This window comes from Mesorhizobium sp. B2-3-4 (genome assembly GCF_006442315.1).
Taxonomy (GTDB): domain Bacteria; phylum Pseudomonadota; class Alphaproteobacteria; order Rhizobiales; family Rhizobiaceae; genus Mesorhizobium.
Genome location: NZ_VFVY01000017.1, coordinates 1 through 168214, shown reverse-complemented (window position 1 = coordinate 168214; position 168214 = coordinate 1). Strand labels below are relative to the sequence as shown.

Sequence of the window (168214 nt, the reverse complement as noted above, 5' to 3'; positions counted from 1 at the left end):
GGCGGGCGACTTCACCAAGCCTCGGACCGGATGGCCATCCGGTCCGAGGCTCAGTCGCTTACATCGCACAAACTCTCTTCCGTGCAGATACAAGGGGCGGCGCAAACGCCGACAGTCCGGCTCGCCGTAAAGTCGGCTGGACTATAGTCTCGCGCTTGCCACCTTCCGGCAGAAACGATACGCCGCAGCAATCCGCAAAACCTCCCCGCCGGCCCTCCATGAAACCCAGGGACATCGCCGCTTACGTCTTCCTGGCCGTCACCTGGGGCCTGTCCTTCCTTGTCCTGCTCAAGGTGGTACATGCCTTCGGTTGGGTCGGCGCGGTCACCTTGCGTTCGCTGATCGCCGGCATCACGCTCTTTCTGCTGGCGGCAGCGACGCGGCGCCGGCTCGATTTCAGCGCCGGTTGGCGGCACTTCGGCGTGGTGGGCGCGACGACGGTCGCTGCGCAATTGGTCGGCCTCTCCTATGCCACCCCGCGCATCGGCACGGCGATGGCGGCGATCCTGGTTGCCGCGATCCCGATGTTCTCGATGATCCTCGGCCAGTTGTGGGGACTGGAGCGGATCACGCCGCGCGGCCTCGCTGGGCTCCTGCTCGGCGCCGCCGGCATCGTCGTCCTGGTCGGCTTTCCCGCCGTTCCGATCACAGCATCCTTCGCGCTGGGCTGCGCCGCATCGCTGTTCAGTTCCTTCGCCGCAGCCTTCGGCAGCAACTATGCCAACCGCCACCTGCGTTCGGCTGGCTCGTTCGAGCTCACTGGCGCCGCCTTCCTGTTCGGCGGCCTGATGACGCTGCCGCTGCTTTTCGTCGTGCCTGTGCCGGCCATGCCGCGCCCTGTCGACTTCCTCTACCTTGCGGTACTTGCCTGCGTCATGAGCGCCATGACCTATGTCGTCTATTTCCGGCTGGTGGCCAGCATCGGCGCCACCAGGACGATCAGCGTCGAATTCGCCGTGACCACGATCGCGGTGCTGGCCGGCACGCTTCTGCTCGGCGAGTCGCTGACCATCATTCAGGGCTTCGGTGCGGTGGCGATCATCGGTGGCTGCATCCTGGTGCTGGACCCGTTCCCGCGCCGCGCGAAAGCGCCGGCCTTGCCATCAGCCCCACCTTTGGTGTAGCCAGTCGTCACACTCGAACGTCTTGAAAGGAGGGCTCACGTGTTCACGTTCCATCGTCACCACCGTCAGCGTGGCCCGATTTCCGCCCTGCAGGCGAGCTTGCAGGGCTGACCAGGGACGGTCCGGGTTTTTCCCGCTTCGATTTTTTGGTCTGCCCTTCGTGGTGCGCAAAGCCGAGCCTGATGGCCGCTACGCGCATCGTCAAAGTGCATCAGCCGGACTTTCCGGCAAGACCTGAGAAATCAAAATGGCCCTCCTCAGCCTCAAATCCCTCGGCGTCACCATGAGTGCGCCGCTCTTCGCCAATCTCGACCTCACCATCGGCGGCGGCGACCGGCTTGGCATTGTCGCCGCCAATGGCCGCGGCAAGTCGACCTTGCTCAAATGCCTGACCGGCGCGATGGAGCCGACCTCCGGCGACATCACCCGCACGCGCGGCCTGCGCATCGGCCATGTCGAACAGTCGGTTCCCGCTGCCCTTCTCGGCCGCACCTTCTATCAGGTGGTCGCCGACGCCTTGCCGCCGGAGCAGGCCGACAGCGAGATGTGGCGGGTCGACGTGGTGCTGGATTCACTCGACGTGCCCGAGGCCATGCGCGAGCGGGAAATGCGAGCGCTGAGCGGCGGCTGGCAGCGGCTGGCGCTGATCGCCCGCGTCTGGGTCACCGATCCCGACATGCTGCTTCTGGACGAGCCGACCAATCACCTCGATCTCGCCAGGATCAGCCAGCTGGAGACTTGGCTGAACGCGCTGCCGCGCGAAGTGCCTGTCGTCATCGCCAGCCATGACCGCGCCTTCCTCGACGCGGTTACCAACCGGACGCTGTTCCTGCGCCCAGAGCAATCGCCGGTGTTCGCCCTGCCCTACTCGCGCGCCAGACAGGCCCTTGACGAGGTCGATGCCTCGACGGCACGCAAGTTCGAGCGCGACATGAAAGTCGCCCAGCAATTGCGCAAGCAAGCCGCCAAGCTCAACAACATCGGCATCAATTCGGGCAGCGATCTGCTGACCGTGAAAACCAAACAGCTGAAGGAGCGCGCGGACAAGCTCGAAGAGGCGGCGGCGCCGGCGCATCGCGAGAAATCGGCCGGCGCGATCCGGCTCGCCAATCGCGGCACGCACGCCAAGGTGCTGATCACGCTTGAAGACGCGGCGGTGGAAACGCCCGACGGCACGCTGCTGTTCCGGACCGGCAAGCGCCACATCTGCCAGGGCGACCGCATCGTGCTGCTCGGCCGCAACGGCGTCGGCAAGTCGCGTTTCGTCGCCATGATCCGCAACGCCATTCTCGAGCCGGAGACGGTCGCCAATGTGAAGGTGACACCGTCGACGGTGCTCGGCTACAGCGACCAGGCGCTGTCCGACATCGACGGCAACGACACGCCGCTGGCGATGGTATCGCGAAAATTCGATGTCGGCGAGCAGCGCGCCCGCTCGCTGCTTGCCGGCGCCGGCGTGGTCATCGATATGCAGGAGAGGAAGATCGGCGCGTTGTCCGGCGGCCAAAAGGCGCGGCTGATGATGCTGGCGCTGAGGCTCGCCAATCCCAATTTCTACCTGCTCGACGAGCCGACCAACCATCTCGACATAGACGGCCAGGAAGCGCTGGAAGAAGAATTGCTGAAGCACCAGGCAAGCTGCGTGCTCGCCTCGCACGACCGCTCCTTCATCCGCGCCGTCGGCAACCGCTTCTGGCTGATCGACAAGCGGCGGCTGACCGAGGTCGAGGATCCGGAGAGTTTCTTCCGCGAGGTGGCCGAGGGAGTTGGCTAGACACGAAGGACAAAATTATCACCCGTCGGGTCGAAATCGTATCGTGGCATGAGACGTATTCTTGACTCAAAGAACGTATCGTGCGATGGTACGTCGGTCAGGTCTGGCGGATGATACGTTCGTTCAAGAACAAGATCAGCGAAGCTGTTGCGAACGGCAAGGCTCCCAAGGGCTTTCCCTCGGATCTTGTCCGCTCAGCCCAGCGCAAGCTGTTTATGATCGATAACGCCGCCGAACTGTCCGACTTGAAGGCGCCACCCGGCAACAGGCTTGAGCTGTTGAAAGGCAACCGTGCCGGTCAGCACTCGATCCGGATCAACGATCAGTTCCGCATCTGCTTTCGCTGGGTGGACGGACAAGCCGAGGACGTCGAAATCACCGACTATCACTAGGGACAATTGTTTCGCTCACGTCGCAGGTCTCAAATGTTGAACATCCACCCACCCATCCATCCCGGCGAAATTCTTCGCGAGGAATATCTCGTCCCGCTTGGCCTCAAGCCATACACGCTCGCCAAGAATCTGCATGTGCCGCGTACGCGCATCGAGCGCCTGGCCGGGGAGACGACAGCGGTGACGCCCGACACCGCGCTGCGCCTCGCGAAGTTCTTCGGGACGACGCCGCAATTCTGGATGAATATGCAGGCCAGCTACGATCTCGCAATCGAAGGCGAGGCCAAGAAGGCCGATCTCGATAAGATAGAAAGCCTGGGAACGGCTGCGTGACACCAGGAGTAACCAGGTCCCCCTCGTAAAAAAATCCGGGCGATCTGTCGGATCGACTGAACCTCTTCCGTCCTTGGGATGCCGACACGATGATGCCGGCTCCAACCCAGGGAGAATTGATCATGTCCGTCCTGTCATCCATCGGCCGCATCGCAACCCGCTACGCGGCGGCGCGTGCCCGTCATCGCGGCGAACGTATCCTGCTGTCGCTGCCGGCCGAACTGCGCAAGGATATCGGCTTTCCGGAAATACTCGATACCCGCGAGAGCCGTCGCGCGGCCACGTCCTCGGCCAAGGTCATATGACCCCGGCCAGCCGCCGCGTGTGCGGACCTCGAGAGCCGGCCTGTCGCCCGCTGATCCGGGCCTGCGGAAAAATTTTCAGCACCCTGTAGGATTGGTGTCGCCTCGTCCGTCCTATGGTTCGCAAGGCCAAACCAAACGTGAAGAGGAACGCGAGCATGACCGACCAGACCCCGCCCCGCCCCCAGGTTCTTGGCGGATTGACCCCCTATCTGCAGGTCGACGGCGCCATCAAGGCCGCCGAGTTCTACAAGAAGGCTTTCGGGGCCGAGGAAGTCTTTGCCTATCCGCCCGATGAGCAAGGCCGCACCATGCACATCCATCTCTACATCAACGGCTCGACAATCATGCTGGGCGACGCCTATCCCGAACACGGCCATCCGCACCAGGCGGCGCAGGGCTATACGCTGCAGCTCCATCTCGGCAAGGATGATATCGACGCCTGGTGGAAGCGCGCCGTCGACGCCGGCTGCGAGATCGCCACGCCGCTGCAGGTCATGTTCTGGGGCGACCGCTGGGGCCAGGTGAAGGACCCCTTCGGCGTCGCCTGGGCAATGAACGCCCCCACGGAATAGGTTTTAGCGGCGCGCCTCGCAAAGCGACGCGCCCAACCGCGCCGGGTCGTATCCCCGCCGACCCGGCGCGCCCGTTTTTCAACAAAGGAGTTTCATCATGTCCTATGTCGACGGTTTCGTGCTTGCCGTGCCGAAGGCCAAACTCGATGACTACAGGAAGCTGGCCAATCTCGCCGGTCCGATCTGGATGGAGCACGGCGCGCTCTCCTATGTCGAATGCATCGGCGACGACGTCCCCTATGGCGAGCTGACCTCATTCCCGCGTGCCGTTCAGGCAAAGGACGACGAGATCGTCGTCTTCGCCTGGGCGGTTTATGAATCGAGGCAGAGCCGCGATGCGGTGATGGCCAAGGTCATGGCCGATGAGCGTTTGACGCCCGATTGGGGGCCCATGCCGTTCGACATGAAGCGCATGATCTTCGGCGGCTTCCAGCCGTTTATCGAGCTTTGAGCGGCGTCAGGCTTTACACGCTGTCATCCCGGGCTCGCACCACGTCATCCTCGGGCTTGTCCCGAGGATCTGCCGACCTAACCAAGCCAGCCGCTTCCATTATCTTCCCCGCCATAACCGAACATAGCCACGCCGCAGATCCTCGGGACAAGCCCGAGGATGACGGCGCAGGAACTGACACCGATCAGTTCCCGCGCTTCGTACGCGGATTCATCAGCCAAACGACGCACCCTCGGGCTTGTCCCGAGGGTCTGCCAACGTCCCGTGTGCTAATCCAGCTTGTCGAGCAGCGGCTTCAGCCGGTCGCCATAGCGTTTCCACAGGTCGACCGAACCTTGATAAATCGGCTGGCGCACCTGCGCGGCGGACGCGGTGCGCACCGGCCTGTCGGTCTGGTGGAACGATAGCACGGCATCGTCCCATGGCAGGCCGAGATAATCGATCAGCGCCCGGCTCTGCCCGTCCTGGTCGGCGATGAAATCCTCATAGCGCACATCGTGCACGACACCTGGCAGCACCTTGTGCCAATGCGCCATGATGTCGGTGTAGAGATTGTGGAAGTCCGCGAGCTCGGCCAGGTCATAGCCATAGCGATGGCTGTCGCCGCGGAAATGCACCTTGTAGATCGACAGGCACGTGGCGGCCGCGTCGCGCGTGCAATGGATGATCCTGGCCTTGGGCAGCATCATGTGGATGAAGCCGACGAGCAGGAAGTTGCCCGGCATCTTGTCGGTGACGTGGCGCATGTGCGGATAGCGGGCATGCAGCGTGTCGAGATAGGCCTGCCCGGCCTCGGCGAAATCCTTGTCGTCGGTGTCGGCCACGCCCCAGGGGAAGCCGCCCGGCATGTTCGACGGGAACTGCCTGCCGACCGCCGTCTTCAGGATGTTGAGCTCGCCCGCGCCATAGACCTGTGGGTGGCTGGCGATGATCTGCTCGACCAGCGTCGTGCCCGAACGCGGCATGCCGACGACGAAGATCGGCGCATCGTCGGTGATCGGGCTCGGCCGGTGCTTTTCGAAGAAGCCGGCGTCGAACACCGTCTTCATCGCCTCGAATTCGGCACGCGTCTTCACCGGATCATAATTGATGCCCTTGCGGCGGATGGCATTGCCCTCGGCGAAATAGTCGAAGGCCTTGCCATAATCCTTGAGATCGTCATTGGCCTTGCCGAGGCCGAAGGACAGCTGCATGCGCGCCAGGCTGTCCCGAGGCGCCTTGGCGTGCTGGGCTTCCATCCCGGCCAATTCGGCGTCGCGCTCCTTCTGGCGTTTGACCTGCGTCAGCATCAGCCACGCCTGGGCCATCGCAGGCTGGATTGCCACAGCTTGCCGGAACAGCTCCGTCGCCTCGTCGAGCTTGCCCTTCTCCATCAGCCCGACGCCGAGGCCATGCAGCAGGTCCGCGTCCTTGGGGCGAATGGTCAGTGCCTCCTGGAAGGTAGCCAGTGCCTCGTCGAGACGTCCGGCTTCCTGCAGCGTTTCGGCAAGCCCGATACGGGCGCGCACGTGGAATGGGTTACGCTGCACCGTGCCGCGATACATCTCCTCGGCCTCGTCGAACCGGCCGGTCTGCTTCAGCGACGAGCCGAGATTATCGCGCGCCGCGAGCTGCTCCGGCCGCAGATCCACCGCGCCTTGGAAGAAATCGATCGCCGCCGCGACACGGCCGAGGTCGCGCATGACCGTGCCGATATTGTTGAGGAAGTCGGGGTTCGTCGGCTGCAGCTGAACCGACTGTTCCAGCAGGTTCATCCCGTCTTCGCTGCGCCCGGTCTGGTGCAGCAGCAAGCCCAGGAAATGCGCCGCGGCCGCGTGTTTGGGCTGGCGCGCCAGCACCTGCCCGTAGATCGCCTCGGCCTCTTGCAGGCGCCCGGCCTGATGCAGCTGCAGCGCCTGCTGGACATACTGGTCGAGGCCCAGCGGTGGCTGTCCGCCCGCGCCGGACCTGCCTGCGCCGGACCTGGCTCCCGCACCCGCCGCTCTTCTCTGATCTCTGTTGATGGGACACCTACCGTATTTGTGTGCCTGCGGGACCTAAGCCATGCCGCGCAGAGATTCAAGGTGCGAGCGCTGCCCGAACGGCCAGGAGCACCCGCAAGGCGTGTGCAACCACAAGCCAATCGCGACGTTGAGCCCGCACACCCGCATGCAGGAGTTCGCCAGATGTCGCTTACCGCCTTTGCCATCAATTGCTCGCTGAAGGCCTCCGACGACAAGGAGAAATCGTCCACCGACAAGATCGTCGCCGATCTGCTCTCGGCGCTCGAACCGCATGGCGTGAAGGGCGAGGTCGTGCGCGCGCTCGATCACGACATCAAGCCCGGCGTGCTCTCCGACATGGGCAAGGGCGATGACTGGCCTGGCCTGCGCGAGAAGATCGTCGCCGCCGATATCTTCATTCTCGGCTTGCCGATCTGGATGGGCCAGCCGTCGAGCGTCGCCAAGCGCGTCATGGAGCGCATGGACGCCTTTCTCGAGGAGACCGACGCCAAGGGCCGCATGCCGGCCGCCGGCAAGGTGGCGCTGGTGGCGATCGTCGGCAACGAGGACGGCGCGCACCATTGCCACGCGCAATGTTTCCAGGCGCTCAACGATGTCGGCTTCACCATCCCGGCCAATGGCGGTGTCTACTGGGTCGGTGAAGCCATGGGCGACGTCAACTATGTCGATCTGCCGAAAACTCCCGACAAGGTCGCCAAAGCCATTGAAATGGCGGCTTCAAACGCGGCTCATCTAGCCAGGCTTCTGAACGGCGCGGCCTATGTCGGCGTCGACAAATGAGCCCTCCTTCTCCCCATTAAGAGAGAAGGGAGAGGCTCGGCATCTCAGCACGGGCCTTCGCCGACGATGCGATAGTCGGACGCACGGGCCTCGCAGGCATTGGGGAAGGTGCGCATGTCGCCGTGCCGGCGGCCGCACACCGGCGCGTATTCGCGGGTGCAGAAAGTCTGTTCGCCACCACCGCCGCCGCCACCACCGCCGTCGCGGCAGGGGCCGTCGCGCACGATGCGGTAACCGGCCCTCTCGGCGAGACAGCCATTGGCGAAGGTCTGGCGGTCGCCGCCGCGCCGGGCGCAGACCGGCTCATACTGTTTGGTGCAGAATTGCGGTTCGGGGCGCGGCGGACGCGGGCGCGGTCCCGGGCCGTCATCGACGACCACCGTGCAGGCGGCAAGAATTGCCGACAGGAACAGGATGGCAAAACCCTGACGCGAAAAGATTGCCGCAAGAAACCTCATGATCGTCTCTCCCTCGACCCCCGTCCCGGAGTGAACCGAGCAAGGCTTGGCCTGCGGTTCGCTGATAATGATATCGATCAAAACAAAGACTAAAATCACATCCGTATGGCACGATCCTCGCTATTCCATTGCCAATTGCAACCCCCGTTCGCGGCTTCTGTCGGGAAACGACGCCTGGATCGGTCGCGGTCCCGCCGCGCGACGCCGGCCGTCATCGCCTCTGGCCCATGCATGACCTTGCCTGTGGGCCGATGACCCCTCAGGCAACGAAGCCTATTTGCGGCCGGTCGACGCTCGGATCAGTCGATTATTTGCGTCGGGATGCGCCAATGGCGGCCGCCCGCGGCGCTATCTTGCAACCTTCACGTTTCCGTGCGATAAATTCTGTGTTCGGGCATTTGCGACCCGGAGAGCGGAACGTTTTGGACGACCTTTCCCCGATACTGTGAATCTCTGACGGCCCCGTTTTTCGGCGGGGGTTTTGACCATGCGCCAATGCATGACTGCCGAAAGCAACCACCGGGAACTGCCCTCGACGCCAGGTGGCGGGCAGGACCACCAAGACTGAACGGGTGAAGGAGTTTCCCCAATGGCCCAGACCGGCACCGTTAAATTCTTCAATGCGACCAAAGGCTTCGGTTTCATCACGCCCGACGGCGGCGCCAAGGACGTGTTCGTCCATATCTCAGCGATCGAGGCCTCGGGCCTGCGCACGCTCGTCGACGGCCAGAAAGTCACTTTCGACGTCGAGCCGGACCGCATGGGCAAGGGCCCGAAGGCCGTCAACCTGCGCGCCGCCTGAGCGGTCGTCGCGCCGCACATCCCCGGCGGATGGGCGAACGAGGTTTTTGAGCCTGGCCAGCACCTGGGCAGGCAGACAGATTTTTGAAAGGCGCGGCGGCTTTCGTCGCGCCTTTTTCATGTCCGCGGCGCAACATCGACCCGTGCCGCCCGCAAGTTGATCCGGGTCCGGAGCCAATGACGCGCATCATAACAAGCACTTAAAGCGTCACCTGCTTTAAGTGCCCGCAAAACTTTCACTTGCCGATGGCGCTAAAATAAAGGACAAATTTCCTCTCGGGCATTTGCCGGCCCGAGACTGGAGTTTATGGGATCAAAGGAGCTTCCCATGCCGCAGACCGGCACCGTCAAATTCTTCAATCATGCCAAGGGCTTCGGCTTCATCACACCGGATGATGGCGCGAAGGATGTCTTCGTGCATATTTCGGCCGTGCAGGCGTCGGGTCTTCCCGGTCTCGAAGATGGGCAGAAAGTGACATTCGATACCGAGCCGGACAAGCGCGGCAAGGGACCCAAGGCCGTCAACCTGTCGGTCGGCTGAGCCGGCTGCAGACCGACGCCGGCTGCGGCAGGCCAGGGCCGCGCCCCAGCGGGTGCGGCTGTGACGCCGTGAAAGAACGCGTGCGGTCAAATTTTCGTTCAGCCCCCGTTCAGCCACGGTCTCATATTAGTCATTCGTAAAGCCGGATCGCATCCCCTGCAAAACTGCACGGCCCGGCACGAAGGAGACCAAGATGAACCGTATTTTCAAGACAGCCGTGCTGTCCGCCGCCGTGGTCGCAACCACGCTCGCGACCTTGCCTGCCGCCAATGCCCGTGATTGGAACCGCTGGCACCACGGCCGTGGTGGTGGCCATCATCATGGCGATGCCATTGCCGCCGGCGTCCTCGGCCTCGCGGCCGGCGCGCTGATCGGTGGCGCGTTGGCCAATGACCAGCCCCCGGCCTACGCCGACCGCTACTACGATGACGGTTACGACCGTGACGTGGTGGTGCGCCCTGCCCCGGTCCGCCGCTACTATGCCGAGCCGCAGGTGGTCTATGCCGACCGTTATGCCGAACCGTGGACGCGCGGCTGGTACGAGTATTGCTCGGACCGCTACCGCACCTTCAACTCCCGCACCGGCACCTTCACCGGCAATGACGGCGAGCAGCATTTCTGCACTGCCAACTGAGGCTTCCCTGCCCCAACAAAAAGCGCTGACCGCGAGGTCGGCGCTTTTTTGTTTGTCAGCTTGTCGGGCTGTCGAAACCAGGAGCGGCTCGGATCCAGTTCAGGTCAAGAACGGATTGGTCCTGCGTTCCTCGCCAAAGCGTCCGCCCGGCCCGTGGCCGCAGATGAAGCCGATGTCGTCGCCAAGCGGCAGCAGCTTGTCCTTGATCGAGGCGATGAGCGTTGCATGGTCGCCGCCCGGCAGGTCGGTGCGGCCGACCGAGCCGCGAAAAAGGACGTCGCCGACATGGGCGAATTTGGCGGCGCGGTTGTAGTAGACGACATGGCCGGGCGCGTGTCCGGGGCAATGCAGCACCTCGAACATGTGAGTGCCGAACGACACCGTCTCACCCTCGGTGAGAAACCTGTCCGGCACGCAGTTGCGCGAACCCTCGATGCCGTAGCGCCGGCCCTGGTTCGCCAGATTGTCGAGCAGCATCCGGTCGGCTTCATGCGGGCCGATGATCTCGATGCCGAGCGCTTCCTTCAGCTCCATGGCGCCGCCGGCATGGTCGATATGGCCATGCGTGATCCAGATCGCCTCGGCGGTGATCGCATTGTCCTTGAGCACCGCCAGCACCCTGTCGATGTCGCCGCCCGGATCGACGACGACGCCGCGCTTGTCGTCCATGTCGAACAGGATGGTGCAGTTCTGCTGGAACGGTGTGACCGGCACGATGCCGGCATTGAGCTGACCCATGATCGTCCTTTCGCTGTGTCAGCGCTGATTTAGAGACGTGGGCCTGGAGCGTCCAGCCCCGCAAGGACGAACGATCCGTCGCCGCAAAAGAAATGGGCGGCCGAGGCCGCCCATTTTGCCAGCCCGAGATGGCAGGCTTACTTCTTCATGGCGCCCATGACCGCGCCGAGAATGCCGGTCAGGATCGCGCCGCCGCCGGCGCCGCCGACGATGTTGTTGAGGTTGAGCGCGCTGCCGAGGCCGCTCGTCGCCGCCGCGGCTGCCGCCGGATCGACCGCGCCGCCACCGAGCAGGCTGCCCAGGATCGCCGCGCCGCCGACACCGCCAATGGCTCCGCCCAGGATTTTGGGAAGCTGCCCCATCGCCGCCGTCTTGAGCGCCGCACCGACCGCCTGACCACCGATGATGCCGGTAATCACCTGTATAATGATCGGAAGAAGCGTGTTCATGTCCATGTTACCAGTCCCTCCATAGCTGCCAGCCTCCCAGGCCGACAGCATCATGAGACGCCGAATTGGACGAAAGTCAAATGCAGAAACGCTGAAATAAAAGGGGCGGCCCGAAAACCGCCCCTGCTTGCGTGAAAAGCTGTGACTATCGTTATTCTGCGGCGATCGCGTGCTTCGGCTGAACGGCGGCAGAATAGTCGTTCATGAGGTTCTTGGCGATTTCACCGACCTCGAATCGGTAAGGTCCGATCTCGGAAACCGGCGTTACTTCCGCCGCGGTCCCGGTCAGGAAGCATTGCTCGAACCCTTCGAGTTCTTCCGGCATGATGGCGCGTTCGATGACTTCCAGACCGCGATCCCTGGCAAGTCCAATGACCGTGCGGCGGGTGATGCCGTCGAGGAAGCAGTCGGGCTTGGGCGTGTGGATCTTGCCGTCCTTGACGAAGAAGATGTTGGCACCGGTCGCTTCCGCGACCTGGCCGCGCCAGTCGAGCATCATGGCGTCGGCATAGCCCTTGGCCTCGGCGGCATGCTTGGACATGGTGCAGATCATGTAGAGGCCGGCCGCCTTCGACCGCGACGGCGCCGTACGCGGGTCGGGCCGGCGCCACTCGGCCACGTCGAGGCGGATGCCCTTCAGCTTCTGCGCCGGATCGAAATAGCTCGGCCACTGCCAGATGGCGATGGCGACGTTGATGCGGTTGTTCTGCGCCGAAACGCCCATCTGCTCGCTGCCGCGCCAGGCGATCGGCCTGACATAGGCGTCCTGAAAACCCTGTTTCTTCAGAAGCGTCGTCGAGGCGTCGTTGAGCTCGGCCACCGAATAGGGAATCTTGAAGCCGAGCAGGCGCGCCGATTCATGCAGGCGCTCGGTATGCTCGTTGAGCTTGAAGATCTCGCCGCCATAGGCGCGCTCACCCTCGAAGACCGCGCTGGCATAGTGCAGGCCGTGGGTCAGGACATGGATCTTGGCGTCTCCCCACGCAACGAATTCGCCATTCATCCAGATGAAGCCGTCCAATTGATCGAAGGGAACGGATGCCATGGTAACCTCCCGCGGGTCGTGGCCCGCATATCTCGGTGTCGTTGCGTGTTCTTTTCGGTCGCGCCATCCGGTGGGAGACGCCGGCCCATGTCTCGAAGCGTAAGCGGATAATCGCGCTCTGGCAAACTCAGGAAGTTCCGGAAAAACCGGCTCGCCTTGCCTTTTCGTTCGCAATCAGCCCAAAAGCTTGTCAAAAATTACCATTGCAGGGAAATTACGTCAATAGTACTGACATAATCTCCCATTCCCATGGAGAAATGATGACGGATAAAAGCTCAGATGCCGGAAAACCGATCAGGACCGCGATCACCAGCGAGGACGGCATCGACTTCGCCATCATCGAACTCTTCTTCTTCGCCTATCGTGACTTCACCTCCGATCCCGATCAGATCCTGGCCGATTACGGCTTCGGCCGCGCCCATCATCGCGTGCTGCATTTCGTCAATCGCAGGCCGGGCCTGACCGTCGCCGAACTGCTCGATGTCTTGAAGATCACCAAGCAGAGCCTGGCGCGCGTGCTCAAGCAGTTGATCGACACCGATCACGTCGTGCAGTTGCAGGGCCCGCGCGACCGCCGCCAGCGCGAACTCTATCCGACGGCCAAGGGCCGCGCGCTGGCGTTGGCGCTGGCGCGGCCACAGTCGCGCCGCATCCGTGCTGCATTGGAAGATTCCGGCGCCGCCGAACGGACCTTGGTGGAACGCTTCCTCGAAGCGATGGTCAATCCGGAACTGAGAGCTCAGATCGACGTTGGGTCCGCAAAAATGTCAGGGAAAAGCCATGGAGAGCACTGAGAGGGTCGACCAGGCGGCCGCACCGGACGACGACGCGCCGCATCTGCTGGTCGTCGACGACGACACCCGTATCCGCAATCTTCTCAAGCAGTATCTGACCGAAAACGGCTTTCGCGTCACCGTCGCGGGCAATTCCGGCGAGGCCCGCCGCAAGCTTGCCGGCCTCGACTTCGACCTGCTCGTGCTCGACGTCATGATGCCGGGAGAAAGCGGCGTCGACCTGACCAAGGCGCTGCGTGCCGAAAAGAACGTGCCGATCCTGATGCTGACGGCCTTGTCGGAGACGGACAGCCGCATCTCCGGGCTCGAGGCCGGCGCCGACGATTATTTGCCCAAACCTTTCGACCCGCGCGAGCTGATCCTGCGCATCAACAACATCCTGCGCCGCGGCGGCCCGACGGCGACGCCCAAGGTCGAACAGCTGGTCTTCGGCCCCTACACCTTCCAGATCGCCAGGCGCGAACTGAAGCGCGGCGGCGAGGCGCTGAAGCTGACCGACCGCGAACAGGAGATCCTGGCGATCTTCGCCGCGCGCGCCGGCGAGACCATCCCGCGCCACGAGCTGGTCGGCGACGATTCGGAAGTCGGCGAGCGCACCATCGACGTCCAGATCAACCGGCTGCGCCGCAAGATCGAGCGCGATCCGTCCAATCCGGTCTGGTTGCAGACGGTACGCGGTATTGGGTATCGGCTCAGCGTGGAATAGAGTGCCGGCGGCGCTAACACCGCCGACGGATGAAAAGAGCCTATGGCGACAACGGACCTGGAACAGCCGGACAATGACGGCTTGAGCGCACGCGCCACGCGGGCGCTCAAGGCGGTGCCGCGCATCTGGAACCGGTTCTGGCGTCTCGTTTCGCTCTATATGCCCAAGCGCCTCTACGCGCGCTCGCTGATCATCGTCATCGCACCGATGATCCTGCTGCAGTCGGTCGTCGCCTTCGATTTCATGGAGCGCCACTGGGCAACAGTGACGCAGCGCCTGTCGCAGGCGACCGTGCGCGACATCGCCGCCATCATCGATCTGATAGAGGCTTATCCGCACGACGCCGACTACGCCAACATCATCCGCATCGCCCAGGACCGCATGCAGTTGAAGGTCGACCTGCTGCCGCCCGATCCCTTGCCGCCGCCTGGGCCCAAGCCGTTCTTCTCGATCCTCGACGACGTGCTTTCGGCCGAGATCACCCGACAGATCAACCGGCCCTTCTGGATCGACACGGTCGGCAATTCCAACATTGTCGAGGTTCGGGTCCAGCTCGAGAACAAGGTGCTGCGCGTCTTCGTGCGCCGCAGCCAGGCCTACGCCTCCAACACCCACATCTTCCTGATCTGGATGGTCGGCACCTCGCTGGTGCTGTTGATGATCGCCATCCCCTTCCTGCGCAACCAGATCCGGCCGATCCTGGCGCTTGCCGAGGCTGCCGAAAGCTTCGGCAAGGGCCGGCCGATGTCGCGCGATTTTCGCCCGCGTGGCGCCGAGGAGGTTCGCCGCGCCGGCTTTGCCTTCATCCAGATGCGCGAGCGCATCGAACGCCAGATCGAACAGCGCACCGCCATGCTCACCGGTGTCAGCCACGATCTCAGGACCATCCTGACCCGCTTCAAGCTGCAGCTGGCGCTGGCCGGCGGCAAGGCCGAGACCAAGGCGGCCCTCGACCAGGACATCGAAGACATGCAGTCGATGCTCGAAGGCTATCTCGCCTTTGCGCGCGGCGAAGCCACGGAAGACCCCGGACGCTTTGATCTGGCGGGCTATTTCCAGAAGCTCGGCGAGGAAGCGGCGTTGCGCAAATGCAAACTGTCGACAACGCTTTCCGGCGACCCGACCGTGCATGTGCGGCCGAACGCCTTCACGCGGCTGCTGTCCAACGTCATCGGCAACGCCTTCCGCTATGCCAAGACGGTGGAGGTCAACGCCAACCACAGCCGCGGCTTCCTCGTCGTCACCATCGACGATGACGGCCCCGGCATTCCGACCGACCGGCGCGACGACGTCTTCAAGCCCTTCGTGCGCCTCGACGAGGCCCGCAATCTCGACGCCAGCGGCACCGGGCTCGGCCTGTCGATCGCCCGCGACATAGCCCGCAGCCATGGCGGCGACATCGCGCTCGACGACAGTCCGATGGGTGGGTTGCGGGCCGTCATCAAGGTTCCGGCCTGACGTCGCCAGACTAGGGCTGGCAGCACCCAAATAGAGCCGCCCGGCAACAAGCCCGCTCTTCTTGCGCGCCTGTCGTCTCGTCAGAAAGCCGGCTCTGCTTCCCGCAATCATCGGCCAGTCTTCATCCGCCCGTCATGAAACCATGGTCAAGAGCGCGCATGAAGCGCGCGACCGCACTTGATTCGTCCCTGCCGCCTGACTTCGACCGCGTGCCCGCCAGGGTGCGCTGGAGCGAAGCGAGGGCGGCCGCATGGTCGCCGTTCCGGCATCGTTTCAAGGCAACCGCCGACCTGCGGAGCAAAGGGCCGCCATGCGCATATTGATGGTTACCGACGCCTGGCGCCCGCAAGTCAACGGCGTCGTCCACACGCTGGAGCGGCTTACCGAAACGCTCAAATCCTTCGATGTCGCGGTCGAATTCCTGACCCCGAACATCTTTCGCACCTTGCCCTTGCCGACCTATCCCGACATCCGCCTGGCGCTGACCACGCCCGGCCACGTCGCACGCCTGATCGACGGCTACAAGGCCGACCACATCCATATCGTCACCGAGGGGCCGCTCGGCATCATGGCGCGGCGCTACTGCCGCAATGCCGGCCGGCCGTTCACCACCAGCTACCACACCCGCTTTCCCGAGTATCTCAGTGCCCGCCTGCCGGTACCCGAGAGCTGGGCCTATCGCTGGCTGCGCGATTTCCACAATTCCGGCCAGGGCACGCTGGTCGCCACCCAGTCGCTTGCCGATGATCTGACGGCGCGCGGCTTCAACAAGCTCAGGCCCTGGACGCGCGGCGTCGACACCGACCATTTCCGGCCCGACAAGCGCAAGGAGCTCGGCTTCCCCGGCCCGGTCTTCCTCTGCGTCGGCCGCGTCGCCATCGAAAAGAACCTCTCGGCCTTCCTCGATCTCGACCTGCCCGGCAGCAAGGTGGTCGTCGGCGAAGGCCCGGAGCTGGCAAAGCTCAAGGCGAAATATCCGAAGGCGCATTTCCTTGGCCATCGCCCGAATGACGAACTGGCCGAAATCTACGCCTCGGCCGATGTCTTCGTCTTTCCCAGCCGCACCGACACGTTCGGCAACGTCATCATCGAGGCGCTGGCCAGCGGCACGCCGGTCGCCGCCTATCCGGTGACGGGACCGATCGACATTGTCGGCGACGGTTTCGGCGGCGCGGTGTCGAACGATTTGCGCGAGGCCTCGCTTGCCGCGCTCAACGTCGACCGCGCCCAGGCCAGGGAACGCGCCATGCGCTACAGCTGGAAGGCCTGCGCGGAAATGTTTCTCGACACGGTCGAGGAAGCGCTGGGGACAACGCGCAAACTGGCGGCCTGAGAGTTAAAAGAGCCGCCCGCCGTCCGGCACCTTGCGCTCGATGGCGCCGAGGACCACGGCCCCTTCCTCGTCGGGAAAGCCGAGCGTCAGCACTTCCGACATGAACGGGCCGATCTGGCGCGGCGGAAAATTGACCACCGCGAACACCTGGCGGCCGACCAGCGTCTGCGGCGTATAGTATTTGGTGATCTGCGCCGACGATTTCTTGATGCCGATGCCAGGGCCGAAATCGATCCTGAGCTTGAAGGCCGGCTTGCGCGCCTCCGGAAACGGTTCTGCCTCGACGATCGTGCCGGCACGGATGTCGACACGATCGAAATCGGCAAAACTGATCTCGGGCTTGCGCTCGCTGCTCGAACTCATCTCTGGTCTTATCCGGCTCAGGCGTTGCCGAAGGTCTCGAACAGCACGCCGGCCAGCGCGTCCTTGGCCGATGTCCCCGACCAGACGACGAACTGGAAGGCCTGGAAATAGCATTCGCAGGCTTCCAGCGCCGAGGACAACAGCACCTCGACCTGCTGGCTCGAAGGTTCGACCCCGCCGGCGAGCAGCAGCGACTGGCGGAACATGATCGCGCCCTCCTGCTCCCAGAGGTCGAAATGGCCGAACAGCATCTGTTCGTTGATCAGCGACAACAGCCGCATCACTTCCAGCGTGCGCGTCTCCGGCACCTTGATGTCGAAGGCGCAGGCCAGATGCAGCGCCTCGAAATCCTCCATCCAAGAAAAGGAGACGTGATAGTCGGTCCAGCTGCCGGCGACCGAGATCGAGATTTCGTCGTCGCCGGCCCGTTCGAAGGACCAGTCATTGTTGTGGGCCACCTGCTCGATCACATCCACCGGATGGATTTCGCGGGAAAATTCGAGTTCGAGAAGTTCCATGGAATGCTTCCTGTGTTCAGGGGAGCGCCACACGCCCCGCGGGGCACACACGACGAACAATCTTGTCTTGAACTCGGACGGCCAGGACTTCATCAACGCAAAGACCCCAGACCGAACCCCACCGCCCGGCGCATGACCCTGCTCCGAATCATGCAACAAATTCAGTCTATTGATCGGGAGTCGCGTGAACAGCCCCATTTTTCGCACTGCGTCATTCGCATGTGGAAAGGTGCCTGTCACAAAGAGTCACGCAATGCCGGTAAGCGATTCACGGCAAAGCGATTTTCAGGCTGGTGCTTTGTGGAAAAGTTTAACGAATTATTTTTTCGGCTTGGGCTTCGCCGGAGCCGCAGGTGTGGCCTGACCGGTTAATTCGGCGATCCTGGCCTCGAGCGCCTCGATGCGCTCGGCAAGCCTGCCATTCTCTTCCCGCGCCTTGGCCGCCATCTCGCGCGCGGCTTCGAACTCCTCGCGCTGCACGACATCCATGGAATTCAGGATGCGCTCCGCCTGGCCCTTGAAGGCCGTTTCCACCTCGCGGCGAACACCTTGAGCCGCACCGGCGGCATCGGTCATCAGCTTGGCGAATTCATCGAGAATGCGGTTCGGTCCGGTCGACATGGCAAATCCTCGCTTGCTCGAAATGACGTAGTGGCGTGGGGCGCCGAATGCAAGAAGGGCTACGACATCTGCGTTGCTATGGCGCACGATACGGTAGGCCAGGCAATATCCCGCATCTTTCCCAAGGCTGTACTTGAAGATGCCGAGTCGCCTATCGTGCCGTCAAGCATGCCTCCAATCAGGGTCAACTAATGGCAACGCCCCCGCGCCGACCGACAAATCCATTCGCTGCCGCCGAAGCTGTGTTCAAGCCGGTCAAGAAGCCTGTCGAAGCTCCGCCTCGCCAGCCATCGGCCGCCCCTGATGTCCGCGAGCTCGTCTCGATCAAGATCGACCGCGCCGTGCTCGATCATTTCCAGGAAGACGGGCCGGGCTGGCAGGACAGGATCAACGACGCCTTGCGTGAATTGGTGGCCGCCAAGCCCAAGGGTTGAGCATCGCTACCCGCGCGATGGCGCCTGAAGCGGCCCTGCTGCCGGATCGTTGACGGCTCGCACCTTGCCTTGACCCTGCCAAAACCCTGCCGCATGGTCCGCGCCGATCGCAACCCGAGAGCTCCCCGTTGAACGAATATTTCCTGCTGCCGCTGGCTTCCCTGCCTTTTCCCAACATCAACCCGATTCTCGTCCAGATCGGGCCTTTGGCGGTGCACTGGTACGGCATCGGTTACATCGTCGGCATCCTGTTTGCCTGGTGGTACGCCAAGCGGCTCGCCGCCAATCCCAAACTCTGGCCCGACGGCGTCCTGCCGATGAAGCCGGAGGATCTCGACGATTTCATCGTCTGGGCGGCCATCGGCGTGGTGCTGGGCGGCCGCACCGGCTACGTGCTCTTCTACGACCTGGCGCGCTATATCGCCCACCCGCTCGACATTTTCGCGGTCTGGCAGGGCGGCATGTCCTTCCACGGCGGCCTGCTCGGCGTCATCCTCGCCATGACGCTGTTCTCCATCAGGCGCGGCATTCGCACCTGGTCGCTGTTCGATGTCGTGGCCGCCGGCGTGCCAGTCGGGCTGGGTCTGGTGCGCGTCGCCAACTTCATCAACTCCGAGCTCTGGGGGCGGCCGAGCGATGTGCCCTGGGCAATCGAGTTCCCCAATGGCGGCCCGTTCACCCGCCATCCGAGCCAGCTCTACGAGGCACTGCTGGAAGGCCTCGTGCTGTTCCTCGTGCTGCGCATCCTCACCCATTCGCGCCTGAAGCTTAAGACGCCGCGCTTTCTCGGCGGCGCCTTCATCTGCGGTTACGGCCTGTCGCGCATTTTCGTCGAGTTCTTCCGCGAGCCCGACCAGCAGCTCGGCTATCTCCTCCAAACCAACTGGCTGACCATGGGCATGATCCTGTCGACGCCGATGGTGCTGGCCGGCATCTGGGCGATGGCGACGGCCAAGCCGGTGGCGCAGACACAGCCGCAGGCGACATGACGCTGCTGAAGGCCAGGATCATCGACCTGATCGAGGCGGTGGGCCCGATGCCGGTCAATGAATACATGGCGCTGTGCCTGTTCGATCCGCGCGACGGCTACTACACGACGCGCGAGCCTTTCGGGGCAGCCGGCGACTTCGTCACCGCGCCGGAGATCAGCCAGATGTTCGGCGAACTCGTCGCCGTCTGGCTCTACCAGGCCTGGGTGGCGATCGGCCGGCCGATGCCAGTCACCGTCGCCGAGATCGGCCCGGGCCGCGGCACGCTGATGAAGGACATGCTGCGCACCCTGTCGCGGCTCGACCCGGCGCTGGCCAATGGCGCCGCCTTCGCCATGATCGAGACCAGCCCGCGGCTGGCGGACATCCAGAAACAGACACTCGGCGCGACACCCTTCGCCATCTCCTGGCACGAAACCATCGACACGCTGCCGCGGCAGCCGCTGCTAATCATCGGCAACGAATTGTTCGACGCCGTGCCCATCCGCCAGTTCGTGCGCGCCGGCGCCACGTGGCGTGAGCGCATGGTCGGCCTGGACGAGGCGGACAATCTTTGTTTCTTCGCCGGCGCCGGCTCGATCGACCCGACGCTCCTGCCCAGGGATGCCGGCGACGCGCCGCAAGGCGCGGTGGTCGAAGTCGCGCCCGCTCGCACCGCTCTGATGGCGGCGATCGCAGAACGCATGGCCAGCGACGGCGGTGCCGGCCTGTTCCTCGACTACGGCCATCTGCGGCCCGGTGTCGGTGACACGCTGCAGGCCTTGCGCCGGCACAATTACGAAGACGTGCTGGCCAATCCCGGCGAGGCCGACCTGACGTCCCATGTCGATTTCGCCGCCCTTGCGGCTGTCGTGCGCGCGCATGGTCTCGACGCCCATCTGTCGACGCAGGGCAATTTCCTGCTCGGCATGGGTATTCTGGAGCGCGCCGGCCAGTTGGGCGCCGATGCCGGCCAGGCGGCACGCGACACGATATCGGATGCCGTCGAGCGCCTCGCCGGCCCGCAAGCCATGGGCGAACTCTTCAAGGTCCTCGCCGTCGTTCCGCGCGGCACGGCAGTCCGGCCTTTCGCGACAGCGGATTGACTTTTCACCGCTGCCCCTCCCAATCTCCCGTCCGGTAAGACAGCGGCCGCACCGCCGGCCGCTTTTGCTTGACGAAACCGCCCACACGGACAACAACGCCCGCATGCTCAATCAGACCAAACCGGATCCCGTTCGGTCGCCGCTGCTGGACAAGGCACGCGCCCAAGGCATCCGCCACGGCTATTTCACCCGCGTCGGCGGCGTCTCCACCGGCATCTACCAGGGTCTCAACATCGGCAGCGGATCGGCGGACGACCAGGCGCTGGTGGCCGAGAACCGGACCCGCGTCGCCGCCTGGATGGGTGTGCCCGCCAGCCATCTCCTGACCGCCTGGCAGGTCCATTCGCCCGACGTCGTCATCGCCAGGGAACCCTTCGCCGGCGAGCGGCCCAAGGCCGACGCCATCGTCACCGACCGGCCCGGCATCGCCATCGGCGCCTCGACCGCCGATTGCGGCCCGGTCCTGTTCGCGGATGTCGGGGCGCGCATCATCGGCGCGGCGCATGCCGGCTGGAAAGGCGCTTTCACGGGCGTGCTCGAAAACACCGTTGCCGCCATGGAGAGCCTTGGCGCCCGCCGCGAAAACATCATCGCCGTGCTCGGCCCTTCGATCGGCCCCGACAATTACGAAGTCGGGCCGGAATTCGTCGCCCGCTTCGTCGAGGCGGATGCCGAAAATGCGCGTTACTTCGCGCCGTCGGCGCATGCCGGTCATTCGATGTTCGACCTCAATCTCTACACCGTCGAGCGGCTTCTCAAGGCCGGCGTCAGTGCGGAAGGCCTCGGCCGCTGCACCTATGCCGAGGAAGATCTTTTCTACTCCTATCGGCGCACCACGCACCGCAGGGAACCCGATTATGGCCGGCAGGTCTCGGCAATCGTTTTGGAGAATGAATAATGGCGCTGCATTTTGAACGATCCGAATTCGACGCGCGGCGCGACCGGTTGATGATCGAGATGGCCGAGAAGAAGCTCGACGCCATCCTGCTGTTCGCGCAGGAAAGCATGTACTGGCTGACGGGTTACGACACGTTCGGCTTCTGCTTCTTCCAATGCCTGGTGGTGAAGGCCGACGGCTCGATGGTGCTCCTGACACGCTCTGCCGACCTGCGACAGGCGCGACAGACCTCGATCATCGACAACATCGTGCTGTGGACCGACCGCGACGGCGCCAATCCGGCGGTCGACCTGCGCAACCTGCTCAACGATCTCGACCTGCTCGGCGCCCGCATCGGCGTCGAATACGACACGCACGGCCTGACCGCCTACAATGGCCGCCGTTTGGACGAGCAGTTGCAGACCTTCGGCCAGATCGCCGACGCTTCCGGCATCGTCGGCCGGCTGCGCCTGTTCAAGAGCCCGGCCGAAATCGCCAAGGCGGAAAAGGCCGCCAGCCTCTCCGACGACGCGCTGGACGCGGCCCTGCCGCTGATCAAGCAAGGTGGCGACGAGGCCCTGATCCTGGCCGCCATGCAGGGCGCGATCTTCGCCGGCGGCGGTGACTATCCGGCCAACGAGTTCATCATCGGCTCCGGCGTCGACGCACTTTTGTGCCGCTACAAGGCCGGCCGCCGCAAACTCACCAAGAACGACCAGCTGACGCTCGAATGGGCCGGCGTCTTCAATCACTACCATGCGCCGATGATGCGCACGGTGCTGACCGGCAAGGTCTCCAAGCGCCATCAGGAGCTGTTCGACGCCGCACGCGCGGCACTTCTGGCGGTCGAAAAGGCAATGACGCCGGGAAACACCTTCGGCGACGTGTTCGACGCTCACGCCCGCACCATGGAGGCGCACGGCCTGACCAAGCACCGGCTGAACGCCTGCGGCTATTCGGTCGGCGCCCGCTTCACGCCGTCCTGGATGGACATGCCGATGTTCTACCAGGGCAATCCGGAACCGATCGCGCCCAACATGACGCTGTTCGCGCATATGATCATCATGGATTCCGAGACCGAGACGGCAATGACGCTTGGCCGCACCTACCTGACCACCGAATCCCAGCCGAAGCCGCTTTCCCGCCATGATCTCGACTTGATCGTGCAGTGAATCCATAATGGGAGGCGTTCTTCGCCAAGGAGTTAGAAGGCAAATGAGACGATCGCATGTGACGACCGTGTCATTGCTTGTGGCATTGGCTCTGGCTGCCTGCACCAACGCAAAGGACGTCCTCGAACCTTCCGCCATCACCCCGCCGGCGGCCTCGGCGCAAGCCGCACCGGCCGCGCAAGGCAGCGCCGCGGCCACCACGCCCGCCCCGGCGCCATCGACAGCCGCGCCGGCCGCCACGGCGGGCACCCCTGCCGCGGCGCCCGTCACCTCCGCCCAGGCCGCCGCCGTCCTGGCCAGGACACGCCTGCAGATCGCCCCGATCGTCGGCGCTTCGGTGGAAGCCGCCACGCCGCTGACGGCGGAACTGCAGACACGCGCCAAGCAGCGCGGCATCACGCTGGCCGGCAGCCAGGACCAGACCGCGACCCATGTGCTCAAGGGCTATTTCTCGGCGATGTCGGAGGGCAAGGACACCACCGTCATCTATGTCTGGGACGTCTACGACCCCTCCGGCAACCGGTTGCACCGCATCAACGGCCAGATGAAGGCGCCTTCGACCAATTCCGGCGGCAGCGCGGGCGCCGACAGCTGGAAGTCGGTGTCGCCGGCCACCATGCAGGCGATCGCCGACCAGACGATCGATCAGTTCGCGGCCTTTCTCGGCGGCAAGGCGGGTTGAAGTGTTGCCGGTCGGCGATGGCCAACAGCTTTCTTGACCTTAGCCGGCGGATTCCCGATCTCGGCGCTTGCAATACCGGCGCGGGCCGCTAAAAGCCCGGTTAAAAGGCGTAGGAGAGTCCCCCAGGCCTCTCCGTCCTCCACCAGGAACGGTGCATGAAACTCTTCGCGGGCAATTCCAACAGGGTGCTGGCCGAAGCGGTCGCCCGCTATCTCAACATCCCGCTGGGCAAGGCCAGTGTCAGGCGCTTCGCCGACCAGGAAATCTTCGTCGAAATCCAGGAGAACGTGCGCGGCGAGGATGTCTTCATCCTGCAGTCAACCTCGTTCCCGACCAACGATCACCTGATGGAACTGCTCATCATGATCGACGCCTTCATGCGCTCCTCGGCCAGGCGCATTACGGCGGTCATCCCTTATTTCGGCTATGCCAGGCAGGACCGCCGCGCTTCCGGCCGCACGCCGATCTCGGCCAAGCTGGTCGCCAACATGATCACCCGCGCCGGCGTCGACCGGGTTTTGACCCTCGATCTCCATGCCGGCCAGATCCAGGGCTTCTTCGACATCCCGACCGACAATCTGTTCTCGGTGCCGGTGATGGCCCGCGACGTGAAGGCGAAATACAAGCAGCTCGGCAATGTCGTGGTGGTGTCGCCCGACATTGGCGGCGTGGTGCGCGCTCGCGCGCTGGCCAAGCGCTTCGACGCACAGCTCGCCATCGTCGACAAGCGCCGCGAGCGTCCGGGCGAATCGGAAGTGATGAACATCATCGGTGCTGTCGCCGGCAAGGACTGCCTGTTGATCGACGACATCGTCGATAGCGGCGGCACGCTGTGCAACGCCGCCGATGCGCTGCTGGCCAACGGCGCCACCAGCGTCACCGCCTACATCACCCATGGCGTGTTGTCGGGGGGGGCCGTTGCCCGCATCAGCGGCTCGAAGCTGCAGGAACTGGTCATCACCGATTCCATCCAGCCGACGCAAAGCGTGCTCGACGCCCCAAATATCCGCGTCATCTCGATCGCCGACCTGATGGGCGAAGCCATTTCGCGCACGGCGACCGAGGAATCGGTGTCGAGCCTGTTCGACTAGGTCGCAGTGACGATTTAGGACAATTCCGGGAAAAGCGCGCTCAAGGCGCGGGACTTTCCAGCCGAACCGGGCCGATCAGGCGACGGGCGACCTCGACGCTTTCGCGCGCACCGCGCATATAGCCGCGCGGCGAGGAACCCAGCATGCGCTTGAACATGGTAATGAAGGCCGGCACGCTGTCATAGCCGAGATCGAGCGCCACCCTGGTGATCGGCTCGCCATCGGCAAGCCTGGGCAAGGCCGCGAACAGGCAGGCCTGCTGGCGCCATGTCGACAGGGACAGGCCGGTCTGGCGCTGGAAGGCGCGGGTGAAGGAGCGCCGGCTCATGCCCACGCTGTCGGCCCATTCGTCGATCGTCGCGTGCGGCGAGGGAGCGGCGACGAAGCGCCGGCACAGCGCCGCCAATTTGGGATCGGACGGGAACGGCAGGCCGAGCGGCCGTTCCGGCAAGGTCGGAATTTCATGCAGCAGGAGATTCATGATCAGCCCGCCGCGCCCTTCCAGCTCACCGCCCTGCGGCAGCTTTTCCGATTCCACGATCAGGCTGTGCATCAGGTCGGTGACGCCGACGACGCGCAGTCCCTCGGGCAGCCCCTCTATCGCCTGCGGCATGACATAGACGGAACGCATCGAGACGTCGCCCAGCATCTCGACGGAATGCTCGATGCCGGCCGGAATCCACATCGCGTGGTCGGGCGGCACCATCCAGCGCCCATGCCGCGTCGTCACCAGCACGACGCCGACCAGCGCATGCAGCAACTGGCTGCGGCTGTGGCGGTGCTGGGGGACATGGTAACCGTCGGGATATTCGGTCGGCAAAGCCACGACCGGCCCGACCGCCTGCTCCAGCCACTGCCATCGGCTCAGGTGCAACAGATCGAAATCGGCACTGGGCGCCTTGAAGATTTCCGTGCTGTTTGGCATCCGGTATGGCCCACTTGCGAAACTATTGGACCAAACCACGAAAGAAGTCGCTTGGCAACCGGCTTATAAGGCTGCCTGCGGGAGCGTCCCGCCTTGTTACCCCTGCGGTGCGGGAACGCCCGCAAAATCCACCCTGCGGCATTGCCGCCAAAAAGACTACGGAGCCTATCTTGACCGATACGACAGCCACCAGCGTCGCGGCACCCGCGACCGCCAGTCACGCTTCAGCCCAGGCGACGGCCTTCACCGTCATCCTGGCGGTGAGCCTGTGCCACTGCATCAACGACATCATGCAGTCGCTGCTATCGGCCATTTATCCGCTTCTGAAAGACAATTACGGCCTCGATTTCTGGCAGATCGGCCTGTTGACCTTCACCTTTCAGGTGACGGCATCGCTGCTGCAGCCGATCATCGGCGCGGTCACCGACAAGAAGCCGATGCCCTATTCGCTGCCCTGGGGCATGGCGTCCTCTCTGATCGGGCTGGTCGTGCTGGCCTATGCCGGGCATTACTACCTGCTCCTGCTCGGCGCCTCGCTGATCGGCATCGGTTCGGCGATCTTCCACCCGGAATCCTCGCGCATCGCCCGCTTCGCGTCCGGTGGCCGGTTCGGACTGGCGCAGTCGCTATTCCAGGTCGGCGGCAATTTCGGCCAGTCCATGGGCCCGTTGCTGGCCGCCTTCATCGTCGTGCCCTTCGGCCAGTCCAGCATCGCCTGGTTCGCCGTCGGCTCGCTGATCGGCATCGTCATCCTGTGGCAGGTCGGCGGCTGGTATAGCCGGCTGCGCGCCACGCAGGACACCCGCAAGACGGCCGGTTTCGTCTCGCCCTTCCCGCGCCGCAAGGTGATGGGCGCGCTGGTCGTGCTGACGCTGCTGGTGCTGACCAAGAATGCCTACATCTCCAGCCTGGCCAGCTACTACACCTTCTACTCCATCCATAAGTTCGGCGTTTCGGTGCAGATGTCGCAGGTCATGCTGTTTCTCTTCCTCGGCTCCTCGGCGCTGGGCATCCTGCTCGGCGGTCCGTTCGGCGACCGTTATGGACAAAAGGCGATGATCTGGTTCTCGATCGTCGGCGTCCTGCCCTTCACGCTGGCGCTCCCCTACGCCAACATGGAATGGACAATGGTGCTGACCGTGCTGATCGGCCTGATCCTGTCGTCGGCCTTTTCCAACATCGTCGTCTTCGCGCAGGAACTGGTACCAGGCCGCGTCGGCATGATCGCCGGCATCTTCTTCGGCTTCGCCTTCGGCGTGGGCGGCATCGCGGCCGCCGTGCTTGGCGTCGTCGCCGACATGAAGGGCATCGACTTCGTCTTCCAGATCTGCTCCTACCTGCCGTTCCTGGGCCTGCTGACGGTGTTCCTGCCCAACATGAAGGAAGCCCGCAAGGCGCAAGCGGCCGCTTGAACCTTCCAGACCGTATCCAAAAAATGCACCCGCCTGCCGGCGGGTGCATTTTTGTTTGGCGGTAAAAAGCTACGCCTCGAAGAAAGCCAGGAGGTCGGCGTTGATGATGTCGGCGTGGGTGGTGGCCATGCCGTGCGGAAAGCCCTTGTAGATCTTGAGCTCGCCCTTCTTGAGCAGCTTGATCGCCAGCAGCGCCGAATCGGCGATCGGAACGATCTGGTCGTCATCGCCGTGCATGACCAGCACCGGAACGTCGATTGCCTTCAGATCCTCGGTGAAGTCGGTTTCCGAAAAGGCCTTGATGCAGTCATAATGCGCCTTGGTGCCACCCATCATGCCCTGGCGCCACCAATTGTCGACCACCCCTTGCGACACCTCGGCGCCCGGACGGTTGAACCCGTAGAACGGGCCGGCCGGAACATCCCGGAAGAATTGGGCGCGGTTGGCCGCCTGGGCCGAGCGAAAGCCGTCGAACACCTCGATCGGCAGGCCGCCGGGATTGGCTGGCGTCTTGAGCATGATCGGCGGCACTGCGCCGATCAGCACCGCCTTGGCGACACGGCCGCTCGAACCGTATTGCGCGACGTAGCGCGCCACTTCCCCGCCGCCGGTCGAATGGCCGACATGGATGGCGTCCTTGAGGTCGAGATGCGCGGCAAGTTCAGCCACGTCGGCGGCATAGGTGTCCATCTCGTTGCCGATGTCGGTCTGCGTCGAGCGGCCATGGCCACGGCGGTCATGGGCAATGACGCGGTAACCCTTGGACAGGAAAAACAGCATCTGCGCGTCCCAGTCGTCGCTGCTCAGCGGCCAGCCGTGATGGAAGACGACCGGCTGGCCGGTTCCCCAGTCCTTGTAGAAAATCTGCGTTCCGTCCCTGGTGGTGATCGTGCCGCTGCCCGAACCTGACTTGGTCTGCGAGGTCATCTCAATCTCCTTGTTTTCACGCTCACGATAAATATTATCGCGATAACATATTTGCTAAACCAGGCAGGGCCGCCTGTCTACAAAAATATGTATCGCGATATCATTTTTCGTGGTATCGACCTCGCAGATCGGCAAACAAGGAACCCGCCGTGCCTCTGCCATTGGACAATCAGCTCTGCTTCACGCTCTACGCCACCTCGATGGCGATCAACCGCACCTACAAGCCGATGCTGGACGAGATGGGCATCACCTACCCGCAATATCTCGTGCTTAACGCGCTGGGCGAGGCCGATGGCATGTCGGTCGGCACGATCGCGCACAGGCTCGCTCTGGAATCGAGCACCGTGACGCCGCTGGTCAAGCGCATGGAACAGGCCGGCCTGGTGACCCGCAGGCGCAGCCAGACCGACGAGCGCCAGGTGCAGGTCGATCTGACATCGGCCGGCCGCGCGCTGCTTACCCAGTGCAACTGCCTGAACGAAACCCTGGTCGAACGCTCGGGCATGACACTGGCAGAACTCGACGCGCTGAACCGCCAGATCCAGGCGCTGCGCGACGCGCTGAGCGGCAACAGCTGAGCGGGCCGAGCCCGCTCCCGGCCGCCGCTTGCACCTTCGACCGCCTTCCGCTATAGAGCCGCCACCCGCGTAGACACCCTTGGAGGCAACGCGGCGGAAGGCTGCCTTCCCCTTGTGATCCCGAACAAAGATCCGCTCGCTGCGGTTTCCGGCATTCGGACATCGAGGCCAGGCGGCTTTCGACGTTTACGGCCAGGCGCATTGCTTGCCATGAACGCTCCATAACACGCGAAAGGAAAAACCATGAGCCACGATACTTACGAGCTCAAGGCCGAAGCGCGCGAACAGGTCGGTAAGGGGTCCGCCCGTGCAGTTCGCCGCGATGGTAAAGTGCCTGCAGTGATTTACGGCGACAAGCAGCCTCCCCTGGCGATTGCGCTGAACTACAAGGACGTCTACTACAAGATCCATGGCGGCGGGTTCCTGACCACGGTCGCAACGATCGATGTCGGCGGCAAGAAGATCCAGGTTCTGCCGAAGGATTTTCAGCTCGACCCGGTCAAGGACTTCCCTGTCCATGTCGACTTCCTGCGCATCGGCAAGGACACCGAGGTCAACGTCGATGTTCCCGTGCACTTCATCAATGAAGACAAGTCGCCCGGCATCAAGCGCGGCGGCGTGCTCAACATCGTGCGTCACGAAGTCGAGTTCCACTGCCCGGCCAATGCGATCCCGGAATTCATCACCGTCGATCTCACCGGCGCCGACATTGGCGATTCGATCCACATCTCGGCGGTCAAGCTGCCGGCCGGCGTCAAGCCGGTCATCTCCGATCGCGACTTTACCATCGCGACCATTGCCGGTTCCGCGGCGATGAAGCCGGAGACGGAAGAGACGGCCGAAGCGGCGACGACCGAAGCGGCTCCCGCCGCCGAAGAGAAGTAATTCCTTTCACGCCCGGAGCGGACGATGCTTGTCTTTGCAGGCCTCGGCAATCCGGGCGCGAAATATCAAGACAACCGGCACAATGTCGGCTTCATGGCGGCGGACGCTATCGCCCGCCGCCATTCCTTTTCGCCCTGGTCGAAGAAGTTCCAGGGCCTGATCGCCGAGGGCACGATTGCCGGCGAAAAAATCATCCTTATCAAGCCGCAGACTTTCATGAACCTGTCCGGCCAGTCGGTCGGCGAAGCGCTGCGCTTCTACAAGCTCGAATCCTCCGCTCTCACCGTCTTCTACGACGAGATCGATCTCGCCGAAGGCAAGCTGCGCATCAAGACCGGCGGCGGCGCCGGCGGCCATAACGGCATCCGCTCGATCGATAGCCATGTCGGCAACACCTATCGCCGCGTGCGCATCGGCGTCGGCCATCCCGGCGTCAAGGAAATGGTCCAGCACCACGTGCTCGGCGATTTCGACAAGGCCGACCGCGAATGGCTAGGTCCCTTGCTCGACGCCATCGCCGACAACGCCGCCATGATCGTCAAGGGCGACGAATCCGGTTTCATGAACAAGGCAGCGCTTGCCCTCCAGGGCATGACGATAGCCGAGCTGCAAAAGCCGGCGCAGAAACAGGCTCCCAAACAGCAGAGCCACATCCGCCAGGCACGGTCGCAACAATCACCGGCCAAGCTGCCGGAAACCGGCCCGATGGCCGCGATGTTGAAAAAGCTTTTCGGAAAAGATTGAGCGGCCGGCACCGCCTGCGCCACGCAGGCAGCGCCGACCGTGCAGAACTACATCGCGCCGACGGCCATGCCCTTGGTCGTCTCGTCGATCGCATCCTTGACCAGCGCCATGGCTTTCACACGGTGGCCGCCCTTGTCGGGGAGCGCCGCCTGGAGCTGGTTGAGCGCTGCCTGGAGATCGGACAGGGCCTTGCTCATATGCGGCTGGGCGGCTTCGGCCGGCCTCGTGGTGAATGCCGTGGCAACCGCGGCACCCGCGACGCCCAGCATGGCTATGTTACGCAGACTGTCACGGCGGGAAAGCTTGGACTGTGTCATGTCGGAACTCCCTCTCTGGTGAAAACCTGTCGTCGTGCGACCCTGCCAAATTAGCTTGAACGCTCATCACGCCGTATTGACGAAGGTGTGATCGGCCAACGCCAATGGTTCGCAAGCGGCCGGCGAGTTGGACTGTGGGGCTTGACGTTCCTCACCCCTATCGCCCATAGCCCTCCTCAAATTTCGCTTTTCCCGATAGGACCGGACATCATGGGTTTCAAATGCGGCATCGTTGGCTTGCCCAACGTCGGCAAGTCGACGCTTTTCAACGCGTTGACGAGGACGGCCGCCGCGCAGGCCGCCAACTATCCGTTCTGCACCATCGAACCGAACACCGGCGAGGTGGCGGTGCCCGACCAGCGCCTGCAGAAGATCGCCGAGATCGCCAAATCCAAGGAGATCATCCCGACCCGCATCTCCTTCGTCGATATTGCCGGACTGGTGCGCGGCGCCTCCAAGGGCGAAGGGCTGGGCAACCAGTTCCTCGCCAACATCCGCGAGGTCGACGCCATCGTGCATGTGCTGCGCTGTTTCGAGGATGACGATATCACCCATGTCGAGGGCCGTATCGACCCGGTCGCCGACGCCGAGACGGTAGAGACCGAGCTGATGCTCGCCGACCTCGACAGCCTCGAGCGCCGCATCGTGCAGATCCGCAAGCGCGCCGGCTCGAAGGACAAGGAAGCGACCACGGTGCTGCCCATGATGGAGGCGGCGCTCGAGCTGCTGCAGGCCGGCAAGCCGACCCGCATCCTGCTCAAGGGCATTTTAGCCGAGGACCTGCGCATCCTGCAGGGCCTGAACCTCTTGACCTCGCACCCCGTGCTCTATGTCTGCAACGTCGCCGAGGCCGATGCCGCCACCGGCAACGAGCATACCAAGGCCGTGGAAAAGATGGCCACCGCGCAAGGCGCCGGCACGGTGGTGATCTCGGCCGCGATCGAGGCCGAAGTCGCCCAGCTTTCGGACGAGGAAGAGATGGAGTTCCTGTCCTCGCTCGGGCTCGACGAGCCTGGGCTGAACAAGGTCATCCGCGCCGGCTACGACCTGTTGCATCTGATCACCTATTTCACCGCCGGTCCCAAGGAAACGCGCGCCTGGACCATCCACAAGGGCGACAAGGCCCCGCAGGCCGCCGGCGTCATCCATACCGATTTCGAACGCGGCTTCATCCGCGCCCAGACCATCGCCTACAACGACTACGTCACGCTGGGCGGCGAAGTGGCGGCCAAGGAAGCCGGCAAGGCACGCGACGAAGGCAAGGAATACGTCGTCCAGGACGGCGACGTCATGCTGTTCAAGTTCAACACCTGAGAAGGGCGCGGCAGGGAAGCCGGGCTCAGCTGGACAGTGCCATCCCTGCCGTGTCGCGGGCCGCGCTGGCGACACTGCGTCTCCACGCCTCGATCGAGGCCCTGTCAGGGCTGATGAAAACCGCATCGGGCGCAAAGCGTTGCCATGCGTAGTGATGTTTGGGCGCGACTGACGTCAGCAAGGGCTTGCCCAGGTTGATCGCCGTCTCGAACGCCTCGAACAGGCCGCTCCCGACCGCTTCGAGCTTGCCGAATTTGCTCAGCACGATGAGATCGCTCGTCGCCACATGGTCGACGACACTGGCGCAGGCGTCGACCACACCCATTTCGTCAAGATGGCACGACGTGTGGGCCGGAGGCTCGTCCAGATACATGGCGAAGAGATTGCCGGTCTGCAGGTTGCGCAACAGACCCGAACTGCATGAACGACCGGTCAGGCCATGCGCCTCTTCCAGGACGCCGCACACTTGCACCCCTGCCCGCCGCCATTCCGCGACCGCCTCGGCCAGAAGTTTCTGGATCACCGTGCTTTCCGCACCAACGATTGCAGCGATCAGCTTTCCGCTCATGTGCTTGCCCGTTCAACGCATCCCTCACAATAGCATGACGCACGATAGAGCCCAATTTGCGCAATCGTCCGAAATGTTGAAAGAGTTTAAATGGACGCGCGACCACCAGCGGCAAGGCTGGGCCAGACCCAAAGGAATGTGCGCGTCGACCGCTCAAAGTCGATACGCTTCTTGAAGACGCCCGGGCGCGCCTCCTGTCACGAAGCACGGTTCGCCGGGATGCGCAGACCAATTGTCTTGAAGCAAGAGCTGTGCAAGTCTTCCTGGAAATCCAGGGGGCGATCCGGTGATGAAGGCCTTTCTCCCGTCCTTGCTTTTGCTTGTATTTACTTCGATGCCGTCACTTGCAGAGGACTGGTGCGTGGGCAGGGACGCCGTTCCTGTCGATGACGGCACCTATCATTTCTCCTATGAGAGCTGGATTCGCGCGAGAGCCAATGCCTTCATGTATGGTCGCTGTATCCAGGTCATGGCCCCTACCGAAAAACTGCGCAACCACTGGGAAGGCGTTCTGCCGGAAGCAATTGCGCGCAAAGGCCGGCCAACGACCGGCGGACAGGATTTCATCGACAAGGTGAACGTGCACGCCAGCGCGCCGCTGCATTACGGCAATTCCGACGCCAAGAAAGATGCGACCTATTTCGCCCACAAGGATGAGCTGGCGAAATCCGAGAAAAGAGACAGCTCGTTTCGCCAGAAGATCGAAGAGACGACGAAAAGCACCGGCCGGTTTCTCCTGGAAAGCCTCTACTCGTTTTCGGCCCAACTCGTGGCGAAGGACGACGACAGCCTGATGGACATAGATGCGTCGTTCTATTCGAATTTCGACGGCAAGATCTTCAAGTACGAGCTGGACTATGTGATGAATTCGCCCTCGCAGAAATACGGGGACACGACACTTTCCGTCCGTTTCGACGGCCAGGAACTCAGCCGGCTGAACGCGATCTCTGAAAAACGCTGGACGATGAAGCCGGGAGAAGGCCAACTGTCCTTTACGGCAGCGGCGACGGCCGAAAACCAGGCGGATTTCGTCGATCATACCATCAGCCTGATCGATCAGGACGGCCGGTCGATCGCGACGCTGCCGGTTTCATATATGCTGCCGACGGAAAACTAGATGGCCGGCATCAAGGACGTCTTCGGCCACTGGCAGAGCTATCCCGCGGCATTCGCCGCAATGGCCGCGCCCTGGTTCCAGCCATTCCAGAAGCTGGGGTGGATCAATTCCGACTGGTCGCCGGTCATTGATCCGATGGCGACCGTGCTGGCCGGCCTGTATCTTCTCTACATGGCTGGTTCTGGCTTCTTCGACGCAGACGCCGCCCATTTCAGGCGGTCGTTTTTATGGTCGGCGGCAGTGACGGCAATCCTCGCCGCCTTTTGTTATGTGATGTCCCACTATCTCATCGACCTCGCCGACCCGGACTGGCTGTTCCTGGCCAATGCCCCTTGGGCAATCGCCTACACCGTCATGTACATGGCTTTCCTGCGGACGTTCCTGTCGGCGCTGATGTTCGCGAAATGGTAGCCGCCAGGCGTTCCTCCCGGCTCAAATGGTGGGCGCTGGCCGGCGCCTGACAGACCGGAGTTCATCCAGGCTGGTTCTCATTGCGACACCGTCCTGCCGCCTACCCAGACACGGCCGATATTGGCCCGCCCGGCATTGAGCACGATCTTCTGGAACACATCTTCCAGCGTGTCGTCGCCCGCGCCGACATGGACATTCGAGGCGTTTGCCCTGGTATCGATCAGCAGCGCGTCGAATTCGTGCCCGACGCGGAAACTGCCGGTCGGCAGGTCGAGCGCTTCGGCGCCGCCGGCGGTTGCCAGCCAGAAGGCTTCCTGATGCGTGATCGGCTCGCCCGGCGCGCCGCGCTCATGCGCCTGCAGATGGGCATGGACGCCGCTCTGCAGCGTCCTCGAAGCAGACAGCGCGTGCCGGCAGCCGTCGAACAGCGACGGGCTGTAGCCGCCCGAAATGTCGGTGCCGAGCCCGACATGCATGTGCCGGTCGAGCGCGGCACGCAGCGGAAACACGGCATTGGCGAAATAGACATTGGACAGCGGGCAATGGGCGACGCCGGCGCCCATCTCCTTGATCAGGTCCATGTCCTGCCCGTCGATGAAATTCGAATGCGCCAGGATCGTGTGGCGGGTCAGCAGGCCGAAATCGTCGAGGCTGGCCGCGTCGGTCCGGTTGAAACGCTCTTCCACGAACTGTTTTGCCCAGTCGCTCTCCGAGCAATGGGTCTGCACGTGGCAGCCGAACTCGTGGGCGAGATCACCAAGCCCCTTGAGCGCGGCATCGGTGCAGCTCGGGATGAAGCGGGGCGTGATCACCGGCTGCACCAGCGGCCTTTCGCCCTGATCCATCGCCCTCAGCGCCTCGATGAAGCGCCTTGTGTCCGCGACAGCGCTTGCCGCGTCGGCATCGCGGTAGAAGGGCGGACACTGGTCGGGATCGTCCATCACGACCTTGCCGACCAGAGCACGCTGGCCCTTTTCCAGGCAGATGCCTGCCAGCGCCAGGCTCGCCTCGACATGGACGGTGGCGAAATACAGCGCCGTGGTGGTGCCGTTGGCGAGCAGATTGTCGACCAGATCGGCATAGACCTCCCTGGCGTAGCCGACATCGGCGTAGCGGGCCTCGAGCGGAAACGTGTATTTCTGCAGCCAGACCTCGAGCGGCACATCCAGCGCCTTGCCCATCTGCGGCCATTGCGGCGCATGGATGTGCAGGTCGATGAGCCCGGGCAGCAGGAATTGTCCTTCGCCGAGTTCCACCAGCGTGCCGGCCCGGCGGGCATCGCTCCGCCGCACGGCATAGTCCGGATGGCCGGGCGCCAGCATCTCGGCGATCCGCCCCTGCGCGTCGATGCCGAACAGATGCGCCTCCAGCACTTCCAGCGCGCCGCGTTCCGGCGTGTGGAAGGCGGTGCCGACCAGCGTGAAAGGCTCTGTGGTCATGGCGCGCTCCGGTTCGGCGTCAACGACGGCATGGCTTGTCAAAAAAGCAGTTGGCAAACATTCGCGCCGCTGTCCTTTGCCGCCGACTGATCCCATGATCGGCCGGGGATTTCCAGAGGGGACATCATGGAACGCGTTGCGCCAGAAATCACTTTGACCGCCCAGCCGGACGATCCGTTGCCCCTGGGCAAGGCCGCCCTGCTCGGCCTCCAGCACGTGCTGGCGATGGACGTCTATATCGTGCCGTTCATCATCGCTTCGGTGCTTGCCTTCAGCGTCGGCGATGCCGGCGCCTTCATCCAGTCGGCCTTCGTCGCGGCCGGTATCGCAACGCTTGTCCAGTCGCAGTTCCTGATGCGCCTGCCGGTCGTGCAGGGACCGTCCTTCGTGCCGATCGGCGCGGTGCTGGCGATCGCCTTCGGCGCCGGCGGCGGCATAGCAGGGCTCTCGGCCGTCATCGGCGCGCTCATCCCGGGCGCTATTCTGGTCATGCTTCTGGGATCTCCGACCAAGCTCTTCCACCGGCTCGTCAACCGGTTCGTCCCGCCCATCGTCGGCGGCGCCATCATCATCGTCGTCGGCGTCGCGCTGATGCCGGTGGCGCTCAGGGAAAGCGTGTTCGCGGTCCATGGCACGGCCACCGTCGGCGGCAACATCGTCCTCGCCTTCATCGCGGCGGCGGTGCTCGTCGGCTGCATGCTGACCGGCATGGCGCTGGGCGCGAAGGGCGCATGGCTCCGCCTGCTGTCGGTGATCATCGCGCTTGTCGCTGGCAGCGTGGCCGCGGCCTTCATGGGCCAGCTCGACATGTCGGGTGTTTCAGCCGCGACCTGGTTTTCCCTGCCGCGCATCGCCTTCCTCAATCTCGACGTGACCTTCTCCTGGTCGGCGATGCTGACGATGCTGATCGTCTACATCGTCGTGCTGGCCGAAACGACGGGAACCTGGTTCGCGGTCGGCGCGGTCATCGACAAGCCGCTTTCGGACGAGCAGCTCGACCGTGGCGCCACCGGCGAAGGCCTGGGCTGCCTGATCAGCGCGCTGCTGTGCAGCACGCCGGTCACCGGCTATTCCTCCAATGCCGGCATCATCGCCATTACCGGCATCGCCAGCCGCGCCGCCTTTGGCGCCGCCGGCATCTTTCTGGTGCTGTTCGGCCTGATCGGCAAATTGTCGGCGGTCATCGCCTCGATCCCGGGGCCGGTCATCGGTGGCGTCTTCGGCGTGCTCTGCGTCGTCATCGCCATGAACGGTTTTCGTGTCGTGCGCGGCACGCCGCTGACCGAGCGCAACATGCTGGTCATCGGCCTGCCGATCCTGATGGCGCTGTTCGCCACGCTGGCGCCGCCGGACTTCGTCAAGACGCTGCCCGACATCGTGCAGTACATACTGGGCTCGTCGATCGCTTTCGGCGCCGTCTGGGCGATCGTGCTGCATCAGATCCTGCCGAACGCCCGCCAGGCGGCATGACCAGGGACACATGACAGGGAGGGCGGGCTCCCTCGGAGCCTGCCCGCACGGCATGAACAGCCATCCTCCCGAGACCGACCTGCCGGACAGCCTGCGCGGGCTGATGTCCGGCTACCGCTGGCGCCGCCAGACGATCGGCCGATCGCAGGCCGGCGTGTTTCGCCTCGAGGCCGGGGACAAGCCTGCCTTGTTCCTGAAAATCGAAGAGAGCGGCCCCCTGGCCGAACTCGCCGATGAGGCGGCGCGGCTGCGCTGGCTCGGCGGGCAAGGCATTGTCTGCCCCGAAGTGATCGGCTTCGAAAGCGATGCCGGCCGGCACTGGCTGCTGATGTCGGCCATTCCCGGACGCGATCTGGCATCGGCGCGACAGCTTCATCCCACCATCGCGATCGACATCATGGCCGGCGCGCTTCGCGAGCTGCACGCGCTCGACACCGGTTCCTGCCCCTTCGATCATCGCATTGAGCGCCGCATCGCCACGGCCCGCGCGCGCATGGAAGCCGGCGAAGTCGACGAGAGCGATTTCGACGACGAACGGCAGGGACGGACCGCCACGGAAATCTTCGCCGAACTGGTCGCGCTGAGGCCTGTGGCCGAGGATCTCGTCGTCACCCATGGCGACGCCTGCATGCCGAACTTCATGGCTGCCGAAGGCCGCTTCAGCGGCTTCATCGATTGCGGCCGGCTGGGCGTCGCCGACCGCCACCAGGATCTGGCGCTCGCCTGCTGGAGCATCCGCCACAATCTGGGGCAAGCCTGGGTGAAACCGTTCCTGGAACGCTACGGACCACCGCGGGCCGAGCCGGCAAAGCTTTCCTGGTATCGGCTTCTCGACGAGTTTTTCTGAACCGCCGATGCCGGCCCGCCGCTGCCGGGGCTTGTCTTGATTTTGTCATGGCACGGGTCTAAGCGGCTGGCACACGGTCAGCGCACGCGACGAAAAGCCGTGCAATCCGACACGACGCGCAATCCGAACCCACCTCGCAGGGGAGATCTGGCGATGATCAAGGCATTTGTCGTGGACAATGACCGCCTGCGCCTCACCGACGACCTGCTGGCCAATAGCGACAAGGTGGTCTGGGCCGATCTCGTCAATCCGACCAAGGAGGAAGAGGCCACCATCGAGAGCTGGCTCGGCGTCGCCATTCCGACCCGCGAGGAGATGGAAGAAATCGAGATTTCCAGCCGCCTCTATATCGAGGACGGCGCCTACTTCATGACCGCCACTCTGCCTGCTCAGACCGAGGTCGACGACCCCCTGATGTCGCCCGTGACCTTCGCGCTCGCCGGCGCCAGGCTGATCACCGTGCGCTATCACGAACCGAAGGCTTTCAAGACCTTTCCGCTGCGCGCCGAAAAGGTGGCGACCGGCTGCACCAGCGGCGACACCATTCTGATCGGCTTGCTGGAGGCGATCGTCGATCGCCTCGCCGACATACTCGAGCGCGCCGGCCGCGACGTGGAAGCGATCTCGCGCGACATCTTCGAGGCGCGCTCGACCAAGGTGTCGAAACGCAACCGAGACTTCCAGGAGCTGCTGAAGGCCATCGGCCGCAAGGAGGACATCGCCTCCTCGGTGCGCGACAGCCTGATTTCGCTGCAGCGGCTGGCGGGCTTCCTTGCCCATGTCGCGACCCAGACCAAGATGAGCAAGGATGTGCGCGCCCGCATCAAGACCTTGTCGCGCGACGTGCTCTCGCTCGCCGACCACGCCACCTTCCTGTCGCAGAAGATCTCCTTCCTGCTCGATGCCACGCTCGGCATGATCTCGATCGAACAGAACGCCATCATCAAGATCTTCTCGGTCGCCGCCGTCATCTTCCTGCCGCCGACGCTGGTCGCCTCGATCTACGGCATGAATTTCGATGTCATTCCCGAATTGAAGTGGGAGTTCGGCTATCCCTTCGCCATTGCCATGATGGTGATCTCGGCGATCCTGCCCTTCTGGTATTTCCGCCGCCGCGGCTGGCTCTGAGCGCCGTCGCCGGCCTGTCTTCCGGCAGCTGGCTTACGAGAAAGGGCTTGACCAAACGCCGTCGGCCCTGCATCCGGGTTTTCCGGTCCACAGGGATCGCGTGTTCCGCAGCCGGATTCGAGACCATGACCGGAAAGACTTCAGTTGCCGCAAAGACCTGGACCTACGACGATTTCGTTGAAGGCACCTCGCTCGATCTCGGCACCAAACTTGTCAGCGCCGAGGAGATCGTCGAATTCGCCGGCGAGTTCGACGCCCAGCCCATGCATCTCGACGAAGAGGCTGGCAAGGCGAGCATCCTGGGTGGCTTGTCGGCCTCCGGCTGGCATACCTGCGCCATGTTCATGCGCATGTGGTGCGACGCCTTCCTGCTCGACTCGACGTCGCAAGGTTCCCCCGGCATCGACTATGTCAAATGGAAGAAACCGGTGCTTGCCGGCGACATCCTGAGCGGCCACAGCACCATCGTCGCCAAGCGTCTGTCAAAATCGAGACCTCAGCTCGGTCTCGTCACAATGCGCGCCGAACTTTTCAACCAGCGTGGCGAAAGCGTCTTCGAGCTGGAGAACACCGGCATGTTCCTGACCCGCGAGGCCATAGCATGAGCCTCGACGAGTTCTTTCGCATCGGCACCACCGTGACGCTCGGCTCGCACAGATTCGAGCCTGAGGAAATCAAGGCCTTCGCCCGCAAATACGATCCACAGGTCTTCCACGTCGACGAAGAAGCCGCGAAGAACAGCGTGCTCGGCGGCCTCTGCGCGTCCGGCTGGCACACCGCCGCCACCTGGATGAAGCTCAATCTCGAAACGCGCATGGGCGGCGAATGGGCTGGTCCCGGGCCCGCGCCTGAATTCGGCCCCTCGCCCGGCTTCAAGAACCTGAAATGGCTGAAGCCCGTCTTTGCCGGCGAGACCGTCACCTTCAACCGTACCGCGCTGTCCCACCGCCCGATCTCGTCACGCTCCGGCTGGCGGCTCCTGTCGCTGCGCTCGGAGGCCTTCGATTCGACCGGCGACAAGGTGCTGGAATTCGAAAGCGCGGTACTGGTGAAGGTGGGTGAGTAGTGAGTAGTGAGTAGTGAGTAGTGAGTAGTGAGTAGTGAGCGTTCAACGCGGCGCCTGCCGTCGAATGCAACCCCTACTATTCCCTATTCCCTATTCCCTATTCCCTATTCCCTATTCACTATTCCCTACTCACTATCCCTAATGCCCTTCGAACCCGATCAGCGTCCTCACCGACACATCAAGCGCTTCGAGCTTGGCACGCCCGCCCAGGTCCGGCAGGTCGATGACGAAGCAGGCGGCGAGAATATCGGCGCCGATCTGGCGCAGCAGCTTGACCGCCGCTTCCGCCGTGCCGCCGGTGGCGATCAGGTCGTCCACCAGGATCACCTTCTCGCCCGGCGCAACGCCGTCCTTGTGCATCTCCATCTCGTCCAGCCCGTATTCCAGACTGTAGGCGACGCGCACGGTCTCATAGGGCAGCTTGCCCTTCTTGCGGATCGGCACGAAGCCGGCCGAAAGCTGATGCGCGACGGCCCCGCCCAGGATGAAGCCGCGCGCCTCGATGCCGGCGATCTTGTCGATCTTCTGCCCGGCATAGGGATGCACCAGCTCGTCGATGGCGCGGCGGAAGGCGCGCGCATTGCCGAGCAGCGTGGTGATGTCGCGAAACAGGATGCCGGGCTTGGGATAATCGGGAATGGTGCGGATCGCCGCGAGCAGCGTGTCTTCGAGCGAAGGTTTCATGGGGCGGCTCTCCGGGTGATCCAGCTGGTGGCGCGGGCACCGGCGGCAACCCGACGCGACCGACAAGGGCTAGCGCGATGTGGCGCCCGAGACAAGCGCATCCGGCAAAGGATTGGCCTCGCTTGCCCTGTCCCAGGCCTGGGCGACGATCTTCCAGGCCCCGTCGCTCCTTACCAGCAGCAGCATTTCCATCGAGCGGTTGGTCTCGGCGCCGTTCTCGGTCATCTCCGCCGCGACCGTCGCGGTCGCGATGTTACCGAAGACGCGGATATCGGCGCCAAGCATCGTCTCGTCTAGCGACCGCAGCGATGTCCGCGACAGGCCGCGCATCCGCTCGACGAAATCGGCGACACTGGTGCGCTTCGCCGGGCGAGCCGCCGGATAAAGGCTGGCGCCATCGAGGAAATCGCCGGCGAAGTCCTCCCAGCCGGGCGCCCGGCCCTCGCCCCAGCTCAGGCTCGCGAACTGCCGCGCGATGATGGCCCTTATGGCGGTGCCGTCCGCATCTTCCATGATGACCGCCCCTTCAAAGCGTTTCCTGCCCAATTGAGAGCTCTCGCCCTACTATAAGGCGCGATATCGGACGCAGGAACGCAAAAGGGCGCCATCCGGCGCCCTCCTGGCGGCAGGCATGCAGCGAAGGCCTACATGCCAAGGTCGGCCCGCAGTTCCGCCTTGGCCACCTCATACTCGGCCTTGAAATCGTCCCGGTTGAGCAGGACCGCCGCAATGACGCTGCCGGAAATCTTGCCCATCTCGACATCCGACGGATAGTGGATGCCGCCGACGACGCGATTATGGGCATAGGCAGCCGCGCGAGCCATGATCTCGGCGCGCTTTTCCGGAACCATGTCGGCCAGGATGATGCCCATCATCGTGCCGACCGTGGCGTGGCCCGACGGCCAAGAGCCGGAGCTTGACAGCTTGACCGCCGGCTTGACGAGATCGCTCAGCTGGTGCGGACGCGGGCGCTTCCAGACATCCTTGGCCGGGTCGACGACGGCGCCTTCGGTCTCCACCACGCGGTCGAAGAAGGCCGAGAATTTCGGCAGCTTGTCCTTGGTGAAGTTCGGACCCATCACGTCGCCGAAACGCCAGACATTCTCCTCGGCATCGGCAACGGCGCTGGCCACCATCTCGGGCGTGCGCGTTACCTGCAGGGTCAGCACCTCGCCGAGTTCGGCCTTTGTCTCAGCCGAATCATTGGCCGGCGGCGGCGGCAGGATCATCGTCAGGTCGATGTCCTTGTTCGTGACGAAGGGCTTTGCGTCTTCGGCCCGGGCTGCCGAGCCGATGACCAGCAGCAGCAGGCCCGCGGCCAGCAATGCGTATTTCCTCATGGGTGCGATCCTTGTTGGGAATGGCTCAGGATCGCCAGATGCGGTGACGGCCATGTGACATGCCATCGCCAGAAAATGAAAAGGGCGCCGAAAGGCGCCCATTGGATTAGTTCGCACCCAAAGGTGTGTGGAGATTCAGGTCAGGCCGAGTCGAAAATGTCGGCTTTCGAGAACCGGAGCGGAGCGTACTTGAAGTACGTGAGCACCGGAAGCGCAGGGAGCCGGCATTTGCAGGCCGGCATCACCTGAATATCGACACAGCTAGTGCGCGACGCCTTCCCAGACCTTGCGCTTGGTCATGTAGACCAGCGCGCCGAACAGCAGCAGGAACACCAGCACGCGGAAGCCGGTCTTCTTGCGGTCCTCCATGTGCGGCTCGGCCGCCCACATCAGGAAGGTAGCGACGTCACGGGAATACTGGTCGACGGTCTGCGGCGAGCCGTCGTCATAGGTCACCTGGCCGTCGGACAGCGGCTTGGGCATCTTCAGCGACACGCCGGACATGAAGTACGGGTTGTAGTGCGTGCCTTCGGGGATCACCATTCCGGCCGGCGGCGTCTGGTCGTAACCGGTCAGCAGCGAATGGATGTAGTCGGGGCCGGCGGCATCGTACTGGGTGAAGATGTCGAAGACGAACTGCGGGAAGCCGCGCTCGACGGCGCGCGCCTTGGCCAGCAGCGACATGTCGGGCGGAGCGGCACCACCGTTCGAGGCAGCCGCGGCTTCCTCGTTGGCGAACGGCGCCGGGAAATGGTCCGACGGCTTGCCGGGACGGTCGAACATGTCGCCGGCATCGTTGGGGCCGTCATGGATCGTGTATTCGGCCGCAAACGTCTTGATCTGGGCATCGTTGTAGCCGAGGTCCGACAGCGTACGGAACGCCACCAGGTTCATCGAATGGCAGGCCGAGCAGACTTCCTTGTAGACCTTCAGGCCGCGCTGCAACTGCGCCTTGTCATAGGTGCCGAACGGGCCGGTGAAGCTCCAGCTCATTTCCTTCGGTTCGTGGATCGGGAAATGCGTCGGTGCCGCCTCATTGTGTGCCTCTTCGGCCGCAAATGCCGCACCGCCAGCGGCCACAAGGCCGATCAAAGCCAGCGAGGTGAGAATCTTTTTCATGCCAAATCCCCTTAGATTCTCTACCGCTCAGCCCTTGGTCTGTGGTGCGGCCGTGGCGCCCGCCGGATGCCCGCTGCCGCCCTTGTTCTTCTCGAGCACCGCCTCGGTGATCGAGTTCGGCAGCCGCCTAGGTGTCTCGATCAGGCCGAGCACCGGCATGATGATCAGGAAGAAGGCGAAGTAGAACAGTGTCGCCATCTGCGCCATGAACACATAGCTGCCTTCCGCCGGCTGCGATCCCAGCCAGCCAAGCAGGATGGCATCGGCCACGAACAGCCAGAAGAACAGCTTGTACCAGGGCCGGTAAACCGCCGAGCGCACCTTCGAGGTGTCGAGCCAAGGCACCAGGAACAGCATGGCGATGGCGCCGAACATGCACAGCACGCCGCCGAGCTTGGAATTGATCGGGCCGATGTTGAAGGTGATGGCGCGCAGGATCGCGTAGAACGGCAGGAAGTACCATTCCGGCACGATATGGGCCGGCGTCTTCAACGGGTTGGCGACGATGTAGTTGTCAGCGTGGCCGAGATAGTTCGGCAGGAAGAAGATGAAATAGGCGAAGATGAACAGGAACACGATCATGCCGAACGCGTCCTTGATGGTCGCGTAGGGCGTGAAGGCGACGGTGTCGGTCTTCGACTTGACCTCGATGCCGGTCGGGTTCGACTGGCCCACCACATGCAGCGCCCAGACGTGCAGCACGACGACGCCGGCGATCATGAATGGCAGGAGGTAATGCAGCGCGAAGAAGCGGTTCAGCGTCGGATTGTCGACGGCAAAGCCGCCGAGCAGCAATTGCTGGATCCAGTCGCCGACAAGCGGAATGGCGCTGAAGAAGCCGGTGATGACGGTGGCGCCCCAGAAGCTCATCTGCCCCCATGGCAGCACGTAGCCCATGAAGCCGGTCGCCATCATCAGGAGATAGATGATGCAGCCCAGGATCCAGAGCAGTTCGCGCGGTGCCTTGTAGGAGCCGTAGTAAAGACCGCGGAAGATATGCAGGTAGACCGCGATGAAGAAAAACGACGCGCCGTTGGCATGCATGTAGCGCAACAGCCAGCCGGAGTTGACGTCGCGCATGATCTTCTCGACCGAATTGAAGGCGAGAGTGCTGTCCGACGTATAATGCATCGCCAGCACGATGCCGGTCAGTATCTGCGACACCAGCATGATCGCCAGGATGCCGCCGAAGGTCCACATATAGTTCAGGTTGCGCGGCACCGGATAGGCAATGAAGCTGTCATAGACCATCCTGGGTAGCGGCATGCGGGCGTCGAACCAGCGTTCGATACCGGTCTTGGGCGTATAGGTCGAGTGTCCCTCGCTCATCGAAATATCCCCTGCCTCAGCCGATAAGGAGCTTGGTATCGGAAATGAACTTGAATACCGGAATCGCCATGTTTTCCGGCGCCGGGCCTTTGCGAATGCGGCCGGCGGTATCGTATTGCGAACCGTGGCACGGACAGAACCAGCCGCCGAAATCGCCTTCCTGACCGAGCGGGATGCAGCCCAGATGGGTGCAGACCTGAACCATCACCATCCAGGCCTCCTTGCCGGGCGTGGTGCGGTTGGCGTCGGTCGCCGGCGCATCGGACGGCAGATTTGCGTTGCGGGCGATCGGATCCTTGAGATCGGAGAGGCTGACGGCCTCGCCGTCCTTCATTTCCTTTTCGGTGCGGTTGCGCACCACGACCGGCTTGCCGCGCCACTTGACGATCAGCGAGCTGCCTGGGGTCAAGGAGGAGACGTCGACCTCGACCGAAGCAAGCGCCAGCGTCGAGGCGTCGGGGCGCATCTGGTCGATGAACGGCCAGGCGACCGCGCCGGCGCCGACAACGGCAGCCATGCCGGTGGCGACGTAGAGAAAATCTCGACGGTTGGGATCGTGGATGTCGGTTGCGCTCACGGGTGCCTGATCCTTTCGCCTCTTCCGCGCCGGTGGCTGAGCCTTGTTCCCCGCTCATTCACGCCAACCCGACAGCGCATGGCGAACAGGCTAGCGAATTCCTCCGGCATTTGGACTTCGGTTTATGCGTGAAGCCCGTTTTTGTCCAGACGGGTGAAGGCACAAGGGCAGATTGTCGCGGGGACAAAATCCCCTATTGCGCGGCGCGGCGGCCAAGCGCCGCAAAAGGCGGCTAAACGACAGGGAAACAACTGCAAATCCCACCCCCGGCTTCGCCTCGACACGGGGCATCGGCGTGATCTATCCTTGGCCGCATGGCGCATGTCATCGACCGCGAGGAATGGGCTGTTCGCTCCGACCACTGGAAGGGCGAACTGCAATGCGGCGTCTACGGGTCCAACTCCTGCCTGATCTTCAACTATCTGCCCGACGTCGGCGGCGGCCCGCGGCTGCACGCCCATCCCTATGCGGAGATCTTCATCATCCGCCAGGGAACCGGCCTGTTCACGGTCGGCGACCAGGAAATCGAGGCTTCCACCGGCCAGATCGTCATCGTGCCGCCCAACACGCCGCACAAATTCACCAATCTCGGCCCCGGCCCGCTGGAAACCACCGATATCCACGAGAACGGCAGCTTCGTCACCGAATGGCTGGAGTGATTCCTGAAAACGGAACTAGGCGGCGCCCAGTCTCACCAGAACCGCCTTGGGGATGTTGTATTCGCGGATGACGGCATCGTGCTTGCGCAGGCCGCACAATTCGCGCTGGATGAAATAGGCGTGAACGGCCATGGCGGCCTCCTTGAGAAGCCGGGGACGCAGGTCCTCGTCGGCATTGCCGGCCAGCCGGGCCAGCGTCTCCTCGACCTTTTGGCCGGCACGCCCGAGCGCCGCCGCCTTTTCGGCCAGGATTTCATGGCCGAGCGCGTCGAAGGCAAGTTCGGCGGCGGACGACCCGGTCAGGCCTGACGGAGGTCGAAGCGACATTCAGTTCGCCTTTCCTGTCTTCGCCGTTGCGGCGGCCAGCGGCATGCGGTGCGTGACGAATTCCTCGCCGGAAACGCGAAAAAAGCCAAGCCTTTCGTAAAAGGCGAATGATTCCGTCGGAGCGCGTGTGTTGAGCGCCGAAAAATGCGCCCTCGCCCGCTCGATGATCGCCGATAACAGCATATGGCCGACGCCCAGTCGCCGGTAGGCTCGGCCGACATAGAGATGACGCACCCTTCCGAAATCACGACCCTCGAAATAGGGATCGATGTTCAGCCCGCCGACGCCGACCAGTTGCCGGCCATGATAGGCACCGAGCAACATCTCGGGCTTTTTTAGGAATTTGTTGCGCCCGCTCACCCAACCGTCGCGAAGCCGCACCAGCATCCAGTAGCCTTCCAGCCTGCTGTCCTGCATCAGCGCATCGAAGGCCGGTGCGGTCGGCCGCAGCCGCCTCAGCACAAAGACCGTCTCTTGCCCCGCACCCATTGGCCTATTCCGCCGGCCGCGTCTCTTCGAGCACGCTTTCCTCATGGTAGAGGAAGCCGCCGGACTGGCGCTTCCACAGCCGGGCATAGAGCCCGTCGAGCGCCACCAGCTCGTCATGCGTGCCTTGCTCGACGATGCGGCCGCCGTCGAGCACCACCAGTCGGTCAAGAGCCGCGATCGTCGACAGCCGGTGCGCGATGGCGATCACGGTCTTGTTTTCCATCAGCCGCGTCAGGTTCTCCTGGATCGCCGCTTCGATATCGGAATCGAGCGCCGAGGTCGCTTCGTCAAGGATCAGGATCGGGGCGTCCTTGAGGAAGACCCGCGCGATCGCCACGCGCTGGCGCTGGCCGCCCGACAGCTTCACGCCACGCTCGCCAACGAAGGCCTCGTAGCCCTGACGATCCCGGTTGTCGCGCAAGCCCAGGATGAACTCGTGCGCCTCGGCCTTCTTAGCCGCCGCGACCACCTCGGCGTCCGTCGCATCGGGCATGCCGAGCTTGATGTTGTCGCGCAGCGAGCGGTGGAACAGCGCGGTGTCCTGGCTGACCACGCCGATATTGGCGCGCAACGAATTCTGCGTCACGCCGGAAACATCCTGGTCGTCGATGGTGATCTGGCCGCTTTCGAGGTCGTAGAGGCGCAGGATCAGATTGGCGAGCGTCGTCTTGCCGGCGCCAGACGGGCCGACCAGCCCGACCTTCTCGCCGGGCCGGACCACGAGGTCGATGCCGTTCAGCACGCCAAAGCCCTTGCCGTAGTGGAACTCGACATCCTTCACCTCGATACGGCCGCCGGCCACGACGAGCTCCTTGGCGTCGGGCGCGTCGGTGAGCCCGAGCGGCTGCGAGATCAGCGCCTTGGAGTTCTCCAGCACGCCGAGATTGCGCAAGATGCCGTTCATCTGCATCATCAGCCGGCCAAGCAGCATGTTGAGCCGCAGCACCAGGCTGAGCGTGAAGGCGACGGCGCCGACGGTGATCGAGCCCTCGACCCAGAGATAGACGGCAAAGCAGCCGATCGCCGTGATCATGATGCCCGACAGCGTCGTCAGCGCCATGCGCACGCCGGTCAGCCGGCGGGTGAAAGGCCGCAATGCGTCGAGATAGATGTCGAAGCCGTTCCTGATGTAGCGATCGTCGCCGTCGGCCGCGAACAGCTTCAGCGTCTGCACGTTGGAATAGGAATCGACAATACGGCCATTGATCATCGACCCTGCCTCGGCCGTCGCCTCGGCATGTTTGCGAATGGCCGGCAGATAGAGCTTGGCCAGAAAGCCGAAGGCGGTGATCCAGATCACCACCAGCGCCGCCAGCCTGAGATCGAGCCCCGCGACCAGCGCCAGCGTCGTCACCGTATAGACGACCATGAACCAGACGACCTCGATGAAGCTCTCCATCAGGTCGCCGGTCGCCTGACCGGCCTGCCAGACCTTTGTCGCGATGCGGCCGGCGAAATCGTTCTGGAAGAAGGCGTAGGACTGGCGCGAGACATGCCGGTGCGCCTGCCACCGCACCAGATTGTAGAAGCCGGGCGTGATCGTCTGTTCGTCGACCAGCGCCGACAGCCCGACGACCACAGTGCGGATGACCAGCACCACGGCGACCATGAAAACGAGTTCGGGGCCGGCCGCGGTCCACAGGGCGTGCCAGCTCCGTTCGCCGGGCAATTGATCGAGAATATCGACCAGCCGCCCGACGAAGTAGAACAGGCCGGCCTCGACCAGCGGCGCGATGCCGCCGATGACCAGCATGGCGAAGAAGGCGAATTTCGCCTGCCCGACATAGTGCCAGAGGAAGCCGGCGACGCTGGCCGGCGGCCGCAGGTTCGCCGGCTCCCTGAACGGATAGACCCAGGTCTCGAACCAGCGATAGACGGCTGTCATCATTCGGCAGCCTGGCCCTTTGCGATTGCGTCGTTGGCGACGTCGACCGGACCATCCTCGAGCAGGAACCCGCCCGACTGGCGCTGCCAGAGCTGCGCGTAGAGCCCGCCCTTGGCGACCAGCTCCTCGTGCGACCCCTCCTCGATGATCCGGCCCTGGTCCATCACCACGAGCCTGTCCATCGCCGCGATGGTCGACAGCCGGTGCGCGATGGCAATGACGGTCTTGCCCTGCATGAGCTTGTACAGATTCTCCTGGATGGCGGCTTCCGCCTCGGAATCGAGCGCCGACGTCGCCTCGTCAAGGATAAGTATGGGTGCATCCTTCAACATAACGCGAGCGATGGCGATGCGTTGCCGCTGGCCGCCGGACAGTTTGACGCCGCGGTCGCCGACATAGGCGTCGAAACCCTTGCGGCCGCTATGGTCCGAAAGCGCCGCTATGAAATCCAGCGCCTCGGCCCGCCGCGCCGCCTCGAGCAACATCTCGTCGCTGGCATCGGGCCGGCCATAAAGGATGTTCTCGCGCACCGAACGATGCAGCAGCGATGTATCCTGTGTAACCATGCCGATCTGGGCGCGCAGCGAATCCTGCTTCACGCCGGCGATCTCCTGGCCGTCAATCAGGATCCGGCCGCTTTCCAGGTCGTAGAAACGCAGCAGCAGATTGACCAGCGTCGACTTGCCGGCGCCCGAGCGGCCGACAATGCCGACCTTCTCGCCCGGCTTCACCGCCAGCGACAGGTTTTCGATGACACCCTTCTGCTTGCCGTAGTGGAAGCGGATATCCTCGAAACGGATATCGCCCCTGGAGACGCTGATCTCCCTCGCGTCAGGCCTGTCCTCGACCAGCCGCGGCAGCGAGATCGAGGCAATGCCGTCCTGCACCGTACCGATATTCTCGAAAAGGCCCGACATTTCCCACATGATCCACTGCGACATGCCCCACATTCTGAGCACCAGGCCGATGACCACGGCGACCGCGCCGATCGTCACCGCTTGCCCCATCCACAGCCACAGCGAGATGGCGGTGACCGAGAACAGCAGCAGCGCGTTCAGGATGTAGAGCGAGCCGAACAGCACCGTCACCAGCCGCATCGACCGGTAGACCGTGTCGAGGAAGCCCATCATGCCTTCCCTGGCAAAGGTCGCTTCGCGCTTGGCGTGGCTGAACAGCTTGACTGTCTGGATGTTGGTGTAGCTGTCGACGACGCGGCCGGTCATGGTCGAGCGCGCATTGGCCTGCTCCTCGCCGACCTTGCCCAGGCGCGGGATGAAGAAGCGCAGCAACAGGATGTAGCCGACCAGCCAGACGCCGAGCGGCGCGGCCAGCCGCCAGTCGGCCGAGCCGACGATCAGCAGCATGCCGAGGAAATAGACGATGACATAGTTGAGGACGTCGATCACCTTGATGACGCATTCGCGCACGGCGAGCGCCGTCTGCATCAGCTTGGTGGCGATGCGGCCGGCGAACTCGTCCTGATAGAAGCTCATCGACTGTTTCAGCAGGTAGCGATGCACCTGCCAGCGGATGCGCATGGGATAGTTGCCCATCAGCGTCTGCTGGTTGAGCAGCGAATGCACCCACACCGTGCCCGGCAGCGCGAACAGCACGATGAAGGCCATGCCGGCGAGCTTCCAGCCTTCCGTCTGCAGGAAGGTCTCGCGGTTCTGCCCCGACAGCCAGTCGACGATGCGGCCGAGAAAGCCGAACATCCACACTTCTGCGATGGCGATGGCCGCCACCAGCACCGCGTCGACCAGTATATAGGGCCAGGCGCCGCGCGTATAATGCAGGCAGAAGGCCACCAGCGTCTTGGGCGGCTCGACCGGCTCCGCTGCCGGGAACGGATCGAGCCTTCTTTCAAACCAGCTAAACAACAACATAGGTCATGCTCATAAGAAATCGGTTTTCCGCTTACGCGGCGTGGCGACGTACGGAACCCCCGGATCGCATGGCGCCGAGGGCCGACGGTCCGGAATCATCCGGACCGTCGGCCCTGCTTCGCGCAATATAGGGGTTCGCGGGCTTTTCGCCGACAGCATCGTTCGATGATGCTGCCGGCGTGGTGTCGACAACCCGGATCCTCGCGCCCGGCCGGATCATCCGGATGATGCGGCGCACCAGCGACGGACGGCTCGGATCGGGAACCGCGCGCGAGAAATCGACATCGGGCAGCATGCCGCGATGCGGACGGCGGCGCACTTCGGCATGGACCGCCGAGGAATAGGTATCGCCGATCAACAGCGCCCATGTCGGCAGCCGGTGGATATGCAGGCTCCTCGAGCCCGGTATTCTGTAGGGATCGAACATTGGTCCGTCCTCCGCGTGAAAATAGAGATGAAAAGGCGACGCGACATCGTCCGCCGGCATTCGGCCGTAGGCACGAATTGCGTCGGTCTGGACCCGATGCCAGGCATCGGTCTGGACACGACTGAAGCCGTCGGTCCGGACCGTCCGGACAGGCTCAGTTTGGGCGTTCAGCCCTTTGGACTTTTTGAAAAACATCGCAGGATTCCTTTGACAGCCGAAAAGACGCTTCGGCGGGAATCGGTGCGATCAAGTCTTAGAGAGTCAGGTGAATCGTCGTACCGAAACCGCCACTGGGCATACTGGCCCACGGGAGAGGCGTAGGATGTGCATGGTCATCATGGATTACCCCTCCATCGGTTCGGGTTGACAATGCCGGTCGTATACCCGACTTCGCAGAAAATGGCCACCCGCAGGTCCAGGAATTTCCAAAACCGCGAAGCGGCTGTGGCCGATCTGCCACTTATTAGAAGGACGCGGAAGTGAACAATGGTCTCCGCATCGCGCTCTACCAGCCTGACATTGCCGGCAATACCGGGACAATCCTGCGCCTCGCCGCTTGCCTCGGCCTTGGCGTCGACATCATCGAACCGGCCGGCTTTCCGCTGTCCGACAAGGCGCTCAAGCGTGCCGGCATGGACTATATCGAAATGGCCGCGCTGACCCGGCATGTCGACTGGCACGCCTTCGAAACCTGGCGCAAGGCCCGCGCGAGCCGGCTGGTGCTGCTGTCGACCAAGGCTACGGCCCGCTACACCGACTTCAGCTTCGCCGACGGCGACATCCTCCTGTTTGGCCGCGAATCCGCTGGCGTGCCGGATCCAGTCCATCAGGCGGCGGATGCGCGGCTGACCATCCCGATGCAGGGCAGCGCGCGCAGCATCAATGTCGCCCTGTCCGTCGCCATGGTGGCGGGCGAAGCCATCCGGCAGCTCCGATAGGACGCCCTCGCCGTCGGCCACGGCGGCGGTTTCTCCAGACAGTCGCACCCAGGCGCACATCGCCTTCTCCTGACATTTGCTCAATCGACACTTCTTCGCTACAAACTCAACTTAACTTGAGGTCAAGCGGAAAGTGGGACATGGCGCCTGTTACGGAATTGACGGTCGGCCAGGTGGCCAGGCGCAGCGGTGTCGCGGTGTCGGCGTTGCATTTTTACGAGGCGCGCGGACTGATCCGCAGCCATCGCACGTCAGGCAACCAGCGCCGCTACGGCCGCGACGTGCTGCGGCGCGTGGCAGTTATCAGGATTGCCCAGGAAGTCGGGATTTCGCTGGCCGACATCGGCGCCGCACTGGCAGCACTTCCCGAGGGCCGCACGCCGACCCGCGACGACTGGAGCCTGCTTTCAACCGCCTGGCGCGACGAACTCGACCACAAGATCGCCCAGATGAAGAAACTGCGCGACGGCCTGTCCGACTGCATCGGCTGCGGCTGCATGTCGATCGACAAATGCCCGCTGAGGAACAAGGGCGACCGGCTGGCGAGGGAGGGAACGGGCGCAAGACGGCTGGTTCTTCCTTCTCCCCGCTAGCGGGGAGAAGGTGCCCGCAGGGCGGATGAGGGGCAGCGCCGGCATTGAAAGATTGTGCCGTCGTCACCGCCTCTCCCCGTAAACGGGGCGACGAAATCCTAATCCGCCGCCGGCAGCCGCCTGATCGTAAACTCGATCAAATCCCCGGGGCGCTCGAACCAGCTTTCGATCTCGGTCCAGTAGGCCTGCTTGGGAAACCGTTCGAACCATTCCTTGGCCTTGAGGCGCGCATCCGGGCGCGGCAGGACGAAGGTTTCGCGCAGGAAACCGTCGCGCGGCTTAAGCTCGCGCTCGGCCCGGCTCTGATCGAGCCTTTTCTTCAAGCCATCCAGCGGCGGTCTTGCCGGGGTGCGCACGAAGGAACTCCTTCCACCCTGAATCAGACGGGACTTGACCCTGATCCTTAAGAGATTAGGGATCGCGCCGGCAAAAGACGAGTCATTTTGTCCGGGGGGCCGGATGCGACTCGCCCCACAACCGGAGACGCGACTTGGAACGACCCGAAATACCGGCAGGCCTGCCCACCGACATCGAAGAGAAGAAGATGAAGGCGCGGCTGTGGTTCGAGGCGCTACGCGAACGCATCTGCGGCGCCTTCGAGCAGATCGAGCAGGATCTCCAGGGGCCGCTGGCCTCGTGGTCGCCAGGCCGTTTTGAAAAGACGCCGTGGGAGCGCGATCAGGGCAAGGGCGGTGGCGGCACCATGTCGATGATGCATGGCCGCGTCTTCGAGAAGGTCGGCGTCCACACCTCGACCGTCCATGGCGAGTTCTCGCCCGAATTCAGGAAGCAGATGCCCGGCGCCGAGGAAGACCCGCGTTTCTGGGCATCGGGCATTTCACTGATCGCGCATCCCTGGAACCCCAACGTTCCGGCCGTGCACATGAACACGCGCCTGGTTGTCACCTCGCGCCATTGGTTCGGCGGCGGCGCCGACCTGACGCCGGTGCTCGACCGCCGCCGCACCCAGGAAGACCCCGACACGGTGGCCTTCCAGCGCGCCATGCAGTTCGCCTGCGAGAAGAACGCCGACGTCGCCGATTATCCGAAATTCAAGGCCTGGTGCGACGAATACTTCTTCTTGCCGCACCGCAACGAGCCGCGCGGCACCGGCGGCATCTTCTTCGACTGGCTGCATTCGAGCGAGGACAAGGGCGGCTGGAATGCCGATTTCAATTTCGTCCAGGATGTCGGACGTTCATTTCTCGTCGTCTACGGCCATCTCGTGCGAGCCAACTTCAACGGCAACTGGACCGATGGCGATCGCGACGAACAGCTCATCCGCCGTGGCCGCTACGTCGAATTCAACCTGCTTCACGATCGCGGCACCATCTTCGGCCTGAAGACCGGCGGCAATGTCGCCTCGATCCTCTCCAGCCTGCCGCCGGAGGTGCGCTGGCCGTAAACGTCAGGGGCGCACGGCACACGGCGCTTTGATGCAACCAGACCGCCCCGTCCGTGTTATAGCTTCCACCCCCTGCCTGCGGTCTGGAAATCGACCGGGGCCAAGAAAATACCGGGGCCTTTACGGCTCCACGGAGAAAAGGAGAAATCCGATGAAGCAATTTCACTGCGGGTCGCTCGTTCCTGGCTGTGAATGGCACACGCGCGCCGAGGAAGAGGCCGAAGTGATGCGCCGCGCCGTCGAGCATATGCGCGAAACCCATGGCGAGACGACGATCCGCGAGACCATGATCGAGGCGATCCGCTCGCGCATCGAGAAAGTCCGCGACGCCGCCTGATCGAAGCATCTCAGGCAAAAGCGCGCGGCGCTTTTCGGATTTGCGTTGAGATCGTTACCTGGCGCGCAACGCCTGCGCGGCGCGTTCCAGCAGTGCGTCGCGATCAGGCGCAAATCCCGCTTCGATCCATTCCGCCTCGAGATTTTTGAGGATTTCGCCGAGCTTTGGCCCTGGCGTCGCGCCGAGCGCGGTCAGATCGGCGCCGCGCAGGGGAAATTCAGGCCTTTCCCATTTGAGCGCGAAGGCAAGCAGGCGCGAAAAGCCTCCGGCCTCGAGTAGCGCGTCATTGTCCTCGACGGCGCGCACGCGTGCCCCTGCCAGCGACAGCCTCAGGCGATCGACCAGCCCCTGGCGGTCGCCGCGATAGAGCCGTTTGGCCAGTTCCCCCTCGGTCGTCTTCGCTTCGACCGCGATCGCCATCGACCAATGGCGCAGGCGATCCGCTTCACCGGTCGAGAATTTCAGCCGCTCCGCCAGCATCTTCATGCGGGCCTCGTCCGGCGGCACCATCGCCTGCAGCCGCAGCATCGGGTCCGGCGGCCAGCCAAGATCCTTTTCGGCCCTGGTCAGCCCATGGATGGCGTCGATGCCCCACCGCTCGCTTTCCGGCAGCGCCGCGGTCAGCACACCCGCCTGCCGCATCCAGAGCAAGGCGCGCGAGGCATCGGACGCCGACAGAAGCTTCTTCAGCTCCGACCAGATGCGCTCCGCCGAGAGCTGGGCGAGGCCCTCCTTCAGCCGGGCGCAGGCCTTCAGCCCCTCGGCGTCGGGCCGGCCCTCGCCGTACCAGGCAAAGAAGCGGAAGAAGCGCAGGATGCGCAGGTAATCCTCGCGGATGCGCGCCTCCGGGTCGCCGATGAAGCGCAGCCGGCGCGCCTCGATGTCGGCGATGCCACCGACGAGGTCGACCACCGTCCCGTCGGCTTCGGCGTAAAGCGCGTTGATGGTGAAGTCGCGCCGCTCCGCGTCGAGCTTCCAGTCGCGTCCGAACGACACTTTGGCGCGGCGGCCGTCGGTCTCGACATCGGCGCGCAAAGTAGTGATTTCGTAGGGTTTTCCACCGGCGACCACCGTGATGGTGCCATGCTCGATGCCGGTCGGCACCGCCTTGAACCCTTGCAACTCGGCGCGGCGGATGGTCTCCTGCGGCAGGCAGGACGTGGCGATATCGATGTCGGCGACAGGCTGGCCCATCAGCGCGTTGCGCACGGCGCCGCCGGCGATGCGCGCTTCCTCACCGCCTTCGGCAAGCGCGCCAAGCAGGCGCTGCAAATCCTTGTCGCCAAGCCATTCGGCCCTGTCAGCGATCGAGACACTCACGCATAGAGCCTTTCATAGAGCGTACGGATGATCCCGGCGGTGACGCCCCAGATGCGCCGGTCGCCATAAGGCATGTCGTAGAAGAACCATTCGAGATCGTTCCACATGCGGCTGTCGCGCTTGTGATTGGCGGCGTCCATCAGGAAGCGCAGCGGCACCTCGAAGGCCGCATCGACCTCGTCGGCGTTCAGCCGCAACGCGAAACCCGGCCGCACGATGCCGAGCACCGGCGCGATGCGATAGCCGCTGCCGGCGACGTAATCGGGCATCCGGCCGATGATCTCGATGCGATCCCGGTCGAGGCCGATCTCCTCGAAGGTCTCGCGCAGCGCCGCCGCCTCCGGGCTCGCGTCGGTGGCATCGATCGTGCCGCCGGGGAAAGCCACCTGCCCTGAATGGTTGCGCAGTTTCTCGGCCCGTTTGGTCAGGAGAACCGTCGCCTCGCCGTCATGGTCGACCAGCGGGATCAGCACCGCGGCATTGCGCAGCGGCTTGCCCGGATTGAGGCGCGGATGGCCGGGATTGAAACGGTGATCGCCATAGTCCTCGCCGGCATGCGCGTCCGGCTGCGCGGCAAAGCGCGCACGAAACTCCGCCGATGAGAACGGCGCCAGCGACACATGGTCCATCATGCGCTCAACCGCCTCAACTGGTCCGCCGGCATGATCGGAAACACAGCGTTCTTCGAGCGCACCGCGAACATCGCCCTGCCGTCGACCTCGATCTCCTCGCCATGCCCGACCAGCTCGTACATGACCGGCCGCGCGACCAGCGCCTCCAGCCTGCCGCGCACCAGCAGATAGGGCTTCAGGCCGCCGGTCCCGGTCTCGTCGACGAAGCGCAGCGGCCGCTCCGGTCCGGCCTCGACCACGTCGCCGACATTGGTGCGGAAGGTGATGACCTGATCCTCGCCTTCGCCCGAAACATCCATTTCGACGGCGATGAACGGGGCATCGGCGACGCGTATCCCGACCTTTTCCACCGGCGTCACCAGATAGGTCCTGCCGTCGGCATCCTTGCGCAGCACAGAGGAGAAAAGCTGCACCAGCGCCATGCGGCCGATCGGTGTGCCCAGGTAAAACCAGGTGCCGTCCGCCTTGATCTCCATGTCGAGATCGCCGCAAAAGTCCGGATTCCAGCGCTCGACCGGCGCCGCGCCCTTGCCGGCACGGGCCGCGCGCGAGATCAGCGCCTCGAGGCCCCGGGCCTCGGTCGCCTGCGTAAGGCTTTGTTGGCGATGTTCGTAGTGTTCGCTCATCGTCACGAAATAGTCACTGTTGTTCCGCTTGTCAGCCTAAGTCTGTGATTTAAGTTCGACCATAGGCGCTACGCGAGGCCGAATCGCGGCAACCTATGGTATGGTGCGGACCAGTATTTCCAAACCATGACATTCCAACCAAAGGGATCGATGCGGCATGAGCGTGATGGTCAAGGAAAGCCCGATCAGCGAAAAGGACATGGTCGCCGAGGCCGAGAAGGCGCTTGCCGACATCTCCAGGATCCGCGAAGGGGTTGGCCGGGTGATCTTCGGCCAGGAGAACGTCGTCGAGCGCACGCTGGTGGCGCTGCTGGCCGGCGGCCATGCGCTTCTGGTGGGCGTGCCGGGCTTGGCCAAGACCAAGCTCGTCGAGACGCTGGGCGTCGTGCTCGGCCTCGATTCGCGCCGCATCCAGTTCACGCCCGACCTGATGCCGTCGGACATCCTCGGCTCCGAGGTCATGGAGCAGGACGAGACCGGCAAGCGCTCCTTCCGCTTCATCTCCGGGCCGATCTTCGCCCAGTTGCTGATGGCCGACGAGATCAACCGCGCCTCGCCGCGCACGCAGTCGGCGCTGCTGCAGGCGATGCAGGAATATCATGTCACCATCGCCGGTGCCCGCTACGACCTGCCGGCGCCCTTCCACGTGCTGGCGACGCAGAACCCGCTGGAACAGGAAGGCACCTATCCGCTGCCGGAAGCCCAGCTCGACCGCTTCCTGATGCAGGTCGATATCCTCTATCCCGAAATCGAGGCCGAACGCCGCATCCTTTTGGAAACCACCGGCGTCGAGGATGCCAAGGCAACCAACGTACTGCAGCCGGCGCGGCTGAAGGAGATCCAGACGCTGATCCGCCGCATGCCGGTGCCCGAAAGCGTCGTCGAGGCAATCCTGGCCCTGGTGCGCTCGGCGCGTCCAGGCCAGGGCAACGCCGAGACCGACAAGCATGTCGCCTGGGGTCCAGGTCCGCGCGCCAGCCAGGCGCTGATGCTGTGCACCAGGGCGCGCGCGCTCTATGACGGACGGCTGGCGCCCTCGGTCGACGATGTCAGGGCACTGGCCGAGCCCGTGCTGCAGCACCGCATGGCGCTGACCTTCGCCGCCCGCGCCGAGGGCACCAGCGTGCGCGACGTGGTGGCGAAACTCGTGAAAGGCATTTGATGGCGCGCATCGGCGAGCTCCAGGCTCCGGCGGCGACGCGCGACGCGCTCGCCCGCGGCCGGTTGCGGGCTTCGCTCGTGCCTGACCTGCTGGTCGAGGCGCGCCGCATCGTCAACACCGTGATCGCCGGCTGGCATGGCCGCCGCAAGCGCGGCATCGGCGAGAATTTCTGGCAGTTCCGGCCCTATGTCGAGGGTGATGCCTCGCGCATCGACTGGCGCCGCTCGGCCCGCGACGATCACACCTATGTGCGCGACCGCGAATGGGAAGCCGCCCACACGGTGTGGCTATGGGCCGACCCCTCGCCGTCCATGCTCTACAAGTCGACGGGCGCCGGCGTTTCCAAGCAATCGCGCGCGCTGGTGCTGGCGCTGGCCATGGCCGAACTCTTGTCGCGCAGCGGCGAGCGCATCGCCTGGCCCGATCTGACCGATCCGTTCACAGCCCGCAACGGCGCCGAGCGCATCGCCGCCCAACTCATGCATGCCGGCGAACTGCCGGCAAAACCAGACCTCTCCGACATCAGGCGCTTCTGCGACATCGTCATCGTCAGCGATTTCCTCGATCCCGCCGAGGAAACCATGGCCTGGCTCGACGTGCTCGCCCGCCACGGTGTGCGCGCGCATCTGATCGAGGTCGCCGACCCGGCCGAGGAAACCTTCCCCTATGCTGGCCGCACCGAGTTCACCGATCCCGAGACCGGCGACAAGCTGACAGCCGGCCGCGCCGAGACGCTGAGCGAGGAATACCGCCTGCTCTACAGAGCCCGCCGCGAGGAATTGGCGGCCTGGTGCAAGCGCCTCGGCTGGAGCTTCACCGTCAACCACACCGACCGGCTCGCTTCCGAGGCGCTGGTGCGCCTGCACATGGCAATGACCGCCGATGACCCCACCGCCGGAAGGGCCGTCGCATGAGTTGGCTGCCACTCTCTTTCGGCGCCCCCATGGTGCTGTGGGGCCTGCTGGCACTGCCGGTGATCTGGTGGCTGCTGAGGCTGACGCCGCCGAAGCCGCAGACCGAGGTGTTTCCGCCGCTGAGGATCCTGGCGCGCGTGCTGAAGCGCGAGGAGACGCCCCAGCGCAGCCCCTGGTGGCTGACGCTGCTCAGGTTGTTGATGGCGGCCCTCGTTGTCTCGGCACTGGCCGAACCGGTCTTTAACCCGCGCGAAAAGCTGCCGGCCGAGGGTTCGGCGCTGGCGCTGGTCGTCGACAATGACTGGGCAAGCGCCGCCGACTGGAACAAGCGCGTCGCCACGGCCGAGCGGCTGATCAACGACGCCGGCTCGAACGGCGTGCCGGTCATCATCGCCTTCACCGCCGAAAAGCCCAATGCCGAGATCGGCCCCTTCGATGCAGCCGCAGCACTCGACCGGCTGCGCGCCGCCAGGCCGCGGCCGATCCCCACCGACCGGCCCGCCGTCTATGCGCGCGTTGCCGGCGCGCTGGAAGCCCTGCCCGGCGCCAGCGTGGCCGTGCTGGCCGACGGCCTGGCCGCGAAAGGCGACGAGGCCGCTTTCAACACGCTGTTGTCGAAAAATGCCGCCCGCGTCGTCTGGGCGGTGGCCGACCGGCTTTCCCTGACCGGGCTGACATCGGCTGAAAACCAGGTTGACGGCTTTGGCCTGACCGCCATCCGCGCGCCTGGCGATCCCGCCCCGGCGCAGGTCACCGCCGGCGCCTTCGACGACAAGGGCCGCCGCATCGCCGACGCGACGCTGACCTTCGCGCCGGGCGAGGCCACGGCCACCGCAACCATGGCGGTGCCGTTCGAGTTGCGCAACGACTTCGCCTCGATCGCGCTCGACGGCGAGCGGCATGCCGGTGCCGTGCGCGTGCTCGACGAGAGCTCCAAGCGCCGCCGCGTCGGCTTGTTGTCGCAGGCCGAGGCCGATCAGGCGCAGCCGCTCCTGTCGCCGCTCTACTACATCAGGCGCGCGCTGCAGCCCTTCGCCGACCTGGTCGAACCCTCCAGCGCCGATCTCGCCGACGCCATCCCGCAGATCCTCGACCAGAAGCCAGCGATGATCGTCATGGCCGATATCGGCACCATTCCCGCACAGGTCAGGCAAAGGCTGGTCGACTGGGTCGACAATGGCGGCACGCTGGTGCGTTTCGCCGGCTCGCGGCTGGCGGCCGCCGCCAATGATGATGATTTGCTGCCGGTTCGCCTGCGCACCGGCGAGCGTTCGCTCGGCGGCGCGCTGTCATGGACGTCGCCGCAGCCGGTCACCGAATTTCCCAAGGCCGGCCCCTTCGCCGACCTGGCGCCGCCCACCGAAGTGACGGTGAGCAGGCAGGTGCTGGCCGAACCGACGCCCGATATCGTCGAGCGCACCTGGGCGGCGCTTGCCGACGGCACGCCGCTGGTCACCGGGTTGAAGAAGGGCAAGGGCACGCTGGTGTTGTTCCACGTCACGCCCGAGGCGACATGGTCGAACCTGCCGATCTCGGGCAGCTTCGTCGAGATGCTGCGCCGCATCGTGCAGCTGTCGCGCAACCAGGGCGCCGCCATCGCCAGTGCTGAGGCCGCCGCCACCTCGCTCGCACCCTATCGCATGATCGCGGCCGACGGCTCGCTGGTGCCGCCGACGCCGGATGCGCGGCCGCTGGTGCCGGGCGCCGGCGCGCTGCCGGTGACTTTCGAGAACCCGCCAGGCCTCTATGGCTCGGAAACCGGCGTCTTCGCCCACAATCTGCTCGATGCGGCATCCAAGTTCGAGCCGCTGGCGCGCCCGCAGGTGGCGGTGCCGGTCACCACCATCCAGTATGCCTTCGATGAATCGCGCAATTTGAAGGGCGCACTGGTCTCGGCGGCCCTGCTTTTGATGTTGCTGGACACGCTGGCCGTGTTGTGGATGGGCGGCCTGTTTTCGCGCCGGCCGCGCCGTGCCGGCGCCGCTGCCACCACGGCCGCCGTGCTGATCGCGATTGGCGCATTGTTCGGCCATGCCGACATCGCGAGCGCCGACGACGCCAAGCCGGGCGACCAGGTCGCTATCGAGGCGATTTCGAAAACCCGCATCGCCTATGTGCTGACCGGCGTGCCGGGTGACGATTCGATCAGCCGCGCCGGGCTCGAGGGTCTGACCCGTTTCCTGATCGAGAAGACGGCGCTGGAGCCGGGCGCGCCGGCCGGCGTCGACATTTCCAAGGACGAACTGTCTTTCTATCCCCTGATCTACTGGCCGATCGACCCGGCGGCACCGATGCCGAGCCAGGCCGCGATCGCCCGCATCGACGCCTATATGCAGCAGGGCGGCACCGTGCTGTTCGACACGCGCGACCAGTTCGCCAACGGCATCGGCGCCGATTCCACCAGCCCGGCGACCGAGCGGCTGCGCGACATCCTCGGCAACCTCAACGTGCCGCCGCTGGAGCCGGTGCCCTCGGACCACGTGCTGACCAAGTCCTTCTTCATCCTGCCCGAATTTCCCGGCCGCTTCGCCGGCAGCCCGCTCTGGGTCGAGGCCTCGCTCGACGCCAGCAATGCCGACAACCGGCCGGTGCGCACCGGCGATGGCGTCTCGCCGATCATGATCACCGCCAATGATTTCGCCGGCGCCTGGGCGGTCGACGAGAATGGCGATCCACTGCTGCCGACCGTGCCGAACGATCCGATGCAGCGCGTCTACGCACTGCGCGCCGGCGTCAACATCATGATGTACATGCTGACCGGCAACTACAAATCCGACCAGGTGCATGTGCCCATCCTGCTCGAACGGTTGGGGCAGTAGGATGATGCGCTTTCTCGCACCCGCCATGCTGATCGCCCCTCCCCTGAAGCGGGAGGATAGGATATGAACTGGTCGATCTCCTTCGAACCGCTGATATCCTGGCCGCTTCTGGCCCTGCTTTTGGTGCCGCTGGCGCTGCTGGCGCTTGTCGGCCTGTGGTTTCGCCAGCGTGGCGCGGTGCTGCGCTTCGTGGCGCTGCTGGCGCTCGCCGCCGCGCTCTTCAACCCGGTGTTTCTCAACGAAGAGCGCGAGCCGCTAAAGAGCGTCGTCGCGCTGATCGTCGACCGTAGCCAGAGCCAGGACATCGGCGAACGCACCAAACAGACCGACGAGGCGCTGGCCGGGCTGCAGCAACGTCTTGGTCGCTTCAAGCAGTTCGACGTCCGCGTCGTCGAGGCCGGCAAGTCCGACGCCGCCGAGGAGCGCACCGAGACCCGGCTGTTCGGCGCGCTCGAAGGCGCCTTCCGCGACGTGCCGCCTTCGCGCATCGGCGGCGCCGTCATGATCACCGATGGCGAGGTGCATGACACCCCGGCGGGTCCGCCGGATTTCAACGCTCCGCTGCATGCCCTGATCACCGGCAACGAGCATGAGAAGGACCGCCGCATACGTTTCGAGAACGCGCCGCGTTTTGGTCTTGTCGGCAAGCCGCTCGACATGAGCTACCGCGTCATCTCGACCGAAAACGAGGCCGGACCGGTCGATGTGCGGGTCTCGGTCAATGGTGAGCAGGTTGCCGTCGAGCACGCCATTGTCGGCCAGGCCATGCCGCTGCAGGTGACCATTCCTGGCGCCGGCCGCAACATCATCGAACTCGCCATCGATCGTGAGCCGGGCGAGCTGACCGACACCAACAACCGCGCCATCGCGCTGGTCGACGGCATCCGCGAGAATTTGCGCGTGCTGCTGGTCTCGGGCGAACCGCATGCGGGCGAGCGCACCTGGCGCAATCTCTTGAAATCCGACGCCTCGGTCGATCTCGTCCATTTCACCATTCTGCGGCCACCGGAAAAGCAGGACGGCACGCCGATCAACGAATTGTCGCTGATCGCTTTCCCGACCCGCGAACTGTTCGTCGAAAAGATCAAGGATTTCGACCTCATCATCTTCGATCGCTACCAGCACCGCGACGTGCTGCCGATCCTCTATTACGACTACATCTCCGAATATGTCGAAAAGGGCGGTGCGCTGCTGATCGCCGCCGGTCCCGAATATGCGGGCGAGGCTTCGATCGCGCGCACGCCGCTGATGTCGGCCTTGCCGGCGATGCCGACCGGCGAGGTTGTCGACAAGGCCTTTTATCCCCGCCTCACCGATCTCGGCCAGCGTCATCCGGTGACGCGCGGCCTGGACGGCTCGGCAACCGAGCCGCCGCACTGGAGCCGCTGGTTCCGCACCATAGGCGTGCAGAACCCGCAAGGCGAAGTGGTGATGAAAGGCGCCGACAACCGGCCGCTGCTGTTGCTCGACCGCAAGGGCGAAGGCCGCGTCGGCATGCTTCTGTCCGACCAGGGCTGGTTGTGGGCGCGCGGCTTCGAGGGCGGCGGCCCGCATGTCCAACTCTACCGGCGCATCGCCCATTGGCTGATGAAGGAGCCGGAGCTCGAGGAAGAGCGGCTGACCGCCGAGGGGCGCGGCATGGTGCTGGAGATCCGGCGCCAGACCATGGCCGACGATCCCGGCCCGGCGCAGATCATAACCCCGTCCGGCAAGACGCTCACCGTCAAGCTCGACAAATCCGAACCCGGCGTCTTCCTCGGCAGCGTGCAGACCAGCGAGATCGGCCTCTTCCAGGTCGCCAATGGCGATCTCACCGCGCTCGCCCATGTCGGGCCGGTCAACGCGCCGGAATTCGCCGATGTCGTCTCCACGCAGGACCGGCTGAAGGCACCCGCGGAAGCCACCGGCGGCAGCGTGCGCCGGCTGGCATCGTCCACGGGCAGCGCCGTGACGCTGCCTTCCATCGTGCCGGTGCGCTCGTCGGGCGAGGCGTCGGGCAGCGACTGGATCGGCCTGCGCACCACCGACGACAGCGTGCTCAAGGCCGTCTCGCGCGTGCCGCTGTTCGGCGGCTTCCTCGGCCTCGGCCTGCTGCTCCTGGCGATGGGCTCGATGTGGTATCGCGAGGGGCGGTAGCGCGGCGCTTGTTCCTTCTCCCCGTTTACGGGGAGAAGGTGCCCGAAGGGCGGATGAAGGGCAGCGCTGGCCTCTGCTATTGATCTGAAATTTCGACGCGGTCCTAACCGATGGCAGCGCCACTGCTCCCGGCGCTCTACGTCAAACGGCGTCTGCCGGGGCCCCGTTGCCTGCGGCAACTCCCCAGCGTTCGTGACCTTTCATCGTGCCACTGGCACGATGAATTCGCCTGCGGCGAACCGGCCACTCACTCCTCAGGTTCCGTCGTGAACAGCAACGGATAGCCCTTGGCCTTGCCGGCGTCGGTGGCCCGCGTCGCCTTGGTCTCGGCGACATCCCTGGTGAAGACCGCGACCACGCAGACGCCGTGCCGGTGCGCGGTGATCATGACCCGGTGAGCCTGGTCCTCCGAGAGCTTGAACTCGCCCTTGAGCACCGTCACCACGAATTCGCGCGGCGTGAAATCGTCGTTGACGAGGATGACCTTGTAGAGCTTCGGCCGTTCGGTCTGCGGCTTGACCTTTACGCGCGGTTTTGTGGTGATTTCAGGCATCCGAACCGACAGTCTCGCGATCGAGCTCAAGTCCGCATCTTGCCACGGGCGGCAGCGATCGTCCATTTGCGGACCGTCGGCGGGCAGGCCCGGTCCTTCACCATCATGTGGGAAATTGTCGGCGCGGGTTCAACGCCCCTGGCGCCCGAGGACGCGGCGATTCGCGCCGGCGTCCGCCCGGCGTTCCATCCAGGCGGCGATCGGCCACCCGGCGACGCAAATCAGCGTCAGGCCGGCGAGCACGATCAGCAGCCAGGTCTGCGCCGGGGTGATGTAGTCCCAGTTGCTGGAAATCGCCGGCGCGAACAATGAGGGTTCGGTGCGCCCGCTCGCCGGATCCGGCACCGGGCTGGCGGAAAACAGGATCAGCACCCTGGCGACACTGGTGGCGACCAGGCCGCCGATGACCATCGAGCGAAAAATGGACGAAAGCCGCTTCTTCATGCGGATTGCCCTATTAGGCCGGCATTGCGATCGGGTTTAGCTGCGTCGATGCTGAAGCCGCCGGCATCGGGCTTCGGCGAGACGCCGGTCGGGGTTTTCGGACCGCTTCATGGCCGTTGTCGGCCTCTACAGCGGTCCGGATAGGAAGAAGGCCGCTCCAGCCTAAAGCAACTGGAACGGCCTTGTCGCAGACAGGCATGTTATGCCCGGTCTGGATCAAGCCTTGGGGGCATCCTTCTTCGGAGCCTTCTTGACGACCTTCTTGGCGGCGGCCTTCTTGTGCTTCTTGGCCGCCTTGGCGACCTTCTTCACCGGGGGCTTGGCGGTGGCGTCGGCAGCCGGAGCAGTCGTCGTGGTCGTGGTCGAAGCAGCCGGAGCAGCGGTCGTGGTCGCGGCGGCGTTGCCCAGAGCCGGCATCGCGAAAGCGAGAGCGACGGCGAGACCGGTGGCGGAGAGGATGGACTTTTTCATGGCTTCATTTCCTTTTTGTGCGGGTCGGTTTTGAGTGTCACTGGACCGGGTCGTTCGGTGCCACTCCAAGCAGCTTCAAAGCGTTGGCGAGCATCCGGATGCCCTGCGCCTGTTTCTTGGCGGCGCAGTACCGGTTACCCTTTCTCTGAAGTGCCTTTGCCGCGGTGACCTGCGTTGCCGTGGCATGGGTTTCGAGGGCTTCATCGAATTGGTGGCTAAGATTGGCGCACCGTTCGCTCCGGGTGAGCGGCGCCTTTGCGTCCGACTGGCCGACAGCGGCAGTGAGCAGGCCAAGGCCCAGCAACGCTCCCAACAAACTGATCGACAATCTTGGCATTGGTTTATCCGTGAACCCGGAGACTAGCGTCGCAGCCGATGACCTGACCGCCACGGCACCGTTATGCCGGCCTACCTTTTCAGGAGTTTTTCCCGATTGTAGAATTTTGTTTCTGGATTGTGTCTGGCCAGGTCAAGCCGGCTTGGTCGCCGCTTTCCAGTGGAGAAGGCGCAATTCATTCTCCCTTGAAAAGCAAGGCACTGGCCAACATATGGCCCGAATTCTATCGTGTGGCTCACCGGCCAGGAATGGCGTGGCCGGCAACCGGACAGGGCAGCTGTGAAATCCGATGCGCATATACTGATCGTCGACGACGACAAGGGCATCCGCGACCTGCTTCAGGAGTTCTTCCAGAAGCGGGGCCTGCACACCTCGGTTGCGGCCGACGGCACCGAGATGGAGACCATCCTGCGCCGCTCGCAGGTGGACCTCATCGTGCTCGACGTGATGCTGCCCGGCAGGAGCGGCCTGGAACTGTGCCGCGATCTGCGCGCCCAGTATACGACGCCGATCATCATGCTGACCGCCGTCACCGAGACGACCGACCGCGTCGTCGGGCTCGAGATGGGCGCCGACGACTATGTGCCCAAACCCTTCGACCCGCGCGAATTGCTGGCCCGCATCCGCGCCGTGCTGCGGCGCAACGGCGCCGCCGAGCCCAAGCGCGCCACATCAAAGCAGATTTACCACTTCGCCGGCTGGACGATGGACTGCTCGCGGCGCCGGCTGACCGCGCCCGACGACGTCAGGGTCGAACTGACCATGGCCGAGTTCAACCTCCTGCAGACCTTCGTCAAGAGCGCTGGGCGCGTGCTGACCCGCGACCAGCTCATCGAACTGTCCGGCGGTGACAGCGACTATTCCTTCGACCGCAGCATCGACATCCTGGTCAGCCGGCTGCGGCGCAAGATGGAAGACGACCCCAAGACACCCAAACTGATCCTCACCGTGCGCAGCGGCGGCTACCAGTTCCTGCCCGAGACGACCTCCGAATGAGACGTTTCCTGCCGCAGACCTTGCCTGTCTGGGTGCTGCTGATCGTCATCGCGGGTCTGCTGATCAGCCAGGTCGCGACCCTCTATATCGTGTCGCGTGACCGCGCCGCCGCCAATGACGTGGTCGACCTCTACCACCTCAACGACCGCGCCTTCTCGCTCGTGCAGCTGATGAGCGGCGCCACGCCGGAAGAGCGCAAGGCGACCGCCGCGGGCCTGTTCAATTCGACATACGCCCTCACCGTTTCTGACACGCCCGCCGTCACCTCCTCGATCGCCGGCGACGACGAACTGGCCGAGCTCGAGGACATTCTCGTCGGCCGTCTGTCGAAATTCGGCATCACCGACGCGCGCGTGCGTCGCGATCCGGCGACGCGCGAAGCCGATGATGACGGCGGCATGGTGTCCGGCCCCGATATCGGCCAGGTCGAGCGCGATCTCCTGGTGCTGGCCGCCAACTTCGCCCAGAGCGACAAGCTGACGGCCTCGCTGCGCTTCGCCGATGGCCAGTGGCTGAACTTCACCGAACCGATCACGCCCGTCGGCCCGATCCTGAGCTTCGACAGCCTGCCGCTCTATGCGTTGATCGCCGGGCTGGTGGTGATCATGTCGATCTGGTCGCTGCGCCGGCTGACCGCGCCCTACCGGATGATGGAAACCGCCGTCAACCGGATCGGCAATGATCTCAAGAGCCCGCCCGTCACCGAGAGCGGCAGCCGCGAGGTGCGCGCCGCCGCCAGGGCGATCAATGCCATGCAGACGAGGTTGCGCGAATATGTCGAGGACCGCGAACACCTCGCGGCGGCCCTGGCGCACGATTTGCGCACGCCGATGACCAGGATGCGGCTGCGGCTCGAACTGCTGCGCAGATCACCGGCACGCGAAGCGCTCGCCCATGATCTCGCCGACATTGAAAGCATCGCCAGCTCGGTGATTGATTTCGCCAAATTCGAGGTCACGGAAGAGAGGGCCGAGCGGATCGATTTCTGGTCGCTCGTGGAATCGATCGCCGACAGCTACGACACCGTGTCCTTCGACAATGACGACACCCGCTCGCGCGGCCTGATCTGCATGGCGCGGCCGGTGGCGCTCAAGCGCTGCGTCACCAATCTGGTGCAAAACGCCGTCACCTACGGCAAGAAGGCGCATCTCAGCCTCAGCCGCTCGGACGGCACCATCACGCTTGCCATCCGCGACGAGGGGCCGGGTATACCGCAGGCCCAGCTCGACGCCGTGTTCGGCTCCTTCGTGCGCCTCGAACAGTCCCGCAACCGCCAGACCGGCGGCCTGGGGCTCGGCCTCACCATCGCCCGCAACATCGCGCGCGCCGCTGGCGGCGAAGTCCGCCTGTCCAATCATCCGGACGGCGGACTTTTGACCGAACTGCGCCTGCCGCTGGCGGCGTAAGACTGGCCTGGGCAAAGCAGGCATTCGCCCTACCCGTCGCGCCTGCCTCGACTTCAGGTCCAGCGATGTGTTCCGCTGCAATCGAAAAATATCGTCGGGAACATCGAGCAACATACCAAGTTGGCTTTACGGCTCGCAATCAAGCGGCAGACAGGAGAAGCAACATGGTAAGAATTCTTGCAGTCGCGGTTCTGACACTCGGCCTGGCTGGCACTGCAATGGCGCAGTCCGGCGGTTCCAGCGGCGGCAATGACGGCTCGTCGGGCGGTGCAGCTACAAGTGGAAGCAACAATGGCAATGGTGGTGGCAATTCGAATGGCACCGCCGGCACCACATCTGACCAAGGCACCGATCAATCCGGTGCTGTGGACAAGTGCAAGAACGGCGCCGGCGGCACGACAACGACCACTGAAGGCGCGACCACCAAGCAGGAAGCTCAGAACTGTCCTTGAGTGGATTTCAAATCCAAGGCCTAGAACCCCGGCTTGGCGCCGGGGTTTTCTCATAACGGCAAAACCCACGATTTGACAGCGGCGGTTACCGCCGCAGCACCGCGCTCAGCACGTCCCTGATGCCGATCGCGCCGACGAAGCGCGACTGGTCGTCGAACAGCGCCACCGGCGCGGTCTGCGAGCGGTGCATGGCCAGCATCACGGTTTTCAGCGATGTGCCGGGAGTGGCCCAGAACACCTGCGCCACCTCCTCCGACTGCCCCTCGACATCGGCGCAGGACACCCAGACCGCCGGCTTGCCGTCGCGCTCGGCCGCGGCCACCAGCCCGTGCTCGTCGATTTTGAAACGCGTCGTCTTGCGCCGGTCGAGCCATACCCAGCCGTCCGTGCCCTGTTCGAGGTCGCGGCGGTCGCGCATCACGTTCCACGCGGTCAGCACCGAGAGCGGGTTCACATTGGCGATGAAGTCGCGGACATAGTCGTTGGCGGGTCTGAGCACGATGTCCTCCGGCGCGCCGGTCTGGACGATGCGGCCGCCCTCCATGATGGTGATGTGGCTGCCGATCTTGAGCGCTTCCTCGAGATCGTGGCTGACGAAGATGATGGTCTTCTTCAGCTCCGCCTGCAGTTGCAGGAGTTCGTCCTGCAGCTTGGTGCGGATCAGCGGATCGAGAGCCGAGAACGGCTCGTCCATCAACAGGATCGGCGCCTCGGTGGCAAAGGCGCGGGCCAAGCCGACGCGCTGCTGCATGCCGCCTGAAAGTTCATGGGCATATTTCTTCGACCACTGGTCGAGATTGACCAGCTTGAGCTGCTTGTGCACGCGCTCCTTGCGCTCGGCGTCCGGCACGCCGGCCAGTTCGAGGCCGAGGCCGACATTTTCCTCCACCGTGCGCCACGGCAGGAGGCCGAACTGCTGGAACACCATCGCCACCTGCTTCTGGCGCAGCCGCCGCAGGGTCGGCTCGTCGCAGGTCACGACATCGACCGTGCGGTCGCCGTCCTTGACGAGCACCTGGCCGCGCGACACCACGTTGAGCCGGTTGACCGCCCGAAGCAGCGTCGACTTGCCTGAGCCCGAGAGGCCCATCAGCACCGAGATCTCGCCTTCGTGCACGGTCAGGCTGGCGCCGGCGCAGCCCAGCACATTGCCGGTCTTTTCGAGGATCTCGGCGCGGGTGGCGCCCTTGTCGATCATCGCCAGCGAACCGGCCTGGTCGGCGCCGAAGACGATATCGACGTTTTTGAAATCGACGGCGACGGTCATTTCTTGCCTCCAACGCCAATGCGGGTCATCCGGTCGAGCACGATGGCGAGCACGACGATCGCCAGGCCCGCCTCAAGTCCGAGATCGATGCGGCGCGAGCCGAGCGCTCGGTTGATCTCGGTACCGAGGCCGCCGGCGCCGATCAGGGCGGCGAACACCACCATCGACAGCGACAGCATGATCGACTGCGTCAAGCCGGCCATGATGGTGGGCAGCGCCGAGGGCAGTTCCACTTTCCACAACAGCTGGCTCTTGGTGGCGCCGAAGGCCTCACCCGCCTCTATGATCGACTTCGGCACCGAGACGACGCCCAGATGCGTGAGCCTGACCGCGGTCGGGATGACGAAAATGATGGTGACGATGAGGCCGGGCGCGTTGCCGAGGCCGAACAGCGTCAACACCGGGATCAGGTAGACGAAGGTCGGCAGCGTCTGCATCAGGTCGAGCACCGGCAGCATGACGCGGTAGACCTTCGGCTTGTGCGCCGCCCAGATGCCGAGCGGCACGCCGATGGCCATCGCCATGGCGGCGGCGGCCACAACCAGCACCAGCGTCTGCACCGTCTGTTTCCAGAGGTTCTGGTTGATGATGAAGATCAGGCCGAGGAAGACGCCGATGGCGAGCGGCCGCGAGCGTTGCAGCAGCCAGGCCACGATGGCGATCACCAAGGCGAGCAGCACGGGCGGCACCATCAGCAGGATGTCGACCAGCCCGTCGAGGATGAAATTCAGGCCATTCGAGAAAGCCCTGAACACGGTGTCGAAATGGTCGGTGAGGAAGCCGAAGAATGCCTTGCCCCAAGGTCCGATGGGAATCTTGTAATCGACCAGGAATTTGGAAATCGGATCCATCTTGCCCCTCCTCCTAGCGCCGTCGCCCTGTCCTCAGGCGTTCTGCGGTCGTGACATCATCTTGTCACAGCCTATGAAAAAGGGCAGCCTTTTCCAGTGGCTGCCCCCTTCTTTCGGCCATGCCGAAATCAAAGCCGGCTTAGCCTCCCAGCGCGGTCTTGACCGCCGCCGCGGCGTCGCCGCCGTCGAAGGTGGTTACGCCGGCGATCCAGGGCGCGACAGCATCCGGATTTTTCTTCAGCCAGTCGGTAGCCACCTTGTTGGCATCGCCGCCCTTCAGGATGGCGTCCATCATCTGGCCTTCCATATCCAGATTGAACTTCAGGTTGGTGATGAACTTGCCGACATTCGGGCACTCGGTGGTGTAGCCCTTGCGCACATTGGTCGAGACGGTGGCGGCGCCGAAGCCGCTGTCGCCCATGCCGTCGAGATAGGTGATCTTCATCGCGCCCATCACCGGATGCGGCGTCCAGCCGAGGAAGGCGATCCACTCATTGTTCTTCATCGACTGCTCGGCCTGCGTCAGCATGCCGGCTTCCGAGGATTCGACCAGTTCGAAGCCGTCGAGATTGTCCTTCGGGTTCTTGATCATGTCGAGGATGATGCGATTGCCGTCATTGCCGGCCTCGATGCCGTAGATCTTGCCGTTGAACTTGTCCTTGAACTTGCCGAGGTCGGTCAGCGTCTTGACGCCGGCATCCGCCACATAGGTCGGCACGACAATGCCGTAACCGGCGCCGGCCAGGTTCTGGCTGACGGTCTCGACAGAACCGTCGGCCGTATAGTCCTTGATGTCGTTGGTCATCGACGGCATCCAGTTGCCGAGGAAGACGTCGAGATCCTTGTTCTTCAGCGACGCATAGGTCACCGGAACCGAGAGCTGGATCACCTGCGGCTCGTAGCCGAGCGCGGTGAGCAGCACCGAGGCGAGCCCGGTGGTGGCCTGGATGTCGGTCCAGCCGACATCGGAGAGGCGGACCGCCTTGCAGCTCGCCGCATCGCCGGCAAAAGCGGCGCTCGTGGACAACAAAGCCGCCAGGCCGAGGCCGGCGACGAAAGAATTCATACGCGACATGTACTTTCTCCCATTGCGATTCTTTGGCGAAGCGAAGTCACGGTTTTCATGCCCGCCTTGTTTCGTCAGCCAAACACCATTCTGGTGTGGTTTCAAGCGTCAAGGCAATCACGATCAACGGCGCGGGCTGGCCAATCAGCGACACGGCTGACGCTTTCACGCGCTGGCGACGGCTTTTTCGGGGGAATGCGGCGGCGGCCCCTCCCCGCGCCCGGGCAAGTCGGCATAAGGTCCGTTTAGATTCAGGTATCAGCCTTTTGCAAGGCCGGCCTCACCTGGATATGAACAGACCTTAAAAGGACGGCATGGCCAAGCTGTATTTCCACTACGCGACGATGAATGCCGGCAAGACGACCATGCTGCTGCAGGCGTCCTACAACTACCGCGAGCGCGGCATGGCGACCATGCTGTTCGTCGCCGGTCATTATCGCAAAGGCGACGGCGGGCTGATTTCGTCGCGCATCGGGCTCGAGGCCGAGGCGGAAATGTTCCGCGACGGCGACGACCTGTTCGCCCGCGTCGCCGAGCATCATCAACGCAGTGCCGTGCACTGCATCTTTGTCGACGAGGCACAGTTCCTGGAGGAAGAACAGGTCTGGCAACTCGCCCGCATCGCCGACCGGCTGAACATTCCCGTGATGTGCTACGGCCTGCGCACCGACTTCCAGGGCAAGCTGTTTTCCGGCTCGCAGGCCCTGCTGGCGATCGCCGACGATCTGCGTGAGGTGCGTACCATCTGCCGCTGCGGCCGCAAGGCGACCATGGTGGTGCGCCTAGGCCCCGACGGCAAGGTGGCCCGCCAGGGCGAACAGGTGGCGATCGGCAAGGACGTCTATGTCTCGCTGTGCCGACGCCACTGGGAAGAGGAAATGGGCCGTGCCGCGCCCGACGATTTCATCGGCTTTGTCAGCGGTTGACACGAGGCGCGCAGGACATGCGCATCGGGTAGCCGGCTGCCACCTCTTGGCGGATGCGCCCTTCTATGGTGCCTTTGTTAAGGTCAGTGCCCTATTTTCCCCTACCCAGCCAGAGCTCTCCGGGGTCAGCCATGCTTCGAGCCGTCTTGTCCACCAGCCTTGTTCTCGTTGCGACGTCCTGCGCCGCCTGGGCCGGCGGCGACCCCGTGGCGGGCAAGCACGTCTTCAACCGCTGCATGGCCTGTCACGAGGCGGCGAGCGACCGCGACAAGGTCGGCCCGCATCTGATGGGTGTCGTCGGCCGCACCGCGGGGACCGCCGAAAGCTTCCTTGGCCACTATTCGGAGGCGATGAAGAGCGCGGGCGCCGCCGGTCTCGTCTGGGACGAGGCAAATCTTGCCGAATACCTCAGGTCGCCCAAGCTGAAAGTGCCCGGCAACAGGATGGCCTTCGGCGGCCTTGGCAATGACGAGGACATCGCCAACGTCATCGCCTATCTGAAGGCCGATCCAAAACCCTGAACCAACTGCAACCGACCAGTCATGTGCCGAATTTCAGCCGCATCCGCTTTTGCCGGGACTGATTGCTTTGCCGGCGTGAAAGTTCAAAATCAACTGAACTATATCCAGCCATCCAGCTAATCACGCCATCACCACGGTTCCACTGCCTTTCAAGGGCGCGGCCCGGATATTTGTTTTCGCGCCGCGCGCGGTCTTCACGTCTTTCAATCCCCTGATACCCCACATATATTCGCCGCTGTTCGCAATCAGCGACCTGATGTCGAAGCGGGAGGCCCTTATGGCGACATTGCAGAATTTCGATGCCGAAATTGCCAAGACCAAGCAGGTCGTGCAGGACATGCGCACCAAGATCGAACAGTCCGGCACCGTGCTCGACACGCTCGCCACCGCGGACAAGAAGATCGGCGACGCCAATTTCGACATCGAGAATGCCCGCATCGAGGATGTGCTGAAGCAGCAGAAGGTGATGGAAGGCAATATCGCCGACCTCATTATCGGCCTGGAGGACGCCACCAACGTCTTCGGCGCCGAGTTCGAAAGCATGAAGAACTATTCCGGCTGGGAAAACTTCGTCGGTATCTTCTCCTCGCAGCGCAAGCAGCGCATGCGCACGGACCGCGTCCGCAACATGTCGCTGGCCGGCAACCTGCAGGAACTGCTGGCCAAGTCCGACACCATCGTCGGCATCTTGAAGGCGCAAAAGGAAGTGCTCGACCAGCGCTACAAGACCTCCGAGACCAGTCTGTCGCAGGTGATCGAGCGCCGCAAGACCACCATGTCCAACCTCGAAGCCGTGCAGAAGCGTATCGAGGAGCTCAATCCGATGCTGCTCGACATCGAGAACAAGATCGCCGCCTCGACCAGCCAGAAGGATCGCACGCAGCTCGAAGGCGAACGCTCGACGCTTGCCACCGAATACAACGAGAAGCAGGCCAAGGAGCAGGAATTGCTGGCCGAAAGCCAGACGCTCGAGCGCTACACCTCGATGTTCCAGACCTTCGTCGATTCGCTCAACAACCAGATCGCCGCGCAGTCGACGCTGATCAACAAGCTGACCATCGATACCGAGCAGCGCATCGTGCTCTACAAGGCGCTCGAGGATTCCTTGAAGACCGCCGCCCAGCAGGATGTCGCCCACAAGATCAACACGCTGGGCAGCCAGGTCGACACCACGGCCGAGGAGACGATGGCCGGCATCGGCGCCGCCTCGCAGAAGCACATTGGCGACCTCCTGGAGATGCACGAGAAGAACATGGTGGCCAGCGCCGACATCCAGCGCCGCAAGAAGCTGGCGGACGATGCCTTTGCCCGACGCTTCGACGAAGTGCTGAAGAAGCACAATTCGGCCAACTACGTGCAGTGATAATTGCCGCGCGCACCGGTGCGACAATCGCAGAGCTGACAGCATGACTCCCGAAAACGACGCCGCGGCGCGGTATTTCTCGGCAATCACGGCCGCGCTCAGCGGCCTTGAAGTGTTCATGCGCGACGACCGCTCGCCGCTCTACCGGCATGGCATCGTCGCCAAGATCGTCGCCGAATACATCGCCCGGCTGGACAAGTCCTTCGCCTGCTGGCGCAACCGGCTGGGCTTCATGGACACGTTCCGCATCTCGCGTGCCGAAAGCGGCTACCCGATGTTCCAGAACCTGCTTGAGCTGGAAAACGACCGCCGCCAGGCCGACAGCCGGCTCGCCAACATCCCCCAGGCCGGCGAGCTGCGCGAGGAGATGGCCGACTTCATCCTGCGCCACAAGGAGTTCCCCGAGGCGCTGCAGAAATCGATGGCCGAGCGGCTCTACCTCGAGGACGTCAAGAGCGAGCAGACTTTCGGGCCGTTCACGCTGGCGCAGACGGCCAAGGTATCGGTCAATCCGAAGACGGCGCGGCCCTATTATCTCGTTCACTGGGCCTCGTTCGACGGCAGCGCCAACTTGCCCCTGGTCTACATGGTGACGGTGGAGGATTCCTCGGAAAGCATGGTCCGCCAGCTTGTCGACCGCAGCGGCAAGCTCAACGACAAGGTCGACATTCCGCTGCCGGTCGATGGTTTGCTCAACCCCGAACTTGCCCACCGCTTCGACGATTTCACCGAGAAGAATTCCGCTTATACGCTCTCGCCGGCGACGATAGCGGTCAATCTCGACAAGGATTTCGAGCCGTTGCACCCCAAGCAGTTGCGCCGCGTCGTGCTCGGCCCCTTCTATTCGGCAGGCATCACCGACAACAATTCGACGGTGACGGAAGTACTTGCCAAGGTACGCAAGCCGGAGAATGCCTGGCTTTTGACCTGGACCATCCAGGAGGTCTACTCCAAGGGCGAGAAGCCCGGCCGCAAGGGCCTGTTCTCCAGCGAGAAGACGACGCAGGAATTCTTCATCAACACCGACGACCTGGAAGCCGCGCGCCAGGGCGTGTCGAGCTACGAGAACCACGCACTGATCCCGCACGAAGCCTACCAGGCGCTCTACGCCGCCGGCGAGGCGCAGAAGATTTTCGCCGGCTACAAGGTCCACATCCTGTCGAACGGGCAGGTCATCTCGGATGTCTAGTGTACTTCAACATTTCGGCGACATAAAGAAACAAGGTCGATGGCTTGTATTAGCCGCCGCTGCACCAGCCGGCCTGCAACTGTTTTCCATCGCTGGCCCTACCGGTGATTTACTCTACGACATAATTAAGAGAATTGTAGTAAATTACCAGATTATATTTTCAGAAATATGGAGAGGTATTGGTAGTTTTTTTCAAATTGAGCTATCTATATATAAAGATCAATTAACATTTTCATCTTTAATTTTATTACCATATGTAATAGGATTTAGAAATATTAGATTTGACTATATATTTACTGATGATAAAAAGATACTATCATCCCTTAATTTGTTTTGTGTGGTATTTATTTCAGGAAGTATCTCCTCATCATTAACACATCCCGTCCGCTTGGAGCCTTGGGCTATTTCGATAGCCATCATCCCCTTCTCGCTAATTTTTTTGTACCTTTCATGGAAAAGCAAAAACTACGAAGTAGCACTCCCGATAGCTAGGGCTATGATATTCCCGGCGTCACTCGTGATATCTATAGTTTCTATAGGAGTTATATTTATCTCATACAGTGAAATTTCAAGAATATTTCAACCATTAATAACCATATCATGTCAATTTTTGGAAAGTTTATCATATGCTATCGCAATTATATTCAAAGTATACGGACGATACCCCTTTCTTTATATAGTAATATTTTATATGATATTTTATATACTTAACTATTTCGCCGTCGGAATCTACCCCATCGCGAATAATTGGTTAAATTCGGTAGGAGCATAGGAATGGACACCGGCCTGACCACCATCCCGGAAGCGGCTATCGAAAAGCATCGCGCCACCGCGCAGAGCTTCATCACCCGCATCGTCGTGCTGGAAGACCCCTCGCGCGAATCCGGAACCGCGCTTGCCGGCACCAACCGGCGCTTCGTCTCCACCGTATCGGTCGGGTCGGTGCGCCGCACGCGCGAGGTGGAGCTGTCGAAGACCGTCGGCGCCGTCCATCCCGACGACCAGTTGCTGACAATTGCACAGCACACGCTGCTTTTCCGCGCCCGGCGCGGCACGGCGATCGCGCTCGCGGTATCTGATGTTTTCGCCGAAGGTTCCGATCTCGAAAGCCTGCAGGCGAAAAACACCCGCGCGCCCCTCGAAGGCGACGAGGCATCCACCTTCAAGAAGCTGCTGTCGGCTTCGGCCTATATCTCGGCCTTCAGCCTCGCCTCTTATTTGTTCCAGCTCATCGACAGCGACGGCGAGGCGCCCAACGACATTGCGGAGCCGGATTTTCTGTTCGACACGCCGCAGGATGCGGTGAAGTCTATCCTGGCCGGGCTCGACAAGGCGATAACGGGATCGACGGACGATGCCGACCTGATGACCCGTGCGCGCGCCTTCGCCCGCGTCGCCATCGACGGGCTGCTGGCGCGAAAAGGCCGCTTCGACGGCATCGGTCCGTTCGAGAACGCCCATATCCGCATCGACGCCGACGATTTCACCCTCGATGGTTTCGACGTCGCGCCCGGCAAGCGCTCCAAGCCGCTGGTGATGACCTTCAAGAAGCCGGAAGAGGTCGTCGGCAACCACATCGCCAAATACCAGTCGGTCAAGCTCGCCAAGATGCTGATGGCTTATGATTTCGAGCGCGAATTGAACCCGTTCGTCGAGCTTGGCGGCTTCCTCTTCACCTTCATCGGTGACGGTGCGCCCGGCACCGGCAAGACCACGCTGATCCAGATGATCGCCGGCCTCGTCAATGGCTACTGCCAGGTTGCCGGCTATCCCTTCGCCTACGAGAATTTCGGCGTCGACCAGATTTCGTCCTACCAGGGCAAGTCGGGTCAGAACTGCCGTCAGTTCATCAACAATGTCTTGAACCCGCGCGTCATCGGCTTCGGCACCATCGACGACATCGACCAGGTGGCGGCGCGCCGCTCGGATGACCGCGCCTCGGCCGGCCAGCAGGAGATCACCGGCGTCCTGATGGACGCCTTCGCCGGTGCCGCCACGGTGGTGCGCGGCAATTGCTCGTTCGGCATGTTTTCCAACTATCCCGAGAATGTCGACGATGCGCTGCGCCAGCGCGCCGGCGCCCGCTGGCTGGTCGACGGCCCGCAGACCCGCGACGACTATATCGACATCTTCGTGCTGCTCGCCGGCAAGAACCACGAGATCCCCCTGGGCAAGCACGAACTCTATGCCGCGCAGGAAATCCAGCGCGCCGTGACCGAGGCCTATGAGGAGCATGAGAAGCCGCAGGAAGACGGGCTGATGCGGGTCTATGAGCGCTACATGAAGGAAAACGGCGCACCCAAGACCATGGCCGACATCGGCACTTACCTGCACCTGATCAAGGATGCCGAGCCGCGCTTCACCGGCCGCGCCATCAAGAACGTCACCGACGCCATCAAGATGCGCGCCATGGACATCGAGCTCCCCGACGACTGGTTCGAAAAGCCGGAAGCCTTCATGCACAAGAGCTACGACGACAAGAAAGCGATGATCGAGGAATTGCGCGGACCGTTCTCGCTTGACATGGTCATGCAGGAGATCAACCGCTACGCCGACAGCGAATTCCGTTATTCCGACAAGTCCGACGACGCGGCGGTGGAAAAACTGCTGCGGGACGCAAGGCTGCGCGAGAGGGCGGCGCGCGAGATGGAGGAGATGAAGAAGAAGGGCACGTGGTGATCTTTTCCTTCTCCCCGTTCACGGGGAGAAGGTGCCCGAAGGGCGGATGAGGGGCAGCGCCATGCGTGGAGGAAACGAGCCGAAAGTGGCGAGAGCGCGTGAGCTCCGAAAAGTCGAGAATGAAGCCGAGGAACGGTTGTGGCATGAACTGCGTGGGCGACGATTGAATGGTCACAAATTTGTTCGTCAGCTACCGATCGGTCCGTATTTCGCGGACTTCGCCTGCCGTGAAGCCAATCTGGTTGTGGAAGTCGATGGAAGCCAGCATGCAAATCGATCTCATGATCGATACAGGGATGAAACCATGAACAGGAACGGCTGGTCGGTGTTGAGGGTTTGGCATTCTGATGTCCTCACGGGCCACAAGAGCGTGCTGGATACGATTGTTGCGGCCCTGGACGGTCGGTTGGATCGCAAGATGATTGGTACCGACGCGAAGTTTTTGCCCGCCTCAACGTCGGGTGGAAAATGATGAGCGCCGGCGCCGCCCCTCATCCGCCCTTCGGGCACCTTCTCCCCGTAAACGGGGTGAAGGCAAGATGAGCAAAAAGCCCGATCTTCTGCGCGACAACGAACTCATCTACGGCCGATTGCTCACCGTCGACGAGCCGCATCTCATCCAGCGCTACAACAAGGCTCTGGCGGCCTTCGGTCTTCAGCCGACAAAGCTGCAAGGCTTCCAGATCGACCGCACCGGCTTCTCGCCCGAGATCGCCGACGAGTGCGGCGACCCCGACTATCTCGACCCCAACGAGGTCAACCGCCGCTTCATCATCCTGACGCCGTCGCAGATCGACCTGCCGGTGGTGCACACCGCCTTCTCCAACACCTCGCAGCTGATGTTCGAGTTCATGTCCAAGAACCAGCGTGCCATCGACGCGCTGACCATCAAGGACGTCATCTACGGCGAGATCGAGGATTCCGTTCCCAAGGTCAACGACATCGAGGACCTGCTGTCGATCAACCAGGTCGAGTTCAAGGTGCTGTCGGCCGAGGATGTCCTGGGCAAGGCCGCGGAACTGGGCAAGCTGGTCGACCGGTTGAAGCAGGAACCTGACGCCTGGCGCGACAACACCATGCTGACGCGCATGGTCGAGCTTGCCAAAATCTGCGGCGACATCAGAGAGAACGCCCTGGTGCCCGACCAGGTGATCTTCCGCCACAACGCCTACTGGACCAGCCATTTCGGCGGTCTCTACGTCTTCGTCGACCCCGACATGACGACGGTCATCAGCGACCCTGCGGCTCCCGGCTTCCGCCGCTCGCGGCCTTGGCAGGTCAGCTATCTCTCCATCAAGGACGCCGACAAGGTGTTCAAATTCCTGGCCGCCACCGGCCGCATCGAACTGCCGCGCGCCTCCTGGATCGAAGCCTCGGGCTATCTCGAGCACCGGGCCGAGATGGTGGTGCGCGCTCTGATCCGCGACGCCGAGCCGAATCGCAATCTGACCGATGTCGACAAGGTCTGGCTGCAGACCTGGATCCAGAGCCATGCCGACCTGATCACCAAGGACGGTAACTTCCCCTTCCTCAACGCCGCCAAGCGCGAGATCGCCCAGCTCGGCCACCTCAAGATCGAGGACGTCTTCCCGCAGCAGCGCTTCCTGGTGATCCGCGCCAAGCCGGATCATCCCGACGCCTGGCTGACCAACCGGCTGATCTCGGATTTCGTGCCGTCGGACTTCGTCTCGCGCTACATCTTCAACAAGGACGGCTTCTACAAGGATTATGACGGCTTCAGCGATGCCTGGCGATCGCATGTTGTGGACGTTCTGAAAACCACATATTTGAAGGACAAGGTGGCGTTTCGCACACGCCTCTACGGCCTGACCGACTAGGACGACCTAAACCGTCTTTTCGTTCTAACCTATTGTTTTGGTGCATGATATTGTCCAAAAAGCCTGCATTTTTTTGGCATCATGCTGAGGGGGTGATAAAGCCATGCTCGATCCGATCGTGAATTTCTTCGTCAGGATTTTCCAGTGGATTGGCCGTGGCATCGGCCTTGTGATCGGCGTGATCCTGTGGCCGTTCATGTGGGCCGGGCGCTGGTACGGGCAACGCGGCTTTATCCTGAAAGCCGTGGTCGGCCTGGCCCTTCTGGTGCTGATCGGGCTCTACGCCAACTTTTTCTACGCCACCCAGTGGTGGAACAAATTCAATCCCGACTACCCCGACACCTACACGTTCGAGAAGCGTAACGTTTCCGCCGGCGAGCAGGTTTCGGCAGGCACCGGAACCGATACCGCCAAGACGTGCGGCAACTCCGGCATCGCCCAGGTGGCGGCAGACCTGACGGACTTCAACGTCAACCAGAATGCCTGGATCTCGTCGATGATCCTCTACAAGCTCGGCCTGTTCGGCATCGACTGGGACGACACGCCCTGGATGGACAACAAGGCCTCTTTCCAGCGCGGCATCAACCAGGCGGTGCGGCGCACGGCGACCGAGCTTGCCGACAATCTCGGCCGCGTGCGCACGACCTCGCAGATCGACGCCGACCTGCAGGACGCGCGCGGCAATCTGCAGTTCGACGAATATACCTGGTATTTCGGCGTCAGCCCGTTTGGCCCGAAGACGCCGACGCCGAGCTATTATCGCGACGCCGTGCGCAAGCTGCGGTCGTTCAATGCCCGGCTCGCCACCTGCCAGGCCACATTCGATGCCCGCGCCGACAATCTGAAGCAGTATATAGACCGCATCGCCAGCGACATCGGCTCGACCTCCGCCATCCTCAAGGAGCGCGCTGAGAACCACAACAACGGCTGGTTCGACACCCGTGCCGACGACCGCTACTGGTTCGCCTATGGCCAGCTCTACGCCTATTACGGCCTGATGAAGGGCGCCCAGGCCGATTTCGAGGACGTGATCAAGGAAAAGCACCTGCAGAGCCTTTGGGATACGATGGACGCGCAGTTCGTCTCGGCCCTGCGTATCCAGCCCTTCATCATCGCCAACGGGCGCGAGGATGGCTGGCTCTTGCCGACGCACCTGACGACGATGGGCTTCTACATCCTGCGGGTGCGCTCCAACATGGTCGAAATCAGCAACGTGCTGACACAGTAACGGCATTCGCGGGCAGCGACGGCCCAAATGCATGTGCCCAAAAGCGACCGGGTTTTGGGAGAACGACCTGCATCGGAGATGGCGGATTTGCGCCGTCGCGTCTGTCGCATTCCGTGCATTGTGCGGCTGTTTTGAGACGGCGGAAGCGCCGCCGCTCTGGCTTCTATACGGCGCGGCAAGCGGAGCCATAAAGAACCGGGACAGGTCGGCCCGCCGCAGAGGAATTTTCTCTATAGGAAACATAGTTGCATGAAAGTTGACGCAACCGCAGCGACAGGGTTAGATGCCCGCGCGTCCGGTTCCAGCCTTCTTGCGAGTGACATCAACCCCGTCCCCTCCACCGTCCAATCCAGAGGAAAGCCGTCATGGCCGAAGTGAAGTCCGACATCGAGATCGCGCGTGGCGCCAAGAAAAAGCAGATCCAGGAGATTGGCCAGAAGATCGGCATCCCGACCGAGCACCTCCTGCCCTACGGCCACGACAAGGCCAAGGTATCCGCCGAATTCATCAAGTCGGTGAAGGGCAACAAGGACGGCAAGCTGATCCTGGTCACCGCCATCAACCCGACGCCTGCCGGCGAAGGCAAGACCACCACCACGGTCGGCCTCGGCGATGGCCTGAACCGCATCGGCAAGAAGGCGATCGTCTGCATCCGCGAGGCCTCTCTCGGCCCGAATTTCGGCGTCAAGGGCGGTGCCGCCGGTGGCGGTTATGCGCAGGTCGTGCCGATGGAGGACATGAACCTTCACTTCACCGGCGATTTCCATGCCATCACCACGGCGCATAACCTTCTGTCGGCGCTGATCGACAATCACATCTACTGGGGCAATGAGCTCGGCATCGACACCCGCCGCGTCGCCTGGCGCCGCGTCATGGACATGAACGACCGCGCGTTGCGCGAGATCATCTGCTCGCTCGGCGGCGTCGCCAACGGCTATCCGCGCGAAGCCGGCTTCGACATCACTGTCGCTTCCGAAGTGATGGCGATCCTGTGCCTGTCCACCGACCTGAAGGATCTGGAAAAGCGCCTCGGCGACATCATCGTCGCCTATCGCCGCGACAAGACGCCGGTCTTTGCCCGCGACCTCAAGGCCGATGGCGCCATGGCGGTGCTGCTCAAGGACGCCATGCAGCCGAACCTCGTGCAGACGCTGGAGAACAACCCGGCCTTCGTGCATGGCGGTCCGTTCGCCAACATCGCGCATGGCTGCAACTCGGTCGTCGCCACCACGACGGCGCTGAAGCTTGCCGATTACGTCGTCACCGAAGCCGGCTTCGGCGCCGACCTGGGTGCCGAGAAATTCTTCGACATCAAGTGCCGCAAGGCCGGCCTCAAGCCGGCCGCCACGGTCATCGTCGCCACCGTGCGCGCCATGAAGATGAATGGCGGCGTCAAGAAGGAAGACCTCGGCAAGGAAAACGTCGAGGCGGTGAAAAAGGGCTGCGCCAATCTCGGCCGCCATATCGAGAACATCAGGCAGTTCGGCGTGCCGGCGGTGGTTGCCATCAACCACTTCTATTCCGACACCGACGCCGAGATCCAGGCGATGAAGGACTATGTCGCCTCGATGGGCGAAGAGGCGATCCTGTGCAAGCACTGGGCCAATGGCTCGGCCGGCATCGAGGACCTCGCCAACAAGGTGGTGGCGCTGGCCGAGTCCGGCGCTTCGCAGTTCGCGCCGCTCTATCCCGATGCGATGCCGCTGTTCGAGAAGGTCAACACCATCGTCCAGCGCATCTATCGCGGCTCGGAAGCCATCGCCGACAAGTCGGTGCGTGACCAGCTCAAGGCCTGGGAAGACGCCGGCTATGGCAACCTGCCGGTCTGCATGGCCAAGACCCAGTATTCCTTCTCGACCGACCCGAACCTGCGCGGCGCGCCGACCGGCCACACCGTTCCGGTGCGCGAGGTCAGGCTTTCGGCCGGCGCCGGCTTCGTCGTCATCATCTGCGGCGAGGTCATGACCATGCCCGGCCTGCCGAGCAAGCCGTCCTCGGAGAAGATCTTCCTCAACGAGGCCGGCCAGATCGAAGGCCTGTTCTAGGATCCGTCATCAGCAAACAAGAAAGGGCGCCGCAGTGATGCGGCGCCCTTTCTGTTTCCAGAGATAACTATGCCGCCTCGCGCGCCAGCGCCCGCTGGTTGGAGGCGTAGATCGTGTCGCGCTCCGGCAAGGCGCCGGTCTTCAGGCACTCGATCCATTCGGCGGTCTTCAGCACCGCCGCGAAGCGCGACTGCAGGATGATCGTGACGACGCGGTGGATCTCCTCGGCCGAGGCATGGCCGGCGCTGTTGGCGTAAGGCACCGAGCCGGTCGCGTCGGACAGGAACTCGACGGCAAAGCCCATATGCACAGCATGGATGATGGTCGACAGGTCGCAATTATGCGTCATGTAGCCGGCGACCACGATCGTATCGATGGCATTGGCGCGCAGCCATTCCTCGAGATCGGTGCCGGTGAAAGCGGAAGGCAGCATCTTCTCGACATAGTGGTCGCGGGCACGCCTGGCGATCTCGGGATGCAACTCGCCGCCGTGGCTGCCCCTGGCGAAGATCGGCGAGGCCTCGGGCGCCATCTGCTTGACCACCACCACCTTGATGCCCGCGGCCGTCGCGGCATCCATGGCGCGCGCCACATTGACGACGCTGTCGCGGAACGGCGGGTGCTGGATGGCGAGGCTGCCGCCGTCATAGTCGTTCTGGACGTCGATGACGACGAGCGCGCGGCGCGGCGCGGTGTTGGCTGGCTCGGACATGGTGTTTTTCCTTTCGGGCTTGATATGGCCAGCCCAGGATAGGCTTCTTGCCCTCAGGCAAAAGTGGCCCGATTGACATCATTCGAAAGAATTGGGACAATTCGCATCCAACTGGAAAGCCCCATGACCGCGCCCATCATCGCCGTCCTCGCCTTCGACGGCATCAGCCCGTTCCATCTCTCCGTGCCTTGCCTGGTGTTTGGCGCCGACCGCACCAGGCTAGGCCTGCCACGCTTCGATTTCCGCGTCTGCGGGGTCGAGGAAGGTCCGATCCAGACCGATGCCGGACTAAGCATCCTGGTCCCGCACGGGCTCGCCGCGCTCGATGACGCCGACATCGTCATCATCCCGAGCTGGAAGGAACTTGATGCGCCGCTGGCCAAACCGCTCGAGGACGCGCTCGGCCGTGCTCACCGGCGCGGCGCACTGATCGTGGGCCTGTGCCTCGGCACGTTTGCCATCGCCGCCGCCGGCCTGCTCTCGGGCCGCACCGCCACCACCCATTGGGCCTATACCGACCAGTTGCAGGCCCTCCATCCCGACGTTTCGGTCGATGCCGACGTCCTCTATGTCGACGATGGCGACATCGTCACTTCCGCCGGGGTCGCCGCCGGGCTCGACTGCTGCCTGCACATCGTGCGCGCCCGCTACGGCGCCGAGGCCGCGTTGCGGCTCGCCCGGCATGTCGTGCTGTCACCGCATCGGCAGGGCGGTCAGGCGCAGTTCATAGAGCGCCCGATGGCGCCTGGCCCGGCCGCCGACCGCTTTACCCAGGCTCTCGACAAGGTGCGCGCGACGCCAGACGAACCGCACGGTCTCGACAGCGTGGCCGAGGCGGCCGGCCTTACCCGGCGTACCTTCACCCGCCGGTTCCAGAAAACGACAGGCACCAGCTTCGGCGACTGGCTGGCCGACCAGCGCATCGCGCTGGCGCAGAGGCTGCTGGAAACGACTGACAAGCCGATGGACATGGTCGCCTTCGAAGCCGGCTTCGGCAGCGCCACCTCGCTGCGCCAGCATTTTTCCGCGCGGCTAAGGACATCTCCAGCGCAATACCGGCGTGAATTTTCAAGGGGCACGCTCAGCGCCGTGTGACCGCCCGCGCTGGATTGCCGACCACAGTGGCATTGGCGGGCACGTCGCGCGTCACGACCGCGCCCGCGCCGACGATGGCGCCTTCGCCGATGCTGACGCCGCAAAGGATGATCGCGCTGCCGCCGATCCAGGCATTGGCGCCGATTGTGACCGGCCTGGCGATCTCCAGTCCCGCTTGCCGCCCCGAAGCCTCCTTGTGGTGCTCGGCGCAGTAGATCTGCACATTGGGGCCAAGCAGCGTGCCCCCGCCGATCCGCACCGGCGCGGTGTCGAGTATGGTGCAGCCGGCATTGAGGAAGGCGCCGGCGCCCAGAAAGATGTTGAAGCCGTAGGCGCAGTGGAATGGCGCCTCGATGCGGGCGCCCTCGCCCACCTTGCCGAGCAGTCCGTGCAGGCCGGGGCCGAGATTACCGCGCTGGCGCGGCGGCAGCATATTGTGCTCGAACACCGCGTCGCGTGCCGTGGCGCGCAATGCCTCCAATTCTTCATCGAGGCATCTATACCATTCGCCGGCCGCCATCTTCGCGCGCTCGCTTCCAGCCATGACAGCGTCTCCGGTTGGCTCATTGCAAAACACAATCGCTGCCGGCGCAAAAAGCGTCGACGCAAGCAGTGGTCAAATACCCGACCTATGGTAGCCTGCGTTTCAGGGCTGTCCCAGCCCATGATCGAGGGGGATCGACATGCTTTATCTTCTTGCACTTCTGATCGGTGTCATTGCCGGCCTGCGCGCCATGACGGCACCGGCCGCCGTCGCCTGGGGCGCCTATCTCGGCTGGTTGCCGGTGGCCGGCACCTGGGCGAGCTTCATGAGCCATTGGGCCGCAGTCGGCATCTTCACCATCCTGGCCATCGTCGAACTCGTCACCGACCAGTTGCCGTCGACGCCGAGCCGGAAAGTGCCGCAGCAGTTCGGTGCCCGTATCGTCATGGGCGCCTTCACCGGCGCGGTGATCGGCGCGGCCGGCGGCGCCACCATCGTCTGCCTGATCGCGGGCGCCATCGGCGCGGTCATCGGCACGCTGGGCGGCGCCGAAGCGCGCGGCCGGCTGGCGGCCGCTTTCGGCAAGGACCCGCCCGCCGCCTTCATCGAGGACGCGGTGGCCATCATCGGCGGCCTGCTGATCGTGGCGGCGGTGGCATGACGGCCCGGACTTCAACCGCAAAGACCTTCGACGCCATCATCATCGGCGCCGGCCAGGCGGGGCCGCCATTGGCGGGCCGGCTGACAGCGGCAGGCATGAGCGTGGCCCTGATCGAGCGCAAGCTCATCGGCGGCACCTGCGTCAACACCGGCTGCATGCCCACCAAGACCATGGTCGCCAGCGCCTATGCCGCGCATCTGGCGCGGCGCGCCGCCGACTATGGCGTGACGTTCCCGGGCCCCGTCGGGGTCGACTATGCCAGGATCAAGGCGCGCAAGGACAAGGTCACCAACGACGCCCGCGGCAATCTGGAGACGTGGATCGCCGGCATGAAGGGCTGCACGCTCTATCGCGGCCATGCGCGTTTCGAATCCACCAACACGGTGCGCGTCGGCGACGACCTTTTGAGCGCCGAAAAAATCTTCCTCAACACCGGCGGCCGTGCCTCGGTGCCGGACCTGCCCGGCATCCACGACATCGACTATCTGACCAATTCCTCGATGATGGATCTCGACGTTCTGCCGCGCCATCTCATCGTCGTCGGCGGCAGCTACATCTCGCTCGAATTCGCGCAGATGTTCCGCCGCTTCGGCAGCGAAGTCACCGTCATCGAGAAGAGCCCGCGCCTCACTGGCCGCGAGGACGAGGACGTCTCGGCCGCCATCCTGTCGATCCTGGAAAACGAAGGCATCACCGTGCATGTCGGCGCCGACGACATTGGCTTCGCCAAACAGGGCAACGACATCGCCGTGACCTTCTCGTCCGGCAAAGCGCCGGCCGTCGGCTCGCACGTGCTTTTGGCGCTGGGGCGCAACCCCAACACCGACGACCTCGGCCTCGACAAGGCTGGCGTCGAGGTCGACAAGCGCGGCTTCGTCACCGTCGACGATCAACTTCGCACCAGCGTGCCGGGCATCTGGGCGATGGGCGACTGCAACGGCAAGGGCGCCTTTACCCACACCTCCTATAACGACTTCGAGATCGTCGCCGCCAATTTGCTCGACAATGACACGCGCAAAGTCAGCGACCGCATCGAGACCTATGGGCTGTTCATCGATCCGCCGCTCGGCCGCTGCGGCATGACCGAGACGGCGGTAAGAAAATCCGGACGTCGCGCCCTGGCCGGCCAGCGGCCGATGACCCGCGTCGGCCGCGCCGTCGAAAAAGGCGAGACTCAAGGGTTCATGAAGATACTGGTCGATGCCGAGACCAGGGAAATTCTTGGCTGCTCGGTGCTTGGGCCTGGCGGCGACGAGGCCGTACACAGCGTGCTCGACCTGATGTACGCCAAGGCGCCGGTCGACACGCTGGCGCGCGCCGTGCACATCCACCCCACCGTCTCGGAATTGCTGGTCACCATCGCGCAGGAGTTGAAGCCGCTGGCCTGAGGCTGTTCCCGATCAGCTTTCCGGCCTGGTCAGCTTCGCCTCCAGCCGGCCGAGCAGCAACACGGCTTTCTTCAGTTCGTCTGCGCCGACATCGCTCAGCAGCTCGGCGCGCAGCACCGCCAGCAAGCGTTCGATCTCGGTCACGCGGTCGCGCCCTGCATCGGTCAGCGACAGGATCTTGGCACGCCTGTCGGCGGCATCCTCGATGCGCCTCACCAGCCCCTCCTCGACCAGCAGATCGACGATGCGCACCAGCGACGGCCCCTCGAAGCCAAGATGGTCGGCAAGCACCCCCTGGCGCTGATGATCGCCAAGCCGCGACAGCATCACCAGCGGCATGGCGGTGGCATGCGACAGGCCGCAATCGTCCAGCGCCTTGTCGGCTGCCCGCCGCCACAGCCTTGCGACTGATATAACGAGTTGGCCAAATCTGGCGTTATCCGGGTCTTGCTTGGGCATGGCGAAAAAGATAACATGCTATCTATTAGGTTGCGATAAAATTCTTTTTGATGGCGAAGCCCCCTTCGCCTGAACCGGATGCCGACGACCGAGCTCCAGGATCGCCCTGATGGCCCCCTTTGGCCGCCGCGACCGCCAGGCGCTGGATCCGGGAAATGTGAGGACCGATATGTCAAACCAAGATTCCAACAGCTCCGGCGGCGTTTGGCTGCTGGTGCTTTTCGGCCTGATGCTGATGATAATCGGCCTGCCCTTGCTCTATGGCGGCGTCCAGCTCATCGGTCTTGGCGGCTCCTGGTATTACGCCTTGGCAGGCGCCGGCATCATCGTCTCCGGTTTTCTCTACGCATTGCGGCGCCAGGCGGGATTCTGGCTCTATATCCTCATGTTTCTCGCCACCATTGCCTGGGCGCTGTGGGAGGCAGGTCTCAATTTCTGGCCGCTGGTGCCGCGACTGGTCGCGCCGGCCGTTCTCGCCGTCATCGCCCTTCTGCTGGCGCCGCTGTTTCCGTCATCGAGCGGCGGCAAACGCGGCCCGTTCGCGGTTGCCGGCGTCCTCGTGCTCGGCCTGATCGCGACCGGGGCTTACGCGTTCCAGCCGCATGGCGTGATCCGCGAGACGGTTACCGCCCCCACCACCCCGGCTCCGGCTGCCGCCACGAGCACCGACTGGCGCCATTACGGCCGCACGCCCGCGGGGACACGCTATGCGCCGATCGGCCAGATCACCAAGGACAATGTGAAAGACCTGAAAGTCGCCTGGACCTTCCGCACCGGCGACATTCCGGCCAAGGGCGCCGAGGACCAGAACACCCCGCTGCAGATCGGCGACACGGTCTACACCTGTTCCTCGAAGAATGTCGTCAATGCGCTCAACGCCGAGACCGGTGAGGCGCGCTGGAAGTTCGACCCCAAGGCCTCTTCGCCGCTGTGGCAGCGCTGCCGTGGCGTGAGCTACTACGAACCCGCCGCCGATGAGACGGCCGCCACCGCCTGTGCCGGGCGCATCGTCATGACCACGATCGATGCGCGGCTGATCGAGATCGACGCCCGGACCGGCCAGCCCTGCCCCGATTTCGGCCAGGGCGGCACTGTCGACCTCAAGCAAGGCATGGGCGAGGTCAAGGCCGGCTTCTATTTCCAGACCTCGGCCCCCACCGTCATGCGCGACCTGATCATGGTCGGCGGCTGGGTATGGGACAATGTCGAGACCGGCGAGCCCTCGGGCGCCGTCAGGGCCTTCAGCGCCAAGACAGGTGAACTGGTCTGGGCCTGGGATCTCGGCAACCCGGCCATCACCAAACTGCCGCCGGAAGGCCAGAGCTACACGCGCGGCACGCCCAATGTCTGGTCGACGCCGAGTTATGACGAAGCGCTTGGCCTCGTCTATTTGCCGACCGGCAACGCCACACCGGACTTTTTCGGCGCCGAGCGCTCCAAGGCGGCGGAGGACTACACCGCCTCGGTCGTCGCGCTCGACATCGCCACCGGCCGCGAGCGCTGGAAATTCCAGACCGTGCATCACGATCTGTGGGACTATGACCTGCCCTCGCAGCCGGCGCTCTACGACGTGCCGGACGGCAAGGGCGGTAAGGTGCCGGCGCTGATCCAGGTGACCAAGCGCGGCCAGATCTTCATGCTCGACCGCCGCGACGGCAAGCCGATCGCCGAGGTTCAGGAGAAGCCCGTGCCGCAGGATGGCGGCGTCAAGGAGGATTTCCTTTCGCCGACCCAGCCCTATTCAGTCGGCATGCCTTCGATCGGCGACGCGCCCTTCACCGAAGCCAGCATGTGGGGCGCCACCCCGTTCGACCAGCTCTACTGCCGCATCGGCTTCAAGAGACTGCGCTACGAAGGCGAATTCACGCCGCCGGGCCCGACGCGCTCGCTGCAGTTTCCGGGCTATTATGGCGGCATGAACTGGGGCAGCGCCTCGATCGACGAGGCCAATGGCTATCTGATCGTCAACGACATCCGCATGCCGCAATTCGTCGTGCTGCTGCCACGCGCGGAAGCCGACAAGTACGGCCCGTCGGCGGCGCATGACGGTCTGAGCCGCCAGCTCGGCACGCCCTACGGCGCGTTGAAGAACGGCTTCATGTCGCCGCTCGGCGTGCCCTGCCACCAGCCGCCCTATGGCACGATCAGCGCCATCGACCTCAATGCGCGCAAGCTGGTCTGGCAGGTACCCGCCGGCACGCTGCAGGACACCGGACCGCTCGGCGTGAAGACCGGCCTGCAAATCCCGATCGGCATGCCGTCGCTCGGCGGACCGATGACGACCGCCGGCGGTCTCGTCTTCTATGCCGGCACGCAGGACTACTATCTGCGCGCCCTCGACGTCGCCACGGGCGAGGAACTCTGGAAAGGCCGCCTGCCCGTCGGTGCGCAGGCGACACCGATGAGCTACACGTCGCCCGAAAGCGGCCGCCAGTTCGTCGTCGTCTCGGCCGGTGGCGCCCGCCAGTCGCGGGACCGTGGCGACTACATCATCGCCTATGCCTTGCCGAAGACGCCATGACCGGGCAAAGCTCTCCGTCACCACATCGATGATCCCAACGGGGCGCCTCGGCGCCCCGTTTTCGATCTGCTCCACGTTTTCTGCATTGCTGCATTGCACCAATGTCTGTTGCGCCCGGCAGCGATCCTCGCGCAGTCTAAAATTGAACCGATTCAGTCTGGACCTCCCATGCCCTTGCCGATCCTTGCGCTTGCCATTGCGTCCTTCTGCATCGGCACCACCGAATTCGTCATCATGGGTCTGCTGCCGGAGGTCGCCGCCGATCTCGGCGTGACGATCCCCGCCGCCGGCCTGCTGGTCACCGGCTATGCGCTGGGCGTCGTCTTCGGCGCGCCGATCGTTGCCATGGCCACCGCGCATATGCCGCGCAAGCCGGTTCTGGTCGGGCTCGCCGCCTTGTTCGTCATCGGCAATCTGTTCTGCGCCATCGCGCCCAATTACTGGCTGCTGATGGCCGCGCGCGTCTTCACCGCCTTCGGCCATGGCGCCTTCTTCGGTATCGGGTCGGTCGTCGCGGCGAGCCTGGTGCCGCGCAACAAGCGCGCCAGCGCCATCGCGCTGATGTTCGCCGGCTTGACCTTGTCCAACATCCTGGGCGTTCCCGCCGGCACCGCGCTTGGCGAGGCCTTCGGCTGGCGCTCCACCTTCCTGGCCGTGGTCGGCATCGGCCTGATCTCGGTCGCCGCAATCGCCTGGCTGGTGCCTTCCGACGTTGCCGAGCCCAGCGGCGGCGGCCTGCGCGGCGAGTTGCGGGTGCTGGGCAAGCTGCAGGTCTGGCTGGCGATGCTGATCGCCTCGCTCGCCTCGGCCAGCCTCTTCGCGGTCTTCACCTACATCAAGCCATACCTCACTGACGTGTCGGGCCTGTCGACCTCCGCCGTCACCTGGGTGCTGCTGCTGTTCGGCGCCGGCATGACCATCGGCAATGTCATCGGCGGACGGCTGGCCGACTGGAAGCTGATGCCCACGGTCATCGGCACGCTGGTGCTGATGGCTGTCCTGTTTGTCGGCTTCATGCAGTTCGGCGCCATCGCCAGCGTCGCTATCGGCGTCGTCTTCCTCTGGGGCCTGCTGATCTTCGTCGTCGTGCCGCCACTGCAGATCCGCGTCGTCGAGGCCGCCTCCGAAGGTCCCAACCTTGCCGCCACGCTGAACCAGGGCGCCTTCAATGTCGGCAACGCCAGCGGCGCCTGGATCGGTGGCGCGGCTCTGTCGGCGGGCGTTTCCTACGCCAATCTGCCGCTGGTCGGCGCTGTGCTGGCCTTGCTCGCCGTCGCCGTGGCGGTGCTGTCGCAGGCGCTCGACAGGCGCGCGCCTGTCGCCTCGCTGCAGCCTGCCGCCGAGTAATGGCTTGCGCCCATAGCGCGGCGGGCTGGACCAATCGACATCGGCACCTTCAAATGGGCATGTCTTCTCGCTCTTGATGGAGGAAATCATGCAGAAATCGATCGAACGCATCGTGGGCGACAGCGAAGGCGTTTCCTACGAATTCCCGGTGTTCCGCTTCGCAGGCGCCGACAAGGCGGCACCCTCGGCTTATCTGCAGGCCGCACTCCATGCCGGCGAACTGCCTGGTGTCGTCGCCATAGACGCGCTGATGCCGGCGCTGACCAAGGCCGAGGCCGAAGGCCGTATCAAGGGCAACATCACCATCGTGCCCTGGGCCAACCCGATCGGCCGCGCGCAATATCATTTCGGCGAGCACCAGGGCCGCTTCCACCTGGGCACCCGCACCAATTTCAACCGCGGCTTTCCCCTGCTCGCAGCACCGGACACCGCGCTTTTGCCGAACACCATGCATGGCGGCGCCGACCAGCGACTGAAGAGCAGGCTGGTTCAGCTTTCGCTCGGCCACGACATCGTGCTCGACCTGCATTGCGACGACGAGGGCCTCGCCTATCTCTACATCCACACCAGCCTGTGGCCTGCCATGGCCGATTGCGCCGCCGCCATGGGCATCGATGCCGTGGTGCTGTGGAGCGAGGACACGGACGGCACTTTCGAGGGCGCTCAGATCATGCCCTACCAGAACGTTCCCGCCGCAGTGGCCAAGCTCGACCGCCGTGTCGTCACCACGGTCGAATATCGCGGCATCCTCGATGTCGATGGCGTCCTGGCGAAGGCCGATGCCGAAGGCCTCTATCGGCTGCTCGTGGCGCGCGGCGTGATATCCGACAGCGCGCTCCCCGCGCCCGGTTCCTTCAAGGGCGTCGTCGCGCCTCTGGAAAACATCGACATGATGCCGGCGCCCCGTGGCGGTGCCGTGCTTTACGACGTCAAGCCCGGCGACCGCGTCGCCAGGGGTGCGCGCCTCGCCACCATCGTCCATGCGCCGGGCGAAGCCGATGGCCGCACGGAAGTCTTCGCGCCGCAGGACGGCATCATCCTGACGCGGCGTTCGCGCCGCATCATCCGCACCGGCGAAGACCTGTTGAAACTGGTTGGCGACAGGAAGAGCGCCGATGCGAGATCGGGCACGCTGGAGGATTGAACCGCGCGCCGTCTCGTCGATGAAGAGAACGCGCGCGCTTTGATCAGAGGCCGCGCAGGCTTTCCAGATTGTGCACATGCACATGATCGCCGGCAGCGACATCGGCCGTCAGCCGGCCGATGACCTCGCCATATTTTCGGATCGTGGCGCCCGCCGCCAGATCGCGCAGCGCCAGCTTGTGCCCGGCGTCCAGCGATGCGCCGGCGGTGAGCAGCAACCCATCGCGCGCGCCACGGGTCATAAGGCTCGCACCGGCCTCCACCGGTTCGACCAGCACGGCGACATCGTCGTCGGCATGCAGAACGATGGCCCCGCCGGCGCTCATGCGGCCGACAGCCGGACCTGGACGCCGGCCGCGTCTTCCCTGAGCTTCAGCACCGCGCCGACATCCTTGCCGGCCATGCCAGCGTCCATCGTTTCGGCGAGCACGGCGAGCGTAGCCGCGCCGACCGGCGCCTCCAGGCCGAGCGCCTCGTTCATGGCCAGCGCCAGACGGCAATCCTTGTGCGCCAGCTTGACCATGAAGCCGGGCTCGAAGTCGCCCTTCAGCGCCCGGTTGTGCATGGCGACCGCGAGCTGCTGGTTCCAGGCCATCGTCGTCTTCAGCACGCTGACCATGGTGTCGAGCGTCAGCCCGGCCTTGGCGCCGGCGACCAGCGCCTCCGAACTCGCGGTGATCAGCACGCTCGCCAGCAGATTGTTGGTCAGCTTCATGGCCTGCCCCATGCCGAGCGCGCCGCAATGGATCAGGTCCGCGCCCATCGACGACAGGATGGGTCGGGCGCGCTCCACCAGCGCGGCATCGCCGCCGATCATCAGCGTCGAGGTGCCGGCAATGGCATGCTCGACCGTCTTGCCGACAGGACTGTCGAGCATGTCGACGCCGCGCGCGGCAAGCCACGCGCCGATCCGTTGCGTGGTCTGCGGATCGATCGTGCTCATGTCGATGTAGAGGCTACCCGGCTTGAGCCCATGACCAATGCCGTCCGCGCCAAGCACGGCGGCCTCCACGTCAGGTGCGTCCGGCAGCATGGTGATGACCACCTCCGCCCCTGCCGCGACCTCGCGCGGCGAAGCCGCGGCCTTGGCGCCCGCGTCGACGAGCCTTGCCACCGATGCGGGGTTGAGGTCGAAGACGGTCAGCGCATGGCCCGCTTTCAGGACGTTGCGGGCCATCGGTGCCCCCATCGTTCCAAGCCCGACAAAACCTATCGAAGTCATCAATGCTTTCCTTTCACATGAATTCCGGGATCGCGCCGCTCAGGACGGCGCTTTCCACTGGTCGAGCTGCCAGGCCGGCAAGCCCCGCAGATCCTTGGCGCTCTTGTCGGTGAAGCCGTTTTCGTCCGGCACCTTGCCCGTGCCTTCATAGGCTTTGTTGAGCAGCGGAGCCGCCTTGCCGAACGCCGCCTTGACCTGATCCCAGCTCAGCGCCTCGGGGATCATCTTGCCGGCGACCATGAATTGCGAGATCTGACTGATCGCGGCGGCGTCGCCTTCCGTCGGCCATATCCAGCCACGCTGGAAAAGCACCTCGTCGCCGACGACTTTCGCGCCGAGCGCGGGATCGAGTCCCCAATATTTGGCGACCGACTGAGAGATGTCCCTGGGATCGATCTTCTGCAACTCGGCCAGCGCCGTTTGCGCCGCCGTCAGGAACGCCTGGCCGATCGCGGCATCGTCGCCGACGATACGATCACTGCAGATCCAGAAGGAGCGGTGCAGATAGTAGCCGTCGGGATAGAATTTCGACTTCTTGACGCCAGGCAGCAGATGCCCTTCGCCTTCACCCGCCGGCCCGCTGTATCCGGCCTCCGTATAGCCAAACGAGTTCATGATGCCTGTCAGCCCCGTCTCGGCATTGGCCTTCAGGAAAGCCGGGTAGATCACCACGGACGCGTCCATGCCTTGCGGCAGCGATGCGGCCACCGCCTGCGTCGGCGTGTTGACGATGTTGATGTTGAAGGCCCTCGGGTCGGCGTCGCCCAGTTCCTGCAGCAGCATCTGCGACAGCGCGTTGTAGGGATCGCCGCCGATCAGCGCGCCGACGGTCTTGCCCTTCAGATCCTCGATATTCCTGATCGGCGAGCCCTTGCGGGTCGCCAGCACCATGCGCATGTGGCCTTCGCCAACCGTCAATATGTTGATCGGTTGCGCCTGCGACAGCAACCGCACGATCGGTGTGTTGCCCCACATGCCGATATCGAGGTCGCCCGAAACGAACGCCTCGACCATCGGCAAGGCCGAGGGATAGTCGCGCCAGTCGACGGTGAGATCGTAGCCAAGCTCGGCGGCGGCCTTCTCCAGCATCTTCTCGTTGATCATGCGCTGCGTCAGCGGCGAATTGCCGGCGGCGTAGGGCTGCCGGCCGATCGACACCTTGGCCGCCTTGCGGTCCTGCGCCCGCACGATCGTCGGCATGGCGAGCGCGCCGGCAGCGGCGCCGGCCAGGAAGGTCCGTCGGTTGAAGCTGCTCTGCATAAATCTTGTCATGACATTTCCTCCGTTCTGTCGTGTCAGTTCATGGTTGCGCGGTATGCCTCTTCGCGGATCAGTTCCCAGATCGACTGGCTCAGTCTGGCGAACGCGCCGGAGCGGCGGGTTTCGTCGCCGCGCGGCCTGGGCAGGTCGATGTCGACGATCTGCTTCAGGCGCCCCGGATGGCTGCTCAGCACCGCCACGCGGTCCGCCAGGAACACGGCTTCGTCGATGGCGTGAGTGATGAAGACGACCGTGCGCCGTTCACTGGCAGGACGGTCCTGCCCCCAGATGCGCAGCAATTCGTCCTGCAGGATCACCCTTGTCTGTGCGTCGAGCGCGGCGAGCGGCTCGTCCATCAACAGGATCTCCGGCTCGCTCGCCATCAGCCGCGCCAGCGCGACGCGCTGGCGCATGCCGCCCGAAAGCTGATGCGGATATTTGTCCTGCGAACCCTTGAGCCCGACCATCTCGATGGTCCGCTCGACGCGCTCGGCGCGCTGCGCCGGCGAGAGCGCTTGCCCGGCCGGTCCATAGACCAGCCCGAACTCGACATTGCCGCGCACCGTGCGCCAGGGAAACAGCGCATAGTCCTGGAACATGACGCCCCGCTCGGCGCCCGGACCTTCGATCGGCCTGCCGTTGAGCGTCATTGCGCCCGAACTCGGCTTTTCCAGGCCGGCGAGCATGTTGAGGACGGTCGTCTTACCGCAGCCTGAGGGCCCGACAATGGCAAGGAACTCGCCGTCCCTGACATCCAGCGACAGCTTCTCGACGACGACAGAGGCATCGAAGGATTTGCTGACGGCTTCGAGGCGGATCTTCGGTGCGCTCATATCCGGCTCCACGGTACGGTGACTGCAAGCGCCCAGCGCAGGGCGCGGTCGAGGGCGAAGGCAACGATGCCGACCGCGATCATGCAGACGACCATGCCGTTGAGGTCGATCGAGTAGGCGTAGAAGACGAACATCATCTGGCCGATGCCGCCGCTGCTGCCGGACTTGGCGCCGACCGCCAGTTCCGCCGCGATGATCGCCGTCCAGGCGATGCCGAGCCCGATGCGCATGCCGACGAGGATGGATGGCAAGGCGGCCGGCAACAGCACCACGCGCATCCGCGTCAGCGGTGTCAGCCCCATGGTCAGCGCGGCGCGCATCAGGCTCGGCTCGATGCGCTTCACGCCCGAAATGGTGTTGATCAGAATCGGAAAGAAAGCGGCATAGGCGACAATGGCGATGGCCGCGCCCGAGCCGGACCCCAGCCACAGGATGACCAACGGCAGTATGGCGAGTGCGGCGATCGGCCGGAAGGTCTCCACCAGCGGGTCGAGGTTGCGTTCGACGGCGGGCATGCTGCCCATGGCGATGCCGAGCGGAATTGCGAGCAGCGCCGCCACGGCAAAGCCGGCGAACACGCGCCCCAGGCTGGTGGCGAGTCCGGCGAGAAGATCACCGTCCCGCACCAGGGCGACCGCCGCTTCGACCACGCTGCTGGGACGTGGCGCCGTCGCCGAGCCCGAGGCAAGCAATTGCCACGCGGCCAGAAGCAGCACCGGTACGATGAGCCGAAGTGCTGTTCGTCTCATCGCGCCGCTCCGGTCCGCGCCCAGGGCGTGAGGGCCCGCGACAGCAGTCGTAACCCCTTGTCGGTGAGGAAGCCGAGCAGGCCGATCGTCACGATGAAAGCCATCACCGTCGGCGTGGAAAGCATGCTGCGGTAATATTCGATGGCATAGCCGAGCCCGTTCGGGGCGCCGACCAGTTCGGCGGCGACGACCGCCGTCCATGAGGCGGCGACGGCAAGCCGCGCCGAGACGAGGATCGCCGGAAGCGCCGCCGGGACAATGACGCGCCACATGATGCGCGGCGACGACAGGCCCATGGTCCGCGCGGCGGCGATGAGGCGCTTGTCGACGGTCGCCGCGCCTGCCGCCGTGCCTATGAGCAGTGGAAAAAACGCCGTGTAGAACATGATGAACAGTGGCAGGCGGTGACCGATGCCGAAGAGGTAGAGTGCCAGCGGTATCCAGGCGATGCCGGCAATCGGCCGCAGCATCTCGACCGGCAACTCGAGCAGGTCGTTCCACAGCCGGCTGCGGCCCATCAGCAGCCCAAGGGGCACCGCGATCGCTGCCGCGCCCACCACGCTGGCGGCCAGCCGTGCAAGGCTGATCAGCGCGTTGCCGAACAGCTCGCCGTTAAGCGCCGTATCGCGAAGCGCCACGGCGACCGCCAGCGGCGACGGCAGCAAGAGCTTGGACGGCACGAACAGCGAGCCCACATACCAGGCAAGCACGAACAGGGCCATGGTGCGCAGATAGACGAACGCACCATCCAGCCGCCGGAAGCCATTGGCCGTCTTGCCATCCGTGGAGAGGACCGCGCTCACAGCGATCCTCGCACGCGGGTCGGCACCTCCAGCCCCTCCCCCAATATCTCGCCGAAGGTGAGCGTGCCGCCGGCAACGTCCAATATGGTCGCAAGCAGCCGGCGAGCGGCGCCTTCCACCGTCTCGCTTCCTTCCGATACGGTGCTGGCGTCGAAATCGATCTGCTCCGGCAGCCGGAGGGCAGTCTCGCGGCGGGCCGTGATCTTGATCGTGGGCGCCAGCGCGCTCGCCGTGCTGTTGCCTGGCCCGGTGGTGAACAGCATCAACTGGGCGCCGGCGGCGGCGAAACCGGTCATGGATTCAGGCGAAAAGGACGGGCCGTCCATCAGATAGAGGCCTCTCGCGGCCGGTGGCTCGGCCATGGTGAGCACGCCGTCGATGCGGCAGCTTCCGGTTTTTGCCACCGCCCCGAGCGATTTCTCCTCGATCGTGCTCAGACCGCCGCGTATGTTTTCCTCCCCCGGATTGTTGCCGGTCAGGCTGTGGCCGGAGGCGGCCGCGAAGCTTTCCTTGCGTTCCACCGCCTGGCGGATCTGTTGCGCTACGGCGGCATCGCGCGCCCGTCTGGCCAATATGTGCTCAGCCCCCAGCCATTCGACGGTCTCGCCGGCTATGACAGTCGCGCCTTGCGCAACCAGGAGGTCGACGGTGGCGCCGACGACCGGATTGCTGATCAGGCCGGATGTCGCGTCGGAATGGCCGCACTCCACTCCGACGACAAGCCCGGCCCCCGGCAGGCTTTCCCGGCGAGCGCGAGAAGCCTGGCCGAGCAGGGCCGCGCCTCGCCTTATGCCTTGATCGAGAACCGACAGCATGTCCTCCTGCTGCTCGGCGAATGAGACGCTTGCGACGGGTTTGCCGCTGGATGAGATTCGCGCCGAGACCAGCGCGGTCGTTGCCGCGTCGACCCCCACGACCAGCACCGCGCCGGCGTTGGGATTGCGGCCCAGACCGACAAGTTGATCAAGGTGAAGGCTGAGATCCGGCTCGATGTGCCCCCGGCCACTGCTCGTCGCCGCCAGCAGCGCACCCGTCAGGCTCGCCGCGATCCGCTCGCTGACACGCAGCGCGAGACCATTAATGCACAAAATGAGCAGATGATTGCGGATTCCGGTGCGGCCGTCAGCCCGCTGGTAGCCGAAGAACGGCGACAGGCCCTTCAATTCCCCGGTGACGGAGGCAGGCAGAGGCATTGGTGTTTCCCAACCGGCGCGGCATGGCGATCCCTGGGCAAGTTTCATATTTGATCAAATGTTCTCTTGGCAAGGGCAAAATTGACTTCTCTTTGCGGTCGTGCGAGCAATATTTGCTCAAATCGACAGGCCAAGGGGGGCCTATGGCGCGGATTCCCGACGTTCAGAAACTGCTTCGCGACGACATCATCTCCGGCGTCATCCCATTCGGCGCCCGGTTGAGGATCGACGAGCTGGCCGGCCGCTACGGCGTCAGCCACATGCCGGTGCGGGAGGCCCTGCGGGCGCTCAGCGGCACCGGCCTGGTGGTGCTGGAGCCCAATCGCGGCGCACGCGTCCGCACGGTCCATCTGTCATTCGTGGTCGATCTCTTCGATATTCGCAGCGCCATCGAGACGATGCTGGCTCGCCGTGCCAGCGAGCGGCGCACACCCGAGCACCTGCGCGCGCTGAAGGCCGCCGAGGAACTGCTGGAAGCAAGGGTCGCCAGCGAGGACTTTCTTGCCGTTCCTCATGCCAACAACATCTTTCACGGTGTCATCAACGAGGCCGCCGGCAATCCTGGCGCCTTGTCGATGGTCGACCGCAACTGGCTGCTGGTGGCCGCGATCTGGCAGCGCTACGGCTATGACCAGGGGCGCTTCCACGGCGTCATCAACGACCACCGCCACATCATTCGCGCCATCGAGCGCCAGGATGCCGGTTCGGCCGCGGTCCTGATGGGGGCGCATATCGAGAAGGCCAAGCATGATCTTCTCGACAGGATCGCTGTCGATCCCAAGCCGGACATCAGCCTGCAGTGAGAGAAGCCACACAAGTCGACGTCGCCGCGAACACCGGAGACACACTGGGCGAATCGCCGACTTGGGTGGCGGTGCGCAACGAACTGTTCTGGGTCGACCTTCGCCGTCCCTGCCTGCATAGGCTGCGGCCACACAGCGGGCGCGTGACGACATGGCCAATGCCGGACGTCGCCGGTTCGGTCGTGGCGAGGGCAAATGGCGATCTCGTCGTTGCGCTGCGCCACGGCCTCCATGCCTTCGACCCCGGCAGCGGCGGTCTGACCTTGCTGGCGACGGTGGAGCACGGACCGCCGCAGCACCGGCTGAACGACATGAAATGCGATCCGGCCGGCGGCATAATCTGTGGCAGCATGTGGGACTACGGACTGCATCCGTCCGGAGCGCTCTACCGGGTCGACGAAGCAGGGACGTCCGCGCTGATCCGCGACCGCATCGCCGTGCCCAACGCCATCGCCTTCAGCCCCGACGGGCGCACGCTCTACTTCGCCGACACCAGGAACGGCGATATCGAGCGCGCGGATTTCGACCCGATGGACGGACACATCGGCAAATGGTCATTGTTCGCCAGCGGGCTAGCCGCGCCAGGCCGGCCGGACGGCGCGACCATCGACGCGGAAGGTTTCCTGTGGAATGCCCGCTACCAGGGTGGCGCGCTGGCGCGGTTCGCTCCTGACGGCAGGCTCGACCGGCTGGTCGCATTGCCGGTCAGCCAGCCGACCTCCTGCGCCTTCGGCGGTGACGGCCTCGCAACGCTCTACGTGACCACCGCAACGCAGAAGTTGAGCGACGCCGAACGGGCGCAACAGCCGCTGGCCGGCGCATTGCTTGCACTCGACGTTGGCGTGGCGGGCTTGCCCGAACCGGCCTATGCCGGCTAGCTACTGCCAGCCGAGATGGCGTCCCCCTGTCGCCTGCAGATCGATCCCGGTGATGAAGCTGCCGGCATCGGAGCACAGGAGCAGCGCCGCGCCGGCCATCTCGCTGGCCTGGCCGGCGCGCTGCATCGGAGCGGAATTCTTCTGAATCTCGGCCCATTTCGCCGCGTCCTCACGACGCCAGCGATTGCGCTCGGTGGCGACCAGCCCCGGCGACAGATTGTTGATCGTCACGCCGTGGGCGGCGTAGTCCTTGGCAAGGTTGAACGAGAGGTTGTGCTGCGCGCTCTTCAGCGCGGCATAGACTGCAAGGTCGGATTCGGGCCGCGTCTGGTTGATGCTTCCGATCGTCAGCACGCGGCCCCAGCCATTGGCCTTCATGCCCGGCAACGCTGCCTGCAGCAATTCGATGGTCGCTCTGAAATTGATCTGGATCTGGCGCTCGATCTCGTCGGCGGGCAAATCGAGAAACGGTGTCCGCTGCTGAACCGAGGCGCAGACGACCAGCACATCGAGCCCGCCCAGCGCGCCGGTCGCCTCGCCGACACAGCGAGCCGCCTCACCGGCCCGGCCGAAATCCGCCTCGATCGCCACACCGCGCCGCCCTCTCCCGCGCACCTCGCGCACCGCTTCCTCGGCTGCGTCCGGCTGGCCGAAGGCGACATCGGCGCCGCGGGCGAAATGGATGGCGACATCGGCACCCGCCTCGGCGAAGACCCTGACGATCTCGCGGCCGATGCTGACACTGCCGCCAGTGACCAGCGCACGCCGGCCAGCCATCGAAAAGCGGCGCGCCAGGTCGAGCGCATTACGGGTGTCGATCTCGTTCTCCTGCATTTTCCGATCCCGTCCTTCTTTCACCCATTTGATCATGTGATAGCTTGAAACGGCACAAGACAGGTTCTTTTGTCAACAAGGAAGCTGCTTCAGATCAAGAATTTGATCAAATATGAGAACTTATGGACATATCGGTGACGGTAGGGGAACCGCCCGTCCCACCGATCGCCGCGAACCGGCAATGCCGGACCTCCCGATTCCGCTTGCCGATCCAGGCAATCGCCGCTAAGGGAATCGCCATGAACATGCGTTCGACCAAGACCATTTGGTGGTGGGCCTGCTGACAGCGGCCTGTTCGAACGCGTGCGCGTGAAAAGAGAGGTGGCCGCAACGGAATGTCCGGGCGGCCATTTGTTTTTTAAGCCATTCCCGGGTCCGTTGCCCAAGTAGCTGATGGAGACGGCAATGACGACGATTAAGGTTCTGGACAACGGCGCCGAGCGTTTCGTGACCGAGGGTGGTATCACCATCACCCGCGAGCGCCACGACCGGCCGTATCAAGGCGCGATCGACGCCTATGTCGACGGGCTGAACGCGCGGCGTGGCGCCGTGTTTTCCTCGAACTATGAATATCCCGGCCGCTACACGCGCTGGGATACCGCCATCATCGATCCGCCGCTGGTCATCTCCGCACGCGGCCGCGCCATGCGCATCGAGGCGCTGAACAGCCGCGGCGAGGCGCTGTTGCCGGTCATCGGCAAGACGCTCGGCGATCTCGCCGAGATCACGATCGCCGAGACCACGAAAAAGCTGATCCGCCTCGACGTCGCCAAGCCCGGCCGTGTCTTCACCGAGGAGGAGCGTAGCCGCGTGCCCTCGGTCTTCACCGTATTGCGCGCCGTCACCGCTCTGTTCAAGACCGCCGAGGACGCCAATCTCGGCCTCTACGGCGCTTTCGGCTACGACCTCGCCTTCCAGTTCGATCCCGTCGAACACACGCTGGTTCGCAAGGAAAGTCAGCGCGACCTCGTCCTGTTCCTGCCCGACGAGATCCTGGTCGTCGACCACTATTCGGCCAAGGCCTGGACCGACCGCTACGACTATGCGGGCGCGGGCTTTTCGACCGAGGGCCTGCCGCGCGACCAGATCGCCGAGCCGTTCAGGACCGCCGACCGCATTCCGCCGCGCGGCGACCATGAGCCGGGCGAATACGCCAACCTGGTGCGCCGGGCGATGGACTCCTTCAAGCGCGGCGATCTGTTTGAGGTCGTGCCCGGCCAGATGTTCTACGAGCGCTGCGAGACACAGCCCTCCGAGATCTCGCGCAAGCTGAAGTCGATCAACCCCTCGCCCTATTCCTTCTTCATCAATTTGGGCGAGAACGAGTACCTGATCGGCGCGTCGCCGGAAATGTTCGTGCGTGTCAACGGCCGTCGCGTCGAGACCTGCCCAATCTCCGGCACCATCAAGCGCGGCGACGATGCCATTTCGGACTCCGAACAGATCATCAAGCTGCTCAATTCCAAGAAGGACGAATCCGAACTCACAATGTGCTCGGACGTCGACCGCAACGACAAGTCGCGGGTCTGTGATCCAGGCTCGGTGCGCGTCATCGGCCGCCGCCAGATCGAAATGTATTCGCGCCTTATCCACACCGTCGACCACATCGAGGGGCGGCTGCGCGAGGGCATGGACGCTTTCGACGCTTTTCTCTCGCATGCCTGGGCGGTCACCGTCACCGGCGCGCCAAAACTGTGGGCCATGCGCTTCATCGAGCAGAACGAGAAGAGCCCGCGCGCCTGGTACGGCGGCGCCATCGGCATGGTCAACTTCAACGGTGACATGAACACCGGCCTGACGCTGCGCACCATCCGCATCAAGGACGGCATCGCCGAGGTGCGCGCCGGCGCCACCTTGCTTTTCGACAGCATTCCCGAGGAAGAAGAAGCCGAAACCGAACTGAAGGCATCCGCCATGCTCTCCGCCATCCGCGACGCCAAGGCAGGCAATTCCGTCAGCACGGAGCGCACCACCGCGCGCGTCGGCGACGGCGTCAACATCCTCCTGGTCGACCATGAGGACTCCTTCGTCCACACGCTGGCCAACTATTTCCGCCAGACCGGCGCCAATGTCTCGACCGTGCGCTCGCCGGTGCCGGAGGAGGTGTTCGAGCGGTTGAAGCCCGACCTCGTCGTCCTGTCGCCCGGGCCGGGCACGCCGAAGGATTTCGATTGCGCCGCAACCATCAAGAAAGCGCGCGCCCGCGACCTGCCGATCTTCGGCGTCTGCCTCGGCCTGCAAGCGCTGGCGGAAGCCTACGGCGGCGAGCTCAGGCAATTGCACATCCCCATGCATGGCAAGCCGTCGCGCATCCGGGTCTCCAAGCCTGGCATCATCTTCTCCGGCCTGCCCAAGGAAGTCACCGTCGGCCGCTACCACTCGATCTTCGCCGACCCGGTGCGGCTGCCGGATGATTTCACGGTCACAGCCGAAACCGAGGATGGCATCATCATGGCCTTCGAGCATCGCAAGGAACCGATCGCGGCCGTGCAGTTCCACCCCGAATCGATCATGACGCTCGGCCACAATGCCGGCATGCGCATCATCGAGAACATCGTTGCGCACCTGCCGCGCAAGGCCAAGGAAAAGGCCGCCTGACAATCATGGCCGAAGCAGGGAACACGATGGCGATCGCGGCGAAAGCCGCAGCGAAGCAAAAGATTGCCAGGCTTGCCTTCTGGTCGATCGTGATCGCCTTCGTCGTGCTCGCGCTGAAAGCCGCCGCCTGGTACCTCACCGGCTCGGTCGCGCTCTATTCCGACGCGCTGGAATCGATCGTCAACGTCATTGCCTCGGTCGCCGCCTTCTGGGCGATCCAGGTCAGCCACAAGCCGGCCGACCAGGATCACCCCTTCGGCCACCACAAGGCCGAGTATTTCTCGGCCGTGCTCGAGGGCGTGCTGATCGTGGTCGCCGCGCTTCTGATCCTGAGTGAGGTCTGGCGCTCCTGGCAGGTGCCGGCGCCGCTCGAACAGCCCTGGGAAGGCCTCGCCGTCAACGGCGTCGCCACCGCCATCAACGCGTTCTGGGCCTGGACGCTGATCCGCGCCGGGCGGGCCGAGAAATCCCCGGCGCTGGTCGCCGACGGCAACCACATCATGACCGACGTGGTGACCTCGATCGGCGTCTTCGGCGGCCTCGTCGGAGCGATCCTGACCGGCTGGCAGATCCTCGATCCGGCATTGGCCGTCATCGTCGCGCTCAACATCCTGTGGCAGGGCTGGCACGTCATCGGCTCGTCGATGAACGGTCTGATGGACCGTGCCGTCGACACATCAGAGCACATGCGCATCCGCGACATCATCTCGGCCAACTGCAAGGGCGCCATGGAGGTGCACGACCTCAAGACCCGCATCGCCGGCCGCGCCACCTTCATCGAGTTCCATCTGGTCGTCGACGCCGACATGTCGGTCGGCGCCAGCCACGTCATCTGCGACCGCATCGAGGACGCGCTGAAAGCCGAAATCCCCTCGGTGCGCGTCACCATCCATGTCGAGCCGGATGATGAGGCAAAGCTGCCCAAGGGCACGACGGCCGTGCCGTTTGCTTGAGACGGATCACCACGTTTCGATCGAGAGGCCGCCGATACGCTCGAATTCCCGTACGTTGCGGGTCACCAGAATGAGACTCCTGGCGCGCGCCTGCCCGCCAATCAGCGCATCATAAGGACCAATTGGCATCCCCCGTATCGCTAGCGTCGCCCGAATCTCTCCGGCATGCCTCGCATCCTCCCGATCGAATTCAAGCATCGGGAACTGCAGGGCGTCGATGCGAGCCATATTTTCTGCTCGTCTCTGGCTCCTTCCAGCACCGTAGTAAAGTTCATGAACGACGATCGCAGAGAGCGCAAAATCCTGCGGCGTGTGCTGTTTCAGAAGCGTGAGCAGACTCGCATCGCCTTTGATGACGGCGATAACCGCATTGGTATCAAGCAGATAAATCACTTGAAGACATCGTCCAAGTCAGGCCTGCCCTGCCCGTCCTGACGTTCCAGCGCTGCCTCGACAAAATCGCCATCAACCGGTCCGATCACTTGATCGAGCCACGCCCAGTCCTGGGCCAGCGGCTCCAGGATAACAGTCTGCCCATGGCGGCGGATCGATACCTCGTCCGTTTCGAAACGAAACTCCTTGGGCAGACGCACAGCTTGTGACCGGCCTGACCAAAACACCTTTGCCTTGTCCATCAAGCTATCCTCAAATGAGATATAGCAATGATATATCCCTTGAGGTCAAAAAATACAAGCCCGACCTCATGGCGCACACGCCGATTGCGGCATCGCCTGCAGTCGATAGACCTTGTCGTCCGACTTCGTCTTGCCGTGGGCGGCCTTCGAGCAGAGGTCGACGATGGCCAGGCTGCTGTTGGGATTGGCAAGCATCATCGTGCCGTTGGCGCCGCGCTTGAGGAAGATTTCCTTCTGCGTGATGTCGCAGGAGAAATCGCTCATCTTCGAGCTCGCCGCGCAGCGCCACTGGTCGGCCTCGCCCTGGCAGGAATAGGTCTGCGTGACCCTGGCACCCTTCTGCCGCGTGGTGACAGAGACGGCGATGTCGGCACCATCAGGCCAATTCGCCTTGTCACCGTCAGCAGCGAAAGATGCGAGCTCGATCGGGCCGCGGAAAACGCGGATCGATTGGGTCATCTGGTTAGGATGCGACTTCAGATGCGCATCGTCATAGTCGCGCCCATAGCAGAACGGCTGGTCGGGCTTCAGCCGCACGCGCAACGGGTCGCCGAGCGCCGGATCGATCGGATCGATGCGCGCGAACTCCGCCTTGCAGGTGTCGGCCGGCATCGGGTCGAGCTTGAAATTGTCGTCCCCGCTGCCGAGCTGCTGCCTGGCATACTCCGCCTTGCTCATCGACTCCGACGCATCGGGATCCAGATAGACGTCCGGCGACAGGCCTGAGATCAGAAGCTTGCCCTTGTCGTCGACCTTCAGAGAGGCAAGCGAGCGGTCGCAATCCATGCCGCAGCCTATGCCGCTCGAAGGGTCGCTCGGATCGCTCTTGTTGCACCAGCTGCTCGCCCATTCCGGCTTCTTGGCGCCGCGCACCGTGGTGGTGAGAAAACCATTGTAGGACGTGTCCTGGTTGGCGGGCGGCTCCTCGTTGGGCCTGCTGACCGGATCATGGCCGTAGTAGAAGAAGATGCGCGCCACCTTTTGCTTCGGATAGGCCTTGAGGTGCGCCGCATCATAGACCCGGCCGAAACAGGCGTCCGCGCCGTTGGGGCTGAGTTCGGTGAGCTTGAGCGTGTCGTCGGCAACCGCCGAACCGGCAAGGGCGCCCAGCAGCACCGCGCCAAATCCGGCGCCGGCGAGCGTCTTCCATCCCCTGAACGCCATGTGATCCCTCCTCCGCATCGACAGGACGTAACGTCAATTTATGCTAGTATTGCGGCCACGGCCACGCAAATCACGGAGAGCCGGCAAGCCAGGGAGGAATGCCATGCGCCGACGTGACATGTTCCACGCGGTTCTCGCCGGAGCCGGAACGATGGTCGGGCTGAAGGCAACGCAGGCGGCGACCCAGCCCGCCAGACTGAAAGTCGCCTATCACCTCAGCGATCTCGACAAGGTCAATTTCGTGCTCGGCAACATCAAGAACCACTATGAGGGCACCGGCGGCAACGTCGATATCGCATTGGTCGTGCACGGCCCGGCCCTGGCCAGCTTCAAGTCGAAGGGCATATCGGCGGCGATCTCCGGCCGCTTTGCCGGCCTCGTCCAGCAGGGCCTCGACCCGCACGCTTGCGGCAACACCATGCATGGCATGGATATTACGCTCGCCGACTTGCTTGCGGGCTTCCACGCCGCCGACCAGGGCGGCGTCGTCAAGCTCGCCGAACTGCAAAGCCAGGGCTATGTCTATCTCAGGCCTTGAGCGGCACTGACATGAATGCAAGGGTGGCAAAGGCCCGCCAAGACTAGCGAAAATCCCCGGAGGAACAGCAGTGCCACAGACAGCCCCTGGTCTTGTCATCCCCGATCTCGCCGGCAAGGCGGTGCTGGTCACCGGCGCCTCGACCGGCATCGGCGCGGCGCTCGCGCTCGCCTATGCGGAGCAGAAATGCAAGGTGGCGCTGCACTATAATTCCAGCCGCGACGCCGCGGAAAAACTCGGCCAGACCATTCGCGACGGCGGCGGCGAGCTCTTTCTCGTGCAAGGTGATTTTTCCGTCGCCGCCGATGTCGAACGTGTCGTCGAGGATAGCGCGCGGCATTTCGGCCGCCTCGACGGGCTGGTCAACAACGCCGGCGGCATGCTGGGCCGCATCCCCTACGCCGAACAAACCGAGGCGCATTACGACGCGGTGATGGACCTCAACGCGCGCTCGGTGCTGACCGCCTCGCGCAAGGCGATGCCGTGGCTGAAGAAGCAAGGCGGCTTCATCGTCAACACCTCGTCGATCGCCGCGCGCAACGGCGCGGGCGGCGGTGCCGGCCTCTACGGCTCGGCCAAAGCCTTCGTCTCCAACGTGACGCGCGGCATGGCCAAGGAACTGATCGGCTTCGGCATCCGCGTCAACGCCGTGGCGCCGGGCACCATCCTCACTCCCTTCCACGAACGCTATTCGACCGAGGAGCAGATCAAGGGCATGGTCGCCACCATTCCGCAAGGGCGGGCCGGCACGGCGCAGGACTGCGTCGGCGCCTATCTGTTCCTCTCCTCGGACCTGTTGAGCGGCTACATCACCGGCCAGGTGATCGAGGTCAATGGCGGCCAGTTGATGCCTTGAGCCGCGACCGGCATACTGAGGACGCACACACTCCTTTCGCGCCAACCCAGGGGGAGACGAGGACATGTACGGACTGATCGGCAAGATGCGGGCGGCGCGCGGCCAGCGCGACGCTGTCATGACCGTGCTGCGCGAGAGCACAGGCGCCCTGCCCGGCTGCCTGAGCTACATCGTCGCCACCGATCCGGCTGACGCCGACGCGATCTGGGTAACCGAGGTATGGACCGATCAGGAGAGCCACAAGGCTTCCCTGCAATTGCCCGAGGTACAGGCAGCAATCGCCAAGGCGAGGCCCTTTATCGCCGGCTTCGAATTCCAGGTGGAAACGCATCCGGTCGGCGGCTTTGGACTGGCCGAAGCCAAGACCGGCTGAGTCGGTCAGCTGATAGGCGCTCGCACTTGCAATAATCTCCAGATGAACTAAGTTCTGTGGACTAAGTTCAGATGAGGTAGCATCCGTGCAGACCGTGAACATTCACAATGCGAAGACCAACCTTTCGCGTCTCGTTGATCAGGCAGCAAAGGGTGAGCCGTTCATTATCGCCAAGGCAGGCAAGCCGCTGGTCAAAGTCGTGCCTGTCGATCAGCCGGCCTCACCGGTGCGCCGGGTCGGCTTTATGGTTGGTCAGTTTTCAATTCCTGACGATTTCGACCGCATGGGCGAGAAGGAAATCGAGAAACTGTTCGGCGACAGCGCATGAAATTGCTGCTCGATACGCATTTGCTGCTCTGGGCGGCCGGCGAGCCTGATCGCCTGCCCCTTGCGGCTCTCGCCGAGATCGAGGATTCCGAGAACGAATTGCTGTTCAGTGCTGCCAGCCTCTGGGAGGTAGCAATCAAGCGAGGACTTGGGCGAACTGACTTCCAGGTCGACCCTCGATTGCTGCGGCGAGGACTGATGGACAACGGTTATCAAGAACTGCCGATCACCAGCAAGCATGCCGCCACCGTCGACGGACTTCCAGCGATCCACAAGGATCCGTTCGATCGTATCCTGATTGCCCAGGCAATGGTGGAAGGCATTACCTTGCTGACGACGGACGGTGTCGTCGCCAGCTATCCCGGCCCAGTTCGAAAGTTCTGACCGGAGCGTCTCTGGCAGAACACGCGTTGCGCAGCGTGCTTTTTTGCCACTACTGGGTTCGCATTCTTCACCCCTCGGTCTAAGACCAGAGCATGAATTCCGAGGCCGAGCAGCCACCTTCCCACCAGCCCGCCGTCGAACGCATGGCGCGTCTGAACAGGTCTTGGCAATGGTTGATCCTGCTGGCGATCTCCATTTTGTTCGCCGGCGCCCTGGAACTGGCCGCCCTGCCGGCGGCGTTGCTGATCGGGCCGATGCTTGCGGCCATCGTCGCCGGCACAAACGGCGCCATGGTGCGGGTGCCGCGCCTGTTGTTCGGCTCTGCCCAGGCTGTTGTCGGCTGCCTCGTCGCGGCGTCGATCTCAGCCGATATCTTTCCCGTATTCATTGCCGAATGGCCGCTTTTCCTTGGCGTGGTGATAGCCACCGTGGCGGCCTCCAGCCTGCTCGGCTGGCTGATCAGCCGCTGGCGCATCCTACCTGGCACCACTGCCGTCTGGGGCTCTTCGCCGGGGGCCGCCACCGCCATGGTGCTGATGGCCGGTGCCTTTGGCGCCGACCAGCGTCTTGTCGCCTTCATGCAGTATCTGCGCGTCATCTTCGTCTCGATGACGGCGGCCCTCGTCGCCAAGATGTGGGTCGACACCTCGGGCATCGAGGTTCCGCCCATCGTCTGGTTCCCCGAGATCGATCCGCAAGCCTTCGCCGCCACGATCGGCATGGCGATCGTCGGCGGCCTGGCCGGCAGGCTTTGCCGGCTGCCCTCGCCCTTCTTCCTCGGCAGCTTCATCTTCGGCACCGTCATCCATCTTGGCCTCGATGTGCCAATGCAATTGCCGCAATGGCTGCTGGCGTTGAGCTACGCGATGGTTGGCTGGTCGATCGGCTTGAACTTCACCCGGCCGATCCTGCGCCATGCGGCGCGCGCGCTGCCGCAGATCATCGCTTCGATCGTCGCGCTGATCGCCTTTTGCGGCGGCCTTGCCTTCCTCATCAGCCATCTTGCCGGCGTCGACCCGCTGACCGCCTATCTGGCGACCAGCCCCGGCGGCATGGACAGCGTCGCCATCATCGCCGCCGCCGCGCAGAACGTCGACATCTCCTTCGTCATGGCGCTGCAATCGGCCCGCTTCCTGATCGTGCTGCTGGTCGGCCCGAGCGTCGCGCGGCTGGTGGCCAGAAGCATCAGGCAATAGCGGGCGCTGCCATTGCGCGATGCCTACCGCGCTGTCGCGGCCAGGCGCTCGGGAAGGAAATCGACGAAAACGCGCACTTTCGGCGACAAATGGCGATTGGACGGCCACAGCATCCGGAACTGGCCACGGCCATCGACATGGTCGTCGAGCACGCTGCGCAGTTTTCCTTCATACAGCGCCTCGCGCACCAGGAAATCAGGCATGCAGGCGATGCCCAGGCCGGCGATCGTGGCGCCCTTCAAGGCTTCCATGTTGTTGCAGGTCAGCATCGAGCGGATCGACGGCTCGGCACTTCCGGTGACGAACGGCCATTCCAGCAGCCTGCCACTGTTGAGATAGCGGAAATTGATGCCGAAATGCCTGACGAGATCGGCCGGCACGCCGGGCATGCCATGGCGGTCGAGGTAGGACGGCGCCGCGCACAGCAGCATGCGAAAGGGAGCAACGGGTCTCGACACCAATCGTGAATCGGGCAAAGCGCCGCTGCGGATGGCGATGTCGATGCCGTCCTCGATGACGTCGACGATCCGGTCGTTGAAATCGATATCGAGCTCGATCTCGGGATAGCGCGCCATGAACTCCGAGAGCACGGGCAGCAAGAGATGGTAGGTGACGATCGGCGTCGAGACGCGCAACCGCCCGCGCGGCGTCTCCCGTGTCCGCGACAGCATCGCCTCGGCATCGTCGATGTCGTCGAGGATGCGCCGCACGCGCTCGTTGAACAGCTTGCCCTCCTCGGTCAGGCCTATCCGCCGCGTGGAGCGCTGCAAGAGCCGCACGCCGAGATCCTGTTCGAGCCGCGCGACGCTTTTGCCGACCGCCGAAGCGGAGATGCCGAGCGCCCGGCCAGCGGCGACGAAGCTGCCGAGTTCGGCGGTGCGGGCGAAGGCCAGAAGGCCGCTGAGGCGATCCATTGCGTTGCTCCAATTCGAGCGTTTCAGTCCGTTATGTCGAGATATCTGGTACCATTTTTCCGGAACTGATGCTGACCTATCTTGCAAGCCATGGCCGACACCGCGATTGCGCGGCGGACCGGCGCGCACCGCTTCAGTAGGAAAATCCATGACCTCGAACATCACCAGCAGCTTGTCCGGGAGATGGCTCGTGCTCTTGTCGGTATGCCTTGCCGCCATGACGATGCCGCTCACCTTCACCGGTCCGGCCGTCGCGCTTGCCCGCATTGCCGCCGATCTCAGCGGCAGCCCGATCGCGCTCAACTGGGTGACCAATGCATTCATGCTGACCTTCGGCGCCAGCCTGATGGCGGCGGGCGCCCTGGCCGACAATCATGGCCGCAAGCGAATCTTCCTCGTCGGCCTTGCCCTCTACATCGTCGCCTCGCTCGGCGCGATGCTGGCGCCCGACATCGTCTGGTTCGATAGTTTCAGGGCCGCGCAAGGGCTCGGCAGTGCCTTGGCCTTCGCCGGCGGCGCCTCGGCCCTTGCCCAGGAATTCGAAGGGCAGTCGCGGCTGCGCGCCTTCTCCTTCCTCGGCACCAGCTTCGGCATCGGCCTCGCTTTCGGTCCGATCGCCTCTGGCCTGCTCATCGCCGCGTTCGGCTGGCGCTCGATTTTCCTTCTGGTCACCGTGCTTGCCATTTCAGCCGCTCTGCTGGGCCTGCGCATCATCAGGGAATCGCGTGATCCGGATGCGACCGGCCTCGACTGGGCGGGCGCCGGCACATTCACCGTCGCGCTGGCTTCGCTGACCTATGGCGTGCTGCAGGCGCCACAGAGCGGCTGGGCCGATCCTCTTGTGGTCACGCTTCTGGGCGTGGCCGTCCTTTGTTTCGTGCTGTTCGTCGTCGTCGAGCGGCGCGCGCGCCGGCCGATGCTGGACCTCACCTTGTTTCGTTATCCGCGCTTCGTCGGCGTGCAGTTCCTGGCGGCGGCGCCCGCCTACGGTTTCGTCGTCCTGCTCGTGCTTTTGCCGATCCGCTTCATCGGCATCGAGGGTATGGGCGAGGTCAAGGCCGGGCAATTGATGATCTGCCTCTCCGGACCGTTGCTGATCCTGCCCTTGCTCGCCGGCCAGTTGGCGCGCTGGATTGCTCCGGCCGCCATTTGCGGCGTCGGCCTGCTCGTCGCCGCGGCAGGCCTGATCTGGCTGAGCCTGACACCATCGGTCGCCATCGCGCTTGTGGCACCGTTGATGCTGATCGGCATTGGCATCGCCTTGCCCTGGGGGCTGATGGACGGGCTTGCCGTCAGCGTCGCGCCGACGGAGCGCGCCGGCATGGCGGTCGGCATCTTCAACACCACCCGCGTCGCCTGCGAGGGCGTGGCGCTGGCGATCGTCATGGCTGTTCTGTCGGGCTTCACGGCAGCGCAGCTCACCGCTCGAAGCGCGGCGTCTTCCAGCGACGCGGCCGCCGCAGCACAGCTGCTGGTGACGGGCAATATCGGTGAGACAGCGCGGCACCTGCCCATGGCCGGCGCCACCGTCCTGGTCCAGGCCTACGAGACGGCGTTCGACAGGTTGCTGATCGTCCTGGCGGCAATCACCATCGTCACCGCCCTGATCGTCTTCCTCGGCCTGCGCCGCGCATCCGCGCCGCAACACGACGGCACACCACTGCCGGCATGCCAGGAGGGATGATCGCCGCCAACGCGTTCAACTGATTATCAGCTGCGAGATGCGACCGTCATCGAGCTTGAACATCATATCGCCTTCGCCGTTGAAACCGTTTCCAGTGACCGCCATGCGAACACGGCAGACGTCGTGGTCCCCCTCGAACCGGACTATGCGAAGATTGGACTGGACGCCGATATTGTCCGACTGGTTCCAGCTTGAAATCTCGCCGCGTCCCAGGAAGGATCGACCCCAGTCACTAATGAAGGCGTCGGCTGTGAACGTGTCGAGAAAGGCTTCGTTGTTGCCCGAATTGGTGGCTTCGACGAAGCGGCGGATCGGATCGGGTATAGCCATCCATTCCTCCTCCATTCCCGGCATCGACTGATGCTAAGCCATCAGTCCAATCTGTGCATCAGATCATCATCCAGCCAGCGGCCGAAGAAATAGACCAGTTGCTTGTGCCACCACGGCCAGTCATGGCTGACATCGCCGCCCCAATAGTCGACCCAGGCGGGAATCGACTTGTCGCGCAGTATCTGTTCCAGCTGGCGCGTTTCGACGAGCATGCGCTCCTCCCAGGCGCCCTGCCCGCAGCAGAAGATCAGCCTGAGCGCCTTCAGCCGGGCCAAAAGCTTCGGATCGACGATGCCGGGCAGATAGTCGAGCGGCGAATTGTAGAAAATGTCGCCGTCGAGCGCCTTGCCGAAGAAATCGCGGGCCGAATAGACGCCCGACAGCGAGATGACGCCGCTGGCGAGTTCGGGAAAACGGAAGACGAAGTTCGACGAATGGTAGCCGCCCATTGAACAGCCCGAAAACAGCGGTTTCAGCCGTCGTCCGCCATTGGCTTGCGCGGCGGTCTCCAGAAATTCCGGCAGCGCCTCCTCGCGCACATAGCGGAAATAGGCTTCGTGGCGGGCGATGCGGTGCGCGGCATCGGCACGCTTGTCGAAGAAGGATTCCGAATCGATGCCGTCGACGGTGAACAGCTGGATACGGCCGGTGTCGATGAATTCGGCGAGTGCCCCCACCCCGCCCGAATCCTCGAACTGGTAGAACCGCCCCTGCGAGGTCGGGAACACCACGACGGGCCGGCCGGCATGGCCGTAGCGCTTGTATTCCATGTCGCGGCCGAGATTGCGGGCAAAAGCCTTGTGATAGGAAATGTCCATCGCCTCAACCCTTTTCCGCGTGGATATAGGCAACAGCCTCGCGCAGATCAGCCTGGTTCTTCGAGCGCATCTGGTAGGCGTAGTCTCCCATGGCGCGGCTGAAAACCTTCTCGATGGCCTGATGGTGGACGATCTTGTCGCGGTGCGCCGCTAGCACGTCCGCATGGCTGTGCAAATAGTCGAGGTGGCGCTTGCGGCTGGCATAGGCGGTGAAATATTTGCCCTCGTAAGGACCGCCTGCGGCGTCCTTGACCACCATGTCGGCCCACGCCGCGTAGACGTCGATGTCGAACGTGTAGTTGATCGCATCGGTCATCCAGGCACCGGGCGGGCGCATGTTGACCTCCAGCGCGATGATGCGGTCGTCCCTGGTTTCGAAGAGCTCGATGTGGAAGAAGCGCTCGCGCACGTCGAACGCCTTCAGGATCTTGCGGCCGGCCTCCTCGACGACAGGCCTGATGCGCGGAAAGCAGGTGTAGCTCATATGGCGGTCCTTGTTGACCACCTCCATGACGCTCTGGTCGTAACGATGGCTGGCGGCCAGCACCACCTCGCCGTCGCGGTTGACCAGCCCGTCATAGGTCACCACCAGCCCCTCGATGAACTGCTCCATGACGAAGGTCACGTCCTCGGGCTTGTCGCGGAAGAATTGATCGAGCTCTTTGGCATTGGAGATCTTGAACGTGTTGGAGGCGCCGGAGCCCGAATCCGGCTTCACCACCACGGGATAGCCGACGCGGCGGATGAAGGTCATGGCGCCCGCCCTGTCGGAGCATTTGCGCTGCGCGATGGTCTCGACGCCGCTCTTGCGGAAGAAGGCGCGCATGCGGCTCTTGCGCTTCAGGTTCTTCACGAAATCGAGCTTGGTGCCGTAGATGTTGAAGTCGGTGCGGATGTTGGCTTCCAATTCCAGCCAGTGCTCGTTGAGCGATTCGAAGCGGTCGATGCGGCCCCATTTGTGGATGAAATGCCCGATCGCCCGGAACACCGCATCATAGTCTTCCATGTCCGCGACACGGTAATATTCGGAAAGCGCCGCCTTCAGCCTGCCGTCCAGCGCATCATAGGGTGCGTCGCCGATGCCAAGCACCGTGGCGCCGGCCTTCTTCAGCCGGTCGCAGAAATCCGCCCCGTTGGCGGGGAAATGCGGCGAGAAGAACACGAAATTCATGGACGACCCCCTGTCGACGGCACCCCGTCGAAGTTCAAGTCTGGCGCATTTGCGGCGCGCGGGGAAGGGCATCCGCGTTAGGGATAATATTCGACAGCGGCCGGCCCGGCTTGCCTCTCCCGGGCCGCTCCTGTAAGAGAGCGACCATGAACACGCGCGCCACCACCGCTTCCCGTCAGACCGGCTTTGCCGGCGAGACCGTGCGCGCGCTTGCATCGACCCTGCTTCTTCTCGGCCTTATCGGCGATCGCCGGGTTCGCTGAAGGAGCGCCCGGCGGTCGATCCGCCGCGCAAGCGCATGCTCCTTGGCCAGTCTCAAATTGGCAGTCACATCAAAGCGAACGAAAATCTGGTAAAGGCGCCACTCGCCACCCATCCGCCTGAGGCGGATGCGAGGACCGCCGGGAGAACAAGACGATGAACGCACGAGAAGAAATCCGGGCAAGCGAAGCCCCGGCGGACAAACAAGCCGGCGGCATGCCGGACGCCGCCCGCAAATACCAGCCCTATCCCACCGTCGGCCTCACCGACCGGACCTGGCCCTCGAAAGTGATCGACAAGGCGCCCGTTTGGTGTTCGGTCGACCTGCGCGACGGCAACCAGGCGCTGATCGATCCGATGGGCCACGAGCGCAAGGCGCGCATGTTCGCGCTGCTGCTCGACATGGGCTTCAAGGAGATCGAGATCGGTTTCCCCTCAGCCTCGCAGACCGACTTCGACTTTGCCCGCTGGTGCATCGAGGAGGGCAACGTCCCCGCCGACGTGTCGCTGCAGGTGCTGGTGCAGTGCCGGCCCGAACTGATCACGCGCACCTTCGAGGCGCTCAAGGGCGCCACCAATCCGATCGTGCATTTCTACAATTCGACCAGTGAGCTGCAGCGCCGGGTGGTGTTCGAGAAGGACGTCGGCGGCATCAAGCGCATCGCCACCGACGCCGCCAAGATGATCACCGACATGGCGGCCAAGGCGGGCGGCGGCTACCGCTTCGAATATTCGCCGGAGAGCTTCACCGGCACGGAACTCGAGGTAGCACTCGAAATCTGCAACGCCGTCACCGAGATCGTGCGGCCGACGCCGGACAACAAGCTGATCATCAACCTGCCGTCGACGGTCGAGATGTCGACGCCCAACATCTATGCCGACCGCATCGAATGGATGTGCCGCAATCTGGATAACCGGGAAAACCTGATCATCTCGCTGCATCCGCATAATGACCGCGGCACCGGCATCGCCACCACCGAACTCGGCCTGATGGCCGGCGCCGACCGCGTCGAGGGCACGCTGTTCGGCAATGGCGAGCGCACCGGCAATGTCGACATCGTCACGCTGGCGCTCAACATGTACACGCAAGGCGTCGATCCGGGCATCGACTGCTCCGACATCAACCGGATGAAGGACGTCTACGAATACTCGAACCAGCTGAAGATTCCCGAGCGCCACCCCTATGTCGGCGAACTCGTCTACACCGCCTTTTCCGGCTCGCACCAGGATGCCATCAACAAGGGCATGAAGGCCTTGAAGAAGGCCAATAAGAGCCTGTGGGAAGTCCCTTATCTGCCGATCGATCCCGCCGATGTCGGCCGCAGCTACGAGGCCATCATCCGCATCAACTCACAGTCGGGCAAGGGCGGCATCGCCTATGTGCTGCAAGCCGACTACGGCCTCAACCTGCCGCGCAATCTGCAGATCGAGTTCAGCCAGGCGATCCAGGCGATCACCGACGCCGAGGGCAAGGAAGTGCCGGCCAGGCGCATCTATGAGCGCTTCCTCGAAACCTATGTCGACCAGCCCGGCGCGCGCCTGAAGTTCCTCGACCACCAGACCTATCCCGATACCGTGGTCAAGGGCCGGCGCGTCGTCGAGGCAGTCATTCTCGACAACGGCAAGGAGATGACCATCACCGGCACCGGCACTGGCCCGATCGACGGCTTCGTCGATGCGCTGTCGCGCCATGTCGGCGTCGAGATGTCGGTGCTCGACTACTCCGAGCATTCGATGCAGCGCGGCTCGAATGCGTCGGCTATCTCGTATGTCGAGATGGAATATCCCGGCGGCAAGCTCTTCGGCGCCGGCATCAACACCAACATCGTCGCCGCGTCGCTTGAAGCGGTGATGTCGGCCGCCAACCGCATCGTCGGTCGCAAGACGCGATAGCATCGGCCGACGGCGCGAGAGACTGGAAAAATTCTCTCGCGCCGTCATTTTTTCGAGCTCGTGCAAGGTGTTAGCCCGATTGGCCTATGATGTTGACGGCATCGACCATGGCAACATCGACCGGGCCGTTAACCACCGGAAAATTATCCGGTTAGGTACGCGATCGCATAATGGGTGTACACTTGTGTGGCGGCGCGAGCCTTATATGATCGCGTCTTAACCTGTGCCGACTTCGAGAGGATCGACACTTGCAGCCTGCCACGCCTGCCGCCCCCGCAGTGCGCGAGACACTGGAGCGACTGCTTGCCAGCGAAACGTTCGGGAGATCCGAGCGCGCGCGCAAGCTGCTGCGTTATCTTGTCGAACGCGAACAGGCTGGCGAAGCCGACCGGCTGAAGGGCTTTTCCATTGCCATGGATGTCTTCGGCAAGGACGGCGATTTCGATCCGTCGACCGACGCGGTGGTGCGGGTTCAGGCAGGCCGGCTGCGCGACCTGCTGCAGCAATATTTTGCCAATGAAGGCATTGCGGAGCCGTTCCGCATCGCCATTCCGCGTGGCGGCTATGTCCCGGCCTATGAGCTCAACGCAATCCGCTTGCCGGAAACGGCCGAACGCGCCATCCAGGCGGAGACGGTGGCGACTTCGTCAGCGCGAGCCGGCGCCGCCGAGGCTCCCACAGTGCCCGCGGCGTTGCCGACCCCCATCGTCGCGCCGGCGCCGTCGGTGGCGCGTCACCTCAGGTTTTTCTGGATGGCGATCGCCCTCGTCATCGCCATGCTCGGCGTCTTGATCCTGCGTCAAGGCAGCGGTGCACTGCTGGCAGGCGGCGACATTCCAGCCACGCTCGAGAGCGCGGGCCTGATGGGCGGCGTCGCGGCGTCACCGCCCAGCGAGGCCCTGCCGCTCGTCTACATCGCCGTCAAGGCCAGCGGCACGGATGCCAGCCGTGTCGCCGCATCGCTGCGCGCCGGCCTGAGCGGCTTCGATACGATCGACTTCATCGGTCGCGACACGGTCGACACCACCGATCCGGCCGCAAATGCCGCGAGCTTCATCTTCGATATCCTGCCTGGACCGGATACGAACGACATCACCATCGAACTGCAGAACGTGGCGACCGGACGGGTGCTTTTGTCGCGCAACCTGACCGCCGCCGACAGTGCACCGGCCGCCATCGAGAACCGAATAGCCGGCATACTGAGTTCGGCTCTTCCCGCGTCCGGCACGATCTACAGCTATGTCGAACAGAGCGGCATTCAGACCGCCCTGACGCAATGCCTGATACTCAACGACAAATATTATCTCGACCAGAATGCCAGGACCCATCAAGCCGCCTATCGCTGCCTCGAAACCCTTGCCGAAAACGGCGCCAAATCGCCGCTGGTCTATTCGGAACTCGCCTCGCTCCATCTTGAGGCCGTGAACGACCATTACGCCTATCCGCCGGATGCCACGATCGAGAAGGCGATGACTTTCGCCCATCGCGCCTTGCAGATGGGACCGACCAGCCCTTATGCGCATCGCTCATACGGCTATATCAATTCCCGTCTCGGCAATGCCGACGAGGCGCTGCGCTGGATGCGCAAGGCCTACGACCTCAATCCCTACGATCTCGCAATGGCCGCCGCCTATGGCTACGGGCTTGTTTTCGCCGGCCGCTATGCGGAGGGCACGCCGATCCTGGCCCAGGCGGTGGATGCCTCCAGCGGCCATCCGACATGGTGGGATTTCGGACTTTTCGCCGGTGAACTCATGCTCGGCAACACGGACAAGGCCGCCATCGCCAGTTCGGCCCTCAGGACGACGGCGACGAAATCGCACTATCTTGCCGCCAGGCTGATCGGCGCAAGGATCGCCGGACGGGACACTCAGGCGCGCAAGCTGCTCGATGAGTTGACCGGCCAATTTCCAAAATTCGCCGCCAACCCGCGCGCGACCTTCATCGACCGGAAATACCCGCCCGACCTCACCGAGCGGCTGGTTGACGCCCTGCGCGCCGCAGGCCTGGGCAACGCGAGCTGACGCTCGACAGACAGGGTTGCTGGACCAACCGAATTGCCGGGGCGCCGCAGGCACATGGCAAAGCTCCGACAGGGCTGATTTGCCGGCTTTCCCGGCGAGCTCGCAAAACCGTATGGTCCGCGACCAGGAATCGTCGCGAAAATTTTACTGGCTATCGTGCTGGACGAAGAGCAATCCAGCCACATTTGGTGTCGGGTCCCAGCGTTTCTCACAGCCGCAGCAAGCCTCCAGTTTCATGATTTCATCACTTCATGCCGCCGAACACGGTGCTGGTTCGAAGACCATCGCCCTGCTGCACGGCTTTGGCGGCTGTCATGGTATCTGGCACGACGTGATCGCGTCGCTGTCGCCTGCGGCGCGCACACTCGCTTATGATCTGCCGGGGCACGGGCTCTCGCTCGATTTCCCCGGCGCCGGCCCGGCTAAGCTGGCGGCAAGGGCCGTCCTGGCCGATCTCGCCGCCCGGACGGTGAAGCGCGTGCATCTGGTGGGCCACTCGATGGGCGGCGCGGTGGCGACGCTGATGGCGCTGGCCGAGCCCGAGAAAGTTGCCTCGCTGACACTTCTGGCGCCTGGCGGCTTCGGCCCGCAGATCAATGGGGCGCTGTTGCGGCGCTTTGCCGAGGCCCGGGATCTCGGCGAGATCCAGGCTTGCCTCGCCGCCATGTCCGCTCCTGGCTGCCCGCCCTCGCCGCGTAGTGCGGATATGATATGGCAAATGCGCAGCCGGCCCGGCCAAGTGGAAAAGCTCATCGCCATCGCTGCGGCCATGACCCGGGACGACCGGCAGGGCGTCATCCCACGCGACCAGTTCGACAGGCTGACCATGCCGGTGATGGTGGTGTGGGGGGCCGAGGATACGGTGCTGCCTGTCGCCCAGGCCGACGACCTGCCGGCGCATTTCCACGTGCATCACGTGTTGGATGCCGGCCACATGCTGGTCGAGGAGGCACCCGATCTCGTCGCCGGGATCATCCTGCGCAATATGAGCCGCCGCGCCAGGCCGCAGCGCGCCAGGCTCGCAGCCGCTGGCTAGAAAATTCCAGGAAAAGTGTGAGCGGTTTCCGTCCGGAACCGCTCTCTAGCCTGAGCACCTCTCCCTGATCGCCTTGATCTCGGCAGTGCATTTTGCCGGCGGCTGTGTTAACCCGATGTTAACCAACCCCGCGAGGCAGACGCCGATGAAGGACGCAGGCGAGAAGATCGACCCGTCAAGCAAACTGTCCGATGCCATCCGTGACGTGAAGAATGCCTTTGCCGACCGCGACGATGTCGTTGTCGACATGCGCGAGGCACACCGTATGCGCCTCGACCTGCTGGCCGCGGACCTTGCGCCCGTCTTCGCCGACGTTCCGGCCGACATGGACAATTTCGACTTTGTCGTCTCCTCGGGACTGCAGCCGCGTCTGTGGATTGACGCCGTCAGCCATGTCGCGATGGGGCGCGACCGCCGCACCTACCGCTTCCTCAAGGACACCCGCATTGGCCGCGTCGTGCTTGCCGAATCAACCGAGATGAAGCCGGTGGCCGATTCCGTGACGCGTTACGTCGCCGAGCGCATCGTCGAGCGCCGCAGGATGATGGAGGGCGGTGTCGAGCCGGCGGTCGCCGGCATGAAACGCGCCGAGGTCGCGGAAGCCGAACCGCCGCTGCGGGCATCGACGCGCGGTAAGGGCTGGTCGGCTTTCCTGTCAGGACTTGGATTGATCGCCGCCGGCGCGCTTGTTGGCCTCGCGATGTCGGCCGCGCTGTTCTGGGACCGTATCTCGGCCATGGTTCTCAGCTGGCGGCCATAGCCGCCCCGCTCTCCGCACCGAGTTCAAGGCTCTGCAGGTCTGAAGGTGGCATGGACGGCCCGGTCAGGCCGCGCCGCGTCAGCCGAATGCGCCAGTTGCCCTTTTCTCCGTCGATGTCGAACAGATTATATTGCGCGGCGGGATGCTTGCCGCCCGGCGCCTGGCCGGCGGCGGCAACGCCGACCGCCGGGACCTTTGCCCCGCGCAGCCCGATCTGAAACAGCGACGGCAGATGCGAATGGCCATGCAGCACGAGCTCGGCGCCATGACGGCGGACGATCTTGTGGAAGCGGGCGATGCCGAACAGCCGCTTGTGCTGGGAGACAGCGCCGCGCACCGGCGGATGATGGATCATGACGGCACGGAACAACCCTTGTTTCGCCGTGGTCTCGAGGATTTTGCCGAGCCGCTCGGCCTGCCCTTCCATGAAGAAGCCGTTGGCCATGAAGGGCGCCGTGGCACGCGCCGTCGAGACGCCGATCAGCGCGACGTTGCCGCGCACGCGCAGATAGGGAAATGCGTTGCGGTCGACGGGCGTGTTGACGCCGTCTCCGCTCATCCACGCCGCCCACGACCGGCAGACCTTGTCGAAGGCGCCCGGCACATAGGCGTCGTGGTTTCCCGGCACGACGGAAACGTCATGCGGCGACCCCAGCGTCTCGAGCCAGTGCTTTGCCATCTCGATCTCGCCGTCCAGCGCCAGGTTGACGAGATCGCCGGTAACGGCGAGATGGTCCGGGTTCTGTGCCTTGATGTCGGTGGTGATGGCGTCGATGACGGCATCATGCATGTGGCGGCGGCGGTTGCGCTGCCAGTTGACATAGCCGAGCACGCGCTTGGAGGCGAGATCGCGATAGGATACATCGGGCAGCGGCCCCAGATGGACATCGGAAATATGCGCGAGCCTGAACATGTTTCTTTCATAGGCGACGTGCGCCCCTCTTTCCACCCACGGTTTCGCTACCGATGACGGCCGATGACGACGCGGCGTTCCGGCAGACCGGCTGGCCGGGTTTGAGGGCCAGGCTGTTCCATCTCTATTTCGTGTTGCGGCGGCCAATGACCTTGGGCGTGCGCGGCCTGATCTACGACAGCGCGTCTAACTCCGTCTTCCTCATCCGCCACACCTATGTGCCCGGCTGGCAGCTTCCCGGCGGCGGCGTCGAGGTCGGCGAGACAATGGCCGACGCGCTGGAGCGGGAATTGATCGAGGAGTGCAATATCGCTCTGACCGCGCCGCCGATCCTGAAGTCGATGCACTTCAACCGGCGCTCCAGCCGCCGCGACCATGTCGGCTTCTACCTCATCGAGCATTTCAGTCAGACGGCACCGAAGCTGCCCGACCACGAGATCGCCGAGGCCGGCTTTTTCCAGCTCGACCGCCTGCCGGAGGGAACGACACCGGCGACGCTGCGGCGCATCGCCGAAGTTTTCTGGGGCGAGCCTGCATCGCCCTATTGGTAATCAGGCCACGGTCCCACCGAACCGCCCCCGGTCGTGCGGCGCGCCATAGTCCAGTTGCGGCCCCACAGGCACGATCCGCGTTGGGTTGATCGTTTCGTGGCTGCCGTAATAATGCGCCTTGATGTGATGCAGGCTGACAGTGTCGGCGACGCCGGGCACCTGGTGGAGATCGCGCAGATAGTTCGACAGGTTCGGATAGTCGGCGATGCGGCGCAGATTGCACTTGAAGTGGCCGACATAGACCGGATCGAAGCGCGCCAGCGTCGTGAACAGCCGCCAGTCGGCCTCGGTGATGCGATCGCCGACAAGATAGCGCTGCCTGGAAAGGCGGTCCTCGATTTGGTCCAGCGCCGAGAACAATTCGCCGAACGCTTCTTCATAGGCGGCCTGCGTGGTGGCGAAGCCGGCGCGATAGACGCCGTTGTTGACCGCTGGATAGACCAGGGCGTTGATGGCGTCGATCTTCCCGCGCAAGGCCTCCGGGTAGAAATCGACGCTCGCATCGCCCCATGCATTGAAGGCGGAATTCAGCATCCGGATGATTTCGGAGGATTCGTTGGAGACGATGGTCTGTTCCTGCTTGTCCCAGAGTACGGGCACCGTCACCCGTCCTGAATAGCGCGGATCGGTCTTGGTGTAGACCTGGTGCAGGAAATCCAGGCCGTAGAGCGTGTCGCCGGTCGCGCCGTCCTCCGCGAGAAACGTCCACCCATCGGCGCCCATGAAATGGTGGACGACCGACACCGAGATGGCGCCCTCGAGCTTCTTCAGCGCGCGCAAGATCAGCGTGCGATGCGCCCACGGACAGGCAAGCGAGACATAGAGATGATAGCGGCCGGGCTCGGCCTTGAAGCCCCGGCTGCGGCCTTCGGCCGGCGCTCCGTCGCGGGTCACCCAATCGCGCCATTGCGTTTGCGGCCGCACGAATTTGCCGCCACTGTCCTTGGCGGCCGACGGACGCTCCTGCCATTTGCCTTCGACCAGCAAGCCCATGGAATCTCCTTTCGCGCTTCAGACTGATGTAGGGCGCCAGGCGGCAGGTCGGAAATCGTCGAGGACTGAACAGATCGTCAATCGGTAGAGCCAGCGAAGGGGGCCGATTGCGGCGGCGCAAAATTGATGCTAGCGGACACTCCGCATGTTCGATTTTGCTTTGATCCGGTTCGACCGACGACGAAAGGGCGCCCGCGCTTGATGAAGCGCTGACTGGCGAACGCTGCCGTATGCAGTAACCTTTCCTCCTCTACCGGAACGCAAAGACCATGAGCCTTGCCGACGTGAAGTACCTGCCGGAAACCCCGGCGCACGATCCTGAAATCGAAGCCATCAATGACGAAGCCTTCGGGCCCGGCCGTTTCGTGCTGGCCGCCTACAAGATCCGCGAGGCCGGCGGCCATGAGCGTGCGCTGTCCTTTGTCGCCGTCGACGGCGACACGGTCGTCGCTTCGGTGCGCATGACGCGCATAGCGGCGGGCGTCGGCCGCGCGTTGATGCTCGGACCGCTTGCGGTGCGGCCCGCCTTCAAGAATCTCGGCATCGGCCGCCGGCTGGTGGCAATCGCCCTGGAGGCGGCCGCCAAGGCTGGCGCACCGGCCGTCATCCTGGTTGGCGACGAGCCCTATTACGGGCCGCTCGGCTTCAAGCGCATTCCGCGCGGCCAGATTTCGATGCCGCGTCCTGTCGATCTCGACCGCCTGCTGTCGCACGAGATCACGCCGGGCGCGGTGGCCAGGCTTTCGGGCGAAGTCTGTCATGCCAGCCAGGCCAGGACCGTCGAGCACGCCTGAAGCACCGTGAACGAGGCTCCGTCCGCAATTGCAAGGGACAACGGAGGGAGCAGCAGCCGTTTCCGCGACACGGCGCCTGCTCCAGCTTGACCTTGTCCGTCGATCCGGGCCTGATCCATTCTCGTTCCGACGGCAAAGCCCGTTCTCAAAGCAAAGGATGACGCCATGAATCCCAACGGCCAGATCGCGATCGTGACCGGCGGCGGGTCCGGGCTTGGCGAGGCGACCGCCCGCGCGCTCGCCGCCAAGGGCGCCCGCGTCGCCATCTTCGACATCGGCATCGACCGTTCCGCCAAGGTCGCTGCCGATATCGGCGGCATCGCCATCCAGTGCGACGTCTCCAGCGCCGACAGCGGCACCACCGCACTGGCCGAGGTCGCCGCCAAGCTTGGCGAGCCGCGCATCCTGGTCAATTGCGCCGGCATCGCCATCGGCGTGAAGACGATCGGCAAGGACGGCCCGCATCCGCTCGATCAGTACCGCAAGGTGATCGAGGTCAATCTTATCGGCACCTTCAACATGATCCGCCTGGTCTCCGACCGCGCCGCCAGGCTCGAGCCGCTGCAGGGCGGCGAACGTGGCGTCATCGTCAACACCGCCTCGGTCGCCGCCTATGACGGCCAGATCGGCCAGGCTGCCTATTCGGCCTCCAAGGGCGGCGTCGTCGGCATGACGCTGCCTGTGGCGCGCGATCTTGCACGATCGGGGATCCGGGTCTGCACCATTGCACCCGGCATCTTCAAGACACCGATGATGGCCGGCATGCCGCAGGAGGTGCAGGATTCGCTGGGCGCCGCCGTGCCCTTCCCGTCCCGCCTCGGCGAGCCGTCGGAATATGCCGCGCTTGCGCTGCACATTGTCGAAAACCAGATGCTCAACGGCGAGACCATCCGCCTCGACGGCGCTATCCGCATGGCGCCGAAGTAGGTGGCGACCTTGGACGGCGGAAAGAAAGAGGTTATCCGCCAAACCGACGCCGAAGCGATCCGGTTGGCGAAGACGCTTCTGCGCAGTGCCCGCTTCGGCGCGCTCGCGGTGCTGGAACCGCTCACCGGTTCGCCGCTGGCAAGCCGGGTGGGCGTTGCCACCGACATCGATGGCGCGCCGCTTATCCTGGTGTCGATGCTCGCCGCGCACACACCTGCCCTGCTGGCCGATCCGCGCTGTTCCCTGCTGCTTGGCGAGCCCGGCAAGGGCGACCCGCTGGCGCATCCGCGGCTGACGCTGATCTGCCAGGCATCGCGGTTGGAGCGCGGCTCGCCGGCGCATGCCCGCGCCGAGCGCCGCTATCTCAACCGCAATCCCAAGGCGCACCTCTATGCCGGGCTCGGCGACTTTTCGATGTTTCGCCTGGAGCCGCAACGCGCCAGCCTCAACGGCGGTTTCGGCAAGGCCTATCTGCTCGAGCGGCCCGACCTCGTTATCAAGGGGTCCATCATCGAGGAGCTCGCTGGGAGCGAACAATCGGCCGTCGAGCACATGAATGCCGACCATCTCGACGCGATCGCCGTCTATGCACATCATTTTGCCGGGGCAACCGGCGATGACTGGATCATCGCCGGTTTGGACCCCGACGGCATGGATTTGGTGTCTGGCGACGATGTTTGCCGGGTATTCTTTCCACAACCCTTGGCAAAAGCTCGGGAATTGCGTCCCCTTCTGGTCGATATGGCCAGAATGGGCAGGGCTGCATCCTAGCGCGGGACGAGACTAAATTGCATTTGATCAAAAGCAACGCTTGAGATTTGAAAGAAATGTTCTAGGCTTCAGTTCTGGCGCTGACTCGTTGGCGCCCTTCGCAAGTTAATTTATGGATTCAGGCACCATTGCCCCCATGGCGCCTCGATGAGCAAACAGCATGGGGCATCAATGGTCTCGACAAAGCTAATCGCCAACGCCGAATCGGCCGCCGAATTTCTGATGCTGATGGGCAACGAGAAACGGCTGTTGATCATGAGCTATCTGATCGACGGTGAAATGTCGGTCGGCGCTATCGCCGAAAAGGTGATGCTCAGCCAATCCGCTCTCTCGCAGCATCTGGCCAAGTTGCGGGCGCTCGACCTCGTGGATACCCGCCGCGATCGCCAGATGATCTACTATTCCTGCAAATCCGAGGCGGTGCGCGAACTGCTCGCCATGCTGGACGGCATTTTCGGCAGCGGCAAGGAGGATCTGTCCCAGATGGCGCAGAGGCTGCGCCGCGCCGGGACTTGACCGGACGCTGCCGCGGCCGTTTACCTCGCTGACGATTTCCGAAGCGTGGCCCGCGTGTCCTTTCCGGCGCACGGACTACGCTTTCGATTTTTGAGCGGGATATGGACCCAATTCGCATCGACGATCCACACGATCCACGTGTGGCCGCCTATCTCGATATCCGAGAGCGCGATCTGGCGGGCCGGCAGGGCCGCTTCGTCGCCGAAGGCAAGGTGGTGCTCGACCTGCTTTTGTCGTCGAGCCGCTTCGGCGCCGAATCCGTTCTGGTCCTGGAAAACCGGCTCGGCGGTCTGAAGGACATATTGCACAAGGCGCCCGCGGGCCTGCCGGTCTATGTCGTCAGCACAAAGGTGATGGACGCGATCGCCGGTTTTCACATGCATCGTGGCATCCTGGCCATCGGCCGCAAGGAGGCGCCGCAATCGGCCGGGACTTTGCTGGATGCCTTGCCCGCCCAAGCCCTGGTCGTCGTGCTAGTCGGCATAGCCAACCACGACAATATGGGCTCGATCTTCCGCAACGCCGCCGCTTTCGGCGCGGACGCGGTGTTCATGGACGCGACATGCTGCGATCCCCTGTATCGCAAGGCGATCCGGGTGTCGGTCGGCGCGGCGCTGAAAATTCCTTTCGCGGCCTTCACCGACACAGCGGGCTTCACCGCGGACCTCGACCGGCGAGCCTATGACCAGTTCGCGCTGTCGCCGCGCGGCCTGATCGACATACGCGATGCACGACGCGGCGGGCGGCTCGCCCTCTATCTCGGCACCGAGGGCGAAGGCCTGCCCCAGAGCCTGCTTGTCCGCCTGCAAACCGTGCGGATCACCATGTCGAAAGGCTTCGACAGTTTGAACGTCGCCGCCGCCTCGGCCGTCGCCCTGCATCATTTCTCGCGCTGACGCTGGTGCGATGCCGTGACGCCGATCAGGCGCGGGCGGCCTCCGTCAGTTGGCTTCCGCCTTCTGCAAGGCTCGCACACGGTCGGCGAGGCTGCGGTCATTGCTGGCCGCGCGGTTGTCCTGCGGTGCCGCCAATGCCTTGGCGATCGGTGAATCGGGTCCCTCGAGCTTGGCCGTCAGATGGACGACCTCCGCCGCCAGTTCGTTCATCTGTTCACGCAGCGCGGCGCCGCCATTCGTCGAGCCCGGCGAAGCCATCGCACCGAGATCGGCCTTCAGCCGCTTGTTCTCGCGCGCCAGCGCCGTCAGCCTTGCCTCCAACCGCTCGCGATCGCCGTCGAGCTTGGCGATCGCCCTGTCCAGATCGTCGCGCCTGCCGGCCTCGTCGTGCCGGCCCGCTTCACCCGGCTTGCCGACCAGCCGCAAGGCCGGTGCGCCGTCTTCGGCTTTCGCTTTCTCACGCATTCGCGCCAGCTCCTTCTCACGGCGATCGAGCTTATCCTCGCGATCGGCGAGCGTTGCGAGCAGCCGCTCGACCTTCTTGTCGAGTTCGGCGGCTCTTTTCTTCTCGGCTTTCAGCGCATCGCGCGCCGCCTTGCTTTCGGTCGCGATCTCCTGTTGGCGCCGGTCCGCTTCCTTGCGCTGGCCGCGCAGCAGCGAGATGTCGCTGGCGAGCTTCTGCAATTCGGATTCGCGGGCCACGAGTTCGATCTGGCGGCTGCTGGAAGCGAAGCTGGCGTCGTCATACATGTGCTCCAGCTTTTCGAGCTCGAGCGCCCGCTTCTCCAGCTTGCGTTCGGTTTGCTTGAGCTGTTCCGAAAGCTGGTGCAGTTCCTCTTCGCGCTGGCGCAGCGCTTCGCTCTTGGCGCCGAGTTCGGCGAGCGCATGGTTCTTGTCCGTGCGCTCGACCGCCAGCCCCTTCAGCGCCTCGCGCCCGCGATTGATCTCGACGAGCTGTTCGGCAGCCTTCTCGCGCAGTGTTTTGACGTTGATCTCTAGGCGACGCGTCGACATGGCGTATTCTGCCCGGATGCGGTCCTTGTCGGCCTGGATCTCAGCTTGCGTCAGCGGGATGGAGGCTTCGATGCGCCGGCGGGTCAGAGCGACGGCACGCCGCCAGACGGCCGGAGCCACCATCAGCGCCAGAAAGCCGGCGCAGAGAAAGCCGAGGGCAAAGAACAGGACCGACTGAACCAAAGGACTACCCGTTATCGACGACAACTTGGAAGGCTGGACCGTGCCATCTTGGCATGGCGGAAATCCGGCACCGCGGCAAGAGCTTGCCGCGGCTCATTCGGGTCGTGGGTTCAGGAATCCGCTCAAAAAATCCGTGATATGATCATGTCGGATGGATCAGAACGGATTCCACGTCGCCCGCTCGGTCAGCTTCAGGTAGCCGAGATTGACGCCGAGCCGGGCACCGACGCCGGTACGGATCGGCACCAAGAGCACATTGTTGTTCTTCAGCACGTTGAAGCCGACGCCGGCCACCACATAGGCCGAACCGGCGACGCCGCCGTAACGATTGTAGAGGTTGCCCACGTCGTCGAGATTGTAGACCAGCATCATCACGCGCGACCCCTCGCCGCCGAAGTCCCAGCCCAGCGACGGGCCTTGCCAGAACACTTTGTGATCGCCGGCATTCTTGGTGTAGAGCGTGCCTTCGCCATAGGTCAGGCCGCCGATCAGCGCGCCGGATCCCTCCTCGCCGAGCAGATAGCCGTTGGGCAGACCGTATGAGGCGAAAATCTTCTCAACGACAGTGGCCAGCCCGCCCGACGTCGCGCCGAAGAACTTGTGGCCGGAATCGATAATCTCCTGAGCGGTGTACTCCTGGGCCCGCAGGGCCGATGTCGAGAAGACGAGAGCGCCCATGAGCGTTATCGCCATTGAGAGGACACGGAGAAAACTCCGGTCATAGAATCGGGAAAACATGCTTCCAATCTCCGTCATGAAGCACTTTCGCCGACGCCTCGCACCCGTACGGCTCTTTAGGCGGCCGTTAAGGATGACTGTTAGGGGCAAACTATGCCGTAATTCTTTTTCAACCATTAAACTCCCACATGAAGATGGCGGTTCGAAGGCTGTTTGGGGATCGCGCAAGGCCGGCAGCCTGCGCGAACACGCCATTTTCCCCGACGACAATTTTGGGTTTGTTGCTGTACGTACGAGTGCTGTGTATTCAGAAAGCATCGGGTTGGAACGTGATTCGTGTGGGCGGGCGCGATACCAGGTCGCCCGGTCACGACTAGTGGAATTTGCAGGGATTTTCACCGATGGCCGATCTGTTCACCCTCTCCGCTCCCGATCTGGCGGCGCTTTTGTGCAGCCGCGTCTGCCACGACATCATCTCGCCGGTCGGTGCGATCAACAACGGTCTTGAACTGCTTGACGAAGGTGGCGCGGACGAAGACGCCATGCGGCTGATCCGCCAGAGCGCGAAGAACGCTTCGGCCCGGTTGCAGTTCGCCCGGATTGCCTTCGGCGCCGCCGGCTCGGCGGGCATGATGATCGATACCGGAGATGCCGAGGCCGTCGCCATCGCCTTCCTCAAGAACGAAAAGCCGGAATTGGTCTGGAACGGACCCCGTGCATTGCTGCCGAAGAACAAGGTCAAGCTGCTGCTCAACCTTCTCCTGGTCGCCAATGCCGCCATTCCGCGCGGCGGCAAGCTGGTCGTGACGCTCGAGAATCTCGAAACCGAGCCACGCTTTTCGCTTTCAGCAAGCGGGCCGATGCTGCGCGTGCCACCGAAGTTCCTCGAACTGCATTCAGGCCACAAGCCGGAAGAGCCGATCGACGCGCATTCGGTGCAGCCCTATTACACGCTGCTTTTGGCCCGAGAGGCCAACATGACGATTTCGATCCACGCGACGGCTGAAGAAATCGTCCTTTCGGCGGCTTGAAGTCACCGCCGGCAACGCGGCCGAACACAGTATTTCGATCTGAAATATTTCATTGAAGCCCCGACCGGGGTTCGATGGACTTTGCCATCGCGGCAACGCCGAAGCATTGCGAAGGAAAAGCCCGCCGAACGGCATCTTTGCAAAAATTTTACCTAACCGCTTTTCGGCTTCTTTACCAGATCGGTCTAGGCTGCGCCGCAGATGCCCCGCACGACCGGATTGCCCAAGGGCAAAGAGGACCCGGATATGAAACGCTGCATGTTCGTCGACGATTCGAGTGTCATCCGGAAGGTTGCAAAACGCATCCTGGGCGGTTCCGACATGGTGGTCATCGAGGCAGCCAGCGGGCTTGACGCATTGGAGATGTGCGCTGCCGACATGCCCGACATCATCGTCGTCGACGGCGCCCTGCCGGACGTGCAGGCGATCGAAATCATCCGTCGCGTGCGCGCCATGGAAAGTCCGATCCGGCCGCAGATCCTGATCTCGCTGGTCGAACTCGACATCGCGTCGATCATGCGGGCCAAGCGCGCCGGCGCCCAGGGCTACCTGTTGAAGCCGTTCAATCGTCCGCAGCTGCTCGAACGCTTTCGCGCCTTGAAGATCGCGCCCGATTCGGCGCTGGCCAGCAATTCCAGGAAAAGTGCGTGACGGTTCTGCTCGCAACTGCGTAAAGCCGACAAGTCGCCAGTCAAACGCAAAAACCCGGCCGTAGCCGGGTTTTTGTCGAAAAGATCCGGACGGTGTTCGCCGCTCAGGCGCTGACGCGGATGTCTTCCGGTTCGCGCAGCACATAGCCGCGGCCCCACACGGTCTCGATGTAGTTCTGGCCGCCGGACGCGGCGTCGAGCTTCTTGCGCAGCTTGCAGATGAAGACGTCGATGATCTTCAGTTCCGGCTCGTCCATGCCGCCATAAAGGTGGTTGAGGAACATTTCCTTGGTGAGCGTGGTGCCCTTGCGCAGCGAGAGCAACTCCAGCATCTGGTATTCCTTGCCGGTCAGATGCACGCGCTGGCCGCCGACTTCGACGGTTTTGGCATCGAGATTGACCACCAGGTCGCCGGTGGTGATGACCGACTGGGCATGGCCCTTGGAACGGCGCACGATGGCATGGATGCGCGCGACCAGCTCGTCCTTGTGGAACGGCTTGGTCATATAGTCGTCGGCGCCGAAACCGAGGCCGCGGACCTTGTCCTCGATGCCGGCCATACCGGAGAGGATGAGGATGGGCGTCTTTACCTTGGAGAGGCGAAGCGTTCTCAAGACCTCGTAGCCGGACATGTCGGGCAGGTTGAGGTCGAGAAGGATGATGTCGTAGTCGTAGAGCTTGCCTAGATCGACACCCTCTTCGCCGAGGTCCGTCGTATAGACATTGAAACTTTCCGATTTCAGCATCAACTCGATGCTCTGTGCGGTTGCACTGTCATCTTCTATCAGCAGAACACGCATTTCATTCCCCTTTTCTGCTGCCGGGTCACTTCACGACCCGTCCTGCCCCGGAGCAGTGGTTGCCTTGTGCAGAGGCTGCCATCAAATGGTTAACAAAACCTAATTTCCCGTCGAATACGGTATCAGATTTTTTAACCTCTTTCTACACCCTCTTGAATCTAATAATGAATCACAAACCCAAATTCCTAATGCGACACATTAACAACCTGGACTAAGCGACTCCAGGGACTCATCGATGCGGCTTCGCTTCGGCGGCCGGAATTTTTACCCGGCCTTAAGCCCTGACCCGTATGATTAACAATGCCCGTAAACGAATGGTTACCGTCGGCAAAAAACTTTAGGGTTTTGTTTCCCATAGTAGGCGGAAAGCCGGTGGACACGGGCAGCGCTTGGGCCTTTTCAAGTGGTTTGGACGATATGTGCGGGTGTGCGTTTCCGGGAGTACCGAATCATGAAGTCACGTGAAAACCTCGTTCGGCTGAAACAGTTTCAGGTGAATGAGAAGCGGCGGCAGCTGCTGCAGCTCGACATGATGATCGCCGAGTTCGAACGCATGGCCGTCGAACTGGAGCTTCAGATCACCGCCGAGGAAAAGAAAGCCGGCATCACTGACATCAATCATTTCGCCTATCCGACCTTCGCCAAGGCGGCACGCCTGCGCCGCGACAATCTCAGAAACTCGCAAGGCGACCTCGCCCTGCAGCGAAGCGCCGCCGAATCATTACTCGGCGAAGCTGAAGCGGAGCTTTCCAAGGCTGAGATGCTGGAATCGCGCGACACCAAGATCCGCGACGCCGAGACAGGCGGGCGCAGCGCCATGATCGGCTGAACCGGCCGCCATCGGCTCTGCCGGCACGCACCCTGCCGGCGGCAGCCTGAATCCGGCGCCTGGCCGACTGCCCGCGAAAGCGCCAACGCAAGACCTAGGCCGCCCAGTCCCCTTCATTGCCCGCGATCGCCTTTGCCCGCGCATCCTTGATGACGGGGGCATGCTGCTCTGCCCATGATCTGATCTGGGTAAGCAGCCCCGCCAGGTTCTGGCCGAGCTCGGTCAGTTCGTATTCGACGCGCGGCGGAATGACCGGATAGACCTCTCGCCGCACCAGGCCATCGCGCTCCAGCACACGCAATGTCTGCGTCAGCATCTTGGGCGTGATGCCTTCGAGCTTGCGGGCAAGCTCGCCATTGCGCTGCCGTCCTTTGCGCAGCGCGCAGACCACCAGATAGACCCACTTGCTGGCCAGCATCTCCAGAACGGTGTGCGAAGGACATGTCCGCCGGAAGGCGTCGTAGCCGAAGGGGGAGTCTCCAAATGATAGTGGCATCATTCAGCAGGAGAGATTTCATGCGTGCCGTTACCCAGAATTCCGTTGGCGGGCCAGACGTCCTTGTCATCGCCGAGCTTCCCGATCCCTCGCCGGGCCCTGGCGAGCTGTTGGTCCGCGTCAAGGCCGCCGGCATCAATCCAGTCGATGGCGCGGTGCGCGCCGGCTACTATCCGCTGCTTGGCGAGCCACCCTTCATCCTGGGCTGGGACATTTCGGGGACGGTCGAGGCGCTGGGCGCCGGCGTCACCGGCTTCAAGGTCGCAGACGAGGTGTTCGGCATGCCGCGCTTTCCCAAGCAGGCGGCCGCCTATGCCGAACTGACTGCCGTGCCGGCCGACGAGATCGCGCTGAAGCCGAAGGCCGCGGACCACGTCCAGGCTGGCGCCTTGCCGCTGGCCGGCCTTACCGCCTGGCAGGGTCTCGTGCGCCATGGCGGACTGAAGTCCGGCCAGCGCGTGCTGGTGCATGCCGCGGCCGGCGGCGTTGGCCATCTGGCCGTGCAGATCGCCAAGGCGCGCGGCGCCTACGTCGTCGCCACCGCCAGCCCGGGCAAGACCGACTTTGTGCGCAAACTCGGCGCCGATGAGGTGATCGACTACACCACCGGTGATTTCACCAGCCAGGTTAGCGACATTGACCTGGTGCTGGAGCCGGTGGGCGGCGACCATGCCGATCGTTCGCTGAAAGTGCTGAAGCCCGGCGGCGTGCTGGTGTCATTGCTCAACGTCAACGACACCACGCGCGCCGACGCCAGTGCGCGCGGCATCAGGGTCGAGCGCATGTCGGTCGTACCCGATCGCGAAGGCCTGCTCGGGCTTGCAGGGTTGATCGACGCGCAAAAGCTTGTCGTCCACGTGGCCCGGACCTTTCCACTCGACCAGGCGGGAGCCGCCCACGCCTTCCTCGCCACCAGGCCGATCGGCAAGGTCGCGCTGACGGTCTGAACGGCAGCGTCGCCGTCACTCCAAAAGCAAAAGGGCGCGGCATGCCGCGCCCTTTGATTGTGATGAGACCGGCCTAGTGGCGGTATTGCTGGATGCGCGTGGTGCGCAGCCCGGCAAGGCCGTATTCGTCGATCGACGCTTGCCAGGACAGGAATTCCTCGGTGGTCAGCTTGTAGCGCTGGCATGCCTCCTCGAGGCTCAACAGTCCGCCGCGCACCGCCGCAACCACTTCGGCCTTGCGCCGGATGACCCAGCGACGCGTGTTCGTCGGCGGCAGATCGGCAATCGTGAGAGGGCTGCCGTCGGGCCCGATAACATACTTCACTCTAGGTCTAACCAGATCGGTCATCGTACTCTCTACAAAAAACTCAAAGACCCAATCACCGCCACGTTACCGCCACAGCTTTAAAAATTGCCTAAGCAGACCCTAATGACTAGGTAAGGATCGTGAACGCCGCGTTAGTCTTTTCGCAGGCATTTGAAATATCCGGCTGGAAGCCCTGTTTTAGCTGGAGGAAATATAACCATTCACGGCGTCCGCGGCGCGCCGTCGGCCGCCCTGCAAGCTGGCGTAGCGGGAAAGCTTGACCTATATTCTCGACATTGGCATTTGAGACGCCGCGTTAGAACGAAAGCACCATGAACAGCCTCGACCTTCCCGGACACCCAGAAAACACCCGCATCGTCGTCGCCATGTCTGGCGGCGTCGATTCTTCCGTGGTTGCCGGCATCCTGAAACGCGACGGCTACGATGTCGTCGGCGTCACGCTGCAGCTCTACGACCATGGCGCCGCAACGCACCGGGCCGGCTCCTGCTGCGCCGGACAGGACATAGACGACGCCCGCCGGGTCTCCGAGACGCTGGGCATTCCCCATTATGTGCTCGACTACGAGGAACGCTTCCGCAAGGCCGTCATCGATCCCTTCGCCGAGAGCTATGTCGCCGGCGAGACACCCATCCCTTGCGTGTCCTGCAACCAGACGGTCAAGTTCGCCGATCTGCTGGCCACGGCCAAGGATCTCGGCGCCGACGCGCTGGCCACCGGCCACTACATCCGCTCCGGCGCCAACGGCGCCCACCGCGCGCTCTACCGGCCGGTCGACGCCGACCGCGACCAGAGCTATTTCCTGTTCGCCACCACGCAGGCGCAGATCGACTATCTGCGCTTTCCGCTCGGCGGCCTATCGAAGCCGCAGGTGCGCGCCATCGCCGAGGAGATGGGACTGACTGTCGCCGCCAAGCAGGACAGCCAGGACATCTGCTTCGTGCCGCAGGGTAAATATTCCGACATCATCGCCAAGCTGAAGCCGGCTGCCGCCAATCCGGGCGACATCGTCCACATAGATGGCCGCGTGCTCGGTCGCCACGAAGGCATATTGCGCTACACGATCGGCCAGCGCCGTGGCATCGGCATTGCCTCCGGCGAGCCCCTCTATGTCGTCCATCTCGATGCCGAGCGCGCCCGCGTCGTCGTCGGCCCGCGCGAGGCGCTGGAGACGCACAAGATCTATCTGCGCAACATGAACTGGCTGGGCGACGGCGCGCTCGCCGATGTGCCCGCCGGCGGCATCGAACTGTTCGCCAAGGTGCGCTCGACCAGGCCGCCGCGTCCGGCGGTGCTGCGCCATCAGGCGGGCGTGACCTCGGTGGAACTGGCCGACGGTGAGTCAGGCATCGCGCCCGGGCAGGCCTGCGTGCTCTATTCCGACGACGGCAACGAGGCCCGCGTGTTCGGCGGCGGGTTCATCGAGCGCTCCGAACGCGGCGCCGAGGCCGAGGCGATGCTGAGCCGCCTCGCCGCGAAGCCTGTGCAGGTTCCCGCCGAATAGGCGCGATTTCGCGGCGGCGCGGATCGAGCGTTAAATCAGGATTTGGTGTGGGTGACCGTACCGGCGGTCAGGATGCGCAGCACCCTGATCGCTTCCTCGCCGCTGGTGCGCGGTTCCGCGCGCGTTTCGATGCACTGGATGAAATGCTCGAGTTCGCGCGTCAGCGGCATGCCCTGGGCAACAGCGACATAGGATGGCTCATTGGTGGTGAACGCCCATTGGCCGCTGTCCTGCCACACCGCGTGGCGGTAGACGGCGAGCTTGCGCTCCCACGGCTCGACATCGTCGAACACCGCCATCGCCTTGGTGCCGACCACGGTCAGCCGCCGCTCGCGATAGGGATTGAGCCGCGACGCGAAAAGGTGGCTGCGCAGCCCGTTTGGAAAGCGCATGTGCAGATGCGCGAAATCGCTGAGGCTGTCGAGCAGGGCGGCGCCTTCGCCGCGCACCTCGATCGGCTCGGTGCCGGTGATGGCCAGGATCATCGACAGGTCGTGCGGCGCAAGATCCCACAGCGCGTCGTTCTCGGTATGGAATTTTCCCAGGCCCAGCCGGTGCGAGTGGATGTAGCGGACCTCGCCAAGCTCGCCCTTGTCGATCAGCCCCTTGAGCGTTTCGAACGCGGGATGGAAACGCAGGACATGGCCGACCATGAACACGCGCCCATTGTCCTTGGCCGCCTGCACCGAGCGCTCGGCATCGGCCACCGTCAGCGCGATTGGCTTTTCGACCAGCACGTCCTTGCCGTTCTCGACGGCGCGCACGGCGAGGTCGGCATGGAACTGCGGCGGCAAGGCCATGACGATGGCGTCGATGTCATCGCGCACGAACAGCTGGTCCGGCTCGATTGCCAGGCAATCCTGTTCGCTGGCGAAACCTTCGGCGCGGGCGCGATTGGTGTCGGAAACCGCGTGCAATGCGCCGAGCGCCTTGAGGGTGCGGATGTGGTTTGAGCCCCAGTATCCGCAACCGAGGACTGCAATGCGCGGCTTCATCTGTTTCAAACTCTAAAAACTCGTGGCCGAGACATAGCGACGTGCCCCGTCGAACTCAACCCCGGCGGGCGCATCCAGGTGTTCGCGCGGCAAAGCTTTTCGCCATCGTGAATATGCGCCGCTATCGAATGCATCGAAGCTTGACAGGCTCGCCCTCCCAACCTTATATCCGCCCGACCTTGGCGAACGCCTCGAAATGCCTTTCGATTTGAGGCGGATTTCGGGCCTGTCGCCGCCCTGGCGGGGTAGCTCAGTTGGTTAGAGCACGGGAATCATAATCCTGGGGTCGGGGGTTCAAGTCCCTCTCCCGCTACCACTACAAACCCATGATCGTGGCCGACGGCCATACCATAGCGACCGTCTGACTGGATGGGCTTTCCAGCTTGGCGCGCGTCACGTCGCCCCATGAGATTGTGGCCAGGTTAGAGATCATTGTCGGCGCCGAGCGGGAAATCAGTGACCCCATCGATTTCCCATAGCCGCATATCGTACTTCCGCGAAGTGGCTGGAGGCGACTTTGGCAACGCTATCGATGAATATTGCAATGGTCGTAAGCTAATGATGTGACCATGCAGGCGGACGGCCAGAAGATTCTTGCAGCCCTGTGTTCAGACGTCGCCTCGACGTTGAAGAGCTTCCGACGGGATGAATGAATCAAGGCTGCGAGATCCAGGAAGTCAGCGGCGGCATGCAGGATCTGGCTGACTGAACAGCAAGAGGTAGCGGCCGAGTGTCCTCGCTGTTTGGCATATATCTGTGGACAAGTGTTTCATGACAGTGGGGTGTCGTATCGATCAGATTAAAGGTGAGTATCGATAAGCAACTTGGCTCGGGGGAATCATGAAACGGTTGCTTGTTGGCGTGGCAGTGCTTGCCGCGAGTGTCGTAGGCGCTGATATTTCTGTTGTTTCTTATATTAGCAATAATGCAGGAATAGTAGCGCTCGCGCAGCAGAGCCAGGGTTCTGGCGCCGACACAGCAACGCCTGCCGCTGGTTTCGGCAATGGCGGTGCGGCGCTGGGCTCAGGCGCACAGAGCGCGGGTGGCTCATCGGCCCAGGCACCCTCAACCGGCGGTACCGGCTCTGGCGATGCATCGGGGACCGGCGACCCTGATGCGGCGGCAAAGGTCGGCGCCAAGCCTGACGATGCCAAGCCCACCAGCGCGAAGACGACGGATGCCAAGGCCGGCGCGGCGGCAAAGACGACCGATACCGAGGCGGCTCCGGAAGAGCCCTAGGCGCAAGCCGCTGCAGCGGCGACCGCCACGACGACCGACGGCGATGATCCCGAGGCCGTTGGCACGCCCAAGGTGGATTTGCCGAAGGCAGCCGGCAACGGCAATCTCGGCTATGCCATCGACATCGACGTTCCCGGTTTCCATGGCATCGAGCCGCAGATCGCGCTGAATTACAATTCATCGCGCAAGACCAAGATCAGTGGGCTCTATCAGGGTTGGCTCGGCTATGCCTGGGGTCTCGATGGTTTCGACGTCATCGAGCGCGCCACGCCTGGCTATGGCATGCCAGCCTATGACGCCAATGATATCTATCTGCTCGACGGCCAGGCGATGGTCGCCTGCGTTGCCGGCATGGTCTCACCGTCCTGCTCGACCGGCGGCACGCATGCGACCGAGAACGAGAGCTATCGCCGCATTGCGCTGAACGGCACCACCAATGAATGGAAGGTGACCGATCGCGACGGCACGGTCTCGACCTTCCGCTCGGTGGCAGCGGTTGCCAATCTGACGCCGAGCGCCGGCACACCGGCCTACGACCTTGCGATGAGCTATCGCTGGCTATTGACCTCGGTCACCGACACCAACGGCAACACGGTCACCTACAGCTACACCTGTCCCGCCAGCCCAGTCTGCTACCCCGATGCCGTCAGCTACAACGGCACGGTGGTAAAATTCTATATTGAGAAGCGTCCGGACATGATCCTGATGGGCAATGGCCGCGACATCTCGGTGACCAGCCAGCGCATCAAGGCGGTCGGCGTGACGGTCTCGGGCGCACTGCGCGGCGCCTACAAGCTGACCTACGATCAGGCACCGTTCTCCAACGCATCACGCCTCACGGCAGTCACTCGCTACGGCACCGATGCAACAATCGCCGCCGACGGCACAATCTCGGGCGGGACGGCCAAAGTCCTCGGCCAGATGACCTATCAGGATGCGGGTTGGAACTACACGACAATCAACACGCCGATCTACGAGCACGTCTCGGATGCTGGCGGTAAGAAATACGAAAACCCTCGCGACGCCCGCGATCTTGATTTCGATGGGAGAGACGAACTCTGCTGCAAGTATACAGAAGCCACCATCAGTGGCGGCTCGACAACCGAAAAAAGAATCTACAAAAGAATTATAAAATTCAGCCAAAACGGCGCGCCAAGTGACGTAAGCTCTTTACTTACCGGGGTAAACCCAGCAATTGGTGTGGCAGACAGAATTCCGCTTGTGTACGATCCAGGCAGGTTTGTTGCTAGCAAAAATACGATGGATTTTGGCCAATACACCAAAACTCCTACGTCTGCGACCCCATCGGTAGTCTCAACAGACTCTCAATTGGCAATGGCCAATGTGACATGCAGCCCGGCGCCGACTATCTACCAAACTCTTTGCAGCAGTCTTCCTTCGTATACCGGCGCATCCAACCCTCCAGATCCTCCTGCGTTTGTCGCCGACATTGACGGGGACGGCGTTGATACGCTTGAGTCCACTGCATTTTGCGACAGCCAGAGTATTAGGCGTTGGCGACTTTCGCGGAAACGGCAAATTACGACCTGTATTCAAAACAGGCAATGCCGTCCTGAGCACAACGCTCGTAAATGGGAAATGGCAGTCCGGGTCAGATTTGGGAATAAATTGCCAAGCGGATAGCATCAATAAAGGGTCATGTGTACTTGCCGACATTAACGGCGACGGCGCGACCGATATCACCACATATAGTTCCAACGACGACACAATAAAAGCGTACCTCTCGACCGGCTCGGGCTTTAAGGGCTATGCAACAGCCACTGGCATGCAAGGCGGTCTGGCGATCCTTCGCGATTTCGACAATGATGGAAAGGCAGATGTCTTCACCCTCAGTGGTGACCTAACCATCGACAAAGATGAACTTCGGACAGTCAACGTATATTCTCTCCGCCCGTCGTCTTCATCAGCTTACGTTGTTGTCAATCTGGCACGTCCAGCATCGATTGGAGACGTCGGCAACATAATCGGCGATTTCAACGGCGACGGCCTGCCTGACTTCACCGATTACAACAACATGTTCATCTCGAATGCCGGGACGGGCAATCCGAACCTGCTTCGGAACATCACGACCGAACTCGGCGGAGCCGTCGCAGTCGAGTACACGCCATCCTCGATGTGGCCGAACGACTACCTGCCGCAGGTGGTGCATGCGGTGACGAAGCTGTCGGTCGGCGACGGGCGCGGCCAGACGGCGGTTTCGGGCTACAGCTATGGCGGCGGCAAGTACGATCCGGCGGCGCGCAAGTTCCTGGGCTTTGCCTCGATCGTCGAGACCAGGCCGCTGGCCAATGGCGAGACAGCGCCCTCGAAGATCGAGACCACCTATCGCCAGGACCTGGCGAGCTACGGCCTGCCGTCGCTGACGGCGTGGAAGGATGGCGCCGGCGTCGTGCACAAGCAGGTGGCCGAGACCTATGCGGTCAACACGGCGAGCAAACCCTACACGGTGCAGAACACGGCGACCGACACGACGCTGACGGAGAACATTACGCGCAGCCTGCGGGTCGAGCGGGGGTTCGACGCCTACAACAACGTCACCAGCTTGAAGGACTATGGCCGCACCGATGTCAGCGGCGACGAGACCTGGACCGAGCGCTTCTTCTCGCCCAACACGAGTGCCTACATCGTCTCGGCCAACATTGCGGAGCGAACCTATGCCGGACCCGATGGCAGTGCCCCCTTCATCAGCTACAAGCACAATTATTATGATGGCAGCACGGACGTGTGGGCGGTGCCCGCCAAGGGCAACCTGACCTCGGTCATGACCATCAAGGACTACTATTCATCGCCGCAGAAAGCCGACATCCAGTATTTTGCCTATGACGTCTATGGCAACAGGATCTCGGCCACCAATCCCCTCGGCCACAGGACCGAATGGGATTTTGATCCGACCTATCACCTCTATCCCGTGACGCAGCGGGCGCCGAAGTATTTTGCCACGGGCGGATTGCCGGCGGACGCGCGCTTCGTCTCCACCGCGACCTACAATCCAGTCTGCGGGCTGCCGGCGACGAAGACCGATGCCAACGGCATCGTGAAGACCTTTACCTACGATGCGTACTGCCGGCTCTATCAGGCCTCGCAGAACGTGCTTGGCGCCTATGCCAGGACCCAGTTCGAGAACGAGGGCAATCCGGCGACCCAGGCGCTGGTCAAGTACACGCCGCTGCCCAATGGCAATGGCGAGGATTTTACCCGTTCCTTCTATGACGGGCTTGGCCGGGTCTATCGCGTCGAAACCCCTGGAGAGACGGCGGCCGGACCAAAGCGCATCGCCGAGACCGACTACGACCCTCGCGGCAATGTGCTGCGCACCGCCTTTCCGCGCTTCGTCGGCGAGGCCGCGCAGTGGACCACCAACAGCTATGACTGGGCCGACCGGCCGGTGAAGACGGTCAATCCGGACACCAGCCAGCGCGGCTACCTGAATGAATTGGCCACGGGGACAGGCGTCAACCCACGCCTCAACGCGCTGACAATGACCGACGAACTCGGGCACCAGACCAGAACGGCATGGTCGACGCGCGGCGATGTCGCGGCGATCGTTCGCGACTTTGGGGGGCTCGGCCTGACCGAAAGCCGCAGCTACGACGTGCTCGGCCGCTTGACCGGGGTCACCGATCCCGGCGGTTCGACTTGGACCTACACCTACGACATGGCCGGCAACCGGCTGTCGGCGTCTGATCCCGATCTCGGCACCTGGTCCTACAGCTATGATGGCGCCAACCGGCTGGTCAGCCAGACCGACGCCAGGGGCACGGTCACCAATCTCAGCTACGACCAGATGGACCGGCTGACGCTGAAGAAGGCCACGGCCTCGGGTGGCAGCCCGGTTGTCCTGGCCCAGAACACCTATGACCAAGCGGCGTCGGGCTATTACAATATCGGCCAACTGACGACGTCGACCAATGCCGCGGCGACACAGAGCTTCAACTATGACGGCCTGGGCAAGGTGTCGCGTCAGGATGCCACCATCGCTGGACTGACCCACACGACGATCACGCTACGCGGCGCCTCGGGCCAGCCACTGGTGACGCAATACCTGCCGGTACAGCTCGACTTCGGCACTTTCGGGGCTTATCTGCAATACAATGCCAGCGGCAAACTTTATTCTGCTCCCGGCTTCATCACCTCGACGCTCTACGAGGCCGATGGCCAGACCAAGGAGATCACCTACGCCAACGGCGTGAAAACCGCCTTCACCTATTCGCAAACACGGCGCTGGGTGACGCGTGTCACCACCTCGAAGGGCGCGACCGTTCTGCTCGATGATCAGTATGCGCGCGACAATCTTGGCCGCATCACCGGCACGACAGGACTGACGGCCGCCGATAGCTGGACCTATGGCTATGACAATGCCGACCGGCTGACGACGAGCACTAACCTCGGCGACACCACGCTGAGCGAAACCTTCGTCTACGCCGCCAACGACAACATGCTTTCACGCAGCCGTGTCGCCGGCACATATACGTATCCGGCAGCGACGTCACCCCGCCCGCATGCGCCAACCTCAGTCGGCGCCAACGCCATGGCCTATGACGCCAACGGCAACCTGACCTCCGACGGCAGCCGGACGCTGAGCTGGGACGAAGCCAACCGGCTGAAGACGGTGACGCGAGCGTCCAACACCGTCAACCTGACCTACGGCCCTGACGGTGCGCGGGTGAAGAAGGCCTCGACCTTCGCCACCACGCTCTATCCCGACGCCGATGTCGAGATCAATCCGGCAACACCGGGCGCGGAAATCTACACCCGCTACCCCCACCCCGACATAAAGGTGGTGGGCACGACCAAATACTTCCTGCACCGCGAGCATCTGGCCTCGGTGCGCCTGGTCACCGACGCCTCGGGCAACACCGTCGAAGCCACCAACTACGCTACCTATGGCGAACAGCTCAACTCCGGCTTCCAGACGCAGAAGAGCTACATCGGCGAGCGCTTCGATGCCGAGACCGGGCTGCTGTATCTCAATGCACGCTACATGGATCCGGTGCTGGGGCGATTTATCTCACCCGATGATTGGGATCCGACGAAGGAAGGCGTCGGAACCAATCGGTACGCCTATGCTCAGAATGATCCCGTCAACAGGAGTGACCCTAACGGACACAATGCTGCAACTACCATTGGAGGGTTTGTTGTCGAGAAGGTTGGTATTAAGGGGCTCGCATGGGCAGGAGGCCCAATATCGGGTTTGCTAGCTGTTGCAATCGACGTATTCACGCCGACGCCGACTGCGCCTCCCGAGATGGACGAATGCCGCGCACAATGCCAACAGCAGGCGCTAGCGGTAGCAAACAAAGAATTCGAATATGGCTGGTTTGGAGAGGAATATGATAAAGCAACCGGGAAGTTGAAGGATCATCTTGATGATTTGCCCACTCACGTCCCACCCGGTATGCCGGACAAGGCTTTGGATGAAGCAATCGACAAAGCCAATCACAGCATAGAAGTGCGTGGAGAAGAGCAGATTTTTGGCGAACAAGATGAAGCGACCCAAAAGTGGCATGACGATAGAATAGCTGGAGAGGAAAAGTACCGCGATATGCTGGAGCGAGAGCGTGACAGGAGAGCGGCAGAAAAAGCAAGTAAAGGCACGGGCAGCGACTCGGGTAATAATGGCGGCAACGGTGGCAATAGCGGAGGTAACGGGGGCACTGGCGGGGGGGGCAGATAGGCCGGACTGGGCAGGAAAATGAGTGAAGAGAAAATGAGTGAAGATTTGTCAAATTACTCAACAGAAGAATTGATACGATTGGCCAGGGGCACTGCGGAAAGCAGCCATGGACTGAGCTACAAAGCGACAGAGCAAGCTATCGGAAGATGGCGAGAGGGAGTAGATCTGGAGGATCTTGTAAAGCTTATTGAGTCCGAAAAGTCAGACGATCGAATAGCTGGCGCATACTACTTAAATGAAGTTAGTAAGGATTTTGTCATATTAAAGATTGCCGCTATAAAACTTTCTAGAGACGCTCTTTCAACGTGCAGACGTGCTTTTGTTTTATACATTACTACCTCCGGCTACTATGACGAAGAATTAGCTGAGCTGCTAGTAAAATGCCTTCTAGACCTAGACCTGTATGTTCGCGTGTCAACCATAAAATGGGCCATGAGTTCATCTCAAGAAGTTTTTCTGGATTTTTCCAAACGGGTTGAGTCCGGCACTGGAAGACCGGGGCCAAAATTCTCTAACCCACTAAGCAATGATTTTTGGAATAGCTCGAACCGAAATCGTGCACTACGTGGAATTGAGATCGCTCGTCGTTTCCGCTTGGGTGAGGAAATCGGAGTTATCAGGAAGAGTGTAATAGGGGAGGATAGTTTTATCTTCGATAGTATAGAGTTTTCTAACACGACTCGAGAACGCTACGCGAGATGGAAAAAATAAAACTATGGTGGCAATTAACGGCGATGATCGGTGACAGTGCACTAATTCTATCTATAGTCGCACGAGCGCGCTATAGTCGCACGAGCGCGGATCCAACTTCACTGAAACACCATGAATTACGGCGGCACTGCTTTTTTGTGTTGATCCAAATGATCCTCCGAATTGACGACATACCCGCCTTGCATGAAAGCGTGGCTAATCGGCCCGCCGCACCTTCGCTGATATCCACGTCGAATTACGGTGACAGTGCACTAATTGGCAGCTATCGTCGCCGTTGAACCCCGTATCACAGCGCCATCCTGATGGCCCGCCTCGCCTGCATTGTCGTTCCCGGCCCGCCGCACCACGTCATCCAGCGCGGCGAGGGCGCGCCGGTCACGCGGACTCAGTGGCCAGATGGCGGCCAGGCTGAGCGGATCGGCCCGCAGCGTGCCCGCGGGTTGAGACAACGAAAGGCGCTGGACCGATCCGCAGGCCCGGCGAACCGGCGTCCAGCACGCCCGCAAGCGTCTTTGCCTTGACGACGTGGTAGGAACTGTCTTCTTCCGACGTCGTGGCGAACACGATGTGCACCTGCGCCGGATCAATCGGCGTCGCGGCCAGAAGGTCGAGCTCGGCCATGTCGCGCGCCTGCCGAATCGGCAGCCGCCGAGCCGCCAGCTGTTACCGCCCGACTTTGAGAATTGCATCTGCGAAAATCAGGCGTATCCTGCTTGTGCGCATGTGAGCATAAGGTGGCGCTTGGCGCCTTGATCGGCCACCACACTAAGAACCACCCTCGGATGGCGACCGACAGGGCGATGTCATCGAACGCCATGGAATTACGGTGACAGTGCACTAATTGGCCGCTATCGTCGCCGTTGAACCACCTATTTCTGCGCAATCCCAATGGCTCGCCTCGCGCGCATTGTCGTTCCTGGCCTGCCGCACCACATCACCCAGCGCGGCAATACGATTACGCGCTCTACAAGAACCTGTTGGTCGAGCATTGCCGCGCCGCCAATGTCGGCATCTGGGCATGGTGCCTAATGCCGAACCATGTGCATCTGATCCTGACGCGTGATGGCCCCGATGGCCTCCAGCGCGCTCGCCAGGGTTCACCGTGCCTATGCGGGATTGCGCTTACATGGCTATGACAATGCCGACCGGCTGACGGCGAGCACCAATCTGGGCGACAGCACCCTCTCGGAAAGCTTCGTCTATGCCGCTAACGACAACATGCTTTCCCGCAGCCGTGTCGCCGGCACGTATACGTATCCGGCAGCGACGTCACCCCGCCCGCATGCGCCAACCTCGGTCGGCGCCAATGCGATGGCCTATGACGCCAATGGCAATCTCACATCGGACGGCAGCCGCACGCTGAGCTGGGACGAGGCCAACCGGCTGAAGACCGTCACGCTTGCCTCCAACACAGTCAACCTGACCTACGGACCAGACGGAGCGCGCACAAAGAAGAGCTCATCCTTCGCCACCACGCTCTATCCCGACGCCTCCGTCGAGATCGATCCGGCGACACCGGGCGCGGAGATCTACACCCGCTATCCGCATCCCGACATCAAGGTCACCGGGAATTACGGTGACAGTGCACTAATTTCGATCTATGATTCACGATCGCGTATCCAACTTCCTAGAACGCCATGGCACGCCTCGCCCGCATCGTCGTTCCCGGTCTGCCCCACCACGTGACGCAGCATGGCAATGGGCGAGCCAAGGTGTGTTTCACGCCGGACGATTACGCGCCCTATAAGAGACTGCTGGTCGAGCATTGCCGCGCCGCCAATGTCGGCATCTGGGCATGGTGCCTGATGCCGAACCACGTACATCCAATCCTGACGCGTGATGGCCCCGATGGCCTCCGGCGCGCTCGCCAGGGTCACCGTGCCTATGCGGGATTGCGCTTACAGTGCCCAATTTGTGTGAAGAGCAAGACAGACGGCCAAACGCATTGCCACGCCCCCCACAAACCTGTGACTAATCCCCTCCCTCCCGCTCTGTTTCACACGCATCTCCACCCGCCCCTGTAAGCTCCAAACGCGCGCCCGGGCGAGAATCAGCGATGGCGTGCGGGGTGGGGCGTCATGGCGACGTATGGGGCGCAGGTGCTGGATGGGTTCGACTGGTGGCGCGATGAATTGCGCGCGGCCTGGGCGAGCTTCGTTCCCGGCGCCAGCCAGACAAAACCGTCGGATTGCTTGATCGGCATCGCCGATGACGGCATTCGCGTCCATGCGGCGGGCGCGCCGGCGTTCCAGTCGCGGCCGCTGGAACAGGATGCGACCACGGACGAGATCGCCGCGCCGCTGCGCACCGGGCGCCGCCACCCTTGCGTCGCCATCCGCATCGACAGCACGCTTGCCCTGAAGCGGCAGCTTGGCGCGCGGCGGCTGCCGGTGCGGCAGGCGCGCGACATGGCCGAGCTCGACCTTATGGCGTCGACGCCGATCGATCCGTCGCAGGTGCATATCGTCTTTGCCGGCGAGGCCGAAGGCGGCTGTTCCTATTTCGTGGTCAGGAAGAAGACGCTGGCGCCGGCGCTGGACGCCATCCGCGCGGTCGGCGGCAACCTCGGCTCCCTCACCATCGCGGAGGCCGGGCGGACACTGCCGGCCGATCCGCTCAGCCTCGCATCGGTCTGGCCTGCCCGCCCCCGCGACCGCCTGGCGCGGCGTGCCTGGATCGCGGCGTTCGCCTGCGTGCTCTTCGGGCTTGCCGCCACCTATGGCCATGCGCAATGGCGCAACTGGCAGGCCGCCGGCATGCTCGACGAGCAGATCGACAGCGCCCAGGCCCAGGCCAGGAAGGCGCGCACCGCGCTGCAGAAACGCCAGACTGAACTGGAGCAGACCGAAAAACTGCGCGCCGAGAAGAAGAACGCCGTCTCGGTGGTGCGCATCCTGGCCGAACTGACGCGGCTCTTGCCCGACAGCGCCTGGGTGAGCGACCTGAATTCGCGCGGCAACCAGCTGACGATCACCGGCTTTGCCGCCTCGGCCGCCGACCTGATCCAGCCCATCGACGCCTCGCCGCTGTTTTCAGCGCCGGAATTCTCCTCGCCGGTCACAAGGGTTCCCGGGCAGACCGGCGAGCGCTTCACCATCACCGCGAAGGTCGGGGAGCCCTGAGCGATGCTGACGGCCATCCTCAACAGTCGCCTGGCTGTCCGCCGCTCGCTGGCCGTGGCGATCGCCGGCCTCTGCGCCCTGCTGGCCGGCTGGCTGCTGTTTGCCGCGCTCGGCAGCGTCGCCTCGGCCAGCGCCGACATCGACGACAAGCGCGCCACGCTCGGCCAGATCGATGCGGTGGTGGCGCTGGCCAAGACCATGGAAGCGTCAGCGCCGCCGCCCGCCGCCGCCGGCAGCGGCGAGTTCCTGTCCGGCGACAGCGAGGCGATCATCCGCGGCGGGCTGCAGACGCGGCTGAACGCGATTGCCGCCGCCAACAAGGTGGTGGTGCTGTCGGCCGGCAACGCGCCGGCGCTCAACGAGGACGGCGTCGCCTATCTCGGCTTGCGCGCCAATGTCTCGGGCACGCTGGAAGGCGTCCACGGCTTCATGCTCAGCCTCGAAACGACGCTGCCGGTGCTGTTCGTGCGCGAAGCCACCTTGCGGGTAACCAATGTCGCGCCGTCCGAAGCGCCGAACGTCGAGCCGGAGATTTTCGCCGAAGTGCTGTTCTACGGCGCGCTGCCGTCCGGCATGGCGGCGGCGACATCGGGAGCAACGCCGTGATCAGGCTCGTCACGGCACTCGGTCTTGGCGCGGCGGCGGCGGCCCTCGCTTTGGCGAATGTGGCGCTCTACGACACGCCGGTCGACATCTCGCCGACAAGGCCGTCGGCGCAGCGCAGCCTTCGCGAGGCGCAGGACCCGGCAACGGGCCTGCCGGCGGAGATCGACGCCAGCGGCTTTGCCGAAACGTTCGCCCGCCCCCTGTTCACCCCGACGCGGCGCAAATTCGTGCCCGTCGCCGACGGAGCCCCGCTGGCGCCGGTGGCGGCGGATCCCGTCGCGCCGGCACAGCCCGTGGCCAGCGCTGCGCCCGCGGCAGCGCCGGCGCTGCTCGGCGTCAGCATCAGCGGCGCCGGCGCCAGGGTGCTGCTCCAGCCCGCCGGCGCCGACAAGGCCAATTGGTACGGCAGCGGCGAAACCGTGGACGGCTGGAGGGTTGCCGGCGTCGAAAAGGATGCGGCGACCCTGGAACGGGACGGCAAATCGGCCCGCATCCTGCTCTATCCGCCGGTGATGCGCCCCCCTCCTCCCCCCGGAGGCGGCGATGGGCTTTGATCCTGCCGACGATGGCAATGACGGCTTCGGCCTGGTGGCCGTGCTGGTCTTCATGCTGATCGTTTCGGCTGTTGTCGTGCCCTTCGCACTGACCGCCAGGACCCGGCTGATGATCGCCGGCAACGAGATGGAGCATGAGCGGCTGTCGATGGTCGCCGACGGCCTGGTCAATGTCGTGGCCAGCGAACTGTTCGACGATCAGGCCGCCACGAAGCTGCCGCAGAATGCCGAGCCGGCGCGCTGCCATTCCGGCCAGTTCAGCTACGAACTCACGATCCAGGACCACAGCGGCCTCATCGATCTCAACGCCGCCAGCGACCAGTTGCTGACGCAAGGCGTGGCATCCCTGGGCTTTGCGCCGCAGACCGCCGGCGAGATCGCCAAGGCCATCGTCACGTTCAGGGGGCCGCCCAACGCCTTCGCCGCCGGCGTCCAGCCGCAATCCTCGCTCGGTCCACGGCAGAACAAATTCGCGGCGTTCGAATCCGTATCGGAACTGCAGGAATTTTCCGCGCTCGCCGCAATACCGCTGCGCGATCTCTACGGCGCTTTCACCGTCGATCTCAAGCAAGGCTCGATCGCTCTGGCCAAGGCGCCGCGGCGGCTTCGCACTATCGTCACCGGCACATCGCCGGATGGTCAGCAAGATGGTCAGCAAGAGGGGCAGCAAGAGGGGCAGCCGGGTGGAGAGGACAATGGCGGCACGGTCTACACGGTCGAAGTCACCGCCAGGCGCGACGGATCGGGCATCGTCGGCCAGGCCGGGCTGGTGGTCGAAAAATCCCCGCTGATGGCCACCGGTTTCAGGCGGGTCTCGAGCATGCCGGCGGCGGAGATCGGCGCGGCCGAGCCTACGGCATCGGCGCCCACCACGGCTTGCGACCGGCTGTTCGGCGGCGCCGTGGCGCAGCTGCTGGGGCAGTGGAGCTAGACCATGAACGCCACGCCGCAGACCTCCCGCATCGAAGCCTTCCTTGCCTATCTGGAGGGCGAGAAGATTCTGACCGCGCACAGCGCGCAGCGCGCCCTGGGGGCGGCGCGGACATCGGGACATCCGTTCGACACGGTGATGACCGAACTCGGCCTGATCGGCGAACAGGAGCTCGCCAACACTCTGTGCCGCTTCCTCGACGTGCCCGTCCTGGCCGAGGTGCCCGAACAGCTCAGCCCGCAAATGCTGGCCAGCGTGCCGCTGTCCTATCTCAGGGAAAACGCCGTCCTGCCGCTGGAGATGGATGAGCGCCAGCTGGTCGTGGCGGTGGCCGATCCCTTTTCGGCGGCGACCATCGATGCGCTCGCCTTTCACTGGGAACGCACGCCATCGCTGCGCGTCTTGCCGCGCCGCATGATCGGCGAATGCATCGACCGGCTGGAGCGGTCGGCGGCGGAGGCGGTGTCGCTCGAAGCCGGTACGGCCGGGCCTTCGGATTTCGGTTCCGACGACCTCGAGCGGCTGAAGGATTTCGCGCGCGAGGCGCCGATCGTGCGCTTCGTCGCCGACACCATCCACCGCGCCGTCGATGCCAAGGCGACCGACATCCATATCGAGCCGCTCGAAGATCATGTGCGCATCCGCTTCCGCAATGACGGCATGCTCTCGGTCGTCGACACGGCGCCGTCGGCGATGCTGTCGGGCGTATCGACACGCATCAAGATCCTGTCGCGGCTCAACATCGCCGAAAGGCGGCTGCCGCAGGACGGGCGCATGCGCATCGCCGTGCGCGGACGCGACGTCGATCTGCGCGTCTCGGTCATCCCCTCCATCCACGGCGAGGCCATCGTGCTGCGCATCCTCGATCGCGCCGGCGTCGAATTGCGGCTGGACAAGCTGGGCTTCGACGACGCAGCCCAGGCCAAGATCAGGCAGATGTCGCAGGCCGCCAACGGCATCGTGCTGGTCACCGGCCCGACCGGCAGCGGCAAGACCACGACGCTCTATTCGATCCTGGGCGAGCGCTCCCGGCCCGACGTCAAGGTGTTCACCGTCGAGGACCCGGTCGAATACAGGATGGCCGGCATCACGCAATTGCAGATCAATCCGGCGATCGACCTCGATTTCGCCACCGCGCTGCGTTCGATCCTGCGCCAGGATCCCGACATCATCCTGCTCGGCGAAATCCGCGACCGCGAAACGGCGCAGATCGCCATCCAGGCAGCGCTGACCGGCCATCTGGTGTTTTCGACGCTGCACACCAACAGCGCCGCCGGCGCGCTGACCCGCCTGCGCGACATGGGCGTCGACGGCTACCTGCTTGGCGCGACGATCCGCGGCGTCATCGCGCAGCGGCTGCTGCGGCGCGTCTGCCCCGCCTGCAGGGGTGCGGCCGAGGCGCTTGCCTCCTGCAAGAGCTGCAACGGCACCGGCTACAGCGGGCGCACCGTGACCTACGAGATGCTGCAGGTGTCGCCCCGCATCGCAACCCTCATCGACGAAGGCGCCAGCGAACTGGAAATCACCAAGGCGGCATCCGAAGCCGACCTGACGCCGATGGCAGCGCACGCGGCGACCCTGGTGCAACGCCAGGTGACAACGCTCGAAGAAGTCCGGCGCGTCATCGATCTCGATGGGGGCGGCTGATGCCGGCATTCGCCTATCGCGCCTATCTCGCCGACGGCAGCAGGGAGAACGGCCTGGTCGAGGCGCCGACCAAGCAGGACGCCGCCCGCAAGCTCGCCCAGCAGGGACGCCGCTCCTACCATCTGGCGCCGGCAAGCGAGGACAAGGCGCGGATCGGCCTGCCCGGCAAGGCCAGCTTCACCCTGACAAGGCGTGTCGACCTCAGCCGGCTGTTTGCCGAGCTGTCCGTGCTGCTCAACGCCGGCTTCACCATCGATCGCGCCATGAGCGCGGTCATTTCGGGCAAAGGCAATGCCGCCAGGCGCCAGCAGCTGCAGACGGTGCTCGACCTCACCACCGGCGGACGCTCGATCGCCGATGCGTTCATGACCTTGCCCGGCATCACGCCCGATGTCGCCGCATTGCTTGCCAGCGGCGAACGCAGCGGCAAGATGGCCTATATATGCCAGCGCCTGGCCGACACGTTCGAAGCCAAGGCGAAGCGCCGGGCCGCGATCATCGAGGCGCTGACCTATCCGGCATTCCTGCTGGTGGTGATGAGCGGCGCCATGGTCATTCTGGCGACGGTGCTGGTGCCGGCGCTCGAGCCGATCTTCGAGGGTTCATCCGCCCGCAAACCCCTGACCATGCGCATGCTTTCGGCCTTCGGCAGCGTCTTCAACGACTACCCCTTCGTCTTCCCGCTGATCGCCCTGCTGGCGCTGCTCGCCTATCTCGTCCTGTCGAGATCGGCTGCTGCGAAAAGCGTCTTTTCGCGCTGGCTCCTGAAGACGCCGCTGGTCGGTTCGCTGGTCACCAACGCGGTGCTCGCCCGTTATCTCGAGACGCTTTCGCTGCTCCTGGGCAACGGCGTCACCATGAGCGAGGCGTTGCGGCTGGCGACCAATGTTTCGCAGCAGAGTTCGTTGAAGGCGAGCTTCACCGCCATCGAGGAAGAGGTGGCAAATGGCGCCCGGCTGCACAACGCCGCCGCCAATGCCGGCCTGTTCGACAATGCGACGCTGTCGCTGATCTCGCTGGGCGACGATGCCAACGCGCTTCCCGTCGTGCTCGACCGCGCCGGCAAGATGCTGCAGACGGCGCTGACCCGGCGGATCGACACGCTGCTGAAGCTTTTGACGCCGGCCATGACGATTTCGCTCGGCTTCCTTGTCGGCAGCCTGGTGGTCTCGGTGATGACGACGATCCTCAGCATCAACGATCTAGCGCTGCAATGAGGGCATTTGCCGCCGCGCCGCAGGACGAGGACGCCGCCGCCGGCTTCACCCTGATCGAGATGCTGGTGGTGCTGGCGATCATCGCCGTCGTTGCCGCCATCGCCGCGCCCGGCATCGTCCAGCGATACCGCTCGCCAAGCCTGGATGCCTTGTCGAGCGAGATCATGGCCAGGCTTCGCATGTCGCGCACGCTGGCGATCGCCACGGCGAGGCCGCAGCAGGTCGTCATCGATACCGGCGGCCGCACGATCCGGTTCGGCGACCGGCCGGTGCTGGGCCTGCCGCAGGATGTGAAGATGACCATCACCACCGGCCGCGAAACGGTGGCGGACGGGCGCCTGGCGGCTCTCACATTTCTTGCCGATGGCAGTTCGTCGGGCATGGAGATCGACCTGCAGCGCGCCGGACAGGCAAGCCATATCGAGGTGAACTGGCTGACAGGGCTCGCCAGCCGCAAGGCCAATCCATGACGCAGGCCAACAGCGAAGACGGCTTCTCGATCCTCGAAATGATCGTCGCCATGACCATTCTCGCTCTGGTGCTCGGCATTGCCAGCCAGACGATCGTGCTGGCCAGCCGCAGCATCGTGAAGGCGCGCGAGCAGGTGGAGGCAGCGCGCAAGGTGCGCGCGATCATGGCGCAATATGACGCCGACACCGAAAGCGGCACAACGGCCGGGCTCGACGCCGTCGCCAGATCAGGCTGGACGGTCAAGGTTCAGCCGATGGGCGGCCCGAAGGCGAAGATCACCGCCATCGTCATCGAAAACGGCGGTGCCGGGGCGGGAAGCCAGTCGTTTGTGACCTTCATGCCTGTCCGGCAGCAGACCCGGCCATGAGTTTTTCTGCTGTCCCTATCGCCGCGTTCCGTCTCGCCTCCCTTCCGCGGCAGGATCGGCGCCGCAGCCGGAAAGTGCCGTCGAGTACACCACACCAGGCTGCGCGACGCGGCGCGATCGAGGGCTTCGCGCTCATCGACGTGCTGGTCGGACTAGCCATGCTGGGGGTGATTTCAGCCCTGATGATCGTGTTTCTCGGGCAGGCGCGAACGATGGTGCGCATCGAAAATGCGAGCCAGATGCAGATGGAGGTCGACGCCGCGACGCGCTTTCTCGAAGCCGCGCTCGGCAATGCCGAGGCCTTGCCCCTGAGCCAGTCGACACCCGACGATGTCATCTACTTCAGCGGCGCGGCCGACCGGCTGCAGTTCAATGGCATCATGGCGATCGGCTTCGGTTCATCCGCGCTGAGACAGGTTTCGATCCTGCCCACCGGCGATGGCCGTCTGTCGATCGTCCAGCAGCCGCGCCGCGGCGACGGCGCCCGCGATATGCCCGAAAACCGGACCGTGCCGCTGATCGGCGGCGTCACCGGCGTGCGTTTCGAATATCTCGATGGCTCGAAAGGATCCTGGTCGGCGGACTGGAAGCTCGACCGGCGGCTGCCGACCGCCATCCGCTTCAGGATCTCCACCGCCAGGGACGGCGCGACCTATACGTCAGACGGCTTTGCACGGCTCAGCCTGGCAAACCTGCAGGGTGAGTCGGGCAGATGACGCGGTCGTTTCCCGGCTGCCTCGGTGGATCGTGCATCAATTGGTGACGTCCTGGTCTTCGCCGGTCCCGTCGGGCTTGCCGTCGCGGCCGAAGGTGCGGATCACAACGCCGCTGGAATCGGCTTTCAGTTCGTAGGTGTAGGGCTTGCCCCAGGGATCGTTGAGACCGCCGGTCGTCTTGAGATACGGACCGTTCCAGTGGGTATCGCGGGGCGGCGCCGTCACCAGTGCCTTGAGGCCCTCGTCATTCGACGGATATTTGGCGTTGTCGACATAATAGAGTTCGAGCGCGCTCTCTATGTTCTTGATCTGCGCCTTGGCGGCGCTCGTGCGCGCCGAGCCGAGGTAGCGCAGCACCTGCGGCGCGACCAGCGTCGCGATCAGGGCGATGATGGCAAGCACTACCAGGAGCTCGACCAGGGTGAATCCGGCCTCGCTATCCCCGGCTTTGGTTTCATTGTCCCGCTTGCTTTCGGCTCGGCCGATGAGACGGAAAATCTGCATCACAGCATCCCCAAATTCAGTCCGACAAAGTGTTCGAATGCCCATGCGCAGCCGAGCCCGAGCGCGATGAAGGGGCCGAACGGCACCCGCGTCCGCGCCGCCGCCGGCCCCGCTGCCACGACCTGTCCGCCGATGAACAGCAGCGCCGCGGCGCTGGCGATGAACAACAGCAGCGGCAACAGCAGCGGGCTGATCCACAAGGCCGCCGCCGCCAGCATTTTGACGTCGCCGAGGCCGAGACCGATCCGGCCGGTGAGCAGGAAATGGCCGCGCCGCAATGCCCAGAATACCGCCAGCGTCAACGCCGCGATGAGCACCTGCATGGCCGCATTGTCGCGCTGGGCGATCAGCTGAAAACCGAGCCCGCCCGCGGCCAGGGCCAGATTGAGCCCATCGGGGATGATCATGCGCCTGAAGTCGACGACCGATATGGCGACAAGAATGGCCGCCAGGACCAGGCCGGCAACGATCAGGGTCGCAACATCCGCTTGCATGGTCAGTAGGCCAGTCTCTTGAGGTCCTGTTGCAGAGGCGTGCCGCCGCGCCGCTTCTGGATCGGCGTCTTCAAGCTGATCTTGCCGCGGAACTCTTCCGTCACCTCGCGCGCTTCGCTGATGTCGCGCACGACGCGCGGCCGGATGAAGATGATCAGCTCGGTTCGCCCGATCGTGTCCGTCTTCTGCTTGAACGCGTTGCCGAAGATCGGGATGTCGCCGAGGATCGGCACCTGCGTGCGGTCGACATTGTTGCGCGACTGGATGAGGCCGCCCAGCGCCAGGCTCTCACCGTCATTGACCAGCACCCGGGTCTGGATCTTGCGCTGCTGGATGGTCGGCGAATCGATGCCGGAGCTGGTCGTCTTGGTCACGTTCGAGACCTCCTGCTCGATGTCGAGCATGACCCGGCCTGCATTGTTGATGCGCGGCGTCACCGTCAGGATGACGCCGGTGTCCTTCATCTCGACGGAGACGACCGGCGAAGTGCCGAGGGTCTGGTCCACCACTTGCCGTGTGGCGATCGGCACCTGGTCGCCGACCTGCAAGATCGCTTTCTGGTTGTTGAGCGCCATGATGGTCGGCGCCGAGATGACATTGACGTCGGTGATGCTCGACAGCGCGTTCAGCGTCACCTGGATATTGTCCGTAGCGTAGCTCCAGTTGAAGCCGGGGAGTGCCGCCGCGGCAACGCCCTTGGCGACGTCGGACACCGAGATCTTCATGCCGCCATTCTCGAAGAACCAGCGCAGGCCGTACTTCAACTCGTCATTGAGCGTGACTTCGGCGATGACGGCTTCCAGCATGACTTGCGTCGGCAGCACGTCGACCTTGGCCAGGATCTGCTCGATGCGCTCATAGTCGCGCGCCGTGGTCTGGATCAGCAGCGCATTGTTCTCGACATCGGCCACGACGCTGGCATGCGGCTTCGGCTGCCCGTCGGGCGCCACTTCCTGCATCGGTGACGGCCCGGTCAACGGCGCCGGCGTGACGCCATCGGACTGCAGGGTGATCGGCGTCTGGTCGGGCGCGACATTGGACCCCGCCGAACTTCCCTCGGTCTTGACCGGGGTACCCAGCACCGAGCTCAACACCTCGGCCAGTTCCTTGGCCGGACGGTTCTGGATCTGATAGACAAACAACTGGTCCTCATTGGTCTCGGCCAGCCTGTCCAGCTTGGCGATCCAGCTCGCGGCGCGGGCGAGATAGGCGGGGCGCGAGGTGATGACCAGCACCGAGTTCAGCCGATCGTTGGGGATGAACTGGATGAGCTTGGCGCCAGGGCCTTCCTTGGTGCCGAAGATCGAATCGAGTTCCGAGGCGACCGCCGACGGCTTGGAGGCCTTCAGCGGATGCAGCGCCACCGACATGCCGCGCATCCAGTCGACATCGAAGACCGAGACCGCCTCGCGGATGGCGTCGAGGTCGCTGTTGTTGCCGGCGACGGTGATCAGGTTGCGCGTCGAATCGACCCGCAGCACCGAACCTTGCCGGGTGATCGGCTCGAGGATGGTCTTCATCTCGTCGGCGGCGATGTACTGCAGTTGCAACACCTGCACCTTGACGCCCGGCCCGGACGGCGAAACCGAGGGCACGCTGACCGAAGGCGTGCTCGACAGCGTCTCGGACAGCGGCACGATCTGATAGGTGCCGCCGCGCTTGACGATGCCGGCGCCGTTCACCGCCAGCGCCGATTCCAGTATGTCCGACAGCGCGTCCTTCGACACCGGCTTCGACGTCTGCAGGGTAACCGTGCCCTGGACGCGCGGATCGACGACATAGTTGACATGCAAGGCGTCGCCCAGCACTGCCTTGGCGGCTTGCGCCACCGGTGCGTTGACGAGGTTGAGTTCATACTGCCCGCTGCCGTCGCCGGTGACCTCGGTGACGGGAGCGGCCGACGACACGAACTGGCCCGAGCCTTGATACTGCGCGCCGTTGAAGCGCTGTGCCTGGTCACTGGCCGAGGTGACGGCGCCGGGGCCGGTGTAGCCCGCACGCAAGGGCGAATTCTTGGAATGCAGGCTCTCGACCGTCTCGGTGAAGAAGTCCTTGCCCGGCGTGGCACTGCAGCCGGCAACGACCAGCAGCGTGCACAACAAGACGCTATGACCCAGCTTGCTCGACATCTACCCGATTCCCCTAGGTCTCTACTATAAGATTTCTTGCAAGGGGATGTCGGGAATGGTGGTGGTGTTTGGGGTCTATCCACAGAACAGGTGACAGGAGGCGAGTTCGATCAATTGGGAGATCGATGGCGAACGTATACACTCCAGCAACGGAGCGCGGATCGGGCGGGATTGTTTTGGGTCAACGAGAGGGCTGCCCTGGCTGGGAGATCAACCCTGCATCGCGAAAAGTGCACTGACAGCTTAATTCCCAGGACGAATCCGTACTTGCGCCCGATAAATCGCTGCGACGCCCACCCCGCAAGCCACGGCGGATTCCCGGCAGGGAGCGTGGATGCAGTCCACAGGGGTAGGCAGGGACGCGTATGAAACAAAGCGGGAGGGAGCGGATCAGTCACAGGTTTGTCGCGGTGGGCGGTGACCTACTTTCGGGAACGGCTCCGAGCGGGTAGAAGTCCGCACGAGGCATGAAGCTGTCGTTTACGCGGTGGAACGTTCGTCGGCTTCGTACCAGGCTTTGCCGTTCTCGTCGGTCCTGCAGCCGCCCTCCCCGTGGACCCTCGAATGCCGCCAGCTTCAACGTCTTCGGCCTCACGTTGGACTTGCAGCGCGCGAGGCGCTTTACCAGCGTCATACGACTGGGTATTTTCCCCTGCATGACGCATAGCGCGAACATCTCGGCCCGGCGCACTCCGCGGCAATACCGCTCACGTCAAACCGTGGAAGCCGTTCTTGCCGCCGTCCCCCTGATCTTGAAGCGGCACGGCGCGGGCGCGATGACGACGAACCGCATTGCCGAGGTGGCGGGAGTCAGCATCGGTTCCCTTTATCAATATTTCCCCGACAAGCGGTCGGTTTTCAGCGCTCTGCATGAGCGCCACGTGGTCGACGTGCGCAGCCTCCTCGAGCGCCACGTCGCGTCATATGGGTCAGCGCCGTTCAGCGCGTTTGTCGTCGACCTTGTGGAAGAGTTGGTCGATCTTCATTGCGTGGATATGGAGTTGCACCGGTTGATTTCCGTCGCGATCAATGAGGGACCGGAGCATTTTCGGGCCGCGCTGCACGCGGCCTTTGCCGAGTGCATCATTCGATGCGGTGCCAGGGATATGGACCGCATCCTGTTTGTGCTGCCAAATCTTGTTGAAGGGCTTGTGCATGGAGTGACTTTATCGCCACTCACTTCCCGGCAAGCCAAGGGCGAAGCGGTCAAGGCGACGCTCGCCTATTTGGCGGTCCACCCGGAACTCAGCCGGTAACCCTGTTTGCAAGCAAACAGGGTTGGGAGCGCTCTCAGGATCGCGTTGCCTTTCCGCCAAAAGCGCCGATGTTTTCCCCGATCCAGTCGACAAAACTCCTTGGCGGGCGCCCAAGCTGCTGCTCGACGCCGGCGCTGACCGTGGCAAGGCGCCCCTCGCGTACGGCGCGCCAGATATCGACCAGCGCTTCGGCATAGGCGCGATCAGCCCACATCAGCGCCCCGGCCAGGGCCTGCGCATCCGACAGGGCTTTGTAGCCGACGGGTTTGCTTATTGCGGCCCCGATCGCCGTGACCATGTCCCGATAACTCAGCGCCTCCCGGCCCGTAATGACCAGCGGCGTTTCCTGGGCCCGCTTTCGCGTTAATGCCGACACAGCGACGTCGGCGATGTCGCCGGGATGGATGAAGGCAATCTTGCCATCGCCGGTCGATGAGAAGAGCGCGCCGTCCGTCCGGATCGAATCCGCCCAGCTTAGGGCATTGGACATGAAGGCCGCGGCTTGAATGAACGTATGCGGCACACCGCTCCGGCGTATGGCCGCCTCGCCGCGCGCGTGCCAGGGACCCGTTCCAATGCCGGTTGTGACATCGAGCGTCGAGAGCTTGACGAGATGCTCTATGCCGGCCTTGCGCGCCGCCAGCGCGCAATTTGCATCCCTCTGCGCCAGATCGGGGCCTGTGTTGATAAGAAAGAGCGCCTCGGACCCCTCGAATACGGTCGCCAGCTGTTCAGCAGGCCAGGTGAGGTCGCCGACCCGGATTTCAACGCGATCGCCGTAGACCTTCCGCGCCTTCCTCCTGTCGCGAACCAGCACGCAAGGCTCCTCGCCCCTTTGGAGCAGGCGCGTCGTGACCAGAGAGCCGATGTTTCCGGTCGCCCCTGTGATGAGGTACTTCAATTCAGGTCACTCCAGGAGCGCAGAACCTCGAGTGCGATGCGGCGCTGTCCGTTTTCGGTGAAATGGAGGCCATCGTCCATCAACAATGCGTCGAGCGAAGACGCATCGAACCGCTCGAAGAGATCAACCACGGCGTCGCCGAACCCGTGCATGGCCTTTGCGACCTCTGCAATGTCTTCATTGCGGAACCGCACACCGAAATGGGAGAGCGCCCAATGGTTCGTCACCCGGTCTTCATTCACGGCAACCGGCGTGACCCAGATGTGCCGCGCCTTGGTTTCTCTCGTGATCCGCGACCGGAACTCGGCAAGATTGCGCGCCGTCTCTTCGCGATGGACAATGGTCTTGGTGGGTTCCCCGCCTTGCGTCCTCGCATCGTTCAAGCCGAGAAAGAACAGAATCCAATCCGGTGCGGCGGCGAGCACTTCGCCGATCCGGATGAGCCCATGGGTTGTCGTGTCACCGCTGATGGCACTGGCCACAACCGATATGTTGTCGGCCGGCCGCCGCGCCGAAAATATCTCCTGCAGGATGGCCGCCCAGGATTGCGGATCGGACGTGCGGCTGTCGCCAAGAGCACAGACCCGGGCGCCTGCCTGCAACGGCAGCCGATCGACCATGGCTCCAACATGCGGGTCCGCCAACAGTTCCTGCGCCGCATTCTTGGCCCCCGCTGTGAGCCTTGCGAGTTCGGCTGCATAATAGCCGGGATCAAGTCCCAGCAGCGCGGCGCGTGCGGCCTCGGTGAGCGAGGTCCCCCCGGGCAGCGAGGCGACCGTCTTTTCCGGCTGGAAGACCTTTACCATCCAGTGCATCTGTTCTTTGGACATGTTCATCATGCGAACCCTCTCTTGAGCGTTGAGGGCACCAAATTATGGCGCGATCGCCTGATCGTCAGCTCGCGTTTTGGCGTGCATAAGCCATTGAAAAATAATCACTTATGGATGCACCACTCAGATATTTGGCATCGCTCCATGTCGCCCCGGGGAATGCATGCCGTCCTCGATCTTCGCGGCAAGCGACTGGCTATCGAGCGCGTGGAGCAGTGAACGGTCCGCGCATGGGACTGCGCCATGAAGGGACAAACGATCGGTATGCGCCCTCGCACCATTCGCGAGCGCTTTGCGGTCCGACGCTTGTCGCTGTGCTGCCGCCAACCGCGGCAGCTCCTTGAAAGAGCGCCACCTCGGCGACGCTCCCGGCTCTGCTGCGGAACCGTGGTCCGAGACCGGACCTGGCTAGCGTTTCTCGTTGGAGACACGGTTTCCCATGATGCCCGCGTACCCCGGCGGGGTGGGGCGAAGGCTGGACATCAGGTCGTCGACCTCGGATCCCAGTTTCACCGTCGTGCGCTCGAAGGACGGCGTGAACGTCAGGCCGTAGGGGCCCCCGCAATAAGTCGCTGGACGGGCCACCTCCCAGATGAGTTTTCCATGCTCGTCCATCACGTCCGATGAGCAGGATGCGGCCACCACCTCACCGACAATGGTAAGCCGGTCACGCCACTGCATGTTCCACAGGACGCGGCATTCGAAGTGGCGATCATATTCAGCGATGCGCGGTGGCTTGACGACCCTGCTGTCCATGGCGGTGAGGCCGGCATAGTCCAACTCGTTCTTCCCCGCGGGGAGGTCCGCGCCGGTGAGGCACATCGAGCGCAGGTCTTCTGGCGAGAACGACGGGATGTTGACCACGAACTCTCCGGTGGCGGAAACGTTATGGGCGGTATCCCTGCCGAGCCCGATGGTGAACGTGACAGCAACCGGGTCATGCGCAATGCGCACCACCGCGCCCATCGCCGAGGCGTTGACGTTTCCATCGAGGTCGACGGTGGTCACGACGGCAGGCGTTGCGCTGAGTGCGTACATGTTGTCCCAGTGCGCAGGGTCGATATTCACGAATGTGCGGGATCCCGCGTGTGTCATAGCGATTCCTTCGTCGGTCTTCGGGTTGCTGGGGTCAGATGTGTTTGACGCTTCCGCCGTTCACGGGCAGATCGGCTCCCGTGATGTAGGAGGACTCGTCGGAGACCAGGAATGCGATCGTGTTGGCCACGTCCTCGGCAACACCGGGCCTTCCTAGGGTGATGCGCCGCTCGTCGCGAACATAGCGCTCGATCGCGGTTTCGACGTCGGTACCAAGGCGGCTCGCCAGTTGCTCGGCAAATCCTCCGGGCTTGTCCCACAGCGGTGTCCTGATCGACCCGGGGGAGACCGCGTTGACCCGTATGCCGTGAGCGCCGAGTTCTTCGGCCAGACCGCGCGTGATGGCCAGCAGACCAGCCTTGGTCGCCGCATAGTCGACGAAGTAGGGATCGACCACACGCGCCGTGGACGAACAGGTCATGACGATCGAGCCATTGCCGGATTGCCGCAGCATCGCAATCCCCGCTCGCGTAATTCGGACCGCGCTCATCACGTTGACGTTCCACACCAGCAGCCAGTCGTCATCGGTAATCGTCTCGAAGCCGTTGCGCGTCGGCGCGATGCCGACATTGTTCACGATCGCATCGAGCCGGCCGTGCTCGTCCCGAACCCGGGCAACGAGTGCCGCGCATCCGTCAGCGGTGGAGAGATCGGCGACAACGCCGGTGACGGCGTCCAAGGCCTCCGGGAATGGCGTCAGATCGCCCGACACGACATGCGCCCCGAGCGACCTCAGCTTGCGCACCGTGGCCAGTCCGATGCCCGATGATCCTCCGGTAACGAGTGCTACTCGCCCAGACAGGTCGGTCATATCAAGTTCTCCCAGTAGAGGTGTGACGAGTGTCGGTGCCCGATGTTCAAAGGCCGCGAATATCCTCACCACCCAACATGTCGTTGATCATGTGCGGATACCGGATGGTCTTCCGCTCGTCGAGTTCACATGGTCCTGTGGACACACCCGATGCCGTAAGGTCCCCGGAACAGACTTATATGGCAATGGAATATTGCTCAGTCTGATATCTCCTGGCGGAATATCGTTTCCGGAGGGACGCCCGGGCCACGCTCCGGTCTTACCCCACCGTAAGGGGTCCAGGTCTGGGCGATCAGCCAACCACAATCGATCGGCAGGTTCACCCCGGTGACCGCGCTTGCCGCCGGCCCGGCGAGGAAGGCGACAACGCTGGCTATCTCTTCTGGCTTCGCCATGCGGCCGAGCGCGGAATTTTCAAGTGCGCCCGCGACGCGCTCGCCCCTGTCGATTGCCTGCTGAAGCGCGGGCGTCAGCGTATATCCAGGCGACACCGCATTGACCCTCACACCGGAGCGACCCCATTCCGCGGCCAGGCATTGCGTCATGGACACGACCGCCGCCTTCGATGGCGAATAGGCGTGCAACGGCATCGATGCTTCGGCAGCGATCGATGCTATGTTGACGATGCTGCCACCGCCATGGGCAGCCATGCGACGGCCGAAGGCCACGCAGGCGACGTAAGTGCCGCGCTGGTTGACGGCGATGACCTTGTCCCACAGCGCGATATCGAGCGTCTCCGGCGACAATGGCCGCTGAAAGATACCGGCACAGTTGACCAGAATGTCGACCGCGCCGAACCTGGCCTCTATCTGACTTGCGGCAGCCTCGACCGCGTTGTCGTCCTCGATATCGCAGGACCAGCCGTGCCCGTCGATCGCCTTGGCCAGCACGTTCGCCGCCCCGCCGTCGCGATCGAGAACAACGACGCGCGCGCCACGCCTGGCCAGCTCACGGCAGCATGCGGCGCCGATGCCGCTGGCGCCGCCGGTGACGACCGCGATGTTTCTGGAAGCGTCCGTCATCTGGTCCTCCTGCCTCAGGACGTCGAATCATTCGGCGCCGGTCGCCAGGCAGTTTGCGGACTCTCGATGAGCTCGATCGTCACACCGTCATGATCGCGCATATAGCAAACCCGCCGGCCGCCATTCGGACCGCCGGATCCGATTTTCACCGGGCTTGCCAGTGGCTGGAAGCCATGCTCTCCCGCCGCGAGGATCAAGGCGTCGATGTTCACCACGTCGAAGGCAAGATGCGCGAAACCGGTGTCGCAAGGGCGGGACTGAACACGCTTTCGATCGTCCGGGGAAAAATACTGGATCAACTCGACGACATGACCGGCCCCAGTCAGGTAGGCTACCTCGATGTCGGCCCCGGTCACGCCAACGACGATCTCGATGATCCGCCGGTCGCGTCCGGCGCGCGAGGTCAGCGTGAAGCCGAGGCAATCGCGGAAGAAGGCAACCGACCGATCGAGGTCGGAAACCGTAAAACTGGTGTGATTGGTGCCAAGAATTTGGTAGCCGGCCTCGGTTTCGACCAATGGAAAGCCCTCCCCGACAAGGTCGCCGTTTGACCGGCCGCCCGTCCGGCTCCATCGGTAGAGGCATGGCCGGATGGCGGCAATTGAGTTTAGTTCCCGCTGCTATTGCCTTCGCGAATGCCCGGAAGCAGCGGACAGACATCCATGGTTGCGGCAACGCTGCGAAGCGTCTCGAGAAATGCCTTCGCTGCCGGCGCCATGGGCGCATCGGTGCGGGCAGTGACGCCCACCGAATTGATCGTCTCGCCGATAACGATCGGCAGCACCACCAGGCGACCCGACAGCACGTCACGTTTCGCCACCTGCCACGGCCAGACCGCGAGATAGTCCGAGGATGCCAGCAATTCGCTGTTGGTGAGCAGCGACACCGACTCGATCGCGTTGCCCGGCGTTTCCAGTCCGGCATCGCGAAATGCCTTGTCGATCTGCCGTCGCAACACCGTCTCGCGCCTGGGGAGAATCCAGTCGGACTTCTCCACGTCGGCAAGACCGATGTCAGGCCAATCCGCCAGAGGATGGCCATGCCTCACGACCACGCAAGCCATGTCCTCGAACAATGTCTCGTGGGCAACATCGTCTCGTTCGAGCATGCCTGGCAGGCGCCCCACGATCATGTCCAGCTGACCCAGATGCAGCTCTGGAATCAGCGCGTCATTGGTGCCCTCGACAATCGAGACGGTAAGCTTCGGCCGCGTGCCGCGCAGTTGATAGATCGCCTTCGGGACGAGTTCGGCGGCTGCCGACCACTGCGTTCCGATCGCCACCCTGCCATTTGCTCCGTCGAGAAGCTCGACCAGCTCCGTGGACGCCTGCTGCAATTGGGCGAACACCTGGCGGGCATGCACAATCAGCCCATGCGCGAAAATGGTTGGAATGGCACCCTTGATGGTTCGTTCGAACAAGCTGATGCCGAGCAGCGCTTCGGCTTCCTGCAGCGCCTTCGTCACGGCGGACTGGGTCATGTGAAGGTGCTGTGCGGCGGCCACGAGACTGTTCTGCTCGGCGATCGCCACGATCAGGCGCAGATGGCGGATGGTCAAGCGATGGACAAGTGTCTGCACCAAGGGGAGCGCCTTCGAAACTGCGCGATGGCGCCAGCCTCGCCAACGCCAGCGACATCGCATGGCTGTCACCGAAGGGCTATTGAATTTAAGCTATGCCGGTATAACCGCCCGGTCCTGCGGCAGCGGAAATGCCGGGATTTCCGCAGCCACCTCGCGCAGCATGGTCACCAGCATCTTGGCCGCGGGCGACAGGCGCGCGCCGAGCCGTGTGGTGATGCCGACCGGCCCTTCCGTCGGTCGGAGCCGCACGGGCAGGATCGCGATACGGCCGGTCTGCAATTCGCGCTGGGCAACCTGCCACGGCCAGACCGACACATAGCCGGCGTCGAAGATCAATGCCCTGTTGGTCAGAAGCGATACCGATTCCACCGCATTCGAAGGCGGCGCCAGGCCCTCGTCGAAGAAGGCCAGATCGATCTGCCGCCGCAGGGTCGTCTGCTGACGCGGCAATATCCAGTCCAGTGCCAGAAGGTCGTGCAAGCCGAGATCGTTTCGGCCGATAAGCGGATGCCCTGCGCGCACGACGATGCATCCCGCATCCTGAAACAGGGTTTCCTGCTCAAGACCCTCGCAATCCCATATCTGCGGCAGTCGTCCCAGCACCAGATCCAGTTCGCCCTGTCGCAATCCCGGCAGCAGCAGGTCGTTGGTGCCTTCCTTGATCGAAATGGCGAGCTTTGGCCGCTCCTTCTTCAACTTGACGATCGCGTCAGGCAGCAGGCTGGCCGATGCCGCAAGCAGGGTTCCTACCGCGATCCGGCCGCCGGTGCCGTCGCGCAGATCGCTGATCTCCTCCGCGGCACGGCTGAGATCGGTCAGGACCAGGCGGGCATGAGCCACGAGTGCCTCGCCATAGATGGTCGGGATCACACCCCGGTTGGTGCGCTCGAAGAGGTCGACGCCCAGCATGGATTCGATTTCGCGGAGCGCCTTGGTCACCGCCGGCTGCGTCATGTTCAGCCGCTTGGCCGCGCCGACGAGATTACGCTCCTCGGCAATCTTGATGACCAGCCGCAAATGGCGAAAGGCCAGTCGTTTCAGCAAGTGCTCCAGTGAAGGATCCTCGGCGCCCCGTTGGTATGTCATATGTTTATAACAGGGCCTGGAGATAGGCAACGAAGGGCGGTGAAAGCAAAATTCCCTCCCATTGCTGGGAGGGAGGCTGCGGCTTTATCCACAGTGCTGTATGGCGCTCGTGCCGGACCAGGACGACGCTTCCGGCCCGGCAGGCCGAGGTCAGTCGGTCAGTTCATTGCCGGCGTAGTCGAGACCGCCGGAAGCCGTCGGTTTCCAGACATACATGACATAGTTCGCTTGAAGCATGTCGCCGCGCTCATCATACGAGATCTTGCCGATGACGGTATCGAATACATGTCCGGAGTGCATGTATTCCGCGATCTTTTCCGGATCTGTCGATTTAATGGCGTTGGCGGATTGCACCAGTATCTGCACCGAAGCGTAGCATTTCACGGTGAATGCCTCCGGTTCGAATCCCGCCGCCCTCATCCGCTCGACAATCTGCTTGGCCTCCGGATTCTCGCGGGGATCGGGCGTGTACGTCATCAATGTTCCGGCGCCGCCGGGGCCGGCGATAGCGCCGAAATCGGTCGTCACCAGGCCGTCACCGCCCATCAATGGCGCTTGCAGGCCCTGGTCACGCATCTGCCGGATGATCAGCCCGGCCTCCGTGTAAACGCCGCCGTAGTAGAGCACGTCCACATTGGCTTCCTTCAGCTTGGTCACCAGGCTTGAATAGTCCTTCTCGCCGATGTTGATGCCTTCGAACACAACCTCGGTAATGCCTTTCTCGTTGATGCCTTTCTTGACGATCTGTGCCAGTCCTTCGCCGAAAGGCGTCTTGTCGTGGACGATGGCTATACGCTTGCCCTGAAAATGCTTCACGAGATAGGCCGCCGCCACCGCGCCTTGCTGGTCGTCACGACCGGTGGTGCGGAAGGTGTTCCACAGGCCGCGATCGGTGAAGGTCGGATTGGTCGATGCCGGCGTGATCTGGATGATGCCGTTCTCGGCATAGACGTCGGATGCCGGAATGGAAACGCCTGAGTTGACGTGCCCGATCACCCATTTGACGCCGTCGGCGACGAACTTGTTGGCGACCGAGACGCCTGCTTTCGGATCGGCGACATCGTCACCGATCTCGTACGACAATTGCTGGCCCGCGGCTCCGCCGGCGGCGTTGAAATCCTTGACGGCCATTTCAGTGCCGCGCTTGAACTGTTCGCCCCAAGGAGCGCTCGAGCCGGTGAAAGGGGCGGCAACACCTATCTTGACGCCTGCACCGTCAGCCGACGCGGGCAAGGCAAAAGCAAGACCTGCGAGTGCGAGGCCGGCAAGCATGGCCAGCGGCGAGGCAAGACCCTTTGACAGGAATTTGGACATGAGGTTCTCCCATTTCGTCAGAACTGCGATGCCGCGCTGCCGGTTTGTTTATTCTTCGCTCTGCCGGGCCTCGGCCCAGGTCGCGTCTTTTCCAAACGCTTCATCACGATCGCATGGCCAATAGGAGCGCGGCCCTCCATTCCAATCAATTGAAATTCCTTCACCCTGATATTACCGATCGAGCAGAAATGCCGGCCGAAACGCAAAAGGCGCATCGCCTTCCGGCGATGCGCCTCGAAACAGGGCCTCGCGCTGCGCGCGAAGGAGCGGCCCTAGGATTTGACGCGTTTCCAGCTCAATAAGGAAGCTCTTTCGTAGAGCCAATTATACTGTGTGACCATCTGGTTTGTTCGTGTGTATTGATAGCCGACGAAGCCCAGTATCATCAGCACGATGGTGTCGACGATGTAGTAATGCAGTGAGAACATCGTGCCGTCGAACAGCGCGTGATGGATGAAGCGGATGCCGATGCCGAGACCCAGCATATAGGCGAACAGCTGCGGGAAAGTGCGCCATGTCTGGGCGCTGGCCTTGCCCGTCATCCATGCCGCCCAGCCGCCGAGCAGGCAGGTGACGAAGAAGAACTGCCAGATCGACTGCTCCTCGTAGAGAATGCCTTGCATGGTCGATACTCCCTAGCATGATCCCGAAAAGTTGCAGACTTTTCGGACAAGCATTATGCGACAAACAAAAAATTGGAGCGGAATATCGGATGCACCTATTCCGCTCCAAACTCAGTGATGCCCGCCTTCGAGATAGGCGGCGCGCACTTCGGAATTGGCGAGCAGTTCCTTGCCGGTGCCGCTCATCGTCACGTTGCCGTTGACCATGACATAGCCGCGATCGGCGAGTTTGAGCGCGCCGAAGGCGTTCTGCTCGACCAGGAACACGGT

178 protein-coding genes, 1 tRNA gene and 1 pseudogene are annotated in these 168214 nt (G+C 63.6%); 104 read left to right on the top strand and 76 right to left on the bottom strand.

Annotated elements, in window-relative coordinates; translation table 11 throughout:
• Window positions 1-218: 218 nt before the first annotated feature.
• The 7 genes from FJ967_RS23780 (at window position 219) to FJ967_RS23750 (ending at window position 4951) form a co-directional block, all read left to right on the top strand.
• The gene (locus tag FJ967_RS23780) at window positions 219-1124 is read left to right on the top strand and encodes a DMT family transporter (protein WP_140734315.1); all 906 of its coding nucleotides are present in this window, start codon (window positions 219-221) and stop codon (window positions 1122-1124) included.
• 247 nt (window positions 1125-1371) lie between these two features.
• Window positions 1372-2898, top strand: a complete 1527-nt coding sequence (locus tag FJ967_RS23775) for an ABC-F family ATP-binding cassette domain-containing protein (RefSeq protein WP_140734313.1) — start codon at window positions 1372-1374, stop codon at window positions 2896-2898.
• A gap of 110 nt (window positions 2899-3008) precedes the next feature.
• Window positions 3009-3290 carry a type II toxin-antitoxin system RelE/ParE family toxin gene (locus FJ967_RS23770; RefSeq protein ID WP_140734337.1) on the top strand — a complete coding sequence of 94 codons (282 nt, stop codon included), beginning with the start codon at window positions 3009-3011 and terminating at the stop codon, window positions 3288-3290.
• Between the two features lie 33 nt (window positions 3291-3323).
• Window positions 3324-3623 carry a HigA family addiction module antitoxin gene (locus tag FJ967_RS23765; RefSeq protein ID WP_140734311.1) on the top strand — a complete coding sequence of 100 codons (300 nt, stop codon included), beginning with the start codon at window positions 3324-3326 and terminating at the stop codon, window positions 3621-3623.
• 122 nt (window positions 3624-3745) lie between these two features.
• Window positions 3746-3928 carry a hypothetical protein gene (locus FJ967_RS23760; protein WP_140734309.1) on the top strand — a complete coding sequence of 61 codons (183 nt, stop codon included), beginning with the start codon at window positions 3746-3748 and terminating at the stop codon, window positions 3926-3928.
• A gap of 155 nt (window positions 3929-4083) precedes the next feature.
• Entirely contained in the window at window positions 4084-4500 is a 417-nt protein-coding gene (locus tag FJ967_RS23755) for a glyoxalase/bleomycin resistance/extradiol dioxygenase family protein (protein WP_140734307.1), read from the top strand.
• 97 nt (window positions 4501-4597) lie between these two features.
• A complete protein-coding gene (locus tag FJ967_RS23750) occupies window positions 4598-4951 on the top strand; it encodes a DUF1428 domain-containing protein (protein WP_140734305.1) in 354 nt (117 codons plus the stop codon).
• 269 nt (window positions 4952-5220) lie between these two features.
• On the opposite strand, the gene FJ967_RS23745 is transcribed toward FJ967_RS23750, so the two are convergent.
• Entirely contained in the window at window positions 5221-6789 is a 1569-nt protein-coding gene (locus tag FJ967_RS23745; protein ID WP_246675366.1) for a sulfotransferase, read from the bottom strand.
• Window positions 6790-7116: 327 nt separating this feature from the next.
• Between FJ967_RS23745 and FJ967_RS23740 the strand changes: the two genes are divergently transcribed.
• Window positions 7117-7734, top strand: coding sequence for an NAD(P)H-dependent oxidoreductase (locus tag FJ967_RS23740; RefSeq protein WP_140734301.1), 618 nt, complete (start codon window positions 7117-7119; stop codon window positions 7732-7734).
• A 44-nt stretch (window positions 7735-7778) separates the two neighbouring features.
• On the opposite strand, the gene FJ967_RS23735 is transcribed toward FJ967_RS23740, so the two are convergent.
• Window positions 7779-8192 carry a Kazal-type serine protease inhibitor domain-containing protein gene (locus FJ967_RS23735; protein ID WP_140734299.1) on the bottom strand — a complete coding sequence of 138 codons (414 nt, stop codon included), beginning with the start codon at window positions 8190-8192 and terminating at the stop codon, window positions 7779-7781.
• Window positions 8193-8781: 589 nt separating this feature from the next.
• On the opposite strand from FJ967_RS23735, the gene FJ967_RS23730 reads away from it, so the two are divergent.
• The 3 genes from FJ967_RS23730 (at window position 8782) to FJ967_RS23720 (ending at window position 10168) form a co-directional block, all read left to right on the top strand.
• The gene (locus FJ967_RS23730; RefSeq protein ID WP_006202520.1) at window positions 8782-8994 is read left to right on the top strand and encodes a cold-shock protein; all 213 of its coding nucleotides are present in this window, start codon (window positions 8782-8784) and stop codon (window positions 8992-8994) included.
• 327 nt (window positions 8995-9321) lie between these two features.
• Window positions 9322-9534, top strand: coding sequence for a cold-shock protein (locus tag FJ967_RS23725; RefSeq protein ID WP_008877668.1), 213 nt, complete (start codon window positions 9322-9324; stop codon window positions 9532-9534).
• 193 nt (window positions 9535-9727) lie between these two features.
• Window positions 9728-10168, top strand: a complete 441-nt coding sequence (locus FJ967_RS23720; RefSeq protein WP_140734298.1) for a BA14K family protein — start codon at window positions 9728-9730, stop codon at window positions 10166-10168.
• A 99-nt stretch (window positions 10169-10267) separates the two neighbouring features.
• On the opposite strand, the gene FJ967_RS23715 is transcribed toward FJ967_RS23720, so the two are convergent.
• From FJ967_RS23715 to FJ967_RS23705, 3 genes are all read right to left on the bottom strand, one after another.
• Window positions 10268-10906: an MBL fold metallo-hydrolase gene (locus FJ967_RS23715; RefSeq protein ID WP_140734296.1), complete on the bottom strand. Its 639-nt coding sequence runs from the start codon at window positions 10904-10906 to the stop codon at window positions 10268-10270.
• Between the two features lie 137 nt (window positions 10907-11043).
• Window positions 11044-11361: a hypothetical protein gene (locus FJ967_RS23710; RefSeq protein WP_109659805.1), complete on the bottom strand. Its 318-nt coding sequence runs from the start codon at window positions 11359-11361 to the stop codon at window positions 11044-11046.
• A 145-nt stretch (window positions 11362-11506) separates the two neighbouring features.
• Window positions 11507-12400 carry a branched-chain amino acid aminotransferase gene (locus FJ967_RS23705; protein ID WP_140734294.1) on the bottom strand — a complete coding sequence of 298 codons (894 nt, stop codon included), beginning with the start codon at window positions 12398-12400 and terminating at the stop codon, window positions 11507-11509.
• A gap of 260 nt (window positions 12401-12660) precedes the next feature.
• Here FJ967_RS23705 and FJ967_RS23700 point away from each other — a divergent pair, with 260 nt between their 5' ends.
• The 4 genes from FJ967_RS23700 to FJ967_RS23685 all read left to right on the top strand — a co-directional run bounded on the left by FJ967_RS23700 (window position 12661) and on the right by FJ967_RS23685 (window position 16691).
• Window positions 12661-13194, top strand: coding sequence for a MarR family transcriptional regulator (locus tag FJ967_RS23700; RefSeq protein WP_181176124.1), 534 nt, complete (start codon window positions 12661-12663; stop codon window positions 13192-13194).
• Window positions 13181-13900 (top strand): response regulator transcription factor, encoded by a 720-nt coding sequence (locus FJ967_RS23695; RefSeq protein ID WP_140734292.1) that lies wholly within the window; start codon window positions 13181-13183, stop codon window positions 13898-13900. Before FJ967_RS23700 ends, FJ967_RS23695 begins: the two co-directional genes overlap by 14 nt.
• A 42-nt stretch (window positions 13901-13942) precedes the next feature.
• Complete coding sequence (locus tag FJ967_RS23690) at window positions 13943-15358, top strand: ATP-binding protein (protein ID WP_140734290.1); 1416 nt, start codon at window positions 13943-13945, stop codon at window positions 15356-15358.
• Window positions 15359-15668: 310 nt separating this feature from the next.
• Window positions 15669-16691 carry a glycosyltransferase family 1 protein gene (locus tag FJ967_RS23685; protein ID WP_140734288.1) on the top strand — a complete coding sequence of 341 codons (1023 nt, stop codon included), beginning with the start codon at window positions 15669-15671 and terminating at the stop codon, window positions 16689-16691.
• Window positions 16692-16694: 3 nt separating this feature from the next.
• On the opposite strand, the gene FJ967_RS23680 is transcribed toward FJ967_RS23685, so the two are convergent.
• The 3 genes from FJ967_RS23680 to FJ967_RS23670 all read right to left on the bottom strand — a co-directional run bounded on the left by FJ967_RS23680 (window position 16695) and on the right by FJ967_RS23670 (window position 18193).
• Window positions 16695-17054, bottom strand: a complete 360-nt coding sequence (locus FJ967_RS23680) for a tRNA-binding protein (protein WP_140734286.1) — start codon at window positions 17052-17054, stop codon at window positions 16695-16697.
• 17 nt (window positions 17055-17071) lie between these two features.
• Window positions 17072-17572, bottom strand: a complete 501-nt coding sequence (locus tag FJ967_RS23675; RefSeq protein ID WP_027143347.1) for a YbjN domain-containing protein — start codon at window positions 17570-17572, stop codon at window positions 17072-17074.
• A 318-nt stretch (window positions 17573-17890) separates the two neighbouring features.
• Complete coding sequence (locus FJ967_RS23670) at window positions 17891-18193, bottom strand: accessory factor UbiK family protein (protein WP_127280606.1); 303 nt, start codon at window positions 18191-18193, stop codon at window positions 17891-17893.
• A 191-nt stretch (window positions 18194-18384) separates the two neighbouring features.
• On the opposite strand from FJ967_RS23670, the gene FJ967_RS23665 reads away from it, so the two are divergent.
• From FJ967_RS23665 to FJ967_RS23635, 7 genes are all read left to right on the top strand, one after another.
• Window positions 18385-18627, top strand: coding sequence for a BrnA antitoxin family protein (locus FJ967_RS23665; protein WP_140734284.1), 243 nt, complete (start codon window positions 18385-18387; stop codon window positions 18625-18627).
• Between the two features lie 128 nt (window positions 18628-18755).
• Window positions 18756-19616 (top strand): prolipoprotein diacylglyceryl transferase, encoded by an 861-nt coding sequence (gene lgt / locus FJ967_RS23660; RefSeq protein ID WP_140734282.1) that lies wholly within the window; start codon window positions 18756-18758, stop codon window positions 19614-19616.
• Window positions 19613-20701 (top strand): class I SAM-dependent methyltransferase, encoded by a 1089-nt coding sequence (locus tag FJ967_RS23655; protein ID WP_140734280.1) that lies wholly within the window; start codon window positions 19613-19615, stop codon window positions 20699-20701. Before lgt ends, FJ967_RS23655 begins: the two co-directional genes overlap by 4 nt.
• 103 nt (window positions 20702-20804) lie before the next feature.
• A complete protein-coding gene (pgeF, locus tag FJ967_RS23650) occupies window positions 20805-21599 on the top strand; it encodes a peptidoglycan editing factor PgeF (RefSeq protein ID WP_140734278.1) in 795 nt (264 codons plus the stop codon).
• The gene (locus FJ967_RS23645; RefSeq protein ID WP_140734276.1) at window positions 21599-22750 is read left to right on the top strand and encodes a Xaa-Pro peptidase family protein; all 1152 of its coding nucleotides are present in this window, start codon (window positions 21599-21601) and stop codon (window positions 22748-22750) included. Before pgeF ends, FJ967_RS23645 begins: the two co-directional genes overlap by 1 nt.
• A gap of 43 nt (window positions 22751-22793) precedes the next feature.
• Window positions 22794-23432, top strand: coding sequence for a hypothetical protein (locus FJ967_RS23640; protein ID WP_140734275.1), 639 nt, complete (start codon window positions 22794-22796; stop codon window positions 23430-23432).
• A gap of 155 nt (window positions 23433-23587) precedes the next feature.
• Window positions 23588-24523 (top strand): ribose-phosphate pyrophosphokinase, encoded by a 936-nt coding sequence (locus FJ967_RS23635; protein WP_140734273.1) that lies wholly within the window; start codon window positions 23588-23590, stop codon window positions 24521-24523.
• A gap of 40 nt (window positions 24524-24563) precedes the next feature.
• Here FJ967_RS23635 and FJ967_RS23630 read toward each other — a convergent pair whose 3' ends face one another.
• The gene (locus FJ967_RS23630) at window positions 24564-25448 is read right to left on the bottom strand and encodes a helix-turn-helix transcriptional regulator (RefSeq protein ID WP_140734271.1); all 885 of its coding nucleotides are present in this window, start codon (window positions 25446-25448) and stop codon (window positions 24564-24566) included.
• A 170-nt stretch (window positions 25449-25618) separates the two neighbouring features.
• Between FJ967_RS23630 and FJ967_RS23625 the strand changes: the two genes are divergently transcribed.
• Entirely contained in the window at window positions 25619-26860 is a 1242-nt protein-coding gene (locus tag FJ967_RS23625; RefSeq protein ID WP_181176120.1) for an MFS transporter, read from the top strand.
• 69 nt (window positions 26861-26929) lie between these two features.
• Here FJ967_RS23625 and FJ967_RS23620 read toward each other — a convergent pair whose 3' ends face one another.
• Window positions 26930-27787, bottom strand: coding sequence for an alpha/beta hydrolase (locus tag FJ967_RS23620; RefSeq protein ID WP_140734267.1), 858 nt, complete (start codon window positions 27785-27787; stop codon window positions 26930-26932).
• Between the two features lie 149 nt (window positions 27788-27936).
• Between FJ967_RS23620 and FJ967_RS23615 the strand changes: the two genes are divergently transcribed.
• The 3 genes from FJ967_RS23615 to pth all read left to right on the top strand — a co-directional run bounded on the left by FJ967_RS23615 (window position 27937) and on the right by pth (window position 29994).
• On the top strand, window positions 27937-28365 hold the full coding sequence (locus FJ967_RS23615; RefSeq protein ID WP_140734265.1) for a MarR family transcriptional regulator: 429 nt from the start codon (window positions 27937-27939) through the stop codon (window positions 28363-28365).
• Between the two features lie 243 nt (window positions 28366-28608).
• Window positions 28609-29250, top strand: a complete 642-nt coding sequence (locus tag FJ967_RS23610; protein WP_140734263.1) for a 50S ribosomal protein L25/general stress protein Ctc — start codon at window positions 28609-28611, stop codon at window positions 29248-29250.
• Between the two features lie 24 nt (window positions 29251-29274).
• Window positions 29275-29994, top strand: a complete 720-nt coding sequence (gene pth / locus FJ967_RS23605) for an aminoacyl-tRNA hydrolase (RefSeq protein WP_140734261.1) — start codon at window positions 29275-29277, stop codon at window positions 29992-29994.
• Window positions 29995-30041: 47 nt separating this feature from the next.
• Here pth and FJ967_RS23600 read toward each other — a convergent pair whose 3' ends face one another.
• Entirely contained in the window at window positions 30042-30311 is a 270-nt protein-coding gene (locus tag FJ967_RS23600; protein ID WP_140734259.1) for a hypothetical protein, read from the bottom strand.
• 210 nt (window positions 30312-30521) lie between these two features.
• On the opposite strand from FJ967_RS23600, the gene ychF reads away from it, so the two are divergent.
• Window positions 30522-31625 (top strand): redox-regulated ATPase YchF, encoded by a 1104-nt coding sequence (gene ychF / locus FJ967_RS23595; RefSeq protein WP_140734258.1) that lies wholly within the window; start codon window positions 30522-30524, stop codon window positions 31623-31625.
• Window positions 31626-31650: 25 nt separating this feature from the next.
• Here ychF and FJ967_RS23590 read toward each other — a convergent pair whose 3' ends face one another.
• The gene (locus FJ967_RS23590) at window positions 31651-32193 is read right to left on the bottom strand and encodes a DUF2478 domain-containing protein (RefSeq protein ID WP_140734256.1); all 543 of its coding nucleotides are present in this window, start codon (window positions 32191-32193) and stop codon (window positions 31651-31653) included.
• A 361-nt stretch (window positions 32194-32554) separates the two neighbouring features.
• Here FJ967_RS23590 and FJ967_RS23585 point away from each other — a divergent pair, with 361 nt between their 5' ends.
• Window positions 32555-33310 carry a hypothetical protein gene (locus FJ967_RS23585; RefSeq protein ID WP_140734254.1) on the top strand — a complete coding sequence of 252 codons (756 nt, stop codon included), beginning with the start codon at window positions 32555-32557 and terminating at the stop codon, window positions 33308-33310.
• Complete coding sequence (locus FJ967_RS23580; RefSeq protein WP_140734252.1) at window positions 33311-33721, top strand: hypothetical protein; 411 nt, start codon at window positions 33311-33313, stop codon at window positions 33719-33721. It begins immediately after the preceding gene.
• 77 nt (window positions 33722-33798) lie between these two features.
• Here FJ967_RS23580 and guaD read toward each other — a convergent pair whose 3' ends face one another.
• On the bottom strand, window positions 33799-35160 hold the full coding sequence (guaD, locus tag FJ967_RS23575; RefSeq protein ID WP_140734250.1) for a guanine deaminase: 1362 nt from the start codon (window positions 35158-35160) through the stop codon (window positions 33799-33801).
• Between the two features lie 126 nt (window positions 35161-35286).
• Here guaD and FJ967_RS23570 point away from each other — a divergent pair, with 126 nt between their 5' ends.
• The 5 genes from FJ967_RS23570 (at window position 35287) to FJ967_RS23550 (ending at window position 39671) form a co-directional block, all read left to right on the top strand.
• Window positions 35287-36630 carry a solute carrier family 23 protein gene (locus FJ967_RS23570; RefSeq protein ID WP_140734248.1) on the top strand — a complete coding sequence of 448 codons (1344 nt, stop codon included), beginning with the start codon at window positions 35287-35289 and terminating at the stop codon, window positions 36628-36630.
• Between the two features lie 52 nt (window positions 36631-36682).
• The gene (locus FJ967_RS23565) at window positions 36683-37477 is read left to right on the top strand and encodes an APH(3')-II family aminoglycoside O-phosphotransferase (protein ID WP_140734246.1); all 795 of its coding nucleotides are present in this window, start codon (window positions 36683-36685) and stop codon (window positions 37475-37477) included.
• A gap of 153 nt (window positions 37478-37630) precedes the next feature.
• Entirely contained in the window at window positions 37631-38605 is a 975-nt protein-coding gene (corA, locus tag FJ967_RS23560) for a magnesium/cobalt transporter CorA (protein ID WP_140734244.1), read from the top strand.
• Between the two features lie 125 nt (window positions 38606-38730).
• Entirely contained in the window at window positions 38731-39210 is a 480-nt protein-coding gene (locus FJ967_RS23555; RefSeq protein WP_140734242.1) for a MaoC family dehydratase, read from the top strand.
• A complete protein-coding gene (locus FJ967_RS23550; RefSeq protein WP_140734240.1) occupies window positions 39207-39671 on the top strand; it encodes a MaoC family dehydratase in 465 nt (154 codons plus the stop codon). Before FJ967_RS23555 ends, FJ967_RS23550 begins: the two co-directional genes overlap by 4 nt.
• Before the next feature lie 138 nt (window positions 39672-39809).
• Here the strand turns inward: FJ967_RS23550 and FJ967_RS23545 are convergent, their stop codons facing one another.
• The 6 genes from FJ967_RS23545 to petA form a co-directional block, all read right to left on the bottom strand.
• On the bottom strand, window positions 39810-40355 hold the full coding sequence (locus FJ967_RS23545) for an adenine phosphoribosyltransferase (protein ID WP_140734239.1): 546 nt from the start codon (window positions 40353-40355) through the stop codon (window positions 39810-39812).
• 69 nt (window positions 40356-40424) lie between these two features.
• Complete coding sequence (locus FJ967_RS23540) at window positions 40425-40868, bottom strand: nuclear transport factor 2 family protein (RefSeq protein WP_140734238.1); 444 nt, start codon at window positions 40866-40868, stop codon at window positions 40425-40427.
• Between the two features lie 131 nt (window positions 40869-40999).
• Window positions 41000-41695, bottom strand: coding sequence for a phosphatase PAP2 family protein (locus FJ967_RS23535; RefSeq protein WP_140734236.1), 696 nt, complete (start codon window positions 41693-41695; stop codon window positions 41000-41002).
• Window positions 41696-41956: 261 nt separating this feature from the next.
• Entirely contained in the window at window positions 41957-42814 is an 858-nt protein-coding gene (locus tag FJ967_RS23530; RefSeq protein WP_140734234.1) for a cytochrome c1, read from the bottom strand.
• 27 nt (window positions 42815-42841) lie between these two features.
• Complete coding sequence (locus tag FJ967_RS23525; RefSeq protein ID WP_140734232.1) at window positions 42842-44143, bottom strand: cytochrome b N-terminal domain-containing protein; 1302 nt, start codon at window positions 44141-44143, stop codon at window positions 42842-42844.
• Between the two features lie 16 nt (window positions 44144-44159).
• A complete protein-coding gene (gene petA / locus FJ967_RS23520; RefSeq protein WP_127276061.1) occupies window positions 44160-44720 on the bottom strand; it encodes a ubiquinol-cytochrome c reductase iron-sulfur subunit in 561 nt (186 codons plus the stop codon).
• Window positions 44721-45034: 314 nt separating this feature from the next.
• Here petA and FJ967_RS23515 point away from each other — a divergent pair, with 314 nt between their 5' ends.
• Complete coding sequence (locus FJ967_RS23515) at window positions 45035-45379, top strand: cupin domain-containing protein (RefSeq protein ID WP_140734230.1); 345 nt, start codon at window positions 45035-45037, stop codon at window positions 45377-45379.
• A 15-nt stretch (window positions 45380-45394) separates the two neighbouring features.
• Here the strand turns inward: FJ967_RS23515 and FJ967_RS23510 are convergent, their stop codons facing one another.
• From FJ967_RS23510 to FJ967_RS23490, 5 genes are read right to left on the bottom strand one after another with little or no spacing between them, the layout of a single operon-like run.
• Complete coding sequence (locus FJ967_RS23510; protein WP_140734228.1) at window positions 45395-45706, bottom strand: DUF6665 family protein; 312 nt, start codon at window positions 45704-45706, stop codon at window positions 45395-45397.
• Window positions 45707-46195, bottom strand: a complete 489-nt coding sequence (locus tag FJ967_RS23505) for a GNAT family N-acetyltransferase (protein ID WP_246675365.1) — start codon at window positions 46193-46195, stop codon at window positions 45707-45709.
• Window positions 46196-46199: 4 nt separating this feature from the next.
• On the bottom strand, window positions 46200-48083 hold the full coding sequence (locus FJ967_RS23500; RefSeq protein WP_140734224.1) for an ABC transporter ATP-binding protein: 1884 nt from the start codon (window positions 48081-48083) through the stop codon (window positions 46200-46202).
• Entirely contained in the window at window positions 48080-49966 is a 1887-nt protein-coding gene (locus FJ967_RS23495; RefSeq protein WP_140734223.1) for an ABC transporter ATP-binding protein, read from the bottom strand. Before FJ967_RS23495 ends, FJ967_RS23500 begins: the two co-directional genes overlap by 4 nt.
• Before the next feature lie 31 nt (window positions 49967-49997).
• Complete coding sequence (locus FJ967_RS23490) at window positions 49998-50393, bottom strand: hypothetical protein (RefSeq protein ID WP_140734222.1); 396 nt, start codon at window positions 50391-50393, stop codon at window positions 49998-50000.
• Between the two features lie 479 nt (window positions 50394-50872).
• Between FJ967_RS23490 and FJ967_RS23485 the strand changes: the two genes are divergently transcribed.
• Both FJ967_RS23485 and soxR read left to right on the top strand, forming a co-directional pair.
• On the top strand, window positions 50873-51331 hold the full coding sequence (locus tag FJ967_RS23485; protein ID WP_140734220.1) for a tRNA (cytidine(34)-2'-O)-methyltransferase: 459 nt from the start codon (window positions 50873-50875) through the stop codon (window positions 51329-51331).
• Between the two features lie 140 nt (window positions 51332-51471).
• A complete protein-coding gene (gene soxR / locus FJ967_RS23480; protein WP_140734218.1) occupies window positions 51472-51924 on the top strand; it encodes a redox-sensitive transcriptional activator SoxR in 453 nt (150 codons plus the stop codon).
• 98 nt (window positions 51925-52022) lie between these two features.
• Here soxR and FJ967_RS23475 read toward each other — a convergent pair whose 3' ends face one another.
• Window positions 52023-52280, bottom strand: a complete 258-nt coding sequence (locus FJ967_RS23475) for a hypothetical protein (protein ID WP_140734216.1) — start codon at window positions 52278-52280, stop codon at window positions 52023-52025.
• A gap of 134 nt (window positions 52281-52414) precedes the next feature.
• On the opposite strand from FJ967_RS23475, the gene hemF reads away from it, so the two are divergent.
• Both hemF and FJ967_RS23465 read left to right on the top strand, forming a co-directional pair.
• A complete protein-coding gene (hemF, locus tag FJ967_RS23470; protein ID WP_140734214.1) occupies window positions 52415-53329 on the top strand; it encodes an oxygen-dependent coproporphyrinogen oxidase in 915 nt (304 codons plus the stop codon).
• Between the two features lie 151 nt (window positions 53330-53480).
• A complete protein-coding gene (locus FJ967_RS23465) occupies window positions 53481-53666 on the top strand; it encodes a DUF1059 domain-containing protein (protein WP_140734212.1) in 186 nt (61 codons plus the stop codon).
• Window positions 53667-53720: 54 nt separating this feature from the next.
• Here FJ967_RS23465 and FJ967_RS23460 read toward each other — a convergent pair whose 3' ends face one another.
• The 3 genes from FJ967_RS23460 to FJ967_RS23450 are packed head-to-tail and all read right to left on the bottom strand — an operon-like array spanning window position 53721 to window position 56244.
• Window positions 53721-54986, bottom strand: a complete 1266-nt coding sequence (locus FJ967_RS23460; RefSeq protein WP_140734210.1) for a CCA tRNA nucleotidyltransferase — start codon at window positions 54984-54986, stop codon at window positions 53721-53723.
• Window positions 54983-55615 carry a CoA pyrophosphatase gene (locus tag FJ967_RS23455; protein WP_140734334.1) on the bottom strand — a complete coding sequence of 211 codons (633 nt, stop codon included), beginning with the start codon at window positions 55613-55615 and terminating at the stop codon, window positions 54983-54985. The genes FJ967_RS23460 and FJ967_RS23455 overlap by 4 nt, the downstream gene beginning before the upstream one ends.
• Window positions 55615-56244 (bottom strand): DUF1285 domain-containing protein, encoded by a 630-nt coding sequence (locus tag FJ967_RS23450; RefSeq protein ID WP_140734209.1) that lies wholly within the window; start codon window positions 56242-56244, stop codon window positions 55615-55617. Before FJ967_RS23450 ends, FJ967_RS23455 begins: the two co-directional genes overlap by 1 nt.
• A gap of 157 nt (window positions 56245-56401) precedes the next feature.
• Between FJ967_RS23450 and FJ967_RS23445 the strand changes: the two genes are divergently transcribed.
• From FJ967_RS23445 to FJ967_RS23430, 4 genes are all read left to right on the top strand, one after another.
• Window positions 56402-57406, top strand: a complete 1005-nt coding sequence (locus FJ967_RS23445; protein WP_140734207.1) for a MoxR family ATPase — start codon at window positions 56402-56404, stop codon at window positions 57404-57406.
• Complete coding sequence (locus FJ967_RS23440; RefSeq protein WP_140734205.1) at window positions 57406-58320, top strand: DUF58 domain-containing protein; 915 nt, start codon at window positions 57406-57408, stop codon at window positions 58318-58320. Before FJ967_RS23445 ends, FJ967_RS23440 begins: the two co-directional genes overlap by 1 nt.
• Complete coding sequence (locus FJ967_RS23435) at window positions 58317-61139, top strand: DUF4159 domain-containing protein (RefSeq protein WP_140734203.1); 2823 nt, start codon at window positions 58317-58319, stop codon at window positions 61137-61139. The genes FJ967_RS23440 and FJ967_RS23435 overlap by 4 nt, the downstream gene beginning before the upstream one ends.
• 63 nt (window positions 61140-61202) lie before the next feature.
• Window positions 61203-63275, top strand: coding sequence for a hypothetical protein (locus tag FJ967_RS23430; RefSeq protein WP_140734201.1), 2073 nt, complete (start codon window positions 61203-61205; stop codon window positions 63273-63275).
• Window positions 63276-63522: 247 nt separating this feature from the next.
• Here FJ967_RS23430 and clpS read toward each other — a convergent pair whose 3' ends face one another.
• The 4 genes from clpS to FJ967_RS23410 all read right to left on the bottom strand — a co-directional run bounded on the left by clpS (window position 63523) and on the right by FJ967_RS23410 (window position 65080).
• Window positions 63523-63828: an ATP-dependent Clp protease adapter ClpS gene (clpS, locus tag FJ967_RS23425; protein WP_140734332.1), complete on the bottom strand. Its 306-nt coding sequence runs from the start codon at window positions 63826-63828 to the stop codon at window positions 63523-63525.
• Between the two features lie 129 nt (window positions 63829-63957).
• A complete protein-coding gene (locus FJ967_RS23420) occupies window positions 63958-64272 on the bottom strand; it encodes a hypothetical protein (RefSeq protein WP_140734199.1) in 315 nt (104 codons plus the stop codon).
• A gap of 216 nt (window positions 64273-64488) precedes the next feature.
• Window positions 64489-64743, bottom strand: a complete 255-nt coding sequence (locus FJ967_RS23415) for a hypothetical protein (RefSeq protein WP_140734197.1) — start codon at window positions 64741-64743, stop codon at window positions 64489-64491.
• Window positions 64744-64780: 37 nt separating this feature from the next.
• Window positions 64781-65080, bottom strand: a complete 300-nt coding sequence (locus tag FJ967_RS23410) for a hypothetical protein (RefSeq protein ID WP_140734196.1) — start codon at window positions 65078-65080, stop codon at window positions 64781-64783.
• Between the two features lie 279 nt (window positions 65081-65359).
• On the opposite strand from FJ967_RS23410, the gene FJ967_RS23405 reads away from it, so the two are divergent.
• The 3 genes from FJ967_RS23405 to FJ967_RS23395 all read left to right on the top strand — a co-directional run bounded on the left by FJ967_RS23405 (window position 65360) and on the right by FJ967_RS23395 (window position 67934).
• Entirely contained in the window at window positions 65360-66076 is a 717-nt protein-coding gene (locus tag FJ967_RS23405) for a response regulator transcription factor (protein ID WP_140734195.1), read from the top strand.
• Window positions 66073-67482, top strand: a complete 1410-nt coding sequence (locus FJ967_RS23400) for an ATP-binding protein (protein ID WP_140734194.1) — start codon at window positions 66073-66075, stop codon at window positions 67480-67482. Before FJ967_RS23405 ends, FJ967_RS23400 begins: the two co-directional genes overlap by 4 nt.
• A 164-nt stretch (window positions 67483-67646) precedes the next feature.
• On the top strand, window positions 67647-67934 hold the full coding sequence (locus tag FJ967_RS23395; protein ID WP_140734192.1) for an oxidoreductase: 288 nt from the start codon (window positions 67647-67649) through the stop codon (window positions 67932-67934).
• An 85-nt stretch (window positions 67935-68019) separates the two neighbouring features.
• On the opposite strand, the gene choV is transcribed toward FJ967_RS23395, so the two are convergent.
• The 3 genes from choV to FJ967_RS23380 form a co-directional block, all read right to left on the bottom strand.
• Window positions 68020-69201 (bottom strand): choline ABC transporter ATP-binding protein, encoded by a 1182-nt coding sequence (gene choV, locus FJ967_RS23390; RefSeq protein WP_140734190.1) that lies wholly within the window; start codon window positions 69199-69201, stop codon window positions 68020-68022.
• Entirely contained in the window at window positions 69198-70052 is an 855-nt protein-coding gene (choW, locus tag FJ967_RS23385; RefSeq protein WP_140734188.1) for a choline ABC transporter permease subunit, read from the bottom strand. The genes choV and choW overlap by 4 nt, the downstream gene beginning before the upstream one ends.
• A 139-nt stretch (window positions 70053-70191) precedes the next feature.
• The gene (locus tag FJ967_RS23380; protein WP_140734186.1) at window positions 70192-71127 is read right to left on the bottom strand and encodes a choline ABC transporter substrate-binding protein; all 936 of its coding nucleotides are present in this window, start codon (window positions 71125-71127) and stop codon (window positions 70192-70194) included.
• A 305-nt stretch (window positions 71128-71432) separates the two neighbouring features.
• Between FJ967_RS23380 and FJ967_RS23375 the strand changes: the two genes are divergently transcribed.
• The 9 genes from FJ967_RS23375 (at window position 71433) to FJ967_RS23335 (ending at window position 82907) form a co-directional block, all read left to right on the top strand.
• Entirely contained in the window at window positions 71433-72044 is a 612-nt protein-coding gene (locus FJ967_RS23375; protein WP_140734184.1) for a thymidine kinase, read from the top strand.
• A 131-nt stretch (window positions 72045-72175) separates the two neighbouring features.
• Complete coding sequence (locus FJ967_RS23370; protein ID WP_140734182.1) at window positions 72176-72565, top strand: cytochrome c family protein; 390 nt, start codon at window positions 72176-72178, stop codon at window positions 72563-72565.
• 277 nt (window positions 72566-72842) lie between these two features.
• Entirely contained in the window at window positions 72843-73928 is a 1086-nt protein-coding gene (locus FJ967_RS23365; protein ID WP_140734180.1) for a hypothetical protein, read from the top strand.
• 43 nt (window positions 73929-73971) lie between these two features.
• The gene (locus tag FJ967_RS23360) at window positions 73972-75117 is read left to right on the top strand and encodes a hypothetical protein (RefSeq protein ID WP_140734178.1); all 1146 of its coding nucleotides are present in this window, start codon (window positions 73972-73974) and stop codon (window positions 75115-75117) included.
• Window positions 75118-75891: 774 nt separating this feature from the next.
• Window positions 75892-77796, top strand: a complete 1905-nt coding sequence (locus FJ967_RS23355; RefSeq protein ID WP_140734176.1) for an ATP-binding protein — start codon at window positions 75892-75894, stop codon at window positions 77794-77796.
• A 61-nt stretch (window positions 77797-77857) separates the two neighbouring features.
• On the top strand, window positions 77858-78268 hold the full coding sequence (locus FJ967_RS23350) for a DUF559 domain-containing protein (protein ID WP_140734174.1): 411 nt from the start codon (window positions 77858-77860) through the stop codon (window positions 78266-78268).
• Between the two features lie 67 nt (window positions 78269-78335).
• The gene (locus FJ967_RS23345; protein ID WP_140734172.1) at window positions 78336-79634 is read left to right on the top strand and encodes a DUF6638 family protein; all 1299 of its coding nucleotides are present in this window, start codon (window positions 78336-78338) and stop codon (window positions 79632-79634) included.
• A 103-nt stretch (window positions 79635-79737) separates the two neighbouring features.
• Window positions 79738-80862: a DUF2333 family protein gene (locus FJ967_RS23340; RefSeq protein WP_140734170.1), complete on the top strand. Its 1125-nt coding sequence runs from the start codon at window positions 79738-79740 to the stop codon at window positions 80860-80862.
• Between the two features lie 365 nt (window positions 80863-81227).
• Entirely contained in the window at window positions 81228-82907 is a 1680-nt protein-coding gene (locus FJ967_RS23335; protein ID WP_140734168.1) for a formate--tetrahydrofolate ligase, read from the top strand.
• A 67-nt stretch (window positions 82908-82974) separates the two neighbouring features.
• Here the strand turns inward: FJ967_RS23335 and FJ967_RS23330 are convergent, their stop codons facing one another.
• A complete protein-coding gene (locus FJ967_RS23330) occupies window positions 82975-83619 on the bottom strand; it encodes a cysteine hydrolase family protein (RefSeq protein ID WP_140734166.1) in 645 nt (214 codons plus the stop codon).
• Between the two features lie 123 nt (window positions 83620-83742).
• Here FJ967_RS23330 and FJ967_RS23325 point away from each other — a divergent pair, with 123 nt between their 5' ends.
• The gene (locus FJ967_RS23325) at window positions 83743-84714 is read left to right on the top strand and encodes a helix-turn-helix domain-containing protein (protein WP_140734164.1); all 972 of its coding nucleotides are present in this window, start codon (window positions 83743-83745) and stop codon (window positions 84712-84714) included.
• On the opposite strand, the gene FJ967_RS23320 is transcribed toward FJ967_RS23325, so the two are convergent.
• A complete protein-coding gene (locus FJ967_RS23320; RefSeq protein ID WP_140734162.1) occupies window positions 84701-85258 on the bottom strand; it encodes a sugar O-acetyltransferase in 558 nt (185 codons plus the stop codon). The genes FJ967_RS23325 and FJ967_RS23320 overlap by 14 nt on opposite strands.
• Window positions 85259-85397: 139 nt before the next feature.
• On the opposite strand from FJ967_RS23320, the gene FJ967_RS23315 reads away from it, so the two are divergent.
• On the top strand, window positions 85398-85859 hold the full coding sequence (locus tag FJ967_RS23315; protein WP_140734160.1) for a DUF4126 domain-containing protein: 462 nt from the start codon (window positions 85398-85400) through the stop codon (window positions 85857-85859).
• A complete protein-coding gene (locus tag FJ967_RS23310; protein WP_140734158.1) occupies window positions 85856-87247 on the top strand; it encodes an FAD-containing oxidoreductase in 1392 nt (463 codons plus the stop codon). Before FJ967_RS23315 ends, FJ967_RS23310 begins: the two co-directional genes overlap by 4 nt.
• Window positions 87248-87259: 12 nt before the next feature.
• Here FJ967_RS23310 and FJ967_RS23305 read toward each other — a convergent pair whose 3' ends face one another.
• Window positions 87260-87706, bottom strand: coding sequence for a MarR family transcriptional regulator (locus FJ967_RS23305; RefSeq protein WP_140734157.1), 447 nt, complete (start codon window positions 87704-87706; stop codon window positions 87260-87262).
• Window positions 87707-87875: 169 nt separating this feature from the next.
• Here FJ967_RS23305 and FJ967_RS23300 point away from each other — a divergent pair, with 169 nt between their 5' ends.
• From FJ967_RS23300 to FJ967_RS23290, 3 genes are all read left to right on the top strand, one after another.
• Complete coding sequence (locus tag FJ967_RS23300; RefSeq protein ID WP_140734156.1) at window positions 87876-90227, top strand: membrane-bound PQQ-dependent dehydrogenase, glucose/quinate/shikimate family; 2352 nt, start codon at window positions 87876-87878, stop codon at window positions 90225-90227.
• 168 nt (window positions 90228-90395) lie between these two features.
• Window positions 90396-91574 carry an MFS transporter gene (locus FJ967_RS23295; protein ID WP_140734155.1) on the top strand — a complete coding sequence of 393 codons (1179 nt, stop codon included), beginning with the start codon at window positions 90396-90398 and terminating at the stop codon, window positions 91572-91574.
• Window positions 91575-91662: 88 nt separating this feature from the next.
• Window positions 91663-92718: a succinylglutamate desuccinylase/aspartoacylase family protein gene (locus tag FJ967_RS23290; protein WP_140734154.1), complete on the top strand. Its 1056-nt coding sequence runs from the start codon at window positions 91663-91665 to the stop codon at window positions 92716-92718.
• Between the two features lie 43 nt (window positions 92719-92761).
• Here FJ967_RS23290 and FJ967_RS34020 read toward each other — a convergent pair whose 3' ends face one another.
• Genes FJ967_RS34020 through FJ967_RS23255 form a run of 7 tightly spaced genes read right to left on the bottom strand, consistent with a single transcriptional unit; the run spans window position 92762 to window position 98777 of the window.
• Window positions 92762-93043 carry a UxaA family hydrolase gene (locus tag FJ967_RS34020; protein WP_140734153.1) on the bottom strand — a complete coding sequence of 94 codons (282 nt, stop codon included), beginning with the start codon at window positions 93041-93043 and terminating at the stop codon, window positions 92762-92764.
• Entirely contained in the window at window positions 93040-93939 is a 900-nt protein-coding gene (locus tag FJ967_RS23280) for an NAD(P)-dependent oxidoreductase (protein WP_140734152.1), read from the bottom strand. The genes FJ967_RS34020 and FJ967_RS23280 overlap by 4 nt, the downstream gene beginning before the upstream one ends.
• 39 nt (window positions 93940-93978) lie before the next feature.
• Window positions 93979-95211 (bottom strand): PhnD/SsuA/transferrin family substrate-binding protein, encoded by a 1233-nt coding sequence (locus tag FJ967_RS23275; RefSeq protein ID WP_246675364.1) that lies wholly within the window; start codon window positions 95209-95211, stop codon window positions 93979-93981.
• Between the two features lie 23 nt (window positions 95212-95234).
• Window positions 95235-96032, bottom strand: a complete 798-nt coding sequence (locus tag FJ967_RS23270) for an ABC transporter ATP-binding protein (protein WP_140734151.1) — start codon at window positions 96030-96032, stop codon at window positions 95235-95237.
• Complete coding sequence (locus FJ967_RS23265) at window positions 96029-96781, bottom strand: ABC transporter permease (RefSeq protein WP_140734150.1); 753 nt, start codon at window positions 96779-96781, stop codon at window positions 96029-96031. The genes FJ967_RS23270 and FJ967_RS23265 overlap by 4 nt, the downstream gene beginning before the upstream one ends.
• The gene (locus FJ967_RS23260) at window positions 96778-97584 is read right to left on the bottom strand and encodes an ABC transporter permease (protein WP_140734149.1); all 807 of its coding nucleotides are present in this window, start codon (window positions 97582-97584) and stop codon (window positions 96778-96780) included. Before FJ967_RS23260 ends, FJ967_RS23265 begins: the two co-directional genes overlap by 4 nt.
• Window positions 97581-98777, bottom strand: coding sequence for a UxaA family hydrolase (locus tag FJ967_RS23255; protein ID WP_181176117.1), 1197 nt, complete (start codon window positions 98775-98777; stop codon window positions 97581-97583). The genes FJ967_RS23260 and FJ967_RS23255 overlap by 4 nt, the downstream gene beginning before the upstream one ends.
• 143 nt (window positions 98778-98920) lie before the next feature.
• Here FJ967_RS23255 and FJ967_RS23250 point away from each other — a divergent pair, with 143 nt between their 5' ends.
• Both FJ967_RS23250 and FJ967_RS23245 read left to right on the top strand, forming a co-directional pair.
• Window positions 98921-99580 (top strand): GntR family transcriptional regulator, encoded by a 660-nt coding sequence (locus tag FJ967_RS23250; protein WP_181176115.1) that lies wholly within the window; start codon window positions 98921-98923, stop codon window positions 99578-99580.
• The gene (locus tag FJ967_RS23245; protein ID WP_140734146.1) at window positions 99577-100458 is read left to right on the top strand and encodes an SMP-30/gluconolactonase/LRE family protein; all 882 of its coding nucleotides are present in this window, start codon (window positions 99577-99579) and stop codon (window positions 100456-100458) included. The genes FJ967_RS23250 and FJ967_RS23245 overlap by 4 nt, the downstream gene beginning before the upstream one ends.
• Here the strand turns inward: FJ967_RS23245 and FJ967_RS23240 are convergent, their stop codons facing one another.
• A complete protein-coding gene (locus tag FJ967_RS23240) occupies window positions 100459-101292 on the bottom strand; it encodes an SDR family oxidoreductase (protein WP_181176113.1) in 834 nt (277 codons plus the stop codon).
• A 405-nt stretch (window positions 101293-101697) separates the two neighbouring features.
• Here FJ967_RS23240 and FJ967_RS23235 point away from each other — a divergent pair, with 405 nt between their 5' ends.
• Window positions 101698-103890, top strand: a complete 2193-nt coding sequence (locus FJ967_RS23235) for an anthranilate synthase (RefSeq protein WP_140734144.1) — start codon at window positions 101698-101700, stop codon at window positions 103888-103890.
• Between the two features lie 5 nt (window positions 103891-103895).
• Window positions 103896-104843 carry a cation diffusion facilitator family transporter gene (locus tag FJ967_RS23230; protein WP_140734143.1) on the top strand — a complete coding sequence of 316 codons (948 nt, stop codon included), beginning with the start codon at window positions 103896-103898 and terminating at the stop codon, window positions 104841-104843.
• Window positions 104844-104849: 6 nt separating this feature from the next.
• Here the strand turns inward: FJ967_RS23230 and FJ967_RS23225 are convergent, their stop codons facing one another.
• The 3 genes from FJ967_RS23225 to FJ967_RS23215 all read right to left on the bottom strand — a co-directional run bounded on the left by FJ967_RS23225 (window position 104850) and on the right by FJ967_RS23215 (window position 106642).
• Window positions 104850-105236, bottom strand: coding sequence for a type II toxin-antitoxin system VapC family toxin (locus FJ967_RS23225; protein ID WP_140734142.1), 387 nt, complete (start codon window positions 105234-105236; stop codon window positions 104850-104852).
• Window positions 105233-105478 carry a type II toxin-antitoxin system VapB family antitoxin gene (gene vapB, locus FJ967_RS23220; RefSeq protein WP_140734141.1) on the bottom strand — a complete coding sequence of 82 codons (246 nt, stop codon included), beginning with the start codon at window positions 105476-105478 and terminating at the stop codon, window positions 105233-105235. The genes FJ967_RS23225 and vapB overlap by 4 nt, the downstream gene beginning before the upstream one ends.
• A gap of 66 nt (window positions 105479-105544) precedes the next feature.
• Complete coding sequence (locus FJ967_RS23215) at window positions 105545-106642, bottom strand: hypothetical protein (RefSeq protein WP_181176111.1); 1098 nt, start codon at window positions 106640-106642, stop codon at window positions 105545-105547.
• Window positions 106643-106745: 103 nt separating this feature from the next.
• Between FJ967_RS23215 and FJ967_RS23210 the strand changes: the two genes are divergently transcribed.
• From FJ967_RS23210 to FJ967_RS23185, 6 genes are all read left to right on the top strand, one after another.
• The gene (locus FJ967_RS23210; protein ID WP_140734139.1) at window positions 106746-107180 is read left to right on the top strand and encodes a DsrE family protein; all 435 of its coding nucleotides are present in this window, start codon (window positions 106746-106748) and stop codon (window positions 107178-107180) included.
• Window positions 107181-107250: 70 nt separating this feature from the next.
• Window positions 107251-108036 carry an SDR family oxidoreductase gene (locus FJ967_RS23205; protein ID WP_140734138.1) on the top strand — a complete coding sequence of 262 codons (786 nt, stop codon included), beginning with the start codon at window positions 107251-107253 and terminating at the stop codon, window positions 108034-108036.
• A gap of 64 nt (window positions 108037-108100) precedes the next feature.
• Window positions 108101-108409 carry a putative quinol monooxygenase gene (locus FJ967_RS23200; RefSeq protein ID WP_140734137.1) on the top strand — a complete coding sequence of 103 codons (309 nt, stop codon included), beginning with the start codon at window positions 108101-108103 and terminating at the stop codon, window positions 108407-108409.
• Window positions 108410-108494: 85 nt separating this feature from the next.
• Entirely contained in the window at window positions 108495-108737 is a 243-nt protein-coding gene (locus tag FJ967_RS23195; RefSeq protein ID WP_140734136.1) for a type II toxin-antitoxin system prevent-host-death family antitoxin, read from the top strand.
• Window positions 108734-109120 carry a type II toxin-antitoxin system VapC family toxin gene (locus FJ967_RS23190; RefSeq protein ID WP_140734135.1) on the top strand — a complete coding sequence of 129 codons (387 nt, stop codon included), beginning with the start codon at window positions 108734-108736 and terminating at the stop codon, window positions 109118-109120. Before FJ967_RS23195 ends, FJ967_RS23190 begins: the two co-directional genes overlap by 4 nt.
• A gap of 92 nt (window positions 109121-109212) precedes the next feature.
• A complete protein-coding gene (locus FJ967_RS23185; RefSeq protein ID WP_140734134.1) occupies window positions 109213-110316 on the top strand; it encodes an AbrB family transcriptional regulator in 1104 nt (367 codons plus the stop codon).
• Window positions 110317-110339: 23 nt separating this feature from the next.
• On the opposite strand, the gene FJ967_RS23180 is transcribed toward FJ967_RS23185, so the two are convergent.
• Window positions 110340-111230: a LysR family transcriptional regulator gene (locus FJ967_RS23180; protein WP_140734133.1), complete on the bottom strand. Its 891-nt coding sequence runs from the start codon at window positions 111228-111230 to the stop codon at window positions 110340-110342.
• 148 nt (window positions 111231-111378) lie between these two features.
• Here FJ967_RS23180 and FJ967_RS23175 point away from each other — a divergent pair, with 148 nt between their 5' ends.
• Window positions 111379-112914, top strand: coding sequence for an MFS transporter (locus FJ967_RS23175; RefSeq protein WP_140734132.1), 1536 nt, complete (start codon window positions 111379-111381; stop codon window positions 112912-112914).
• A gap of 15 nt (window positions 112915-112929) precedes the next feature.
• Here the strand turns inward: FJ967_RS23175 and FJ967_RS23170 are convergent, their stop codons facing one another.
• From FJ967_RS23170 to FJ967_RS23160, 3 genes are read right to left on the bottom strand one after another with little or no spacing between them, the layout of a single operon-like run.
• Window positions 112930-113244: a nuclear transport factor 2 family protein gene (locus tag FJ967_RS23170; protein WP_210243589.1), complete on the bottom strand. Its 315-nt coding sequence runs from the start codon at window positions 113242-113244 to the stop codon at window positions 112930-112932.
• Between the two features lie 41 nt (window positions 113245-113285).
• Complete coding sequence (locus FJ967_RS23165; protein ID WP_140734131.1) at window positions 113286-114062, bottom strand: alpha/beta hydrolase-fold protein; 777 nt, start codon at window positions 114060-114062, stop codon at window positions 113286-113288.
• 4 nt (window positions 114063-114066) lie between these two features.
• Window positions 114067-115233: an ATP-grasp domain-containing protein gene (locus FJ967_RS23160; RefSeq protein WP_140734130.1), complete on the bottom strand. Its 1167-nt coding sequence runs from the start codon at window positions 115231-115233 to the stop codon at window positions 114067-114069.
• Window positions 115234-115650: 417 nt separating this feature from the next.
• Here FJ967_RS23160 and leuA point away from each other — a divergent pair, with 417 nt between their 5' ends.
• The 4 genes from leuA to FJ967_RS23135 all read left to right on the top strand — a co-directional run bounded on the left by leuA (window position 115651) and on the right by FJ967_RS23135 (window position 121207).
• On the top strand, window positions 115651-117387 hold the full coding sequence (leuA, locus tag FJ967_RS23150) for a 2-isopropylmalate synthase (protein WP_140734129.1): 1737 nt from the start codon (window positions 115651-115653) through the stop codon (window positions 117385-117387).
• Between the two features lie 248 nt (window positions 117388-117635).
• Window positions 117636-119411 (top strand): hypothetical protein, encoded by a 1776-nt coding sequence (locus FJ967_RS23145; protein ID WP_140734128.1) that lies wholly within the window; start codon window positions 117636-117638, stop codon window positions 119409-119411.
• 235 nt (window positions 119412-119646) lie between these two features.
• Window positions 119647-120447, top strand: coding sequence for an alpha/beta fold hydrolase (locus FJ967_RS23140; protein ID WP_140734127.1), 801 nt, complete (start codon window positions 119647-119649; stop codon window positions 120445-120447).
• A 145-nt stretch (window positions 120448-120592) separates the two neighbouring features.
• Window positions 120593-121207, top strand: coding sequence for a hypothetical protein (locus FJ967_RS23135; protein WP_140734126.1), 615 nt, complete (start codon window positions 120593-120595; stop codon window positions 121205-121207).
• Here FJ967_RS23135 and FJ967_RS23130 read toward each other — a convergent pair.
• Window positions 121191-122120, bottom strand: a complete 930-nt coding sequence (locus tag FJ967_RS23130) for a metallophosphoesterase (protein WP_140734125.1) — start codon at window positions 122118-122120, stop codon at window positions 121191-121193. The two genes, FJ967_RS23135 and FJ967_RS23130, sit on opposite strands and share 17 nt — an antisense overlap.
• Before the next feature lie 53 nt (window positions 122121-122173).
• On the opposite strand from FJ967_RS23130, the gene FJ967_RS23125 reads away from it, so the two are divergent.
• Window positions 122174-122671 (top strand): NUDIX domain-containing protein, encoded by a 498-nt coding sequence (locus FJ967_RS23125; RefSeq protein WP_140734124.1) that lies wholly within the window; start codon window positions 122174-122176, stop codon window positions 122669-122671.
• On the opposite strand, the gene FJ967_RS23120 is transcribed toward FJ967_RS23125, so the two are convergent.
• Entirely contained in the window at window positions 122672-123664 is a 993-nt protein-coding gene (locus FJ967_RS23120; RefSeq protein ID WP_140734123.1) for a glutathione S-transferase family protein, read from the bottom strand. It lies immediately after the preceding gene.
• Between the two features lie 269 nt (window positions 123665-123933).
• Between FJ967_RS23120 and FJ967_RS23115 the strand changes: the two genes are divergently transcribed.
• From FJ967_RS23115 to FJ967_RS23095, 5 genes are all read left to right on the top strand, one after another.
• Entirely contained in the window at window positions 123934-124458 is a 525-nt protein-coding gene (locus FJ967_RS23115; protein ID WP_140734122.1) for an N-acetyltransferase, read from the top strand.
• A 165-nt stretch (window positions 124459-124623) separates the two neighbouring features.
• The gene (locus tag FJ967_RS23110; protein WP_140734121.1) at window positions 124624-125385 is read left to right on the top strand and encodes a 3-hydroxyacyl-CoA dehydrogenase; all 762 of its coding nucleotides are present in this window, start codon (window positions 124624-124626) and stop codon (window positions 125383-125385) included.
• Between the two features lie 9 nt (window positions 125386-125394).
• The gene (locus tag FJ967_RS23105; RefSeq protein ID WP_140734120.1) at window positions 125395-126156 is read left to right on the top strand and encodes a HugZ family protein; all 762 of its coding nucleotides are present in this window, start codon (window positions 125395-125397) and stop codon (window positions 126154-126156) included.
• Window positions 126157-126327: 171 nt separating this feature from the next.
• Window positions 126328-126672: a metalloregulator ArsR/SmtB family transcription factor gene (locus tag FJ967_RS23100; protein ID WP_140734119.1), complete on the top strand. Its 345-nt coding sequence runs from the start codon at window positions 126328-126330 to the stop codon at window positions 126670-126672.
• Window positions 126673-126773: 101 nt separating this feature from the next.
• Window positions 126774-127568, top strand: coding sequence for an RNA methyltransferase (locus FJ967_RS23095; RefSeq protein WP_140734118.1), 795 nt, complete (start codon window positions 126774-126776; stop codon window positions 127566-127568).
• Window positions 127569-127613: 45 nt separating this feature from the next.
• Here the strand turns inward: FJ967_RS23095 and FJ967_RS23090 are convergent, their stop codons facing one another.
• Window positions 127614-128765: a hypothetical protein gene (locus tag FJ967_RS23090; protein WP_140734117.1), complete on the bottom strand. Its 1152-nt coding sequence runs from the start codon at window positions 128763-128765 to the stop codon at window positions 127614-127616.
• Window positions 128766-128921: 156 nt separating this feature from the next.
• Window positions 128922-129458, bottom strand: a complete 537-nt coding sequence (locus tag FJ967_RS23085) for an EipA family protein (protein ID WP_246675363.1) — start codon at window positions 129456-129458, stop codon at window positions 128922-128924.
• A gap of 386 nt (window positions 129459-129844) precedes the next feature.
• Here FJ967_RS23085 and FJ967_RS23080 point away from each other — a divergent pair, with 386 nt between their 5' ends.
• Together FJ967_RS23080 and FJ967_RS23075 are read left to right on the top strand one after the other, a co-directional pair.
• The gene (locus FJ967_RS23080; RefSeq protein ID WP_140734115.1) at window positions 129845-130474 is read left to right on the top strand and encodes a histidine phosphotransferase family protein; all 630 of its coding nucleotides are present in this window, start codon (window positions 129845-129847) and stop codon (window positions 130472-130474) included.
• A 246-nt stretch (window positions 130475-130720) separates the two neighbouring features.
• Window positions 130721-131125, top strand: a complete 405-nt coding sequence (locus FJ967_RS23075; protein ID WP_140734114.1) for a response regulator — start codon at window positions 130721-130723, stop codon at window positions 131123-131125.
• A gap of 103 nt (window positions 131126-131228) precedes the next feature.
• Here the strand turns inward: FJ967_RS23075 and ctrA are convergent, their stop codons facing one another.
• Window positions 131229-131924 carry a cell cycle two-component system response regulator CtrA gene (gene ctrA, locus FJ967_RS23070; RefSeq protein ID WP_006203583.1) on the bottom strand — a complete coding sequence of 232 codons (696 nt, stop codon included), beginning with the start codon at window positions 131922-131924 and terminating at the stop codon, window positions 131229-131231.
• 451 nt (window positions 131925-132375) lie between these two features.
• On the opposite strand from ctrA, the gene FJ967_RS23065 reads away from it, so the two are divergent.
• On the top strand, window positions 132376-132753 hold the full coding sequence (locus FJ967_RS23065; RefSeq protein ID WP_140734113.1) for a flagellar export protein FliJ: 378 nt from the start codon (window positions 132376-132378) through the stop codon (window positions 132751-132753).
• A gap of 94 nt (window positions 132754-132847) precedes the next feature.
• On the opposite strand, the gene FJ967_RS23060 is transcribed toward FJ967_RS23065, so the two are convergent.
• On the bottom strand, window positions 132848-133249 hold the full coding sequence (locus tag FJ967_RS23060) for a helix-turn-helix domain-containing protein (RefSeq protein WP_140734326.1): 402 nt from the start codon (window positions 133247-133249) through the stop codon (window positions 132848-132850).
• Window positions 133250-133269: 20 nt separating this feature from the next.
• Between FJ967_RS23060 and FJ967_RS23055 the strand changes: the two genes are divergently transcribed.
• Window positions 133270-134196 (top strand): NADP-dependent oxidoreductase, encoded by a 927-nt coding sequence (locus FJ967_RS23055; protein ID WP_140734112.1) that lies wholly within the window; start codon window positions 133270-133272, stop codon window positions 134194-134196.
• Between the two features lie 73 nt (window positions 134197-134269).
• On the opposite strand, the gene FJ967_RS23050 is transcribed toward FJ967_RS23055, so the two are convergent.
• A complete protein-coding gene (locus FJ967_RS23050) occupies window positions 134270-134545 on the bottom strand; it encodes a DUF1153 domain-containing protein (protein WP_006203587.1) in 276 nt (91 codons plus the stop codon).
• 290 nt (window positions 134546-134835) lie between these two features.
• On the opposite strand from FJ967_RS23050, the gene mnmA reads away from it, so the two are divergent.
• Entirely contained in the window at window positions 134836-136026 is a 1191-nt protein-coding gene (gene mnmA / locus FJ967_RS23045) for a tRNA 2-thiouridine(34) synthase MnmA (RefSeq protein ID WP_140734111.1), read from the top strand.
• 35 nt (window positions 136027-136061) lie between these two features.
• Here the strand turns inward: mnmA and FJ967_RS23040 are convergent, their stop codons facing one another.
• Entirely contained in the window at window positions 136062-137021 is a 960-nt protein-coding gene (locus FJ967_RS23040; RefSeq protein WP_140734110.1) for a Gfo/Idh/MocA family oxidoreductase, read from the bottom strand.
• A gap of 239 nt (window positions 137022-137260) precedes the next feature.
• Here FJ967_RS23040 and FJ967_RS23035 point away from each other — a divergent pair.
• The 5 genes from FJ967_RS23035 to FJ967_RS23020 all read left to right on the top strand — a co-directional run bounded on the left by FJ967_RS23035 (window position 137261) and on the right by FJ967_RS23020 (window position 144666).
• Window positions 137261-137337 (top strand) — tRNA-Met (locus tag FJ967_RS23035).
• 524 nt (window positions 137338-137861) lie between these two features.
• On the top strand, window positions 137862-138260 hold the full coding sequence (locus tag FJ967_RS33490) for a hypothetical protein (protein ID WP_181176109.1): 399 nt from the start codon (window positions 137862-137864) through the stop codon (window positions 138258-138260).
• A 72-nt stretch (window positions 138261-138332) separates the two neighbouring features.
• Complete coding sequence (locus tag FJ967_RS33485) at window positions 138333-139904, top strand: SpvB/TcaC N-terminal domain-containing protein (protein WP_181176107.1); 1572 nt, start codon at window positions 138333-138335, stop codon at window positions 139902-139904.
• 142 nt (window positions 139905-140046) lie between these two features.
• Complete coding sequence (locus FJ967_RS23025) at window positions 140047-143955, top strand: RHS repeat-associated core domain-containing protein (protein ID WP_181176105.1); 3909 nt, start codon at window positions 140047-140049, stop codon at window positions 143953-143955.
• Window positions 143956-143973: 18 nt separating this feature from the next.
• Entirely contained in the window at window positions 143974-144666 is a 693-nt protein-coding gene (locus tag FJ967_RS23020; protein WP_246675361.1) for a hypothetical protein, read from the top strand.
• Between the two features lie 375 nt (window positions 144667-145041).
• On the opposite strand, the gene FJ967_RS23015 is transcribed toward FJ967_RS23020, so the two are convergent.
• A complete protein-coding gene (locus FJ967_RS23015; RefSeq protein ID WP_246675360.1) occupies window positions 145042-145287 on the bottom strand; it encodes a hypothetical protein in 246 nt (81 codons plus the stop codon).
• Between the two features lie 450 nt (window positions 145288-145737).
• Between FJ967_RS23015 and FJ967_RS33790 the strand changes: the two genes are divergently transcribed.
• The 10 genes from FJ967_RS33790 to FJ967_RS22955 all read left to right on the top strand — a co-directional run bounded on the left by FJ967_RS33790 (window position 145738) and on the right by FJ967_RS22955 (window position 154297).
• A complete protein-coding gene (locus FJ967_RS33790) occupies window positions 145738-146352 on the top strand; it encodes a hypothetical protein (protein ID WP_246675359.1) in 615 nt (204 codons plus the stop codon).
• Between the two features lie 392 nt (window positions 146353-146744).
• Window positions 146745-147788: a PilN domain-containing protein gene (locus FJ967_RS22995; RefSeq protein WP_140734109.1), complete on the top strand. Its 1044-nt coding sequence runs from the start codon at window positions 146745-146747 to the stop codon at window positions 147786-147788.
• A gap of 3 nt (window positions 147789-147791) precedes the next feature.
• Window positions 147792-148394 carry a type II secretion system protein GspM gene (gene gspM / locus FJ967_RS22990; protein WP_140734108.1) on the top strand — a complete coding sequence of 201 codons (603 nt, stop codon included), beginning with the start codon at window positions 147792-147794 and terminating at the stop codon, window positions 148392-148394.
• Window positions 148391-148948, top strand: coding sequence for a hypothetical protein (locus FJ967_RS22985; RefSeq protein ID WP_140734107.1), 558 nt, complete (start codon window positions 148391-148393; stop codon window positions 148946-148948). Before gspM ends, FJ967_RS22985 begins: the two co-directional genes overlap by 4 nt.
• Window positions 148938-149879 (top strand): general secretion pathway protein GspK, encoded by a 942-nt coding sequence (locus FJ967_RS22980; protein WP_140734106.1) that lies wholly within the window; start codon window positions 148938-148940, stop codon window positions 149877-149879. The genes FJ967_RS22985 and FJ967_RS22980 overlap by 11 nt, the downstream gene beginning before the upstream one ends.
• A 3-nt stretch (window positions 149880-149882) precedes the next feature.
• Window positions 149883-151526 (top strand): GspE/PulE family protein, encoded by a 1644-nt coding sequence (locus FJ967_RS22975; RefSeq protein ID WP_140734105.1) that lies wholly within the window; start codon window positions 149883-149885, stop codon window positions 151524-151526.
• On the top strand, window positions 151526-152743 hold the full coding sequence (locus FJ967_RS22970) for a type II secretion system F family protein (RefSeq protein WP_140734104.1): 1218 nt from the start codon (window positions 151526-151528) through the stop codon (window positions 152741-152743). Before FJ967_RS22975 ends, FJ967_RS22970 begins: the two co-directional genes overlap by 1 nt.
• On the top strand, window positions 152740-153213 hold the full coding sequence (locus tag FJ967_RS22965; RefSeq protein WP_140734103.1) for a GspH/FimT family pseudopilin: 474 nt from the start codon (window positions 152740-152742) through the stop codon (window positions 153211-153213). The genes FJ967_RS22970 and FJ967_RS22965 overlap by 4 nt, the downstream gene beginning before the upstream one ends.
• Window positions 153210-153581, top strand: coding sequence for a prepilin-type N-terminal cleavage/methylation domain-containing protein (locus tag FJ967_RS22960; RefSeq protein ID WP_140734102.1), 372 nt, complete (start codon window positions 153210-153212; stop codon window positions 153579-153581). Before FJ967_RS22965 ends, FJ967_RS22960 begins: the two co-directional genes overlap by 4 nt.
• A 74-nt stretch (window positions 153582-153655) precedes the next feature.
• Entirely contained in the window at window positions 153656-154297 is a 642-nt protein-coding gene (locus FJ967_RS22955) for a general secretion pathway protein GspJ (protein WP_246675358.1), read from the top strand.
• Window positions 154298-154333: 36 nt separating this feature from the next.
• On the opposite strand, the gene gspG is transcribed toward FJ967_RS22955, so the two are convergent.
• The 3 genes from gspG to gspD are packed head-to-tail and all read right to left on the bottom strand — an operon-like array spanning window position 154334 to window position 157424.
• Window positions 154334-154801: a type II secretion system major pseudopilin GspG gene (gene gspG, locus FJ967_RS22950; protein ID WP_140734101.1), complete on the bottom strand. Its 468-nt coding sequence runs from the start codon at window positions 154799-154801 to the stop codon at window positions 154334-154336.
• The gene (locus FJ967_RS22945; protein ID WP_140734100.1) at window positions 154801-155295 is read right to left on the bottom strand and encodes an A24 family peptidase; all 495 of its coding nucleotides are present in this window, start codon (window positions 155293-155295) and stop codon (window positions 154801-154803) included. The genes gspG and FJ967_RS22945 overlap by 1 nt, the downstream gene beginning before the upstream one ends.
• Before the next feature lie 2 nt (window positions 155296-155297).
• On the bottom strand, window positions 155298-157424 hold the full coding sequence (gene gspD / locus FJ967_RS22940; RefSeq protein WP_140734099.1) for a type II secretion system secretin GspD: 2127 nt from the start codon (window positions 157422-157424) through the stop codon (window positions 155298-155300).
• Between the two features lie 656 nt (window positions 157425-158080).
• Here gspD and FJ967_RS22935 point away from each other — a divergent pair.
• Complete coding sequence (locus tag FJ967_RS22935) at window positions 158081-158680, top strand: TetR/AcrR family transcriptional regulator (RefSeq protein ID WP_181176103.1); 600 nt, start codon at window positions 158081-158083, stop codon at window positions 158678-158680.
• A 34-nt stretch (window positions 158681-158714) separates the two neighbouring features.
• Here FJ967_RS22935 and FJ967_RS22930 read toward each other — a convergent pair whose 3' ends face one another.
• On the bottom strand, window positions 158715-159581 hold the full coding sequence (locus tag FJ967_RS22930) for an NAD(P)H-binding protein (RefSeq protein WP_140734097.1): 867 nt from the start codon (window positions 159579-159581) through the stop codon (window positions 158715-158717).
• Entirely contained in the window at window positions 159578-160420 is an 843-nt protein-coding gene (locus FJ967_RS22925; protein WP_246675357.1) for an SGNH/GDSL hydrolase family protein, read from the bottom strand. Before FJ967_RS22925 ends, FJ967_RS22930 begins: the two co-directional genes overlap by 4 nt.
• A gap of 12 nt (window positions 160421-160432) precedes the next feature.
• Here FJ967_RS22925 and FJ967_RS22920 point away from each other — a divergent pair, with 12 nt between their 5' ends.
• Entirely contained in the window at window positions 160433-160630 is a 198-nt protein-coding gene (locus tag FJ967_RS22920; protein WP_140734096.1) for a hypothetical protein, read from the top strand.
• Between the two features lie 189 nt (window positions 160631-160819).
• Here the strand turns inward: FJ967_RS22920 and FJ967_RS22915 are convergent, their stop codons facing one another.
• The 9 genes and pseudogenes from FJ967_RS22915 to FJ967_RS22875 form a co-directional block, all read right to left on the bottom strand.
• Window positions 160820-161479, bottom strand: a complete 660-nt coding sequence (locus tag FJ967_RS22915; RefSeq protein WP_181176102.1) for a flavin reductase family protein — start codon at window positions 161477-161479, stop codon at window positions 160820-160822.
• A gap of 61 nt (window positions 161480-161540) precedes the next feature.
• Entirely contained in the window at window positions 161541-162317 is a 777-nt protein-coding gene (locus FJ967_RS22910) for an SDR family oxidoreductase (RefSeq protein WP_140734094.1), read from the bottom strand.
• Window positions 162318-162514: 197 nt separating this feature from the next.
• Window positions 162515-163339 (bottom strand): SDR family oxidoreductase, encoded by an 825-nt coding sequence (locus FJ967_RS22905; RefSeq protein ID WP_140734093.1) that lies wholly within the window; start codon window positions 163337-163339, stop codon window positions 162515-162517.
• A gap of 14 nt (window positions 163340-163353) precedes the next feature.
• Complete coding sequence (locus FJ967_RS22900; RefSeq protein WP_140734092.1) at window positions 163354-163857, bottom strand: VOC family protein; 504 nt, start codon at window positions 163855-163857, stop codon at window positions 163354-163356.
• Between the two features lie 89 nt (window positions 163858-163946).
• A complete protein-coding gene (locus FJ967_RS22895; RefSeq protein ID WP_140734091.1) occupies window positions 163947-164918 on the bottom strand; it encodes a LysR substrate-binding domain-containing protein in 972 nt (323 codons plus the stop codon).
• Between the two features lie 93 nt (window positions 164919-165011).
• Window positions 165012-165965 (bottom strand): LysR substrate-binding domain-containing protein, encoded by a 954-nt coding sequence (locus FJ967_RS22890; protein ID WP_246675355.1) that lies wholly within the window; start codon window positions 165963-165965, stop codon window positions 165012-165014.
• Window positions 165966-166157: 192 nt separating this feature from the next.
• Window positions 166158-167309: a branched-chain amino acid ABC transporter substrate-binding protein gene (locus FJ967_RS22885; protein WP_140734316.1), complete on the bottom strand. Its 1152-nt coding sequence runs from the start codon at window positions 167307-167309 to the stop codon at window positions 166158-166160.
• A 284-nt stretch (window positions 167310-167593) separates the two neighbouring features.
• Complete coding sequence (locus FJ967_RS22880; protein ID WP_140734089.1) at window positions 167594-167944, bottom strand: DUF6867 family protein; 351 nt, start codon at window positions 167942-167944, stop codon at window positions 167594-167596.
• A 111-nt stretch (window positions 167945-168055) separates the two neighbouring features.
• Window positions 168056-168214: pseudogene (locus FJ967_RS22875) on the bottom strand (ABC transporter ATP-binding protein); the annotation flags it as partial.

What these genes read in the sequence shown, in the direction of transcription:
- FJ967_RS23780 (WP_140734315.1), top strand. Translation starts at nt 219, where the DNA reads ATGAAACCCAGGGACATCGCCGCTTACGTCTTCCTGGCCGTCACCTGG.
- FJ967_RS23775 (WP_140734313.1), top strand. Translation starts at nt 1,372, where the DNA reads ATGGCCCTCCTCAGCCTCAAATCCCTCGGCGTCACCATGAGTGCGCCG.
- FJ967_RS23770 (WP_140734337.1), top strand. Translation starts at nt 3,009, where the DNA reads ATGATACGTTCGTTCAAGAACAAGATCAGCGAAGCTGTTGCGAACGGC.
- FJ967_RS23765 (WP_140734311.1), top strand. Translation starts at nt 3,324, where the DNA reads ATGTTGAACATCCACCCACCCATCCATCCCGGCGAAATTCTTCGCGAG.
- FJ967_RS23760 (WP_140734309.1), top strand. Translation starts at nt 3,746, where the DNA reads ATGTCCGTCCTGTCATCCATCGGCCGCATCGCAACCCGCTACGCGGCG.
- FJ967_RS23755 (WP_140734307.1), top strand. Translation starts at nt 4,084, where the DNA reads ATGACCGACCAGACCCCGCCCCGCCCCCAGGTTCTTGGCGGATTGACC.
- FJ967_RS23750 (WP_140734305.1), top strand. Translation starts at nt 4,598, where the DNA reads ATGTCCTATGTCGACGGTTTCGTGCTTGCCGTGCCGAAGGCCAAACTC.
- FJ967_RS23740 (WP_140734301.1), top strand. Translation starts at nt 7,117, where the DNA reads ATGTCGCTTACCGCCTTTGCCATCAATTGCTCGCTGAAGGCCTCCGAC.
- FJ967_RS23735 (WP_140734299.1), bottom strand. Translation starts at nt 8,192, where the DNA reads ATGAGGTTTCTTGCGGCAATCTTTTCGCGTCAGGGTTTTGCCATCCTG.
- FJ967_RS23730 (WP_006202520.1), top strand. Translation starts at nt 8,782, where the DNA reads ATGGCCCAGACCGGCACCGTTAAATTCTTCAATGCGACCAAAGGCTTC.
- FJ967_RS23725 (WP_008877668.1), top strand. Translation starts at nt 9,322, where the DNA reads ATGCCGCAGACCGGCACCGTCAAATTCTTCAATCATGCCAAGGGCTTC.
- FJ967_RS23720 (WP_140734298.1), top strand. Translation starts at nt 9,728, where the DNA reads ATGAACCGTATTTTCAAGACAGCCGTGCTGTCCGCCGCCGTGGTCGCA.
- FJ967_RS23715 (WP_140734296.1), bottom strand. Translation starts at nt 10,906, where the DNA reads ATGGGTCAGCTCAATGCCGGCATCGTGCCGGTCACACCGTTCCAGCAG.
- FJ967_RS23710 (WP_109659805.1), bottom strand. Translation starts at nt 11,361, where the DNA reads ATGGACATGAACACGCTTCTTCCGATCATTATACAGGTGATTACCGGC.
- FJ967_RS23705 (WP_140734294.1), bottom strand. Translation starts at nt 12,400, where the DNA reads ATGGCATCCGTTCCCTTCGATCAATTGGACGGCTTCATCTGGATGAAT.
- FJ967_RS23700 (WP_181176124.1), top strand. Translation starts at nt 12,661, where the DNA reads ATGACGGATAAAAGCTCAGATGCCGGAAAACCGATCAGGACCGCGATC.
- FJ967_RS23695 (WP_140734292.1), top strand. Translation starts at nt 13,181, where the DNA reads ATGGAGAGCACTGAGAGGGTCGACCAGGCGGCCGCACCGGACGACGAC.
- FJ967_RS23690 (WP_140734290.1), top strand. Translation starts at nt 13,943, where the DNA reads ATGGCGACAACGGACCTGGAACAGCCGGACAATGACGGCTTGAGCGCA.
- FJ967_RS23685 (WP_140734288.1), top strand. Translation starts at nt 15,669, where the DNA reads ATGCGCATATTGATGGTTACCGACGCCTGGCGCCCGCAAGTCAACGGC.
- FJ967_RS23680 (WP_140734286.1), bottom strand. Translation starts at nt 17,054, where the DNA reads ATGAGTTCGAGCAGCGAGCGCAAGCCCGAGATCAGTTTTGCCGATTTC.
- FJ967_RS23675 (WP_027143347.1), bottom strand. Translation starts at nt 17,572, where the DNA reads ATGGAACTTCTCGAACTCGAATTTTCCCGCGAAATCCATCCGGTGGAT.
- FJ967_RS23670 (WP_127280606.1), bottom strand. Translation starts at nt 18,193, where the DNA reads ATGTCGACCGGACCGAACCGCATTCTCGATGAATTCGCCAAGCTGATG.
- FJ967_RS23665 (WP_140734284.1), top strand. Translation starts at nt 18,385, where the DNA reads ATGGCAACGCCCCCGCGCCGACCGACAAATCCATTCGCTGCCGCCGAA.
- FJ967_RS23655 (WP_140734280.1), top strand. Translation starts at nt 19,613, where the DNA reads ATGACGCTGCTGAAGGCCAGGATCATCGACCTGATCGAGGCGGTGGGC.
- pgeF (WP_140734278.1), top strand. Translation starts at nt 20,805, where the DNA reads ATGCTCAATCAGACCAAACCGGATCCCGTTCGGTCGCCGCTGCTGGAC.
- FJ967_RS23645 (WP_140734276.1), top strand. Translation starts at nt 21,599, where the DNA reads ATGGCGCTGCATTTTGAACGATCCGAATTCGACGCGCGGCGCGACCGG.
- FJ967_RS23640 (WP_140734275.1), top strand. Translation starts at nt 22,794, where the DNA reads ATGAGACGATCGCATGTGACGACCGTGTCATTGCTTGTGGCATTGGCT.
- FJ967_RS23635 (WP_140734273.1), top strand. Translation starts at nt 23,588, where the DNA reads ATGAAACTCTTCGCGGGCAATTCCAACAGGGTGCTGGCCGAAGCGGTC.
- FJ967_RS23630 (WP_140734271.1), bottom strand. Translation starts at nt 25,448, where the DNA reads ATGCCAAACAGCACGGAAATCTTCAAGGCGCCCAGTGCCGATTTCGAT.
- FJ967_RS23620 (WP_140734267.1), bottom strand. Translation starts at nt 27,787, where the DNA reads ATGACCTCGCAGACCAAGTCAGGTTCGGGCAGCGGCACGATCACCACC.
- FJ967_RS23610 (WP_140734263.1), top strand. Translation starts at nt 28,609, where the DNA reads ATGAGCCACGATACTTACGAGCTCAAGGCCGAAGCGCGCGAACAGGTC.
- pth (WP_140734261.1), top strand. Translation starts at nt 29,275, where the DNA reads ATGCTTGTCTTTGCAGGCCTCGGCAATCCGGGCGCGAAATATCAAGAC.
- FJ967_RS23600 (WP_140734259.1), bottom strand. Translation starts at nt 30,311, where the DNA reads ATGACACAGTCCAAGCTTTCCCGCCGTGACAGTCTGCGTAACATAGCC.
- ychF (WP_140734258.1), top strand. Translation starts at nt 30,522, where the DNA reads ATGGGTTTCAAATGCGGCATCGTTGGCTTGCCCAACGTCGGCAAGTCG.
- FJ967_RS23590 (WP_140734256.1), bottom strand. Translation starts at nt 32,193, where the DNA reads ATGAGCGGAAAGCTGATCGCTGCAATCGTTGGTGCGGAAAGCACGGTG.
- FJ967_RS23580 (WP_140734252.1), top strand. Translation starts at nt 33,311, where the DNA reads ATGGCCGGCATCAAGGACGTCTTCGGCCACTGGCAGAGCTATCCCGCG.
- guaD (WP_140734250.1), bottom strand. Translation starts at nt 35,160, where the DNA reads ATGACCACAGAGCCTTTCACGCTGGTCGGCACCGCCTTCCACACGCCG.
- FJ967_RS23570 (WP_140734248.1), top strand. Translation starts at nt 35,287, where the DNA reads ATGGAACGCGTTGCGCCAGAAATCACTTTGACCGCCCAGCCGGACGAT.
- FJ967_RS23565 (WP_140734246.1), top strand. Translation starts at nt 36,683, where the DNA reads ATGAACAGCCATCCTCCCGAGACCGACCTGCCGGACAGCCTGCGCGGG.
- corA (WP_140734244.1), top strand. Translation starts at nt 37,631, where the DNA reads ATGATCAAGGCATTTGTCGTGGACAATGACCGCCTGCGCCTCACCGAC.
- FJ967_RS23555 (WP_140734242.1), top strand. Translation starts at nt 38,731, where the DNA reads ATGACCGGAAAGACTTCAGTTGCCGCAAAGACCTGGACCTACGACGAT.
- FJ967_RS23550 (WP_140734240.1), top strand. Translation starts at nt 39,207, where the DNA reads ATGAGCCTCGACGAGTTCTTTCGCATCGGCACCACCGTGACGCTCGGC.
- FJ967_RS23545 (WP_140734239.1), bottom strand. Translation starts at nt 40,355, where the DNA reads ATGAAACCTTCGCTCGAAGACACGCTGCTCGCGGCGATCCGCACCATT.
- FJ967_RS23540 (WP_140734238.1), bottom strand. Translation starts at nt 40,868, where the DNA reads ATGGAAGATGCGGACGGCACCGCCATAAGGGCCATCATCGCGCGGCAG.
- FJ967_RS23535 (WP_140734236.1), bottom strand. Translation starts at nt 41,695, where the DNA reads ATGAGGAAATACGCATTGCTGGCCGCGGGCCTGCTGCTGCTGGTCATC.
- FJ967_RS23530 (WP_140734234.1), bottom strand. Translation starts at nt 42,814, where the DNA reads ATGAAAAAGATTCTCACCTCGCTGGCTTTGATCGGCCTTGTGGCCGCT.
- FJ967_RS23525 (WP_140734232.1), bottom strand. Translation starts at nt 44,143, where the DNA reads ATGAGCGAGGGACACTCGACCTATACGCCCAAGACCGGTATCGAACGC.
- FJ967_RS23515 (WP_140734230.1), top strand. Translation starts at nt 45,035, where the DNA reads ATGGCGCATGTCATCGACCGCGAGGAATGGGCTGTTCGCTCCGACCAC.
- FJ967_RS23510 (WP_140734228.1), bottom strand. Translation starts at nt 45,706, where the DNA reads ATGTCGCTTCGACCTCCGTCAGGCCTGACCGGGTCGTCCGCCGCCGAA.
- FJ967_RS23505 (WP_246675365.1), bottom strand. Translation starts at nt 46,195, where the DNA reads ATGGGTGCGGGGCAAGAGACGGTCTTTGTGCTGAGGCGGCTGCGGCCG.
- FJ967_RS23500 (WP_140734224.1), bottom strand. Translation starts at nt 48,083, where the DNA reads ATGATGACAGCCGTCTATCGCTGGTTCGAGACCTGGGTCTATCCGTTC.
- FJ967_RS23495 (WP_140734223.1), bottom strand. Translation starts at nt 49,966, where the DNA reads ATGTTGTTGTTTAGCTGGTTTGAAAGAAGGCTCGATCCGTTCCCGGCA.
- FJ967_RS23490 (WP_140734222.1), bottom strand. Translation starts at nt 50,393, where the DNA reads ATGTTCGATCCCTACAGAATACCGGGCTCGAGGAGCCTGCATATCCAC.
- soxR (WP_140734218.1), top strand. Translation starts at nt 51,472, where the DNA reads ATGGCGCCTGTTACGGAATTGACGGTCGGCCAGGTGGCCAGGCGCAGC.
- FJ967_RS23465 (WP_140734212.1), top strand. Translation starts at nt 53,481, where the DNA reads ATGAAGCAATTTCACTGCGGGTCGCTCGTTCCTGGCTGTGAATGGCAC.
- FJ967_RS23455 (WP_140734334.1), bottom strand. Translation starts at nt 55,615, where the DNA reads ATGGACCATGTGTCGCTGGCGCCGTTCTCATCGGCGGAGTTTCGTGCG.
- FJ967_RS23450 (WP_140734209.1), bottom strand. Translation starts at nt 56,244, where the DNA reads ATGAGCGAACACTACGAACATCGCCAACAAAGCCTTACGCAGGCGACC.
- FJ967_RS23445 (WP_140734207.1), top strand. Translation starts at nt 56,402, where the DNA reads ATGAGCGTGATGGTCAAGGAAAGCCCGATCAGCGAAAAGGACATGGTC.
- FJ967_RS23440 (WP_140734205.1), top strand. Translation starts at nt 57,406, where the DNA reads ATGGCGCGCATCGGCGAGCTCCAGGCTCCGGCGGCGACGCGCGACGCG.
- FJ967_RS23435 (WP_140734203.1), top strand. Translation starts at nt 58,317, where the DNA reads ATGAGTTGGCTGCCACTCTCTTTCGGCGCCCCCATGGTGCTGTGGGGC.
- FJ967_RS23430 (WP_140734201.1), top strand. Translation starts at nt 61,203, where the DNA reads ATGAACTGGTCGATCTCCTTCGAACCGCTGATATCCTGGCCGCTTCTG.
- clpS (WP_140734332.1), bottom strand. Translation starts at nt 63,828, where the DNA reads ATGCCTGAAATCACCACAAAACCGCGCGTAAAGGTCAAGCCGCAGACC.
- FJ967_RS23420 (WP_140734199.1), bottom strand. Translation starts at nt 64,272, where the DNA reads ATGAAGAAGCGGCTTTCGTCCATTTTTCGCTCGATGGTCATCGGCGGC.
- FJ967_RS23415 (WP_140734197.1), bottom strand. Translation starts at nt 64,743, where the DNA reads ATGAAAAAGTCCATCCTCTCCGCCACCGGTCTCGCCGTCGCTCTCGCT.
- FJ967_RS23410 (WP_140734196.1), bottom strand. Translation starts at nt 65,080, where the DNA reads ATGCCAAGATTGTCGATCAGTTTGTTGGGAGCGTTGCTGGGCCTTGGC.
- FJ967_RS23400 (WP_140734194.1), top strand. Translation starts at nt 66,073, where the DNA reads ATGAGACGTTTCCTGCCGCAGACCTTGCCTGTCTGGGTGCTGCTGATC.
- FJ967_RS23395 (WP_140734192.1), top strand. Translation starts at nt 67,647, where the DNA reads ATGGTAAGAATTCTTGCAGTCGCGGTTCTGACACTCGGCCTGGCTGGC.
- choV (WP_140734190.1), bottom strand. Translation starts at nt 69,201, where the DNA reads ATGACCGTCGCCGTCGATTTCAAAAACGTCGATATCGTCTTCGGCGCC.
- choW (WP_140734188.1), bottom strand. Translation starts at nt 70,052, where the DNA reads ATGGATCCGATTTCCAAATTCCTGGTCGATTACAAGATTCCCATCGGA.
- FJ967_RS23380 (WP_140734186.1), bottom strand. Translation starts at nt 71,127, where the DNA reads ATGTCGCGTATGAATTCTTTCGTCGCCGGCCTCGGCCTGGCGGCTTTG.
- FJ967_RS23375 (WP_140734184.1), top strand. Translation starts at nt 71,433, where the DNA reads ATGGCCAAGCTGTATTTCCACTACGCGACGATGAATGCCGGCAAGACG.
- FJ967_RS23370 (WP_140734182.1), top strand. Translation starts at nt 72,176, where the DNA reads ATGCTTCGAGCCGTCTTGTCCACCAGCCTTGTTCTCGTTGCGACGTCC.
- FJ967_RS23365 (WP_140734180.1), top strand. Translation starts at nt 72,843, where the DNA reads ATGGCGACATTGCAGAATTTCGATGCCGAAATTGCCAAGACCAAGCAG.
- FJ967_RS23360 (WP_140734178.1), top strand. Translation starts at nt 73,972, where the DNA reads ATGACTCCCGAAAACGACGCCGCGGCGCGGTATTTCTCGGCAATCACG.
- FJ967_RS23355 (WP_140734176.1), top strand. Translation starts at nt 75,892, where the DNA reads ATGGACACCGGCCTGACCACCATCCCGGAAGCGGCTATCGAAAAGCAT.
- FJ967_RS23350 (WP_140734174.1), top strand. Translation starts at nt 77,858, where the DNA reads ATGCGTGGAGGAAACGAGCCGAAAGTGGCGAGAGCGCGTGAGCTCCGA.
- FJ967_RS23345 (WP_140734172.1), top strand. Translation starts at nt 78,336, where the DNA reads ATGAGCAAAAAGCCCGATCTTCTGCGCGACAACGAACTCATCTACGGC.
- FJ967_RS23340 (WP_140734170.1), top strand. Translation starts at nt 79,738, where the DNA reads ATGCTCGATCCGATCGTGAATTTCTTCGTCAGGATTTTCCAGTGGATT.
- FJ967_RS23335 (WP_140734168.1), top strand. Translation starts at nt 81,228, where the DNA reads ATGGCCGAAGTGAAGTCCGACATCGAGATCGCGCGTGGCGCCAAGAAA.
- FJ967_RS23330 (WP_140734166.1), bottom strand. Translation starts at nt 83,619, where the DNA reads ATGTCCGAGCCAGCCAACACCGCGCCGCGCCGCGCGCTCGTCGTCATC.
- FJ967_RS23325 (WP_140734164.1), top strand. Translation starts at nt 83,743, where the DNA reads ATGACCGCGCCCATCATCGCCGTCCTCGCCTTCGACGGCATCAGCCCG.
- FJ967_RS23320 (WP_140734162.1), bottom strand. Translation starts at nt 85,258, where the DNA reads ATGGCTGGAAGCGAGCGCGCGAAGATGGCGGCCGGCGAATGGTATAGA.
- FJ967_RS23315 (WP_140734160.1), top strand. Translation starts at nt 85,398, where the DNA reads ATGCTTTATCTTCTTGCACTTCTGATCGGTGTCATTGCCGGCCTGCGC.
- FJ967_RS23310 (WP_140734158.1), top strand. Translation starts at nt 85,856, where the DNA reads ATGACGGCCCGGACTTCAACCGCAAAGACCTTCGACGCCATCATCATC.
- FJ967_RS23305 (WP_140734157.1), bottom strand. Translation starts at nt 87,706, where the DNA reads ATGCCCAAGCAAGACCCGGATAACGCCAGATTTGGCCAACTCGTTATA.
- FJ967_RS23300 (WP_140734156.1), top strand. Translation starts at nt 87,876, where the DNA reads ATGTCAAACCAAGATTCCAACAGCTCCGGCGGCGTTTGGCTGCTGGTG.
- FJ967_RS23295 (WP_140734155.1), top strand. Translation starts at nt 90,396, where the DNA reads ATGCCCTTGCCGATCCTTGCGCTTGCCATTGCGTCCTTCTGCATCGGC.
- FJ967_RS23290 (WP_140734154.1), top strand. Translation starts at nt 91,663, where the DNA reads ATGCAGAAATCGATCGAACGCATCGTGGGCGACAGCGAAGGCGTTTCC.
- FJ967_RS34020 (WP_140734153.1), bottom strand. Translation starts at nt 93,043, where the DNA reads ATGAGCGCCGGCGGGGCCATCGTTCTGCATGCCGACGACGATGTCGCC.
- FJ967_RS23280 (WP_140734152.1), bottom strand. Translation starts at nt 93,939, where the DNA reads ATGACTTCGATAGGTTTTGTCGGGCTTGGAACGATGGGGGCACCGATG.
- FJ967_RS23275 (WP_246675364.1), bottom strand. Translation starts at nt 95,211, where the DNA reads ATGACAAGATTTATGCAGAGCAGCTTCAACCGACGGACCTTCCTGGCC.
- FJ967_RS23270 (WP_140734151.1), bottom strand. Translation starts at nt 96,032, where the DNA reads ATGAGCGCACCGAAGATCCGCCTCGAAGCCGTCAGCAAATCCTTCGAT.
- FJ967_RS23265 (WP_140734150.1), bottom strand. Translation starts at nt 96,781, where the DNA reads ATGAGACGAACAGCACTTCGGCTCATCGTACCGGTGCTGCTTCTGGCC.
- FJ967_RS23255 (WP_181176117.1), bottom strand. Translation starts at nt 98,777, where the DNA reads ATGCCTCTGCCTGCCTCCGTCACCGGGGAATTGAAGGGCCTGTCGCCG.
- FJ967_RS23250 (WP_181176115.1), top strand. Translation starts at nt 98,921, where the DNA reads ATGGCGCGGATTCCCGACGTTCAGAAACTGCTTCGCGACGACATCATC.
- FJ967_RS23240 (WP_181176113.1), bottom strand. Translation starts at nt 101,292, where the DNA reads ATGCAGGAGAACGAGATCGACACCCGTAATGCGCTCGACCTGGCGCGC.
- FJ967_RS23235 (WP_140734144.1), top strand. Translation starts at nt 101,698, where the DNA reads ATGACGACGATTAAGGTTCTGGACAACGGCGCCGAGCGTTTCGTGACC.
- FJ967_RS23230 (WP_140734143.1), top strand. Translation starts at nt 103,896, where the DNA reads ATGGCCGAAGCAGGGAACACGATGGCGATCGCGGCGAAAGCCGCAGCG.
- vapB (WP_140734141.1), bottom strand. Translation starts at nt 105,478, where the DNA reads ATGGACAAGGCAAAGGTGTTTTGGTCAGGCCGGTCACAAGCTGTGCGT.
- FJ967_RS23215 (WP_181176111.1), bottom strand. Translation starts at nt 106,642, where the DNA reads ATGGCGTTCAGGGGATGGAAGACGCTCGCCGGCGCCGGATTTGGCGCG.
- FJ967_RS23210 (WP_140734139.1), top strand. Translation starts at nt 106,746, where the DNA reads ATGCGCCGACGTGACATGTTCCACGCGGTTCTCGCCGGAGCCGGAACG.
- FJ967_RS23200 (WP_140734137.1), top strand. Translation starts at nt 108,101, where the DNA reads ATGTACGGACTGATCGGCAAGATGCGGGCGGCGCGCGGCCAGCGCGAC.
- FJ967_RS23190 (WP_140734135.1), top strand. Translation starts at nt 108,734, where the DNA reads ATGAAATTGCTGCTCGATACGCATTTGCTGCTCTGGGCGGCCGGCGAG.
- FJ967_RS23185 (WP_140734134.1), top strand. Translation starts at nt 109,213, where the DNA reads ATGAATTCCGAGGCCGAGCAGCCACCTTCCCACCAGCCCGCCGTCGAA.
- FJ967_RS23180 (WP_140734133.1), bottom strand. Translation starts at nt 111,230, where the DNA reads ATGGATCGCCTCAGCGGCCTTCTGGCCTTCGCCCGCACCGCCGAACTC.
- FJ967_RS23175 (WP_140734132.1), top strand. Translation starts at nt 111,379, where the DNA reads ATGACCTCGAACATCACCAGCAGCTTGTCCGGGAGATGGCTCGTGCTC.
- FJ967_RS23170 (WP_210243589.1), bottom strand. Translation starts at nt 113,244, where the DNA reads ATGGCTATACCCGATCCGATCCGCCGCTTCGTCGAAGCCACCAATTCG.
- FJ967_RS23165 (WP_140734131.1), bottom strand. Translation starts at nt 114,062, where the DNA reads ATGGACATTTCCTATCACAAGGCTTTTGCCCGCAATCTCGGCCGCGAC.
- FJ967_RS23160 (WP_140734130.1), bottom strand. Translation starts at nt 115,233, where the DNA reads ATGAATTTCGTGTTCTTCTCGCCGCATTTCCCCGCCAACGGGGCGGAT.
- leuA (WP_140734129.1), top strand. Translation starts at nt 115,651, where the DNA reads ATGAACGCACGAGAAGAAATCCGGGCAAGCGAAGCCCCGGCGGACAAA.
- FJ967_RS23140 (WP_140734127.1), top strand. Translation starts at nt 119,647, where the DNA reads ATGATTTCATCACTTCATGCCGCCGAACACGGTGCTGGTTCGAAGACC.
- FJ967_RS23135 (WP_140734126.1), top strand. Translation starts at nt 120,593, where the DNA reads ATGAAGGACGCAGGCGAGAAGATCGACCCGTCAAGCAAACTGTCCGAT.
- FJ967_RS23130 (WP_140734125.1), bottom strand. Translation starts at nt 122,120, where the DNA reads ATGTTCAGGCTCGCGCATATTTCCGATGTCCATCTGGGGCCGCTGCCC.
- FJ967_RS23125 (WP_140734124.1), top strand. Translation starts at nt 122,174, where the DNA reads ATGACGGCCGATGACGACGCGGCGTTCCGGCAGACCGGCTGGCCGGGT.
- FJ967_RS23120 (WP_140734123.1), bottom strand. Translation starts at nt 123,664, where the DNA reads ATGGGCTTGCTGGTCGAAGGCAAATGGCAGGAGCGTCCGTCGGCCGCC.
- FJ967_RS23115 (WP_140734122.1), top strand. Translation starts at nt 123,934, where the DNA reads ATGAGCCTTGCCGACGTGAAGTACCTGCCGGAAACCCCGGCGCACGAT.
- FJ967_RS23110 (WP_140734121.1), top strand. Translation starts at nt 124,624, where the DNA reads ATGAATCCCAACGGCCAGATCGCGATCGTGACCGGCGGCGGGTCCGGG.
- FJ967_RS23100 (WP_140734119.1), top strand. Translation starts at nt 126,328, where the DNA reads ATGGTCTCGACAAAGCTAATCGCCAACGCCGAATCGGCCGCCGAATTT.
- FJ967_RS23095 (WP_140734118.1), top strand. Translation starts at nt 126,774, where the DNA reads ATGGACCCAATTCGCATCGACGATCCACACGATCCACGTGTGGCCGCC.
- FJ967_RS23085 (WP_246675363.1), bottom strand. Translation starts at nt 129,458, where the DNA reads ATGGCGATAACGCTCATGGGCGCTCTCGTCTTCTCGACATCGGCCCTG.
- FJ967_RS23080 (WP_140734115.1), top strand. Translation starts at nt 129,845, where the DNA reads ATGGCCGATCTGTTCACCCTCTCCGCTCCCGATCTGGCGGCGCTTTTG.
- FJ967_RS23075 (WP_140734114.1), top strand. Translation starts at nt 130,721, where the DNA reads ATGAAACGCTGCATGTTCGTCGACGATTCGAGTGTCATCCGGAAGGTT.
- ctrA (WP_006203583.1), bottom strand. Translation starts at nt 131,924, where the DNA reads ATGCGTGTTCTGCTGATAGAAGATGACAGTGCAACCGCACAGAGCATC.
- FJ967_RS23065 (WP_140734113.1), top strand. Translation starts at nt 132,376, where the DNA reads ATGAAGTCACGTGAAAACCTCGTTCGGCTGAAACAGTTTCAGGTGAAT.
- FJ967_RS23060 (WP_140734326.1), bottom strand. Translation starts at nt 133,249, where the DNA reads ATGCCACTATCATTTGGAGACTCCCCCTTCGGCTACGACGCCTTCCGG.
- FJ967_RS23055 (WP_140734112.1), top strand. Translation starts at nt 133,270, where the DNA reads ATGCGTGCCGTTACCCAGAATTCCGTTGGCGGGCCAGACGTCCTTGTC.
- FJ967_RS23050 (WP_006203587.1), bottom strand. Translation starts at nt 134,545, where the DNA reads ATGACCGATCTGGTTAGACCTAGAGTGAAGTATGTTATCGGGCCCGAC.
- mnmA (WP_140734111.1), top strand. Translation starts at nt 134,836, where the DNA reads ATGAACAGCCTCGACCTTCCCGGACACCCAGAAAACACCCGCATCGTC.
- FJ967_RS23040 (WP_140734110.1), bottom strand. Translation starts at nt 137,021, where the DNA reads ATGAAGCCGCGCATTGCAGTCCTCGGTTGCGGATACTGGGGCTCAAAC.
- FJ967_RS33490 (WP_181176109.1), top strand. Translation starts at nt 137,862, where the DNA reads ATGAAACGGTTGCTTGTTGGCGTGGCAGTGCTTGCCGCGAGTGTCGTA.
- FJ967_RS23025 (WP_181176105.1), top strand. Translation starts at nt 140,047, where the DNA reads ATGCAAGGCGGTCTGGCGATCCTTCGCGATTTCGACAATGATGGAAAG.
- FJ967_RS23020 (WP_246675361.1), top strand. Translation starts at nt 143,974, where the DNA reads ATGAGTGAAGAGAAAATGAGTGAAGATTTGTCAAATTACTCAACAGAA.
- FJ967_RS23015 (WP_246675360.1), bottom strand. Translation starts at nt 145,287, where the DNA reads ATGGCCGAGCTCGACCTTCTGGCCGCGACGCCGATTGATCCGGCGCAG.
- FJ967_RS33790 (WP_246675359.1), top strand. Translation starts at nt 145,738, where the DNA reads ATGGCCTCCAGCGCGCTCGCCAGGGTTCACCGTGCCTATGCGGGATTG.
- FJ967_RS22995 (WP_140734109.1), top strand. Translation starts at nt 146,745, where the DNA reads ATGGCGACGTATGGGGCGCAGGTGCTGGATGGGTTCGACTGGTGGCGC.
- gspM (WP_140734108.1), top strand. Translation starts at nt 147,792, where the DNA reads ATGCTGACGGCCATCCTCAACAGTCGCCTGGCTGTCCGCCGCTCGCTG.
- FJ967_RS22980 (WP_140734106.1), top strand. Translation starts at nt 148,938, where the DNA reads ATGGGCTTTGATCCTGCCGACGATGGCAATGACGGCTTCGGCCTGGTG.
- FJ967_RS22975 (WP_140734105.1), top strand. Translation starts at nt 149,883, where the DNA reads ATGAACGCCACGCCGCAGACCTCCCGCATCGAAGCCTTCCTTGCCTAT.
- FJ967_RS22970 (WP_140734104.1), top strand. Translation starts at nt 151,526, where the DNA reads ATGCCGGCATTCGCCTATCGCGCCTATCTCGCCGACGGCAGCAGGGAG.
- FJ967_RS22965 (WP_140734103.1), top strand. Translation starts at nt 152,740, where the DNA reads ATGAGGGCATTTGCCGCCGCGCCGCAGGACGAGGACGCCGCCGCCGGC.
- FJ967_RS22960 (WP_140734102.1), top strand. Translation starts at nt 153,210, where the DNA reads ATGACGCAGGCCAACAGCGAAGACGGCTTCTCGATCCTCGAAATGATC.
- gspG (WP_140734101.1), bottom strand. Translation starts at nt 154,801, where the DNA reads ATGCAGATTTTCCGTCTCATCGGCCGAGCCGAAAGCAAGCGGGACAAT.
- FJ967_RS22945 (WP_140734100.1), bottom strand. Translation starts at nt 155,295, where the DNA reads ATGCAAGCGGATGTTGCGACCCTGATCGTTGCCGGCCTGGTCCTGGCG.
- gspD (WP_140734099.1), bottom strand. Translation starts at nt 157,424, where the DNA reads ATGTCGAGCAAGCTGGGTCATAGCGTCTTGTTGTGCACGCTGCTGGTC.
- FJ967_RS22935 (WP_181176103.1), top strand. Translation starts at nt 158,081, where the DNA reads ATGACGCATAGCGCGAACATCTCGGCCCGGCGCACTCCGCGGCAATAC.
- FJ967_RS22925 (WP_246675357.1), bottom strand. Translation starts at nt 160,420, where the DNA reads ATGATGAACATGTCCAAAGAACAGATGCACTGGATGGTAAAGGTCTTC.
- FJ967_RS22910 (WP_140734094.1), bottom strand. Translation starts at nt 162,317, where the DNA reads ATGACCGACCTGTCTGGGCGAGTAGCACTCGTTACCGGAGGATCATCG.
- FJ967_RS22905 (WP_140734093.1), bottom strand. Translation starts at nt 163,339, where the DNA reads ATGACGGACGCTTCCAGAAACATCGCGGTCGTCACCGGCGGCGCCAGC.
- FJ967_RS22880 (WP_140734089.1), bottom strand. Translation starts at nt 167,944, where the DNA reads ATGCAAGGCATTCTCTACGAGGAGCAGTCGATCTGGCAGTTCTTCTTC.